Origin of the sequence: Euzebyella marina (assembly GCF_014855515.1) — a bacterium.
In the GTDB taxonomy this organism is placed as follows: Bacteria; Bacteroidota; Bacteroidia; order Flavobacteriales; family Flavobacteriaceae; genus Euzebyella; species Euzebyella marina.
This window is the reverse complement of sequence record NZ_JACYFK010000002.1, coordinates 403,701-634,386: the sequence shown is the minus strand read 5'-3', so window position 1 is coordinate 634,386 and position 230,686 is coordinate 403,701. Positions and strand designations below refer to the sequence as shown.

General features: G+C 39.3%; 227 protein-coding genes and 1 other RNA gene (2 of these 228 only partly in view). 111 read left to right on the top strand and 117 right to left on the bottom strand.

Annotation, left to right across the window (positions count from 1 at the left end; genetic code table 11):
• From IL356_RS11615 to IL356_RS11600, 4 genes are all read right to left on the bottom strand, one after another.
• Positions 1–296, bottom strand: partial view of a carboxypeptidase-like regulatory domain-containing protein gene (locus tag IL356_RS11615; protein WP_121848846.1) — the 5' portion only. The gene continues 478 nt to the left of window position 1, outside the view; only the first 296 of its 774 coding nucleotides appear in the window; it begins with the start codon at positions 294–296; the stop codon falls past the left edge of the window.
• Between the two features lie 78 nt (positions 297–374).
• The gene (locus IL356_RS11610) at positions 375–2,141 is read right to left on the bottom strand and encodes a DEAD/DEAH box helicase (protein WP_121848847.1); all 1,767 of its coding nucleotides are present in this window, start codon (positions 2,139–2,141) and stop codon (positions 375–377) included.
• Positions 2,142–2,301: 160 nt separating this feature from the next.
• Complete coding sequence (locus tag IL356_RS11605; protein ID WP_121848848.1) at positions 2,302–2,910, bottom strand: DUF4337 family protein; 609 nt, start codon at positions 2,908–2,910, stop codon at positions 2,302–2,304.
• Positions 2,886–3,485, bottom strand: coding sequence for a non-canonical purine NTP diphosphatase (locus IL356_RS11600; protein ID WP_121848849.1), 600 nt, complete (start codon positions 3,483–3,485; stop codon positions 2,886–2,888). The genes IL356_RS11605 and IL356_RS11600 overlap by 25 nt, the downstream gene beginning before the upstream one ends.
• A gap of 78 nt (positions 3,486–3,563) precedes the next feature.
• On the opposite strand from IL356_RS11600, the gene IL356_RS11595 reads away from it, so the two are divergent.
• From IL356_RS11595 to serA, 4 genes are all read left to right on the top strand, one after another.
• Complete coding sequence (locus IL356_RS11595; RefSeq protein WP_121848850.1) at positions 3,564–4,016, top strand: methyltransferase family protein; 453 nt, start codon at positions 3,564–3,566, stop codon at positions 4,014–4,016.
• A 110-nt stretch (positions 4,017–4,126) separates the two neighbouring features.
• The gene (locus tag IL356_RS11590; protein WP_121848851.1) at positions 4,127–4,729 is read left to right on the top strand and encodes a SatD family protein; all 603 of its coding nucleotides are present in this window, start codon (positions 4,127–4,129) and stop codon (positions 4,727–4,729) included.
• A gap of 10 nt (positions 4,730–4,739) precedes the next feature.
• Positions 4,740–5,438: a DUF3307 domain-containing protein gene (locus IL356_RS11585; protein ID WP_121848852.1), complete on the top strand. Its 699-nt coding sequence runs from the start codon at positions 4,740–4,742 to the stop codon at positions 5,436–5,438.
• 157 nt (positions 5,439–5,595) lie between these two features.
• Positions 5,596–7,488: a phosphoglycerate dehydrogenase gene (serA, locus tag IL356_RS11580; protein ID WP_121848853.1), complete on the top strand. Its 1,893-nt coding sequence runs from the start codon at positions 5,596–5,598 to the stop codon at positions 7,486–7,488.
• Between the two features lie 56 nt (positions 7,489–7,544).
• On the opposite strand, the gene IL356_RS11575 is transcribed toward serA, so the two are convergent.
• Together IL356_RS11575 and rlmH are read right to left on the bottom strand one after the other, a co-directional pair.
• Positions 7,545–8,579: a bestrophin family protein gene (locus tag IL356_RS11575; protein ID WP_121848854.1), complete on the bottom strand. Its 1,035-nt coding sequence runs from the start codon at positions 8,577–8,579 to the stop codon at positions 7,545–7,547.
• A 100-nt stretch (positions 8,580–8,679) separates the two neighbouring features.
• A complete protein-coding gene (rlmH, locus tag IL356_RS11570; protein WP_121848855.1) occupies positions 8,680–9,153 on the bottom strand; it encodes a 23S rRNA (pseudouridine(1915)-N(3))-methyltransferase RlmH in 474 nt (157 codons plus the stop codon).
• Positions 9,154–9,271: 118 nt separating this feature from the next.
• On the opposite strand from rlmH, the gene nadC reads away from it, so the two are divergent.
• Genes nadC through priA form a run of 4 tightly spaced genes read left to right on the top strand, consistent with a single transcriptional unit; the run spans position 9,272 to position 14,005 of the window.
• Positions 9,272–10,129, top strand: a complete 858-nt coding sequence (gene nadC, locus IL356_RS11565) for a carboxylating nicotinate-nucleotide diphosphorylase (protein WP_121848856.1) — start codon at positions 9,272–9,274, stop codon at positions 10,127–10,129.
• A complete protein-coding gene (locus IL356_RS11560; protein WP_121848857.1) occupies positions 10,130–11,098 on the top strand; it encodes a YihY/virulence factor BrkB family protein in 969 nt (322 codons plus the stop codon).
• Entirely contained in the window at positions 11,095–11,535 is a 441-nt protein-coding gene (locus IL356_RS11555) for a DUF2147 domain-containing protein (RefSeq protein WP_121848858.1), read from the top strand. The genes IL356_RS11560 and IL356_RS11555 overlap by 4 nt, the downstream gene beginning before the upstream one ends.
• A gap of 13 nt (positions 11,536–11,548) precedes the next feature.
• On the top strand, positions 11,549–14,005 hold the full coding sequence (gene priA, locus IL356_RS11550; protein ID WP_121848859.1) for a replication restart helicase PriA: 2,457 nt from the start codon (positions 11,549–11,551) through the stop codon (positions 14,003–14,005).
• A gap of 53 nt (positions 14,006–14,058) precedes the next feature.
• Here the strand turns inward: priA and IL356_RS11545 are convergent, their stop codons facing one another.
• Positions 14,059–14,751 (bottom strand): LytR/AlgR family response regulator transcription factor, encoded by a 693-nt coding sequence (locus tag IL356_RS11545; RefSeq protein WP_121848860.1) that lies wholly within the window; start codon positions 14,749–14,751, stop codon positions 14,059–14,061.
• 232 nt (positions 14,752–14,983) lie between these two features.
• On the opposite strand from IL356_RS11545, the gene rpsF reads away from it, so the two are divergent.
• From rpsF to IL356_RS11510, 7 genes are all read left to right on the top strand, one after another.
• The gene (gene rpsF, locus IL356_RS11540) at positions 14,984–15,322 is read left to right on the top strand and encodes a 30S ribosomal protein S6 (protein ID WP_121848861.1); all 339 of its coding nucleotides are present in this window, start codon (positions 14,984–14,986) and stop codon (positions 15,320–15,322) included.
• A 5-nt stretch (positions 15,323–15,327) separates the two neighbouring features.
• Positions 15,328–15,624, top strand: a complete 297-nt coding sequence (gene rpsR / locus IL356_RS11535; protein WP_121848862.1) for a 30S ribosomal protein S18 — start codon at positions 15,328–15,330, stop codon at positions 15,622–15,624.
• Positions 15,625–15,636: 12 nt separating this feature from the next.
• Positions 15,637–16,089 (top strand): 50S ribosomal protein L9, encoded by a 453-nt coding sequence (gene rplI / locus IL356_RS11530; protein WP_121848863.1) that lies wholly within the window; start codon positions 15,637–15,639, stop codon positions 16,087–16,089.
• Positions 16,090–16,185: 96 nt separating this feature from the next.
• Positions 16,186–19,344 carry a TonB-dependent receptor gene (locus IL356_RS11525; RefSeq protein ID WP_121848864.1) on the top strand — a complete coding sequence of 1,053 codons (3,159 nt, stop codon included), beginning with the start codon at positions 16,186–16,188 and terminating at the stop codon, positions 19,342–19,344.
• A gap of 63 nt (positions 19,345–19,407) precedes the next feature.
• Complete coding sequence (locus IL356_RS11520; protein ID WP_121848865.1) at positions 19,408–19,878, top strand: DUF6495 family protein; 471 nt, start codon at positions 19,408–19,410, stop codon at positions 19,876–19,878.
• A gap of 84 nt (positions 19,879–19,962) precedes the next feature.
• Entirely contained in the window at positions 19,963–21,348 is a 1,386-nt protein-coding gene (hisS, locus tag IL356_RS11515) for a histidine--tRNA ligase (protein WP_121848866.1), read from the top strand.
• A gap of 110 nt (positions 21,349–21,458) precedes the next feature.
• Positions 21,459–22,151, top strand: coding sequence for a ZIP family metal transporter (locus IL356_RS11510; RefSeq protein ID WP_121848867.1), 693 nt, complete (start codon positions 21,459–21,461; stop codon positions 22,149–22,151).
• 6 nt (positions 22,152–22,157) lie between these two features.
• On the opposite strand, the gene IL356_RS11505 is transcribed toward IL356_RS11510, so the two are convergent.
• Together IL356_RS11505 and IL356_RS11500 are read right to left on the bottom strand one after the other, a co-directional pair.
• Positions 22,158–22,706: an NUDIX hydrolase gene (locus IL356_RS11505; protein WP_121848868.1), complete on the bottom strand. Its 549-nt coding sequence runs from the start codon at positions 22,704–22,706 to the stop codon at positions 22,158–22,160.
• A gap of 32 nt (positions 22,707–22,738) precedes the next feature.
• A complete protein-coding gene (locus IL356_RS11500) occupies positions 22,739–23,827 on the bottom strand; it encodes a M42 family metallopeptidase (RefSeq protein ID WP_121848869.1) in 1,089 nt (362 codons plus the stop codon).
• 104 nt (positions 23,828–23,931) lie between these two features.
• Here IL356_RS11500 and IL356_RS11495 point away from each other — a divergent pair, with 104 nt between their 5' ends.
• The gene (locus IL356_RS11495; protein ID WP_121848870.1) at positions 23,932–24,618 is read left to right on the top strand and encodes a DUF4294 domain-containing protein; all 687 of its coding nucleotides are present in this window, start codon (positions 23,932–23,934) and stop codon (positions 24,616–24,618) included.
• Between the two features lie 12 nt (positions 24,619–24,630).
• Here IL356_RS11495 and IL356_RS11490 read toward each other — a convergent pair whose 3' ends face one another.
• From IL356_RS11490 to IL356_RS11450, 9 genes are all read right to left on the bottom strand, one after another.
• Entirely contained in the window at positions 24,631–24,867 is a 237-nt protein-coding gene (locus tag IL356_RS11490; protein ID WP_121848871.1) for a DUF6095 family protein, read from the bottom strand.
• Positions 24,868–24,890: 23 nt separating this feature from the next.
• Complete coding sequence (locus tag IL356_RS11485) at positions 24,891–25,724, bottom strand: DUF4249 family protein (RefSeq protein WP_121848872.1); 834 nt, start codon at positions 25,722–25,724, stop codon at positions 24,891–24,893.
• 5 nt (positions 25,725–25,729) lie between these two features.
• Positions 25,730–28,105 carry a TonB-dependent receptor gene (locus IL356_RS11480; RefSeq protein ID WP_121848873.1) on the bottom strand — a complete coding sequence of 792 codons (2,376 nt, stop codon included), beginning with the start codon at positions 28,103–28,105 and terminating at the stop codon, positions 25,730–25,732.
• A 110-nt stretch (positions 28,106–28,215) separates the two neighbouring features.
• Complete coding sequence (locus IL356_RS11475) at positions 28,216–30,435, bottom strand: NADP-dependent isocitrate dehydrogenase (protein WP_121848874.1); 2,220 nt, start codon at positions 30,433–30,435, stop codon at positions 28,216–28,218.
• A 726-nt stretch (positions 30,436–31,161) separates the two neighbouring features.
• On the bottom strand, positions 31,162–31,512 hold the full coding sequence (gene rplS, locus IL356_RS11470; protein ID WP_121848875.1) for a 50S ribosomal protein L19: 351 nt from the start codon (positions 31,510–31,512) through the stop codon (positions 31,162–31,164).
• A 125-nt stretch (positions 31,513–31,637) separates the two neighbouring features.
• A complete protein-coding gene (gene trmD, locus IL356_RS11465) occupies positions 31,638–32,312 on the bottom strand; it encodes a tRNA (guanosine(37)-N1)-methyltransferase TrmD (RefSeq protein ID WP_121848876.1) in 675 nt (224 codons plus the stop codon).
• Positions 32,313–32,332: 20 nt separating this feature from the next.
• Complete coding sequence (locus IL356_RS11460) at positions 32,333–32,776, bottom strand: GNAT family N-acetyltransferase (protein WP_121848877.1); 444 nt, start codon at positions 32,774–32,776, stop codon at positions 32,333–32,335.
• 35 nt (positions 32,777–32,811) lie between these two features.
• Positions 32,812–33,438 (bottom strand): tRNA (guanine-N1)-methyltransferase, encoded by a 627-nt coding sequence (locus IL356_RS11455; RefSeq protein ID WP_121850693.1) that lies wholly within the window; start codon positions 33,436–33,438, stop codon positions 32,812–32,814.
• Between the two features lie 250 nt (positions 33,439–33,688).
• Complete coding sequence (locus tag IL356_RS11450; protein ID WP_121848878.1) at positions 33,689–35,080, bottom strand: S1C family serine protease; 1,392 nt, start codon at positions 35,078–35,080, stop codon at positions 33,689–33,691.
• A gap of 193 nt (positions 35,081–35,273) precedes the next feature.
• Here IL356_RS11450 and dapF point away from each other — a divergent pair, with 193 nt between their 5' ends.
• The 4 genes from dapF (at position 35,274) to IL356_RS11430 (ending at position 38,388) form a co-directional block, all read left to right on the top strand.
• Complete coding sequence (dapF, locus tag IL356_RS11445) at positions 35,274–36,050, top strand: diaminopimelate epimerase (protein WP_121848879.1); 777 nt, start codon at positions 35,274–35,276, stop codon at positions 36,048–36,050.
• Complete coding sequence (locus IL356_RS11440; RefSeq protein ID WP_121848880.1) at positions 36,044–36,568, top strand: GNAT family N-acetyltransferase; 525 nt, start codon at positions 36,044–36,046, stop codon at positions 36,566–36,568. The genes dapF and IL356_RS11440 overlap by 7 nt, the downstream gene beginning before the upstream one ends.
• A gap of 1 nt (position 36,569) precedes the next feature.
• Positions 36,570–37,613 carry an endolytic transglycosylase MltG gene (gene mltG, locus IL356_RS11435; protein WP_121848881.1) on the top strand — a complete coding sequence of 348 codons (1,044 nt, stop codon included), beginning with the start codon at positions 36,570–36,572 and terminating at the stop codon, positions 37,611–37,613.
• A 145-nt stretch (positions 37,614–37,758) separates the two neighbouring features.
• Positions 37,759–38,388 (top strand): hypothetical protein, encoded by a 630-nt coding sequence (locus IL356_RS11430; protein WP_121848882.1) that lies wholly within the window; start codon positions 37,759–37,761, stop codon positions 38,386–38,388.
• A 70-nt stretch (positions 38,389–38,458) separates the two neighbouring features.
• On the opposite strand, the gene IL356_RS11425 is transcribed toward IL356_RS11430, so the two are convergent.
• From IL356_RS11425 to dnaA, 3 genes are read right to left on the bottom strand one after another with little or no spacing between them, the layout of a single operon-like run.
• The gene (locus IL356_RS11425; RefSeq protein WP_121848883.1) at positions 38,459–39,181 is read right to left on the bottom strand and encodes an SAM-dependent methyltransferase; all 723 of its coding nucleotides are present in this window, start codon (positions 39,179–39,181) and stop codon (positions 38,459–38,461) included.
• A gap of 15 nt (positions 39,182–39,196) precedes the next feature.
• Positions 39,197–39,625 (bottom strand): low molecular weight protein-tyrosine-phosphatase, encoded by a 429-nt coding sequence (locus tag IL356_RS11420; RefSeq protein ID WP_121848884.1) that lies wholly within the window; start codon positions 39,623–39,625, stop codon positions 39,197–39,199.
• Between the two features lie 23 nt (positions 39,626–39,648).
• Complete coding sequence (gene dnaA / locus IL356_RS11415) at positions 39,649–41,073, bottom strand: chromosomal replication initiator protein DnaA (RefSeq protein WP_121848885.1); 1,425 nt, start codon at positions 41,071–41,073, stop codon at positions 39,649–39,651.
• Positions 41,074–41,279: 206 nt separating this feature from the next.
• On the opposite strand from dnaA, the gene IL356_RS11410 reads away from it, so the two are divergent.
• A complete protein-coding gene (locus IL356_RS11410; protein ID WP_121848886.1) occupies positions 41,280–41,675 on the top strand; it encodes an acyl-CoA thioesterase in 396 nt (131 codons plus the stop codon).
• A 19-nt stretch (positions 41,676–41,694) separates the two neighbouring features.
• Here the strand turns inward: IL356_RS11410 and IL356_RS11405 are convergent, their stop codons facing one another.
• From IL356_RS11405 to ribD, 4 genes are read right to left on the bottom strand one after another with little or no spacing between them, the layout of a single operon-like run.
• Complete coding sequence (locus tag IL356_RS11405; RefSeq protein WP_121848887.1) at positions 41,695–42,306, bottom strand: IMPACT family protein; 612 nt, start codon at positions 42,304–42,306, stop codon at positions 41,695–41,697.
• Positions 42,306–43,172: a DMT family transporter gene (locus IL356_RS11400; RefSeq protein ID WP_121848888.1), complete on the bottom strand. Its 867-nt coding sequence runs from the start codon at positions 43,170–43,172 to the stop codon at positions 42,306–42,308. The genes IL356_RS11405 and IL356_RS11400 overlap by 1 nt, the downstream gene beginning before the upstream one ends.
• 1 nt (position 43,173) lies before the next feature.
• Complete coding sequence (locus IL356_RS11395) at positions 43,174–43,779, bottom strand: HAD family hydrolase (RefSeq protein ID WP_121848889.1); 606 nt, start codon at positions 43,777–43,779, stop codon at positions 43,174–43,176.
• Positions 43,772–44,824: a bifunctional diaminohydroxyphosphoribosylaminopyrimidine deaminase/5-amino-6-(5-phosphoribosylamino)uracil reductase RibD gene (gene ribD, locus IL356_RS11390; RefSeq protein ID WP_121848890.1), complete on the bottom strand. Its 1,053-nt coding sequence runs from the start codon at positions 44,822–44,824 to the stop codon at positions 43,772–43,774. The genes IL356_RS11395 and ribD overlap by 8 nt, the downstream gene beginning before the upstream one ends.
• 90 nt (positions 44,825–44,914) lie before the next feature.
• On the opposite strand from ribD, the gene prmC reads away from it, so the two are divergent.
• On the top strand, positions 44,915–45,769 hold the full coding sequence (prmC, locus tag IL356_RS11385; protein WP_121848891.1) for a peptide chain release factor N(5)-glutamine methyltransferase: 855 nt from the start codon (positions 44,915–44,917) through the stop codon (positions 45,767–45,769).
• Positions 45,770–45,815: 46 nt separating this feature from the next.
• Positions 45,816–47,813 carry an NAD-dependent DNA ligase LigA gene (gene ligA / locus IL356_RS11380; protein WP_121848892.1) on the top strand — a complete coding sequence of 666 codons (1,998 nt, stop codon included), beginning with the start codon at positions 45,816–45,818 and terminating at the stop codon, positions 47,811–47,813.
• A gap of 71 nt (positions 47,814–47,884) precedes the next feature.
• On the opposite strand, the gene IL356_RS11375 is transcribed toward ligA, so the two are convergent.
• Entirely contained in the window at positions 47,885–48,052 is a 168-nt protein-coding gene (locus tag IL356_RS11375; RefSeq protein ID WP_121848893.1) for a lmo0937 family membrane protein, read from the bottom strand.
• 93 nt (positions 48,053–48,145) lie between these two features.
• A complete protein-coding gene (locus IL356_RS11370) occupies positions 48,146–49,366 on the bottom strand; it encodes a hypothetical protein (RefSeq protein WP_162987884.1) in 1,221 nt (406 codons plus the stop codon).
• A 66-nt stretch (positions 49,367–49,432) separates the two neighbouring features.
• On the opposite strand from IL356_RS11370, the gene IL356_RS11365 reads away from it, so the two are divergent.
• The gene (locus IL356_RS11365) at positions 49,433–49,735 is read left to right on the top strand and encodes a hypothetical protein (protein WP_121848895.1); all 303 of its coding nucleotides are present in this window, start codon (positions 49,433–49,435) and stop codon (positions 49,733–49,735) included.
• Positions 49,736–49,758: 23 nt separating this feature from the next.
• Here IL356_RS11365 and IL356_RS11360 read toward each other — a convergent pair whose 3' ends face one another.
• Both IL356_RS11360 and IL356_RS11355 read right to left on the bottom strand, forming a co-directional pair.
• Positions 49,759–50,667 (bottom strand): bifunctional metallophosphatase/5'-nucleotidase, encoded by a 909-nt coding sequence (locus IL356_RS11360; RefSeq protein ID WP_121848896.1) that lies wholly within the window; start codon positions 50,665–50,667, stop codon positions 49,759–49,761.
• A complete protein-coding gene (locus IL356_RS11355; protein ID WP_121848897.1) occupies positions 50,667–51,440 on the bottom strand; it encodes a 5'-nucleotidase C-terminal domain-containing protein in 774 nt (257 codons plus the stop codon). The genes IL356_RS11360 and IL356_RS11355 overlap by 1 nt, the downstream gene beginning before the upstream one ends.
• A gap of 98 nt (positions 51,441–51,538) precedes the next feature.
• Between IL356_RS11355 and IL356_RS11350 the strand changes: the two genes are divergently transcribed.
• The 13 genes from IL356_RS11350 to IL356_RS11290 all read left to right on the top strand — a co-directional run bounded on the left by IL356_RS11350 (position 51,539) and on the right by IL356_RS11290 (position 64,111).
• Positions 51,539–52,072, top strand: a complete 534-nt coding sequence (locus tag IL356_RS11350) for a DUF6913 domain-containing protein (protein ID WP_121848898.1) — start codon at positions 51,539–51,541, stop codon at positions 52,070–52,072.
• The gene (dapA, locus tag IL356_RS11345; protein ID WP_121848899.1) at positions 52,072–52,965 is read left to right on the top strand and encodes a 4-hydroxy-tetrahydrodipicolinate synthase; all 894 of its coding nucleotides are present in this window, start codon (positions 52,072–52,074) and stop codon (positions 52,963–52,965) included. The genes IL356_RS11350 and dapA overlap by 1 nt, the downstream gene beginning before the upstream one ends.
• A 202-nt stretch (positions 52,966–53,167) precedes the next feature.
• Complete coding sequence (locus tag IL356_RS11340; RefSeq protein WP_225621470.1) at positions 53,168–53,995, top strand: outer membrane protein assembly factor BamD; 828 nt, start codon at positions 53,168–53,170, stop codon at positions 53,993–53,995.
• A 12-nt stretch (positions 53,996–54,007) separates the two neighbouring features.
• On the top strand, positions 54,008–54,340 hold the full coding sequence (locus IL356_RS11335; protein WP_192466546.1) for a DNA-directed RNA polymerase subunit omega: 333 nt from the start codon (positions 54,008–54,010) through the stop codon (positions 54,338–54,340).
• Between the two features lie 4 nt (positions 54,341–54,344).
• Positions 54,345–55,550, top strand: a complete 1,206-nt coding sequence (gene coaBC, locus IL356_RS11330; RefSeq protein WP_121848901.1) for a bifunctional phosphopantothenoylcysteine decarboxylase/phosphopantothenate--cysteine ligase CoaBC — start codon at positions 54,345–54,347, stop codon at positions 55,548–55,550.
• Positions 55,543–56,430 (top strand): type IX secretion system protein PorD, encoded by an 888-nt coding sequence (gene porD / locus IL356_RS11325; RefSeq protein WP_121848902.1) that lies wholly within the window; start codon positions 55,543–55,545, stop codon positions 56,428–56,430. Before coaBC ends, porD begins: the two co-directional genes overlap by 8 nt.
• 58 nt (positions 56,431–56,488) lie before the next feature.
• A complete protein-coding gene (recN, locus tag IL356_RS11320) occupies positions 56,489–58,141 on the top strand; it encodes a DNA repair protein RecN (protein WP_121848903.1) in 1,653 nt (550 codons plus the stop codon).
• Between the two features lie 111 nt (positions 58,142–58,252).
• Positions 58,253–59,062, top strand: coding sequence for an enoyl-ACP reductase FabI (locus IL356_RS11315; RefSeq protein WP_121848904.1), 810 nt, complete (start codon positions 58,253–58,255; stop codon positions 59,060–59,062).
• An 85-nt stretch (positions 59,063–59,147) separates the two neighbouring features.
• Positions 59,148–60,164 carry a glycosyltransferase gene (locus IL356_RS11310; RefSeq protein WP_121848905.1) on the top strand — a complete coding sequence of 339 codons (1,017 nt, stop codon included), beginning with the start codon at positions 59,148–59,150 and terminating at the stop codon, positions 60,162–60,164.
• 8 nt (positions 60,165–60,172) lie between these two features.
• Positions 60,173–61,132, top strand: coding sequence for a YbbR-like domain-containing protein (locus IL356_RS11305; protein WP_121848906.1), 960 nt, complete (start codon positions 60,173–60,175; stop codon positions 61,130–61,132).
• Between the two features lies 1 nt (position 61,133).
• The gene (coaE, locus tag IL356_RS11300; protein ID WP_121848907.1) at positions 61,134–61,721 is read left to right on the top strand and encodes a dephospho-CoA kinase; all 588 of its coding nucleotides are present in this window, start codon (positions 61,134–61,136) and stop codon (positions 61,719–61,721) included.
• Positions 61,722–61,804: 83 nt separating this feature from the next.
• A complete protein-coding gene (locus IL356_RS11295) occupies positions 61,805–63,388 on the top strand; it encodes a sensor histidine kinase (protein WP_121848908.1) in 1,584 nt (527 codons plus the stop codon).
• Positions 63,389–63,397: 9 nt separating this feature from the next.
• A complete protein-coding gene (locus tag IL356_RS11290; protein ID WP_121848909.1) occupies positions 63,398–64,111 on the top strand; it encodes a response regulator transcription factor in 714 nt (237 codons plus the stop codon).
• A gap of 58 nt (positions 64,112–64,169) precedes the next feature.
• Here IL356_RS11290 and IL356_RS11285 read toward each other — a convergent pair whose 3' ends face one another.
• The 6 genes from IL356_RS11285 to IL356_RS11260 form a co-directional block, all read right to left on the bottom strand.
• Positions 64,170–64,667, bottom strand: a complete 498-nt coding sequence (locus IL356_RS11285; protein WP_121848910.1) for a gluconokinase — start codon at positions 64,665–64,667, stop codon at positions 64,170–64,172.
• Positions 64,664–65,566, bottom strand: a complete 903-nt coding sequence (miaA, locus tag IL356_RS11280) for a tRNA (adenosine(37)-N6)-dimethylallyltransferase MiaA (protein WP_121848911.1) — start codon at positions 65,564–65,566, stop codon at positions 64,664–64,666. Before miaA ends, IL356_RS11285 begins: the two co-directional genes overlap by 4 nt.
• The gene (locus IL356_RS11275; RefSeq protein WP_121848912.1) at positions 65,566–66,414 is read right to left on the bottom strand and encodes an ion transporter; all 849 of its coding nucleotides are present in this window, start codon (positions 66,412–66,414) and stop codon (positions 65,566–65,568) included. The genes miaA and IL356_RS11275 overlap by 1 nt, the downstream gene beginning before the upstream one ends.
• Before the next feature lie 3 nt (positions 66,415–66,417).
• Positions 66,418–67,785, bottom strand: coding sequence for an exonuclease domain-containing protein (locus IL356_RS11270; RefSeq protein ID WP_121848913.1), 1,368 nt, complete (start codon positions 67,783–67,785; stop codon positions 66,418–66,420).
• Between the two features lie 65 nt (positions 67,786–67,850).
• The gene (locus tag IL356_RS11265) at positions 67,851–68,507 is read right to left on the bottom strand and encodes a YggS family pyridoxal phosphate-dependent enzyme (protein ID WP_121848914.1); all 657 of its coding nucleotides are present in this window, start codon (positions 68,505–68,507) and stop codon (positions 67,851–67,853) included.
• A gap of 14 nt (positions 68,508–68,521) precedes the next feature.
• Complete coding sequence (locus IL356_RS11260; RefSeq protein WP_121848915.1) at positions 68,522–69,499, bottom strand: Gfo/Idh/MocA family protein; 978 nt, start codon at positions 69,497–69,499, stop codon at positions 68,522–68,524.
• A gap of 153 nt (positions 69,500–69,652) precedes the next feature.
• Here IL356_RS11260 and IL356_RS11255 point away from each other — a divergent pair, with 153 nt between their 5' ends.
• On the top strand, positions 69,653–70,294 hold the full coding sequence (locus IL356_RS11255) for a protein-L-isoaspartate(D-aspartate) O-methyltransferase (protein WP_121848916.1): 642 nt from the start codon (positions 69,653–69,655) through the stop codon (positions 70,292–70,294).
• Between the two features lie 9 nt (positions 70,295–70,303).
• Here IL356_RS11255 and smpB read toward each other — a convergent pair whose 3' ends face one another.
• Both smpB and IL356_RS11245 read right to left on the bottom strand, forming a co-directional pair.
• On the bottom strand, positions 70,304–70,768 hold the full coding sequence (gene smpB, locus IL356_RS11250) for an SsrA-binding protein SmpB (protein WP_121848917.1): 465 nt from the start codon (positions 70,766–70,768) through the stop codon (positions 70,304–70,306).
• A gap of 86 nt (positions 70,769–70,854) precedes the next feature.
• Positions 70,855–71,412, bottom strand: coding sequence for a SixA phosphatase family protein (locus IL356_RS11245; protein ID WP_121850695.1), 558 nt, complete (start codon positions 71,410–71,412; stop codon positions 70,855–70,857).
• 98 nt (positions 71,413–71,510) lie between these two features.
• Between IL356_RS11245 and IL356_RS11240 the strand changes: the two genes are divergently transcribed.
• Complete coding sequence (locus IL356_RS11240; protein ID WP_121848918.1) at positions 71,511–73,226, top strand: PorP/SprF family type IX secretion system membrane protein; 1,716 nt, start codon at positions 71,511–71,513, stop codon at positions 73,224–73,226.
• Positions 73,227–73,292: 66 nt separating this feature from the next.
• Here the strand turns inward: IL356_RS11240 and IL356_RS11235 are convergent, their stop codons facing one another.
• Together IL356_RS11235 and clpB are read right to left on the bottom strand one after the other, a co-directional pair.
• Positions 73,293–73,889, bottom strand: a complete 597-nt coding sequence (locus IL356_RS11235; RefSeq protein WP_121848919.1) for a TetR/AcrR family transcriptional regulator — start codon at positions 73,887–73,889, stop codon at positions 73,293–73,295.
• Between the two features lie 117 nt (positions 73,890–74,006).
• Positions 74,007–76,604, bottom strand: coding sequence for an ATP-dependent chaperone ClpB (gene clpB, locus IL356_RS11230; RefSeq protein ID WP_121848920.1), 2,598 nt, complete (start codon positions 76,602–76,604; stop codon positions 74,007–74,009).
• 159 nt (positions 76,605–76,763) lie between these two features.
• Between clpB and ytxJ the strand changes: the two genes are divergently transcribed.
• Entirely contained in the window at positions 76,764–77,156 is a 393-nt protein-coding gene (ytxJ, locus tag IL356_RS11225; RefSeq protein WP_121848921.1) for a bacillithiol system redox-active protein YtxJ, read from the top strand.
• 30 nt (positions 77,157–77,186) lie between these two features.
• On the opposite strand, the gene IL356_RS11220 is transcribed toward ytxJ, so the two are convergent.
• Entirely contained in the window at positions 77,187–78,374 is a 1,188-nt protein-coding gene (locus IL356_RS11220; RefSeq protein WP_121848922.1) for a hypothetical protein, read from the bottom strand.
• Between the two features lie 118 nt (positions 78,375–78,492).
• Complete coding sequence (gene fahA, locus IL356_RS11215) at positions 78,493–79,779, bottom strand: fumarylacetoacetase (RefSeq protein WP_121848923.1); 1,287 nt, start codon at positions 79,777–79,779, stop codon at positions 78,493–78,495.
• A 111-nt stretch (positions 79,780–79,890) separates the two neighbouring features.
• Here fahA and glyA point away from each other — a divergent pair, with 111 nt between their 5' ends.
• Positions 79,891–81,165: a serine hydroxymethyltransferase gene (gene glyA / locus IL356_RS11210; protein WP_121848924.1), complete on the top strand. Its 1,275-nt coding sequence runs from the start codon at positions 79,891–79,893 to the stop codon at positions 81,163–81,165.
• A gap of 118 nt (positions 81,166–81,283) precedes the next feature.
• On the opposite strand, the gene IL356_RS11205 is transcribed toward glyA, so the two are convergent.
• The 8 genes from IL356_RS11205 to IL356_RS11170 form a co-directional block, all read right to left on the bottom strand.
• Complete coding sequence (locus IL356_RS11205) at positions 81,284–81,949, bottom strand: hypothetical protein (protein WP_121848925.1); 666 nt, start codon at positions 81,947–81,949, stop codon at positions 81,284–81,286.
• 168 nt (positions 81,950–82,117) lie between these two features.
• Entirely contained in the window at positions 82,118–82,789 is a 672-nt protein-coding gene (locus IL356_RS11200; RefSeq protein ID WP_121848926.1) for a response regulator, read from the bottom strand.
• 13 nt (positions 82,790–82,802) lie between these two features.
• Positions 82,803–84,767 (bottom strand): tetratricopeptide repeat-containing sensor histidine kinase, encoded by a 1,965-nt coding sequence (locus tag IL356_RS11195; RefSeq protein WP_162987885.1) that lies wholly within the window; start codon positions 84,765–84,767, stop codon positions 82,803–82,805.
• Positions 84,768–84,967: 200 nt separating this feature from the next.
• Positions 84,968–85,132, bottom strand: coding sequence for a hypothetical protein (locus IL356_RS11190; RefSeq protein WP_162987886.1), 165 nt, complete (start codon positions 85,130–85,132; stop codon positions 84,968–84,970).
• Positions 85,133–85,275: 143 nt separating this feature from the next.
• Positions 85,276–86,007 (bottom strand): LytR/AlgR family response regulator transcription factor, encoded by a 732-nt coding sequence (locus IL356_RS11185; RefSeq protein ID WP_121848928.1) that lies wholly within the window; start codon positions 86,005–86,007, stop codon positions 85,276–85,278.
• 240 nt (positions 86,008–86,247) lie between these two features.
• The gene (locus IL356_RS11180; RefSeq protein WP_121848929.1) at positions 86,248–87,765 is read right to left on the bottom strand and encodes a hypothetical protein; all 1,518 of its coding nucleotides are present in this window, start codon (positions 87,763–87,765) and stop codon (positions 86,248–86,250) included.
• Positions 87,766–87,799: 34 nt separating this feature from the next.
• Positions 87,800–88,192, bottom strand: a complete 393-nt coding sequence (locus IL356_RS11175; RefSeq protein WP_121848930.1) for an acyl-CoA thioesterase — start codon at positions 88,190–88,192, stop codon at positions 87,800–87,802.
• Entirely contained in the window at positions 88,193–89,242 is a 1,050-nt protein-coding gene (locus IL356_RS11170) for a glutaminyl-peptide cyclotransferase (protein ID WP_121848931.1), read from the bottom strand.
• Positions 89,243–89,374: 132 nt separating this feature from the next.
• Here IL356_RS11170 and ffs point away from each other — a divergent pair.
• The 3 genes from ffs to fsa all read left to right on the top strand — a co-directional run bounded on the left by ffs (position 89,375) and on the right by fsa (position 91,133).
• Positions 89,375–89,473: signal recognition particle sRNA small type (gene ffs, locus IL356_RS11165), an RNA gene on the top strand.
• Positions 89,474–89,596: 123 nt separating this feature from the next.
• On the top strand, positions 89,597–90,406 hold the full coding sequence (locus tag IL356_RS11160) for an SDR family oxidoreductase (RefSeq protein WP_121848932.1): 810 nt from the start codon (positions 89,597–89,599) through the stop codon (positions 90,404–90,406).
• 70 nt (positions 90,407–90,476) lie between these two features.
• Entirely contained in the window at positions 90,477–91,133 is a 657-nt protein-coding gene (fsa, locus tag IL356_RS11155; protein WP_121848933.1) for a fructose-6-phosphate aldolase, read from the top strand.
• Between the two features lie 54 nt (positions 91,134–91,187).
• Here fsa and IL356_RS11150 read toward each other — a convergent pair whose 3' ends face one another.
• Complete coding sequence (locus IL356_RS11150; protein ID WP_121848934.1) at positions 91,188–92,570, bottom strand: transaldolase; 1,383 nt, start codon at positions 92,568–92,570, stop codon at positions 91,188–91,190.
• Positions 92,571–92,747: 177 nt separating this feature from the next.
• Here IL356_RS11150 and IL356_RS11145 point away from each other — a divergent pair, with 177 nt between their 5' ends.
• Together IL356_RS11145 and IL356_RS11140 are read left to right on the top strand one after the other, a co-directional pair.
• Positions 92,748–94,376, top strand: coding sequence for an ABC-F family ATP-binding cassette domain-containing protein (locus IL356_RS11145; protein WP_121848935.1), 1,629 nt, complete (start codon positions 92,748–92,750; stop codon positions 94,374–94,376).
• A 26-nt stretch (positions 94,377–94,402) separates the two neighbouring features.
• On the top strand, positions 94,403–95,533 hold the full coding sequence (locus IL356_RS11140) for a hypothetical protein (RefSeq protein WP_121848936.1): 1,131 nt from the start codon (positions 94,403–94,405) through the stop codon (positions 95,531–95,533).
• Positions 95,534–95,578: 45 nt separating this feature from the next.
• Here IL356_RS11140 and IL356_RS11135 read toward each other — a convergent pair whose 3' ends face one another.
• Positions 95,579–96,295 (bottom strand): hypothetical protein, encoded by a 717-nt coding sequence (locus IL356_RS11135; RefSeq protein ID WP_121848937.1) that lies wholly within the window; start codon positions 96,293–96,295, stop codon positions 95,579–95,581.
• Between the two features lie 200 nt (positions 96,296–96,495).
• On the opposite strand from IL356_RS11135, the gene IL356_RS11130 reads away from it, so the two are divergent.
• Complete coding sequence (locus IL356_RS11130; RefSeq protein ID WP_121848938.1) at positions 96,496–97,035, top strand: fasciclin domain-containing protein; 540 nt, start codon at positions 96,496–96,498, stop codon at positions 97,033–97,035.
• Positions 97,036–97,042: 7 nt separating this feature from the next.
• Here IL356_RS11130 and pheT read toward each other — a convergent pair whose 3' ends face one another.
• A complete protein-coding gene (gene pheT, locus IL356_RS11125; protein WP_121848939.1) occupies positions 97,043–99,469 on the bottom strand; it encodes a phenylalanine--tRNA ligase subunit beta in 2,427 nt (808 codons plus the stop codon).
• Between the two features lie 126 nt (positions 99,470–99,595).
• Between pheT and IL356_RS11120 the strand changes: the two genes are divergently transcribed.
• Positions 99,596–100,825: a peroxiredoxin family protein gene (locus IL356_RS11120; protein ID WP_121848940.1), complete on the top strand. Its 1,230-nt coding sequence runs from the start codon at positions 99,596–99,598 to the stop codon at positions 100,823–100,825.
• An 11-nt stretch (positions 100,826–100,836) separates the two neighbouring features.
• On the opposite strand, the gene leuB is transcribed toward IL356_RS11120, so the two are convergent.
• Together leuB and IL356_RS11110 are read right to left on the bottom strand one after the other, a co-directional pair.
• The gene (leuB, locus tag IL356_RS11115) at positions 100,837–101,955 is read right to left on the bottom strand and encodes a 3-isopropylmalate dehydrogenase (RefSeq protein ID WP_121848941.1); all 1,119 of its coding nucleotides are present in this window, start codon (positions 101,953–101,955) and stop codon (positions 100,837–100,839) included.
• Positions 101,956–102,110: 155 nt separating this feature from the next.
• Positions 102,111–103,283: a 2-isopropylmalate synthase gene (locus tag IL356_RS11110; protein ID WP_121848942.1), complete on the bottom strand. Its 1,173-nt coding sequence runs from the start codon at positions 103,281–103,283 to the stop codon at positions 102,111–102,113.
• 146 nt (positions 103,284–103,429) lie between these two features.
• Between IL356_RS11110 and IL356_RS11105 the strand changes: the two genes are divergently transcribed.
• Positions 103,430–104,974, top strand: coding sequence for a hypothetical protein (locus IL356_RS11105; RefSeq protein ID WP_121848943.1), 1,545 nt, complete (start codon positions 103,430–103,432; stop codon positions 104,972–104,974).
• Between the two features lie 9 nt (positions 104,975–104,983).
• The gene (locus IL356_RS11100; RefSeq protein ID WP_121848944.1) at positions 104,984–105,841 is read left to right on the top strand and encodes a DMT family transporter; all 858 of its coding nucleotides are present in this window, start codon (positions 104,984–104,986) and stop codon (positions 105,839–105,841) included.
• A 24-nt stretch (positions 105,842–105,865) separates the two neighbouring features.
• Here the strand turns inward: IL356_RS11100 and IL356_RS11095 are convergent, their stop codons facing one another.
• The 4 genes from IL356_RS11095 to panB are packed head-to-tail and all read right to left on the bottom strand — an operon-like array spanning position 105,866 to position 108,446.
• Positions 105,866–106,390, bottom strand: coding sequence for a DUF4252 domain-containing protein (locus IL356_RS11095; protein ID WP_121848945.1), 525 nt, complete (start codon positions 106,388–106,390; stop codon positions 105,866–105,868).
• A gap of 33 nt (positions 106,391–106,423) precedes the next feature.
• Positions 106,424–107,122, bottom strand: a complete 699-nt coding sequence (locus IL356_RS11090) for an RluA family pseudouridine synthase (protein ID WP_121848946.1) — start codon at positions 107,120–107,122, stop codon at positions 106,424–106,426.
• Complete coding sequence (gene lspA, locus IL356_RS11085) at positions 107,122–107,616, bottom strand: signal peptidase II (protein ID WP_121848947.1); 495 nt, start codon at positions 107,614–107,616, stop codon at positions 107,122–107,124. The genes IL356_RS11090 and lspA overlap by 1 nt, the downstream gene beginning before the upstream one ends.
• Before the next feature lie 11 nt (positions 107,617–107,627).
• Entirely contained in the window at positions 107,628–108,446 is an 819-nt protein-coding gene (panB, locus tag IL356_RS11080; protein ID WP_121848948.1) for a 3-methyl-2-oxobutanoate hydroxymethyltransferase, read from the bottom strand.
• Positions 108,447–108,590: 144 nt separating this feature from the next.
• Here panB and IL356_RS11075 point away from each other — a divergent pair, with 144 nt between their 5' ends.
• Positions 108,591–109,046: a nuclear transport factor 2 family protein gene (locus tag IL356_RS11075; protein WP_121848949.1), complete on the top strand. Its 456-nt coding sequence runs from the start codon at positions 108,591–108,593 to the stop codon at positions 109,044–109,046.
• A 65-nt stretch (positions 109,047–109,111) separates the two neighbouring features.
• On the opposite strand, the gene IL356_RS11070 is transcribed toward IL356_RS11075, so the two are convergent.
• Complete coding sequence (locus IL356_RS11070; RefSeq protein WP_121848950.1) at positions 109,112–110,578, bottom strand: Gfo/Idh/MocA family protein; 1,467 nt, start codon at positions 110,576–110,578, stop codon at positions 109,112–109,114.
• 176 nt (positions 110,579–110,754) lie between these two features.
• Between IL356_RS11070 and IL356_RS11065 the strand changes: the two genes are divergently transcribed.
• Positions 110,755–111,687, top strand: coding sequence for a 3-keto-disaccharide hydrolase (locus tag IL356_RS11065; protein ID WP_225621469.1), 933 nt, complete (start codon positions 110,755–110,757; stop codon positions 111,685–111,687).
• Between the two features lie 24 nt (positions 111,688–111,711).
• On the opposite strand, the gene IL356_RS11060 is transcribed toward IL356_RS11065, so the two are convergent.
• The 3 genes from IL356_RS11060 to IL356_RS11050 all read right to left on the bottom strand — a co-directional run bounded on the left by IL356_RS11060 (position 111,712) and on the right by IL356_RS11050 (position 115,780).
• A complete protein-coding gene (locus IL356_RS11060; RefSeq protein ID WP_121848952.1) occupies positions 111,712–113,142 on the bottom strand; it encodes an L-serine ammonia-lyase in 1,431 nt (476 codons plus the stop codon).
• Between the two features lie 65 nt (positions 113,143–113,207).
• The gene (locus IL356_RS11055; RefSeq protein WP_225621468.1) at positions 113,208–114,578 is read right to left on the bottom strand and encodes a glycoside hydrolase family 28 protein; all 1,371 of its coding nucleotides are present in this window, start codon (positions 114,576–114,578) and stop codon (positions 113,208–113,210) included.
• Between the two features lie 32 nt (positions 114,579–114,610).
• On the bottom strand, positions 114,611–115,780 hold the full coding sequence (locus IL356_RS11050) for a Gfo/Idh/MocA family protein (RefSeq protein ID WP_121848953.1): 1,170 nt from the start codon (positions 115,778–115,780) through the stop codon (positions 114,611–114,613).
• 207 nt (positions 115,781–115,987) lie between these two features.
• On the opposite strand from IL356_RS11050, the gene dnaK reads away from it, so the two are divergent.
• Entirely contained in the window at positions 115,988–117,901 is a 1,914-nt protein-coding gene (gene dnaK / locus IL356_RS11045) for a molecular chaperone DnaK (RefSeq protein ID WP_121848954.1), read from the top strand.
• 76 nt (positions 117,902–117,977) lie between these two features.
• On the opposite strand, the gene IL356_RS11040 is transcribed toward dnaK, so the two are convergent.
• Positions 117,978–118,685 carry a Bax inhibitor-1/YccA family protein gene (locus IL356_RS11040; RefSeq protein WP_121848955.1) on the bottom strand — a complete coding sequence of 236 codons (708 nt, stop codon included), beginning with the start codon at positions 118,683–118,685 and terminating at the stop codon, positions 117,978–117,980.
• Between the two features lie 235 nt (positions 118,686–118,920).
• Between IL356_RS11040 and IL356_RS11035 the strand changes: the two genes are divergently transcribed.
• On the top strand, positions 118,921–119,862 hold the full coding sequence (locus IL356_RS11035) for a hypothetical protein (RefSeq protein WP_121848956.1): 942 nt from the start codon (positions 118,921–118,923) through the stop codon (positions 119,860–119,862).
• Positions 119,863–119,865: 3 nt separating this feature from the next.
• Here IL356_RS11035 and IL356_RS11030 read toward each other — a convergent pair whose 3' ends face one another.
• Complete coding sequence (locus IL356_RS11030; RefSeq protein ID WP_121848957.1) at positions 119,866–120,300, bottom strand: nuclear transport factor 2 family protein; 435 nt, start codon at positions 120,298–120,300, stop codon at positions 119,866–119,868.
• Positions 120,301–120,415: 115 nt separating this feature from the next.
• On the opposite strand from IL356_RS11030, the gene IL356_RS11025 reads away from it, so the two are divergent.
• Positions 120,416–121,996, top strand: a complete 1,581-nt coding sequence (locus IL356_RS11025; RefSeq protein ID WP_205601243.1) for a sulfatase family protein — start codon at positions 120,416–120,418, stop codon at positions 121,994–121,996.
• On the opposite strand, the gene IL356_RS11020 is transcribed toward IL356_RS11025, so the two are convergent.
• Complete coding sequence (locus IL356_RS11020) at positions 121,993–122,592, bottom strand: RNA polymerase sigma factor (RefSeq protein ID WP_192466545.1); 600 nt, start codon at positions 122,590–122,592, stop codon at positions 121,993–121,995. The genes IL356_RS11025 and IL356_RS11020 overlap by 4 nt on opposite strands.
• A 112-nt stretch (positions 122,593–122,704) precedes the next feature.
• Between IL356_RS11020 and IL356_RS11015 the strand changes: the two genes are divergently transcribed.
• From IL356_RS11015 to IL356_RS10975, 9 genes are all read left to right on the top strand, one after another.
• Entirely contained in the window at positions 122,705–123,865 is a 1,161-nt protein-coding gene (locus IL356_RS11015) for a FecR family protein (protein ID WP_121848959.1), read from the top strand.
• 142 nt (positions 123,866–124,007) lie between these two features.
• Positions 124,008–127,508, top strand: coding sequence for a SusC/RagA family TonB-linked outer membrane protein (locus tag IL356_RS11010; protein ID WP_205601244.1), 3,501 nt, complete (start codon positions 124,008–124,010; stop codon positions 127,506–127,508).
• A gap of 12 nt (positions 127,509–127,520) precedes the next feature.
• The gene (locus IL356_RS11005; RefSeq protein WP_121850699.1) at positions 127,521–129,053 is read left to right on the top strand and encodes a SusD/RagB family nutrient-binding outer membrane lipoprotein; all 1,533 of its coding nucleotides are present in this window, start codon (positions 127,521–127,523) and stop codon (positions 129,051–129,053) included.
• 30 nt (positions 129,054–129,083) lie between these two features.
• The gene (locus IL356_RS11000; RefSeq protein WP_121848960.1) at positions 129,084–130,583 is read left to right on the top strand and encodes a mandelate racemase/muconate lactonizing enzyme family protein; all 1,500 of its coding nucleotides are present in this window, start codon (positions 129,084–129,086) and stop codon (positions 130,581–130,583) included.
• 200 nt (positions 130,584–130,783) lie between these two features.
• Entirely contained in the window at positions 130,784–131,719 is a 936-nt protein-coding gene (locus IL356_RS10995; protein ID WP_121848961.1) for an RraA family protein, read from the top strand.
• Between the two features lie 45 nt (positions 131,720–131,764).
• Positions 131,765–132,193, top strand: coding sequence for a nuclear transport factor 2 family protein (locus IL356_RS10990; protein WP_121848962.1), 429 nt, complete (start codon positions 131,765–131,767; stop codon positions 132,191–132,193).
• 11 nt (positions 132,194–132,204) lie between these two features.
• Positions 132,205–133,308 (top strand): bile acid:sodium symporter family protein, encoded by a 1,104-nt coding sequence (locus IL356_RS10985; protein WP_225621467.1) that lies wholly within the window; start codon positions 132,205–132,207, stop codon positions 133,306–133,308.
• A gap of 183 nt (positions 133,309–133,491) precedes the next feature.
• Complete coding sequence (locus tag IL356_RS10980) at positions 133,492–134,532, top strand: sugar kinase (RefSeq protein ID WP_121848963.1); 1,041 nt, start codon at positions 133,492–133,494, stop codon at positions 134,530–134,532.
• 39 nt (positions 134,533–134,571) lie between these two features.
• On the top strand, positions 134,572–135,240 hold the full coding sequence (locus IL356_RS10975) for a bifunctional 4-hydroxy-2-oxoglutarate aldolase/2-dehydro-3-deoxy-phosphogluconate aldolase (RefSeq protein ID WP_121848964.1): 669 nt from the start codon (positions 134,572–134,574) through the stop codon (positions 135,238–135,240).
• On the opposite strand, the gene uxuA is transcribed toward IL356_RS10975, so the two are convergent.
• Together uxuA and IL356_RS10965 are read right to left on the bottom strand one after the other, a co-directional pair.
• Positions 135,241–136,440, bottom strand: a complete 1,200-nt coding sequence (gene uxuA, locus IL356_RS10970) for a mannonate dehydratase (RefSeq protein ID WP_121848965.1) — start codon at positions 136,438–136,440, stop codon at positions 135,241–135,243. It abuts the gene before it with no gap.
• A gap of 46 nt (positions 136,441–136,486) precedes the next feature.
• Positions 136,487–137,293, bottom strand: coding sequence for an SDR family oxidoreductase (locus tag IL356_RS10965; protein ID WP_121848966.1), 807 nt, complete (start codon positions 137,291–137,293; stop codon positions 136,487–136,489).
• Between the two features lie 134 nt (positions 137,294–137,427).
• Here IL356_RS10965 and IL356_RS10960 point away from each other — a divergent pair, with 134 nt between their 5' ends.
• Positions 137,428–138,258: a fumarylacetoacetate hydrolase family protein gene (locus tag IL356_RS10960; protein WP_121848967.1), complete on the top strand. Its 831-nt coding sequence runs from the start codon at positions 137,428–137,430 to the stop codon at positions 138,256–138,258.
• Positions 138,259–138,270: 12 nt separating this feature from the next.
• On the opposite strand, the gene IL356_RS10955 is transcribed toward IL356_RS10960, so the two are convergent.
• The 5 genes from IL356_RS10955 to IL356_RS10935 are packed head-to-tail and all read right to left on the bottom strand — an operon-like array spanning position 138,271 to position 142,689.
• Positions 138,271–138,627, bottom strand: a complete 357-nt coding sequence (locus tag IL356_RS10955) for an L-rhamnose mutarotase (protein WP_121850701.1) — start codon at positions 138,625–138,627, stop codon at positions 138,271–138,273.
• A 7-nt stretch (positions 138,628–138,634) separates the two neighbouring features.
• Positions 138,635–139,957, bottom strand: coding sequence for an L-fucose:H+ symporter permease (fucP, locus tag IL356_RS10950; protein WP_121848968.1), 1,323 nt, complete (start codon positions 139,955–139,957; stop codon positions 138,635–138,637).
• 33 nt (positions 139,958–139,990) lie between these two features.
• Complete coding sequence (locus tag IL356_RS10945) at positions 139,991–140,785, bottom strand: SDR family oxidoreductase (protein ID WP_121848969.1); 795 nt, start codon at positions 140,783–140,785, stop codon at positions 139,991–139,993.
• A gap of 45 nt (positions 140,786–140,830) precedes the next feature.
• A complete protein-coding gene (locus IL356_RS10940; protein WP_121848970.1) occupies positions 140,831–141,658 on the bottom strand; it encodes an amidohydrolase family protein in 828 nt (275 codons plus the stop codon).
• Between the two features lie 14 nt (positions 141,659–141,672).
• Positions 141,673–142,689, bottom strand: a complete 1,017-nt coding sequence (locus tag IL356_RS10935) for a zinc-binding alcohol dehydrogenase family protein (RefSeq protein ID WP_121848971.1) — start codon at positions 142,687–142,689, stop codon at positions 141,673–141,675.
• A gap of 137 nt (positions 142,690–142,826) precedes the next feature.
• On the opposite strand from IL356_RS10935, the gene IL356_RS10930 reads away from it, so the two are divergent.
• The 4 genes from IL356_RS10930 to IL356_RS10915 all read left to right on the top strand — a co-directional run bounded on the left by IL356_RS10930 (position 142,827) and on the right by IL356_RS10915 (position 147,270).
• Positions 142,827–143,717 carry a phytanoyl-CoA dioxygenase family protein gene (locus IL356_RS10930; RefSeq protein ID WP_225621466.1) on the top strand — a complete coding sequence of 297 codons (891 nt, stop codon included), beginning with the start codon at positions 142,827–142,829 and terminating at the stop codon, positions 143,715–143,717.
• A 22-nt stretch (positions 143,718–143,739) separates the two neighbouring features.
• On the top strand, positions 143,740–145,356 hold the full coding sequence (locus IL356_RS10925; RefSeq protein WP_121848973.1) for a sulfatase family protein: 1,617 nt from the start codon (positions 143,740–143,742) through the stop codon (positions 145,354–145,356).
• 102 nt (positions 145,357–145,458) lie between these two features.
• Complete coding sequence (locus IL356_RS10920; RefSeq protein WP_121848974.1) at positions 145,459–146,475, top strand: zinc-dependent alcohol dehydrogenase; 1,017 nt, start codon at positions 145,459–145,461, stop codon at positions 146,473–146,475.
• A gap of 30 nt (positions 146,476–146,505) precedes the next feature.
• Complete coding sequence (locus IL356_RS10915; protein WP_192466553.1) at positions 146,506–147,270, top strand: SDR family NAD(P)-dependent oxidoreductase; 765 nt, start codon at positions 146,506–146,508, stop codon at positions 147,268–147,270.
• A gap of 544 nt (positions 147,271–147,814) precedes the next feature.
• On the opposite strand, the gene IL356_RS10910 is transcribed toward IL356_RS10915, so the two are convergent.
• The 7 genes from IL356_RS10910 to IL356_RS10880 all read right to left on the bottom strand — a co-directional run bounded on the left by IL356_RS10910 (position 147,815) and on the right by IL356_RS10880 (position 155,804).
• Positions 147,815–148,312 carry a DinB family protein gene (locus tag IL356_RS10910; RefSeq protein WP_121848976.1) on the bottom strand — a complete coding sequence of 166 codons (498 nt, stop codon included), beginning with the start codon at positions 148,310–148,312 and terminating at the stop codon, positions 147,815–147,817.
• Between the two features lie 5 nt (positions 148,313–148,317).
• Complete coding sequence (locus IL356_RS10905) at positions 148,318–149,049, bottom strand: sulfite exporter TauE/SafE family protein (RefSeq protein ID WP_121848977.1); 732 nt, start codon at positions 149,047–149,049, stop codon at positions 148,318–148,320.
• A 48-nt stretch (positions 149,050–149,097) separates the two neighbouring features.
• Positions 149,098–150,816 carry a phytoene desaturase family protein gene (locus IL356_RS10900; RefSeq protein ID WP_121848978.1) on the bottom strand — a complete coding sequence of 573 codons (1,719 nt, stop codon included), beginning with the start codon at positions 150,814–150,816 and terminating at the stop codon, positions 149,098–149,100.
• A 188-nt stretch (positions 150,817–151,004) separates the two neighbouring features.
• Positions 151,005–153,149 (bottom strand): hypothetical protein, encoded by a 2,145-nt coding sequence (locus tag IL356_RS10895; RefSeq protein WP_121848979.1) that lies wholly within the window; start codon positions 153,147–153,149, stop codon positions 151,005–151,007.
• 362 nt (positions 153,150–153,511) lie between these two features.
• On the bottom strand, positions 153,512–154,636 hold the full coding sequence (locus tag IL356_RS10890; RefSeq protein ID WP_121848980.1) for a Gfo/Idh/MocA family protein: 1,125 nt from the start codon (positions 154,634–154,636) through the stop codon (positions 153,512–153,514).
• A 3-nt stretch (positions 154,637–154,639) separates the two neighbouring features.
• Positions 154,640–155,329, bottom strand: a complete 690-nt coding sequence (locus IL356_RS10885; protein WP_121848981.1) for an SGNH/GDSL hydrolase family protein — start codon at positions 155,327–155,329, stop codon at positions 154,640–154,642.
• A 13-nt stretch (positions 155,330–155,342) separates the two neighbouring features.
• Positions 155,343–155,804 carry a hypothetical protein gene (locus IL356_RS10880; RefSeq protein ID WP_121848982.1) on the bottom strand — a complete coding sequence of 154 codons (462 nt, stop codon included), beginning with the start codon at positions 155,802–155,804 and terminating at the stop codon, positions 155,343–155,345.
• 326 nt (positions 155,805–156,130) lie between these two features.
• On the opposite strand from IL356_RS10880, the gene IL356_RS10875 reads away from it, so the two are divergent.
• The 3 genes from IL356_RS10875 (at position 156,131) to IL356_RS10865 (ending at position 160,791) form a co-directional block, all read left to right on the top strand.
• Positions 156,131–157,669 (top strand): PhoX family protein, encoded by a 1,539-nt coding sequence (locus IL356_RS10875; protein ID WP_121850702.1) that lies wholly within the window; start codon positions 156,131–156,133, stop codon positions 157,667–157,669.
• Positions 157,670–157,749: 80 nt separating this feature from the next.
• The gene (locus IL356_RS10870) at positions 157,750–159,627 is read left to right on the top strand and encodes a cytochrome-c peroxidase (protein ID WP_121848983.1); all 1,878 of its coding nucleotides are present in this window, start codon (positions 157,750–157,752) and stop codon (positions 159,625–159,627) included.
• Between the two features lie 45 nt (positions 159,628–159,672).
• Positions 159,673–160,791, top strand: a complete 1,119-nt coding sequence (locus IL356_RS10865) for a fasciclin domain-containing protein (protein WP_121848984.1) — start codon at positions 159,673–159,675, stop codon at positions 160,789–160,791.
• A 7-nt stretch (positions 160,792–160,798) separates the two neighbouring features.
• Here the strand turns inward: IL356_RS10865 and IL356_RS10860 are convergent, their stop codons facing one another.
• The 13 genes from IL356_RS10860 to IL356_RS10800 form a co-directional block, all read right to left on the bottom strand.
• Positions 160,799–161,449, bottom strand: coding sequence for a DUF1801 domain-containing protein (locus IL356_RS10860; protein WP_121848985.1), 651 nt, complete (start codon positions 161,447–161,449; stop codon positions 160,799–160,801).
• Positions 161,450–161,503: 54 nt separating this feature from the next.
• Positions 161,504–161,839, bottom strand: coding sequence for a n-acetylglutamate synthase (locus IL356_RS10855; protein WP_121848986.1), 336 nt, complete (start codon positions 161,837–161,839; stop codon positions 161,504–161,506).
• A 2-nt stretch (positions 161,840–161,841) separates the two neighbouring features.
• Positions 161,842–162,567 (bottom strand): carbon-nitrogen hydrolase family protein, encoded by a 726-nt coding sequence (locus IL356_RS10850; protein WP_121848987.1) that lies wholly within the window; start codon positions 162,565–162,567, stop codon positions 161,842–161,844.
• A 94-nt stretch (positions 162,568–162,661) separates the two neighbouring features.
• Complete coding sequence (locus IL356_RS10845; protein WP_121848988.1) at positions 162,662–163,576, bottom strand: helix-turn-helix domain-containing protein; 915 nt, start codon at positions 163,574–163,576, stop codon at positions 162,662–162,664.
• A gap of 5 nt (positions 163,577–163,581) precedes the next feature.
• Complete coding sequence (locus IL356_RS10840) at positions 163,582–164,343, bottom strand: SDR family NAD(P)-dependent oxidoreductase (protein ID WP_121848989.1); 762 nt, start codon at positions 164,341–164,343, stop codon at positions 163,582–163,584.
• A 104-nt stretch (positions 164,344–164,447) separates the two neighbouring features.
• Positions 164,448–164,870, bottom strand: a complete 423-nt coding sequence (locus IL356_RS10835; protein WP_121848990.1) for a DUF1801 domain-containing protein — start codon at positions 164,868–164,870, stop codon at positions 164,448–164,450.
• Entirely contained in the window at positions 164,870–165,331 is a 462-nt protein-coding gene (locus IL356_RS10830; protein ID WP_121848991.1) for a GyrI-like domain-containing protein, read from the bottom strand. The genes IL356_RS10835 and IL356_RS10830 overlap by 1 nt, the downstream gene beginning before the upstream one ends.
• Before the next feature lie 64 nt (positions 165,332–165,395).
• Entirely contained in the window at positions 165,396–166,673 is a 1,278-nt protein-coding gene (locus IL356_RS10825; protein ID WP_121848992.1) for a hypothetical protein, read from the bottom strand.
• A gap of 21 nt (positions 166,674–166,694) precedes the next feature.
• Complete coding sequence (locus IL356_RS10820; RefSeq protein ID WP_121848993.1) at positions 166,695–167,912, bottom strand: Pycsar system effector family protein; 1,218 nt, start codon at positions 167,910–167,912, stop codon at positions 166,695–166,697.
• Between the two features lie 121 nt (positions 167,913–168,033).
• Positions 168,034–168,552 carry a DinB family protein gene (locus IL356_RS10815; protein WP_162987887.1) on the bottom strand — a complete coding sequence of 173 codons (519 nt, stop codon included), beginning with the start codon at positions 168,550–168,552 and terminating at the stop codon, positions 168,034–168,036.
• Positions 168,553–168,634: 82 nt separating this feature from the next.
• On the bottom strand, positions 168,635–169,399 hold the full coding sequence (locus tag IL356_RS10810) for a TIGR02757 family protein (protein ID WP_121848995.1): 765 nt from the start codon (positions 169,397–169,399) through the stop codon (positions 168,635–168,637).
• Complete coding sequence (locus tag IL356_RS10805) at positions 169,396–169,959, bottom strand: CPBP family intramembrane glutamic endopeptidase (RefSeq protein ID WP_121848996.1); 564 nt, start codon at positions 169,957–169,959, stop codon at positions 169,396–169,398. The genes IL356_RS10810 and IL356_RS10805 overlap by 4 nt, the downstream gene beginning before the upstream one ends.
• Before the next feature lie 17 nt (positions 169,960–169,976).
• On the bottom strand, positions 169,977–170,654 hold the full coding sequence (locus tag IL356_RS10800; protein ID WP_121848997.1) for an ABC transporter ATP-binding protein: 678 nt from the start codon (positions 170,652–170,654) through the stop codon (positions 169,977–169,979).
• 176 nt (positions 170,655–170,830) lie between these two features.
• Here IL356_RS10800 and folE point away from each other — a divergent pair, with 176 nt between their 5' ends.
• The 5 genes from folE to IL356_RS10775 all read left to right on the top strand — a co-directional run bounded on the left by folE (position 170,831) and on the right by IL356_RS10775 (position 174,591).
• On the top strand, positions 170,831–171,430 hold the full coding sequence (gene folE, locus IL356_RS10795) for a GTP cyclohydrolase I FolE (RefSeq protein WP_121848998.1): 600 nt from the start codon (positions 170,831–170,833) through the stop codon (positions 171,428–171,430).
• 87 nt (positions 171,431–171,517) lie between these two features.
• Positions 171,518–171,817, top strand: a complete 300-nt coding sequence (locus IL356_RS10790) for a hypothetical protein (RefSeq protein ID WP_121848999.1) — start codon at positions 171,518–171,520, stop codon at positions 171,815–171,817.
• Between the two features lie 152 nt (positions 171,818–171,969).
• Complete coding sequence (locus IL356_RS10785; protein ID WP_121849000.1) at positions 171,970–173,190, top strand: sulfite oxidase; 1,221 nt, start codon at positions 171,970–171,972, stop codon at positions 173,188–173,190.
• Positions 173,191–173,676: a monoheme cytochrome C gene (locus tag IL356_RS10780; RefSeq protein ID WP_121849001.1), complete on the top strand. Its 486-nt coding sequence runs from the start codon at positions 173,191–173,193 to the stop codon at positions 173,674–173,676.
• Between the two features lie 42 nt (positions 173,677–173,718).
• Positions 173,719–174,591 carry a sterol desaturase family protein gene (locus IL356_RS10775; protein ID WP_121849002.1) on the top strand — a complete coding sequence of 291 codons (873 nt, stop codon included), beginning with the start codon at positions 173,719–173,721 and terminating at the stop codon, positions 174,589–174,591.
• A gap of 59 nt (positions 174,592–174,650) precedes the next feature.
• Here the strand turns inward: IL356_RS10775 and IL356_RS10770 are convergent, their stop codons facing one another.
• The 7 genes from IL356_RS10770 to IL356_RS10740 form a co-directional block, all read right to left on the bottom strand.
• A complete protein-coding gene (locus IL356_RS10770) occupies positions 174,651–176,870 on the bottom strand; it encodes a TonB-dependent receptor (protein ID WP_121849003.1) in 2,220 nt (739 codons plus the stop codon).
• Positions 176,871–177,356: 486 nt separating this feature from the next.
• A complete protein-coding gene (locus IL356_RS10765) occupies positions 177,357–177,659 on the bottom strand; it encodes a DUF6787 family protein (protein ID WP_121849005.1) in 303 nt (100 codons plus the stop codon).
• A gap of 25 nt (positions 177,660–177,684) precedes the next feature.
• Entirely contained in the window at positions 177,685–178,143 is a 459-nt protein-coding gene (locus tag IL356_RS10760; protein WP_121849006.1) for a DUF6146 family protein, read from the bottom strand.
• Positions 178,144–178,247: 104 nt separating this feature from the next.
• Positions 178,248–178,868 carry a DUF937 domain-containing protein gene (locus tag IL356_RS10755; protein WP_121849007.1) on the bottom strand — a complete coding sequence of 207 codons (621 nt, stop codon included), beginning with the start codon at positions 178,866–178,868 and terminating at the stop codon, positions 178,248–178,250.
• Between the two features lie 97 nt (positions 178,869–178,965).
• Entirely contained in the window at positions 178,966–179,916 is a 951-nt protein-coding gene (locus tag IL356_RS10750; RefSeq protein WP_121849008.1) for a D-2-hydroxyacid dehydrogenase, read from the bottom strand.
• A 49-nt stretch (positions 179,917–179,965) separates the two neighbouring features.
• Positions 179,966–181,030 (bottom strand): 3-phosphoserine/phosphohydroxythreonine transaminase, encoded by a 1,065-nt coding sequence (gene serC, locus IL356_RS10745; protein ID WP_121850703.1) that lies wholly within the window; start codon positions 181,028–181,030, stop codon positions 179,966–179,968.
• Between the two features lie 130 nt (positions 181,031–181,160).
• Entirely contained in the window at positions 181,161–182,201 is a 1,041-nt protein-coding gene (locus IL356_RS10740) for an acyl-CoA reductase (protein ID WP_121850704.1), read from the bottom strand.
• A 108-nt stretch (positions 182,202–182,309) separates the two neighbouring features.
• Here IL356_RS10740 and IL356_RS10735 point away from each other — a divergent pair, with 108 nt between their 5' ends.
• On the top strand, positions 182,310–182,663 hold the full coding sequence (locus IL356_RS10735; RefSeq protein ID WP_121849009.1) for a 4Fe-4S dicluster domain-containing protein: 354 nt from the start codon (positions 182,310–182,312) through the stop codon (positions 182,661–182,663).
• A 73-nt stretch (positions 182,664–182,736) separates the two neighbouring features.
• On the opposite strand, the gene IL356_RS10730 is transcribed toward IL356_RS10735, so the two are convergent.
• Positions 182,737–185,415 (bottom strand): TonB-dependent receptor, encoded by a 2,679-nt coding sequence (locus tag IL356_RS10730; RefSeq protein WP_121850705.1) that lies wholly within the window; start codon positions 185,413–185,415, stop codon positions 182,737–182,739.
• A gap of 123 nt (positions 185,416–185,538) precedes the next feature.
• Between IL356_RS10730 and ychF the strand changes: the two genes are divergently transcribed.
• Entirely contained in the window at positions 185,539–186,633 is a 1,095-nt protein-coding gene (gene ychF / locus IL356_RS10725; RefSeq protein WP_121849010.1) for a redox-regulated ATPase YchF, read from the top strand.
• 4 nt (positions 186,634–186,637) lie between these two features.
• Here the strand turns inward: ychF and IL356_RS10720 are convergent, their stop codons facing one another.
• Together IL356_RS10720 and IL356_RS10715 are read right to left on the bottom strand one after the other, a co-directional pair.
• A complete protein-coding gene (locus IL356_RS10720) occupies positions 186,638–186,928 on the bottom strand; it encodes a chaperone modulator CbpM (RefSeq protein ID WP_121849011.1) in 291 nt (96 codons plus the stop codon).
• 1 nt (position 186,929) lies between these two features.
• Complete coding sequence (locus tag IL356_RS10715) at positions 186,930–187,832, bottom strand: DnaJ C-terminal domain-containing protein (RefSeq protein ID WP_121849012.1); 903 nt, start codon at positions 187,830–187,832, stop codon at positions 186,930–186,932.
• A gap of 249 nt (positions 187,833–188,081) precedes the next feature.
• On the opposite strand from IL356_RS10715, the gene IL356_RS10710 reads away from it, so the two are divergent.
• From IL356_RS10710 to IL356_RS10695, 4 genes are all read left to right on the top strand, one after another.
• Positions 188,082–189,944: a DNA topoisomerase IV subunit B gene (locus IL356_RS10710; RefSeq protein ID WP_121849013.1), complete on the top strand. Its 1,863-nt coding sequence runs from the start codon at positions 188,082–188,084 to the stop codon at positions 189,942–189,944.
• A 25-nt stretch (positions 189,945–189,969) separates the two neighbouring features.
• On the top strand, positions 189,970–192,705 hold the full coding sequence (locus IL356_RS10705) for a DNA gyrase/topoisomerase IV subunit A (protein WP_121849014.1): 2,736 nt from the start codon (positions 189,970–189,972) through the stop codon (positions 192,703–192,705).
• Positions 192,706–192,711: 6 nt separating this feature from the next.
• Positions 192,712–193,143, top strand: coding sequence for a large conductance mechanosensitive channel protein MscL (mscL, locus tag IL356_RS10700; protein ID WP_121849015.1), 432 nt, complete (start codon positions 192,712–192,714; stop codon positions 193,141–193,143).
• 105 nt (positions 193,144–193,248) lie between these two features.
• Positions 193,249–194,205: a sterol desaturase family protein gene (locus IL356_RS10695; protein WP_121849016.1), complete on the top strand. Its 957-nt coding sequence runs from the start codon at positions 193,249–193,251 to the stop codon at positions 194,203–194,205.
• A gap of 65 nt (positions 194,206–194,270) precedes the next feature.
• Here the strand turns inward: IL356_RS10695 and IL356_RS10690 are convergent, their stop codons facing one another.
• The 3 genes from IL356_RS10690 to IL356_RS10680 form a co-directional block, all read right to left on the bottom strand.
• Positions 194,271–195,083: a TerC family protein gene (locus IL356_RS10690; protein WP_121849017.1), complete on the bottom strand. Its 813-nt coding sequence runs from the start codon at positions 195,081–195,083 to the stop codon at positions 194,271–194,273.
• An 11-nt stretch (positions 195,084–195,094) separates the two neighbouring features.
• The gene (locus IL356_RS10685) at positions 195,095–195,472 is read right to left on the bottom strand and encodes a DNA topoisomerase IV (RefSeq protein WP_121850706.1); all 378 of its coding nucleotides are present in this window, start codon (positions 195,470–195,472) and stop codon (positions 195,095–195,097) included.
• An 84-nt stretch (positions 195,473–195,556) separates the two neighbouring features.
• A complete protein-coding gene (locus IL356_RS10680; protein WP_121849018.1) occupies positions 195,557–195,940 on the bottom strand; it encodes a helix-turn-helix domain-containing protein in 384 nt (127 codons plus the stop codon).
• Between the two features lie 286 nt (positions 195,941–196,226).
• On the opposite strand from IL356_RS10680, the gene IL356_RS10675 reads away from it, so the two are divergent.
• From IL356_RS10675 to IL356_RS10660, 4 genes are all read left to right on the top strand, one after another.
• On the top strand, positions 196,227–197,351 hold the full coding sequence (locus IL356_RS10675; protein WP_121849019.1) for a M14 family metallopeptidase: 1,125 nt from the start codon (positions 196,227–196,229) through the stop codon (positions 197,349–197,351).
• 92 nt (positions 197,352–197,443) lie between these two features.
• Positions 197,444–197,923, top strand: a complete 480-nt coding sequence (locus IL356_RS10670; protein ID WP_121849020.1) for an Lrp/AsnC family transcriptional regulator — start codon at positions 197,444–197,446, stop codon at positions 197,921–197,923.
• A 69-nt stretch (positions 197,924–197,992) separates the two neighbouring features.
• Entirely contained in the window at positions 197,993–198,508 is a 516-nt protein-coding gene (locus IL356_RS10665) for a DinB family protein (RefSeq protein ID WP_121849021.1), read from the top strand.
• On the top strand, positions 198,505–199,392 hold the full coding sequence (locus tag IL356_RS10660) for a YihY/virulence factor BrkB family protein (RefSeq protein ID WP_121849022.1): 888 nt from the start codon (positions 198,505–198,507) through the stop codon (positions 199,390–199,392). Before IL356_RS10665 ends, IL356_RS10660 begins: the two co-directional genes overlap by 4 nt.
• 1 nt (position 199,393) lies before the next feature.
• Here IL356_RS10660 and IL356_RS10655 read toward each other — a convergent pair whose 3' ends face one another.
• Positions 199,394–199,723 (bottom strand): hypothetical protein, encoded by a 330-nt coding sequence (locus IL356_RS10655; RefSeq protein WP_121849023.1) that lies wholly within the window; start codon positions 199,721–199,723, stop codon positions 199,394–199,396.
• 129 nt (positions 199,724–199,852) lie between these two features.
• Positions 199,853–200,917 carry a 3-dehydroquinate synthase gene (aroB, locus tag IL356_RS10650; RefSeq protein ID WP_121849024.1) on the bottom strand — a complete coding sequence of 355 codons (1,065 nt, stop codon included), beginning with the start codon at positions 200,915–200,917 and terminating at the stop codon, positions 199,853–199,855.
• Positions 200,918–201,044: 127 nt separating this feature from the next.
• Here aroB and IL356_RS10645 point away from each other — a divergent pair, with 127 nt between their 5' ends.
• A complete protein-coding gene (locus IL356_RS10645) occupies positions 201,045–202,211 on the top strand; it encodes a proline dehydrogenase family protein (protein WP_121849025.1) in 1,167 nt (388 codons plus the stop codon).
• A gap of 49 nt (positions 202,212–202,260) precedes the next feature.
• On the opposite strand, the gene IL356_RS10640 is transcribed toward IL356_RS10645, so the two are convergent.
• From IL356_RS10640 to porX, 6 genes are all read right to left on the bottom strand, one after another.
• Positions 202,261–202,641 (bottom strand): DUF4258 domain-containing protein, encoded by a 381-nt coding sequence (locus tag IL356_RS10640; protein ID WP_121849026.1) that lies wholly within the window; start codon positions 202,639–202,641, stop codon positions 202,261–202,263.
• Between the two features lie 91 nt (positions 202,642–202,732).
• Entirely contained in the window at positions 202,733–203,932 is a 1,200-nt protein-coding gene (locus IL356_RS10635; protein ID WP_121849027.1) for an alanine dehydrogenase, read from the bottom strand.
• Positions 203,933–204,043: 111 nt separating this feature from the next.
• Positions 204,044–204,700, bottom strand: a complete 657-nt coding sequence (locus IL356_RS10630; RefSeq protein ID WP_192466544.1) for a TMEM8 family protein — start codon at positions 204,698–204,700, stop codon at positions 204,044–204,046.
• A gap of 108 nt (positions 204,701–204,808) precedes the next feature.
• A complete protein-coding gene (locus IL356_RS10625) occupies positions 204,809–204,952 on the bottom strand; it encodes a hypothetical protein (RefSeq protein WP_162987888.1) in 144 nt (47 codons plus the stop codon).
• A 204-nt stretch (positions 204,953–205,156) separates the two neighbouring features.
• The gene (gene tsaE, locus IL356_RS10620) at positions 205,157–205,567 is read right to left on the bottom strand and encodes a tRNA (adenosine(37)-N6)-threonylcarbamoyltransferase complex ATPase subunit type 1 TsaE (protein WP_121849028.1); all 411 of its coding nucleotides are present in this window, start codon (positions 205,565–205,567) and stop codon (positions 205,157–205,159) included.
• 14 nt (positions 205,568–205,581) lie between these two features.
• Entirely contained in the window at positions 205,582–207,123 is a 1,542-nt protein-coding gene (gene porX, locus IL356_RS10615) for a T9SS response regulator signal transducer PorX (protein ID WP_121849029.1), read from the bottom strand.
• A 145-nt stretch (positions 207,124–207,268) separates the two neighbouring features.
• On the opposite strand from porX, the gene IL356_RS10610 reads away from it, so the two are divergent.
• The 20 genes from IL356_RS10610 to hisIE all read left to right on the top strand — a co-directional run bounded on the left by IL356_RS10610 (position 207,269) and on the right by hisIE (position 226,546).
• Positions 207,269–208,498 (top strand): HD domain-containing protein, encoded by a 1,230-nt coding sequence (locus IL356_RS10610; protein ID WP_121849030.1) that lies wholly within the window; start codon positions 207,269–207,271, stop codon positions 208,496–208,498.
• Between the two features lie 23 nt (positions 208,499–208,521).
• Positions 208,522–209,571 (top strand): UDP-3-O-(3-hydroxymyristoyl)glucosamine N-acyltransferase, encoded by a 1,050-nt coding sequence (gene lpxD / locus IL356_RS10605; protein WP_121849031.1) that lies wholly within the window; start codon positions 208,522–208,524, stop codon positions 209,569–209,571.
• The gene (locus tag IL356_RS10600; protein WP_121849032.1) at positions 209,552–210,937 is read left to right on the top strand and encodes a bifunctional UDP-3-O-[3-hydroxymyristoyl] N-acetylglucosamine deacetylase/3-hydroxyacyl-ACP dehydratase; all 1,386 of its coding nucleotides are present in this window, start codon (positions 209,552–209,554) and stop codon (positions 210,935–210,937) included. The genes lpxD and IL356_RS10600 overlap by 20 nt, the downstream gene beginning before the upstream one ends.
• 1 nt (position 210,938) lies before the next feature.
• Positions 210,939–211,724 (top strand): acyl-ACP--UDP-N-acetylglucosamine O-acyltransferase, encoded by a 786-nt coding sequence (lpxA, locus tag IL356_RS10595; protein WP_121849033.1) that lies wholly within the window; start codon positions 210,939–210,941, stop codon positions 211,722–211,724.
• A 50-nt stretch (positions 211,725–211,774) separates the two neighbouring features.
• Entirely contained in the window at positions 211,775–212,341 is a 567-nt protein-coding gene (efp, locus tag IL356_RS10590; protein WP_121849034.1) for an elongation factor P, read from the top strand.
• A 40-nt stretch (positions 212,342–212,381) separates the two neighbouring features.
• Positions 212,382–213,314, top strand: coding sequence for a UDP-3-O-(3-hydroxymyristoyl)glucosamine N-acyltransferase (locus IL356_RS10585; RefSeq protein WP_121849035.1), 933 nt, complete (start codon positions 212,382–212,384; stop codon positions 213,312–213,314).
• Between the two features lie 93 nt (positions 213,315–213,407).
• A complete protein-coding gene (gene sucD / locus IL356_RS10580) occupies positions 213,408–214,280 on the top strand; it encodes a succinate--CoA ligase subunit alpha (protein ID WP_121849036.1) in 873 nt (290 codons plus the stop codon).
• Positions 214,281–214,395: 115 nt separating this feature from the next.
• The gene (fabG, locus tag IL356_RS10575; RefSeq protein WP_121849037.1) at positions 214,396–215,142 is read left to right on the top strand and encodes a 3-oxoacyl-[acyl-carrier-protein] reductase; all 747 of its coding nucleotides are present in this window, start codon (positions 214,396–214,398) and stop codon (positions 215,140–215,142) included.
• 68 nt (positions 215,143–215,210) lie between these two features.
• Entirely contained in the window at positions 215,211–217,235 is a 2,025-nt protein-coding gene (locus IL356_RS10570; protein ID WP_121849038.1) for a vWA domain-containing protein, read from the top strand.
• Positions 217,236–217,245: 10 nt separating this feature from the next.
• Positions 217,246–218,061 carry a prohibitin family protein gene (locus IL356_RS10565; RefSeq protein WP_121849039.1) on the top strand — a complete coding sequence of 272 codons (816 nt, stop codon included), beginning with the start codon at positions 217,246–217,248 and terminating at the stop codon, positions 218,059–218,061.
• A 197-nt stretch (positions 218,062–218,258) separates the two neighbouring features.
• On the top strand, positions 218,259–219,116 hold the full coding sequence (gene hisG, locus IL356_RS10560) for an ATP phosphoribosyltransferase (RefSeq protein WP_121850707.1): 858 nt from the start codon (positions 218,259–218,261) through the stop codon (positions 219,114–219,116).
• Entirely contained in the window at positions 219,116–219,538 is a 423-nt protein-coding gene (locus IL356_RS10555; protein WP_121849040.1) for a GNAT family N-acetyltransferase, read from the top strand. Before hisG ends, IL356_RS10555 begins: the two co-directional genes overlap by 1 nt.
• The gene (hisD, locus tag IL356_RS10550; RefSeq protein WP_121849041.1) at positions 219,539–220,831 is read left to right on the top strand and encodes a histidinol dehydrogenase; all 1,293 of its coding nucleotides are present in this window, start codon (positions 219,539–219,541) and stop codon (positions 220,829–220,831) included. It begins immediately after the preceding gene.
• A gap of 3 nt (positions 220,832–220,834) precedes the next feature.
• Positions 220,835–221,881, top strand: a complete 1,047-nt coding sequence (gene hisC, locus IL356_RS10545) for a histidinol-phosphate transaminase (protein WP_121849042.1) — start codon at positions 220,835–220,837, stop codon at positions 221,879–221,881.
• Positions 221,878–223,014, top strand: a complete 1,137-nt coding sequence (hisB, locus tag IL356_RS10540) for a bifunctional histidinol-phosphatase/imidazoleglycerol-phosphate dehydratase HisB (RefSeq protein ID WP_121849043.1) — start codon at positions 221,878–221,880, stop codon at positions 223,012–223,014. The genes hisC and hisB overlap by 4 nt, the downstream gene beginning before the upstream one ends.
• 13 nt (positions 223,015–223,027) lie before the next feature.
• The gene (gene hisH, locus IL356_RS10535) at positions 223,028–223,612 is read left to right on the top strand and encodes an imidazole glycerol phosphate synthase subunit HisH (RefSeq protein ID WP_121849044.1); all 585 of its coding nucleotides are present in this window, start codon (positions 223,028–223,030) and stop codon (positions 223,610–223,612) included.
• A gap of 96 nt (positions 223,613–223,708) precedes the next feature.
• Entirely contained in the window at positions 223,709–224,443 is a 735-nt protein-coding gene (gene hisA / locus IL356_RS10530) for a 1-(5-phosphoribosyl)-5-[(5-phosphoribosylamino)methylideneamino]imidazole-4-carboxamide isomerase (protein ID WP_121850708.1), read from the top strand.
• A gap of 118 nt (positions 224,444–224,561) precedes the next feature.
• Positions 224,562–225,317 carry an imidazole glycerol phosphate synthase subunit HisF gene (hisF, locus tag IL356_RS10525; protein ID WP_121849045.1) on the top strand — a complete coding sequence of 252 codons (756 nt, stop codon included), beginning with the start codon at positions 224,562–224,564 and terminating at the stop codon, positions 225,315–225,317.
• Positions 225,318–225,332: 15 nt separating this feature from the next.
• Positions 225,333–225,932: a GNAT family N-acetyltransferase gene (locus tag IL356_RS10520; protein ID WP_121849046.1), complete on the top strand. Its 600-nt coding sequence runs from the start codon at positions 225,333–225,335 to the stop codon at positions 225,930–225,932.
• Between the two features lie 14 nt (positions 225,933–225,946).
• Entirely contained in the window at positions 225,947–226,546 is a 600-nt protein-coding gene (gene hisIE / locus IL356_RS10515) for a bifunctional phosphoribosyl-AMP cyclohydrolase/phosphoribosyl-ATP diphosphatase HisIE (RefSeq protein WP_121849047.1), read from the top strand.
• A 2-nt stretch (positions 226,547–226,548) separates the two neighbouring features.
• Here the strand turns inward: hisIE and IL356_RS10510 are convergent, their stop codons facing one another.
• From IL356_RS10510 to IL356_RS10500, 3 genes are read right to left on the bottom strand one after another with little or no spacing between them, the layout of a single operon-like run.
• Positions 226,549–227,271 carry a head GIN domain-containing protein gene (locus IL356_RS10510; protein ID WP_121849048.1) on the bottom strand — a complete coding sequence of 241 codons (723 nt, stop codon included), beginning with the start codon at positions 227,269–227,271 and terminating at the stop codon, positions 226,549–226,551.
• Between the two features lie 21 nt (positions 227,272–227,292).
• Complete coding sequence (locus tag IL356_RS10505; protein ID WP_121849049.1) at positions 227,293–227,484, bottom strand: hypothetical protein; 192 nt, start codon at positions 227,482–227,484, stop codon at positions 227,293–227,295.
• Complete coding sequence (locus tag IL356_RS10500) at positions 227,484–228,143, bottom strand: hypothetical protein (protein WP_121849050.1); 660 nt, start codon at positions 228,141–228,143, stop codon at positions 227,484–227,486. The genes IL356_RS10505 and IL356_RS10500 overlap by 1 nt, the downstream gene beginning before the upstream one ends.
• Positions 228,144–228,566: 423 nt before the next feature.
• Between IL356_RS10500 and IL356_RS10495 the strand changes: the two genes are divergently transcribed.
• The 3 genes from IL356_RS10495 to IL356_RS10485 all read left to right on the top strand — a co-directional run bounded on the left by IL356_RS10495 (position 228,567) and on the right by IL356_RS10485 (position 230,313).
• The gene (locus IL356_RS10495) at positions 228,567–229,073 is read left to right on the top strand and encodes an ester cyclase (protein ID WP_121849051.1); all 507 of its coding nucleotides are present in this window, start codon (positions 228,567–228,569) and stop codon (positions 229,071–229,073) included.
• A 142-nt stretch (positions 229,074–229,215) separates the two neighbouring features.
• A complete protein-coding gene (locus IL356_RS10490; protein WP_121849052.1) occupies positions 229,216–229,809 on the top strand; it encodes a Crp/Fnr family transcriptional regulator in 594 nt (197 codons plus the stop codon).
• 51 nt (positions 229,810–229,860) lie between these two features.
• Entirely contained in the window at positions 229,861–230,313 is a 453-nt protein-coding gene (locus tag IL356_RS10485; RefSeq protein ID WP_121849053.1) for a DoxX family protein, read from the top strand.
• A gap of 36 nt (positions 230,314–230,349) precedes the next feature.
• On the opposite strand, the gene IL356_RS10480 is transcribed toward IL356_RS10485, so the two are convergent.
• Positions 230,350–230,686, bottom strand: the end of a protein-coding gene (locus tag IL356_RS10480) for a hypothetical protein (RefSeq protein ID WP_162987889.1). 692 nt of this gene lie beyond the right edge of the window; only the last 337 of its 1,029 coding nucleotides appear in the window; its start codon lies beyond the right edge, outside the window; the stop codon is at positions 230,350–230,352.

The following is a 230,686-nucleotide window of genomic DNA, read 5'->3' as shown; positions in this document are numbered from 1 at the left end:
ATCTTGGTATTCTTAAACTTGAACATATCATTGGTAACCCTAATCTTTTGAGATTTAAACCCTAGGAAAGAAAAGTAAAGGGTGTCATTAACGGCAGCGTTAATAGTAAATTCACCATTGGCATTGGTAATCGTACCCACCACTTGGTTGAGGTTGACCACGTGCACGCTTTCCATTGGTTTTTCGGTCTGGGCATTAACAATAACAGCTGATAGCTGTAGCTCATCGGCTATCTCTTCTTGAGCCCATACGGTAAGACCAAAAAATAAAAGGGAAATAGTAAGAAATGCTCTCATTAACTTAAAAATCGGGATTTAAAAGTACTAAACAAAACAAAAAAATACGCCGGAGCGTATTTTTTAATATATGATTAACTAAAAGAAATCACTACGGTTCTTTTTGCTCCTCCTTTTTCCCGAGAAGTTCGAACCTCCTTTGGAAGCACCGCGATCTCTGCGTTTTCCACGATTTCCTTTGTCACGTTCTTTACCTCTCCTTTTCGATTTTCCTTTACGGCCTCTTCCTCCGCCACCATCACCACCTGGGTTCTTGGAGATTTCGACATTAATAAAGCGACCCTCTAATTTAAAGTCGGTGAAGAAGCTTAAAATACTCTCGGTATGCACTTCATCTGTATTAAAGAATGAAAAAGAGTCTTTAGTATCTACTTTATAGATATCTTCTTTACCTAAGCCGAGTGTATCGCGAAGAAAATCCTTTAAAGACATCCAGTCGTAACCATCTTTTTCACCCACGTTGATAAAGTATCTAACCGAACCATTAGATGACGCATTAGTAGCGGAAGAGCTGTGGTCAGAAGATGAATTTAAATCTTTTGTTTTGTTGTAGTAATTGGAGAACCTTGTAAATTCTACCGAAACTATCTTCTTGATCAGTTCATCACGGTCAATTCCCTCAAGTACCTCGTTAATAGCAGGCAAGTAATTTTCAACGTCTTTGTTGATTTTGGTATCCTTTATTTTACTGGCCAAATGATAAAGCTGAATCTCACAGATTTCAATACCTGTAGGAATACTTTTGCTTATGAAGCTCTGCTGAATTATTTTTTCGATGGAACGGATTTTTCTTAGCTCGCTCTTGGTAATAATTACCATCGATATACCAGATTTGCCCGCACGACCGGTTCTTCCGCTACGGTGGGTATAAGTTTCTATTTCATCCGGTAGTTGGTAATTGATTACATGGGTAACATCGTCAACATCAATACCTCTTGCCGCCACATCTGTGGCTACCAACATCTGAATCTGCTTTTTTCTGAAGGCGTTCATTACCAGGTCACGTTGGTTTTGACTCAAGTCACCATGTAACGCACCTGCATTATAGCCATCTTCTATCAGTTTTTCAGCTACTCTCTGAGTATCTCTTTTAGTTCGGCAAAAAACAACCGAAAAGATATCTGGGTTGGCATCGGCCAAACGCTTAAGAGCAGGATATCTATCTCTACCACTCACCACATAATATTCATGCTGTACGTTATTGGTACCCGCATTTTTTGCCCCTACGGTTATCTCAATAGGGTTATGCATGAATTTTTTGGCAATAGTGGCCACTTCTTTTGGCATAGTGGCAGAAAACAACCAAGTTGATTTGTCTTGAGGCGTATTGGAGAGAATCTCTTTTATATCTTCATAGAAGCCCATGTTCAACATTTCATCGGCTTCATCAAGTACGCAATAATCTATTTTTGAGATATCAACCAATCCGCGACCGATCATGTCTTTCATACGGCCAGGAGTGGCTACTACTATTTGTGCTCCTCTTTTAATCTGGCGAGCTTGCTCTGTAATGCTGGCACCACCATAGATTGCAACGGTGCTAAGTCCGTTCACATATTTTGAATATGCCTGCATTTCACTGGTAATTTGAAGGCAAAGTTCTCTTGTTGGTGATAGAATAAGACCTTGGGTTGTTCTACTGTTGTGGTCAAGCTTTTGAATCAGTGGAAAGCCAAATGCGGCTGTTTTACCTGTTCCTGTTTGGGCGAGTGCCACTAGGTCAGATTCTGAATCCAATAAAATCGGGATTGCTTTTTCCTGTACTTCGGATGGGCTCTCAAAACCCATATCCGTAACGGCATTTAAAAGGGCCTTGTTAAGCCCCAATGCTTCAAATTTTGTCATAATAAGGTATACTTAAATCGCTAATAGGTGTGTTGCTTAGAGCGATTATCTTGTATAACCCTGATACTCAATGCAACACCTGCCATACCGGCGGCGTTAAAAATAAGCGGCAAAGGTAGTGCTAATTATTTAAACTTAAGGCGATTTGGTAAAGATTCGATTAAAGGGAGGAAGCATAGCCATATAACGAAAGAACAATGCCTATCATGCCTGCCGCCAACATTAATAATGTGAAGGTTTTTTGCAATTTCACATTTTCTTGAATGATAAGACAGACGACCCCAAATACAACACTTATCTGAAGAAAAAGAATACCCAAATTTATTTTGCCAACGGTATCCTTTAATTTTCTTGATATTTCCCGCCACTCGCGAAGACCGGTAATTTTGCCCATTTCGCCATCTAGGTCTTGCGCCCAAGAGCTAGGGGGTATATTGGCCGAACCCATTAATATTTCGGTTTTTTCGGCTTCATATTTAATGATCAGTTCTTTCGTTTTATCAATCTTTTCTTTTAAAACGCTTGAGTGGTCACGGTCCATAAGGCCGGTACTGAGTAGGGCCGCCAAAAAATCACGTTCGTTCTCTTTCATCACTTGCTTGATACTTTTGGCATTGTACCAATCGGAGTAGCTTACTTCATTGTTGTCTGCGTTGGTGATCTGTTTTTCGAATGAATTGTTGAGTACTTCCATTATGGCCAACAGGGCTACGAAAAAGATGATAAGTACGCCGCCTCTTTCCTCTATTTTTTTGCTTTGTTTTGACATGGGTTGGTTCTTAAAAATTCTATCAGGTTGGTTATGGCTTTGCCCCTATGGCTGATTTGGTTCTTGATTTCCATAGGTAGTTGGGCAAAGGTTTGTGTGTATCCTTTAGGTTTGAAAATCGGGTCATAGCCAAATCCGCCCTCACCAATTTTTTCACCAATGATTTCGCCTTCGGCGACACCCTCGAACATATAATTTTCTTCTAATAAATTAAGGGCTATTACGGTTTTAAAATGTGCTTTGCGATCTGTTTGCCCTTTAAGTTCTGACAAAAGTTTTGACATGTTGTCATTGGCATTTTTTTGCTCGCCTGCATAGCGGGCAGAGTATACTCCCGGTTGCCCATTTAAGGCGTCTACCAATAGCCCGGTATCGTCTGAAAAGCAAGGTAACCCGTAATTTTCAGTTACATAATCAGCTTTTATTCTGGCATTGGCTTCTAATGTATCGCCAGTTTCAGGTATTTCGTCAAAACAAGAGATATCGGTCAATGATAGAAGTTCGATGGTCTCGGGAACAAGTTTTTTGACCTCTTTGAATTTGTTTCGGTTATGGGTGGCGAAGACAAGTTTCATTTGATATACTTCTTATACGTGATTTAAGGCGCTATCGGATGTAAATTATAGTAATTTTGTTGTAGAACCTCTTTTTTGATGAAATTAAAGATTCCTCCTGTTATCGTTTTCTTATGTTTTGGTCTGATGATGTATCTGTTGGCAAAGATATTGCCTTTCGGGTATTTTGACTTTTTTGGAAGAAATTATCTTTTACTAGGGTTATTAATAGCTGCCTTTTTGGTCGTATTGGTAGCTCTTTTTCAATTTCAAAACAGTAAAACAACTGTTGACCCCATTAATCCTTCAAAGGCTAGTCATCTGGTCGATAGCGGCATTTATGCTTTTTCAAGAAACCCGATGTATTTAGCGATGTTAATGATTCTATTGGCATGGGGGCTCTGGTTGGGTAACGCTTTTAATACTTTGCTGGCAGCGGCATTTGTAGCATATATGAATCGGTTTCAGATAGTGCCCGAAGAAGAGGCCTTAGAAACTATTTTCGGTAAAGAATTTAGACAGTATTGCATCAAGACCCGTCGGTGGTTTTAAATTCATTGACTCTTTGGCTTATAATTCAAAAAATTAGCTTTTAAGCTTATTTTTATTTTTATTAGTTTTTTAGGTGATAAATTAATATATTAGCTTTTAAACTTATATAGATGATAGCGATAATCACTGGCGATATTATAGGTTCTGGAAATCACGACTCCTATGAATGGCTCGTAATGCTAAAGAAGTATTTAGCGACCATTGGGGAAGTGTCAAATGATTGGGAAGTTTACCGCGGAGATGAATTTCAGCTCAAGTTGGCATTACCAAAAGAGGCTTTGTTTCAAGCTATTTACATAAAAGCGCTGCTCAAAACAATAAAAGGTTTAGACGCACGAATGGCTGTTGGCATAGGTTCTGAAACATTTCAGGGAGAGAGTGTAAGTGAATCAAATGGTACTGCCTATCAGCGTTCAGGTAGAACATTTGAGCACCTGAAAGTAGATAAGCTGAATCTTTCGGTGAATACAGGGCAAGCAAAATTTGATGACACCATTAACCTTATGTTGCGCTTGGCACTTGATATTATGGACGCCTGGAGTACGGTTTCTGCCGAAATCGTTGTTTTGGCCCTGCAAAACCCAGAAATGTCGCAACAAGAAATGGCCGAACGTTTAGGTATTCAGCAATCTGCCGTAAGCCAACGATTAAAAAGAGCCAGACTAGACCTGATTTTGCAATTGATTGAATATTTTAAAGAGAATCTTGACTAAAATAAACTAGATGATAGTCTTTGTAAAACTTCTTTTGGCCCATTTGATAGGTGATTTTATACTTCAGCCCTCTAGATGGGTGGTTCATAAAGAAGCTAATAAGATAACTTCTAAATACATCTATTTTCACGTACTCATCCATTTTCTAGTGGCCATGGTGTTGTTGTGGGACCTTGATTATATTCAGATGGTCGCTATTATAGCCGTGTCACATTATATTATCGATTTGGCCAAGTTGTATGCCACTCCATATTTTAAATTGAAGAGCATCCCCTTTTTTATCGATCAGTTGTTGCATCTAATAATACTCTATATATGCGCCTACTATACTGATTTTTGGTCCCACACCGTCACTTTGTTCCAAAGACTGGATTGGGGGTTGATTACAGCCTTGGTTTTTGTAAGTTTTCCTTCGGCCATTATCATGGGTAAGTTGCTGGAGGCCATGTCGGATAAAATTGAGCTAGATCATAAATCTCTACCTAACGCCGGTAAATATATTGGCATAATTGAGAGGCTTTTTGTACTTATGTTCATCATTATGGGGCGTTGGGAAGCTATTGGTCTTTTGATAGGGGCAAAATCTGTTTTCAGATTCAACGACTTAAAAGAAAGTAATAACAGAAAACTTACCGAATACATATTAATAGGTACTCTTCTCAGCTTTGGTTTGGCCATCATTACCGGCATTATATACGTTACTTTTTAGAACAGTTCTGAGACCCTATTTTTACCCGTTTTACCAGCAAGAATTTAAATAATAAGCCATTATTAACAGATTAGTTATAGAAGTAACTTTTGTTGATATTCCCCAAAATTACACCGAATTAATCTTTACTTTTGTGCCTTAATTTTTCAGTCAAACCATGGTAGCAACAAACAGAAAATACGTATTTGATTTTGACAGCACCCTTACCAGGGTAGAGGCATTGGATGTTCTTGCAGAAATGACCCTTAAAGATAAATCGGATAAGGATGAAATTGTCAATAAAATTCAAGAAATCACCAACTTGGGCATAGATGGTGATATTTCTTTTACAGAGTCGCTCGAGAGACGAATCAAGCTTCTAAATGCCCATAAAGATGATTTAGAGCCGTTGGTTGATGAACTTCGCCAAAAAATTTCTAAATCGATTGCTGCCAACAAAGAATTCTTTGAAAAATTTTCTGATGATATTTATGTGATTTCTTGCGGATTCAAAGAGTTCATAGATCCTATTGTCGAAGAGTATAACATACCTTCAAACAGGGTTTACGCCAACACCTTTAAATTTGATGATGAGGGAAGTATCATCGGTTTTGATGAAAAGAACGTACTTTCTCAGCACAATGGAAAGATTGAGTGTCTTCGCCAGATGAATCTTGATGGTGAAGTTCAGGTGATAGGTGACGGTTACAGTGATTATGTGATGAAAGAGGCGGGTATTGCCGATAAATTCTTTGCCTATACCGAAAACGTACACCGTGAAAAAGCTGCCAGTAAGGCCGACCATGTTACCCCTAATCTAGATGAGTTTCTTTTTGTGAACGATTTACCAAGAAATATTTCTTATCCGAAGAATAGGATCAAGATTTTATTGTTGGAAAATGTGCATCCCGCTGCGTTGGAAAACCTCTCTAAAGACGGTTTCTCGGTCGAGTTGGTAAAGCACAGTCTTCCAGAAGAAGAGTTGATTGAAAAAATCAAAGGGGTTCACGTTTTAGGTATTCGCTCTAAAACGCAGGTGACCCAAAAAGTTTTGGATGCCGGAAACAAATTGTTGGTGGTAGGCGCATTCTGTATCGGTACAACTCAAATAGACCTTGAATATGCCCGTAAAAAGGGTGTGGCGGTCTTCAATGCACCGTACAGTAACACCCGTTCGGTTGTTGAATTGGCTATCGGCGAAATTATCATGCTTATGCGTAGTGTTTTTGCTAGAAGCTCTGAAATACATAGCGGACAATGGCAAAAAACGGCCCAAGGTTCTCGTGAGGTGAGGGGCAAAAACTTAGGTATCGTGGGGTACGGTAATATAGGTAAGCAATTATCGATTTTGGCTGAGGCTATCGGTATGCGAGTCTACTATTATGATGTAGAGGACAAACTTTCTTTGGGTAATGCCAAGAAGTGTAGCTCTTTGGAAGATTTATTGAATGTCTCCGATGTGGTCACTTTACATGTAGACGATAATAAGGCCAATAATAACTTTATCGGTGCCAGGGAAATAAAACAAATGAGAGATGGTGCCATGCTTATCAATCTTTCACGTGGTTTTGTGGTGGATATCGAAGCGTTGGCGGATGCACTTAAAAACGGAAAATTGGGTGGTGCGGCCATTGATGTTTATCCTGAAGAACCAAGAAGCAATGGCGAGTTCTATACCGCTCTTCAAGGCATACCGAATGTGATTTTGACTCCACACGTGGGCGGAAGCACAGAGGAAGCACAACGCGACATCGCAGATTTCGTACCTAATAAAATCATGGATTATATCAATTCAGGAAATTCCGTTGATGCCGTTAACTTCCCCAACATTCGTTTGCCGAAGCAACAGAACGCACATAGGTTTTTACACATTCACAAGAATGTTCCCGGTATTATGGCCAAAATAAATGAAGAACTGGCTACTTATGAACTTAACATTCTAGGTCAATACCTATCTACCGACAGTGAGGTGGGGTATGTAATAACCGATGTAGATAAAGAATATAATAAAGAAGTAATCAAAGCTCTTAGAAAAATAGAGAACACTATCAAGTTTAGAGTACTTTATTAGTAAGAGCAAATCATAAATTAAAAGGCCCTTTTGAGGGTCTTTTTTATTGTATAAAATTACATTAACACACCTCTTTGTGCTTTTACCGGAGGTGGCAGCTCCGTTTCGCCCAACATTTCCCTTAAATCGATTTCAATGGTTCGACAAAGAGAAAGCATGGGTATATCGTTTGCCATTCTTTGAAAGGGATTTTCGGAGTAATCCCCAATCAATTCCATCATAATATATACCCATCCTAATAAAACACAAATGGGCACGGCTAACCAAAAGTTGATACTTCCGGCATCCAGTACTTCGGGCATCATACTAAACGGAATTAAAAAGATAAATATCCCCACAAAATAAAAACTCATATTGGCATACTGACGAGGAAAAGGAAATTTCTTGATACGCTCATTTTTACCCTGCAATTCGTAAAAAGTGCGCAGCACATCTTCCATTTTTATATGTCTAAAATCATCTATTAATCCTTCTTTGCGCAGTTCGCGTAAATCTCTCGATTGTTCGTTTATTATTTGTGTTGCCGTATTGGCCTTTGGCGTCAGTCTATCGTATTCCTCTTTTGATAAGAAGTTATGAAGTTGGCGGTAATCTTCGTGATCGCTTATCAAGCCCACACCGAAATTCTCTTCTAGCCTTTCGGCATGTCTGGTAGTAAGTCCGCCTTGGGCCACATGTTCCCAAGAGGTGGGTACCAGTAATTGTTCTCTATGGGCGTAAAGCCAAGCGATATGTCGGTAAATCAGTCTCTTTTTTATAGCCTGAATTTCTTCTAAGCTTCGGTTTTCGGTGGTAAACAAATTGGTAATGTAACCGTCGACCACCATGCCCCAAGTTCTACTATCATTAACGATGCCTCCCCATATTTTTCTAGCTTCCCACATGCGGTCGTACGACTGGTTATTCTTAAAACCTACATAAAATGCAACGGCGGTACCGATTACTGAAACGGGCAGCCAAGGTATTTTATACGAAATAATGTCGAACCGGTACAGGCAGGCCACCGTGCCCATGTAAAGAAATAGCCATATGACGTGATGGAACGACCAGTCAAAAAGCTTTTTAATATGAATACCCTTGGTAACAATCATAATTTCCTATTCTCTATTTAGAATACTAAAATAGAAAACAGTCTTATTTATTTGAACTCTAGCGAAGTCTTTTTGTTTTCGATGATACTACAATTATAAATCATCTATGGTGATAGGGTTCGTTGCGTAAAATGGTAAAGGCCCTATAAATCTGTTCTGTTGCAAATAGGCGCACCATTTGGTGCGAAAATGTCATTTTAGATAGACTTATTTTTCCCTGTGCTCTTGAGTAGACTGTTTCGCTGAAACCGTACGGACCACCGATGGCAATGACCAATTGTTTAATTCCGGCATTCATTTTCTTTTGTAAATATTCAGAAAATGCCTCTGATGTAAATTGCTTTCCGTTTTCATCTAGAACCACTAGAACATCGGTTGGGTTAAGCTTCTTAAGAATTAATTCGCCCTCTTTTTCTTTTTGTTGCGGTTCCGATAGATTTTTAGAATTTTTGATGTCGGCTATAATCTCAAGTTCAAACTTGATGTAGTGAACGAGTCTTTTTTCGTACTCCGATATTAATTGAGATAGGGCTTTACTATCCGTTTTTCCTATGGCGAGTAGTTTAATGGTCATGGGCAAATATAGAGTTATTCCTAAAAGAATAGCCTGAATGGTCGCCAGTAAATTGAATCTACCTTAACGGATTAAAACCCTCAACATTTATTAATTTAGCCCATAACAAATAAGAATTATGATTTCAAAAGAAGCTTTTCAGCAAGAGTTAGATATAATCATTAAAAATGCTATTCGCGAAGATGTAGGGGATGGTGATCACAGCTCATTGGCATGTATACCTAATGATGCGAAGGGAAAAGCTAAATTATTGGTAAAGGATGAAGGCATCATTGCCGGGGTCGAATTTGCCCAACAGGTTTTTGCTTATGTAGACAAAGCTCTGAAAATAGAAACTTTGATAGAAGACGGTAGTTCGGTCGAATATGGTGATGTTGTATTTTATGTTTCCGGCAGTTCACAAAGTATTCTGAAGGCAGAACGTTTGGTTTTGAATGCCATGCAGCGCATGAGTGCCATTGCCACTAAAACCAATAAATATGTGAAACTATTAGAGGGTACCGGTACCAAGATATTGGATACCAGAAAAACAACACCTGGCATACGTGCATTAGAGAAGTGGGCCGTGAAAATAGGAGGGGGCGAAAACCACCGTTTTGCCCTTTATGATATGATCATGCTTAAAGACAACCATATTGATTTTGCCGGTGGTGTTAGCCATGCAATTGAAAAGACCAAAGAATACCTGAAGAAAACAGATAGAGATTTAAAAATTATAGTCGAAGCTAGAAACCTAGGTGAAATAGAAGAAATTCTTAAGACCGAGGGTGTCTATAGAATTTTAATCGATAATTTTAATTACGAAGATACCCGAACCGCTGTTAAGATGATTGGAGATAAATGTTTGACCGAATCTTCTGGGGGCATCAATGAAAAGACTATTAGGGAATACGCCGAGTGCGGTGTTAATTATATCTCTTCGGGGGCATTGACCCACTCCGTTTATAATATGGACCTTAGTCTAAAGGCGGTGTAAATGTCAAAAGAAATAGAGGAAAAGATTGCTAAAATACCGCTTCTTAACAAGTTGGCATTAGTATTAAAGGAGGTGAAATTGCCTGCCTTTGAAGGTCTTTCCCTCTATGATTTGATGGAGATGTACATTTTTGGCATTTTTAAAGGTGCCATTTCAACAAGGGCCAGCTCTATTTCTTTCAGTCTCTTTTTAGCGTTGTTTCCCCTACTTATTTTTTTAATAACCTTGGTACCCTTTATAATTCCTTATGTCAGTATCGGCAATGAAAATTTTGACTCCCAGTTCCTGGTTTTCCTAGAGTCCTTTTTACCGTCTGCCACCAGTGATTATTTTGGCGATATATACCAGCAGATAAAGGATCAAAAGCGTGGTGGTCTGCTATCTTCAGCATTTCTATTTTCCATTTTTTTAATGGCCAATGGGGTAAATGCCATTTTCGGGGGGTTTGAGAACTCATATCACGTAGAAATGACCCGTAATTTCTTTCGTCAATATTTGTATGCCTTGATGGTAGGGCTTATTCTTTCTATCCTTTTAATTGTGGGCGCCGTTGCTTATGTATATGTTGAATTCTATATTTTAGATTACCTCAGTGTATGGGCGGCCAAAACCCGTGGCTACGACTTAACAGAGAATGATATTGTTGGCGCGCAAATTGGCAAGGTGCTATTTTTTGTTCTACTATCTTATTTCACTACCGCCATTCTTTATTATTTTGGAACTACTGAAGGAAAGAACGCCAAGTTTTTCTCTATAGGGGCTTTGATGACTACCTTATTGTTTATGCTCACTTCTTACCTATTTGGGGTTTATGTAGAAAAATTCGCAAGATATAACGAATTATATGGTGCATTGGGCGGTTTGTTGATTTTAATGGTCTATATCTGGTTAAATTCTAATATATTGTTACTTGGGTTCGAGCTGAACGCTTCGTTGAACTCACTTCGCAAAACATATAAAAAGGAATGATTAGACTTACTCGATGTGTACTTTGGGTTTTAATTGTGTGCAGTTCGCAATTGATACAGGCCCAAGAGATTTTTGGAAAATGGAAAACCATAGACGATCGTACCGGAAAACCGAAGGCGATTGTTGAAATTTATGAAAAGGATGGTTTAATGTACGGAAAGGTCATAGAAATAGTTGAAGAGGGAAAGGAGAATTTTATATGTGAAAAATGTGAGGGCAAGCGTAAGAACAAACCTGTTTTGGGTATGGATATTATTGAAGCGGCCGAGCATACAGGAGATGGTGTTTACAAGGGCGATACATTGTTCGACCCTCAGCAGGCCATGACCTTTAGATGCAAGATATGGCTTAACCCCGACGACCCCGATGAGCTTAAAGTACGAGGATACCTTTCTTTTCTGTATCGCACCCAGACCTGGCAACGTGTAGAAGGCTAGCATCAAATTTTATATGGATTTTTTTGTTGACGTAATCTTACCCATTCCGTTAGAACGGCTGTTTACCTATAGTGTTACTTCTTCTGAGGCCGAGGCGTTACAACTCGGAGTAAGGGTAGCCGTGCCGTTTGGGAAGTCTAAAATTTATACAGGTCTTGTTTACCGAATACATAACGAAGCCCCTCAAGTATATGAGGCGAAAGAGGTCGATCGCATTTTAGATGATTTTCCTATTGTCAATACCTTTCAGCTCAAACACTGGCAGTGGATTGCCGATTATTATATGTGCTCTATAGGCGAGGTCTTTCGCAGTGCTCTACCGAGTGCCTTACTATTGGAAAGTGAAACGCTAATTCTTAAAAATTCCGATCAAGAAATAGATGAGTCTGAGTTAAAAGACGATGAGTTTTTGGTTTATGAGGCACTTCAACATCAATCTAGCTTAAAAGTACAAGAAGTTAGTGCCATCGTAGATAGAAAGAATATTTTGCCTGTACTCAACCGCCTACTGGAAAAGAAGATTATCCTAATTAAAGAAGAAATATACGAGCAGTATAAACCGAAGCTGGTAAAGTATGTGAAATTAGGTGATGAGTATCTAAAGGAAGAAAAACTGGAATCTCTTTTAGAGTCATTGACAAGGGCGCCGAAGCAGAGTCAAGTGGTGTTGGCCCTTTTTCAGCTTCAGGCCGTTCACCGAAAGCCTGTAAAGGTATCTGAACTGGAAAAGGAGAGTGGGGCATCAAAAGCTGTTATAAACTCACTGATTGAAAAGGAAATTTTAAAGGAGTATTATTTTCAGAAAGACCGGGTCAATTATGAAGGGGAATCTGAAAATTCTGAACTGAAAGAACTCAATGAGTTTCAAGAGGATGCTTTTAAGGCTATTAACCGGAGTTTTGAAGAGCAAAAGACCGCATTGCTGTATGGGGTTACCTCTTCTGGAAAAACGGAGGTATATGTAAAATTGATAGATGAGTGTATCAAGTCAGGTAAACAGGTGCTCTATCTGCTTCCTGAGATAGCTTTGACGACCCAATTGATTGCACGTTTGCAAGATTATTTTGGTGAACACGTATCCGTATACCACTCAAAATACAATGTGCAAGAGCGTGTTGAAGTGTGGAATAACGTACTCAACAATAAAAATAAGGCCAGAATAGTAATAGGGGCACGGTCGGCTTTATTCCTACCTTATAACGATTTAGGTCTAATAATCATTGATGAAGAACACGAGGGTTCTTTTAAGCAGTTTGACCCAGCGCCACGCTATCATGCAAGAGATGCGGCCATTGTTTTGGGGCAGCTTCATAATAGTGATGTTTTACTCGGGTCTGCTACACCTAGTATTGAAAGTTATCTAAATGCCAAAACAGGCAAATATGGCTTTGCGGAAATCAAACGTCGTTTTGGTAATGTTTTAATGCCTGACATCGAATTGGTCGACCTCAAAGAGCAGTCACGGAAAAAGAGGATGAAGGGTCATTTTTCCGAAAGGTTATTTCTGCAAATTGAGGAAGCTCTTAATGAAGGGGAGCAGGTAATTCTGTTTCAAAACAGAAGGGGTTATGCCCCTATTGTCGAATGCACCACGTGTGGCCATTCACCTCAATGCCCGAATTGTGATGTGAGTTTGACCTATCATCAATTTAGAAAACAACTTCGTTGTCATTATTGCGGTCATCACATGGCATTGCCAGAGAGTTGTCAAGCTTGTGGAAGCCCAACCTTGGATACTAAAGGGTTTGGTACGGAACAAGTAGAGAAAGAAATAGAATTGTTGTTTCCTGATGCAAAGGTTGCCCGAATGGATCTTGACACCACGCGTGGTAAACATGGTTATGAAAAAATCATAAACGCCTTTGAACAACAAGAAGTCGATATTTTGGTGGGTACTCAAATGCTGACCAAAGGACTCGATTTTAGAAATGTGAGTTTAGTAGGTATTATGAATGCCGACTCTTTATTAAACTTTCCTGATTTTCGAGCACACGAGCGTTGTTTTCAATTATTGACACAGGTAGCGGGTAGGGCAGGGCGCACCCAAAAAAGAGGAAAGGTGATTGTTCAAAGCTACAACCCTTATCATCAGATTTTAAACCAAGTTTCGGTGAACGACTATGAGGGTATGTTCAAAGAACAATTGTACGAGCGCGAACAATATAAATACCCACCAAAGAATAGAATAATAAAGATAACCTTTAAACATAAAGAGTATAACCGCCTGAACGAGTCTGCCGAATGGTTTGCCCAATCGCTGAGAAACAGTTTCGGCGGCAATGTTCTAGGTCCTGAGTATCCGGCGGTGGCAAGAATACGCAATCAATACCTGAAGCATATTTTGGTCAAAATTCCTAAGGGTACTTCAGTGTCGGGGGTTAAGTCATCTATTCGAAGAATAGAAAAGTCGTTCAATGCGGTTTCTCAATACCGAAGTGTCAGGGTGATTTATAATGTAGATCATATATAGAATAAAAAAAGCCTCGTATGAACGAGGCTTTTATTTATATTCTGAGTAAAAGTTTAGACGTTGCTCAGTGCTTCGGCCAACTCTGTTTTCTTGTTCCTGCTTAAAGGAATCGATCTTCCGCTTACCTCAACATTTTTACTGTTGAACTTCTCGATTTTCTCTAAGTTGACAATGTATGACTTATGTATTCTCAAGAATTTATCTTGAGGCAACTGCTTTTCAAAAGACTTCATGGTCGATAAGATTACAATATTGGCCTCATCGGTTACCAACTTGATATAATCACCAAGGGCTTCTATCCACTTGATATCGTTTAAGATTACCTTTCTTTTCTTCAGATTGCTTTTTACGAATATATGCTCTTCGTCTTCCTGAACCTTGTGCATTTGCTCGTATTTGTTGATAGCTCTTTTTACAGAGGCATCGAAACGGGCCATGGTAATAGGTTTGTGAAGATAATCTGTTACATCATAATCGAATGCCTTTAGGGCATAATCAGGTTTTCCGGTAATCAAAATTACCTGCGGACGGTTCTCTAGTGATTCAAGTAGGTCAAAACCACTGATGATCGGCATCTCAACATCAAGAAAAATCAAATCGATTTCGTTGTTTTTGATACCGTTTTTAGCTTCAATGGCATTGCTGTATTCGGCCACCATCGCCAAATTCGGATGACTGTTTACCAACTTTGCCACCGCCATTCGCTGCATAGACGAGTCGTCGACAATAATACTTCTTAATTTCATAAATGGGTCGATTTGTGGGGTTAAATCATCGACAAAATACTAAAAATTGACGTTCAACTACAAGTAAACTTGTAAAGTTCGTCCGATTTCCTGTGTAATTTGCAATGACCATAGGTTAAGATTTGGTTAAGTTCGATTTTTTAAGGTTACCCATCTATAACGAAGAAAATTCTCTTTTCTTGTGAAGTGTCATAAATATTATTACTTTTGCGCTCCTAAAAAATATACATTTATGAACCATTACGAAACTGTTTTCATTTTGAATCCCGTGCTTTCTGAAGACCAGATTGCGGAAACAGTTAAGAAATTCGAGGATTTCTTAATTAACAATGGCGCCAAAATGGTCTCTAAAGAAAACTGGGGACTGAAGAAATTGGCCTATGCCATACAACACAAGAAAAGTGGTTTTTACCATTTGTTCGAGTTCACCGCACCTGGTAGTGTAATTGCTCCTTATGAGCAAGAATTCAAGAGAGATGAGCGGATAATGCGGTTCTTGACCGTAAAATTAGACAAGCACGCCATCGAGTGGGCTGAAAAAAGAAGAACAAGGTTAAAAGCTAAAGCGTAAGTATTATGGCAACATTACAACAGCAAGCGAAAGGAAAAAAAGATGGGGAAATTCGTTATTTGACCCCATTGAACATTGAGACAAATACTAAGAAGAAGTACTGTCGTTTCAAAAAATCAGGTATTAAATATATCGATTATAAAGATCCTGATTTCTTGATCAAATTGGTAAACGAGCAAGGTAAACTTTTACCAAGACGACTTACCGGAACTTCTTTGAAGTACCAACGCAAAGTGGCCCAAGCGGTAAAGAGGGCACGTCACTTGGCTTTAATGCCATACGTAGGTGATCTACTAAAATAAATTTAAGGCAAGATGGAACTTATATTAAAGCAAGACGTAGAGCATTTGGGCTTTAAAGACGATATCGTAACTGTTAAAAACGGTTACGGAAGAAATTACCTGATACCTAGAGGTATGGCTACTATGGCTACACCTTCGGCTAAAAAGGTTCTTGAAGAGAACTTAAGGCAAAGAGCCCATAAAGAGAAGAAAATTGTTGATTCAGCAAAAAGTACAGCTGACGCTTTGGCTAAGTTGGAAGTTAAGATTCCAGCTAAGGTTGGCGCCGGTGACAAACTTTTTGGATCTGTAACTTCTGCTGATTTGGCAGATGTTTTGGCTAAAGATGGTCATGAAATCGACAAAAAGTTTATCAGCATCAAAGGTGGAGCCATCAAAAGGGCTGGGCCTTATACTGCTGACATTCGTTTACATCGTGAGGTAAACATTCAGTTTGACTTTGAAGTTATACCAGAACAGAAGTAAGCGGTTGATATTCATTTGATAAGTTTAAAGAGCTATGCGCGCATAGCTCTTTTTTTTTGTTTTAATTTCACGGTAAATTAACTCAAACCTATCAATATGAAAAAGTATTATCTAATTACTTGCCTACTGCTGCTCTGCTTTGGTTTAAATGCCCAAGTAACCACTTCAAACATGTCGGGATCGGTCGTTGACGACCAAAACCAACCTTTGCTTGGTGCAAATGTCGTAGCTATACACACTCCAACAGGTACTACCTATGGTGCAATAACCAATGAAGACGGCTTGTTCAAGATTCTTAACCTTCGTGTGGGCGGGCCCTACGAAGTAACAATTTCTTATGTAGGGTTCAAAGAACAACTCATTGGAGACATTAACCTTACACTTGGTAAAACTTTTACTTTAGATGTGCTCTTGCAGACCGAAAGTCAGGCTCTTGATGAAGTGGTAGTCATATCGGATAGGGGAGGTACTTTCGGAAGCGACCGTACCGGTGCAGAAACAAGCGTCGGTAGAAGAGAACTTACTCGATTACCAACCATATCTCGATCGGCCCAAGATTTTACAAGGTTGGAACCTTCATCTTCCGGTAATTCTTTTGGTGGTAGAAATGACCAATACAATAATTTCTCTCTTGACGGGGCCATTTTTAATAATCCTTTCGGTCTCGATTCGCCAACGCCAGGTGGGCAAACCGAATCACAGCCAATCTCTCTAGATGCCATTGACCAGATTCAAGTGTCGTTGGCGCCCTACGATGTAACCCAATCCGGATTTACCGGTGCTACCGTAAATGCGGTGACCAAAAGTGGTACCAACGAATTTCACGGTACCGTATATGGCTTCTTTAGAAATGAAGACTTGACGGGTGGTAGAATAAAAGGCGAAGACGTAGTGAAGCCCGACCTTAAGCAAAATCAATATGGCATAAGTATCGGTGGGCCTGTAGTTAAGAACAAGCTTTTCTTTTTTGCCAATTTCGAACGTGATCAGAGAGATGACCTTGGTTCTAATGGTTGGGTTCCAAATACAGGTTCTGGCGCTATAAATGAATCTAGGGTTACGGAGGGTGATCTTATAACCGTTCAAAACTCCCTTGCTGGATTAGGTTATGACACAGGTCGCTATCAAGGATTTACTTATGGAGCGGAATCCACCAAAGGTATCCTTAAACTTGACTGGAACGTAAATAGCGACCACCGATTGGCATTGATATATAACTTTCTTAGTGCTTCAAAAGAAAAACCCGCACACCCGACTGCCTTGGGTATTAGAGGACCAAGTTTTCAAGTGTTACAATTTGAAAACAGCGGCTATGAAATCAACAATAATTTGCAATCGGTACAATTAGAGCTGAATTCAACTTTTGGTGATAACGCCACCAATAAACTTCAAGTGGGTTACTCACATTTCGATGATTATCGTAATGCATTATCGGCCCCCATACCTGCCATAACTATTCAAGATGGTGCAGGAAGCAATTATATCATAGCAGGTCATGAGCCTTTTTCCATCAACAATAGATTAGATCAAAAGGTCTTTCAGGTAACCAATAACTTCAATTACTTTTTGGGTAACCATACGCTAACAATCGGTGCCTCATTGGAAAAATTTCAGTTTGATAATTCCTTTAACTTAGGTGCCTATGGTTATGATGAAGATGGCGATTTCGTACAAGAGGTGGGTGCCTTTGCGGCATACCCGAGTTTGGCAGCCTTTCAAACCGATATTACTGATGGTACGTTGGCTGCTGCTCTGGCAAATGCCCAGAACATCTTCGACAACAGCAATGCAGCAGGCGAAGGTAATGAAGGCGGATGGGCCTTGGCGGAAACCAATGTGGGCCAATTCTCTATTTATGTACAAGATGATTGGAACGTAACCTCCGATTTTAAATTGACCTATGGTGTTCGGTTAGATAAGCCTTTGTATTTTGATACCCAAGATAAAATTCGCGAGAATATCGCTCGTAAGCCCTTTACCTTCGACCCTTCGATTTCTTATTTCAATCCGCAATCGAATCAAGAGACTCAATTGGACTCGGAAACCCTGCCCAGCAACGATTTCCTAATTTCGCCTAGGGTTGGTTTTAATTGGGATTTAAATGGAAACCAAACCACTCAGATAAGAGGTGGAAGCGGGGTTTTTACTGGTCGTTTCCCTTTTGTTTGGTTGGGTAATCAGGTGCAGGGTCTAGATTCGTTCTTCTACCAAATTGTGGATCCAGACTTTAAATGGCCGCAAGTATGGCGTACGAATATTGGTGCCGACCACCGACTCGATAACGGTATCATTTTGACTGCTGATGTCTCTTATACCAAGGATATAAATGGAGCCCACGTGCAAAACTGGGGCTTGAGAAATCCAACTTTGACATTGAATGCCCCCGGTGATAACAGACCCATTTATGCCGATTCGGATAAAGGTAACAACGGGTATGTTTTTACCAATTCCGATAAGGGCAGAATATGGAATGCTTCTTTAAAGGCCCAAAGAAACTGGGATAACGGCCTTTACACAAGCTTGGCCTACAATTACCTAAATGCAAAAGATGTCAACTCCATCGAAGCCGAGATTACGGGTGACGCTTTTGATTTCAACCCGAACTATGGAAACGCGAATGCAGATGTTCTGTCTTATTCAAAATATGGTGACACGCATAGGTTTATCGGCGTGGGATCCAAACAATTCGTATATGGAAATGATAAATGGTCTACCACTATCTCGACCTTCTTTGAATATGCACAAGGAGGAAGGTTCAACTATACCTATGCCGGCAATTTAAACAATGATAGCTCTTTTCAGAACAATGACCTTCTTTACATTCCTACGGAGGCCGAAGTTCAACAAATGCAGTTTTCAGGAGCCGGACAAGCTCAAGCCTTCGAAAATTTCATTCAACAAGACGACTATATGAGCGACCATAGAGGTGAATATTTTGATAGATATGGCGCCTTAGCTCCTTGGAGGGGTAAATGGGATGTGAAATTACTTCAAGATTACCGATTGAATGTGACCGATGAGAAAGTGCACACGATACAATTTAGTATGGATATTTTGAATTTCGGTAACCTTTTGAACAGCGATTGGGGTCTCGTGCAACAACCTAATACGCCTAACCCACTTTCGGTGACCGTTGATCCCGCTACCAGCGAACCGACCTATACATTCAATACCGGATTGACCGACAGTTTTGTTTATGACTCTAGTTTACTTTCGCGTTGGCAAATTCAGTTCGGTTTACGCTATATTTTTTAAATAGATCATAAGAATATTGAGAATTAGGCCATACATTTCGTATGGCCTTTTTATTTTTGCCGGATGAAATATACAAGGCTAACAAAACAACAATTAGAGGAACTTCACCCAGAGTTTATCAACTTTTTGGCCACCCAATCGATCACCGCTGAAGAGTGGTCCGATATCAAAGAGAACAAACCTCAGGTTGCCGAAGATGAAATAGATGTTTTTAGTGATTTGGTCTGGGAAGGTGTGCTCAGTAAAGTAGAATACCTTGAGAATGTTTCTACCCAACAAATGCACCTTTTTCATTTAACCGATAAAGAAATGAAACTTTTATCGGTAAAAGTTATGAACCCAGAGATTAATTTAACTTCAAAAGAAGGGTTTGCTTGGTTCAAAAAGAACTGGCAGTCCGATTTTGTAGAATACCTGACCGCCTCCAAAGCATATTCAGAGGATAAGAACCTAGATAAGTTTCAATTGATTCAGCAAGGTGCGGTTATCACTAAGGGTGAATTGTTTCAATGGTTTGATAAAATCATCAATTAGACGCATATTTGTCAATTATTCATCTTACGTACCGGAATCGGTCTTTGAACCGATTAAAAGGTTACTCCCACAACTATAGATTTAATGGCCCAAAAACCAAGCATACCAAAAGGTACGAGAGATTTTGCACCTTCAGAAGTACAAAAGCGCAATTATATTTTTGATATCGTACGAAAGCGATTTGAAACTTTTGGCTTTCAGCCCATTGAAACTCCTTCCTTTGAGAATTCTGAGACCCTAATGGGTAAATACGGCGATGAAGGTGACCGCTTGATTTTTAAAATATTGAACTCGGGAGATTTTTTAAGTAAGGTTGATGAAGGTACCTATGAAGCTAAAAATTTTAGTTTGATTACTCCTAGAATTTCTGAAAAGGCATTACGCTACGATCTTACGGTACCATTTGCGCGTTACGTGGTGATGCACCAAAATGAGATTGATTTTCCTTTTAAACGATATCAGATACAGCCGGTTTGGCGAGCGGATAGACCCCAAAAAGGTCGTTTTCGTGAATTTTATCAATGTGATGCCGATGTGGTCGGGGCCAATTCATTACTACAAGAAGTTGAATTGGTACAATTGTACGATGCCGTTTTTACAGACTTAAAATTGGAAGGTGTCACCATTAAATTGAACAATAGAAAAATACTTTCCGGAATCGCCGAAGTAATTGGTGCGCAAGACCTTTTAATCGATTTTACCGTAGCACTTGATAAGTTGGATAAAATAGGGGTAGACGGGGTCAAGAAAGAAATGAAAGAACGAGGTCTGACCGATGAGGCCATTTCTAAAGTAGAACCCCTTTTTCATTTGTCCGGTAGCAATATAGAGCAACTGAATGCTCTCGATACTTTATTAAAAGAATCGGAAATAGGCTCAAAGGGTGTTGATGAATTACGTTTTATTATAGAATCGGTTGCCGACAGTGGTCTGAAATCGGCCATCTTATCGATAGATGTTACTTTGGCCAGAGGCTTAAATTATTATACGGGCGCGATACTTGAGGTGGCTGCTCCTTCGGGCGTGAAAATGGGTTCAATCGGAGGTGGCGGACGATATGATGATCTCACGGGTATTTTCGGTTTGAAGGATGTTAGCGGTGTAGGCATATCTTTTGGATTGGATCGCATCTATTTGGTACTAGAGGAATTAGGATTGTTTCCCGAAGCTATAGACCAATCATTGCAAGTTCTATGTCTAAACTTCGGTGAGAAAGAATCATTGCGTGCTTTGAAATTGATCAATCAACTTCGTGACGCCGGGATTAAGGCAGATATTTATCCTTCAGATACCAAGATTCAAAAGCAGTTTAAATACGCCAACAATAGAAATGTTCCCTATGTAATTTTGATTGGAGAGCAGGAATTGGAAAATGGTGAATTTGTAGTTAAAAACATGACCCAAGGCAGTCAGGAAACCCATCTTTTGAGCAATCCTGATAATTTCATTCAATCTCTTCAATTGAATTAATTTCTATTTTGCTTGAAGGCGTAATACCGTATGGGTGTTCCTTACTTTGCATTAGTTAATATATCTAGGTGTACTCTAGATTGATTAGCTAAAAACAAAGAACTCAGAATATGTTTATTCTCGTCATTGCAATTGTATCGGCCGCATTGGCTTTCGGTGCTATCTGGGGCATCTATGGCCGCTTATCGAAAAGAACTGAAGGTTTTTTGGTGGCCTTGGCAGGTGGAGCCCTTTTGGTTTCTGCGGTTATGGAATTAATTTACCCTGCTGTCGAAAAATATAATGCACTTTATGCATTCATATCTGTTTTCGTAGGGGCGGCAACTTTCACGGGACTGGATTACCTAGTGAAAAAGAAGTGGGGTTCTGAAAGTGGAGGTGGTTTATTAGCTGCTATTACCTTGGATGGTATTCCAGAGAACTTAGCGCTTGGTGTAGCTCTGATAGGGGCTGACCTATTATCGGTCGCCGCTTTGTCCGGTTCAATATTACTTTCCAATCTACCAGAAGCTGCCGGAGGTGCTAAAGAAATGGCCGGGAACAATTCTAAGAAAAAAGTTCTATGGTTATGGTGTGCTACCGCCCTTCTTCTATCGGCAGCATCCCTTATAGGATATTACCTCTTAACAGACGTGCCTAAAGATATTTTAGGATATTTAAAATGTTTTGCCGGCGGGGCGGTCACTGCTTCTTTGGCACTTGAGGTATTTCCCGAATCCTATAAAAAAGATAAATATTGGTCGGGTATTGCCACGGCCATAGGTTTGATTTTGGCAATGTACCTGAGTACATTGGGCGAGTAGCTTAGGTTAAAGCCGCTCTTTGATAGCACTTAATACCATCTTGTAATAAGCGGCGCCGTGTTTGACATATTTCTGGACTTGAGCCAATCCCCAAGTTTCTTGTGCAAGAGTGATGAGGGGTATCAATTTTAGGTCGTTTACCTCACTTTCTTGTTTTTGAAGTTGATTGAAGGGTACTGAAAGTTCACAAATAAATATATGATTGAACTCATTATCTATGAGGGTAGGTGAATGTTGGTGAAACGACTCGTGAACTCCTATTTTTTCTAAACTCTGCTCTTCGATTTCAAGACCGATTTCTTCTTTTACTTCTCGTACCGCAGAAGTTTCGATTTTTTCACCTGCGCCAATATGCCCCGCGACAGATACGTCCCAAAGTAGTGGGTGCGTATCTTTGTTTGCTGCCCTTTGCTGAATCAACACTTGTCCTGCTTTGGTATAAAACCATATATGCACCGATTCGTGGTACCAACCGTTTTTGTGGGCCTCAGATTTCATGGCCGTTTTACCCGTTTTGTTTCCAGACTTGTCGAGAATGTCAATAAGTTCGTCCATATAAAAAAGCCCTCCATTGGAGGGCGGTTTTGTTAATCGAAATAGCTGAAGGTTTCACCTTCTTTTATATTCAAGAGCGTTTCATAAATCAGACGAATCACATTTTCCACATCGTCTTTATGAACTGTTTCTACCGTGGTATGCATGTAACGCAACGGCAATGAGATAAGGGCCGAGGCTACACCGCCATTGCTATAGGCAAAAGCGTCTGTGTCGGTACCGGTCGCCCTTGAAGCCGCCATACGCTGAAAAGGTATCTTCTTGGCTTCTGCCGTCTCAATAATGCGTTCCCTTAATTTATTTTGAACCGCGGGAGCATATGAAATCACAGGTCCAGAACCAATTTCAGTATGACCTTGTGTTTTTTGGTCAATCATCGGTGTGGTCGTATCGTGGCAAACATCGGTTATGATGGCAACATTGGGTTTAATGGTTTGGGTAATCATTTCTGCCCCACGCAGACCTATTTCTTCTTGAACAGAATTTGTTATATAAAGTCCAAAAGGAAGTTTCTTCTTGTTTTCGTGCAGCAGTCGAGCCACTTCGGCGACCATAAAACCACCAGCACGGTTGTCGATTGCCCTGCAAACGAATTTATCTTCATTTAAGATATTGAATTCATCTGGGTAGGTAATTACACACCCCACATGAACCCCCATTTTTTCGACTTCTTCTTTATCCTTCGCACCGACATCGATAAAGATGTTGTCTAGTTTGGGCGGTTCTTCTTTTGACTTATCGCGGGTATGAATGGCCGGCCAGCCAAAAATGCCTTTTACCACCCCATTCTTGGTATGTATGTTGACCCATTTTGAGGGCGCGATTTGATGGTCGCTTCCACCATTTCTGATGACATAAAGAAGGCCGTTATCGGTGATATAGTTGACATACCACGAGATTTCATCGGAATGCCCCTCGATGACCACTTTATATTTCGCATCGGGATTGATGACCCCTACGGCAGTGCCATAGGTATCGGTAATGAAGGTATCGACATATGGTTTTAGATACTCCATCCATATTTTCTGACCTTCCCATTCGTAACCGGTCGGGGAAGCATTGTTCAAATATTTTTCGAAAAACTCCAGTGACTTTTTCGTTATAATTTTCTTGTTAGCCATTTAAAATTGATTTACTTACAAACTTAGCAATATTCACTTTTAATTAATAATAAGCACTACTAATTATCGTTAATTTTGGCAGGACTTTTGCATTTAGATGCGCTATGAAAAAAACTACGATTTTTCTTTTTTTGATTTGCTGTTTTTTGTCGGTCAACGCTCAAATTCAGGAGGAACCGTTAGATTCCGTAGCCGAAAAAATGATTATTGTAGAGGGAGATTCTATTTTTAGAAGCTCTATCGATCTTGATGAAGTCTATCTCTTTGGGCGATTAAAATTCGGCTCCTATAAAGAAAAACTCAAATATTATATTTTAAGAAGAAAGACCTTAAAGGTTTACCCTTATGCAAAATTGGCGGCTGAAAGATTGGTTGAGCTTAACGATAGTATTTCAAAAATCACTAAAAAGCGTCAACAAAAAAGATATACTAAAAAAGTTCAAAAGTATATTGAGGAAGAGTTTTCTGAAGAGCTTAAAAAGCTTACTAGAACCGAAGGTCAAATACTTGTGAAACTAATCTACCGACAGACCGGCGAAACGGCTTTTGATTTGGTGAAGGAGCTAAGAAGCGGTTGGCGTGCCTTTTGGTACAATACCACGGCCAGCATGTTCAGTATCAGTTTAAAAGAGGAGTTTCACCCCGATCAAGTGCATGAAGACTATTTAATCGAAGATATTCTTCAAAGGGCTTTCGCCGCTTATCAATTGGAGAGGCAAGAATCGGTTTTGGATTATGATTATGCCCAACTGAGCAATAAGTGGACTTTGAGCGGTAAAAGGGAGAAGTGATCCGCGCAAGAATCAATCTTTTTTCTTTCCGGGTCCAAATAGCGAATCCAATAGTACCTTAATACTGTAAAAGCCCATTGCGATGGCGCCTACGGCCAAGACAAGGCCGATTATGAGTACAGGCCAGAACAATATGTTTTCTTGGTTTTTAAACGCCTGGTACAAAACAACCGGAGCCATGAACATGAGTACCAGGGTATATGCCAAAAATTTTATCCCCTTGACCAAAAGTTCTTTATCGGTTTTCATAAAGCCGTGATTGTAATTAAGAGCTATTCTATGGTTATGGATTGGGTATACGTTTGGCAAACAGCAAAGTAACCCAGGGCAAAATTATCGGTACCGTTTTCATCGGAAACATTTAAGATATTACCTCTAACCGTCGCTGATGGTGTTTGAAAGGGCCCTTGGTCTCCACCGGATTGAACGATGACTTGGTTCATATAATTGAAAAAAGGCTCATCTACACCAATGAGACTAATTTGTACTTCCATGCCGGGTTGCACCCCATCATCATAAAAATAGGAAAACTCGAAGGGTTGACCTTGATAGAATTCATCTTCGGAGACCAGGTACTCATTGAAATCAAAATCAAACAAGTAGTAATCGTCTCTATCTGGGCTATCGGTAAAAGAAATGAGTATTTCAGTCTCATCGCCTGTGAAAAGACTTCCCTCACCTTGTTCCAGACGACTAATCGGCGATGTGGGCACGTAATTCGTTGTTGCGGAATAAATAACCCCGTTATAATCAATTCTTAATTGTAGTTCATTTCCATCTGTAAAAAAGGAAGTATTTTTTGAACCTTCATACTGCCCCGGAGTAGTTTGCGTGAGAACCAAGATGTTAGTGTCTTCGGCGTCGTTGCTTTCGTAACCAATGTTCGTTATATGAATTTCACTCAACTCTGCCGGTTGTGGTTCATCAAAAAAGTTACTGGTTTCGCCTACGGTGAACGATACATTGGTCATTTCCATCTCGGTATCAACACGAATAACAGCATCTACAAATAGGCGTGGAGGCTCGGTAGGGGTATCTATTTCTACTACATCTTCACAAGAGGTAATTAGAAAAAGCACCGGTATGATAAGTAAGTACTTCCTCATTTTTTCTAAAATTTAAAGTTGTAGGTTACGGCGGGTACAATTCCGAAAATACTTGTACGAACCGCTTCGTTTTGTCGTGTGTCTGGGTTTCTGCTAAAATTGATAGAGGCGGCGTTTCTACGATTGTATACATTGTAAAGGCTAAAAACCCATTCACCTTGCCATTTTCTGTTCTTATTTTTATCGGGATTCAGATTAGCGGAAAGATCTAGCCTATGGTAAGTAGGTAATCTTTCTTCATTACGTGCGCCGTAATAAGGTACCGACAAGCCCTGAAACTTATATTGACCCACAGGGTAGTTGGTCGGTTGCCCCGTCTGGAACACGAAGTTAGAATTAAAGCTCCATTTTGAATTCAATTGGTAACTACCATATAAAGACAGGTCGTGTGTCTTGTCGTATGGGGTATTGTACCAGTTACCATTGTTAATACCAGTTTCGTTGAGTGTACGGCCAGGAGTACGCTGTTCAGATTTAGAAAGGGTATAGGCTAACCAACCTTGAAATCTGCCCTCGTTCTTTTTCAAGAGAAATTCCCACCCATAGGCGCGTGCTTCCCCGTTGAGAATTACTTGTTCTATAGCATCGTTGGCAATCAAATTCGCACCATCTATGTAGTCAATTCTATTTTGAATATCCTTATAAAAAAATTCAGTTTCAATTGAATAATCGCCTTCCATCAATTCTTTAAAATAGCCAAAGGCATATTGATCCAGTAATTGCGGTTTTACAAAAGGTCCGCTGGGTGTCCAAACATCTAAAGGAGTAGGGGAGCTGGTGTTCGACAAAAGATGTAGGTATTGCGCCAACCTAGTGTAACTGGCTTTAAAGGAGTTGCTTTCATTTAAGGAATATGCCAAAGAAAATCTAGGTTCAAAGTTATTATAGGTAGCTAGACTTTCTTTGCGTGAGGAAGTTCTTGTTTCTAAAGGATTGGCTTCTCGATAAATTAGTAAATCGGGGTCGAAATCTACAGGATTATTATTTGCATAGACATTAAGTTCGTCTTGGCCCAAACGAATGAAATTACTGAAACGCAGCCCGTAATTGATACTGAGATTATCGGTAAGGTCATGCTCAACATCAATATAAGCAGCAAATTCATTGGCATACTTTTGAATCAGTTGTTCTTCAACTATGCCCGAATCTGAATTACTGGGTTCGATTTTACCGGGATTAAATCGATAGTAAATATTATTAAGCCCGTAGTTCACCTGTAATTTGTCATTTACGTAGTGCTTCAGGTCGTATTTGACATTAAAGTTTTGAATACCTGAATTCCAATTAAACCCAACAAAATCAAGCTTAAGTCCGTAATAGTAATCGGAATAGATCAATGATAAATTCGAAAATAATTTATCTGAAAAAAGATGGTTCCAACGAAAGTTACCGACGGCATTACCGTAGGTATTTACAAAGCTTTCGCTAATGCCCAAAACATCCCTACCGAAGTAACCTGACAAATAAATACTATTTCTATCGTTCAGATTAAAATTTATTTTGGTGTTGAGATCATAAAAATAGGCGGTATTGTCAACGTCAAAAAGCGGCAAGAAAAGATGTGCATACGAGGCCCTGCCCCCAATCAAAAAAGCGGCTTTGTCTTTAATGATAGGGCCTTCGAGCAATAACCTACTGGCAACCGCACCTATGCCTCCATTAACCTTGAAATCTTTACTATTGCCCTCTTTTTGAAAAATATCCAACACCGATGAAACGCGACCGCCGTACCTTGCCGGAATTCCCCCTTTGTATAGTTTTAAGTCTTTAATGGCATCGGGATTGAAAACGGAGAAAAAGCCGAAAAGGTGAGAAGAATTAAAAATGGTAGCCTCATCTAGCAAAATAAGGTTTTGATCGACGGCACCGCCCCGAACGTTGAACCCTGAGGCGCCCTCGCCCGCATTTGTTACTCCTGGTAGTAGCAAGATTGATTTGATTACATCGGCTTCACCGAGAATTACGGGTATTTTTTTTATTGTTTCGGCCGACATGGCATTGACGCTCATTTGCGGCTTTCGTATACTAATTTTTTCAACATCTTCTGTAACGACAACTTCTTCAAGCTCTTCGGCCGACTCTTCTAAACGAAAATTTAATTTTTTGTTTTCTGATAAAACGATGGTCTGTTGAACCTCTTTAAAGCCCAAATAACTGATTTGAACTTGGTACTCGCCTTGTGGTAGGGTTATAGAGTAAAAACCATATTCATTGGTGGTCACCCCCGTTTTCAATTCAGGAATGACAATAGTGACACCGATTAGGGTTTCATTGCTTGAAGCTTCCGATACTGTTCCGCTTAAAGTGAATTTGTCTTGTGCGAAGGTTATAGAAAATGAGAAAAGACTAATAAATAAGGCTAGCTTATAATAGGGAGCCATTAAGCAATTTTTCTTTAAAAATAGATAGAAATGGGCAAGAAGAAAATAAAAATAGGACCAAAAAAAGCCCTCTAAGTTATTAGAGGGCTTTTCATATGAAATATTATTTTTTAGATGCTATCTAATATGGAGTTCAAAGTTTCGCTTGGGCGCATGGCCGAAGCTACTTTTTCTGAGTCTGGCATGTAATAACCGCCAATATCTTTTGAACTGCCTTGGCTCGCAATTAGTTCCGCGGCGATTTTATCTTCATTCTCGCTCATGGCATCATATATCTTTGTGAAGGCCTGTTTCAATTCGGCACTTTTATCTTGCTTTGCCAATGCCTCTGCCCAATATAGAGCCAGATAGAAGTGACTTCCTCGAGTATCGATTTCCATCACTTTTCTGGAAGGAGATTTGTCGTTGATCAAGAATTTTTCGGTAGCACTATCCAAAGCATCACCAAGGACTCTTGCTTTCAAATTATCGTTTTTCTCTCCGTAGAAATCCAAAGAAACTCCCAGTGCCAAGAACTCACCAAGAGAGTCCCATCTTAAGTGACCTTCTTCCAAAAATTGTTCTACGTGTTTTGGTGCCGAACCACCTGCGCCGGTCTCGAACAATCCACCACCATTCATTAAAGGAACGATGGAAAGCATTTTGGCACTAGTACCTACTTCTAGAATCGGGAAAAGGTCGGTCAAGTAGTCACGAAGAACATTACCGGATACCGAGATGGTATCTTTACCTTCTTTCATTCTCTGTAAGGTGTATTCTGTTGCCTTTTTAGGTGATAGAATTTTAATCACAAGACCTGTAGTATCGTAGTCTTTAAGGTACACATTTACCTTTTTGATCAATTCGGCATCATGAGCTCGATTTTCATCTAACCAGAAAACCGCTGGGTCTTGGGTAGCTTTCGCTCTTGTGACCGCCAATTTCACCCAATCTTGAATAGGGGCATCTTTTACTTGGCACATACGCCAAATATCACCTTCGGCAACTTCATGTTGAATCAATACTTCGTTCGAACCGCTATCGATAACTTCAACTTTACCGGAAGTACCGATTTCAAAGGTTTTGTCGTGAGAACCGTATTCCTCAGCCTTTTGGGCCATCAATCCAACATTGGGTACTGTACCCATGGTCGTCGGGTCAAAAGCACCGTTTTCTTTACAGAAATCGATAGTGGCCGTGTAGACATCGGCGTAACTACTATCAGGTATAATAGCCTTGGTGTCTTGCGGTTGACCATCTTTGTTCCACATCTGGCCAGAATTTCTGATCATGGCTGGCATAGAAGCATCAATGATGATATCGCTAGGCACGTGTAGGTTGGTAATACCTTTATCTGAGTTCACCATCGCCAAATCAGGACCATTTTTAATAGTAGCCTTGATATCAGCCTCAATCTGTTGCTTTTTATCGGAAGGAAGATTACCAAGTTTGGCAAATAAATTTTCTAAACCATCATTAGAACTAATTCCAACAGACTTAAAGTCTTCACTATATTTTTCAAAAACATCTGCAAAATAAGCTTCAACTGCATGGCCGAAAATGATGGGGTCTGAAACCTTCATCATGGTTGCCTTCATATGCAAAGAAAACAGAACACCTTTATCTTTGGCATCTTTGACCTGCTCTTTTAAAAATTCGGTCAAAGCCGCTTTACGCATCACAGTGGCATCAATGATTTCACCCTTGAGTAAAGAAATACCATCTTTTAGAATCTGTTCTGAACCATCTTGGCCCTTAAGAACTATCTTAACTTTTGTTGCTGCATCAGTGGTTAAAGACTTTTCATTGCTCTTGAAGTCGCCTTTGCCCATAGTAGCTACATGGGTTTTGCTATCAGCACTCCAAGCACCCATTGAATGGGGGTTTTGCTTGGCATAATTTTTTACCGCTCTTGGCGCCCTACGATCCGAATTACCTTCACGTAAAACAGGGTTAACGGCACTACCCTTAATTTTATCGTATCGAGATTTGATATCTTGTTCTTTTTCATTGCTAGGGCTATCAGGATAATCGGGTAGGGCATACCCTTTTTTCTGAAGCTCGCTAATAGCTTCCTTTAATTGAGGAATCGAAGCACTAATATTCGGTAGTTTAATAATGTTGGCCTCGGGTTTTTTAGCCAGCTCACCTAATTCTTCCAAATCATTGGAAATTTGCTGGCTTTCATTCAAAAAATCGGGAAAAGTGGCTATAATTCTACCGGCCAAAGAAATGTCTTTGGTTTCAATGGTTACATCAGCAGTTTTTGAAAAAGCTTTTACTATAGGTAAAAAAGATTGTGTCGCCAAAGCTGGAGCTTCGTCGGTCTTCGTATAAAATATCTTCGACATCAATAATTGGAGTTTAATTTAAAGCGGAGCAAATATACCATTTTTTGTTGTGTTACTGCCCAAAAGTTAAAAAGCCATAACATTAAAGGTATCGAAGTACATGAATTACGAAAAATTCAAAAAAGATGGTAAGACTATGCCTTGGTTAGCTCGGAAGTAATTAAAAAACAAAAGCCATATCATTGTATAAATACATTGATATGGCTTTTTAGAAATAGCTATCAAACCTTTCGCACCCTATTTCTCAGAGTCGGCAACCATTGATTGCGTTTGCATTACTATTTCCACGTTTGTTCCACCTCTGTGCTCTCGACTATATCTTTGGCATTTTGGCTTCTCTTCTCGTTGTTTTGATGATCTTAAGAGCAACCATATTGACTCTAGGTCAATTTATGGTTGGTAAGTACACCCACATAACAGTTTCAAAAAACGACAGTTTAATGAACCTATGCTCGCCATCTTTGCGTCAATTTTGAATTACCTTCATTTTCACTAGGCTAAAACAACAATATAAAGAACGTTGACTTTATAACGGTTTCCATTTAAATCTTCGACAGATTATTACTTTAACCGTGATATAAATATACGTAATATTTTAACTACAGTATTAATTTTAACACATTTATAATCAACCAATTATAAACAATCGAAATTAACAATTGTTCATAACGCAAAAATCCCCTACTGATTAAATCAATAGGGGATTGAATATTTATTGGGTAAGTCTTAAGAACGTACCTCTTTGATACGTGCTTTTTTACCTGTAAGGCCTCTAAAGTAGAAGATACGAGCTCTACGTACTTTACCTTTTTTATTAACTTCAATTTTCTGTAGTGCAGGCATGTTGATTGGAAAGATACGCTCTACACCAACTGTACCTGACATTTTACGAATAGTAAAAGTTTCGGTAGCACCTGTACCTCTACGTTGAATAACTACCCCTCTAAAAAACTGGGTTCTAGTTTTTTCACCTTCCTTAATTTCGTAATAAACGGTGATAGTGTCACCAGCTGAAAACTTTGGGAATTCTTTTTTTGCAACAAACTCGTCTTCAACGAATTTTAACAATGCTTCCATGATAAAAATTTATGGTTTATCGTAGACCAACATTCACGATTCTCGTCAGAGGTTGATTTAACAGGTTGCAAAATTAGTCTATATAATAGAATCTACAAGTAAAATTATGATTTTTTTGACCGGTTTTATTCCAACAGGTCGGGTCTTAGCTCTTGCGTACGTGCAAGGGCCTGCTCTTCTCGCCATTTTTCTATTTTGGCAAAGTTGCCGGTCAAAAGAACATCTGGTACCTTCATTTCTTTGTATTCCGCTGGTCGGGTATAAACGGGAGGGGCCAAAAGGTTGTCTTGGAAAGTATCGGTAAGGGCCGAGGTCTCATCATTGAGAACCCCTGGAATAAGTCTAATAACGGCATCACATAGCACGGCCGCGCCCAATTCGCCACCTGAAAGCACATAGTCGCCTATTGAAATTTCTTTGGTTACAAATTTGTCCCTTACCCTTTGATCAACCCCTTTATAATGTCCACAGAGAATAATGATATTTTCCTTGAGGGATAATGAATTGGCCATTCTTTGGTTCAACGTATGGCCATCAGGGGTCATATAAATGACTTCATCATAAATTCGCTCTTTTTGTAGAGAGCTTATGCATTTATCTATGGGTTCGATCATAAGAACCATTCCTGCCCCACCTCCATATTGATAATCGTCAACTTGCTTGTAAGAGTTGTCGGTATAATCTCGGAGGTTGTGAAAATGAACCTCGACAAGATCCTTTTCGATAGCGCGCTTTAGAATGGAGGCGTTAAAAGGGCTCTCTAGCAATTCGGGTAAAACGGTAATTATATCGATTCGCATACAAGCAAATTAAAAAACTACTAATGAGATTTAAAGAAATAATGGATAAAGTCAGATTCTGCTTTCCATCCTAATTTTTCATATAACTTTTGCGCAGGGTTATCGTTGGCAGTTTCCAAAGACAAGCCTTTAAAGCCTTTTTCTTGGCAGAGTTCTTTGGCCGATTGCAATAGCAATTCACCAACACCCCTTTTTCTAAATTCGGGTTTTACGTACAAATCATTTAAAATAAATTGTGATTGTAATGAAACGCTTGAGTAGGTGGTATATAACTGGGTGAAGCCCACGGCCGTCTCATTTTCGTATGCCAGAAGAACAATTGATTCATCATTTAAGAAACGTTCCGTTAGAAACTTCAATCCTTTTTCTTCATCTGCCTGTTGACCATAAAATACACGATAGGCATCAAACAAGGTCGCCAAATCGGCTAAATGTTCTCGCTCTGCTCTGATGATAATGGCCATGAGGGTCGTTTAAGAAAAAAGCTCCGAAAGGAGCTTTATTTTTGTTTTTTATATCGATTGATTTCATCTTGAAGCTGCCTGCTAATACGCTGTTCACGTTCAAGGGCCCGACGCCTATGATCTTCATATTCCGTTTCAAGCTCCGACAAATTCGTTTTGGCTTCTTGAGTAAGAATGTTACTGTTTCTGAACTTGTAAATGAAGAACAATAAAAGAACCAAAAGGCAACCGATCACTGTCCATAGAATACCATTGTACGTACTTTTAGATACCATGATACCCAAGAATGACATACTGTCTTTCTCTTCGGTAACTGCAGCAAGATTATTGGTTGTCTCTTCTAGTTTACCATTCAATGAAGTAATGGTCGATTCATGCCCGGTAATGGTTTGTTTTAGTTCCGCTTCCCTTTTATTATAACTATTAAGGGTGTCGAGAACGTTTTGCTTAAGTTTATCGAGAGAAATTGTTCTAACGACCTCATATCTCTTGCCATCGGCTCTGTAGTTACCTGATTTTTGGTAAACAAACTCGAATTGGCTATCGATAGAACCGTTTTCCAATGACAACTCTTCTTCTGGAGTTGCTTGCTCTTCTTGTGCAAACTGTAGGTTGAAAGTAAGCAATGCCGTAGCAAGTAGCAGTAGTCTATAACCTTTCATGTTCAAATGCATCTTTGGAGTTAATGAATTAGAGGGAGCTAAAGTAATTGAATAATATTAATTAAGAAAAAAAATCGATTACAAGGTTCACTTTAGGCCATCCGTATTACGATAGATTTGCCAACGAAATAACTCATTTAAAGGTAATTATAATGCCTCCTTTTTAGAAGGTAAAGTAGTCTGAGTTTTGAGGAAGCGCTATTGTCCTGTAAAAGAAAGTGCCTCGGTTAGAGGCACTGTTCTGTGTGTTTTATTGGAAAATAAGTCGTTCTCTTTCACCCTTCTCATTGATCATGGTTATTATTGTTCGGCCTCTTCGGGAAATTCTTCCGAATAATACCTTGGCCTCTTCAATATCATTGATCTCTTCATCATCAAGTGAGAGCAATACTTTACCATCTAGACCATAACCTCGATAAATTTCTGGCACACCCACAACTTTCACTCCTTTTTTGGTACGGAATTTCTTTTTGTCATCCTCAGAGAGGTTTTTTATTTCAAGACCCATATTAGGTACCGTAATAACCTGTCTTTTCTTCAATATTACAGGAACGGTTATGAGATCATCATTTCTATTGATGGTTACCTGCACCGTGTCTTCGGGTCTTTTTGATGAAAGGTAGCCAGTGAGGTCGGCAAATTTTCTGATTTTAATATCATCGATTTGTTTGATGACATCACCTTCCCGTAAATCAGCCTCTTCCGCACCAGTATCTTCCTCTATCCCCGAAATGTAAACCCCTTCTATTTGATTGATTCCTTTTTGTATCGCATAGGGTGTATTGGCGCGCGCCGCGTTAATGCCCAAAATACCTTTTTGTACGTTGCCGTATTCTAGAATGTCGTCAATCACTTTTTTGGCAATATTGCTTGGTACGGCAAAAGAATAACCAACATAAGATCCTGTTTGAGACGTGATGGCGGTATTGATACCTATCAGATCGCCATTGGTGTTCACCAAAGCCCCACCACTATTACCAGGGTTAACGGCCGCATCTGTCTGAATAAATGACTGGTCTATCTTGCCCAGATTACGTGCCTTGGCACTTACGATACCAGCGGTAACGGTAGATGTAAGGCTAAAGGGGTTACCTACTGCCAAGACCCATTCTCCGACCTTAACATTGTCGGAATCACCAAAAGCCAAATAGGGTAAAGACCTGTCCGCTTCGATTTTGATAAGAGCAATATCTGAATTGGGGTCGGTTCCTATTAATTCTGCATCATATACCTTATTATTATTGAGCATCACTTGTAGTTGATCGGCATTATCGATAACGTGATTGTTCGTCACGATGTACCCATCTTGCGAAATGATCACACCGGAACCAGTTCCTACCTGAGGTTTAGCATTGCCTCCATGGCCGTAGAAGAAATCCAGATAGCTATTGGAGCCCCTGCTCATCGATACATTTTTTACGTGAACCACAGCGTTTACGGTCGTTTCTGCAGCAACCGTAAAATCTACTTCATTAATACCTGCACCCTTGGCCGAGGTGGGGGTGAAACTTGTATTGAAAACAGGCTGGTCGGCATTTTCTGAAACAATGTAATTGGGCTTTTCAAAGAACATTTTGTAGGCACCTAAAGTAATGGCACCGGCAAAAAGAGCGGTTAGAAAGGTATTTGTTATATTCTTCATCCTGCAATAAAAATGTTTAGTTTTCTTTCAAATGTTAAAATTACTTTTTTTGTGATAGGATTAAAATGGCTTTAACGACTTTTTAACTGCTAAAATAATCTTAATCAGTGTCTTGCAAAACACCTGTTTCTAATGGTGTTCGCAAGAATTCTATAGGTTTAATATCTTATATTTGTGAGCTTATGAATAAGCTATGATTCTCAAATTTTATAAATATCAGGGTACCGGTAACGATTTTGTCATGATAGACAATCGGTCATTGGAGTTTCCAAAAAGCGATAACAAATTGGTCTCTTTTCTTTGTGACCGTAGGTTTGGTATCGGTGCGGATGGATTGATTCTATTGGAAAATGACGAGACTTCAGACTTTCGAATGGTATATTATAATGCCGATGGTCATGAAGGCTCCTTATGTGGAAACGGAGGTAGGTGTACCGTCGCTTTCGCCAAATTTTTGGGAATAATAGATGACAAGACCACTTTTAATGCTGCGGACGGATTGCATCAAGCAACCATCAATGGCAATCTAGTGAGTTTGCAAATGCAAGACCTCTCAGATATTAAGACAAAACCGAATTACGTTTTTCTAGATACGGGTTCGCCTCATCATGTGCAATTGGTTGGTAATGTCGATAGCTTTGATGTTTTCAATGAAGGAAAAAAATTGCGATTCGGACTTTACGGTAAGACCGGAAGCAATATCAATTTCGTAGAAAAGTTGAAGGCCGACACCTTCGCGGTCAGAACTTACGAGCGTGGGGTCGAGAACGAAACCTTGTCTTGTGGTACAGGGGTAACCGCAGCAGCTTTGGCCATGCATTATCAAAATCAGACTTCAGCAAACGAAGTCTTTGTGAAGGCGCAAGGTGGCGAATTGTCGGTCCGGTTTAAGAAAGATGGCGATACCTATAGAGATATATACCTGAGCGGACCCGCTGACCAGGTTTTTAGCGGACAGATAGAATGCTAAAATTACAAGGAGAAAATATTTTTTTACGTGCCTTAGAGCCTGAAGATCTTGATTTTCTTTACGAGCTAGAAAATAACGGCGATGTCTGGGAAATTAGCGGAACTACCGCTCCCTATTCCAAATTTATATTGAGGCAATACCTAGAGAATGCCCACAAAGATATATTTGAGGCAAAACAACTCAGGTTGTGCATTTGCAAGCATGACCATAAGGTTATCGGGCTGATCGATTTATTCGATTTTGACCCTAAGCACAGACGTGCCGGTTTGGGGTTGATTGTTCTGGAAAAGGCAGAAAGAAACAAAGGAGTAGGGGGTGAGGCTATTGAACTTGTGTGCCATTATGCATTTTCGGTACTCGATTTAAGGCAGTTATTTGCTAATGTGTTGGAAGACAACCTCCCAAGTGTTCACCTTTTTGGTAAAAAGGGATTTCAAAAGATTGGCGTTAAAAAAGATTGGATATATTCACAAGGGCGTTTCAAGAATGAAATTTTATTTCAAAAATTAAATAATTAGCATGTATATAAAGCGAATATTATTATTTGTTGTTTTGGCCGGTTTGGTGGTCGGAGGCATATTTTCTTATATGGTTTACAACGCCATCTTTGCTCCTAACACATCTTTTAATAATGAAGAAGCTTATCTGTACATTCCGACCGGAAGTACATTTCAAGAGGTGAAAGAATTAGCACAGCCTGTTCTTAAAAACTTGGAAACCTTTGAACAAGTGGCGAAGCGCAAAGGGTATACCTCAAATGTAAAGGCCGGTAAATATGCGATTAAAAAGGGTATGAACAATAATGATATTATCAATACCCTTCGTGTAAACAATATCCCCGTTAAGGTCTCTTTTAATAATCAAGAAACCTTAGCCGATTTGGCCGGGAGGATCTCGAACCAAATAGAGGCCGATAGCCTCTCATTATTAGCGGCTTTTGAAGATAAAGAGTTTATTAAAGCCCAAGGCTTTAACGAAGAGACTAAGTTGGGCATGTATTTGCCCAATAGTTATGAATTCTTTTGGAACACCTCGAGTGAAGAATTTCGGGATCGAATGGTCAAGGAATATGATCGTTTTTGGAATAATGAAAGACTTCAAAAAGCAAAGGCCGAAGGTCTATCACCTAAAGAAGTTACCACGTTGGCATCATTGGTTCATAAAGAAACGGCCAAGGTTGATGAGCGACCAAAGGTAGCCGGTCTTTACCTTAATAGATTGAAAAGAGGCATGCTTTTACAGGCAGACCCTACCGTTATTTATGCCATCAAAAAGTCTTCGGGCGATTTCACCCAAGTAATTAAGCGCGTCTTATACAAAGACTTAGAGCTTGACTCTCCGTACAACACCTATAAATATGCAGGGTTGCCTCCAGGGCCGATTACCATGCCCGACATATCGGCTATAGACGCAGTGTTAAACCCTGAGACGCATGATTACCTCTATTTTGTCGCAGACGTTGAAAATTTCGGTTACCATAAGTTTGCCAAAACCTTGGCGCAGCATAACAGAAATAAAGTGCAGTACGTCCAATGGATAAATGCGCAAAAAATCAAAAGGTAGCCTTTCATCCAAATTTTAAGACTTGTTAACTAAATAAGCCGGTTTTTAACAGAGATTTCTAAACGTAAACTTAAAACTGGCGTAACTTTGCCCCTTGTGAAATCTATGCGGGTGTTTTTTCCGTAAGTCATAGGAAAAGCAGTATATGAGAAAGTGGCTAAGTTACACGAGCCCCCTAATCATTACCGGAATTTTATTGAGTTTCTCTTTTAAACCAACATTGGTTAAAGTGCCAGAAACCCTTAAAGTTAGCGAACCTACTTTGGTTTTGTTCCCCAAAAACAAAACCGTATCAAAAACAATGTTAATGGCGCCTCCTTTTTTAGGAAGCTCGTACATTGGCTTTAAAGAAGCCTTGGCATTCAAAGAATCTCAGGGTAATTATTTTACCACAAACACCCTAGGGTATTTGGGTAAGTACCAATTCGGTATTGGTACATTGCAACTGATGGGCGTCTACAACGCAACCCGTTTTCTAAACGACCCTATTTTGCAAGAAAAGGTATTCCATACCAATATTTCAAGAAACAAGTGGATTCTTAGACGGGATATTCCTCGTTTTGTTGGTAAAGAAATCAACGGAACGGTAATTACCGAATCTGGAATATTGGCAGCGGCCCATTTGGCCGGAGCAGGTAATGTGAAGAAATACTTGCGGTCATGGGGTACTATTGATGTTGCCGATAGCTATGGAACCAGCATTGCGCATTACATGCACAAGTTTTCGGGTTACGACGTATCAGAAGTGGTGCCGAAACGTAATCCAAGGGTTTAGAACAACCTTAGAAAGAATTACATACATATGAAAATGGACGGACCCCGATGTTGCATCGGGGTTTGTTTTTTTAGGCTTGAATTATAAAAATGGCAGGTCTTTTATGAAGGCTTACCTGAACATTCTTCCATTCAGAGACTGTTTTGGTCAGAATAAATTCGGTCGATAAAGTAATGTCGCAGGCGACACAAAGTCTAGTATCATTTCTCAGGTTCTTGAGAAGTTCTGCCAGCAATTTATCATTGCGATACGGAGTCTCGATGAATATCTGCGATTGACCCAATTCATTGGATAGTTTTTCAAACCGTTTAATCGCATTTTTTCTTTCAAATTTATCGATAGGTAAGTAGCCATTGAAAGAAAATCGTTGCCCGTTCATACCACTTGCCATTAAGGCTAGAAGAATAGAGGAAGGGCCTACCAACGGTACCACTTGTATATTTTTTTGATGGGCCAAACGAACAACATCAGCTCCGGGGTCTGCTACCCCTGGGCATCCAGCTTCCGAAATGATTCCGACGTTTTGCCCGTTTAAGCAAGGTTCAAGCATTAAAGGTATCTGTTCCGGTTCGGTGTATTTGTTCAATACCGATATATGTAGGGAGGGTTGTGATTTTCGAGGGCTTATTTTTTTTATGAAATGCCTAGCCGTTTTTTCGTTTTCGACTATGTATATATCGATTTGCTCAACCGCTTGTTTGATAGATATTGGTAAAACCTCCAAAGGGGCATTATCTCCTAGAGTTGTAGGTATGAGGTAGAGTTTTCCTAGTTGGTTGGGTTGGTCGTTCATAAAAAGGAAGTTTGGTTACAACTTCTCGGCAATCACTTCGCAAGCGCTTTCGATGAGTTGGTAGACTTTTTCAAAACCATCGTCATCCCAATAAGGGTCAGGAACTTCTTTCACACCAACGTTCACTTCCGATAGCAGAAGCTTTACTTTTTCCCTATCAGATTTCGATGCTGCCAAAGCCATGATGTTATTGTAATTACTTTGGTCCATAGCATAAATTACATCAAATTCTGCAAAATCATGGGCTTTGAACTGTCTACAGCGTTGATTTTCGATGTTCAGTGAATGTTTTCTAGCAACAGCGATGGAACGAGCGTCTGGCGGGTTGCCGATATGATAACCTCCGGTACCGGCCGAATCAACAAAGACCTTTTCAGGGTCAACCATACTTTGTAGAATGCCTTCGGCCAATGGAGACCTGCAAATATTGCCAAGACATACCATTAAGACCTTCGTCTTCTTCAAAATCAAGTGAATTTTTTGGTCAGATCTTCAATGTACTTTCTGAACTGCTTATCGGTTTCGGCTAAATTATCTACCGTCTTACAAGCATGTAACACGGTGGCATGATCACGCTTTCCGATTTGCGAACCAATGCTTGCCAATGAAGCCTTGGTAAACTTTTTCGCAAAGAACATTGCCAATTGCCTCGCTTGAACAATATGGCGTTTTCTGGTTTTCGACTGAAGGGTAGCGACATCCATCTCGAAATAATCGGAAACTACTTTTTGAATGTAATCGATTGAAACTTCACGCTTTGTATTCTTTACGAACTTTTCTACAACTTGTTGGGCCAACTCTAGGGTAACCTCCTTTTTGTTAAAAGAAGATTGGGCTATAAGAGATATAATGGCGCCTTCAAGTTCACGAACGTTCGTTTTTATGTGCTTGGCGACGTAGTCGATAATATCATCGGGCATTTCGACACCATCACGGTATAACTTGTTCTTGACAATGGATACCCTAGTTTCGTAATCGGGACTTTGAAGCTCGGCTGAAAGCCCCCATTTAAACCTTGACAATAGCCTTTGTTCAATATCTTGCATATCTACAGGCGCCTTGTCGGAAGTAAGAATGACTTGTTTTCCATTTTGGTGCAAGTGGTTGAAGATGTGAAAAAATACATCTTGTGTTCCGCTTTTTCCTGATAGAAATTGTACGTCATCTATTATCAATACATCGATGAGCTGATAGAAATGAATAAAATCGTTTCTAGTATTCTTTTTGACCGATTCAATATATTGTTGTGTAAACTTCTCAGCTGAAATATACAGAACGGTACGTTCAGGGTACTTGTCTTTGATTTCGACACCAATGGCGTGCGCCAAGTGTGTTTTACCAAGACCGACCCCGCCAAAAACCAATAATGGATTAAAAGAGGTGCCTCCCGGTTTATTGGCAACCGCCATACCCGCGGATCGTGCCAATCGGTTAGAGTCACCCTCTAAAAAGTTATCAAAGTTATAATTCGGATTTAACTGAGATTCAATTTTAATGTTTCGAATACCAGGTATAACGAATGGGTTCTTAAGTTCAGGATTTTTTGACTTGATCGGCACATCCATTTCCTGAGGGCCCATGTTTCCGCGATTGGTACTGGGTATTTTTTCGGTAAATGGCTCTTTGTTGCCATAGGTATTCTCCATTCGGATGATGTACACCAATTTGGCCGTTTCGCCCAACTCTTTTGTCAAGGCAACTTTCAACAATTTCACATAGTGTTCTTCAAGCCATTCATAAAAGAATTTACTGGGTACTTGAATACTCAGGGCGTTGTCGGAAAGCTTAATGGGCTTAATGGGCTCGAACCAAGTTTTGAATGCCTGCGGTTGGATATTATCTTTAATAAAAGCCAAACAATTTTTCCAAACGGAATTAGCAGTAACACCCATTTTAAAGTTTCTCTTATTTTGTCGGTTAGTGATTTCTAAGTCGGTGGAAAATACAAGGGGAAAAACCGTACTTTCTTAGTGGGGCAAATATGTGAACAAAAAAGCTAAAAAAAAAATTGAAACTCTATTGAATTTGACCTTTTTTTTTCTCATGTTCAACACTAAAATCGAAATCATTTAAATATATAGTTTTTAGTCAATATTCAATGGATTTTAACAGAATTTCTTTCCGTGTTCGTTATGGTGAAACTGATCAAATGGGTGTGGTGTACCACGGGAATTACCCGCAATATATGGAGATGGGAAGGGTAGAGTGGTTGAGGGGGTTGGGAATTTCCTACAAAGAGATGGAAGAAAACGGAATTATGTTGCCCGTAATTTCTTTGAGCATAGATTACAAAAAATCAGCTGTTTATGATGACCTCATTACGGTCGAAACACAACTCAAAAAGAGACCCTTGGTCAAGATAGAATTTGACTATAAAATATATAATGAAACAGGTGAAATTTTAGCTTTAGGAAATACTGTTTTGGCCTTTTTGGATACCAAGACTAAAAAACCTGTAAAATGCCCCGATTATATTCTTGAAAAGATAGCGTGATTAGACCGAAAGGTTTATTTCAGATAGGTTTTATTTCGATGCCCTGCAAACCCTCAAAATATTCTTGTAAGCGGTCTGCCTCTTTTTCTCTTACTTGAATGGTCAGTTGGCAATCTAGGTGCATTTCTTGTGAAACTATTTCGAAACCGTTTTGCTTGATGGTACGCATTACAATATCCAGTTGGGGGTAGCCAAATTGAAGGCTAAACCTGACCGTGATAATCTTCTCAACAATTTTTGCACTGTTCAAAGTCTGTTGGGCGGCCGTTCTATAGGCCGATATGAGCCCGCCGACCCCTAACTTGGTACCACCAAAGAATCTTATCACCGCTATCAAAATATTGGTTACCTCGAAGGCTTGAATTTGCCCGTAAATGGGCATGCCGGCAGAGTTATTGGGCTCTCCATCATCGTTTGCCCTATATATTATGGTTTTGGTTCCGAGTTGCCAAGCATAGCACACATGGTTGGCATTAGCATACTTTTTGCGTAGGTCGGTAAGTATCTCTTTGATCTGCTCTTCATCACTAACCGGAAAAGCGAGGCCATAAAATTTACTTTTTCTATCCTTAAAAAGTACCTCTTCGGTTGGGTCGTCAATAGTGTGGTAGGTGTCTTTATCCTTTTCCATTAAAACAAAGCTACCAATAAGATGCTGATTACGGCTAGACCTATACCCATCCAATTTTTACGGCTTATAGTTTCCTTAAAAAGCCAAATTCCCAAAAGCGTCGAGAACATCACGATTGCTACATTATTAATAGTAAATACCGATGCGCTGTTCAAACTGTCATTTTTGAGTGCCTTCAGTAAAAAGAAGATAGAAAAGTAATTAGGTATGCCCAAGGCGATACCACCTAGCACATTTCTGAGATTTAATTTAAAAGTGCCTTTAAAAGCATTAAAGAGAACTATGATAAGACCAACGGTGGCCGCCGATCCAAATACCGTTGCAGAAAATAGTGGATATTGGCTAACTTGAATGTGTTTCTCCTGAACGTACTTGAGGCTGGTATCAATAATTCCGGATCCCAGAAATACACCAAGAGGAAGCAGCAACGCCTTTATCTCAAAATTTTTGGTACCTCCTTCTTTTATCGAAGCAAAGTAAACAGCTGCCAAAGCTAAAAGAATGCCTGTTATTTTAAGAGGACTAAGAATTTCATCATATAAAAATACACCCACTACGACTGGAATGGCCAAGGACATTTTGGTAGCTACCGAAGCCACGCTTACGCCAACCTTCTGTGCGGTTGCCGCCATCAAATTGAACACCACTATGAACAATACGCCCAAAAAGAAAGTACCATAGAACCAAGGCATGGTTGATAGTTCAACAAAGTCGACCCTTTCCTTATAAAAATATAACCCTACAGCGCATGCCACGAAATAGTTGGTTATAATGGCATAAAGCGTATTGATCTGAAATTTGTCGAAAAGTTTAAAAACAACGAAAATAAGGCTAGAAGCCAAAACGCTAAGGCACAGGTAGAGCATTCTACAGACGTGAATTTAAGTCTAACAAGTTTTCTTGCCCCACTAAAAGATTCCAACATTTAATACCCATATTGCTTGCCGCATCGGTATTTTCTTTGGTATCATCTATAAAGAAGGTTTCTTCTGCCTTCAATTCGTTTTGGTCGAGAACAAATCGATAAATATCTTCATTAGGCTTTCTGAGGTTTATTTCATGGGACAGGTAGAACTTTTCGAACGAATTTCTGAACCTGTTGAACTTTTCATGGCCCATTTTCTGCTCAACATGTTCAATATGCAGCGCATTGGTATTGCTTAAAAGAAACAGGCGATATTCTGATTTCTTGGCCATTGCCTCCACGAACTCTAAACGCTCATCAGGAAAATCCAATAGCATTCCATTCCAGACCTCTTTAATTTCTATTTCAGAGGCATGAGGGTAAACAATTGAAAGACCTTCTAGAAATTGATCGGTACTGATTTGGCCCACTTCGTAAAGGTTGTTTAGTTCGAGCAATTCCGGTGTCATTTGGGTAGAACCGCCTAATCTCTGCATTTCTCGGTAAACAATCTGCTTGTCAAGGTTAATGAAAACATCGCCAAAATCAAATATGATATTTTTAATCATTTCTATATATGTTTAAAGTATCTCTACCTACTTGTTTTTTTGATAGGTGCCTACCACTTAATTGAGGCGCCCTTAAACCATCTTTAAAAGTAGTGTTGCCCGTAAAAACTCTTGCTTCATCCCACAATCCACTATCAATAAAGGTTTGTAAGGTCTTGCTTCCTCCTTCAATCAGCACGCTTATGATATTCTCTTTATGAAGCGCGCGGCAAATTTGACCGGCCACGTCAGCTTTATAGTCAATAGGTACGAAGGTTGTGTTGTTTCTATTTTTATTTCCTTTACCAGAATCGGTGAAAATGATGGTTCTCACCGTATCATCAAGTACATTTGCTGCTTGGTCAATTCGTAACTTTGGGTCAAGAATCAATCGTACGGGATTTTTGCCCGACCACTCTCTTACACTAAGTTTTGGGTTGTCTTCTATAACGGTTTTGGTACCGACCAATATACCCTGTTCTTGACTTCTCCATTGATGAACCAATTGCTTTGAATAAGAGTCGGTAATCCAAAAAGGTTCCGGATTTTCTGATCTCATTTCTTTAGTGGGGGCTATATAGCCATTTAATGTTTGCGCCCATTTTAGAATAATGTATGGCCTCTTTTTTTCTTGAAAGGTCAAGAAGCGTTTATGATGTTCCCTACATTCAGCTTCCATAACATTGGTCACTACTTCAATACCGGCAGATTTAAGTTTTTCAATACCTTGGCCCGCCACTTTTTCATGAGGGTCTAAAAGCCCGATGACCACTCTTTTTACCGAATGTTTGATAATTAGATCGGCACAAGGTGGGGTTTTACCAAAGTGGGAGCATGGTTCAAGAGTAACATACAATGTCGCCTTTTCTAGTAAGGTCTTATCACATACGGAGTTGATCGCATTAACTTCTGCATGCGGCCCGCCATAGGCACTGGTAAACCCCTCACCAATTATTCTTTGGTCGACAACGATAACACAACCGACCATGGGATTAGGAGCGGTAGAACCTAGCCCGTTATTTGCGATTTGTAAACATCGCAACATGTATTTTCTATGTATATTCACACCGTAAAAATAGAATTTTATTCTTAGGCCTTAGGCTTCCGTTTTGTTTCAACTCTTCTTTACAATATAAGGTATTCAGAAAGAGATATTATGCTATTAAGAGAAATCAAAAGTATCTTTCATAAAGAATTGGATAGACTATACCCAAAAGACGAGACCAACAGTTTTTTCTACATTTTGATTGAACATTATCTCGGTCTTGAAAGGTTTATCTTGGCCTTACAGCCCAATCTTTCATTGACGAAAGAAGAAGAGCAGCCACTTTTTGAAGCCTTAAGCAAGTTGAAGTTAAAATGCCCCGTTCAATATATTACCGGGGTAACTCATTTTATGGATTTGCAGTTGAAGGTAAACGAAGCTGTATTGATACCACGACCTGAGACGGAGGAACTGGTGCGATGGATATTAGATGACCATACCGATAAAGAAAGGAAAACGAATGTTTTGGATATTGGTACAGGTTCCGGGTGTATTGCCATTGCTTTAGCGCAAACCAATTTTGACTGGAGTATATCCGCTATGGATATCTCAAAAGAGGCATTGACCGTAGCAAAAAATAATGCCTTGGGAAATAAGGTGAATGTTGATTTTTTTGAAGAGGATATTTTAAAGGTTCCTTCCCTAGAAAGAAAATTTGACATCATTGTATCAAACCCGCCCTATGTGAGAGAGATGGAGAAGAAAGAGATGTCTGCCAACGTGCTGGAATATGAGCCCTCTTTGGCACTTTTTGTAGAAAATGATCATCCGCTAGTATTTTATTCAAGAATCGTTGAATTCTCAAAGAAACATTTGGTCAAAGATGGTTGTCTCTACTTTGAAATTAATCAATATTTAGGAAAAGAAATGGTTCGCCTTTTGGGTGATAACTATTTTTCAGAAATTGAACTTCGAAAAGATATGTACGGCAATGACCGTATGGTCAAAGCAGTTTGGAAAGATTAGAATTGAAAATAGAGTCATAAAACATACTTAGAATAAACAAAAGAGTATTCAAGTGAAAGAAAAAATAGAGAGTCTAAGAAAAGAGCTTCGAGAGCATAATTATAATTACTATGTGCTTGATAACCCTACCATTTCAGATTACGATTTTGATATGAAGCTCAAGCAACTTCAAGAACTCGAATCTCAGCATCCTGAATTTTATGACGCTTCATCCCCCAGCTTAAGGGTAGGGGGTGAGATTACCAAGAATTTTGATACGGTCGTACACAATGTTCGAATGTATTCATTGGATAATTCGTACTCGAAAGAAGACCTTGAAGATTGGGAAAAAAGAATACAACGCATTCTAGGTGATGATAAGGTAGAGTTTACCTGTGAGTTAAAATATGATGGTGCCTCCATTAGTCTTACCTATGAAAAAGGGTCTTTAACAAAGGCCATAACACGAGGAGACGGCTTTCAAGGTGATGATGTAACGACCAATGTAAAAACGATAAAATCGGTTCCTTTGCAATTGAAAGGTGCTTACCCTGAGAAATTTGATATTCGGGGCGAAATAGTGTTGCCTTTCGAGGGGTTTGCGCAAATGAATGCAGAACGTATCGAAAATGGCGAAGAGCCCTATATGAATCCTAGAAATACGGCATCGGGAAGTTTAAAATTGCAGGATAGTGCATTGGTGGCCAAAAGGCCGTTAGACTGTCTTCTCTATGGCATTGTTGGGCCTGATACCGGTATTGAATCGCAGTGGCAGATGCTAGAGAAGGCTAGGGAGTGGGGGTTTAAAGTACCTTCTATTGCCAAATTATGTACTTCGACCAGCGAGGTTTTGGAGTTTGTGAATTATTGGGATACGCACCGTCATGATCTTCCGTATGAAACCGATGGGGTAGCGGTCAAGGTAAACAGCATTCAACAGCAAGAAGAACTTGGTTTTACCTCTAAGTCTCCACGATGGGCCATGGCGTATAAGTTTAAGGCCGAACAGGTGTCTACCGTTTTACATGAAATCACTTACCAAGTGGGGCGTACCGGCTCAATAACTCCGGTAGCTAACCTTGAACCGGTACTTTTGGCAGGTACAACCGTCAAAAGAGCTTCATTGCATAATGAGGATCAAATAGCCAAATATGATATTCGGGAAAGGGATACTGTTTTTGTTGAAAAGGGAGGAGAAATTATACCGAAAATAGTAGGTGTTGATTTTACTCAAAGACCTGAAGATTCCCAACCGACCAAGTATATTGAAAATTGTCCCGAATGTGGTACAGAGCTCGTTCGTACCGAAGGAGATGCCAAACATTACTGCACGAATTATTACGGCTGTCCACCCCAAATTACCGGAAGAATCCAACACTTTATTTCCAGAAAGGCTATGGATATAGAAGGACTCGGTGGAGAAACCGTGGAGTTGTTGTTCAAAGAAGGTCTTATTACCAATTATGCCGATTTGTATACCCTTACCAAAGAAGAAGTTCTTCCTTTAGAACGCATGGCCGAAAAATCGGCAGATAACTTAATTAATGGAATCAAGGCTTCGGTCGCTATTCCCTTTGAGCGTGTTCTCTTTGCATTGGGCATTCGATTTGTAGGCGAGACCGTAGCTAAAAAGTTAGCGAAAGCCTATAAGAATATTGATAACCTGATGGCCGCCCCTGTTGCCGATTTGGTTGCAATCAATGAAATTGGTGAGCGTATAGCCCATTCGGTGGTTGAGTTTTTTGAAAATGAGAAGAATGTCGAGATTGTCAATAGATTAAAGAGTTTTGGGGTGCAATTTTCCTTGTCGGAAGAACAGTTAGAAAATCAAACTGATAAATTAAAGGGAATGTCCGTTGTAGTATCCGGTGTTTTTGAGACCGTAAGTCGTGATGAACTTAAAAAAATGATAGAAGACAACGGCGGAAAAGTAGGTTCTAGCATTTCTTCAAAAACCTCCTATTTGGTGGCGGGCGATAAAATGGGGCCCAGTAAGCGAACGAAGGCAGAAAATCTTGGGGTGCCTATTATATCGGAGCAAGAATTCATGGCGCTGATCAAGTGAAGCTGAAGTGCATAAAATTAAAAAGGTCAAGCAAATGCTTGACCTTCTCTTTTTTTCGGGGGTAAAACTTTTTAAAGTGGTTTTCTCCCTGATATGATATTGTAGAGAATTACCACAACGGCAATTACTATTAAAACGTGTACTAAACTGCTTGTTCCCATACCTGGTACTACGCCAAGCATTCCTAGTAGCCATACTATAATGCAGATAACAGCTACTAGCCAAAGAAGACCTCTCATAATTTTGTGTTTTAGGATTCGGAGCCAAATTACTGTGACTGAGCTTTTAAGGTGAGTGCTATTCAAAAAAATAATAGCACAAATCGATTGTTGCTATTTAGCTCTTTCCGTTTTTGGAAAAAATTGTGCCGTAAAGTATAAGTGTAGTAAGAGGTTGATTATAAACAAATATTCTTTGTAAAAAGTGTTGGCGCTAAGGCTAAACTTCTGGTAATAAAAGAAGCTGTACCAAATATTAATTAGTGTGAGCAATGATAGTATAATGGAGCCCAACTTGTTGATTGGCCATTGTTTTGGCCATTTAAAAGAACTTACTTTAAATAGGGATGAAAACACAGGCCAAAGAAAAATCATTGGTAACGCAAAAAGCCTTGTTTCACGAGCAAATGCCGTAAGAATAACAATGGGTGTGTTTATAATGGCTGTCAACCAAAAAGCATATAAAAATTTACGATCCACTTGGTTTATACCCAACTTTAAGGTGCGTATGATGGTGAAAAGTAGAAAAACGATTAGCCCCAAATAAAGAGAGGTGAAAGATTCAACGGAATTTTTTAAATCTTCAAAATTTTCAAGAAAGCAAGAATATCTACTCGCCATCTCGCTACTGGTTTCATCCATCAATTGATTGTAGTGCAGAAAGACGGATAGATAAATGGCGTAGACTAAAATTGGAACTAAAAGTATCAGGCCAGTTTTAAGGTACTGTTTCCCCAAAGGCTTAATCTGCTCATTTTTTCCGGGTTGAAAGATCCAAAGAGCGGGAATTAGAAATAAGCTGGTTTCCCTAGAAATGATGGCCAGCGTAAAAAGCAAAATAAAAATTAAGTTCCTTTTCCGAATCCAGGTAATCAAAGCTGCAAATAGTAGGCAGTATTGCAAGGGTTCGTCATAGGAGAATACCGGTGGAAAAAATGCGAATACAATTGAAAATGATAGGTAGTAAGCCAATATGTTAAATAGGGCCAGTTTTCTCTCGGAAAGAATCAATAGGGATAATTGGTATAGAAGTATGGCACTTAGAAAGAGAAGAGAAAAATTGATGAAGATAAAAGAATATCCTGCCTTGATATTAAATATAGAAGAGGTGCCCTTCATTAAAAAAGTGGTTAAAGGTCTTCTGGCAAAGGGTGGCAATTCATTATGATAGTCAATTTGAGATTTTAAGAAAACGTGGGATATTCGGGTGTTGTTCTCGTTCAACATACTATCCATACTCGGAAGCATATGAAGGCCCAAAACAGACAAAGTAAGCAGCAACGCTAAACCATAAGGAAACAATTTATGACTTAAAATAGGTTTTAATAGTGCCACTTCTAAAGGTTAGGATATTTTAGGTGAAAATAGGTAATTTTGTATTTTTCATCATAACCAAATTTCATGTCTCAGCAATTAACTTACGAAGAGTTCGAATCTACCTTTACAGAAGACCGACCAGAAAGTGCTTGGCCAGATGCCTTGAGAGCACTATGGTTTGCAGGTAAAGATGAATGGGATGCTTCACATGACATTGCCCAAGAAATGCATACCAATCTGGGCAGTTGGATCCATGCGTATCTACATCGGGTAGAAGGGGATAAGTTCAATGCCGGCTATTGGTACAGAATGGCAGGTAAGCCTTATTGCAACCTGACTTTGAAAGAAGAACTTCAACAGATCACGGAGTTTGTGCTTAAAAATTAAACGTAACTTTTCTTTAAGAAGTTTTATACCGTAATGGTTACGCCTTCCGATTGGCTGTTTTTCAGCTGATCAAAGTAGAAATCAATCCTTCCTAGGTTGATTCCGAAACAGCCCACTTGGTTCACCAAAACGTCCTTACCTATTTTATTTTGGGTCACAGTCGGCTTTTCTAAAAAGGTATGGGTGTGCCCCCCGATAATCAAATCGGTATAACTCGTTTTTGATGCCAAGATTAAATCGCTTGGTTTCGTTTTTGATTGGTAATCGTAGCCGAGGTGAGAGAGACAAATGACCAAATCACAGCCCTTTTCATTCTTTAAAACACTTTCAGTATCCTGTGCAATTTCAAAGGGGTCTAAATATTGGGTCTCTTTATATAGTTTTTTGGTTACCAGTCCGTCAAGCTCAATGCCCAGACCATACACACCTACTTTGATACCATCGATCATAAAAACTTTGTAGGGCTTTACATGGGCATCCATCACCGTATTTTTAAAATCATAATTTGCCGATAGCAACTCAAAATCTGCATGTGGCATTTGTGCTAGCAGACCGTCGATACCGTTGTCAAAATCATGATTACCTATAGTAGCGGCATCGTATTTGAGCATACTCATTAGCTTAAACTCCAGTTCGCCTCCATAGAAATTAAAATAGGGGGTGCCCTGAAAAATATCACCCGCATCCAAAAGTAAAGTGTTGGGGTTTTCATTTCGTATGGAACTCACTAAAGAAGCCCGTTTGGCCACGCCGCCTAAATTTGCGTAACGAGAATGAGAACTGGGGAATGTGTCTATGTGGCTATGTACATCGTTGGTGTGCAGTATGGTGATATGCCTTATTTCTTTACTACAAGATTGTAGTGAAAGACCTCCTAGACCTAAAAAAGCCGTTGAAGCTCCCGTTTTTTTAATGAATGTGCGTCTTTCCATTAATTTCCTATTTCTAGTTTTATGAACCGGTCGTCGACCAATGGGGCGACCGTATCTACCTTCTTAAAGTAGTCGATCATGGCATTGCGTATGAGATAATCGGTATCGGTTGTTTTAATGGCTTCCTTAAAAAAGTTCATCTGGTCACCTCCAGATATTAGATAGTTGGAAGTGGCCACATTATAAGTGCGATTTTTATCCAATGGTTTGCCCTGTATCAAGACTTTATTGATAGTTCCGTCGTGGTTCAGTGTAATCTGCAACCCTGCAATTGGGTGTGCCCGACCCGAATCCCTTAAAAAAGATACAAGGTCATTGACTGATTTTCCGGTGAGCTCGGCGACAATAATAGTATTTTCGAAAGGCATCACTTCATAGGCCGTACGCGACGTAATTACACCTTTTGAAATCATAGACCGAATACCGCCATGGTTCAAGAGCACAAAGTCAATGTTCGAGCCTGTTCTTGACTTGAAGATAGGGTTGGTTTCCGAAAGAACCACATCTGCCATTAAATTACCGGCGGTTGTGTTAAGGGCGCCATCAGTTTTTGAGATAATGTTAGGCGCATAGGCCAAAGCACTATCTAAAACCTCGTCAACACGCATGCGGTAAGGTTTTACAAAATCTTCAATAGCAGTATTTTGAACAATGGTAGAGTCGACCGGTAGTTCTTTTCCGGTAATTTTTGATAGCTCCTGAACATCGTGCTTACAGGAGCTGGCTAGCACTAAAGTTGTAAATATAACAAAATGTTGTATTTTTAAACCCATATTTCGTTCTATCTTAGCGCCATAATATGAGATGAGATTATTTACATTTGTATACCACACCTCAATTTGGGCCGTTGTGATTTAAAATGTAAAAGTACATGTTTAAGGGAATAAAAGATAAGTTCAAGTACAATTCGGGAGTTAAATTTTTGAAACAAGAATTGGCAAAAGAGCTACCGACGGTCAACAGAAGCAAAGGCATTCATTCTGTAGGATGCATTGTAGATTTAGACCAGTTTGATGACGCCAGCTTGTTTTATGAATTTGTCGAAGATTATAATCTTAGGCCCAATGCTGTAAAAATTATTGGTTACAAGAGTTTTTACGATAAAAACTCGCCTTACTCGACCCCGGTGTTTTCTGATAAAGATTTGGGTTGGAACGGGAATATCGAGAACAGTTATGCGTTGGAGTTTTTAAGTAGGGAATATGATCTTTTGGTCAATTATTATACGCAGGAGAACCTTTTGGTTCAATTGATGAGTATAAAGACCAAGGCAAGATTTAGGGCAGGTTTTAAAGATGTTGACATGGTCTATAATGATTTGATACTCGATTTGCCCTTAAACGATTTTAAAACTTTTAAGACTGAACTGAAGAAATACCTCGGGGTATTAAACGAAATTGAATGATGAAAGAGTTAGTTGGTACAGGGGTGGCGTTGATAACGCCTTTTAAGTCCGATTTATCGGTAGATATCGATGCATTGCACAAAATTGTCAATTACTGCATCGATGGCGGTGTTGAATATTTGGTGGTGTTGGGTACTACGGGAGAGTCGGTTACCTTGACCAAGTCCGAAAAGCAATTGGTAATGGATACCGTTACTATTGCCAATGCAGGTAGGGTGCCTTTGGTAGTGGGTGTCGGTGGGAACAATACCTATGCCGTCATAGAAGAATTAAAAACATTGGACCTCACCGATTTTGAGGCTGTTCTTTCCGTGTCGCCCTATTACAACAAACCTACCCAAGAAGGTATATATCAGCATTTCATGGCCATTGCCAATGCATCGCCCAAGCCTATTATACTTTATAATGTTCCAGGTAGAACGGGTAGTAATATGTTACCGTCTACCGTAGTAAGGTTGGCCAACGATTCAACAAATATTGTTGCCATTAAAGAAGCTGCCGGTAATATGTTGCAGGTTCAAGAGCTGATTAAGTCTTGTCCTCAAGGTTTTCAAGTCATCTCAGGGGATGATATTACGGCTCTTTCTACAGTTTTGGCGGGAGGTTCGGGTGTCATTTCTGTTTTGGGCCAAGGTTTGCCCGTTGAGTTTTCACAAATGATTCGTGCCGGATTAAATGGGGATGTCGAAGAAGCCTATCGCTATCACTACGCAATGCAAGAGGGTATGGAACTTATTTTTCAAGAAGGTAACCCTGCAGGTATCAAAGCTATTTTTGAAGCTTTACAACTTTCAAAAGCGGCGGTTCGGTTGCCATTGGTAGAAGCGACCAAGCCATTAAAAGAAAAAATACGCTCGTTCGTAAAGCCTTTTATGAAGGTTACTGCAGGTTAATTGTTCGAAAAACAATCTCGTTTTTAATTTTTGACCATTTAATTTAACGTATTGTTGAAAATACGTCTGTTGGTTTTTTCGTTTGGTTGTTAAATCTTCCCCAAAAGCGTTGTGTTGAAGATTGGTTTCCTCTATTTTCGGAGCTTATTTTTTGTTTTTTAAATCCGTTGGGAATACGTAATTTTGCAAAATGTTTTTTAAAATGAGACTGTTAGCCCCTATTTTAATTGTTAGCCTTTGCCTTTTTTCATGTAGTGAGTACCAAAAGGTGCTTAAGAATGATGATGTAAAGGCCAAATATGATTTGGCACAACAGTTTTATGATGAAGGCGATATGAAACGTGCCAACCGTCTTCTTGAGCAAATTGCCCCTAAATATGTTGGTAAGCCGCAAGGTGAAAGGGTGATGTACTTTTTGGCCGATACGTACTACCAACGCAAAGACTTTAACATGGCCGGCTACCAGTTCGAAAGGTTTGTTAAGTCATATCCTAAAAGTGATAAGGTAATAGAGGCATCTTTTTACGGGGCCAAAAGTTATTTTGAACTCTCTCCCCGGTATTCGCTTGATCAGACCGATACCGATAAGGCACTTGCCAAGTTGCAAAACTTCATCAACGCATACCCTGATTCAGAATATTTCAATGAGGCCAATGCTATGGCCAAAGAATTGACAACGAAAAAGGAGAAAAAAGCCTATGAAATTGCCAAGCAGTTCAATAAAATAGGTGAGTTCGATTTCACTTTCTTGACACCGGCGGTGGCAGCTTTCGATAACTTTATCTCTGATTATCCGGGTTCTATCTTTAGGGAAGACGCGATGTACTACCGATTTGAATCAGCTTCACATTACGCCTTGAATAGTTTTGAGGTATTACAGCAGCCAAGGTTAAAGGAGGCTAAAGAGTATTACGCCACATTAAAAAAACAATATCCGGAAACAAAATATGCCGATAAAGCAGATGCCCTTCTGGAGAAAATAGACAAACAATTGTTGGGCTTTGTTGCCCAAGAAAAAGCAGCGAAATAAATCATTGTAACCATGAACATGAACGATTTGAAAAATTCAAAGGCACCGGTTTCTACCACTACTATCAATAGAAACGATTTTGATCTAAAAACCGACAATATATATGAGGCTATCTCTATTGCTTCAAAACGTGCGGTTCAAATCAATTCCGAAATCAAAAAAGAGCTTTTGGAAAAATTAGAAGAGTTTGCCACTTACAGCGATAGCCTTGAAGAAGTTTTCGAGAACAAAGAGCAAATTGAGGTTTCTAAGTTTTATGAAAAGCTTCCTAAACCACATGCTTTGGCAGTAGAAGAGTGGTTGAACGACAAAATCTACCATAGAAACACAGAAAAAGAAAGGTAGACCTATGTTAGGCGGTAAAAATATCCTTTTAGGCATTACCGGAGGGATTGCCGCTTACAAAACCACTTTTCTTGTTCGTTTACTTATAAAAGCTGGCGCTAACGTTAAAGTCATTTTAACGGATAGCGCCAGCTCTTTTGTTTCTCCACTTACCTTGGCCACTTTATCCAAGAATCCGGTGTTAACTTCTTTCGTTCATGATGAGGATGGAGAAATAGATTGGAACAATCATGTAGAATTGGGTCTATGGGCAGATTATATGATTATAGCCCCGGCAACGGCCAATACATTGTCAAAAATGGCATATGGCACCTGCGATAATCTGCTTTTGGCAACCTATTTGTCCGCTAAATGTCCGGTATTTTTTGCTCCCGCCATGGATTTGGATATGTATAAACACCCATCGACCAAGAGTTCTTTTGAAAAGCTAAAATCTTTTGGTAATGTTATGATACCTGCTGCTTCGGGTGAATTAGCAAGTGGTTTACATGGTGAGGGTAGAATGGCCGAACCCGAAGAAATCTTAGATTTTATTGAGCAATATTTAGTCAAAGGGCTAGCTCTATCAGGTAAAAAAGTTCTAATTACCGCAGGCCCCACGTATGAGGCTATCGATCCGGTACGCTTTGTGGGTAATCATGCTTCTGGCAGAATGGGGTTTGAATTGGCCAGCGTCGCAGCTCAACTGGGTGCCCAAGTAATCTTGATATCTGGCCCTACGAATTTAAGCGTGCAGCATAGTAATGTTCAATTACATAGAGTAGTTTCCGCCGAAGAAATGTATGCTATGGTGCATCAATTTTATGAAGATGTTGATATCGCTATTTGTGCAGCTGCGGTAGCAGATTATCGGCCAAGTGAAGTAGCTGACCAGAAAATCAAAAAGAAAGATGATGGTTTGGTCATTAAAATGGTTAAGACGAAAGATATTTTAGCATCCTTAGGGGAGCAGAAAAAGAACCAGTATTTATTGGGCTTTGCCCTAGAGACTGAAAACGAAGTTGAGAATGCCAAGGGTAAATTGCAAAGAAAAAACCTAGATGCCATCGTTCTCAACTCTCTTAACGACTCAGGGGCAGGCTTTGGCCATGATACCAACAAAATTACTTTTATAGATAAGAATTTCGAGATAAAAACGTTTCAGTTAAAGAGCAAGTCAGAGGTGGCGAATGACATTTTTGCAGAAATCTTGAAGCGATATCATGCGTAATATTCTATTGATAATACTTTTTTTGGTCTGTGGTGGGGTTTCTCATTCACAAGAATTGAATTGTCTGATAACAGTCAATGCGGATCAGGTATCTCAAACTAATCAACAGATTTTTAAAACTTTAGAACGTTCTTTGAACGACTTTGTCAATAAGAATAAATGGACGAATCGTAAAGTCAAGGAAAATGAAAAGGTCAATGCACAAATGTTCATTACCATTACGAATTTTGAATCAAACCGATTTGAGGGAAACATTCAAATTCAATCTTCAAGACCTGTTTACAATACCTCTTACGACAGTCCGGTTTTTAATTACAAAGACGGTCAGTTCAATTTTGAATACATAGAGTTTCAGCCATTGGTACTGAACGAAAATGTTTTTGAATCGAATTTGGTGGGCGTAATTTCCTATTACGTGTATGTTATTCTTGGTCTAGACGCCGACACCTTCTCCTTAGAAGGCGGTACCGAGCATTTTAGAAAGGCCCAACAGATTACAACACAGGCCCAAGGCACCAGTTATTCCGGATGGGATCAAAATACGGATCGTAGTCGTTTTGAGTTGGTCGATAACCTCCTTTCTAACACCTATCGCGAATATCGAATAGCGATGTACAACTACCACCGAAAGGGTCTTGATATTCTTGGCGATAATAACAGTACCGGCAAGCAGGTTATAGCTGGTACGATGAAGCTGTTTGAGACCATGATCAAAAGGAGGCCCAACGCATTTTTGATTCAAACCTTTTTTGATGCCAAGTCTGAGGAAATACAGAATATTTTTTCCGACGGACCTAAAGTGGATATTGTTCAGTTAAAAGAAACCTTGAATAGGGTAGCGCCTCTATATTCCAGTACTTGGAACGACATAAAATACTGATTCTTTCCGTTCGTTTTTATGAATTATCTTTGTGGCCGCAAGCGAAGAAAATTTATAAGTGTTAGCAAATCTTTCCATTAAAAATTATGCCCTTATCGACAAGCTAAATGTAGCTTTCGAAGAAGGATTTACTTGTATTACCGGTGAAACAGGAGCGGGTAAATCAATATTACTGGGCGGACTCTCTCTTGTATTGGGCAAAAGAGCCGATTTGTCATCCTTAAAAGATAAGGATAGTAAATGCATTATCGAGGCCGAATTTCAAATCAAGAAATATAATTTAAAGCCATTTTTTAAAGAAAATGACCTTGATTATGAAGATTTGACCATCGTTAGGAGAGAAATTCAGCCAAGTGGAAAATCACGTGCCTTTATTAATGATTCGCCGGTTACCTTGTCAATTCTCTCTGAATTGGGTGACAATTTGATAGATGTTCATTCGCAACATCAGACTTTGCAACTGACGGAAACCGATTTTCAGTTAAGAGTAATCGATGCACTTGCCGATAATCATGACTTGCTCAATGAGTATCAAAAACAGCTTAAACATTATCGTAAAATACAGAAAGAGCTTGAATCTTTAATCGATTTTCAAAGAGAAGCAATTAAAGAACATGATTATAACAGTTTCTTGTTAGAAGAACTGAAATCAGCTCCTTTAAAGGAGGGTGTTCAAGAAGATTTAGAAGCTTCTTTTGAAGAATTGAACAACATCGAAAATATTTTAGAGCTTTTGTCGGGCGGGCATCAATTATTAAGTGATGATCAAGTAGGTGTTGTCAATTTACTTACTGAGCTGAAACAAATTGCCAACAAACTTTCTCCCTATGGGTCAAAGTATTCCGATTTAAATAGCCGAATCCAATCCTTATTTATTGAAGCTGATGATATTGCCGATGAGTTTCAAAATTTGACGGAAGGCACAGAGGCTAACCCAGAAGCTTTGGAAGAGGTCAATTCTAAACTGCAACAGCTATACGATTTGCAGAAAAAGCATGGGGTAAGCGATGTGGTCGAGTTAATGAAAATTAGGGATGAGTTGGCAGTGAAGGTCGATAAGACCGAGAATCTGGAAAATGAAATAAAGGAGAAAGAAGAAGAGCTTGCCGCTGAAAAGGAAACTCTTACCAGGTCATCGAATGATTTACATTTAAAAAGAACAAAGGTAATTCCTGAGCTAAAAAAACAACTCGAATCTAGTCTTAGCTCTCTAGGAATGCCCAGCGCATCGTTTAACATATCTCTCAAAAAGGGAGAGGAGTTTAAAAACACCGGAACCGATGATTTAAGCTTTCTCTTTTCGGCCAATAAAGGCGGTAGTTATGGTGAGTTGAAAAAAGTGGCCTCAGGAGGTGAACTATCTCGAATTATGCTGACCATCAAGGCGATATTGGCCAAGTACGAAAACTTGCCAACTATGATGTTCGATGAGATAGACACTGGGGTCTCGGGAGAAATTTCGAATCGAATGGGTGAGATCATGAAAGAGATGAGCAAAAGCATGCAAGTGTTTTCGATTACCCACCTTCCACAGGTAGCCTCAAAAGGAAACCAGCATTACAAGGTATATAAGACTGAAGAAGGAGACGGTACCCAAACCCAGATGAAGAGATTGTCTTCAGAAGAAAGAGTTATTGAGTTAGCGGCTATGTTGGGGGGTAATAATATTTCCGATTCGGCTATGGCCCATGCAAGGCAACTTCTGAATTAAAATCGATTTTAAGCCGTTAAATTTCTATTTCACTGTTTGAACGGGGTATTTAATTACCTTTGTCAACATTTTAAATATATTTGAAAATAACCTAGTCAAATCTTAAAACACATGTCATACAACTTACTAAAAGGGAAAAAGGGAATTATTTTTGGGGCATTGGATGAAAACTCCATTGCATGGAAAACTGCTGAGCGCATTCATGAAGAAGGAGGAACTTTTGTTCTCACCAACGCACCAGTAGCCATGCGCCTTGGCCAAATTAAAGAGTTGGCCAAAAAGACCGGTTCTGAAATTATTCCTGCTGACGCTACTAGTGAAGAAGATTTAGATAACTTGGTTAAGCAATCAATGGAGATATTAGGAGGCAAAATAGATTTTGTACTTCATGCTATTGGTATGTCGATTAATGTTAGAAAGGGTAGGGCCTATACCGACGAGAAATATGATTTTACAACGAAGGGTTGGGATGTTTCGGCACTTTCTTTCCATAAGGTATTGCAATCTCTTTATAAAGCAGATGCGATGAACGAATGGGGCAGCATTGTTGCTTTGACCTATATGGCAGCTCAAAGAACCTTTCCTGATTATAATGATATGGCGGATAATAAGGCCTATTTAGAGTCGGTAGCCAGAAGTTTTGGCTATTTCTTCGGAAAAGACAAAAAGGTACGAGTGAACACTATTTCTCAATCCCCGACTCCTACAACCGCTGGTCAAGGTGTAAAAGGTTTTGATGGATTCATAAGCTATGCCGAGAAAATGTCACCTTTGGGTAATGCTACTGCTCTTGAGTGTGCAGATTATACCGTTACGCTATTTTCAGATTTGACGAAGAAAGTGACTATGCAAAACTTATTTCATGATGGTGGTTTTTCTAACACCGGTGTGAGCCAAGAAGTGATTGAGCAATTTTCTTAATCGAATAAAATCAGTTTAAATAATATTTTTGTGTCTGGAGAAACCCTCCGGACACATTTTTTTTACACCCGTTGAAATTTTATAAGTGAACTTATCTTATTCTTTTATCGTACCCGTATACAATCGCCCAGAAGAGGTAAAAGAGCTTTTGGCAAGTATGATGGTGCAGAATTTTCAATTTCCTTTTGAAGTTGTCATAATTGAAGATGGGTCTACTGAAAGCTCTGAAGATGTCGTTAGAAAATTTCAAAAGGCGGCTTCACCGAGAATCACGATATCATATTTGACAAAACATAATACTGGGCCAGGCGATTCGCGAAATTATGGCATGACCCGGGCAAAAGGCAATTATTTTATAGTACTTGATTCCGATTGTATCTTACCCAAGACATATTTGAACGCTGTCGATGATGCATTACGGGCTCGTTTTGTTCATTGTTACGGCGGGCCTGATGCCGCACATCGATCGTTCAGTTTGGTGCAAAAGGCAATTAATTACGCAATGACCTCTGTTTTGACAACGGGTGGTATTCGCGGAAGTAAAAGAGCATTAAATAAATTTCAACCACGTAGCTTTAATATGGGCATTTCAAAAGAGGCCTTTGAAGCTACAGGAGGTTTTGGCCTCATACACCCTGGTGAAGATCCCGACCTTACTTTTAGAATATGGAAAAAGGGCTACGATACCTGCTTGATTCCGGAAGCATTCGTTTATCACAAAAGAAGAATTGATTGGTCAAAATTTTACAAGCAGGTCTTTAAATTCGGTAAAGTACGGCCGATATTAAATAAATGGCATCCACACACCGCTAAAATAACCTATTGGTTTCCGACTTTTTTTATCCTCGGTTTTGGTATTTCTTTACTATTAGGTATAATAGGCATAGTTTTACCCATTTATTTCTATGGGTGTTACTTAGTAGTGGTTTTTTTAGACGCCTTATTGCGTACTAAAAATCTGGCCATTGCAATACTGGTTTTGGTGGCGATTTCAATCCAATTCTATGGCTATGGTATAGGTTTTTTAAAGTCCACTATCTTAATTAACTTTAGCAAAAGCAAACCGGAACAATTGTTTCCAGAACTTTTTTTTAAACCCTGAAAAATCAAGTGATACAGAAAATAAAGAAAGGCCTTAAAAAGCGTAAGGTTAAAGTGTTTTTTGTGTTTTTTTTGTGCTCTGCCCTTATTTGGTTCATCAATAAATTATCGAGAACCTATGTAAGCGGTGCACATTTTGATTTAGAGTTCGTCAACATGCCTGAAGGTTATTTGTTCGAAAAGGCGTCAAAAACAGAGGTCGATGTAAAGTTGAGGGCTGGAGGCTTTCAGTTCCTTCGATTTAATTTTATAAACAAAAGGGTGTATGTCGATTTAAGCGAATTGCCTACCAATGGCGAATCGTTTTACGCGACACCTGATACGTACCGTCGACAAATAGAAAATCAGTTGCCCAATACCATGGCTTTGTTAGAGATTGACAACGATACGTTGTTTTTTCAAATGCTGGCGGTTAAGACCAAGAAAGTGCCTGTCAAGCCGAATGTAGAGCTAGATTTGGTCAAAAATTATTTATTAGATGGTAAAATGACCGTAATACCAGATTCTATTTCCATAACGGGACCGGCTGAAGAAATCGATAGTATCGATTTTGTGAAAAGTGATAAAATAGTACTTCCAGACTTGGCAGCTGGCTTTTCTAAAAAAGTTGATTTGCTGCAATCGCCCGAATTGGAAAACACGACATACTCAACCTATCAGGTTAACATAAAAGGGGAGATTGCCAGGTTTTCAGAGAAAATATTCAAACTACCCATAAAAAAAGTGAATTTTCCGGAAGGTGCGCAAGTAAGAACGTTTCCAGAAATGGCTTCTGTACTTTGCAAGGCTAAAATGAAACGCTTAAAAGATATTGAGGAATCGGATTTTCAGGTAATTGTCGATTACAACAGTATTAAATCTTCAAATAAAGATGTCATTCCCCTTAAATTGAATAAGAAACCGGAAGAAGTACATAGTGCGAAGCTGCTGGAAAATGAAGTGGAATTTATAATCAAGAGAGAAGAATAGCATGATTACCGTAGGTTTAACGGGAGGTATAGGCAGCGGCAAGACTACTGTAGCCAAAATGTTCGAAGAGTTGGGGGTACCAGTATATTATTCAGATATCGAGGCCAAGAATTTAATGGTTGGTTCGGAAACCGTTAAATCGAGGATTGTAGAACTTTTGGGCCATGATGCATATATTGATGGCATTCTCAATAAGAACTATATCGCCAATAAAATTTTTAATGATGGGGTTTTGCTTGAAAAGATGAACGGTATTGTGCATCCTGCAGTTCGTGAACATTTCAAAGACTGGCGAAAACGAAAGGAAACCGCGTATGTCATTCAAGAAAGTGCCCTAATTTTTGAAAGTGGCATTCAAGAATTCTATGATTACATCGTGCTTGTGGTTGCACCGGAAGAAGAAAGAATAAAAAGGGTTTTGTTAAGGGATGAAAGTGCTTCTAAAGAAAGTGTGAAAGAACGTATTGAAAACCAATCTTCAGATTCTGAAAATATAGAACTTTCTCATTTTGTAATTGAAAACCTAGATTTAGGCGAAACGCGCCGACAAGTACTTAAAATTCATTATCAACTTCTCTCGAAAGCCTAGTGTCTATTGGGTTTTAACATTTTTGTTAAGGTTAGGTTAAACGTACAATTTACTAATTGTTAAATTTTTAATTTTATATTGAAATGAATAAGAGGTTGTTTGTTCTTCTGGTGATTTTGATGAGCCTCTCATTGATCGGAATTATTTTCGTTCAGAGTTTCTGGATAAAACAGTCCGTAGACGATAAAGAAGAGCAGTTTTCGAATGCCGTTATCGATATCTTAAACGAGGTTACCGAAAAAATAGAAAGAAGAGAGCGACGAGACTACTCAGAACGGTACCTTAGTCAAATAGATAGTATGGGGGTCGAGCCTAAAACTACTCCTATACGTAATTTTTTATTTATAGATAAAGATTTGAATTCTAATGAGATACGTACATATTCTCATGGAATTTTAGAAGAGGACTATAACATTGCATCAACGTTCTTTGACAGCAGCGATAGTGGTGATACTACCACTATAAAAAATTATACGAGCAAGAGAACCAGTATGGTTTTCAAAGAGAATTTCGACCTTGATGGTAAGAATATTTCCCTGACACCTATTGAGAAAATAGAAAAAATCGGTGGATTGACTTCTCTAGAAAAGGCAGCGTTCGATGATGTTTTCATGGAATACGCGAAAAAAGTACCGATTCATCAACGAGTGTCTAAACAGGAGATAGAGCTTCTTTTAGATAGAGAGCTGAAGAATCGTGGCTGGGATATTGAATATGAATATGGTATTTACAGTAGAGGTTTGCCTACCAAGGTGAAGTCTAAAAGATTCAAGTTTGCACAAAGTACCATTTATGAAGCTCCCATTTTTAAAGATAGCGAGGGCGAGACTAATTTCTCTTTGTTGATCAATTTTCCTAAGAAGAAACGATTCTTGATTGGTTCGATTATGGGAATGGCATTTTTGTCACTCTTGTTCATTTTGGTTATAGTTGCTTCCTATTCAGGGGCTATTTATCAGTTGATAAGGCAAAAGCAGATATCAGAGATAAAATCTGATTTTATCAATAATATGACCCATGAATTTAAAACTCCGATTGCTACCATCAATTTAGCCGTCGAAGCGATTCGTAACCCTAAAGTAATTGTAGATCAAGAGAAAATACAGCGGTATCTGAGTATGATTCGAGACGAGAACAAGCGTATGCACGCTCAAGTTGAAAACGTACTAAGAATTAGCAAGCTCGAGAAAAACCAATTAGATATAAGTAAAGATAGGGTAGACCTTCACGATATCATACAAGATGCCATAGCGCATGTTGAGCTGATAGTTGCCGATAGGGGAGGTTTTATAGAAGCTCACCTAGATGCAGCTCGTAGTGAGGTTCTTGCCAATGAAATGCATTTTACCAACGTTGTTGTCAATATTCTTGATAATGCCATAAAGTATTCCCCAAAGGCACCACAGGTTAATATAGTTACCGAGGTCGCCAAAAATTTTATAATCCTAAAGATTCAGGATCATGGCTCGGGAATGAGCAAAGCGGTATTGAAAAAGGTTTTTGAAAAATTCTATCGCGAGCATACCGGAGATTTACATAATGTAAAGGGACACGGCCTTGGGCTCGCATATGTTAAAAATATAGTGGAAGACCATCAGGGCGAGGTCTACGCAGAAAGTGAAAAAGGAAAAGGAAGTACTTTCTATATTAAATTGCCTTTAATTTAACTTAAAACTATGGAAACAGTCAATAAGAAAATATTACTGGTCGAAGATGATCCGAATTTCGGAATAGTGCTGAAAGATTATTTGTCTATGAACGAATTTGACGTTACGCTGGCCAAGAACGGAATGGAGGGTTTTGAGAAGTTCAAGAAAGACAACTATGATGTTTGCATTCTAGATGTGATGATGCCTTATAAAGACGGATTTACTTTGGCTAAAGAAATTCGAGAAAAGAACGAGAACGTGCCTATCGTTTTTCTAACGGCCAAGACAATGAAAGAAGATGTGCTTAAGGGATATAAGGCGGGTGCAGATGATTATTTGAACAAACCTTTTGACTCTGAAGTGCTGTTAATGAAACTTAAAGCAATACTTCAAAGAAAAGCGTCTAACACATTAGCTGATAGTAAGAAATTTGAATTTCAAATTGGTAATTTTCATTTGAATTCGAAACTTCGCTTTTTGAAGTATAAAGATGAAGAATCTATAAAGCTATCTCCGAAAGAAAACGAGTTACTTCGATTATTGGCCTTGCACGAAAACGATCTTATGCCACGGGAGCTCGCCCTAACTAAAATATGGAGAGATGATAACTATTTTACCTCTCGTAGTATGGATGTTTATATTGCCAAACTTAGAAAGTATTTAAAAAGAGACGATACCGTAGAGATTTTAAATATTCACGGCGAAGGTTTCAGATTAGTCATCAAAGACGAGGAAAATTAGTCTTTAGAAACTTGAAGTATCATATTGGAGCCTTGTTGAAAAAGTCAACAAGGCTTTTTTAGTTTAAATGAAGTTGTTGCATGATTGACTCAACAATTTCTTCCGGTGTTTGGTCAATTGACACGGTCAAAGCCGCTGTTGGTATCTCAAGCGCCTCAAACTGTGATTTGAGCAGTTCAGGGGGCATAAAATGTCCTTTTCGTTTACTGAGTCTTTCGGAGACAAGGTCAAACGAACCTTTGAGAAATACAAATTCCAGTTCATTTTCCAGACCCTTTCTTAGCAGTTTCCTGTATTGATGCTTCAAGGCAGAACAGGCGATTATGGCTCCTGTTTTGGTATTTTCTTTCGCCAATAGGTTAAGTTGTTCGAGCCAACCAATTCTGTCTTCATCATTTAGGGGTTGCCCTTTGGCCATCTTTTCAACATTCTCTTTTGGATGATAATCATCTCCATCAAAAAAATTAAGCGAAAGCTTTTCGGCCAATAATTTTCCAATAGTGCTCTTGCCGGATCCAGATACACCCATAACAAAGATGACAGGGGTTTTGCTCATAATTTTTTTTCTATGTCTTTAATGATTTCTTTGCTGCTCATTTGGTAATCGTACCAAAGGGCTTCTTCGTTTTTTTTGAACCAGGTAATTTGTCGTTTAGCGAATCTTCGGGTGTTTTTTTTGATTTCTGAGATAGCAAAATCGAAATCCCACTCTTTTTTGAAATATTTGAAAAGCTCTTTATAGCCTACAGTTTGTAAAGCATTTAAATCTTCATGTTTTAATAATGCCTGCGCCTCTTCTACCAGACCTTCTTTAACCATCAAATCAACTCTGTGGTTGATTCGGTCATAGATGGTTTGGCGCTCTGCAGTAAGGCCGACAGTAACAGTGTTGAAGTTTCTTGTTATTTCATTTAAACTTAAAAATGAAGAGTAGGGGCGTCCCGTACCAATACAGACTTCTAAGGCTCGAATAACCCGATGGGGATTCGATAAATCAACTTTTGAATAATAGTCAGGATCTCTTTCCTTTAAATCGAGTTGAAGGTCTTCAATACCGTTTTTATCCAACCTGTCGTTTAGGATTTTACGAATTTCCGAGTCGATTTTAGGGAATTTATCCAATCCCTTGGTCACGGCATCTATATACAGACCACTGCCTCCAACCAATATTAAAACATCTTTCTCATTGAACAGAGAGGTAATTAGATTAATGGCGGTACGCTCAAAATCGCCCACAGAATAGTTTTCAAATATGCTAATATGCTGAATAAAATGATGGCGGGCTTGAGCGAGTTCTTTTTTAGATGGTACAGCCGTGCCAATACTCATTTCTTTAAAAAATTGTCTCGAGTCGGCAGAAATGATTTCGGTATCAAAGTGATTGGCGAGTTCAATGGCCAATTTCGTTTTGCCTATGGCTGTAGGCCCTATAACCGATACAAGCGTTTTTTTCATTACAATTTGCTTCCACAGTTATAGCAATGGGTTGCATCATCTCTATGGCCTTCTTTAGCGCAAACGGTGCATGCCTGGGTATTTACATGAACAAAATGGTTTCCTCCTGCTGCTTTGTCTCCCTTTCCTTGCTTGCCAAGTTCTACAGTTACAATTCCCGTTGGTACGGCAATTACGCCATAACCTACTAACATAATGATGGTCGCAATCAATTGCCCCTGAGGAGTTATAGGCGCGATATCTCCATACCCGACGGTGGTCAGCGTAACAATGGTCCAGTAAATGCTTGTTGGTATGCTGGTAAAGCCGGCTTCATCTCCTTCCACCAAATACATAAGTGTGCCCAAGATGACGGATAAAATTAGAACGGCAAATAGAAAAACGGTAATCTTGGCGCGGCTTGCTACCAAGGCCCTTTTTAATTGTGAGGCTTCGCCTAAGAAGCGAACCAGTTTCAATATTCTGAAAACCCTCAGCAATCTAAATGCCCGAATGGCCAAGAGTACTTGTGATCCGGCAAAAATATAAGAAAGATAGAGGGGGATGGTCGACACAAAGTCAATTATACCATAAAAGCTGAATATATAGCTTTGAGGTTTTTTAATGCAAGCGATTCGGGCGATGTATTCTATGGTAAATAGAACGGTAACGATCCATTCTAAAACAAATAATGTTCTATGGTACTTGGCATCGATCCATCTAACACTTTCGAGCATCACCAAGAGCACGCTTATGATAATCAGAAAGAAAAGAAGTATATCGAACCATTTACCCATGGGGGTATCGGCTTCATATATAATTTCATGGACTCTATGCTTCCAGCCCTTGTCAGGTTTGTGTTCTCTCAAGACTTAGTTGCTTAGCTCTAAAACTTTAAGTACCCGTCTTTTTCTTAGGTAAGATTCGATTATATGGGTCGTGTTTTGATCTCCGTTCATAGGAACGATAATTGATTCTAAGATATGAATATTATTAATTTGATGGTTTAAGTCATAATATCCAAAACCTTTGAACAGACCATTCTTAATCAAAATGGCACAATATTCGCCTATTTCACGTCCTTTGTCAACAATGATTTCATTTTTTCCATTTAAGGAATATTGTTGAATTGCCACCTCAACCCGTTGGTTGTATTCCTGTACATTTTCCTTTTCTATGCAAGCGCCTTTGCATTCGCCCGAATCATAATTGGAGCAATTTTTTTTTGCTTCTGAAATACCGTTCAGTTTAGGGCAGAGAGTGGAATCTTTGGTCAACTTGAAAATGAAATTTTTGGCACCTGCCAAACTGTTGAATGTGGCAATTGCATTGCCTCGGTTTGCTATTTTTTGAGCAGATAGGGTCATATATCCCCTTTCGTTTAAGGACGCAAAAATCCCATGACTGAAATTACGCTTGGTCAATTTTTGGTTGTAACGGGGTCTGTTTCGTATAAGTTCTTCGTTGGTCTTTAACTGGGCAGCTAACTCACTTCCCGTTCTTTCAAAAGAAACTTTTTTAGTCGCTTTTTGAAGTTGCCTAGACCTTTTTCCAGAATTGGTGAAATGCTGATTGACCCTTTTCTTTATGTTGGTACTATCACCTAAATATAAGATGTCACCGTCTTTATCATGCATGTAATAAACACCGGTTTCAGAAGGTAAAGACTCAACTATATCGAGTTGTCTATCAGAAAGTTCACCATGCTCTTTATTTCGTATTACACTCTTAATTATTGATTTATCGGAATCTTTTGAAAGTAATACTTTAAATAATTTTAACGTCGCTACGGCATCACCATTGGCCCTGTGTCTATCACTGACCGGTATACCTAGAGAACGCACCAGTTTGCCCAAACTATGCGATTGCGCTTCAGGAATCAATTTTTTTGAAAGGTCTACCGTACACAATGTTTTTCTTTCAAAGTTGTAGCCCAATCGCCTAAACTCGGTTCTTAGAATACGGTAATCGAACTGCGCATTGTGGGCAACCAAAACGGTAGAATCGGTAATTTCAACAATACGCTTGGCTACCTCATGAAATTTTGGGGCGGTACGTAACATTTTGTTATTAATGCCCGTAAGATTGACCACAAAGGGTTGAATTTCTTTTTCCGGATTCACCAAACTAATGAACTTGTCAACCACCTCATGTCCGTCAAATTTGTGAATAGCTATTTCGGTGATTCCTTCCTCATTGAATTTTCCGCCAGTGGTCTCTATATCCAGAATTGCGTACATTGATAACTTTTAGTCTTGTAAAGATACATTAATTGGTATGACGGAATGAAAAAGCGATTATGGGATCAATAATTACGCTCACCGAAAATACTGCTGCCGATTCTGACCATATTACTTCCTTGATCTATAGCGATGGCATAGTCTCCACTCATTCCCATAGAAAGCGTATCAATATTGGGCAGTTTTCCCTTCAAATCTTCATATATGGCTCTTAATGAAGCGAATTCCCTTCTTACCTGGTCTTCATTATCGGTAAAAGTGGCCATTCCCATCAAGCCTTTAATTCGAATGTTTTTCATCGATTTAAATTCGTCTGAGTTGACCAAAAGTTGCAGCTCATCTTTATCGAGCCCAAATTTAGTATCCTCCTCCGCAATATGCATTTGCAAAAGGCAGTCGATAATTCGGCCGCACGCCTTCGCTCTTTTATCTATTTCTTTAAGTAGTTTAAGGCTATCCACCCCATGAATCAAAGACACGAACTCGGCCATGTATTTCACTTTGTTTCTTTGTAGGTGACCTATCATGTGCCATTCGATATCTTTTGGTAAGTCTTGCCATTTGGCTACCATCTCTTGCACCTTGTTTTCTCCGAAAACCCTTTGTCCCGCTTCATAGGCCTCCATAAGTAGTTCATTAGGCTTGGTTTTCGATACGGCGACCAACGTTACATTTTCAGGTAACGAGTTTCGTATTTCACTAAGATTGTTGCTAACCGACATTCAGTAACTGATTTTTATTGAACGCTTTGATTCTCAAAAGAGTTGATGATTTCAAGGGCCACCTTTAAAGCTTGTGTGCCGTGCTGCAAGGTAACGACAGGTTCCTGATTTTCTGAAATGGCATCGGCAAATGTCTCAAGCTCGTCTAGAATGGCATTGTTCTGTTCAATATCAGGATTTTCAAAATAAATCTGTTTCTTTTCGCCTTCAGCGTTCTGTAATATCATATCAAAATCACCTGCTACCTCAGGTGCATCTTTCATTTTCACAACTTCCACCTTTTTTTCAAGAAAATCTACCGAGATATAGGCGTCTTTCTGAAAGAATCTTGATTTTCTCATATTCTTCAATGAGATACGACTTGCTGTTAAATTAGCTACACATCCGTTTTTGAATTCGATTCGGGCGTTGGCAATATCTGGAGATCTGCTTATAACGGAAACACCACTGGCATTGATTTGCTTGACCTCTGAATCGACCACGCTTAATATGGCATCGATATCATGGATCATGAGGTCAAGAACCACGGGAACATCCGTACCTCTAGGATTGAATTCGGCGAGGCGATGCGTTTCGATGAACATGGGGTTTTTAATTTGCTCTTTAACCGCTGAAAAAGCGGGATTAAAACGCTCCACATGGCCCACTTGGCCCTTCACCTGGTACTGTTTGGCCAGTTCTTGAATTTTTAGGGCCTCTTTAAGTGTATTGGTAATAGGTTTTTCTATAAAAACATGCCTGCCCTTTTCAATGGCTTTTTTTGCACAGTCAAAATGCGACAGGGTAGGAGTTACGATATCTACTACATCAACTGAATCAATTAGCGTATTGATGTTTTCAAAATATTGATAACCGAATTCGTCTGCTACTTTTTTACCGTTGATGCTATCGGCATCATAAAAACCGATCAACTGATATTTTTCTGATTGGTTAAGCAATCGCAAATGTATTTTACCTAAATGGCCTGCACCTAAGACCCCAACTTTTAGCATGAAATAATGTTTTGATCAAAAATACGCATTATTAAGGCTTCTAAAAGAACAGCTTGTTTTGAGTAATCAAGAAAAAGTTACCATTATCGTTAATAACTGTTTCTTGTGATTTGAAAATATTGAAGCTAACTTTACCAAGCAAAAACCAAACCTTTGAAAGATACCTTAAAACATCGTGGAATGCGAAATAAGTTGGCCGAAGTATTGGTCGACAAGGGCATTACCAGTCCTCAAGTACTTTCAGCGATCAAGACCATACCTAGGCATTTGTTTATGGATAGTAGCTTTGAAGGCCACGCCTATCAAGACAAAGCTTTTCCTATTGCAGCCGATCAAACTATTTCTCAGCCTTATACAGTAGCTTTTCAAACGCAATTATTAGGAGTTCGGGCAGGACACAAGATTCTGGAAATAGGTACCGGAAGTGGTTATCAAACGGCAGTTTTATTGCACTTAAAGGCGAAGGTTTATACCATCGAAAGACAACAAGAGCTTTTTAAAAAGACCAAACTGTTATTTGGTAAAATGGGCTACAGGCCCAAGAAGACAATTTTTGGTGATGGTTACAAAGGGCTGCCAGAAGATGCTCCTTTTGATTCTATTATCGTTACGGCAGGTGCTCCAGAAGTTCCTAAAGCTCTAATGTCTCAACTCAAGATAGGAGGTAGGTTGGTGATACCCGTGGGTATTGATGACCAAATAATGACCTTATACATCAGAAAGTCGGAAAAGGAATTTGAAATGCATCAGTACGGGTCTTTTCGATTTGTTCCCCTACTTGAAAACAAAAACTAGCCAGGCAAATTAATTGTTGAAGCTTTTCTTGATTCTATCAAGGTTACGTTTATTGTCCCGGTCTTTGATGGTTTCCCTTTTATCATAAAGCTTTTTACCCTTAGCTAGGGCAATCTTTACTTTGGCTAGTCCTCGATCATTTATAAAGAGATTAAGCGGAACGATGGTAAGACCAGTAGTCGTTACTTCTTTTCTTAGCTTTCTTAACTCACCACGGTTCAGTAGAAGCTTTCTCTCGGCTTTAGGCCTGTGGTTGAAATGATAGGCATGAGAATACTCATCGACCTGCATATTGATGACGAACAATTCTCCCTTATCATTGAACTCACAGAAACTTTGGGCAATTGAAGCTTTTCCTTCGCGAATCGATTTAATCTCCGTGCCGGCAAGTACGATGCCCGCGACATAGGTATCTATAAATTCGTATTCGAATTTTGCCCTTTTATTCTTAATATTGATGTTCTTCTGAACCATGGCGCAAAGCTAATGAAGTTGAGCCAATTTTAATAATTCAAATAAGAATACCTATTTTCTCGGTTGATTTGCGAGATGTGACAGGTTTACTCCCTTTCTTTTGGGCAATTACAGTTGAAGTGAAGTCTTTGGGCGGTAGCGATATCGTTCGTTAATTGAACAATAAAAAGACTACCATTGTCTGAGGAGTCCATTTCATAATACCTACTTTCATTGATTATTTTGTTGACAAAGTCTGGTATGGTATTGCTATGGCCTACGACCAGCACATTTTTGTTCAGATTGTCTGCTTTGAATTGATCAATATCAATGGTTTGCGGGTCGTAATATTGAACGGTAATATCTTTTTTTACGGCCGTTGGGGCAGCGGTCATCGAGGTTCGTTGAAAATCTGTGGTATAGATGGCATCAAGTGGTACCTCATTCAAAATCTCTGCCCAGTGCATAGCACGCCCAAGACCCGATTGGTTCAATTCTGGATCAACATCATCCGGATTTGATAAATCTTTCTCGGCATGACGGATAAAATAATAGGTAGAAATCGCAGTTTCAGTAGGTGTAGGTTGCTCTTTTTTTTGACTATCTTTACATCCCACGATAAATAAGAAAATTACTACAATTTTTGATATTTGTTTGATTTTCATGTATTTCAATAGTTTTTTGGTTGAAAACTCAAGCATAAATGTTAACTAAAATTAGTTGAAAAAAGTATGTTTAGCTGGTTGTTTTTGTTTTTTTGTGTATGCTGAGAACTTTATACCTACCACTTGTATTCTTTGCCTTCTTTTTTGCCAACGCACAAAGGGAAGAGCGTTTACCCGCTGATTTAAGACAGCATAACCTAACTATATACAACGCCAGCCTCTTCAACCCGGCCTTTTCGTTAGATCGAAACAACCCACAATCTATAGCCGTTTGGTCAAGATGGCAATGGCAAGGTATTGATGCCGACCCAACGACCATTTTTCTAAACTATACAAGAAAGTTGAATAATGAATCTGCGGCAGGTCTTGCATTTATTCAGCAGAATACCGGGGTTTACTTTAATACAGGCGGTGCCTTGAACTATGCCCACCAGTTTGAATTGAATGAATTGGTAAAACTCTCCGTTGGGGCCAATGTTTTTGTCTTTCAGCAAGAATTGGCCGATAATAGGTTTGTAACAGACCCTAACCTGCCCATTCCCATGCCCACAGCGACCGATGACTTTATTGTTCAAATGGCGCCCGGTCTAAGCCTGTCTGTAGAAAGATTGACTTTGGCCTTGGCCTCTGAAAATCTAATTGATTACAATTTTACCGCCAAAGAAGGCAATACTTCTAAAGAAGATAAAATCTTTATGGGTCTATTGTCGTATGATTTTCCTTTGACACTAGGTAGTGCCACAAATGCTTTTTTACGCCCTTCGATGTATCTCCGAACCATTCCTGGGCAATCGAACCAAATCGGATTATATTCCCTTTTGAATACTGATAAATACTGGGGGCAGTTAGGATATAATAATTTTTACGGATACGGTATTGGGGCAGGCGTAACTTTCTTTAAGCACCTTTCTGTTGGTGCTTTGGTGGAATTAGGGACTGGGTCGACCATTACCAAAGACGCCTCTTTTGAACTGATGGCCGCTTACTTTTTGGGGAAACCCGAAGATCGTCACAAAATGGTCGGCCAGGATATTAATTTGGAGGAAGAAATACCTGCCGAACTGGACTCTGAAAACAGGGACGAGCAAATTAAGAAAGAGTTGGAAAATGCTCAGGAGCTGGCCAAAAAAGAGAAAGAGGAAAGAAAGGAAGCCAAGAAACAGCAAAAAGAGGAAGAAAGAGAGTTGCGAAAGAGAGAAAAAGAAGTACGAGATTCTTTAGCAACTGTTGAAAAAGAAGCCAAATTGGCCGCTAGGGAGATTGAAAAGGAGGAGAAGGCAATTGCCAAGGCCGAACAGGAACAATTGGCCGAGCTGAATGCCGAAAAAGCTCAAGAGGAGGCCGATGCTTTGGCCAATCAACAAGCAGAGCAGGCCAGAAAACTTGACTCGATAAATAATGCCAAACAAGAAGCAGCAATTGCAGAGGCAAGAAGGTTGGCCGAGGAACGTAGAAAAGATTCGATTGCCGCTATTGAAGAAGCCAAGAGAAAAGAAGCGTTGGCCAGACAGGAGGAGGAATCAAAACCTCAAGCGGGAGAAAAATACGAAGAGGTTAAAACCGAAGATGGGTTAGAACCAGGATATTATCTGATTGCCAATGTATTCGGAACCAAAAAGTACTTTGATGCCTTCATGGCAGACTTAAAGAGCAAGGGTATGAATCCAGGGTCGTTCGTTAGAAGCAAGAACAACTTTAACTATGCGTATTTAGAGCGGTTCAATACGATGCAAGAAGCGCGTGCGGCAAGGGATAGTAACTACAGCGGTCGATACGAAGGCAATACGTGGATATTTAGAGTTGTAGGCAACTAGCAGAATTGTGAAAGAAACTTAGTTTTAAAGAAAAAGTCTCTTCAGGAGGGAAAGGGAAAAAAGAGTTTATTTTTTAATTTCCTTTTTGACCAATACTTCAAGATACGCAATCGTATTGACCAGATATTTGCGGTCCCTGGTTATGGTAGACATGGCAATAGCCCCTTGAATCATAGTATAAAATTGCTTGGCAAATTGCAACGGTGTTACCGGAAGTTTTAATTCATTGCTTTTGGTACCATTTTCCAATACTAGGGCAATTCTTCCTTCAATTTCCTTGATAGCTTCCTTACTGGCAGCAGCTAATAGTCTATTGTTGTTTTGGGCGTCAACCCCAGTGTTTAAAATAGGGCATCCACCTAAATCATTAGTGAAGGTATCATAATGTCTATAAAATTCGGTAAGCGCGAATATTTTATCCAACGAACTGCCTTCCGTAGAAAGAACCTCATCAAGTTTAGCCAGTAATTTCTTGGAGCTAAACTCAAATGCAGATAAAGCTAAAGCTTCTTTATTCTCAAAATTACCGTAAATAGCACCTTTGGTAAGACCTGTAGCCTCGGTCAAATCACTCATGCTTGTGCCGATGTAACCTAGTTTATTAAATATAGGAGCAACGGTTTCAATGATGTAAGCGGTAGTTCTTTCGGCTTTGGTGGTCATGGTAGTGCAGTTTCTTACGAAGATAAAAAAATTATATACTGTATGGTATTTAAGATTATCAAAAATAGGGCACCTTTTTTAAAGATGCCCTAATCTTACTTTAAGGTTTGGTAAATCTTACACCAACTCCTCTTGATTTCTAAATACCAACTCATCTTCAAATGAATCGATTAACACGATACTTTCAGCACTAATACTACCTCTTAGCAGCTCTTTAGATAGCTTATTGAGTACCTCTTTCTGAATGACCCGTTTGATAGGTCTTGCCCCGAATTGAGGGTCAAAACCTCGGTCTGCCAAATATTCGATGGCCTCTTCAGTAGCATCGATAGTTATATGTTGCTTTGCGACCACTTTTTTCAACTGCTCTAACTGTAAACGAACAATCTGTGAAATATCTTCTTTGTTCAAAGGAGTGAACATGATGATATCATCGATTCTGTTCAAGAACTCAGGCCTGACCGTCTTTTTTAAAAGACCCAACACTTCAACCCTTGCAGTTTCGGTAGCACTATAAATATCGTTACTGTTCTCGAACTTCTCTTGTATGATGTGGCTGCCCATATTACTGGTCATGATGATAATGGAATTTTTAAAATCTGCCACGCGCCCCTTATTATCCGTTAATCTGCCCTCGTCCAACACTTGCAATAAAATGTTGAAGGTATCTGGATGGGCCTTTTCAATCTCATCTAAAAGCACAACGGAATAAGGTCTTCTTCGAACAGCTTCTGTGAGCTGGCCACCTTCGTCATAACCCACATATCCTGGAGGTGCACCTACCAATCTACTCACCGAATGGCGTTCTTGGTATTCGCTCATGTCGATGCGAGTCATTGCATTTTCATCATCAAATAGATATGATGCCAACGTTTTAGCCAATTCGGTCTTACCGACCCCTGTGGTACCTAGAAATAAAAAGGAACCGATAGGTCGCTTTGAGTCTTGCAGACCTGCCCGACTTCTTCGAATGGCATCCGACACGGCCTGAATGGCCTCTTCTTGACCAACAACGCGTTTATGCAGAACATCTTCGAGCTTCAATAGCTTTTCCCGTTCGCTCTGTAACATTTTAGTTACCGGAATCCCTGTCCACTTGGCAACCACCTCTGCAATGTCCTCATTCGTAACCTCTTCTTTAATGAGCGTTTCGTTTTCTTGCTGTTCTTGAAGTTCTGCCTGAAGCTTTTCAAGTTGCTCTTGGGCCTGCTTTATCTTTCCGTACCGTAATTCGGCTACCTTACCGTAGTCACCGTTTCTTTCGGCCCGTTCGGCTTCCAGCTTGAATTCCTCGATATCATGCTTGGTCTTTTGAATGTTGTCGACCACTGATTTTTCGCTATCCCATTTGGCAAAAATCTCGTTTCTTTCTTCCTTAAGATTGGCCAAATCAATATTTAGAGAACTTAGTTTTGCTTTGTCATTCTCACGTTTAATGGCCTCAATCTCAATTTCTAACTGCATAATCTTACGGTCGAGTACATCAAGTTCCTCGGGCTTTGAGTTGATTTCCATGCGAAGTTTAGATGCTGCTTCATCCATAAGGTCAATAGCCTTATCAGGTAAAAAACGATTGGTGATATAACGCTGGCTCAATTCGACGGCAGCTATGACCGCATCATCTTTGATTCTAACCTTATGATGGGCTTCATACTTTTCTTTAATCCCCCTGAGAATTGATATAGCACTTTCTGTATCGGGTTCATTGACCGTCACTTTTTGAAACCTTCGTTCAAGCGCTTTGTCTTTTTCAAAATACTTTTGGTATTCATCTAGGGTAGTGGCACCAATGGCCCTCAATTCACCCCTCGCTAAAGCAGGTTTCAATATATTGGCAGCGTCCATGGCACCTTGTCCACCACCGGCACCCACCAATGTATGTATCTCATCAATAAACAACACAATGTTACCATCTGAAGAGGTTACTTCTTTAATTACCGATTTTAAACGTTCTTCAAATTCACCTTTATATTTAGCGCCAGCAATAAGCGCACCCATATCTAAGGAGTAAATAACCTTATCTTTCAAATTCTCAGGTACATCACCCTGAATGATTCGATGGGCCAACCCTTCGGCGATGGCAGTTTTACCCGTGCCCGGTTCACCTACTAACATGGGGTTGTTCTTGGTGCGTCGCGAAAGAATCTGTAAAATTCTTCGAATCTCTTCATCACGACCAATGACAGGATCCAACTTACCACTATCGGCCAGTTCGTTCAAGTTTTTCGCATACTTGTCTAAAGAATTATAAGTGTCTTCAGCGCTAGCAGAAGTTACTTTGCCACCACCTCTTAATTCTTGAATTGCAGCTTTTAAATGTTTCTCATTGGCACCTTGGTCTTTTAATATCTGAGAAATTTTACTTTTAGACCCGAATATGGCCAAAATAAGATGCTCTATGGATACATATTCGTCGTCCATTTTTTTAGCAATTACGCTGGCCTCTGTAACTGTTCTGCCTGCTTCTCTGGAAAGCATAATATCACCACCTGATACTTTGGGAAAACTCTCAAGCTCTTTGTCAAGAATCTGCTTCACTATAGAAACATTCATGTTGAGTTTTTTTAATATAAAGGGCAATACATTTTCATCTACTTCCCAAATGGCTTTGAACAGGTGTTCGTTCTCTATTTGTTGGTGGCCCAGTGACTGCGCAATCTGTTGCGCCTGCTGAATGGCCTCCTGTGATTTAATTGTATAATTATTAAAATTCATCTGATTATATCTTTAGCTTATTGTTACTTTTGATTTGCTTAAGTCAATAACCCTACCAACGGAAAGAGACAGACAAAATGTCTGTTAAAGCCACTGTTTACAGGACATTTCGGCAGATTTTGCATTGGTAGGATTAAGTTATAAACTAATTATTTGAAAATGGGATTATTTGGCAGTTTGTTCGGAGGAAAAGGAGAGAGTGAAAGCAGTTCATCAAAAATTCCTTGGGTTGATTTGAAAGAAATAAGCCAGTTGGAAGAAATTAAGGCCAACTCTTTTAATAGGCCACAAATCATCTTCAAACATTCGACTACCTGCGGTATCAGCAGGATGGTGTTGAATATGTTTACTAAGGATTATACCTTGGAAAATGACCAAATGGATTTTTATTTTCTTGATTTACAACAATACAGGCCTGTTTCTAACGAGGTTGCCCACCAGTTCAATGTTGTTCACCAATCACCGCAGTTATTGATTATTAAAGATGGCGCAGTAGTGGCCCATGATTCGCACGGTGCCATTACAGATTTAAAGCTTGAGATTTATATATAAAAAAAGCCCCTAGAAATAGGGGCTCTTTTTTTAGTTGAATTTCTGTCGCTGAAGTATTGATTTCAATCTGTTTTTTAAATCTTCACCCGCGTCATAAACCATTTGTTCGTTAGTGGGAAATGGTACTTCTTTTAACTTTACTAGGCGAACCAAGTCGTTCTCCAGCGCTCTTTTATCCCCATCGTAATTTGCGTAATTATGTTCGAAGATAAACTCACTGGTAAGCGGGTAGGTCTGTAATGGTTGCTTGGTTCTTAAATCGGTAAACTCTACCATGCCACTTACTTGGGCGGTTTTTAATTGTGTGAACTGATAGAAGTTACATTTGACCGTCTTGAATCGATCGATCTTAATTTTGTTACCAAGGCTGTCTTTGAGAATGTTACCTTGTCTGTCGGTGGCATATTTATAGCCATCTTTGATTTGTCTTTCTTTTATTAATTGCTGTTCACTAATTCTTTCAGGAGATATTAAAATACTCTTGAAGGCTAGATTCATATGATAATCATAGTCGATTTCTGCCTGCGGATTAGTGTGAAATTTGGTCCATAATTGATTTAAACCATAAATATCAAAATTGAGCATTTCTTGTTCAAGTCTTGCGGGTATGATTTGCTCGGTTTCATTGATTAAATCGACCCGTACGTAATCAAGACCTTTTTCAAAGGCTTCTTGCATTTTTTGTCTTGTGTCATCAAAACCGGGTTCGATTTCATTCAAATAGGCTAAATCATCATAAGCTTGTCTATAGTCTTGTTTGGTAGCTGCACTTTGTAACAGGCTTGTTGCGTTGTCGTATAAGTACTCAGCTAAATCATCTTTACTATCGATAATTTCGTCATTGTAGTTATTAAAAACAAACTTAGCTTTTCTGTGCTCATCCTGAACCTGTAGATGTAATAAAGGTTTGATACGCTCTTGAATGGTATTCAAATTTACGTATGAATTATAAATTTCCTCAAAATGCACCGGGCTTTCGTCTTCCTTCAAAAATTCTATTCGCTCAAGTTCCCTTTCCGTATTTTTCCGATATGCTTCCTCAAGCAATAAAATATAAGGTTGATTCGATTTTTTTCCTTTGTTTTTAGCGAGGTTATCGATAGAGGTATAAATAGCCTGATTATAATCCCCAATATTTAAGGCTTTTTGGGTCTTTTTCAACCCTCCGCAGGCAGTCAACAAAGTTACTGCCGTTATAAACAGTATATTTTTCTTCATAACATACGATTTATGGTTTTGCTTGATAAATTCAAGCAGCGTGCCAAAACTTATCTTTTCACTAACGCAAAACGATGAACAATCGTATGAAATCGATTAAAGTAACAAACCTGAAGGGCTAATTTTTGAATTCAAGGGCTGGTAGTAATTTGGTAGCGGCTTCACCGAAACCAATTCTAACAGAAGAATTTTTACAATAGCCACGTAACACCACCGTATCATTATCTTCTACAAACCTACGCTCAGAACCATCGTTAAGCTTTACAGGGTTTTTTCCCTGCCAAGAGAGTTCTAGCATCGAACCATAAGAATCTGGCGTAGGACCGGAAATGGTGCCGCTACCCATCATATCACCACTATTGATTTTACAACCGTTTATGGTATGGTGGGCCAATTGTTGGGCCATTGTCCAATACATATATTTGAAATTCGACTTTGTCACGGTTGTAGCGCTTTCGTCATTGGTAATTAGGTCAACCTCTAATGAAATATCGAAACTATGCTTGCCGTTCAATTGCAAATAGGGTAGAGGTTCAGGTTCTTGCGAAGGGCTATCTACACGAAAGGGTTCTAAAGCATCTAAAGTAACGATCCACGGAGATATGGTAGAAGCAAAGCTTTTTGCCAAGAACGGACCTAAAGGAACATATTCCCATTTCTGAATATCACGGGCGCTCCAGTCATTGAACAGTACCAAACCAAATATATAATCTTCAGCTTCATGAACCGGAATAGGTTCACCCAAGACATTAGCATCTGTAGTAATAAAGGCCATTTCAAGCTCAAAATCTACCAATTTCGATGGTCCAAAAACAGGTTTTTCGGCTTCTTTGGGTATCGTTTGGCCAACCGGTCTTCTTATAGGTGTTCCACTTGGTATAATCGTTGAACTTCTACCATGATATCCTACGGGCAGATGCAACCAGTTAGGCAATAAAGCATTTTCAGGATCACGGAACATGCTTCCTACGTTGGTGGCGTGCTCTTTGCTAGAATAAAAGTCGGTGTAATCGCCAATCTGCACTGGCAATTGCATTTCGATTTCGTTCATAGCGAACAAGACCACATCTTTATGGTCTTTATTGTTCTTCAATTCATCATTCGATATTTCAAAAATTTCACTGATACGATTCCGTACCGCTCTCCATGTTTTTTGACCATCGGAAATAAAATCGTTCAAAGTATCCTGTAGAAAAATATCATCCGTCAACGGTATATCCTTAAAATAACCCAATTGATGCAAGGCACCCAAGTCAATAGCATAATCTCCGATTCGAGTACCGATAGTAATGATATCGTCTCTTGTTAAAAATACCCCGAACGGTATGTTCTGAATGGGGAAATCGGAATTATCGGCTACTGGTAACCAAGTTTTTCTCGTAGGGTCATTTGCAGGAATGGGCATGTCTATTTTGTTAATTTTTATTTGATAAATTGAGAATCAAATATATTATTTTATAGGTATAGACAATGAGTAATTCGTATTTTTGCGGCTCATTTAACACAATATTGACGTATGCAACGCGACACGCAAATTTTTGATTTGATAGCCGAGGAAAAAGAACGGCAACTAAGTGGTATTGAGCTGATAGCTTCTGAGAATTTTACTAGTCCGCAGGTGATGGAAGCTGCTGGCTCTGTATTGACCAATAAGTATGCTGAAGGGTACCCTGGCAAACGTTATTACGGCGGTTGCGAGGTTGTCGATAAAGTTGAGCAATTGGCCATCGATCGCGCTAAAGAACTGTTCGGAGCAGCGTATGCCAATGTTCAGCCACATTCAGGTTCTCAGGCCAATGCCTCTGTATATCACGCGTGTTTGCAGCCAGGTGATACCATTCTCGGGTTCGATTTGTCGCATGGCGGTCATTTGACCCATGGGTCGCCCGTAAATTTCTCCGGTCGCCTGTACAATCCTGTTTTCTATGGTGTTGACAAAGAGACTGGTGAATTAGACTATGATAAAATTCAAGAACTAGCGGAAAAAGAGAAGCCAAAGATGATTGTGGCAGGAGCTTCCGCTTATTCTAGAGATATGGATTTTGAAAGGTTCAGGGAGATAGCCGACAGTGTCGGGGCTTTATTGCTTGCCGATATCTCGCACCCGGCAGGTTTGATAGCCAAAGGTTTGTTGAACGATCCGATACCTCATTGCCATATTGTAACCACAACTACCCATAAAACATTGCGCGGACCGCGTGGAGGTCTTATTTTGATGGGAGAGGATTTTGATAACCCATTCGGCATAAAACTTAAGAACGGAAACTTAAGAAAAATGTCGGCTTTATTGGATTTAGCTGTCTTTCCAGGTAATCAAGGTGGGCCATTAGAGCATATTATTGCTGCCAAGGCAGTTGCTTTTGGTGAAGCTTTGACAGACAATTTCCTTCATTATGTTATTCAAGTGAAAAAGAATGCCGAGGCTATGGCAAAAGCGTTCGTGGCCAAAGGGTATAATATTATTTCTGGAGGTACCGACAACCATATGATGTTGATTGATTTAAGAAATAAAGATATCACAGGAAAGGATGCTGAAAAAGTCTTGGTTGAGGCGGATATTACAGCCAATAAGAATATGGTTCCTTTCGATGACAAATCTCCGTTTATTACCTCAGGTATCAGATTTGGTACCGCGGCTATTACTACTCGAGGGTTGAAAGAAGATGACATGTCAACTATTGTAGACCTGGTAGATGAAGTATTGACGAATGCCGAAAATGAAACTAAAGTAAAAGAGGTCAAGCAAAAAGTTAATGCATTGATGAAGGGTAGAGAGTTGTTTAATTTCTAATCTGCCCTTACTTTACTATCAGAGCATTAAAAAAGGTTGCCCGACGGGCAACCTTTTTTGGTTAGAATAAAAATGCTAAAGTATAAGGATAATTGTAAGTCGATTTTAAGACGAAGAATCAATCTTCATCGGTGCTGAGCATAAACAAATCACCATTCTCAAGGTGAGAAGCATTTAGGTCATAAATCACGGCATCGTCTTCAGACTCAAAATAGAGTCCCCAAAAATTGAAATAATCTTTTTTGCAATGATTGGAAACCTCTACGTTTCTAAATAATATTTTGTCGGTGGCCGTATGCTCTTCTTCAAAAACGGGAACATATATTTCATAGGGCGTTTCTGAAAGACCTTTACTAAAATGAACATAGTGTTTGCCCATTTCCCTAAGAATATTGTCTAACTGCTCTGCAATACTTCGTGAATAAATCTTATTAATGATAATTCTCGTGTCTTTGAACAGAATTGAGAGTTCGTCGATGTCAACGGTGATCAGGTTTTCTCTTCTGAATTTATCCAAGATGGCGACGAACGAAGAGCTATTTTGTTTGAAATTGCCCCATGTGCCTCTATTGAAATGAAATAGCATTTCTACGAGACTTAAATTACATTCTAGTTCTACAGCAAGGTTTACGCCATTGTTGTTGTTGGAACAATTGCGTACCGTAGCTTCTGAAAAAAAGTATTTTTCCAAGCTTTTTCTAAAGCTTTCAATCCCCTCCAGCCGCAAGTCTATGTTGTAACCTCCGGAAGAATTGTTCTCGAAATTATCTGAAAATGAAGGCATAAACGTATAGTGTAATTCAATTGACTATCAAAAATACCTTGAGAACCCACTAAGAAGACAAAGAAAAACCCCAATTTTTATGGGGTTTTTCTTTGTTTTGAGATATTTAACATATAATTATCTCAAAGCCAATAAATTGTATCTTTTTTCGGGTCGCGGAATACTATGTTAAATAAATCCGCGTTTGCGCGCTTCTTCGATTAAAGCGAAATCATTTCCGTTTTCCACTCCGAAAATTACTTTAAGATGCCTTTTTCTATTTTCGACAGTTGTACTGGCAGCTGCAACAATAGAGGAAATATCCTTTGTTTTGGTACCGATGGAAAGTTGATAAAGAATTTTTTTGTCCCTTTCATCGATTTGGTCTTCATTGGCCATTTTTCTTCTAATGGCTTGCAGGGCTGCAGCCGTATAATAAGGTGGTTTAAAGAGAACGGTTTTGACCATATCTTGTAAGGTTCTTTCATCAACCTCCGATTTGACCATGTATCCATCAGGATTTACCGTTTTCAATATATTGTTGATTCGGTAACTATCGCTAAATGAGGATAAGAAGACAATTTTTGAGGAAGGGGAAATTTCTTTTGCCAAGAGGCCTAAATCTTGGCCACTTCTTTCTTCCTTCGCGTTTTCCGGAAACATTGAAATATCAAGTAAGATAATATCGTAAGGTATTCTTTTGGCAGAGCTTTCTATTTCAGCCTTGCCCTTTAAGTAACTGGGAGCAGTATTTACTACCACTTTAAAGTCGTCAAAGTCAGTTCCTTCTAAAGTATATTTATAACCCAAGACAATCATTTCATGATCATCTACCGCAAGTATGCGTATTAAATTATCCATACAAAAACATCATCTATACCGGTGCCGTCTGCGAAGCGGACTTGGTAGGAATTTTGTTCAAAGGTACATTAAAACTTACAGTTGTGCCTTGGCCAATATTACTTTCTATATTCCAATTACCGTTAAGTTTTTCAACTCGTGAAGCCATGTTTCGCATGCCAATACCTTTTTTGCCCCTTTTAACGGCAAAGCCCTTACCATCATCTTTGACATTAATCGTTAAGATATTTTCATTGACATTTAAATCAAGTTCTATGTGTTTGCAGTTAGAATGTTTTACACAATTTTGGAGACTTTCTTGAATTAGTCGATAAAGATTGATTTTGGTGTTGCCTTTTAGACTGTCCCAATCAAAATTGGGTTCATAATTGAAAGTATATTCGAAATTGCCTGTTTTTTGTACGGTGGATAACAAATCTTTGACCGAGTAGATAAAGTTGTTGATTTTTTGATATGCGGCATGGCTCAGTTCATGCGATATGGCTCGAATTTCTTTTTCTACATCTTGCAAGGCATCAATAGCTTTTTTGCGCTCGCTTTCGGCATCTTCTCCATTTCTTTTGTTCAGCCCTGTCAATACCATTCGTGCCCCTAACATTCTGCCCAAGACGCCATCGTGTAACTCTTCTGAGATGCGCTTTTGCTCTTGTTTTTTACCTTCTTCCATTTTCTGGTTTTGGGCCAACATTAAATTGAAAATTTCGTGGTTGGCCGCCTGCTGTTGCTGTTGAAAACGTAATTTCTGGTTTTTCACCCTTTGGTCAAGAATGAAATACGACATTACACCCAAAAGCAGTACAGCAAGGGCAATACCTGTCCATAATTGCTTTTGTCTTGAAAGAAGTAAATTTTCGGCAATGAATTCGTCGGTTTCAAAACGAATTCGAGCAAACTTGTTTCGTACTTGGCGTTCTTCTTGCTGTAAACTATCGTTTAAAGTAATGTAATTACGAGTGTAGTCCGAAGACAATTCTGGCTGTAGTTTGGCCAAAAGCTGAAGCGTGGATAAGGTTCGGTCATTATTATTACTTTCTCGTGCAAAGTTTAAGGCCAGTTTAGCCTGTTGAATGGCTGTCGCCGTATCTCTTTTTGCTAAATAAAACTCTGAAAAATTGTAATGAGCCCGTGCCAAGCCGGGAATGTTTTCTATACTATCTAAAACAGCTATCGATTCTTTTAAATCGTTTTCGACTCCATTGGTAGAGCCAGCTTTAAGCCTACTATAGGAAAGATGGTTGAGAGCCAACCCATATAATTTTGGATTGTTGTCTATTAAGTTGGCTTCATTTAAAACTTTTTGAAAATAAGGGATCGACTCTTTGTATTTGCCTTGTTCTTGATAAACCACGCCTATATTGTTCTGCAGACTGGCGTCAAAATTGTTCTTACCCTGTATTTTCTCTTGATATTCGGCAGCGGTTTGATAGTATTCAATCGCTCGATCGTAATCCCTCAATTCTTTGGTAACAGAGCCTAAATTACTATAATTATAGAATAAGTGTTTATTTTGATTTAATGGTTTTAAAAGTTCTATCGCCCTAATGGTATTTATTTCGCTGCCCGTATAATCTCTAACCGTTGCCTGAGTTCTAGCCATGTTATAGAGCATTCGAGCACTCTCAAAATCCTTTTTCAAATTTTCGTAAATCTTTTGAGCTTTGGAAAAATGATAATAAGCACTATCTGGAAAAGCTTCATTATTAAAAAATATGGCTAAATCCCAATGTGCTTCTGCTCCCCTAATTGAATCATTAGCCTCTTCTGATAATTGTAAGACTAACTTATTTGTCCTTCTGAAATTGGCAGAGTCCGGAATTCTAGAATAAGCAAAGGAAATTCTAGAAATTAAACGACGTTGAGTCGAGTCATTGCCTATTTCTTTACAATTCTGCTCAGCTTTATTGAGATATTCCTGTCTTATAGAATCAGAAAAACCACTGTTGCGACTACTATCAATCCATAAGTTTATTGAATCCAACAAAACCTGATTTTCAAAGTTTTTGCTGTTCACCCCAGACTTTGAATTACATGAAAATAATGCGAAGAAGACTGCAGTAAAGCAGATGAGGAAGAAGGATTTGTATATTATGTATTTCTTAAGCATTCGGCGGCACTTAATTACAAGGTATAAAAAAAGCCTTAATTTTCATTAAGGCTTTTTGTTATATCGATATCTAACTATCCATTGTCTCTTTCATCTTGGGGGATATCATCACCATCGACAGAAGCATCAATGTTTAGGTCATAAACCGCATCGGTATCTTGTACGTTGTTTTCAGCCTCACAAGAGAACATTCCGATTGACATTACTACTACTGCGAAAATACTTGCTACTTTTTTCATAATTAAAGTGGGATTTTTTAGGGGTTATTGTTATTTCTTGGTGCTAAACTACCACCAGGATGTGGAAAACAAACGACCCGCTAAAACTTATTAGTATATGACGCAGTTCTATGAGTATCTGACCGTATTCTACTAGAATTTGGTCAGTTAAGTGCAGAAATCGTGTTTTTTGACAACAACTGTTTCAGGTAATCTATGTTTTTACGATATGATTTCGAGAAAGGAAGCTGCTGCTTATTCTGTTTTAGTGTGCAGACCGATTTGCCATAACTTATGCGGGAGATGCAATCGGTGTTTACTATGTAGCTTTGATGAATTCGTACAAAATTTTTAGGTAATTGATTTTCAAATGTCTTTAACGTTTTAAAGGCATTGTTTATTGTACCGTCTTTCATGATGAACTCGGTGGCATTATTGTCTGCCCTCAAGTAAAGAATTTCATCGGTGTTAATGTATTGAAAATCACGGTAAGAACTTAAGCATAGAGTTTGCGGCTCGGCTTCCACCGGCATTTGCTTTTTAAGTCTAAGCAACGACTTACGAATATCAAACTCATTATATGGCATAAGCCAATAATCGAAAAATCCGTTTTTAATGGCATCATATGCATGTTGCTTTCCTTTGGCTATGCCAATAATGATGGGCAACTTGGTTATGTATTGATGAAGTTCCATCACCATTTGAAAATATTCATGCGCTTTTTCGTTCAAATTGATGAAAACGATGTGTGGAGAATACTTTAAAATGAAGTTGATACCCTCGTTGCTGTCTTTTGCAATGGAGGTACAAGTAAAATCACCATACTCTTCTAGGTAGTGTTGCAGCTGAAGGTTTGATGCTGCGTCGGAATCGATTATGTTATAATTGTATTCCACGGGTTAGAAGATTTTAATGCAAATTACCAATTGTATACTGTTCTAAAACCAAGTATTTCCCCCGATTATTTGGGGTTTTTATGCCTAAATTCCTGAAAATTAAGCAGTTTGAAAGAAAATACCTTCAAAAAAACATAAAAATGTAAGAAAATTACTAATTAATAAAAATTAGGACTTTAAAATGTGAATTTGATTATTCTGGTAATCTACAGATATGCTTAATTGAGAATCTTACAAAATCTAATCCGGCACTGTTACAAATTCAAAAGCGCCCAAATCTGGTGGGTTGGTTCGTTCATTACCTAGAACATCTAGAGGTAAATCATTTAGGGTCTCAGAGGCACCCTTGTCTATAACAAACGAGGATGATTGTAGACGAAAATCGTTTTGAAGGCTGTTATTGAATCCTTCATCTTCATTCAAAAAAACGTTATTATACAATTCTTGATTTTCAAAATCATATAACCCGCCTGCTTCATTATTCCCCGAATAACGAATCAGACTATTTTGAAAAAAGAAACTGATGGAATTCGATTGATTATCAGATAAATAAAGCTCATTATTTCCATTTCCGGTCACAATTGAGTTGATGAACTCTGCTTGTATCAAATCACTATTTTCAACTTCGGCAATAAGTGAAGCGGAATTATCTATTTCTAAGGCGGAGCCTACTCTAAAGCCTTGAGACCAATAGTTGGCTATCGTGCAGTGTTGAAAGGAGTAGCGGCCTCCCGCAGAAATTTTTACTGAATTGATTCCTGCATTTCCAAAAACAACATTGTCACTTCTGATATCGGCTGAAATAGCATGAAGATTGATTGAAGAAGAATTGTAGATTTGACTATTTTTTAAGTGGAGAGAGGAGGTTTGACCCTTAATGGTAAGTCCATTTACGGCATTTTTTAAGGTAAGATGTTCAATACGGCTTTCGACCTCGCCTTGGTCGATTATTAATCCCCCCCATTGACCAGCTATTTCCGAATAGTCATCTATCAGCCTATCACCTTGAAATATGATTTCATTTTCTAGGGTTAGGGTATCTACACTTGCACTTCCGTTGATTTCAATTGAAGATTCTTTGCTAATATAAATACCACTGTTCTTATGAAAATACAATCGGGCTCCAGGTTCTATAATTAATTTATCACCGTCGGGTACCTTTGCATACCCATATATTACATAGGGTTTTTCATTGTTAAGAGTAAGATGTTCGGCTGAGAGGTCGAATGGTTTTATGCTGACCTCGTTTCCTTGATGATCGGTGTAAAGGGGTATCGGTTCTGTTGTTACATTGCTATTTTCCTGTGAATAAAGAAAAATGGCGTTTTTTATGAGTGTAACCAAAGGCACTTTTTGTTGATTACTACCAACATCAAAATTGAGAATATCGGTATACAGCATTTGATTAGTGCTGTCGTTGGTGATAGAATGGTTGGTTTCTATAAATATAAAAAGGCTGTCTTTTGAATTGATAGGAATGTCGGAGAACATTTTGCCGGCCACTCCTTCTACATTGAGTCGATAATTGCTTTCTAGGCCAGACTCCAAAGAAATAGAAGGAATTTCAATGTCTTCTTTACTATCGTTATAAACCTTTAAAAGATAGGTGGCGCTACCGATACCGGAAAAGATGGTGTCTAAAAAAACGGTGTCTTTAGAAAATCTAAGGTTTCCGTTACTTGGGGAATAGTCGAAATCTTTTCTACATGATAAACATGCTATGGTGACCATTAAAAAAAACAAGAATATTTTTGGCATGATTACCCATTTATAGCAAAGTTGCCTTAACGTATTATTTCGAAAACATATCGATAACCTGTTTAGGTATTCTAATCGGTCTTTGACTTTCTTTGTTTAAAAGGCACCATTTGGTAGTAGAACGGATTAGCAACTGGTCAGATTGTTCGAAATACATTTCAACAATTCGTTCTGAAATGGCTCCTTTGCTTTTATTGATGTATGTTTTTATAACAATCTCATCTCCAAGCTTTGCGGCTGCTTTATACTCGATATGGTGGGTCATAACTACCCAAACAATATCTTTTTTTACTTCTTCAGAAACGGCCACTTGCCAGTGTTCTTTTGAGATATCTTGAATCCATTGAACATATCTAACATTGTTCACGTGGTTCAGTTCGTCCAAATCATCTTCACCGACGATTATTGTCTTTTGGTATGAACGCATTTATTTCTTCTCGATGGTCACCTCAAACATTTTATCCCATTCTTTTCCGGTCACGAAGAAGGTCTTGCGAGTAGGGTGGTACGCAATACCGTTAAGAACATTGTCAGTGTCGCTCCAAGTACTATGATGGGTTACCTTACTGCTTAAACCACTGAAATTAATAACACCTTCTATGGCGCCAGAGTTGGCATCAATAATCATAACACTGGGTTTTTGATAGACATTGGCGTAAATCTTTCCGTTTACAAATTCCAGTTCATTTGCACTGTCATTTATTGATTTGTTGGTAACGGTTTCTATGCTTCCTTCTTCCACTAAGGTCTGCGGATTTAAGAACCATATTTTCTCAGTACCATCACTTTTGAAGAGTTTTTTGCCATCATTGGTCAATCCCCATCCTTCTTTACTTTGGCCATATTTAAAACTATCAAGACGTTTCAAGCCCAAATCGTAAGTGAAACCGGTACCACTACGCCAGGTGAGCATATAAATCTTATCGTTTAAAACGGTAATTCCTTCTCCGAAATAAGTGTCCTCAAGTTCCACTATCTGGTAAGGTTCTCCTGTTTCCCAGTTCACTTTTCTCAAAGAAGACCGGCCCTTTTTACCTGTACTTTCATAAAGGGTATCTTTATAAAATTCAAGACCTTGGGTGTATGCTTTGTTGTCGTGAGGAAATTCATTGATAATTGTATAGGTATAGATTTCGGGAGCTTTACCGGCTAAGACCTTAATAGCTTTTGAAACCTCTACCGATTGGTCTTCATATTTGACCGTTGCATTGATTGTTTTGTCGCCCAATGTAGTAGCATCGAGAACAATTTTACCGTTTTCAACGTTCAACTCTTCACCTTCGAGGGTATAAGTAACGTCGTCAATAGTCTTGTTTTTCTTATTCTTGATTGAAATACCTACCGTCTGGTTTTGTTGAAACTTGTTTCCCCCACCATCAAGCTCTATTTCAAAAAGTGAAGCCGGGGCTTTTTCACCTCCGCAGGCGAGAAAGAATAATAGAATAAAACTTGAGGAAAAAAATTTGATAAAATTCATTTGTGATTTCAGTTTATAGCTCTTTATAAAACAGGATATTCGGTGACAAAAATAGCGAACTGTAATCAATATTGGAACAGAATTATGAGTGCAAAGAATTGTGAAAGCAACAAAAGGTTGTATATTTGCGGTCGGCAAGTCCTACACGACCAGCTCCTGTAGAATCCCCCAGGGTGGGAACGCAGCAAGGGTATACGGTCGTAGCGGTGCGATGTAGGTAGCTTGCCTTTTTTTATGCCCTAAAGTCAAGGTTTTCTACTCGAATTTGTAACTTTTTTATTTGTTTTTGAGGGTCTTCGCCATATTCCTTTTTTCTTTCCCTTTGGCGTATTTAATTTGTTATTTTGCAACCATATGGAAAATAAGGTAGTACTTATTACTGGAGGGTCTTCAGGTATAGGAAAGTCAATAGGTCTATACCTACAATCTATGGGGTTCAAGGTATACGGAACCACAAGAAGCTTAGCGAAACATAGTGATTTTGAATCGTTTGAACTACTTGAACTGGATGTAACCGACAAAAATAGTATCGATTCTGCGATTAAACATCTTCTGGTTAAAGAAAACCGAATTGATGTGCTTGTCAACAATGCAGGTGTCGGTATTACCGGACCCATTGAAGAAACACCCCACGATGAAGTGCTAAAGGTTTTTAATACCAACCTGAACGGACCGTTGCATATGGTTAAATCGGTGCTTCCTCAGATGAGAAAACAGAAAGAAGGTCTTATTATTAATATTACCTCTATAGCAGGTTATATGGGCCTGCCATTTCGCGGGGTGTATTCTGCGACCAAAGGGGCTCTCGGTATAATTACCGAAGCCCTGAGAATGGAAGTGAAAAATGACCAAATCAAAGTATGTACTTTAGCACCAGGTGATTTTAATACGAATATAGCGGCAGGTAGATACCATGCTCCCGTGAAAGAAAACTCACCCTATAAGCAGCCATATGGTGCTACACTAAAAATGATCGATGAAGATGTGGTCAATTCAGGAGACCCCATTGCAGTGGCAAAAGAGGTATATAAAATCATAAATACCAAAAACCCTAAGGTGCACTATAAGGTCGGGGAACCCCTTCAAAAATTTTCAACCTTTTTGAAAGGCATACTACCCGATAAACTGTACGAGAAACTATTGCTTAAGCATTATAAGTTGTAATTTCGTAACCGTGGTATTTTCCACAAATATTGATAAAGCTTAAATTCAAAACCTAATAAAAACAACTGGAATGAAATTTTTTATAGACACGGCAAACCTTGACCAGATTCGTGAAGCACAACAGCTTGGTGTTTTAGATGGTGTAACTACCAATCCTTCTCTGATGGCCAAAGAAGGAATTACAGGTAGAAATAATATTCTAAAACATTATGTAGATATCTGTGAGATAGTTGACGGTGATGTTTCTGCAGAAGTAATTGCCACAGACTTTGAGAATATTGTAAAAGAAGGGGAGGAGCTGGCCGAACTACACGAGCAAATCGTGGTAAAGGTACCTATGATTGAAGATGGTGTAAAAGCCTTAAAATATTTTTCGGATAAAGGTATCAGAACCAATTGTACCCTTATTTTCTCTGCAGGCCAAGCGCTTTTAGCTGCAAAGGCCGGAGCAACGTATGTTTCTCCATTTATCGGAAGGTTGGATGATGTTTCAACTGATGGATTGAACCTTATCGCTGAAATTCGTCACATATATGACAATTATGCATTTGAGACCCAAATTTTAGCGGCTTCTATTCGTCATACGATGCATGTTCTTGAATGTGCCAAGATTGGAGCAGACGTAATGACTGGTGGTCTTTCTTCCATCACCGGATTGCTGAAACACCCTCTTACCGATATCGGTCTTGAGAAATTTTTGGCCGATTACAAAAAGGGTAATCAATAAGGCAAGTTTTAAAACAATAGGAAAAAAGGAAGGGTTTGCTCTTCCTTTTTTATTTTATAAAGGACCGTAAACATTGGCAAATGCATCTACAATCACCTCTTTTTTGGTAATAATGCATTTGTTTAAAGGGTAGACGATAAGCGCCTTGGTAAGTTCATCGAAATTCGGGGCCCTATATTGGTTCTTAGGGTCAAGGCCCGAACTTTCTAAAAGAGCCTTCCAATGGCCTTCTTCCGTTTTGATATTGATGCCTACATAATTGTATTTAGGCTTTTCTTCCGAAAGTTTATCAATTCTCTTCTTAATGTTTTCAAAATGCTTTCTATCGATTCCCGACCAAAAATAGAATACTGTATTGTTATCTGAGGCGATTTCGGGGAGCGATATTTTATTTCCATCAAAATCCAACACCTGAATACCGGGTATAGTCTTATTGGGCTGAATGTTCTTGATACCCTCGTAGAGCGTATTTATTTCTTCTATATGCCGATTATTGCTTGAAAGTTCATGAAAACCGTTGATAAACTGTTCATTGTTCTCTTCGCTATCGTGAACCTTTAAAAGGTAATCGAAGGCTACGTTTCTAAACAGATTATCTTTCAGTTCTTTTTCAGCAACCAAACTATCAATAATATGAAGCTTGTGCTTACTGAAGTGTAAGTTGTTGCGGGCAATTAACTCGTCATCATCACAGTCATTAGAACAGTGTACGTAACTCAAATTGCCAACGTGATTTTTAACAAAATTGTAATAGGGCCTTAAATAAGTAAGGTCGTTATCGTTAAAGGTAATATCACTTCGGTAATCATAAAAATTGTCTGGCAGTTCATCAACTACCTCATTTTTGGTACGACGACGATGTCTGAAAGGGTAACCCTCTTTGTACATGTTGTAAGTATAGAAAACACTGGCAAATGCAATCTTTTCTTCTTTTTCAGACAGTTCAGATTCCGACTTTAGGTCGTCTAAAACGGCAAGTTTATCAGCTTTTAGAGAATCGATTTTCTGGGCAAACTCTTCTGGTTTCAACCAATAATAAGACCGTATTTTCGATGCTTCCTCTTCATTGGCCAAGAATAATTCCAATAGAAAATTGTTCACTTCTTCGCCTCTTCCTGAAAAAATAAGTGATTCATCAAAATCAACGGTATTTAATCGAATGACAATACTGTCTCCATTTTCAAGAAAAATATACTGAACCTCCGGGTCATGGTTGAAATGATAAAGACCCTCTGAAATAGAATCGAATGTGAATAAGAACCTATTATTATTATCAAGTTTTGCCGAATCAATAATTTCATCGCCTTTGTAGAGTACAACCTGATTACTGGTAGGATTGACTATTTCACCCGAAAAATGGACGTTACTATTGGGCTTTTCGTTTGACCCACAGGCTGCTAAGAAAAAAAGAGAGAGATAGAGTAAATGTTTATTCATATATGAGCACCTCCGATACCATAACAAAATTAAACAACACCATTTGCTACGCTGTTAATAGCGAGTTAAAAATTAATGGTTTACGTTAAGGAAATTGATGAAAAGTATTGATTGCAAGATTATTGGCAAGGCATATAAATTTCTGTATTTTTGCACGGATTTTAAAAAAGCAGCGCTATGTTATCGGTATCTAATTTATCTGTCCAGTTTGGTAAAAGAGTATTGTTCGATGAAGTAAATGTAAGTTTTACCGAAGGCAATTGTTATGGTGTTATAGGCGCCAACGGTGCCGGTAAATCTACTTTTTTACGTATACTTTCAGGACAAATTGATCCTACTTCAGGACATGTTTCCCTTGAACCAGGCAAAAGAATGTCCATATTAGAGCAGAACCATAATGCTTATGATGAAAATACGGTTTTAGAGGCAGTAGTAATGGGTAATAAGCCCTTATTTGCTATTAAGCAGGAAATTGATGCTTTATATGCCGACTATACCGATGAGAATGCCGATAAGATTGGTGAGCTTCAAGTTCAGTTTGAAGAAATGAACGGCTGGAATGCCGATAGTGACGCCGCAGCACTATTATCAAATTTGGGCATATCGGAAGATTTGCATTATACCAGTATGACCGATTTAGATTCTAAATTAAAGGTGAGGGTTCTTTTGGCACAAGCGCTTTTTGGTAATCCTGACGTACTCATTATGGATGAGCCTACCAACGACCTTGATTATGAAACTATCAACTGGCTAGAAAACTTCTTGGCCGATTATGAGAATACAGTTATCGTCGTATCTCACGATAGGCACTTTTTAGATACCGTGTGTACCCACATTGCCGATATTGACTTTGGTAAAATGAATTTATATTCAGGTAACTATACTTTCTGGTACGAAAGTAGTCAGCTAGCTGCAAGACAAAGGGCACAACAGAACAAGAAGGCAGAGGAAAAGGCCAAAGAACTACAAGAGTTTATCGCAAGGTTCAGTGCCAACGTCGCCAAGAGTAAGCAAGCCACTTCTCGTAAAAAGATGTTATCTAAACTAAAGGTAGACGACATCAAGCCATCGAGCAGAAGATATCCGGCTATTATATTCGAAAGAGAAAGGGAGGCGGGTGACCAAATTTTAAATGTCGACAATCTTTCGGCGATTTCAGAGGATGGTGATCTACTTTTCAAGAATGTCAATTTAAACTTGGCCAAGGGAGATAAGGTAGCTATAATCTCTAAAGATTCGCGTGCCACAACTGCCTTCTATGAAATAATAAATGGCAAGAAAAAGGCCGATGAAGGTGAGTTTCAGTGGGGGGTAACTACCAATCAATCGTATCTACCTGCCGATAACTCTTCTTATTTTACAGAAAATATCAATCTAGTCGATTGGTTACGTCAATGGGCCAAGACTGAAGAAGAGCGTGAAGAGGTCTATATTCGAGGCTTTTTGGGTAAAATGCTTTTTAGTGGTGAAGAGGCGTTGAAAAAGTGTACCGTTCTCTCAGGAGGTGAAAAGGTTCGTTGTATGTTGAGCCGAATGATGTTGTTAAGGGCCAATGTTCTTATGCTCGACGAACCGACCAACCACTTAGACTTAGAGAGTATTACTGCATTCAATAATTCCCTGAAAAACTTTAAGGGAACGGTTATGTTCACAACGCATGACCATGAATTTGCCCAGACGGTTGCCAATAGAATCGTCGAGTTAACGCCTAAAGGCAACATCGACAGATATTTATCGTTTGAAGAGTACATGTCCGATAAGGCGTTAAAAGAGCAGAGAGAGAAGATGTACGGTGTGCTCGCGTAGGGTCTTGTCGGCCGAAACTCTTACATATGAAAACCTACAATTTGTGCTATGCCTTTTTGGCATTGGCGTTCATTGGTTGTACGAAGTCAGGCTCTAACGATGATTCTTCAGAAAATCTCACTAAAGGTAATGCCCGTTATACCGTAGTTTTACAGGATAACGAAACCTTGTCTACCCTGGGTTTTAAGCAGGGTGGGGATGTTCTTGTGGGCGATGATTCGATAATTGCTCCTTTTTCTTCGGTTAAAGAGCCCACAGTATCTTACGAAAGTAAAGGTAAATGGAGCCACTATTCAAAACAAGGGGATTGTGAAGGCAAAGTGACCCTTTTTGATTTTAAGGATGGGAGTAATATTCAATTTCAAGTTTTTAATGATTTAGGCAATTGTAATCTACAGGTAAACGCCATTTTGCATACCGACCATAAAATCTATTTGGCCTATGAAATAGCGGTCACTCATAAATTGACCTATAATTATGTTCGTGTTTTCGATTTGTCAACTTCTGGTGAAGATTTTCGAGATATAGCCCTATTCAAAAAACCGTTAGGTCTTGCTTTTGTGAACGAAAGATTATTCGTTTTGACACAAGATACACTGTTTACCGGTAAAAATGCCTTCTCGGTCATTGATGGTAATACTGATACCGTTTTATATAGTGATATGTTACCTTCCGATGTTCGCCAAATTTTTGAAGGCCCCGAAAACACGGTAATAGTCAGCTATGATGACTTGCATATGACTATTAATGGCGAAACATTGTCATTAACCACTACCAAGTACGGCGAAAACACCAAACCTCATTTTAAAGAATCACAAAGTCTACAGCTTGATAGTTCCGGGAAATTATACTATACAATGCCTGGAGGTGAATACAGCAATTATCCCCTAATTTCCGCTATTTATGATTTTCATGAAAACACAGCAGTTCTTTATGCCTATGAAAACTTTTTGACCGAGGCACAACGCGACTTTGAATTCGAAATTGAGAATACCACTATGGTATCGTATGATGAAGAAAATGATTTATTATTGATAGGCTATAAGAAAAAAGGCAACCAAAGTAGAGGCGGATTGATTAGAATAAAAACAACTCCCAACCCTGTTTTAATAGATAATACTAATTTGGAAGGAATACCAATTAAAATTTTCTTCTAAATCAAGTAGAAGAGAATTTTTGCCTAATTGAATCTACATTTAAAATTATGCGTTGTAATACTTACTGTTCCAAATAGCGGGATTAAAGTTCTTGCCCAATGCGAAGCCATAAAATATAACCACGGAGGCTAGGCATTTAAACATAAAAAAGAAAATAATCCAAAATTCCGCAGATGTGCTCTTTTTCGAGAATAGCCCCTCCGGAACCATTAATGTCAAAACATAACTGATCATAACCACCAATAGAGTAAGATTAACAATACTCTTAAAAGGCCACATGAGCCATCTTCTTAACGGGTGAAGGTCGTTGCCCCATTTGTGGATAAGATAGAAATAATCGTTACCGATAGGTGCAAATAATAGGGGGTCATCTTTGTCTTCCAGTTTAAACAATTTGCTCGGAGCCAGAATTTTTAATCCACTTATTTCAGTTTCATGGTCTTTTTCTAGTTGTCTTATTATACTGACTGCCTCTTCCGGTATCTGACCTTTAAAATATTTAGAGTCTAAAAACCGCAAGCGATAATTGATACAGGTTAGTCTAATATCATCTAGGTGATAGATTTTGTTACTCTCCAATAAATCTAATTGAAACGAATTGCGGGCCGCAGAACCGCCATTCGAAAGAGTGGTAGAAATTCTACTTCTTTGTGATGCAGTTTCATCAAATATACGCTGTACCTGAGCGATTAGGTGGTCGCCACTGATGTGCTTACCACGATTCTTGTTCAATACTTCTTGAACATTGGTTCTCTTCAACATCTCATTTTCTTTTTAGCAATTATCTCAAAGTTAGGAATTTCATCATGGGAATGAAATCGAATAATCACATCTTAAAAGTTAATATAATGTTAAAATCGATGTACTACAGAAGCATTTTTTGTAAAAATTAAAACATTGATCGTTATTTGTCGGTAAAGTCTGCATTTTGTCGGATCAATTGTTAAATTAATTTCATTGGCATGAGGTTTTCTCTAAAGGTTTCGGTTTGTTTATTGATGTTCACAGCTTGTATTACATCTGCTCAAACGGAAGTTGCTAAAGGAGCCAAAAAGTCAATTGTTCACACAACGGCCAATTCAGAAAACCATAAGACTTTACTGGCGGTGATGAGAGCCACCGATTTAGAACAATTGCTTGATCAATCAGGGCCCTTCACTGTTTTTGCCCCATCTGATTCAGCTTTTGAGAATCTTTCAGGTAAATCTATTGATCACTTGCTCAACCCTGAGAACAAACAAGAGCTTAAAGAATTGTTGACCTACCATATAGTTGCCGGTAAACTTTCAGCTTCTAAAATTTTAAAGGCTATGTGCAGGGGCAAGGGCAAGGCCACCTTTACTACAGTACAAGGTGAGCAGATTACGGCCACCATGCAGGGTATCGACATCGTTCTAACCGATAGTCACGGAAGCCGTGCCACCATTGTCGTTGCCGACTCCAATCAGCGCAACGGGGTCATTCATGAGATTGACAGCGTTATACGACCTAGAAAAATCTAAAGAATTATTATCTTAATTCTGCACCTAACTGCTCTTCAAAGCTCTTTTGAAGCTTTGCCATAATCTTATCGATTTGCTTATCGGTCAACGTACGTTGGGCATCTTGCAAAGTGAAACTGACCGCATAAGATTTTTTGCCTTCCGGTAGGTTTTTTCCAGTGTATACATCAAAAAGGTTGATGTTTTTTAAAAGCTTTCTTTCCGTCTTGAAACCAAGCTCATTTATTTGATCAAAAGTTACGCTTTCATCCAATAGAAGGGCAAAATCGCGTCTCACTTCAGGGTGCTTGGGTATTTCTTGATAACTAATACTTTTTTTGCTGGCCAGCTCGATTAAATTATCCCAATTAAAATCTGCATAAAGTACAGGCTGTTTTATGTCAAGAGGTTTTAAGAGCGATTTTTTCACCAAACCGAACGATACCAAGTCCTTCGAGTTTATTGAAAAAGTAAGACCCTCGGAGTAAATGGAATTTTTTACGGAAGCTTGAGCTACATTGTTAACACCCAATCTCTCAAGAACACTCGTTACGGAAGACTTTAAGTAAAAGAAATCTGATTTACTTTCGGCACCAGCCCAACTCTCGGCAGAGCGATTACCTGTGAGAAGCAAACTTAGATGTTTGTATTCGTTTCTTTGCTCTCCCTTTAAGTGATAGGTCTTACCGAATTCGAAAAACTTTAAATTGGGCTTTCTTCTATTTACGTTATATGAAATAGCTTCCAGACCCGAAAAGAGCATGGTTTGCCTTAATACCGATAAATCGTTACTTAAAGGATTGAGCATTTTCACCGGTTTATCCACCTCATTTTCTTCTAATAGTGAAGCATAATCGGGCGAAGTAAGGCTGTTCGTCATTATCTCGTAATAGCCAAGTGCCGCTAAATGATCACCTATTTTTTGTTGAAGTTTATAGTCATCGAATTTTGAAACCGGTGCTATAGAAGCGTTCAGTTTGTCTTTAAAATCGATATTATTATAACCATAGACCCTTAGAATTTCTTCGATTACATCTACCTCTCTATGAACGTCAACACGATAAGATGGAATCGAAAGCCCAAGACCGGCCTCGGTCACACTTTTAACCTTGATATCCAAAGAAGCTAAAATCGATTTAATGGTATCTTGAGGAATCTCTTGACCGATGAGGCTGTATGTTTTTTCGAATGTGAGAAATACTTGGTGTTCTTCAATTCGTTTAGGATAAAAATCTTCAATGTCAGAAGTAATGTCGCCACCGGCAATCTCTTTGATTAAAAGGGCCGCTCTTTTTAAAGCGTATTCTACATCTTCAATATCGATTCCCCTTTCAAACCGGAATGAGGCATCGGTATTCAAACCGTGACGTTTCGCCGATTTTCTGATGCCAACAGGGTCGAAATAAGCACTTTCTAAAAAGATGCTGGTTGTTGAATTGGTAACACCTGTATTGATACCGCCAAAGATTCCGGCTAGGCACATTGGTTTTTCGGTATCACAGATCATAAGATCATCTTCGTGCAAGATACGCTCTTCACCGTCTAAAGTCATAAACTTGGTTCCGGCAGGCAATGTCTTAACGATAATTTTCTTACCATGAATACGGTCGGCGTCAAATGCATGTAATGGTTGACCTAATTCATGAAGCACATAATTCGTTGCGTCTACCACATTATTGATGGGCTTCAGCCCAATGGACTTCAATCTGTTTTTTAGCCAATCAGGTGAGGGTTGTACTACTAGGTTACTCATGGTAACGCCGCAATAACGAGGTGCCAGCTTGCTGTTTTCTACCTCGATTTGCATTTTTAGAGAACGATTGTCAATATTAAAGTTGCTGACGGATGGTGTTATGAGCTCTTTGCTGATTTCTTTTTGCCTAAGACCGGCCTTTAAATCTCTCGCAACCCCAAAATGGCTCATTGCATCCGCACGGTTGGGGGTCAATCCTATTTCAAAGACTTCATCTTCTTCTACTTTAAAAATTTCCGCACAGGGTATACCAGGTTGTAATTTATCATTTAGAACCATTATGCCGTCATGACTAGTACCCAGACCAAGTTCGTCTTCAGCGCAAATCATGCCTTCACTTACTTCGCCTCTTATTTTACCCTTTTTAATTTTCCAGGCTTCACCTTCAGGGGTGTAAAGAGTTGTGCCGATAGTGGCGACTGGTACCAACTGACCCTTAGCAACGTTTGGGGCGCCACAGACGATTTGCAATACTTCATCGGTACCGACATCGACAGTGGTCAATTTTAGTTTGTCGGCATTTGGGTGTTGCACACAAGTTAGAACTTTACCGACCACGACGCCTTTTAAACCGCCCTTGACCGACTCAAAAGTGGAAATCCCTTCTACTTCGAGTCCTAAGTCTGTTAAAAGTTCGGCTGTTTTTTTGGCTTCCCAGTCAAGTTTTAAGAACTGCTTCAACCAGTTGTATGAAATCTGCATTGGCTATTTTTATTGGCCGCTAAGATAAAACAATGCGGTAAGAGATTCAATAATGTGCCAAACTGAAATACTTAAAATTTTATCGTAAGTTTTAAGCCATAATCCGTACCTAAACATAAAACCCCTATGCGCTATTATCTTAGTTACTTTATTATTTTTCTTTTAATTCTCGCCTCCTGTAAAAAACATAGTCGTGAATCAACTATAGCCGATGGTCTATGGTTGGGGGAGTTGGAAGCTATGGATGGGTACCATTTACCTTTTAATTTCCGGTTGATACGCTCTGAAAACGATAGTATTCATATGGAAATATATAATGCTGATGAAACTATAAAGGTTGATGAAATAACTATTAAACAAGATTCCATCATAATTCACCCTCCGGTTTTTGAAGGGTATTTCGCGGGTATTTTTACCGAGAAAAGTATAAACGGCCGTTTCATAAAAGAAGAGTTGAACCGTTCTGTGCCTTTTTCGGCCCATTATGGGCAAAAAGAGCGTTTCAAAACAGGAGATAAGGCAAACGTTAATGTATCTGGAAATTGGGAAACAGTGTTCAGTGATGGAACTGATGATAGATATGTAGCAAAGGGCGTTTTTGAACAAAAAGGGAAAAAGGTCACCGGTACTTTTGAAACTGCAACTGGTGATTACCGATTTCTGGAGGGGGTGGTTACGGGGGATTCGTTAAAGCTCTCTGCCTTTGATGGATCTCATGCTTTTCTTTTTGTAGCGAAAGCGACAGACAGCCTTTTAGACGGAATGTTTTATTCAGGAAATCATTTCAAAGAGCCTTTTCAAGCAAAAAGAAATGATGCTTTTGAACTTCCGGATGCTGATTCCTTGACTTTTCTAAAACCGGGCTATGATTCTTTTAATTTTACCTTCCCGAATGCTTTGGGGGAGCAAATTTCCCTGAAAGATGAACAATTTAAAGATAAGGTGGTTTTGTTACAGATTATGGGCACGTGGTGCCCCAATTGCCTTGATGAGACCAAGTTTTACGTCGATTATATAAAAAAGAACCGACCCGATGATGTAGCCATGGTCGCCTTGGCATTCGAGTATGCCAAAACCGAAGCCTCGGCATTTAAGAGTATTAATCGATTGGTTGAACGTGTCGATGTGCCTTACCCCATTTTATTAGCCCAGTACGGTACGACCAATAAGACCGAAGCGCAGAAAAAACTGCCAATGTTGAACCATGTTCTTTCCTATCCTACTACTATTTATTTAGATAAAAAGGGTGCGGTCAGAAAAATACATACAGGATTTAATGGGCCTGCCACTGGCGATAAATTTGTTGAGTTTAAAAGTGAATTCGAAACTTTTGTACAGCAGTTACGTGAAGAGTAGAAATCGACAAATTAAATAATAGTAGACTTGCCGAGCCCAATGTTTTCATCGTTTATGTTCAAGTTTTCATCGGAATCTACGATATGCTCTGAAATGAAATCACCCACATAATCAGTACCGTATTTGCTGCTTCCTAAAATATCGGCGGTAACAACTTTTTTGGCGAATGACTCATGAACTGCAAATACAATGGCATTGGCCTCTTCATCAAGTCCAAAATGTTGCAAAAGCATAGCGGTACTAAAGATAGAAGCTACCGGGTTGGCTATATTCTTTCCTTTTGCCTGCGGATATGAACCATGAAAAGGCTCGAACATGGCATTATTGGCACCTATTGATGCAGAGGGAAGCAATCCCACGGATCCGATAATTACGCTGCCCTGATCAGACAGAATATCACCGAACATGTTATCGGTAAGAATCACATCGAATTGCGACGGATTTAACATCATTTGAACAGCGGCGTTGTCAATGAACATGCATTCAAATTTCACCTCTGGGTAGCTTTTGCCGATTTCGGTTACCGTTTTACGCCATAACCGAGAAGATTCGAGAACATTGGCCTTGTCTACCAAAGTCAATTTCTTTTTGCGCTTTTTTGCGGCCTTGAAAGCCATATGCGCTATGCGACTAATCTCCTTTTCAGAATATTCACACAAGTCGGAAGCTACTGTGCCGTCTTGGTTAATATGTTTTTCTCCAAAATAAATTCCCCCGGTAAGTTCCCTGAAAATGACAAGGTCGGTTCCCTTGACTATATTTTCTTTTAAAGGAGAATTTTTTATAAGCGATTGAAACATCTTAACCGGTCTGATGTTGGCAAAGAGTCCTAATTCTTTTCTCAGTTTGAGAAGACCTTGTTCAGGCCTAACCTTGGCCTCAGGATTATTGTCATATTCCAAGGCACCGATGGCTCCAAAAAGTATGGCATCTGCCTCATGGCATAATTTTAAGGTAGAGTCGGGTAGGGGTTTGCCCGTTCCTGAAATGGCGATGGCCCCGACCGGCGCCTCAACCAATTCAAAATTATGATTGAAGGTCTCCTCAATGGCCTTCAGGCATTTGACCGATTGGGCCAATACCTCAGGACCGATACCATCACCACCTAAAAGTGCAATTTTCAAATGCATATAATGCCTTTTTAACCACCTTACTATTCTAAAAGCCTTAGAAATAAGGTAGTCGAATGTTTTAACAAAGCTAAGCTAAGGTTAAAAAAAAAGGTGACATTACAGCATAAAACCGATGGAAAATTTATGCAGATGGTCTTCTGAAAAAGTGTGATTTACGAAACGCTCTCTATCTTTAGGTTGGCTGCTTCGATAATTTTAGGAATATCATTATCAGAAATCTCTTTATGCAAATCGGCAAATTTTAAGAATTCTTGATAGACCTGATCCAACTGAAGCTTAGTCAATTCAAACCCCACAATTTTGGCTCTGTATGCCAAGGCGGCCCTACCACTTCTTGCAGTTAAAACGATGGAAGATTCATTAACACCTACATCTGCAGGATCGATGATTTCGTAGGTTTCCCTGTTCTTAATAACACCATCTTGATGAATACCGGAACTGTGGGCAAACGCATTGGCACCTACGATAGCCTTGTTTGGCTGAACGATCATACCCATCTTTTGCGAAACCATTTGACTGGTGTCGTAAAGTAATTTGCTGTTAATATTGGTATCTAAATTCAAGCTAGGGTGTTGCCTTAAAATCATCACCACTTCTTCTAACGAAGTGTTGCCGGCTCTTTCGCCTATACCATTAATGGTACATTCAATCTGTCGTGCTCCATTGATAACCCCCGCAATTGAATTGGCGGTGGCAAGACCTAGGTCGTTATGACAATGGCAAGAAAGCGTAGCTTTTTCAATGCCTTTGACATTCTCTTTTAAGTATTTGATTTTCGCACCGTATTCTTCCGGCAAGCAATAGCCCGTAGTGTCAGGAATGTTCAACACGGTCGCTCCGGCCTTTACTACGGCCTCACAAACTTTGGCCAAAAACTCATTATCGGTTCTACCGGCATCCTCGGCGTAAAATTCTACGTCTTCTACAAAGGTTTTGGCATAACTGACGGCACTAACGGCCCTTTCAATGATGGCATCTCGGTTGGAGTTAAACTTGTATTTAATGTGTGAATCGGAAGTTCCTATTCCTGTATGAATACGGGGCTTTTTAGCGGATTTTAAAGCTTCTGCCGCCACCTCAATATCCTTCTTCACGGCTCGGGTAAGACCACAGACCGATGCATTTTTTACCAAATCGGAAATCTCGGCGACAGACTTAAAGTCTCCAGGACTTGATATGGGAAACCCTGCTTCAATGATATCTACTCCCAATTCATCTAACCTTTCTGCGATGACCAATTTTTGCGCGGCGTCTAATTTGCAGCCGGGCACTTGTTCGCCATCCCTTAGTGTAGTATCAAAAATCTGTACCTTATCTTTACTCATTATATTTATGTAGTTTAGCTAACCATTACGAAGATATGACCATTAGGTTAAAACACCTAGGCCTAACCAAAAATAGTACAACGTTAAATAAGTTTTTCAATTATGTAATTATTTGAAGAACAGTAAATTAAACCATTCTTTTTACGATGACAAATGCGCACAGAGATGCTTTATTCGTGCTCGTGAAATCGCTTTCGAAATCTGAGAAACGCCAATTCAAGTTATATGTAGGTCGATTGGGAGTGAATACCGATGCCAAGTTTCTGGCCCTTTTCAACCTTTTAGATCGCTTAAAGAAGTATGATGAAAAGGCCATTCTAGAATCCGGTATTGTCAAGAAAGCACAGCTCTCTAATTTAAAGGCCCATTTATACAAACAAATATTGGTCAGTTTAAGATTGAACCCGGTTAACCAGACCATTCGTTTGCAAATTAGGGAACAACTCGATTTTGCTACCATTCTATATCAAAAAGGACTCTACAAGCAAAGTTTAAAGATTTTGGATAAGGCGAAGTCTATCGCCATTGAGAACGAGGAAAAGAATATTGCCTACGAAATAGTAGAGCTTGAAAAAATTATAGAAACGCAATACATCACCCGAAGTATACCCGACCGAGCCAATGAATTGGCGGTTCAGGCCAAAGAACTTTCGGCCCAAAACGTTATTACCAGTAAGCTTTCCAATCTATCACTTCAATTGTACGGTCTGATGTTGAAAGTAGGGTATGTAAGAAGCGACGATGATCATAAAAGGGTAAAGGAATATTTTGAACGCCATTTACCGAAACACCGCATTGAAATGCTTGGTTTTAGGGAAAAACTTTGGCTATATAAAGCGCACCTTTGGTATAGTTTTTTGATTCAAGACTTTCTCTCATCTTATAAATATGCCAGTAAATGGGTCGATTTGTTCTATGAACACGAAGAACAGATTGCCTTGAACCCCGTATTCTTTTTAAAGGGAAACCATTATTTGTTGGAGTCACTTTTTTATGTAAAGTATAGTAGTCAGTTCAAGCAAACACTTGAGCGACTGGAGGAAGTCGTAGAAAGTAAAGATTTTCCAAAGAACGATAACATTTCATCTTTGGCCTTTTTGTATATCAATGCCAACAAGCTGAATTTGCATTTCTTGGAAGGTACTTTTCAACAAGGCCTCTATTTGGTGAAAATAGTGGAGTACGGTATCAACAAACACAAAGATCGTATCGATGCCCACCATATCATGGTCTTATATTACAAAATCGCTTGCCTGTATTTCGGAATCGGAGATAATAAGACCTGTATTCAATATCTCAAGAAAATAATCAACAACAAAAACCTAAAAATGCGCGAAGACTTGATGTGTTTCGCCCGTGTTTTAAGTCTTGTAGCACATTACGAAGCAGGTATGGACTATCACTTGGAAGTGCAGCTTAAAAGCACCTATAAGTTCTTGTTGAAGATGAACGATTTACATGCAGTTCAAAAAGAAATGATTAAATTCTTGCGTAACCTTGGTAATATTTACCCAAACCAATTAAGAAACGAATTTCAGAAATTGCATACCGAGTTGAAGAAGTATGAAGACCACCCTTATGAAAAAAGGGCTTTTTTATACCTCGATATTATTTCATGGTTAGAAAGTCATTTAGAAAATAGACCTGTGGCTGAAATCATTCGTGAAAAGGCACTTGCTGTCAAAAGATAAATACCTCAAATGACCCCAACCAACCCTACCAGAAGGTTTCTGGAACTCAACCTTACCGTACTTTTCATGTCAACTTCCGGGCCGTTCGGAAAATTCATAGCGCTTCCGGCACCTTTGACAATCGAATTAAGAACACTATTGGCTTTTATTTTTTTGCTAATTTATTGTAAGATTCGGGGCGTTTCGTTTCATCTGAACCGTCGTGATATCTGGCCTATTTTGATTACCGGTGTTTTAATGGGAGTTCATTTAGTGACCTATTTTCATGCCTTGCAATTATCGAATGTGGCAATCGGTATGTTGTCATTGTTCACCTATCCGATCATGACCTCATTTTTAGAGCCCATTTTTTTAAAGACAAGGTTTAGAAAAACCCATTTGTTATTGGGGCTGATGGTTCTTGTGGGCATATATTTTTTGGTTCCTGATTTTAACCTTAAAAATTCGAGTACGATAGCCATTGGTTTCGGACTTTTTTCAGCCTTCACCTATTCCCTTCGAAATTTAATTTTGAAAACCAAGGTCGATAGATACGAAGGTAGCATGCTGATGACTTATCAGATGGGTATTATTGGGATCTTATTAATACCGACTTACTTTCTCTATGATGCAACGGAAGCCACCAACTATGTACCCGCTTTGCTCGGATTGGTCTTGATTACAACCGTCATAGGTCACTCAATGTTCATCAATTGCTTTAAGCATTTTTCGATTACCACCGTTAGTATTCTTAGTAGTATTCAACCGGTTTATGGTATCATCATTGGTGCCCTATTTCTGAAGGAAATACCTGGATGGTCGACCATTTTAGGAGGTTCTCTGATTCTCGCATCGGTAATTTTAGAGAGTAGAAGGTCTTATAAATAATAGCCTTCAACTTTTGATATCACTTCAATAGCCAGAAGTAGAATTACTCGATTGATATTGATTGATCAACCCTTCGCCCAATTTTTGAAATTCTTCGTTTTGCGCCATTTGTCGCACTTTGACCGGATCAAAGTTCCCATTAAAATATAAAAATGAGCCAGAAACATTGTTGTTGTTATAAATCAAGATTTCCTTAACGGCGTCCCTCTTTTCTCTAATAGAAACTATATTTCTTTTAAGATTATCGTTCTTTCTATACACTTCAATAAACGAATTTCCTGTTATTCCGTTCATCTGTTGGTTGAGAAATTGTGTTCTATCCGGCGTCGGGCTCGGAAACTGCATATATCTTAAATCTTTCGTGCTACTTACCAAGGCCTTCATTTCAGGAGAAAGGTTAGAAATCATCGAGAGCATGAACCGCGGTACACGTATAGCCGTAACCTGATCATCTTCTTTATGGGCATTGTAAAAGGTATCTATCGAGTTGTAAGTGCTACAGGCAGAAAGTAAAACCAAGCTACCTATAAAAAGAAACTTTTTGAACATGGTGCAGTGTTTATTATGTTAAATATAAAGTATTTAACAACAAACATTCCAAAGTGGGTCATTAGGTGGATCGGCAATCAAATCAACTTGTTCCTTTTTAACAGGATGAACGAATGAAAGTTTTCTAGCATGTAAATGGATACTGGCATCTTTATTACTCCTATCAAAACCATATTTCAAATCGCCCTTTATAGGGCTACCAACAGCGGATAACTGCACACGTATTTGATGATGCCTGCCCGTATGCAGGTTAATTTCAAGCAAAAAATAGTTATCCAGTTTTTGAACGATACGATAGGTTAGACTGGCCTTCTTGCTATTGGGAACTTGTTTTGGGTTCGGATACGATTTGTTTTGCTTAGGGTTTCGCACCAACCAGTGCACTAGCAAGTTTTCAGACTTAGGGGGCTCATTTTTAACGATGGCCCAGTAGGTCTTTTGGGCATCCTTTTCCGCAAAAAGTTTATTGAGACGAGGAAGCGCTTTTGAGGTTTTGGCAAATACAACAATCCCGGAAGTTGGGCGATCTAATCGGTGAGTAACACCCAAGTATACATTGCCCGGTTTGTTATATTTAATCTTCAAATATTCCTTTACAACTTCGCTTAAGGGGGTGTCTCCCGTTTTGTCTCCCTGAACAATATCACCAGGTCTCTTATTGACGGCAATCAGATGATTGTCCTCATAAATAACTTGAAGGTTTTCGGCAGTCGAGAGTATTTTTTGGGCCACTATAAAACGGGTTTTTCTTTTGTGAGGGTAAGTGAAAGCAAAAGTAATACTCCCAAGGTTACAGAAACATCTGCCATATTGAAAATTCCAGTCTTGAAAAGCCCCAATTTGATTTGAAAGAAATCGGTTACCGAACCATAGGCTATTCGATCCACCAAATTACCGATTCCTCCACCGATTACTGAGGCAAAAGCAAGAGTAGACCAAGTGTTCAAATGATTTTTTCTTAAAATCCTGAAAAGCAGAACCACCAAAACTAGTATGGGAAGCATTTGAAATAGAGCAATTTTCAAGAGAGGTGAAAATTGCCTTCCGAAACCAAGCATGGCACCTGTATTTTCAACATTGGTAAGTATAAATTGGTCGCCGATTACCCTAATATAATCATTGGGTTCTACATGCTTGCGCACCACACCTTTTGAAATCTGGTCGCACCCAAAATTCAATACGACCAAAAGTAATATGGCTAATTTTTTCCAAGGTGCCTTCCTCATAGTTATTGATTCTAATACTGTTCTTGGTCGTTCGGAAAATCTCTATTCTTTACATCGGTAACGTACTGTGAAATAGCGTGACCCATATCTTCATATAGGTTCATATAACGACGTAAAAAACGTGGATTAAACTCATGGGTCATGCCCAACAGATCATGAATGACCAAGACTTGACCGTCGGCGTGTTTTCCACCACCGATACCTATCGTAGGTATAGAAATACTTTCCGAAACTTCTTTGGTAAGTTCTGCCGGTATTTTTTCGAGAACGATACTAAAGCAACCAAGCTCTTCTAGAAGTTTGGCATCGGCTAGAAGTTTCTCGGCCTCTTCTTCTTCCTTTGCCCTAACGGTGTAGGTACCAAACTTATAGATTGATTGTGGGGTTAGGCCTAGATGCCCCATGACGGGTATGCCTGCATTCAAGATTCTTTTGACCGATTCTTTTATTTCTTCTCCACCCTCTAGTTTTACGGCATGTGCACCACTTTCTTTCATGATTCGTATGGCACTTCTTAAGGCTTCCTTCGGGTCACTTTGGTAACTTCCGAACGGAATATCAACTACCACGAGTGCTCTCTGAACGGCCCTGATTACCGATGTGGCATGATAAATCATTTGATCTAATGTAATTGGCAGCGTAGTTTCGTGGCCGGCCATCACATTACTGGCCGAATCACCGACCAAAATCACATCTACATTGGCTGAATCTACAATTTTGGCCATTGAATAATCATAGGCCGTAAGCATAGATATTTTTTCGCCATTCTTTTTCATGTCCACCAAGGACTTAACAGTTACTCTCCTGTACTCTTTTTTTGCAGTTGACATTCAATAATTGTTTTGGAGGGTTAAAAGTAAGGAAATTGTTTCAGCACAAGGGTAGGGTTGTAATCAAATCAATTTTGGTCAGAATTTAATAAAAAACTCTACATTCGAATTAAAATACCTTTTCAATCAGTTAATCATCAACTTATGAGAGCTTTAGTAACATTGGCCTTGTTTTTTATTTCTGTGCAAATGAACGCCCAAGACGAAGAGGCTTTGGTGGAAACAACAATAGAGAATTTTTTCAACGCTTTTCACAGGCAAGATTCCGTAGGAATTAAAAAAACAGTATCCGACGATATCGTATTGCAGACTATTGCGAAAGACAATGAGGGTGCCCCCGTTGTAAAGACACAACCTTTCAATGAATTTTTAAAATCAATCATCAGCATACCCAAAAGCACACAATTTGAAGAGGTCATTACTAATTTCCACATTCAAATTGATGGGCCAATGGCCAACGCCTGGACGGACTATGAATTTAATTTAGATGGAAGTTTTCACCACTGTGGTGTCAATTCTTTTCAATTGGTGAAAGATGCCAAGAAAGGTTGGCAAATTATTTATTTAATCGATACCAGAAGGGTAGAGGGTTGTAAATAAAAAAGCCGAAAGGATTTGGATTTTTCCAGTTCCTTTCGACTTTAGGTTTTAATATTTATTGAGAATTACATCTCCCAACCTTTACGGTAAGTTCTTCCAACGTATTGGTTGGCTTCCTCTAGGTTGGTAATACGCATGTTTTCTCCATCCCACAATAACTTTTTACGGGCATAGAAGTCCATGGCGCCTTTTTCGTTTTCTTTTCTCAAAAGATAGCTACGAATGGCCAAGTTACCCATCAGAACGGTCTCTGTCATTGGTCCGGCGTAATCGAACGAAGAAGTAAGCTCTTTATGTTCTTTACTCGCGAAACCGGCTTTACAGGCATCGACCCACTTACGCTGATGGCCGTATTCGGGCTCATCGTTTGGCTCAGTTTCAGGTCCGAAATCGGTAGTGCCATCATTCAGATATAACTTTGGTGTCAATGGGCTACTATCGTTGATGTTGGTAGAAATAATACCTTTCTCACCGATGATCAAGACTCCATTTTGACTGTCAGGCCCACCTATATCATTATTCGCAGGAATAATTTCTGGGTGTGCAGGTCGAATACCCCCATCACTCCAGGTCATTTCAATAGGCGACTTCGATTTCTCGGTAGCATCAAAATGAAGTGTAATGAAAGAAGATGCCGGGCAACCTTCTGGGTGGTAATCGGCATTCCACATTTGTGAGTAAACAGCACCAACACTACATTCAGCATCGGTTGGGTATTTTAAGCCTAATGTTCTAAAAGGAATATCGATCAAGTGGCATCCTACATCACCAAGTGCACCTGTACCGTAATCCCACCAGCCTCTCCAATTGAATGGGTGTAGGTTAGGGGTATAAGGTTTTTCAGGAGCTGGCCCTAGCCATAGATCCCAATTTAAACTATCGGGTTTCATAGAGGCATTAGGTTCTGGCATGGCGCCACCTTGTGGCCAAACAGGTCTGTTTGTCCAAATCTGAACTTTAGATACAGCTCCTATAGAACCGTTATCGATCCATTTTTGAACCATACCCAATAGAGGGTTAGACCCACCTTGGTTACCCATTTGGGTAACAATCTTTTTGTCCCTTGCCATTTGGGTCAGCATACGTGCTTCCCTAATGTTGTGGGTCATTGGTTTTTGAACGTACACGTGCACGCCGCGGTTCATCGCATAGGCGGCCGCTGGGCCGTGAACGTGGTCAGGGGTAGAAATGGTAACGGCGTCGATGCCTTTCTCCTTGTCCAACATTTCCCTGAAATCGGCATAAAGTTTTGCTTTTGGAAATCGCTCTACAGATCTCTTGGCAGATCCTTCAAAATCGACATCACAAAGTGCTACAACGTTTTCGCGACCGTTTACAGATGCATTGGCAATATCGCTAGCACCCTTACCACCAGCACCAATGGCTGCAATGTTAAGGCGATCACTAGGGGCAAGGTAGCCTACACCACCCAATACATGTCTCGGTACTATAAAAATAGAAGAGGCCACTGCCCCCTTTTTTATAAACGACCGTCGTGAATTGGTTGAAGATTGAGTCTTCTTGTTTTTCATGTTTCTTTTGATATAGTTAGGATTAGAATTAGCTTCTAAAGGTATAAAAATATATGAAAGCTCTAATTAAAGTGTAGTTTAATAATCATTTTCTAAAGTATTGAATGCAATTTGTTCAAATATGATGGTATTTTTTATATTTGGCCTCAATTAATATCCCCCCGCAAATGAAAACTATGAAATCAATATTGTACTTGGTGCTATTTCTATTGGCCCTGACCTTTTCTTCGTTTACCTATGGTCAGGATGAAAAATTCTATGAAGGTAAATGGGACATAACCTTGCAGATGGATGGTAAAGAATCTCCTTCTTGGTTAGAAATCAAACACTCAGGTGTACAGACCTTGGTCGGAAGATTTGTGTACGCTTCCGGTAGTGCCCGCCCCATCTCTGAAATTAAACTCGATGGTAACGGCTTTTCGTTCACTATTCCACCGCAGTGGGAACAAGATTTAGGCAATATAACTATCAAAGGTTCGAAAGAAGGCGAAGGCTTAAAGGGAACCTTGTCATTTGAAAATGGAGATACCCATCAATGGACAGCTGACAGAGCACCAAAATTGGCTTATGCCGATAAAGTTAAGTGGGGTAAAACAAAAGAACTTTTCAATGGAAAGGATTTGACTGGATGGAAAGCTTTAGGTGAAAATCAGTGGATTGTCGAAAAGGGCATTCTAAAGAGCCCAAAATCCGGTGCCAATTTAGCTTCTGAAGAAAAATTTAACGATTTTAAAATTCACGTAGAGTTTAAGGTTCCCGAAGGAAGTAACAGCGGTATTTACCTTCGTGGTCGTTATGAGGTTCAAATCACCGATGACCATGGTAGCGACCCGAGCAATGTTCTTTTTGGAGGTGTATATGGCTTCTTAACACCCAATGAAATGGCCGCTAACCCAGCCACCGAATGGCAGACTTATGACATTACTTTAATCGGTAGAAGAGTGACTATTGTGGCAAACGGCAAAACTATTATTAGCGAGCAGAATATTCCAGGAATTACGGGAGGTGCTTTAGATAGTAAAGAAGGCGAGCCCGGACCTTTCTATATTCAAGGTGACCATGGTCCGATTTCATTCAGGAAATTTACCGTAACCCCAAGAGTTGAATAAAATTTCATTGTTAGGGCATCAGTTCTAGCAATCACTCATATTAATACCAACAGCGAGACCTCCTTCGGAGGTTTCTTTGTATTTAGAGCTCATGTCCTTTGCGGTGGCCCACATGGTTATAACTACTTTGTCTAAAGGTACTTTGGCGTCTTCAGGGTTCGATTCCAACGCAAGTTCAGCGGCAGTAATGGCTTTGATGGCTCCCATCGAATTTCTTTCGATACAGGGTATTTGTACCAAACCTCCAATGGGGTCACATGTTAGGCCCAAATGATGCTCCATGGCAATTTCGGCAGCCATTAAAACCTGTTCGGGGGTGCCGCCCAATAGTTCTGTAAGGCCACCTGCTGCCATGGCCGAAGAAACACCTATTTCTGCTTGGCAACCACCCATAGCGGCAGAAATGGTAGCTCCTTTTTTAAATATGCTGCCAATTTCACCTGCCACTAACAAAAATTGTTTAATCTGTTTAAAATCGGCTTTATGGTTTTCAATAACCAGGTAGTACATCAATACAGAAGGAATTACCCCTGCGCTACCGTTAGTTGGTGCAGTAACCACGCGACCTAAAGATGCATTCACTTCGTTGACCGCCAACGCAAAACAACTTACCCACTTGAAAATTTGCCTAAATTTCACTTTAGTGTTTCGAATAGTTTCAAGCCATTCGGTTGCGTTTTGATAGTTACCGTGGTTTTCTTCGAGCAACGATTTGTTTAAATCGAAAGCCCGTCGATGTACATTCAACCCACCGGGTAGTTTACCTTGGGTATGGCAGCCGGTATACATGCACTCGAGCATAGTATTCCAAACACGAAGCATTTCACGATCTACCACTTTTTCGTTTCTCAATGAAAGCTCGTTTTTGAGAACGAGATCAGAAATTTTGACCTTCTGAGCATTACAATGCTCAATAAGTTCGCTGCCCTTTTCAACGGGGTACGGAAAACGATGAAAATCTTCTAGGTTCTTTTTGGCATTTTTTCTTTCCTTGACAACCACAAAGCCGCCACCGATGGAATAGTATGTTTTAGATTTTTTTTCGCCAGATTCGAGAAGAGCCTCAAACTTGAGTCCGTTGGCATGAAACTCTAAAAATTTACGATGAAATGATATGTTTTCTTTAGGATTGAAAGGAAGTTCCTTTTCATTTCCCAAACGAAGAACGTGCGACTCCTGTATCTCTTTTACGATAGCATGAATGTCTTCTACGGGAATATGCTCGGGGTCGGCCCCAGAAAGACCTAACATAACCGCATAATCGGTAGCATGGCCTTTTCCTGTTAACGACAATGAACCATAAATATGAACATGAACATGCTTTACCTTTTCAAAAATATTGGCGTCTTTAAGTTCTTTGATCCATCTCTCCGCGGCACGCCAAGGCCCAAGGGTATGAGAACTCGAAGGCCCTATACCTATTTTTAGCATATCAAAAACACTGATGCACTCCATGAACTAAGACTTATTTGGAGTAAAGGTAGGAGTATTTTTTTCTATGGAAGTTGAAGTAATCGCAATTAATCCATCTTAAAACCAATCACATTTTCATGAATCATTTGCTCTCCCAATAAAGAGTCGACTTTCACATTTATAAGGGAGACATTCTTAACCGGTTCTTCTTCTTGCCCCATGATTCTTGACATGAAATTACCTTTCTTGAGCTGAACGTTGGTAAGGCTAACATCTGATATAGGGGTAAGCCTTCTTTCATAGGTGGGTACCAAATCTTTCCATTGATAAAGCACATCGGTCTCAATGCCTAAAACCCCATTTCTAACCTCATTCGCCTTAATGTTGTTCATGATAATGTTTTTCACGTAACCCCCACGGCGCTCATTCGTTTTTATAAATAACAGGTGAAATAACGAAGCTTTATCTTCCACTACACAATTATCAATGAGAATGTTTTCTATTCCACCAGAAAGTTCGCTACCCACTGCCAATAATTGATGTCCGTTTTTAACCATACAATTTCTAATGACCATATTTTTAGAAGGGGTATTCAAGCGCCAGGCATCTTGATTTCTACCCGATTTCACGGCAATGGCATCATCACCTTGATCAAAAACACAATCTTCAATAAGTACATTCTGACTCATTTCGGGATCAACCCCATCATTGTTGTGACCATGGGCAGTGACTTTTACCCTGCGTATCGTTACGTGGTTGGATAAATAAGGGTGAATGACCCAAAACGGACTGTTGGTAATGGTGACGTCTTCCAATAAGATATTCTTACTTCTATTGAACTGAATAAAATGGGGGCGCAGATTGGCGCTATCGTTTACCATTTGCCTTTCTTCAACATTGTCGTTTTTCGCTGCCAAATTGTACAATCTTTTAAGGCTGTTCATATGGCCCGGTGGTCTGCCAAACCATTTTTCCCAAGTGCCCATTTTCGCTCGAAGTTCACCTTTGCCGGTAATGGCCACATTTTCACATTCGTAGGCATATATTAATGGAGAGTAGTTGTAACACTCCATACCCTCCCATGTGGTATGTACTGCCGGTAGGTAATCCTTGGGATTATCTGAAAATAAAAGAACGGCACCTTCCTCTAAATGTAGGTTGACATTACTTTTAAAGTGCAGCTTGCCCGTTAGCCATTCCCCTTCTGGAATCTTTACGGTACCGCAGCCAGCCGCATTTGCTTCTATGATGGCCGCTTGAATAGCCTGTTCTGTCGCCTGTTGGTTTCCTTCTACCGCTCCCTTATCAACAATTGAAATGATTGGACAATTGGAAAAATCAGGAGATTTTATGGAGGCCATGTCAAAAGGAGCCTCTACCTGTTCTTCAATAATGGTCAGTTGTACTTTTTCATCTTTGCAGGAAGTTATCAAAAGGCATATAAATGCCATTAGACTTACCTTTTTAATCGGGGTCATATGGGATATTTTAGAAATTGGTCAATGATTTATTATCCGACATTCAATCGAAATGCTTCTTTCTGTGCGGTCAAGGCTAACTCCGTGGCCAAGAAGCAATGGTCTTGGCTCATGGCCGTTTCCGTGCGCTCAACTACATCGTTTACCAATTGCTCCCCGTAGGGCATATGCACTTCGTTGCAATCCAAGTATTTGGTTTCCTTTTGGTCAACCAAGAAGAGATGGTTGCCTTTGGGTCTTCCTGCTATATCAATGTACTTGCGCATTTCGATGTATCCTTCCGTTCCTAAAATAAATGTTCTACCATCGCCCCAAGTACCCAGACCTTTGGGGGTAAACCAATCGATTCGTATATACCCTGTAGCATGGTCGCTACGAACCATCATATCACCGAAATCTTGGTAATTGGGAAAATCAGGAGTACCAAAATTTCCAATTTGGGAGGTGCTTACTTCGGCCTTCGTCGAATTGGTGTAGAACAAGAACTGATCGCACTGATGCGATCCGATATCACATAAGATACCGCCTGCTTCCTCGGGATAAAAGAACCAATCAGGCCTACTTTCCGGGCGCATAATGTGCGGGCCTAGCCCAATAGTCTGAATGACCTTGCCTATGGCACCTTCTTGAACCAATTTACCGGCCATTACGGAAGCTGGGTTAGATAGCCGTTCACTGTAGACAATTGAGTAAATTTTGCCTGTTTCCTTTTGTACTTTTTTTACTTCGTTGAATTGATTAAAAGTTAGAATGCCGGGCTTATCGGTCATATAATCCTTTCCAGACTTCATAACTTTTAAGCCAATGGGAGCACGCTCAATAGGTATGGCAGCACTGGCTACCAATTGTATCGAGTTGTCATCTATAATCTCTTCTTCGCTTTTGGCGATTTTTACATTAGGATATCTTTTGGTGAAATTTTTGAGCAAATCAGCTTCTTTGGCATAAACTGCCACCAAGGTGCCGCCCCCATTAATTAGGGAATCTACCATTCCATAGATATGTCCGTGATTGACTCCGATGACCGAAAACCGAATACTATTTTTAGGGGGACCGATTTTTTCTTTGGGAACAATGACTTCCCTGACCTTATTGGGGTCTAATGAGTTGGCGTACATATCTAAAGGAAGCATAGAAGCTGCCGCCAGACCAGCGGCAGAGGTAGCTCCTTTACGTAAAAAATTGCGTCTGTTGAAATGCATAGTAAAGTTGAATTTTCGTTACCTGCAAAATAGAAAAATTACGCCATTGTTGGTTGTACTACGAATAAATTAAACACATTTGGTCAGTTTGGTTTCGTTTGTGAATGGGCAAAATGACATCATGTCATGTTGGTTTGGCTTGGCATATTGTTTGTCATTTAAGAACCGACGAAAAAATCAAAGCACTAATATTTAATAACATATATAATGAGCAAAATTATAGGTATAGATTTGGGTACGACCAACTCCTGTGTCTCCGTTATGGAGGGTAATGAGCCCGTTGTAATCCCAAATGCTGAAGGTAAGAGAACAACTCCTTCCGTTATCGCTTTTGTTGACGGTGGTGAGATCAAAGTTGGTGATCCTGCTAAAAGACAGGCGGTAACCAACCCAAATAAAACTATTTATTCCATCAAGCGTTTTATGGGCAACAAATTTTCCGAGTCCAGTAGAGAAGCGGAAAGAGTACCTTACAACGTGGTTAAGGGTGACAACGATACCCCAAGAGTAGACATCGAAGGTCGTTTGTACACACCTCAAGAACTTTCTGCCATGATTCTTCAAAAAATGAAGAAAACGGCCGAAGATTATTTAGGTCAAGATGTAAGCCGTGCGGTAATTACCGTACCCGCTTATTTTAACGATGCGCAACGTCAGGCCACTAAAGAGGCTGGTGAAATTGCAGGTCTGACCGTAGAAAGAATTATCAATGAGCCTACTGCCGCTTCTTTGGCATATGGTCTTGATAAAAAAGATACCGACCAAAAGATTGTGGTATTTGACTTTGGTGGTGGTACACATGACGTTTCCATTCTTGAATTAGGAGATGGTGTTTTCGAAGTACTTTCTACCGATGGTGATACCCACTTAGGTGGTGATGATGTTGACCAAAAAATTATTGATTGGTTGGCCGAAGAATTCAAGAGTGAAGAAGATATCGATTTGCGTAAAGATGCCATGGCTTTGCAACGTTTGCGTGAAGCTGCTGAAAAGGCTAAAATCGAATTATCATCTTCAGCACAAACTGAAATCAACTTACCATATGTAACGGCTACCGCTACAGGACCAAAACACTTGGTAAGAACGTTGAGCCGTTCTAAGTTCGAGCAATTGATCGAAGATTTGGTAAAGAGAACCATTGAGCCATGTGAGGCTGCTCTTAAAGCTGCCGGTCTTTCAAAAAGTGATATCGACGAGATTATTTTGGTAGGTGGTTCTACAAGAATTCCTGCAGTACAAGAGGCTGTTGAAAAATTCTTTGGTAAGAAGCCTTCTAAAGGGGTGAACCCTGACGAAGTAGTAGCTATTGGTGCTGCTATTCAAGGTGGTGTATTGACCGGTGATGTGAAAGATGTACTTCTTTTAGATGTAACTCCACTATCGTTGGGTATCGAAACCATGGGAAGTGTAATGACCAAGTTGATCGAGGCGAACACTACTATCCCGACAAAAAAATCACAGGTTTTCTCTACGGCAGCTGATAATCAGCCTTCTGTTGAAATTCACGTGTTGCAAGGTGAGCGCCCTATGGCCGGTGATAACAAAACCATTGGTAGGTTCCATTTAGACGGAATTCCACCTGCGCCAAGAGGTACACCTCAAATTGAAGTTACTTTTGATATCGATGCGAACGGTATCATCAAAGTATCTGCTACCGATAAGGCTACTGGAAAATCCCAGGATATTAGAATTGAAGCTTCTTCAGGATTGACCGAAGAGGAAATCAAGAAAATGAAAGCCGAGGCGGAAGCAAATGCTGAAGCGGATAAAAAAGCGAAGGAAACTGCCGATAAGTTGAACGAGGCTGACGGAATGATTTTCCAAACTGAAAAGCAATTGAAAGAGTTTGGCGATAAACTTTCTGCAGATAAGAAAAAGCCTATCGAAGATTGCTTGGAAGAATTGAAGAAAGCTTACGAAAGCAAAGACCTAGCGGTTATTGCCCCAGCTTTAGACAAAATCAACGAAGCTTGGAAAGCTGCTTCTGAAGAGATGTACAAAGCCCAAGCGGAAGGACAACAGGGTGGAGGCCCATCAGCTGATGCCGGTGCCGATACTGCCAGTGCAGATGCCAAAGAAGGTGATAACGTTGAAGACGTAGATTTCGAAGAGGTTAAGTAACATTCACTTGATACATAAACAAAAAGCCCCTGATGATTTTCATCAGGGGCTTTTTTATTTTTTAATATGTGATGAGCTATTCCCTAGAAAGAATGCTCAAGATGTACCAGAAGAGTAACATCAACGAAGCAAACAAGCCCAATGAAGCAGCAACATACTGATTTTCATTGTATTTGTGAATCAAATTAGAAGTTTGATATAGAATTGATCCGGAAGCCAAAACGACCATACCCACGCTAAACCATAGGCCTAAATCGAAACCGAACAGAGCTCCGGCGACAATTAATCCTAGAGCAATAAAAAAACCAATGGTCAAAATAGATTTAAGAAATGAAAAATCTTTCTTGGTCAAAAAGACCACGGCCGATAAACCTGTAAATAAGGATAAGGTCAAAACTGCTGCTTGGTTTAAAATTTGAAATGCACCACCATCTGCCATGACCATTGCTATGAAAATGAGGGGTATAAAAATAAAAGCTTCCGCTACCACATACAGAACAAGACCTGCATAGTGCATATTCTTGTCGTCACTTCGTAAAGCCATTTTTTCGGCATAGTTGGTAATGAGCATAAAGCCGCCCAAAAGTAGAAGCCAACTTATGCCTCCCGTTAATGATAAGGCCAGACTTACAATGGCATCGATTTGAAAAAATAGTGTTTCAACTAAAACAAATAGAAGAACTGCCGCGGCCAAATGGGCGTAGGTTTTTCGATAGAATGCTACACGGGCCTGGTCATCTAATTGGCCGACAAAAGGTTGAACTGAGTTGGGTTGGGTTTCCATAAAATTTTTGATTAAGATGTTTGTATACCTAACTAAGAACGGTTTTTAAATTTTTACGAGGGTCTTAAATACGCCTATTTACTTATTAATAGGTTTAAATACAACAGGTAGAAGCTTTCCTTTGGTTAAAATGCATTACAGTGACGAAATAAAAAAGTGGAACGGGCAGATTTCATTTTATCGAAATGGTACATCTTTTGTTTCCGATTGTAGGAATAACCATTAATTTTGCAGCATGTTACGAATTAGTCCCCTTCTTTGTTTCTGCCTATTTATAGTTTTGGTTTCAAAACTTTCCGCACAGGAAATCGAAATATTTAAAGTTTCCGATTTCGATTTAAGGGGTAATGTAAAAACCTGTTTGGTCATTACCGATTATGGTAAAGAAGAATATCATTTTGACCAGCAGGGTAGACTAACCAAATCTGTAACGATATTCAGTGATAGCGATTACGAGACCACCCATTATAAGTATAAAAATGGTCTTATAAGCGAGAGAAGAATCGAAAACTATTTGAACGATACTTTTGACAGCGCCACCTCATTAGCCAATTTTTACACCTTGGATACGGTTCCTGAGAGAATGGTTACTGAGAAAATAATTAGCTATGAAAAAGAATTACTAGAACAGAATAGGTACTATTACGATGATTCGGACCGGATTATTCGAATGGTGCGCGTGGGAACCGATGGAACCGACGAAATAACCTTTGAATACGAAGACACTGAAGAAGGGGAATTGATGACCCAGAAGTTAAATGGAATAATAGCAAAGACGGTTGAAACTACTTATGGTAAAATAGACCGAGATTCGTTACGGCAAAGAACCTTGGAAACAAAGAATTATTTAAACGGAGAATTGACCACTAGAAATAGAAAGGTAATCGGACCTCAAGAAAAATTACTTTTTATATGTTCTTCTATCTATGATTCGAGCACCGAAAAGTGGATTTCTCAAGAAGAAATCAATTATGAGTACACCGAAGAAGGTGTTCTAAGCAAATCAAAAGAAAAGAACAGGGGGCTGCTTTCTACCAAAGAATATATTTATCAATTCGATGGTAGCGAGGCCAAAAATTGGGTAAAAGAAATCATTACCCCGAACAATACGTACAAGACGCGAAGAATCACCTATTATAAAAAGGAAGAACCACAAATTGCGGTTGAAAAGGAATAGTTTTTAGCACGAGCTATCCGCAACAATTTTCCACACTCTATCAATTTTCTTGAAAATAATCATAAACGTTCCGTTGGCGTCGCCTACTTTTCTTTTCAAATGGTACTGTCCCATTACATAGTAAGCCCCATCGTTTATCTGGGTTATTTGGTCAATGGTGAAATTTAATGTTCCCGTATAGTCTTTATTAGGGTAGCCCTTTTTATAATTGTCAAGTGTAGTTTGCCACCCCTTTGTAATTCTGGCTCCACTATAATAGGTTAGTGAGTCCGATTTCCAATATCCCTGCATGAATCCTTCTAAATTACCATCACTCCAAGCTTTTTCTTGTTGGGCCATAATTTCTAAAATAGCTTTTTCATCAGAGTTCTGAGCGATCGAAACAAAGAGGAAACTGATTGAAAAGAGGAAGCTGAGCTGAATAGATTTCGTTTTCATGTAACTATGGATTTAATATTTGACCATTCCGAAAATAAGGCAATAATTTAAAACTTGATATATCGGTCGGGTAATTGATAGTTTGCTATATTGCTCATCAAACCAGACCAGAATCATGATGATTTCTAAAAAGATTAGCCTTCTTTCTCTTTTTGCATGCTTTTTTGCTTTTCAAAAATCTGTTTCTCAAACTGAAACAAAAAAGCCTAACATCCTTTTTATACTTTCTGACGACCACACTTCTCAATCATGGGGGATTTATGGAGGTATTCTCAAAGACTATGTGAAAAACGACCAAATAAAGCGGTTGGCAGATGAAGGTGCCGTTCTTAATAATGCCTTTTGTACCAATAGTATCTGTACACCCAGCCGTGGCAGCATATTAACAGGCCAATACAGTCATATTAACCAAGTTTATACCCTGAACGAACCTTTACCTGATGGGCACCCAAATGTGGCTCGAACACTATCAGAAAATGGCTATCAAACTGCAATCATTGGCAAGTGGCATTTGGTAGGTCAACCTCAGGGTTTCGATTATTTTAATGTGTTACCCGGCCAAGGCAGGTATTGGGATCCCATTTTAAAAACTAAAGAAGATTGGAAAGATGGTCACAATAGTTCTGCAGGTAAAGAATACAAGGGTTTTTCAACCGACGTTATTACCGATTTGACCATCGAACATTTGAAAAAAAGGGATGATAAAAAACCATTTCTGATGTTCTGTAATTTTAAGGCTACACATGAGCCTTTCGATTATCCTGAGCGCTTTGAGTCACTGTACGAGAATGAAGAAATACCTGAACCGGAATCTTTGTATGACTTCGGCCCCGAAACAACAGGAAGAACATTTATTGGCCAAAAGCTGGAAAAACTGGGCAATAGGTGGGACAGTGCCACCAAAGATCCCGAGAATTGGTGGACCACCTATCCCGGACTTCCTTATCCCCTTGATGGAATGGATAGCATACAGAAAAGGAAAAAAATCTATCAAAAACTAGTTAAGGATTTTATGCGTTGTGGTGCCGCCATTAATGACAACATTGGTCGTCTTCTTGATTTTCTAGAGGAAGAGGGTATCGCCGATAATACCATAGTTGTTTATACAGCTGATCAAGGTTACTTTTTGGGTGAGCATGGCTTTTTTGACAAAAGAATGATATACGAGGAGTCTCTTCGCATGCCTTTTGTCATTAGATATCCTAAAGAAATAAGAGGAGGGCAAAGAATAGATGATATTATTCTGAACATTGATTTTCCGGCATTACTGGCCGACTATGCCGGCATAAAGCAACCAGGCTATATGCAGGGTAGAAGTTTCAGGAACAATCTTAAGGGAAATACACCTGAAGACTGGCGTAGTCAAATGTACTACAGGTATTGGCTTCATCACCCTGAAAGACCGTCTCATTTCGGAATTCGGAATGAACGCTACAAACTGGCCTTTTTTTATGGGCAACCGCTGAATAAAAAGGGAACTTCTGAGACTACAACCGAACCGGCCTGGGAATTTTTTGATTTACAGAAAGACCCAAAAGAATTGCATAATGCCATTAACGAAGAAGAGTACAAGCCTATTATCGCAACAATGAAAAAGGCATTGATTGAAGAACGCAAGAAATATAGAGATACCGATGAGCAGTATCCTGAGATGCGAGATATCTTAAAAGATGCTAAGTTGACGGTGGTAGATTAGGCTTTTAATTTGCTAGGTCTTCTAAATCCGAACAATAAAAACAAAACAGGCTCCATATCTTTATTTGCTTTTTGCCTCAAGATGGCAAAGGCTTTAGTAATATGATATTCAATGGTTTTGATGGAAACATTTAGCTGTTCGGCAATTTCAACATTTGTAAAGCCCTCTTGCTTGCTCATCAAAAATATCTTTCGACATTTAGGTGGTAGGTTTTGAATCTCTCGCTGTACCAAATTCAGTAGCCTTTCAAAGAAAACCTCATCTTTTTCGGTAAAGCGCTCTAATTCTTCAATGTACTTTTTTTCTAAGGCCGTGACTGATTTTTTCTTCCTGTACTGATCGATAAATTCATTGTGCACAGACTTATACAAAAAACTTTTGATGGTGAAGTTACTTTTGAGATTGTGGCGTCTCTCCCATGTGCGAATGAAAACATTCTGTACAATGTCTTCGGCATGATCGTGATCGTTTACCAAACTATTCGCATACACGCACAGCCTATGATGGTAATTATCTACTAAATATTCATATGCTTTTTCATCACCATTTTTGAGGTTTTGAATAAGCAGGGTATTGTCATTAAAATCAATTCTCATAAATAGGGTTCTGCAATACAAAATTGGTTAGAAATTAAATTTATGAAAAAAAATATCAAAAAAACTTTAGGGTAGTGTAAAATTTACTCGTATTAATGATAGATATCGCAATATGAGATTTTCCAACTTCGAAATACAATTGGCAAAATACCTTACAAATGCCATCTCTTCGGAAGAGCTTGATGAACTTAATGGTTCTTTGAGCAAGTCGGGCAATCATAATGTGTTCAGAACCTATTTGGAAATTGATTTTTTTACGCGACATGTTATGAGTGAGTACAATACCGGCGGTGCCAAAAAGAAACTTCTTGATACCATTCGAAAGGATAAAAGAAAGGTAAGGCGGTTACACTTCTTTCAATTTGTCAAATATGCAGCGGTATTATTGGTCTGTCTCACGGCGGGCTATTTCTATTGGGATCATAACTTTAATTCGAATTTTTCCCAAGTTTCTGAAAATCCTGAAAGTCAAATCACCTTGCAGCTATCAGATGGTAGCATTAAAACAATTTCAGAAGCCGGTAATGCCTCTGTGTATGATAAAGACGGAACACGCGTTGGTCTACAACAAGGTAATCAACTTATTTACCACAAGGGTAAGAAGGCCAAAAAATTGGTCTATAATACGGTAAATGTGCCTTACGGCAAACGGTTTGTTCTTATTCTTTCAGATGGTACAAAAGCTCACTTGAATGCAGGCAGTTCTTTGAGGTATCCCGTTGAATTTATTGAGGGCAAGTCACGACAAATCTTTTTGACCGGCGAAGGTTTTTTTGATGTGTCAGAAGATAAGAACAGTCCGTTTATCATCAATGCGAACGAACTTAACATACGGGTTCTAGGTACTAAGTTTAACCTATCGGCTTATCCTGAGGATGAGAATATAAGAACCGTATTGGTTGAGGGTTCGGTGGGCTTCTATGATTCTACAACTGATTTTGATGAGACAAGTAGACGCTTGGTTCCTGGTGAAATGGCCATTTGGGAAAAAGAATTAAAGACTATAGAGTTTCGGGAGACCAACACCGATCTTTTTACGGGTTGGATGGACGGGCGAATTATTTTCAGTCACATGCCCTTTGAAGATATTACTAAAAAGCTAGAGCGAAACTATAATGTTATAATTCAAAATAACTATCAAGAACTTAATGACATAAGGTTCAATGCCAGTTTTGATACTGAAACCATTAGTCAGGTCTTTGAAGCTTTCAACAAGAACTATCCAATGAAATTTACAGTCACCGGAAAAAATGTAATAATTGAAAAACCTTAAACTAGAATGCCTATGATTTAATGTAACTGCAACAAAACTACTACAACTCTAGTCATAAAAAAATCGGAAAATGCTGGCACATTTCCCGATTACGATTTAGAGTGATCTACACTACGTTAACCATCTAAATTTGAACAAAGATATGAAAAACCCAATCATATGGTTGGGGGGTGGTACCCCTCATCCATTGAAGTTACGGCTCAAAATGAAACTCAGCATTTGCCTTTTTGCCATTATTTTTTTCCAGGCTCAGGGTAATCCGTCTTCGGCCGATACAAAAATCACTCTACAGTTGCAGAACGTGACCGTTGAGAAAGTTTTACACGAAATCGAGTCGATGACCGATTTCAAGGTGCTCTACAATGACAATCAGGTAAATTATAATAGAAAGGTAAGTGTCAGTTATAACAAAACTCCTCTTATTGGAGTGCTGGAAGACCTTTTTAAGAATACACCGATTGCATTTGAAATTCTGGACACCCAGATTATACTCACCAAATCTCTTGGTTCTTCGCTATCAAAAATAGCTGCTTCAAACAGAACAATTCAACAAGAAATAAGTGGGGTGGTCACCGATACCGACGGCGTACCGCTACCGAGCGTATCAGTAGTCGAAAAGGGAACTACGAACGGTACGGCAACCGATTTCGACGGTAATTATGCGTTGACTACTGGCAGTTCTAATGCTGTTTTGGTATTTAGCTCTTTAGGTTTTGCCACAAAAGAGGTGCCTGTCGCTCAATCCACTGTCATTAACGTACAACTTTCTGAAGATTCGGAAGCTTTGGATGAAGTGGTAGTTACGGCCCTAGGTATTAAACAGGAGACTAGAAAACTCGGCTATTCAGTGGCCAAAGTAGATGCCGAAGAGGTGAACGTTAACCGTTCTTCTAACTTTATGAATACTTTACAGGGTAAAGTTGCGGGTGTGAACGTTTCGGCACTCGGTACAGGTCCTGGTGGGTCTTCAAAAGTACGTATACGTGGGCAATCGTCCATTTCAGGTACAAATAACCCTTTAATTGTTGTAAATGGTGTTCCTATAGACAACACTAGTTTCGGAACCAACGTTGGAAGTTCCGGAAGTAGCGGCGAATTAGGCACAAGTGACGGAGGTGTTTATTCTGATGGGGGTGATGGTTTCTCCAGTATCAACCCTGATGATATTGAAAGTATGACCATTTTAAAAGGTGCCACTGGTGCCGCTCTGTATGGGTCTCGAGCAAAAGATGGCGTTATCATGATAACTACTAAGACCCGGGGTTCTGGTGAAGGTATAGGTGTCACCTATACTTTAAGCATCGCTGACCAAAAACCGTTAGATTTTACAGATTATCAATATGAGTATGGCCAAGGGGAGAATGGGGTAAGACCTACTTCTGCCAACCCTACTTCTGGCCAATGGTCTTTCGGTGAACGCTTTCAGCCAGGGATGACGCAAGTTCTATTTAACGGAATTGAGGTGCCTTATGAGCCCGTCTATGATAGAATCGAGAAGTTCTACAGACATGGTTTAGATATAACCAATTCAATTGGACTCTCAGGAAATAGTGAAAAAGGAGGCTTCAACCTGTCCCTGTCTAACTTAGAGAGCAAGGGTATTACTCCGAACAATGAGTTTAAGAGGATCAATGTAGGTTTAGGAGCCAGTTATATTTTATCACGTAAACTTTCTTTTACTACGAATATCAATTATTCCAATGAAAGAAATATCAATCCTCCTAACGTAGGTCAGCAAGACAATACCATACCGGTCGCTCTTTTCAATATGGCGAATTCAATGCCTTTGGATTTATTGGATGCCAATAAGTTCGATGAAAATGGCAACGAATATGTTTATTCAAGATTTAGAAACCGTACCAATCCTTATTTTACTTTAAGCGAACAGTTTAATGAAATTGAAAGGGATAGAATTTTTGGTAATGTTTCTTTAAAATATGACTTTTTATCATGGCTCTTTGGTCAGATTCGAGTGGGCCAAGATTATTGGTCAAGAGATCAGGCCTATAATGGTTTTCCTACCGGTCAAGCTTCAAGACCACCTGCACCGGAAGGTTTCGTAAACGGTACCTTTACGCAAGAAGTAAGAAGATTTAGGGAAACAAACGTAGACTTTCTCATCTCGGCCAATAAAGATTTGGGAGAAGAGTTTAATATAGGTGTCAATTTAGGAGGTAACAAAATGAAACGAATCTCTAAATTGAACCGAACAAACGTGACCGATTTTGTTATTAGAGATCTTTACACGGTTCAGAACGGTCGGGTAAAAGATCCAATTTATAGTTTTTCAGAGCGTGGGGTAAATTCATTGTATGGAGCTTTAGATCTTTCATATCAAGATACGTACTATTTAAGCGCTACGGCTAGAAACGATTGGTTCACTACCTTATCACCGGCAAATCGTAGCATTTTGTATCCTTCGGTCTCCGCGAGTTATGTTTTCTCAAATGCTTTTGAGAATGCTGAATGGCTAAGTTTTGGTAAGTTAAGAGCTGCTTATGCAGAGGTGGGTAGTGATACAGATGTTCCACCATATTCAGATGCGCTCTTTTACAATATCAATACAAATCTATTTGCCAATTCCGATGGACTTCTGCAACCAGTGGCTTCCGCCAATACTAGCACGTTGCCCAACCCTAACCTTAAGCCCATGCGCGTTAAGGAAACAGAAATAGGTTTGGATTTAAGGATGTTCGAGTCCCGAGTAAATTTAGATTTGAGTGTATATCGTAAATCGACGTTCGATCAAATCATTCCTGCTCAAATTTCAAATACTTCAGGCTTTGTAAGCACCTTGATAAATAGTGGTGAAAGTAGAAGTGATGGGGTGGAAGCTTTATTGACTTTGGTGCCGATAAGGAATGACGATTTACGATGGGATATTACCCTCAATACATCTTACAATAAAACCAAGGTGGTAAGCCTTCTTACAGATGCACCAGGAGAGAGTATTGTGGTGGGTACCCATGCATTTAATGGTTTTCTCTATCAGGTAGTCGGTGAAGAAATCGGTCAATTAGCAGGCTTTGGTTATAAATTCGATGATCAGGGTAGACAGATGTTTGCTGATGATGGTAGACCTTTACGATCAGATGAAATCGTCTTTTTCGGTAGCGCCTTACCCAAATGGGTAGGTGGTATCACCAATAGTTTTAAGTACAAGAACTTTAGTGCATCGTTCTTAATCGATTTTAAACTAGGAGGAAAAATGATTTCCGGAACCAATTTCAATGCCACACGCCACGGTCTTCATAAAATGACCTTAGAGGGGCGTGAAGGAGGTGTAGTCGGTGACGGAGTTAATCAGGCCGGGCAACCTAATACGGTGGCCACTCCGGCGCAAACCTATTGGGAAGTTGTTCGCTCTCAACAGTTGATAGAACCTATCGTGTATGATAGTGGGTATTGGAAGTTCAGACAGTTGAACTTGGGTTACGACCTCAGCGATTTACTTTCAGACGATACCTTTTTTAAAGGGGTAACTGTCAATCTTTTCGCTAACAACCTTTTCATCATTAAAAAATGGGTGCCGAATATTGATCCTGATTCTTTCGGTTATAGCTCCGATAATGTTTCCGGGCTTGAGTCAACTGGTGTTCCCACTACACGTAGTATAGGTTTTAACCTTAACTGTAAATTCTAAATGGAAAACATCATGAAAAATATAATATATAGAATTATGGCCTTCGGAATGGTTTTCCTGGTCATATCATGCGATAAAAATTTCGATGAAATTAATACCAATAATGTAGACCCTACGAGCGATAGTGTCGATCCTATATTCTTGTTGAACAATGCCATTATCAACACCTCGTTTTCCAATGCCCAATTGATTTATGATTTGGGGGTAGTGCAGCAAATTGTTTCACCAAACTCTGGTGTTTTGACAGGTGCTAACTATAATCAAGACAATAGGGATGTGACCGATGATCATTGGGTTAAATACTATGAAAATGTTATCAAGAATACCGGGGATATAATGGGTCAACTTCAAGCTGAAGAAGCTCCGGAAAGACCCAACTTACTTCAAATGACCCGCCTTATACAGGCAATGACGTTTATGATCTTAACCGATGAGTATGGAGATGTGCCTTACTCTGAGGCAGGTAAGGGTATATCTGATCAGATTGTGCTACCGGCCTACGACGCCCAAGAAGCCATTTATACCGATTTGATCAATGAAGTAAAAGAAGCGACTGCGGCCTTAAGTGAGTCGGCCCCTTCTGAAAATGGTGAAGTACTATATTCAGGAGACATCCAAAAATGGAAGAGATTTGGATATTCATTGCTTCTGAGACTTGGCATGCATTTGTCGGAGGTGAATCCGGGTTTGGCCGAGCAAACGGTCAATGATGCTATTGCTGGCGGTGTAATGCAGTCAAACGATGATAACTATGTGGTCCGCCATGATAGCAATTTCACCAACAATGCGGGTTCTCTTTTGAATGCAACAGAAGCAAATAACTTTTATATGGTCGATACTTTCGTTGACTTTCTTACCTCTACCAACGACCCAAGGTTAGAATCGTTGGCGCTTCGCTTCGTAGGTGCAACCTCCGGACCCGATCAAACCATTGATGCGGGCGTAAAAGATCCTGAAGAGCAGGTAGGTATGCCTATGGGTTATGATAATGGGACCATAGGCGCTGTTGCATCCAATCTAGGTTTGGCAAGTTTTTATGACTTTACACAAATAGATAGGTTTCGTATCGCCAAGCAAACGGCACCCATGTATATTATTACCTATAGCCAGACCCAATTATTATTGGCTGAAGCCGCTGTGAGGGGATGGACGAGTGGTGATGCCACCGAGCTATACAATCAAGGGGTTAGGGCGCATATGGAACTTATGGTAGAGTATGATGCTTCGGTCGAAATACTGAATGAAGATATTGAGGCCTACTTGGCCGAAAACCCTTTTGATGCCGGTAATGCACTGGAACAAATAGGAAATCAATACTGGGTTTCTTGTTTTATGAATGGGCCCGAGGCATTTGCTAACTTTAGAAGAACCGGTTTTCCTGCATTGGATAGAAATACCTATCCGGCACAAGATATAAGCACTGATTTCATTAATAGATTGACATACCCCAATTCTGAGGTGGCAACAAATAATGAAAACTTAGGTGCGGCGGTATCAAGAATGGGAGCCGATAACCTCGAAACCAAAATTTGGTGGGATCAATAAATTCAAGAAATCCAAACAAGAATACTAGATATGAAAAACACGTTACAGAAATTAATTGCTCAAAATAAAGCGGAAGAAAAGGCATACGCAGCATCTCGGCAAGAAGAAATCAATAATCCTAAAACCGGAGATGACCGTCGTAATTTTCTAAAGAAAACGGCCTTGGGCGGTATTGCACTATCGAGCTTTATGGGCTATTCTTTCGAAGATAGGGTTGCAGAGACCACTTCAAAAGTTAATAGGGCCTCGGCACCTTCTGAATTGAAGATCACCGATATGCGCTATGTGGTTACCAATGTAATGGGGGGTACCCCGATTATAAAAATTGAGACCAATCAAGGCATACATGGTTTGGGCGAAGTGCGTGACGCAGCCGATGTCAAGTATGCACTTATGCTCAAAAGTAGAATCCTAGGCGAGAATCCTTGTAATGTCGAAAAGATATTCAAGACCATCAAGCAATTTGGTGGACCGGCAAGACAGGCCGGTGGGGTCTGTGCTGTAGAAATGGCCCTATGGGATCTTTGCGGAAAGGCCTATAACGTTCCAGCTTGGCAGCTATTGGGGGGTAGATATCGAGACAAGGTTCGATTATATGCTGATACTCCTGAAGCCAATTCTCCTGAAGAGCAACAGCGCTTAATCAATTTTAGGGTAAAGGAACAAGGATATACTTGGCTTAAAATGGATGTTTCGATAGGGGAACTAAAGGGTATGAAAGATACCGTCGTCAATGGCAAATTCTGGGAAGATTCCAAGGGCAATCTAGCTCAATGGGGCGACCAGAGAAATTACATGTCTTATGGCAATACCATGCACCCCTTTACCCAGATACAGATTACTGAGAAAGGGTTGGAACATCTACAACAGGTAGTTGAGGATGTTCGTAATATGGTGGGGTATGAAATTCCTATTTCTACCGACCATTATGGGCATTTTGACATGAACAATAACATGAGGTTGGCCAAGGCGTTGGAGAAATACCGATTGGCCTGGTTCGAAGATATGGTGCCATGGCAATACACTGAACAATGGAAAGAAATTACACGTTCCATTGATACGCCTACCACTACAGGTGAGGATATTTATTTGTTGAAAGATTTCAAACCTCTGATTCATGAAAGAGCGGTAGATATCGTTCACCCAGATTTGGCTTCTTCTGGCGGACTTTTAGAAACCAAGAGAATTGCCGATTATGCAGAAGAGTTTGGTATCGCAATGGCCATGCACCAAGCAGGCACGCCTGTTTCCTTTATGGCCAATGTACATTGCGCGGCAGCATCGCAGAACTTCTTGGCTTTGGAGCACCATTCGGTCGATCTTCCTTGGTGGGAAGATTTGGTAACCACCGTTGGCGGTTTCAAAATGATAGACAAAGGTTTTGCTACCGTACCTCTAACTGCACCAGGTTTGGGTATCGAGTTGAACGAAGAAGTGCTCAAAAAGCATGTTCACCCAAAAGACAAGAGCTATTTTGCTCCTACAGACCAGTGGAACACCTTAATGTCTCACGACCGTACCTATAGTTAAAAAGGTACGTGTTTAAAAATCAAGCCATAGCAAAATAGGTAGTTACTAGAGTTTTGTTTGAGTTGGTTTGGTTGCCGTTGAGCTCCCCGAGCTTTCCGTTCGGGGACGTTCAACAAATTCGCTTACGACCTTAAAATTTATTACATTGTTCGAATAAATCTTAAAATCCATATTTACTTTCTAACCACAATACAATACAAATGAGAAAAAAAGTATTTTTTTCGTCACTTCTTATATTTTTCACATGTTCAATTTTTTCACAGGGTGTTGCCGCAACCCCTGAATATATTAAAGAACTTACGTCTAATTGGAAAGGTGAGCGCTTTGAAGACGGTCGCCCAAAAGTTTCCGATGCTCTATTAAAAAGAATCAAGAATATTCAAATCGAAGAGGCGTGGGGCTATTTGAGAAGCAAGGGCTACCATAATCAATATGATGGAGAATGGAAGATTTTGCATCCTGATCAGGTAATGAGCGGAAGAGTTCTTACTGCACAGTATATGCCTTTGCGACCTGATTTTAAAGAGGTAGTAAAAGTTCAAGGAGGAAAAGAAAAGCGAGATACGATTGGCGGTAGCAATTCATGGCCCATAGAAATATTGGAACCAGGAGATGTATACGTAGCAGATGGCTACGGGCGTATCATTGATGGTACCTTGATAGGTTCAAACTTGGGTAATGCCATTTACACAAACTCTCAGAACGGTGTCATTTTTGATGGCGGTGTTCGTGATGTAGCGGGATTACTGAATATTGAAGGTTTCAATGGTTGGTACCGTGGTGACGACCCATCGTACTTGGCAGAACAGATGCTTACCAGCATTAATAATCCTATAAGAATTGGCAGGGCCATCGTATTACCGGGCGATGTGGTATTGGCCAATCAACATGGAGTTATTTTCATACCTTCACATTTCGTAGCAGAATTGGTGATTTCTTCAGAAGTTGTGGGCTTACGTGATTTGTTCGGCTTTCAAAGATTGCGCGAGAAAACTTATACCCCGGGCCAAATTGATACCAAATGGACGGATGCCATTAAAGCAGATTTTTTGAAGTGGCTGAAAGAATATCCGAACGCACAATTACCAATGACCAGAAAAGAACTGGACGATTATTTAAAAGAACATTATAATTAATCTTAATTTTTAATCCCTCAAACCGAGTAACCAATTACCAAAAAAATGAAAAACCGAATTCTATTATTTGTCTTGGTCGGACTAATGACCACCTTTACTTTTGCACAGTCAAAAGACGAAGCTGCAATAGATGCCAATGTCAAAAAGTTATATGAGGCAATGGTATCTCAAAATAAGTCAGTTCTTGAAAATTTAACTTCAGAGAAATTGACTTATGGTCATTCAAGTGGTACGATTGAAGATAAAAGTGAATATGTAGAGGCGGTTTTGACCGGTTCTTTTGATTTTTTCTCCATCACACCGGAAGAGCAGAAAATTACCGTATCAGGTGATACCGGGATCGCTCGCCACATCTTTGTCGCCAATGGTACCAATAATGGCGAGAAGGCTGATGTGCGCATTGGTGTAATGATGACTTGGCAGAAAAAATCGGGCAAATGGCTACTGTTGGCCAGACAGGCATATAAACTTTAGAATTCTACGCTTTGAAAAAAATTAATCTTTACTCTATAAGCCTTGTCGTTGCTGCTGTTATTCTAATTGCCATTATCATAATGATTGTAATGGGTAATATCAGCGGGGCTGGCATATTATTCTTATCCTTTTTCGCCCTTTTGGCCTTGGGTTTCAGTGGCTACAAAATGTTAAATGGGCTGGTTTTTACTACAATGATATTTGCTGGAGTATCAGCAGCTCTATATTACCCTGATTTGTTTACCTATGTGGGTGATTTTAAGCTTACGGGTCTTATCATTCCTTTGATACAGATTATTATGTTCGGAATGGGAACCTCAATGAGCATCAAAGATTTTGCGGGTGTTTTTAAAACGCCCCGTGGTGTTATGATTGGGGTAGCGGCACAGCTGCTGATTATGCCCTTGGTAGGCTTTGGTCTTGCAAAGGCCAGTGATTTCCCACCAGAAATAGCAGCAGGTATTGTTTTGATAGGTTGCTCGCCCAGTGGTGTGGCTTCCAACGTAATGGCCTATCTGGCGAAGGCAAATTTGGCATTGTCGATTACCATTACGTCCATTGCGACCTTATTGGCTCCTTTTCTAACGCCTCTTCTAATGAAGTTTTTGGCCGGGGAGTTCATCGAAATCAATGTTCTTGATATGATGTGGAGTATAACCAAGATGATTATTATACCTATTGGGGCCGGTTTGCTTTTTAACAAACTGTTCAAGACCGAATGGCTAGATAAGGCCATGCCTTTGGTATCAATGTTGGCCATAGGAGTTATAATTACCATTATAACCGCAGCGGGTAGAGACAGCCTATTGGATATTGGGGGCATTCTTATGATTTTGGTGCTTATACATAATATATTCGGGTACGGACTTGGGTACGGATTTGCCAAGCTCTTCAAAATGGAAGAACAAGATGCCCGTACCATAGCTATTGAGGTCGGTATGCAAAATGGTGGCTTGGCTTCGGGTATAGCCAATTCGTTGGGTAAGATTGCCACAATGGGTCTGGCACCTGCGGTTTTCGGTCCGTTGATGAACATTACCGGATCCATTTTAGCATCCTATTGGCACAAAAGACCACCGAAAAAACTTTCTATAACAGATGCATCCGGTGATTAATATTGCTTAACCTATCGTATTGTTTAATAAATATCTCAATTAGGTTTTATATTGTTAAACACGATTGATTAAAGGTTTTTCTAATCTATTTGCTACATAAATCATTTGTAAATTTTTATTTTCGATACCATCTAAAATCGACCTTTAACTTAAGATAGGGCGAACAAAACAATTTAGCATATAATGAAGAAAGTAGTGACTTTTGGAGAAATCATGTTGAGATTATCTCCACCAGGATTTTTAAGATTTTCGCAAACGACCAGTTTTGATGTGGTTTATGGGGGCGGAGAAAGTAATGTGGCCGTATCATTGGCTAATTATGGCGTGCCAGTAGACTTTGTTACCAGATTGCCCAAAAATGACATTGGGGAATGTGCTTTGATGGAGATGAGAAAAAGAGGGGTCGGTACCGATAAGATTATTTATGGTGGTGACCGTTTGGGAATTTATTTTTTAGAGACGGGTGCCGTAAGTCGGGGCAGTAAAGTGGTTTACGACAGGGCGCATTCGGCCATGGCGGAAATCGAAAAGGGAATGGTCGATTGGGATGCTGTTTTCGAAGGTGTCGAATGGTTTCACTGGACAGGTATTACACCTGCTATTTCGCAGGGAGCGGCCGATGCCTGTTTAGAAGCCGTAAAAGCGGCTAGTGCTAAAGGTATTACTATTTCTACCGATTTAAATTACCGGGCAAAACTTTGGAAATACGGTGGTGATAGGGAGGCTATTATGACCGAGTTAACATCTTATTGTGACGTGATTTTAGGAAACGAGGAAGATGCCGAAAAGCACTTTGGAATCCACCCTGAAGGGCTAGACGTTCATAAACATGGTCATGATGTAAAAGCCGATGCTTTCCTATCGGTTTGTAAACAGATGATGAAAAAATTTACAAAAGCTAAAAAAGTCATCACTACACTTCGTGGTTCTATTTCTGCATCGCATAATACATGGGCGGGCGTTCTCTACGATGGTGAAAAGATGTACGAGACCCGTCAATATCAAATTACCGACATTGTCGATAGGGTAGGCGGCGGAGATTCTTTTATGGGAGGTTTGATTTACGGACTTCTTAAATATCCTGAAGATGACCAAAACGCTTTGGATTTTGCCGTTGCCGCCTCATGTTTAAAACATACTATCAAGGGCGATGCCAACTTGGTTACCGTAGATGAAGTTGAAAAATTAATGGGAGGCGACGCTTCCGGAAGGGTAGCTCGATAAGGTAACTTTCTAATTAAATGCTAATACAGATTATATAAAATGGCTAAATATTCACGATTGGAAGTAGCTCAGGTGATGAAAGAAACGGGTATGGTACCCTTGTTCTACCATCCTGACATTGAGCTAGGAAAAAAAGTATTAAAAGCTTGCTATGACGGTGGCGCTCGTTTGATCGAGTTTACGGCTAGAGGCGATTTCGCTTATGAGGTGTTTCTAGAACTGAACAAATTCGCTTTGAAGGAATTGCCCGGAATGATAATGGGAGTAGGTTCGATAACCGATGCCGCCGCTGCTAGTCTCTTTATGCAAATGGGGGCCAATTTTATTGTTACCCCTACATTAAGGGAAGACATTGCCATTGTTTGTAATAGAAGAAAGGTATTGTGGTCTCCCGGTTGCGGAACCCTTACGGAAATCAATAGGGCAGAAGAACTTGGTTGCGAAATCATTAAACTTTTCCCTGGTTCTACATACGGTCCTGGCTTTGTAAAGGCCATTAAAGGCCCACAACCATGGACAAGCGTTATGCCGACTGGCGGCGTGAGTACCGAAGAGGCGAATCTAAGAGGTTGGTTCGGGGCCGGTGTTACCTGTGTGGGTATGGGTTCTCAATTGATCAGTAAAGAGATTTTGGCCGCAAAAGACTATGATGGTCTTGAGGCCAAGGTAAAAGAAACCCTGGCCTTGATCAAGACTATAAGAAGCTAGTTAATAAAAAGATTTTCTGATACCTAGTTCCAATCCCCGTAATTCTGCCAAGCCGCGTAAGCGACCAATAGCGGAATAACCGGGGTTGGTTTTTTTATGTAGGTCATCTAACATTTGATGACCGTGGTCTGGCCTCATCGGTATTAAATTATCTTCGCGGCCTTCATATGTTCTTCTTTTTTCTTCGGCCAATATTAGTTTCACCAATTCGTACATGGGCACGTCACCTTCAAGGTGGTTCGCTTCATAGAAATTGCCATTACCATCTCGTTTGGTACTTCTCAAATGCAAAAAGTGAACACGGTCGGCAAACCTTTTGAACATTTGTAAAATGTCATTATCACCTCGGGCACCTAATGATCCGGTACAGAATGTAATGCCATTATGTACTGATGGTACTTTTTCAAAGATATAGGCATAATCTGCCTCTGTACCCATGATTCTCGGTAAGCCTAGAATAGAGAATGGTGGATCGTCTGGGTGAATACAGAGTCGAACCCCATTTTCTTCGGCAACAGGAACCACTTCTTGTAAAAAATAAACTAAGTGATCTCGCATTTCATCTTCACCGATTTGATCATAAGTATCTAAAATGGTTTGAAACTTACTCAGATCAAAACCTTTTTCTGGTACGGGATATCCTTCTGAAGAACCTGGCAAGCCAGCGATTATTGTTTTGACCAATTCCCAGATATCATTATCGTTCATTGCTTCGAACCGCTCTTTGGCTGCGGCAATTTGCGATTCGGTATAGGTAGCTTCCGCATTTGGTCTTTTTAAAATAAATAGATCAAAGGCGGCCAAAGCATTAAATTCAAATGAAAGTGCTTTTGAACCATCTTCTACTTCGAAGTCAAGACTGGTTCGAGTCCAATCTAAAACGGGCATAAAATTATAGCATACGGTGGTCACCCCACATGAGGCCAAGTTTTTTAAACTTAGTTTGTAATTTTCAATATGCTTTTTATAATCACCTTGTTGGGTCTTGATGTTTTCGTGAATAGGTAAAGACTCGACCACAGACCATACCAAGCCATACTCATCAAGTACTTTTTTTCTCTTTTCTATTTCTTCTACCGGCCATATTTCGCCGTTGGCAATATGATGTAAAGCGGTAACGATACCGGTAGCACCGGCCTGTTTGATATCTTGAAGGCTTACGGGATCACTTGGCCCGTACCAACGCCATGTTTGTTCCATTGTAGTAATTTAAGTTATGCTAATGATTAGAATGAGTTGTTGAGAGTTATACACCACTAAAGGCACTGAAACCACCATCGATAGGCAAAACTATACCCGTTATGAACTTGGCGGCATCACTGCATAAAAACTGCACAGCCCCATTAAGCTCTTCTACTTCGCCAAATCGGCCCATCGGTGTGTTTCTAATTATATCTTGACCTCTTTGGGTGTAAGATCCATCTTCGTTGGTAAGAAGTGCACGGTTCTGTTTTCCTATAAAAAAACCAGGTGCAATGGCATTTACCCGAATACCCTCACCAAATTTCAAGGCCATCTCTACCGCCATCCATCTGGTAAAGTTCTCCATGGCTGCCTTTGAGGCGGAATAACCAGCAACACGTGTAATAACGCGTTCTACGGCCATTGAAGAATAATTGATGATGACCCCCTCTTTTTGTTCACTCATGGCCTTGCCAAAAACGATAGACGGAATGACCGTACCATTGAGGTTAAGGTCGGTTACTTTTCTAAAAGCGTCAATTGATAGGTCGAATATGGTTTTGTCAACGGCAATAGTGGCCCCTGGAAGGTTTCCGCCGGCTATGTTCAAAAGAATATCAATTCTTCCGAAATCTGCGATTACCTGATTCTTGACTTTTATAAGCGATTCTTCATCTAGTATATCGGCCTCATAGGCTTTAGCTTTACCACCTAACTCATTTATTTCACCGATAAGTTCGTTCAAAGATGATTCTTTTCGGGTGAGTAAGACCAATTGAGCTCCGGCCTGGGCAAAACTTTTGGCGATACTACCGGCCAATGAACCGCTGGCGCCTGTAATTATGGCAATCTTGTCTTTGATGCCGTACATATTTTTATTGTTTAAAGGTTCGAAAGCCGAATATAAAACAATATCCCCTAAAAATTAAAAGTGTACGTATTCTACTTAAAAAAGAAACAAAAAACCGTTACTTTTAGACAAACAAAACGATCAACTACAACTTTATGAAAGTTTACAAAAGCCAAGCGCTTGCCATTATTGAACACGAAGGTCAATTCTATGAAAAACAGATAACCGATTGGAATACTTTTTTAAACAGACAAAATTTGTTTAGCGCTTTGGTGAACGATTTAGATTCATTCGAGAAGAGAAATGAAGGCCTTAACGGTGCTACACTGGAAAAACCCATGGGAGACCATGAAATTTGGGCCTCTGGAGTAACTTATATGCGTAGTAAGACAGCGCGTATGGAAGAATCAAAAAAAGCGGGAGGCGGCACCTTTTATGATCGTGTATACGATGCCGATCGACCTGAACTATTCTTTAAGGCCACTCGTCAAAGAACGGCTGACCCCAATGGAAAGGTACGTATCAGAAAAGATTCCGGTTGGGACGTGCCAGAGCCCGAACTGGCACTTTTAGTAAGTTCAAAAGGTACCATTGAAGGATACACTATTGGAAATGATATGAGCTCAAGAAGTATAGAAGGAGAGAATCCGCTCTATTTGCCACAGGCCAAAACATACGAAGGTTGTGCTGCATTGGGCCCATGTATATTAGTTTCTGAAGACCCAATTGTTGAAACCACCACTATTACCCTTGAGATCTTAAGGTCTGGCTCATCTGTTTTTTCAGACACTATTGCCATCAGTCAAATGAAAAGGAAACATCAAGATTTGGTAGATTACCTTTTCAGGGAATGTAATTTTCCCGTTGGATGCTTCTTAATGACCGGAACGGGAATTATTCCTCCGGATGAGTTTACCTTAAAATCGGAAGACGAGATTCGTATAAGTATTGAACATATTGGAACCTTAGTGAATTACGTTGCTTAGCCGACCGTAATTTCAATGCTCCTTTAGGTCAAAAACTGTTTCGAGCGGCACCCATTTTTCTCCTTTATTTGCCCAAGGCAGGGCTTGCTGAAACTTCCACATTAGTTTTTCCCAGTCTTGCACAGCAGGATTTTGGGCATCCATTTGAGCTTTTTTGTCTGGGTCGAAGGTGTCATCAACTTCCATAACCATAAACATTCTATTTCCGGTCAAAGATATTTGCATATGGATGATGCCGGCATCCCTAATGCTTTTGATGACTTCTTTTGGTACCCCACCCACTTCATGGTACGCTTTATACTCGGCAATGAGTTCGGCATTGTCCTTTAAATCACAGGAGTAGAAATATCGTTTAGTGTTTTTAGGCATTGTTTTATTACTTGATTTGGTAACTGGTATAAACTTTTCTTCCATAGATAGCAACAATAAAAAAGCATATAAATGAAAGAACAAATGAAAAGCGCATTTCTGAAACCCCTAAGAAACGAACATCCTCATATCCGTTTCCACCAAAATCAAGCATATAGCCTTGAAGGTATGGCAATAGTGCTCCACCGACAATGGCCATTACTAAAAAAGCAGCTCCGAATTTGGCGTCTTCACCCTGACCTTCTAAGGCAATACCATAAATGGTCGGGAACATGATCGACATAAAAAACGATGTCAAGAGCAGCGCATAGATACCCAACATACCAGGGAGAAAAATAGCTCCTAAAAGCGAGAGCATGGCACCAAAACCGAAGAGCATCAACAATTTGCCCGAATTTATTTTGGCCAATAAAGCGGTACCTACCGTTCTTCCTACTAAAAAGAAAATATAGCCGGCCAGGCCATACCATACTGCCGATTGTGCATCGATACCCAAGGTCTCCGCATATTGGTAGACGTACGTCCAGCACATGATTTGAGCGCCTATGTAGAACATTTGGGCAATCACCCCAAAAACGAACTTAGGCTCTTTCCATAACCTTTTAATCGACGCTGAAAACTTTACTTTAGCCTCTTGACTTTTATTTTGTGGCATTTTAATGAAACTGATCAAAAGGAAAAAGAAAATGACAACGACCCCTAGAATAACATATGGGTTTCTAATAATCTCAAGATCACTGGTTCTGATCAGGCTTTTGCTCGCTTCTGAAAGGGTGTCGTAAATGGGGATGCCATCTTCGGTCACATCATCTGAACGCAGGGCACCTAAAACAAAATTTTGGGCTATGAGCAACCCTAGAATAGAACCCATCGGATTGAACATTTGGGCAAAATTCAACCTTCTGGTCGCAGTTTCTTCCGAACCCATTGATAGAATATAAGGGTTAGCCGTAGTTTCTAAAAAAGCCAAACCGAATGTCAAGATATACAAGGCAGCCAGAAAGAAGCCATAACTTTCTTTGGCCGCAGCTGGCCAGAATAAAAGGGCCCCTATTGAATAAAGAGCCAAGCCCAAAAGAACCCCTTTCTTGTACGAAAACTTGTTGACGAATAAAGCAGCCGGCAAAGCCATCGTAAAGTAACCACCATAAAAAGCTAACTGAACTAGGGAGGCTTGGGTGTTACTTAGCTCCAATACCTTTTGAAAACCTCTCACCATTGGGTTGGTCATATCGTTTGCTAATCCCCATAGTGCGAAAAGTGAGGTAATCAAAATAAAAGGCACGAGTACCGCTTTTGATACTACTGATTGTTTGTTGTTGCTGTTCATGTTGAGGGTTTGGTTTACTTGGTTTTCAGGCTTCTAGTTTTCTGTCAATAGTGCTCGATCTAGATGTACGTACCCCCCATCGACAAATATGAACTGACCAGTGGTATGTGAAGAACGGTCTGATATAGTAAAGAGGCAAACATTGGCTATCTCTTCTGGCGATGTCATTCGATTTTCCAAAGGAATTTTTTCGACTATTGACTTTAGTTTTTTATCCCCATCGGGTAGGGTTTTGATCCAAGTATCATAAGATGGTGTCCAGCTTTCGGCAATGATAATGGCATTGGAGCGAATGCCATAAGTAACCAAATCAACGGCCCATTCTCTTGTCAATGCCAGTACACCGCCTTTAGATGCAGCGTAGCCCGAAGTTCTTCCTTGGCCTGTAAGGGCTACTTTTGAACCGATGTTCAAAATATTGCCTTTTGATTTTTTAAGATAGGGTAGGGCATGTTTTACAATTAAAAAATAGCTTACCATGTTGAGCTTTAAAGAGTTCATGAACTCCTCATAACTGGCCTCTAAACCGACACCATCGTTTACCCCTACATTGTTAAGAACAACATCAATTCTACCATACTTTTTGCTGATTTCGTTCATGGCATTTTCCACCTGTTCAGGATCTGTTACGTCAGTCTGACAAAAGTGTGCGTCGACGCCTTTATTTCTAATTTCTTCGGCATAGACAGCACCTCTTTCGTTTCGGTCGATAATGGCGGGAATAGCACCTTCATCTACCAATCTCATTAAAATAGTTTCACCTATACTACCGAATTTACCTGCGGCTCCGCTAATGACAACTACTTTATCTTTTAAATGTAAATCCATTTCTTAAGTTGTTTGTTTTTTTTAAAGGGGGATAAAAGCCCTTAATTATAAGTTGTAAAATTCTTGGGCATTCTTACCCATTATCCTTTGTTGATCGCATTCGTCTAAGTACCCGATATAATTTCTAACGATATCAATTACCTGTGTGTAAGTGCCTGCCACCAAACAAACAGGCCAATCAGAGCCATACATGACTCTTTTAGCATCAAAAGCTTCCATTACTAAATCTATGTATGGCTTTAGCTGCTTTTCAGACCAGTTGGTATAATTAGCTTCGGTAATCATACCTGAAAGCTTGCAATATACATTTTCATTTTTTGCAATTTCTTTCATCAAAATGGCCCATCCGTCAAAAAAACCATCTTTGATATAGGGTTTGGCTAAATGATCAATTACAAATCTTTGATTTGGGAATTTTTTCACGAATTCGAGAACTGCTCCCAATTGGTGGGGATACACCAGAATATCATAGGTGTACTCGAATTGCTCAAGTTGGGCAATTCCATTTAAGAAATCACTTCGTAAAAGAAAATTGACATCGGCTTCACCTTGAACAATATGCCTCCAACCTTTAATCTTAGGTTGCGCTTGATAAGACTCCAACTCTGCTACTATTTTTCTGGAACGTAGGTCGATCCAACCCACAATACCCTTTATGAAATCGTTTTCGTTGGCAAGCTGTAAAAGAAAATTGGTTTCTGCATTTGTTTGATCCGCTTGCACGGCCACGCAAGCATCTACCTCGTTTTGCTGGTAAATTGGCTTTAAATCTTCAGGTAGAAAATCTTTTCGAATGCTTGCCATTTCGTCATCGATCCAAGCGTGTTTTTTACTGTTGTAGATCCAAAAATGTTGATGACTGTCTATAATCATGGGTAATCAAAATGTTATTGAAAATCGACCATCGCTTTTATGACTCCATTTTCAGGCTGTAACCAATTCTCAAAATTGGCAATCATATCGGTATAATGAACTTTATGGGTTATAAAAGACGCAACAGGAAATTCTCCATTTTCCAATACGCTTATCACATGTTCAAAATCGACCAATGCAGCATTTCTACTGCAAAGAATCGATGTTTCCTTGGCGTGAATAGCAGGATGCGAAAATGTAAGCTCACCTTTCGAAAGGCCCACCAAAATATATCTACCGCCATGAGCCATAAAATCGACACCTGACTCTAGCGCCCCCTTGTGCCCAGTGGCATCAAAAACGGCAGTAGCCATTTGACTACCGGTCATTTTTTTCACGTGTTCAACAGCTTGTTGGCCACCTAGAACGGTATGCTCTACGCCCAAATATTTTTTGACATAGTCGAGTCTATCTTGGTTCATATCAATGGCTATTACATGAGCTCCTTTAATCTGAGCAAATTTTATTAGCCCAATGCCAATAGGACCACAACCTATCACCACGACCTGTTCACCAGATTCTAAATTGGCCCTTCTGACGGCGTGCGCACCAATAGACAAACATTCTACTATAGCTGTTTCTTGATCGGATAGTTGATTGGCTGGTAACAATATATTTTCGGGCACCACTAACTTTTCTTGCATACCCCCATCAGTATGTACACCCAAAACAGACATGTCTACGCAACAATTGGTTTTTCCGTTTCTGCAAGCGATACATCTGCCACAACTCAAATAGGGCATAATTACCACTTTGTCTCCGGCTTTAATATTCCTTTGGTTTTTATCTATTTCCAAGACCTCTGCCGCCAATTCATGACCAAGTATTCTGGGGTATGTAAAGAAGGCTTGGTTACCGGCGTAGGCATGAAGGTCGGTACCACAAATACCAACTTTGGTAATTTTTAGAAGCGCCTCACCAGAATTTCTTGAAGGATAGGCTTTTTCCTTTAAATGGAATTGCCTAGGTTTTTCACAAACTATGTAATTCATTCACTATCTGAGATTTAGTAATTACCTGAGGTGAGATACGCCTAAATTATAAAAAAACTAAGTTAACTGTATTATTTTTAAAGGTTTCTAAGATTTTTGGTGGAAATGGTATTAAAAATAAATAAAAGGTTAATTTCATGCGTATGCAATTCATAGGTGATCTTTCTGAAAAACAACATTTAATAAGCGATTTATTTCACTGGCCAAAAACAACAGGAGAGTGGGATGCTTATAGACTTACCGACGAGCAGGTCAAGCATTTTCACGAAGAAGGTTACGTGTCAGGTATCAAACTTTTAGATGAAGACCAAGTCGATCTTTTAAACCAGGAATTGGAAGAATTAACCAACCCCAAGCACCCAGGCCACCATTTGTTCTATGAGTTTCATACCAATGAATCGAATGATCCAAATTCGGTTCTGTTTCATTCGTTAGGTCATTGGCGTATTACAAAAGGTTTTCATGATGTGCTTTATAACCCTGCTTTTGTGATGGCCGCCTATCAACTATTGAATGATAGGCCGGTTCGTTTTTGGCATGACCAGTTATTCTGTAAACCCGCTAGGCATGGGGGTGTGGTAGCATGGCATCAAGACTATTCTTATTGGACGCGAACAATTGCGATGCAGCATCTGACCTGTTGGACGGGACTTGATGATGCAACCACCGAAAATGGCTGTTTACACTATATTCCCAAAAGTCACAAATGGGGACTCTTGGAAGCTCCAACTCTTGCAGGGGATATGAACGGTTTAAAGAGCTATCTCTCTACAGAACAAAAGGAACAATTTGACAAACCTGTACCTATTGAACTTAAGAAGGGTTTTGCCACTTTTCACCATCCTTTAATGGTTCATGGTTCCTACGAAAATAAATCGGAGAGAAGCAGAAGGGCTTTCGTTCTAAATGTTTTTGCAGATGGTACGGTGAGTAATACCGACGATGAACTGCTAGCGGGGGTTCCTATTATACCTAAAGGGCAAAAAATGCAAGGTAAGTTCTTTCCCTTATTATTCGAAGGAGTATAAATCCATCCTATCAAAAAATACTATGACCAATCCTAAAAAGATTTCAACTACTACAAAAAGGCAAAATTCCACATCGATCACTATACGCTCACTGTTGACCTCTTTTGTATGGGTTATTTTACTATTAATATCCTGTCAAGAGACGAAAAAACCGGAAGCTTCTAAAAAAGCCCCCAAAGTAGAAAAACCCAATATTGTAATTATATATGCGGATGACTTAGGTTATGGAGAGATGGGTGCTTATGGTGCGACTGAATTAAAAACACCAAATTTAGACAAGCTTGCCAATGGAGGTATGCGATTTACCAATGGTTACGCTACTTCTGCGACCTGCACCCCAAGCCGGTATGCTCTGTTAACCGGTGTTTATCCATGGAGAAACAAAAATGCCAAGATTCTGCCTGGTACTGCTCCTCTTATTATAGACACGAGTCAAATAACGCTGCCCAAAGTTTTGAAAACTAAAGGGTATTCTACGGGAATAGTGGGCAAATGGCATTTAGGCCTTGGTAACGGAAATGTAGACTGGAACCAGAGAATAGCACATAGCCCCAATGAAGTTGGTTTTGATTATAGTCATATTTTGGCTGCAACGCAAGATAGGGTGCCTACGGTTTATATCGAAAATGGCCACGTTGTCAATTTAGACCCCAATGACCCTATTTATGTCAACTATGAAGAAAATTTTGAAGGCGAACCCACGGGCAAGGATAATCCTGAACTTACTACTATGAAATGGCATCATGGCCATAATAACAGCATTGTAAACGGAATACCTAGAATAGGCTTTATGAAAGGGGGAGAGGCGGCTAAATGGTCTGATATTGACATGGCCGACCATTTTTTAAATAAAGCCAAATCTTATGTTCAAGGCCATAAAAAGAATCCGTTTTTCTTGTACTATGCTCTTCAACAGCCCCATGTGCCAAGAACACCGCACCCAAGATTTGTTGGCACCTCTGGTATGGGCCCGAGGGGCGACGTGATAGTAGAAGCCGATTGGGTTGTAGGGCAGTTTGTTCAGATGCTAGAATCTGAGGGGTTGTTAGAAAATACATTGATTATTTTTTCGAGTGACAATGGCCCCGTATTGAATGATGGTTATTATGATGATGCCGTTGAGAAAGTGGGGAACCATAATCCAAGAGGGCCATTGAGAGGGGGTAAATATAGTTTGTTCGAGGCGGGAACCAGAGTTCCGTTTTTTGCTTATTGGAAGGGTAAAATAACCCCGGGGGTTTCCGAAGCACTTATTTCGCAAATCGACCTTTTGGCTACCTTAGGCAGTTTGGTGGATAGTGATGTGAAAACTGAAGATAGCAAAAATTTATTGAATGTTCTTTTGGGAGATAGCCAAGAAGGTCGTAATCATTTGATTTTGGAAGCTACCAGTAGAACAGCCTTTAGGGAAGGAAATTGGGTAATGATACCACCGTATGAAGGTGCCGCTGTAAACAAACAAGTTGATATCGAATTGGGCAATTCAAAAGAATATCAACTATATAATTTAAAGGAAGATATAGGCCAAAGCGATAATCTTGCTAGCAGTCATCCCGATAAATTAAAAGAAATGATTGAAGGCTATCTGGCAATAAGAGGTAACGATGGTAATACAGTCGAACCATTGGAACTAAAATAGGTGCTGCCCAAAAAGTAAAGAAAATTCTTCGCTGCTTATTGCTTATTCAAAGTTAGCTAGTATTTTTATGGCCCATTTTAAATACAATCGATTACACAAAGAATGAAATCCACCCAATATATCGGTAATAAGACCTTTTCGGTGATTGATAAAGCCAAAGTTGATCCGCTCAGTGATGAAGTTCGTATAAAGGTAGCCTACACGGGCGTTTGCGGTACAGATGTTCATATTTACCATGGTATGATGGATAAACGTGTTCAAATGCCAGTGACCATTGGTCATGAAATGTCGGGCACAATCGATGCCATTGGCGCTGATGTAACGAATTACAAGGTTGGTGATAAAGTGGTAGTCAGACCATTGGATGATAGGGGAGTTTTACCTTCAGATAAAGGGTTTAACCATATCTGTGAGAACTTAAAATTTATAGGCATTGATAGTCCAGGATCTATGCAACAGTTTTGGAACGTTCCCGCCTTTACCCTTCATCAGCTCCCAAAAAATACCGATTTAAAGTTGGCCGCACTTATTGAGCCCTTGGCCGTAGCTGTTCACGATGTTCGATTAAGTGAATTAAAGAAACATGAAACCGCTGTTGTACTTGGCGGTGGGCCTATTGGTCTTCTTGTTGCTTTGGTAGCCCAGCAGACTGGTGCTCAAGTTTTTGTTTCTGAAATCAACCCAAAACGTATTGCAAAAGCAAAAGAATTGGGTTTGAATGTTATTGACCCTACCAAAGTCGATTTAATAGAAGAAGTGAAGAATCGTACCGAAAACCGAAGGGCCGATGTGGTCTTTGAGGTAGCCGGTGTTCAGGCTACTTTAGATATTATGACCGAAGTTGCAGGTATCAGGGGTAGAATAGTTATGGTCGCGATTCACGGTCAAAAAAAAGAAGTCGATCTTTTTAAATTTTTCTGGAAAGAATTACGGCTCATAGGGGCAAGGGTGTATGAAAAAGAAGATTATGAACGCGCTATTACCCTTGTCACCGAGAATAAGGTAGGTTTTGAAAACATGATAACGGATATTCAGCCATTGACAAACATTCAATCAGTATTTGAACAAATTGATTTGAATCCTGATGGAATGAAGGTTTTAATGGACTGTCAACAATAAAAAACATAAAAAATCAATTCAATAATGAGTATACTCAGCAGTTTTAGTCTTGAAGGAAAAATAGCATTGGTAACAGGGTGCAAGAGAGGAATCGGAAAAGCTATGGCCTTAGGATTGGCCGAGGCAGGTGCCGATATTATTGGCGTAAGTGCCTCTTTGGAAAAACATGGCAGCATGGTTGAACAAGAGGTCGAAGGCATCGGAAGAAAGTTCAAGGCATACACCTGTGATTTCGGCAATAGGGAATCATTATATGAGTTTATCAAACAAGTAAAAGACGATTTTCCCAAAATAGATATTCTGGTCAATAATGCAGGTACCATTCTAAGAGCGCCAGCTGTGGAGCATTCCGATGAGTATTGGGACAAGGTGATAGAAATCAACCAAACCGCACAATTTATCTTGACTCGGGAAATTGGTAAAGAAATGGTCAAGAGGGGCGAGGGAAAAGTTATTTTTACTGCTTCGTTGTTAACTTTCCAAGGAGGCATAACCGTGCCAGGCTACGCCGCAAGTAAAGGCGCCGTGGGGCAGATTACGATGGCATTTGCCAATGAATGGGCAGGAAAAGGTGTTAACGTAAATGCCATTGCACCGGGTTACATCAGTACCGATAATACCGAGGCGCTTCGAAATAATCCGGAAAGGGCAGACTCTATACTGGCCAGAATACCGGCCGGTAGATGGGGGCAACCCGACGATTTCAAAGGGCCAATTGTTTTCTTGGCTTCAGCGGCATCTAGCTATATGCATGGAGAGACCATGCTAGTTGATGGCGGTTGGATGGGAAGGTAGATGCTTATTTCATTTAAATATTAATCGCCAAGGCTCATTCCCTAAAAAAATTGATTAGATAGATAACATTGATTAGTGGAGTAATTTTATTCACTTCTCTCCATTTTACGAATTGGGAGTAGGTAATAGCCAAAGCAAAAACGTTGTTGCGACAACATCTGGCCTTTATACGGAGTCATTTTCTTAGTAACGTACCAGAGAAATAGAGTAAAAGTGCGCCGACTAAGAAAACCATTTTGCCAAATAAAAAAAGACAATTGGCATTTGAGAAATATCAAATGTAGTTTGGTAATATCTTCCCAATATGATGGGGTTTGTCAATAACAAAATAATCTGTCGGTGTTAATGACCACCTAGATTGTAGTTCTAAATCTACATGTAAAAATAAAGAGGACGGGCATTATCATGGCATAAAAAATTCTAGCTTTTGCTACACTTCTGCATAGTTGGTATTGACATAAAAGGCATGAATGCTCTATGTTAGATTTAGATAGTGCCTCCAGATTATTTAAGTCAGTGTTTGCCACTTAACGTATATACTTGTCTACAATTGATTTCTACTTAAACAAAATTGAAAATAATTTGTATTGGGAATATCCTTCAAATTTAATTGTCTCAAAATTGTTACCAATTGCCCTCTGTGATAGGTTTCATGATCGATTACATGAATAAATACGTCAGAAAGATTAATAGTTTCCTCGGAAAACGGAGTTTTAATTTTTCTTTCTAAATCAGTATTCAGAACCATCTCTAAACCTGACAGAAAGATTTTTGACTGATTTTTGAATTCATCAACAAATCCTTCAAAGGCTAATCTTTGGTCGATGTATGGAACTTTGTAATCATATGTTTCACCAAGTACCAAAAGCCAGAATTTTTGTGCTTGCACCATATGTTCTATGGTTTCATAAAGACTGGGGTAGCTTGATTGAATCTGTTGTTTTTTCAATTCACTAGGAACTTTCTCAATATAGTCTGCTAAAACATTGTTAGCCCAGAAATTAAACTGTGCATAGCTTTTAATATGATTTTTGAGCTTCATTTCTTCTACTTAAAAAACAGCCTTGATAGAGTTACTAGACCAATGGTTAGAATTAAACTTAAAGAGATTAGTTTGAACTTCTCTTGCGGTATGTAGTGGAGTATTTTTTTGCCTATTGCAGTACCTATGAGTCCAATTAATAGTAAAAACGGAACGTAAACTAGGTCATGTTTATGTATGAAACCGTTAAATAAGTAAACAAAGGTTCTTGAAAAGTCTATCCAAAAATCTATAAAAGCTGAGGTTGCGATATACACATTTTTCTCTAGATTGAATGCTGCCATGGTGAGACCTCTAATGGCACCTCCTGTGCCAAGAAGTCCTGCTGAGAATCCTGACAAACTTCCACCAATAATAGCATTTTTTCTATTGGGATTAATAGCTAGATTTTTATTCATCAAAAAGATAGCACTGAGAGTTACTAAGAATAGGCCCAATACTATTTCTAAATAATTAGAATTAACCACCTTTGTGAGTATTCCTCCCACTATCACAAAAATAATCGAAGGTAAACCTATGGCTATCAAGAGTCTTTTGTTTAGGCCTTTTTTGAACAAAAATATCTTGCTAAGGTTGCTCGACAGATGATAAATTGCGGTCAGACCCAATACCGATTCAAAATCAAAATAAAAATTAGCGATGGGTACAAAAAAAACTGACGAGCCAAAACCCCCTATGGTTCCCAATATCTCGGCCAACAAGGCCAATAATAAAAATATATAGCTAACGTTTTTCACCAGATTAAGTTCAGGCGGTCGTAGCTTACTATCAAAACGAAAATTCGATCAATTGGCAGCTTCGACCGATGCTTTTTTTCTTTTAGATTGCTTACTGGCTATTTTTTTCTTCAGCCAATCAGGATAAGCTGAAGAATCTTCAGCTTCGTATAGCCTTATGTGTTGATCTTCTTGTGGTTTCTTTAGTTCATCAGAAGTACAGCCCAATATTCGGGCCGCTGTATCGACTCCGGAATGGGAAGCTCCGGCTACCCCATGTGAAAGTACACTAGAACCGCAGAGATATAGATTCTCTATCTCGCTTTTGGCCCTAAAAGCAAATGGCCCTATGTGCATCATGCTTTTCTCCGTACCATATACATTGCCCTTGGTCGAATTAATATAATATTCGTTCGTTAGTGGTGTACCCAACTCCTTGTGCACAATGTGCTTCTTAATACCGGGAACAGCTCTATCGATACCATTGACCATTTTTTGGGTCAATCGTTCTTTTAATCGAAGATATTCTTGAGACCGCTCTTGATTTTTTTGATCGAACTTCTCAAATGTCTTATAATCTACAAAAGTGATGGCCTCAATGGTATGGTGTTTACCGTCGTAACTACTGGGGTCTTTTAGTGTGGTACAGCTAATGAACATTCCCTCAAAAGCATCACCTTCATCAATACGATCGGCAAAGATTTCCTCATAAAAATCATTGGGTCCGCGGTCGGGCATTAGCCAAATATTTCCAGAATCAACCCCATGCTTTCTTAAATCCATATCCACCGTAAGAAATAACATAATCGATGTACATGAATAGGTGGTTTTTTCTAGTTTTCGGTTCAAGCGTTTACTAAGATTCTCTTTTCCAATCAGTTGATTGTATGTAATACCAACATCGGCATTGCTGATGATGTATTTGGCATAAATCTTTTCATCATTATCGAGTACGACCCCTACGGCTTTTTTTCGTTTATCGCCTTCTAGCAATATCTTGTTAACGGCCGTACTGGTTCTTATTTCACCCTCATACTTTTTAATCACCTTGGTCATCGATTTGATGAGAGCACCACCTCCACCCATGGGGTAATAGGCACCATGAATGTAATGGTACATAACAGCACTGTGAAGCAAGAATGGCACCTTATTCGGGGCTACCCCATGATCGCCACATTGAATATTGAGTATTTTCTTCAAAAGTGGATTTTTTATATGCCAACCAATCACCCTACTGAGGCTGAAGAGCGCATATTTACCAAAATATTTGGTCTTGTAGGGCATTATCAGTTTCTGCCAAAAACCCTTAAAATAGGGGATGGAGTATAATTCTCTACTGACCGTTCGGGTAAGTTTTAGGTATTTTGATATATTCTTTTCTTCCTCGGGAAATTGTTCTGAAAGCCGATGGATCAGTTCATCAAAATTATCAGGATAATCAAACTGATGATCACCGATTTTTACATGCTCGTAACCATCGGGATTCATTCGAAAAAAAACCAAATCGTTGGCGATGCCTAGGCCTCTATATAAGTCGTTAGTGGTCTGCCCTTCGGCCAAGCGGCCAACGTAGTGTACACCAGGTGTAAATCGGTGTCCGTTAAGATAGAAGCTATGACACCATCCTCCTGGTACATCGTGTTGCTCTAGCACCAGTACTTTTTTGCCCTCTCGCGCTAGGCAAATGGCACAGGCCAAACCACCTGCCCCAGACCCAATGATAATAGCGTCATAATTCTTATTCTGTGGTTGCTTTTGGGTACTTATAGTGCTATTCTTTTCTGTCATTTGAACAATTGTACAGACCTTTTGTCTGAAAATAAAATTGTTGGTTCTTTAACAAAAGTGAAGATATGCATAAATTTTAAGAAGTGATGATTTTGATAAGAGTAGGATCTTCTAAAAAAAAAAGGGTGCCAATGGTAAAATAAAATGGCCCTTAACGGGCCATTCCATTTAATAATTACCATTTGTGATTAAGAAGTGGCCATTGCTATGGCACCTACATCTTCACTATCATATGAGCTTATTCTAACACTACCATTGGTATGCGTTGCCCTCACTCTAAGAACTTCGGCGAAGGCGGCCATGTTACATGAGCCAAGCATATCACTTACATTTAATTGCTTCTTATAAAACGTTTTCTGTACCCCTGCATCGAGTATGGTACTTATACTATATCCGTTATCGGACTGGGTTACATAACCGGCCGAGTTCGCTACCGGCACGGCATTGCTATTACCTTTGACTATGTTGAAACCATAATAAGCGAAGTTAAGTGGTTGACCTGCCAAAAACCTGATAATGGCTTTATCAGTTGTTTTATTGTCATACCTACCAACACCACAAGCGGTGTCTGTGGTGTTGCCATCTACAATAGCATCTAATACATCGGCATAACAGGCTTGATTATCTATTCGCATTTTAAAAGTGAAAGCTATAGCCTTGCCCGCAGTATTTTTGACCAAATAGTTTTCTGGTAAGCCATCGGCACTTATGGTAGTTTCGCCGGTAGGATCTGACGATAATCTGTCAACCACAAACGTCTTGGCATCAACAGGCATCACATTTCCTGAGTTGTCTAAAAGTTCAAAAGTGAATTCGTAAAGCCCATCTGCAAAACCGGAGGTATTAACATAAATGCTGCTGGTATCTTGGTTCCACTCGGCAGTTGGCTCTGAAGGCACATCATCGGAAGCTTCCACATGGGGTATTTTATACTTAGGTTTTCCAGAATTATATGTCGGCCCCAAGTTAAATGCTCCTGTGGCGAATACGGTTCCGGTCGGCGTTGAAACCTCATAGGTGTATGATTTATTAATATTACCTTCCAAATGATGTGATACATCACTGATAGACGTTAAGTAAGCATCTTTAAGTCTTTTATAAGACCAACGATAATGTGATACCGTAGAATTCGGAAATCCACTACCAAATTGCACCACAAAAGGAAAAGAACCTCCAAATGGCGATACTTTCTGGCCGGCGGTTATGAAATCGGTAAGGCCTATGGCGTTGGTAAGGTGTTCACTAGAACCATTGTTTTGTTGCACTTTTCGCAAGCGAACACCGCTGTTGATTCTTTTCATCCATACAATAGCACCAGGTATAGGTGAACATTCGCAAGGTTTTACCCTTGGGTCGGTGATTCGAATATTAATCTCAGAACCGCAATTGTAGTTCCATTTGGTATAGCAAGACATGGGAGGTCGATATACGGTAACCCATTGTCCATCAATATTGACTTCTACCCAGACATAAATGTCTTTGTCATTGTCAAAATTGAAATAATTGTAATCAAAATGTCCGTTACAGTCACTGTAGACCGTAGCTATTTCTGTACATCTATAGAAATATGGCCAGAACCAAGGCCACAAACATAGGTATGGATGTAGTAAATGAAAATTTTTGTAAATCGTATCGCTAACTACTGATGAAGACTCAGATAATAACCCCAATTTTACATCATCAGGTAATTTTAGAGTTGATATTCTCTGTAAGGCCTCTGAATTGTTCGAAGCTTTTTCGGTAAAGCCTGTAATTGGTCTTATGGGTGGTCGAAGAGGACCAGGATCAGGTAATGGTGGAAATTTGACTTCAGGAATTGTTAATATCTCTTTCAATTTTTTACCCAAATCGGTAATTACTGCCCGTGGTATCTTTGGCCACCACCATTTAATTCTATCCACTTCGCAAATATGTACTCTTGCTTCACAAATTGGTAAAGTTTCATTTTGCCCGTCGATAGTAAAGGTCTTGCTTAAGTTTCCGGTAATTAGACACCAATACCAATTAGGAAAAATTATATTGGGTAATTTTGAAATAGTAATATCATTATTTACGTCTAATCGAATAGAAGGTTCATAGCCTCCCATTTTTTTAATAGTAACAGGAGTCAATTTGCGCTTTTCAAACTCCTTGGGAATAGAAGGGCCGATAAATATTTGCCCTCTACTTTTAATTTCATTCGCACTTGTTTTCAGTTTAATCTGTTCTTTGTTAAGTGCGGTCGCTTCTAAAAGGTTCTCATTCTTATCAAAAACGAAAATCTGAAGGTCTTTTTGTAGAGATTGACCTTTGATATCAATCTTTACGGTTACTGGATTACTTTTTTTAGCCATGATATTTAGATTTTATGAGTTGAATTTCTGTAGGAGGAATACACCTTTTAATACCAAATAGCACTAATGCTTTTAACCAAGAGCTATTTAGTAGAGCAACGGGGGAGAGATACCTTTTTTTTAAAAAAAAGGAAGTATTGTTGGTGGGTTATTTAAGAGGGAATAAAAAACTGCTTTAGGGATTGTTTTTAAAGCATGCAACAATATTAGACAGTAGTTGACAATTGAAAATGTTAATATGTACGGTAGGATAAATTTTATGTATGCATTGAAGAATTAAAAAGGCAACTTTCAATTTGGAAGTATCAAAAAAGGCCTACCTTTTAAGGTGGCCTTTAGTTCTAAAATAGTGGTGAACTGATTTATTTATTCTCTGGATAAAGATTTTTCCATAATACTGTTTTACCTTCTTTTGAAGAGATTTTTGCAGCTTCTAATATTTGAACTACTATTTGGGCATTTTCCAGTGAGGTAAGGTCATATGCCGGTAATTTGTAATTCTCATGAACCACTTTTTTAAATATGGCGAAAGGGTCGTTTTCACCTTTTGGTAGGTCGTTTGCCTTTAAAGAACTTGGTCCTATTTTTTCATCGGTCATCAGTTCCATGTCCGTACCGTTTTTGCATTTAACGAATCCGGTCGCTCCAAAAACTTCCATATCCTTCACATGATGGGGCCAGTTCCATGAAGCTTGAATGGTCACTTCTGTATCCGGGTATTGAAGAACAATCGTGGCATCATCTTCAACTTTAGGGTACTTGCTCGGCTTGAAGCTAGAAGTGGTGCAGGTAACCGAAATGGGGGTTTTGCCAGACATTAGCCAAGTGCTGATATTGGCGCCGTAACATCCAAAATCCATTAGGGCCCCGCCACCATTAAGAACGGGGTCCGTTAGCCATTCAAGAAACTCATCCCCACAGCCAATCTCTATAGGACCAAAGTGGCCGGTATGAAAATTGATTTTACGCATTTGACCGATAGCTTTCTCTTTGATTATCAAATCGTAGGCTTTGTGATTACTACCGTACCATGAAGTTTCATAGTTGGTCAATAAATGTATGTTATGTTTTCTGGCCAGTTCGACCATTTCCTTGGCATGTTCCCAACTAACGGCCAATGGTTTTTCTACCATTACATGAATTCCTTTGGGGGCGCAATAGCGAACGGTTTCCAAATGATCAAAGGTGCTATTGAAGGCGTTTACCGCTTCAGGATGTACGGCTTCATCCATTTCTTCGATTGTATCAAAGACAATATCCATAGAAAGTCCGTGCTGTTTGGTCAATCTTCGAGCCAATTCTTTGTTGGGCTCTACAATACCGACTATCTCGATGTTACTCTTTTTTTCATTGGATAATATCCAACCTACATGACCGTGTACCAAACCGACGACACCAACCCTTAAGGGAGCATCTTTTTTCTCTTGTGAAGCTACCGGGGCTATTTGCGTTATGATAGCAAAAGCGATGAGCAATAATTTTTTCATCTATTACTTTTTTAGGGCTTTAGCGATAGCAGCTTCAACAAGAGGTTCCATTACCATGTAGCCTTCAACGGTGGGGTGCACCTCGTCATCTGCGTACTTTTTGGGCAATCCATTTCGTTCATCGGCCATTTTCGAAAAATAATCAAGATAGATATGACCTGCTTTCTTCGCATAAGCCTTAATCATTTTATTAAGTTCAACAATTTTTTCAGCAGGTTCAACTTCGGGTTTCCAACCATATTTGTACGCGGGTAAAGTGGAGCTTAAAATCACCTTAATATTATTGGCCTTCGCTATTTCGGCCATTGATTTGATATTATCAACTATCATTTCGAGGGTTGAAGGCCCTGTGTTGCCCGCTATATCATTGGTTCCGGCCAAAATAACGACCACCTTCGGTTCAAGGTCAATAACATCTTGTCTAAAACGTAGTAGCATTTGAGGGGTGGTTTGTCCACTAATACCGCGATTGACATAGGGCTTTCCTTCGAAAAATTCAGGTCGTTTGTTCAGCCATCCGATGGTTATGGAATTTCCCATAAAAACTACTCTGTTTTCTTTTGATTTAGCAGGTTGAAGTTGGGCATTGGCCTCTTGAAACTGTTTAAGGTTGGGCCAATCTTGTGCCGATATGGTAGTAAAAATGCTTAAGGCCATAAATAGGGTCAGGCAAGTTGAGTTTAAAGTTTTCATATGTAGTTTTAAGTTATTTAGTTAATTGATTTGTTTCTTCCATTGAAAGTGGTAAGTCGTTGAGCAGCTTATTAATAGTAGGGCGTTTCGAAATATAAAAGGCCATGATGCAGAGCGCAATGACCAAGTATAGCGCGGTACCTTTCAGAAAGTAGGCAACAAGTGCCAACATAGCGGCCGCTTCTAGAAAGGCGTAATTGACCAAATTGGCCTTTTGGTAGACTTCCAACTTTTGCTTTAGGCTATCTTCCCTTTTTAATCTAAGAATCATCTTTTTGAAAAAAAGCATTCCCAAAAAATAGGCGGCAAAGGCTACTATTGGAACGATATAAACAAAAATATCTCCCTCTTCGATTTCTGCAATAAACTGTCCGTTCTGGGTATAGACAAAAATGCCAAACAGCACCATGCCGATGAGTAGGGCTGTATGAATAATTTTCAGATTATTGAAAATAGAGATGCCGTTAGGTTGCATTCGGTAAAGTTCTAGTTTTTGCTTGGCATGACTAATATAAACAAACTTGAAGAGTCAAAATCGAGCAAAGTGTTTTAATTACCCGCGCCTACTTATTATAAAGTTCTACTTGTTTGATTTATGGTTTCTAGACTATTATAAAATTTGAGTTAGATAGTTCATTTTGAGGATATTATTTAGAATCATCTTTAATAGTAACATTGTCGTAACCATTTAACATAAAATTCAACTTACGTTTAAATTATGACCATATTGAGTTAACTTCCATGGGTGCTCTCAACCATATTTTTGTTAAAGAACTTTTAAAGAAAAACCTAGAAACAAAAATGAGAACACTTAGTAAACTACTTTTTTGTGCAGGGTTGGCCGTTACGGTCAGCTCATGCGACAAGCTAGATGATTTTCTCGGCCATGGTCCTGGAAAGGAGAAAGGAACCATTTTCGAGAATAAATCTGAACTAGAGCCCTTAGTGGCCATGAAACCTCAATTCAACTTTGTTAAAGCCTACTCATTAATCAGCTCAACCGATGTATTGCAAGATGGCTTTAGATTGGTGGGTGCACAAGATGGCGCCGGTTTCTTAAAAGAAGGTGACGGCTACATGTACATAGTAAATGCCGAAGATGACTATGCCGTTAGTAGACTTCATTTTGATGAGTATATGAACCCAACAGGAGGGGAGTGGTTATTGAACTCTGGGGTTGCTGATTTTGCAAGACAATGTTCGGGAACCATGTGGGAAGCAAGTGTACATGGTGGCCCACGTGATATTTTCTTATCGGCTTCCGAGAGCTTTCATTACGATGTAAAAGCTATTGATCCCTACATAGAGACCCCAACCCCAACGGCCGATTTTGGTCTTGATGCGCTAGGAGAATTCTCATGGGAAAATGCAGTACCGTTACCTAGAGATGCCTATCCTGGAAAAACCGTAATCATAGGAGGTGATGATGACTCTAGCGGTTCTGAAGGACAAATTATTCTCTACATGTCTGAAAACGGCGATGCCGATTTGAACAATGGTAAAGTATATGTATTAAGGTTAAAAGAAGTTGCTTCGGGGTCCACCGATGCCGATGGTAATGCCATAAACCCTGCACCCGTATCTTCTGGTGTTACTTACAATGAAGGTGATTTGGCTTTTGGTGAAACTTATGCATTTGAATTTGTAGAAATTGAGAACGGTGCCGATATGACAAAAGACGAGATGGAAGATGCCTGCGTTGCCGTTAATGCCAGTGCATTTATGAGGGTAGAGGATGTTGACTATCAAAAAGGTTCTTCTGACAATAACAGAAACGTTTTTGTAGCGGTCACAGGCCGCGGCCCAGGTGCCGGTACCTATAACGATTGGGGTACTGCCTATCGTTTAGAATTGGATGAAGATTCTCCTTTGACTGGAAAGCTTACTCAGATTGTCAGCGGTAATACCGATACAAATAATATGGATGGTAATGTGCCTGAGCTTCAAAGTCCTGATAACATTTGTGTAACCGAAAACTTCATCTACCTGCAAGAAGACCCGAACTCTTTTGATAGAGGCCATGCTGCCTACATTTATCAAACTGACCTGAACGGTAACAATGCAAAGGTTGTTTTAGAATTGGTAATTAGAAATGACCTTGATCCTTCTGGCGGTTCTGGGTTCAGTGGCGAATTCGGTGCACTTGAAGATATTTCAGAGAAAATTGGAGAGCCAAATACTTTCTTGCTAAACCTTCAACCCCATTACTGGCAAAGTGATGATTTTAAAAGTGTAGATGGTCATGATATGGAGTCTGATAGGCCTGATGCCATTGCAGCTGGTGCCCGTGAAGATGATCAAGGTGGCCAAATAGTTATATTGAAAGGATTGCCTAGATAATACGCTTAATTATTCTGTTTTTGGTTGAGACCCCTGTTCATCAGGGGTCTTACCTATTTAAAAAAAATGCTGTGTCCGTCATGTACAAATATTTTCTTTCCATCTTATTGTTAATGTTTTTTATATCGTGTAAAGATGGCTCTAAACAATTGGCCAATAATCATGAGAAAGGCCCTGATATAGACTGGACCGAAGCACAAAAATTTTATCATTCACATATGACAAGAACGGTCGAATTGATTGACTCTCTTGCTCATTTAAATCCTGAAAGTGAGAAGGCTAAAGAAGTCTTCAAAAAGTTAAGGATAAACTTTAAAAAGGCCGAGCCTTATGCGTCTTATCTAAATCCCGCTATTGGGCATAGAGCGAATGGACCTGCATTGCCCATTTTTGCCGAAGACACCGAAAGGGTATTGGCTCCTTTAGGTTTGCAAAAGATAGAGGAAACTATTTTTGAAGGAGGTGAAGATGCCACCGTATTTATTAGAGAGACCAACTTGACCAAGGGTCTTTTGGTCAACCTTTTGGAAAACACTGGGGAAAGAAGCTTAAATGCCGAGCGTTTCTTTATAGCTACCCATCAGCAATTGATGCGCATTGTCAGCCTTGGTATTGTAGGTTTTGACACTCCTGTTAGTTTATGGGGGCTAGAAGAAAGTAAAATTTCACTACAAAGTCTTTATACGGTTTACGGTCTATCCATCCAAAATTTGGTTCAAGATAAAAACCAAGATCTGGATACAAGTTTTACTGAAAATATTAAAATGGCCATTCAATACCTGGATCAGAATACCGATTTTGAAACTTTTGATAGGTATACCTTCATAAGGGATTATATGAATCCTATAACCAGAAATTGGGTGTCCATCAGAAAAGAGAGTGGTCTTTGGGCAGGCGTCAACAACAAACCGTTCAATTTTGACGCTTCTACATTTTTCGAAAAAGATGCCTTTAATCTCACCTATTTTACTCCTCCCGTTAACAGAAATACCAATGAGAAACAATTGGCTTTGGGCAAAAAATTATTTTTTGAGCCAAAATTGGCAAAAGATGGTACTATGTCATGTGCCACCTGTCATATTCCTGAGAAGGCATATTCCGATGGCATAACGGCCAATTTAGATAATACAGGCAATACTTTACAAAGAAATACACCTACGTTAATCAATGTGGCATTTCAAAAAAGTTTTTTTTGGGATGGGCGTGCCGAGAATATTTTGGACCAAATAACCTCTGTTTTTACCAATGAGCAAGAATTTGCTAGTAGTGTTCATGAATTTTCTACAGAAATATTATCCGATTCGACCTATACGGCCATGTTTGAAGAAGCTTATGGTAAAGTTTCGACCCGAAATACCGATGTCATAAGGGCATTGTCGACCTACATCTCTACCCTGAATGGTTTTGACTCGAAATTCGATAGAAATATGAGGGGAGAGGAATCAAATTTTTCAGAAGAAGAAAAATTAGGAATGAACCTTTTCATGGGAAAAGCCCTTTGTGCCACCTGTCATTTCATGCCATTGACCAATGGTACGGTACCGCCATTTTTTTCGGAAACCGAAAAAGAGGTCATCGGGGTTCCTGAAACGGCTTCCAATCAAGAGTTAGATGATGATTTGGGCTTCTTTTGGCGCTATGGCAAAGAGGTTCATAGGGGTATGTTCAAAACTCCCACAGTAAGAAATGTCGCCTTAACCGCCCCTTATATGCATAACGGTGCCTACCAAACATTGGAACAAGTAATGGATTTCTACAATCAAGGTGGCGGCGGCGGAATGGGTTTTGATCTCGAACATCAAACCCTACCTTTTGATGAACTGCAGCTATCGGACAGTGAACAAAGGGCCATTATAGCCTTTTTGAAAACGCTTACTGATACCAAAGTACAGGGCAAAACTGGTGATAATAGTCAATTAGTGGCGCAAAGTAGTTCCGAAAACAATGCAAATCAGTAATGTCTCTATTAAAAGTGACTTTTGACGTTCCAAAAAAATATAACGATGCAACAAAAATACAAGCACCCATTTTTTTCTTTAGTGGTTATCATCCTTACCCTGTTATTAACAAATTGCTCTAGTAGTGATGACAGCCCGGAGATCGATGACAAGGGGTCTAATCCCGACCAGGAAGAAGTCGTGGATGAACCCCAAGAAGAAGAGGAAGACAATAATGAAGAGGGCGATGGTACTCCGAATGCTTATGAATATATCACGCAAACAGAAGATTACCATATGTTGAGCGAAGCTCTGAACAAAGTGGATGCATCACTCACCGAACTACTATCGGGCGAAATAATGATTACCTTCTTTGCACCTACCGATATGGCCTTTAGCGATTTTTTAGAAAGTATAGACGGATATGATTCTCTCGATGATTTTGATGACGCTTCAGAGATTGAACTGTTACAGGCCATACTTCAGTATCATTTGTTGCGTGGGAACGCTCTTTTTTCAGAAGACTTTTTAAATGACGATTACCTTTCGTCGGAACATGGAGAGGAAATCAAAGTGAAAGTTGGCGAGAGTATTTACTTAGAGACTGCTTCCCACCAATCAATTGAACTTATAGACTTAGGTTCAGAAGTTGCTAACGGTGTGGTTTATGGTGTGAATGAAATTTTATGGCCCACATCGGTGAGAGATGTATTTTTTCCGAAGCCTACATTGAAAGAGATTATTGTTGACAATGAAGATTTGCAAATGTTTGAAGAAGCAATGATGAAGGCTGATCTTTTTAATCTGGTGGAAGGGGAAGAAGCCCTAACTATTTTTGCTCCGAACAACCAAGCTGTTGAACTTCTCTTTGATATTTTGGGAGATCCCTATGATGATTTTGATGATTTTCAGAATTTCTTTGAACTACAAGTGTTGAACGATATTCTTCTTGGGCATTTTACGAACCAAAGGTTACTTTCAACTGATTTTAAAGAAGGAGTTGTTGAAACCTTGCTAACCAACGATTCAATTCAACTGGTAAAGGAAGGAGAAGATTTCGCGATAAAGGATGCCTCTGAAATCAGGGCCTATTTTAATATCAAAGATGTGGAAGCCAAAAACGGAGTGGTACATATTATTGATAAAATCTTGCTTCCGCAAAAAGTGCTTCAGTTTGTAGAATAGTAAATAATCAAGACTTTTTGGCCAGCTTTTTATGTGAACCATCGCAAGTAGGCATTCTTTTAGAAAGGCCGCAGACACAATCATGAAAACCTTTACCGTTCATAATGCGCTCGGTATATTTTTCTATGCGCGATTCTCTAGTTTTCGCCTGTTTGGCTCCTGAAAAATAAATATTATAGGCCCGTTGTCGTCCTAGGGTGAGAGCATTGAAAGCCTCGCTAAAATCGGAATCGCTTTCAAGTCGTTGTTGAAGTTCTTCAACAAAGTCTTCTGTACTTTCTGGCTTTTTCTCAACCTTAAGGCCTTTTTTCTCTATATCAATGGCCTCAAAAATATAAGCTCTTAAGGTGTCCCACTGTGAGTTAATCTCTTCAACGCTGGTAAATTTGATGATGCGGGCAATTCTTGAGTTTTCGCCTGGTTTCTCCATAATTTTCAAAGGGTCATCCATCAGAACTCCTTTGAGAAAACTGATATTGCAAAACTGTTTGAAGTTGCCTAAGATGAGTACATTGTTACCATTTAAGGTATAGCACGGCACCCCCCATTTCAATTCCTCTTCTAAACCACAGTCAAGAACCAGCTGCCTTAAACGGGTCAACTCGGCCTGCCATTGATCTACTTTTTCTAAATAAAGGTCAATCTTTTCGTTCTTCATCTTTTATTTTCTTGGCGTCGTTAAATTATTATAATTTGAAAAGAGCTACAAATCCTATATTTCTTCGAGAATAGATTCTCCTTTTGACTGGTCACCTGACGTCCATTGCCAAGTCTCGTAAAGTCGAACTTTTCCGTTATCGAGAATCTCTGGGGTAGAATGGCAAATGCCGGTCATTAGCTTTCCTTCTATATTGATTTGGTGATAGCGCATATCGATGTGTCCGGTGGAACTCACCACACCGATAAGATGCCCTTTTTTAATTTTACCTCCGGAATATTCGCACGTAAGAATGTTGCCATCTTGCTGATAATGAAATATGGTTTCTTCAGAGGTTTCGCCATTCTCTGAATTTTTTACGGGAATGAACTTTTTATCGTGATAATTCATATCTAAAAATAAAAACTCTCGGTAGATTGTTTTGTAGAATCAAATATCAAGATACCTTCTTTATCAGGAAATAGGCTTCCCAATAAATCTCCATTTTTCCATACTGCACTTTGACCTGCTCCTTCAAAATTGTCACAAGGCCCTATATTATTGCACATCAGAACAGTTAAAGGGTGAGTTTTTGATAGTTTTTTGAAGTGTTCATAGGCTTTTTCAATTCCGCTTTGCGATTTGGCAACACTGGCTAAATAAATATCTGCATGATGACTAATGGCTTCACGTGCATGTTCACTTTGAAGACTTTCATAGCAAATGGCCAAAGCGATGTGCTGTTCGCACAATTGAATGTGACCGTATTTATTTCCTGCTTGAAAATAGGGCAGTTCGTCTTCGTGCAGCAATTGTTTGGTATAAACAGAAAGAGGAATGTTAGGTTGAAAAATGATTATGGCAATTTCAATACCGCTCTTCGTATGTAAGGGCATTCCAAGACCAATAGTTATCTTCTCGGTATTACTTATTTCCTGAAAACCTAAAAGCCTTTTGTCACCTAATTTCATTTTAAGCTTTTCGGCCAGCATGGGCTCGTAGCCCGTTAATGACAGCTCAGGAAAAAAAATAGCATCTGCCTTGTTAGCCAGAGATAACCGAATCGCTTTTTTATGCAATTCAATATTTTCCTGAACATCACCTTTTAAAGACTGTATTTGTGCCAGTGCAATTCTCATGGTCGCCACCAATTGGTTTACCTGGTAGAAAGGTACGTATCACTTAGATAAAACAGAACCAAAATTTGGCAATATTGCTTGACGCGGGTTCAAATTAATTGAAAGTGGTTCTGAACTCGGTAGGGGAAAGATTGGTCTTGGCCTTAAAAAGTTTACTAAAAGATTGGGAGTGCTCAAAACCGAGGGTGTAGGCAATTTCGCCGACCGATAGTTCTGTGGTCGACAACTTTTCTTTTGCTTTTTCTATGAGTCGTTGTTGAATATATTGCTGGGTAGTGGTGCCAGTGATGTTCTTCAAAAGACTACTTAGGTAATCGGGTGACAAGTTCATTTGCTCTGCAACTACCTGTACGGAAGGATGTCCGTCATTCTTCAGGTTTTCGTCTTCAAAAGCTTTTGCTAACAGGGTATCTAACTTGGCTAGCAGTTCGTGATTGTTCTTTTTTCGGGTGATAAACTGCCGTTGATAGAACCTTTCTGCATATTGCAAGAGCAGTTCTATTTGAGCGATGATGATATTTTGACTGTAGGCATCTATATTGGTCTCTATCTCATTTTTTATGTTTTGAAAAATAGACTCGACCGTTTTCTCTTCCTTTTGAGACATAAAGAGCGCCTCGTTTATGGCATATTGAAAGAAGTCATATCTTTTAATAGTTTTCGCCAAAGTGGTATTCCAAATAAAATCGGTATGAATCAACAGTAACCAACCTTCAGGCTTTAAGTTCGCCCTAGAGTTCGGCTCTAATCTTAATAATTGGCCTGGTGCGATAAATGACATTAGCCCTTCGTCAAAATCATACTTTTGCTGCCCGTATCTTAATGTTCCTACATTTCGTTTGACGCCGATGGAGTAAAACCCGAAATGCCAGCTTTCGCCATAATTTTCAGGAAATATCTTGGTCTGACCATAATCTACCAAACTAACCAAAGGATGAAGAGGGCTGTCAAGCCCCCTGATCCTATGAAATTCTGTAATGGTCTCTATTTTTCGAATTCTGTTCTTCAATCTTTCTACAATAAAATTCCACCTGCTACTTCAATGCGCTGACCGTTGATCCAACGAGCATCTTCTGAGCATAAAAAGGCAACGACGCCACCAATATCTTCTGGCTCACCAACTCGACCCAAAGCGGTCAAATTAGAAACAGCTTTAATTTTTTGCTCATTGGTCTTGTTTTCGCCACCACCGAAATCGGTACCTACCGCACCGGGTGCGACTACATTGGCCGATATCTTTTTCGATGCCAGTTCTTTCGCCAAGTATCTGGTCAAAACCTCAACGCCCCCTTTTGCCGAAGCGTAGGCACTGGAATTAGGAAAGGAGAAGCGGGCTAATCCGGAAGAAATATTAATTATTCTGCCTCCCTCATTGAGAAAAGGAACTGCTTTTTGCGTTAAGAAATAAACACCTTTCAAGTGAATATTTTGCATTTCGTCAAAATCATCTTCGGTGGTTTCCAAAAAAGGCTTGTAGATACCCGTACCGGCATTATTCACCAAAAAATCAAATTTAGAATGACCATATTCCTCTTTCAAATAAGATTCTAAGCTGGAATAAAAATTATCGAATTCTTTAATATTACTGGTGTCTAACTGAAAAGCTTTTGCCTTGCCACCATATTCGTTTACTTCAGACACTACCTTTTCAGCAGCTTCTTGGTTTGAGTGATAGGTGAAAATGATATCGATACCTTTCTTTGCAATATTATGGGCCATATCTCTACCTAAACCTCTACTGCCACCGGTAATCAGTGCTATTTTTTTTGTGCTCATATCGTTATTTTTTGATGGTGTAAAGTTGGCAAAAATTAAGTGGTAGCCGGTAGTCTAATCCATGTATATTGTAACCAAATCCGATAAATCGAAAAGTATATGGTTTAAATGCCCAATGTTGCAAGGTGTTTCACTTTATGATAGGTAAGACAAGCCATAATGCAGGATTTTAATTCGTCAACAGGGATCTCACTGTCCATTTCAAAGAGAAGTGCCCTGTTGCCTTCATACATAAATTTTGGCCCGAATATCATTTTAAAGGTATCGACCAAACGACTCGTACATTGAAAGTACATGGCATATTGCTCAGGATTTTTCTCTTTCCAATCCATTCGCAACGTACTTCCGCAGTTGGTAATAAAACTGGGCTCGTTCCATTTAAGGGTAACCTCTAAACGGTTGATCCAATCACTATCAGATGCCGTTTCGATGACCAGTTGGCGCAAGAAGTTCATCTTTATTAAGACTTCTTCGGGGTAAGTGGCGAATTTATCATCGACTTTCGGGTCAACAATTATTTGCATCATCAATCATTTATGCCAATATAGAAACCCACTTCAGCATGGCTGGGGTCAGCTGTTCTTTCGTCATATACTTCAAAATCCGATAGGTAACTTCTTTTAAGCTCGGTATTCCATATGGTATTCCAGTGTTTACCGACTATACCCTTCATTAAATCACCTCTAGCGGAAGACTTCCAATAGCGACCTCCTTCCACCTTTTTTACGACCATATTCTCCGGTACTTTATCAAAGCTGGTAACCTCACAACCAATTACAGTAGTGTAAGGCTGTGTATGGTCTCCATCATAATCGGTATATAGTGAGTATATGACTTCGTTTTTCTTATGAGGAATTTTTTCAAGAATTCCTTCCTCGCCAAAGCGCCGCCACAAGTTAGTAATATCTTTTAAAGCCTGTTGGTCTTGATTGGAGGTTCTGACCGAGATACCCATTATAAAGAAAGGGGTGATAGCTACTTTTTTCATAAGAATATTTTTGATTCCGTTCAAAAGTAATCGTAGGGAGTGTCAGATGATGTCAGAGGTAAGGTTATTTTAGGCAATCGAAACAAGCGACCAGTTCAGAAGGTAAATTTAGGTCTTCAGAGCCCTTTAATGATTCGGATAAAAATTCGGTCTTATCGATTTCCTCTTTAAATCGCATGGCGTATTCCGTCAATTGTTGTTTTCGGGCCATAATTTTTTTGGCGATTTCAGCTCCGTCTTGCTCATAAATGGTTTTCGGCCAAACCTTTAAAGCTTGGTTGATACTTTCGTCGGTCAGCGTGCTCTGTAGGTAAGTGGCCTCCTCGGAAAAAATACTTTTGTCTATCGTTTTCAGAAAGTAGGTATCAAAATCCATCACCAATCCGGGAATGTAATCAATCTCTTTTTCGAAATTCTGTAAATCGGGCAGTATGGATTTATGGGAAAGGAGTGTCGGCAGTATACCATCAATATTAAAGAAGGCATTATCTCTATCGCAGGGCAGCGGAGTTGCCAGAGTTTCTTCATTTTTACTGGTTAAAACCCAACCCCATTGTTTCGCGTGTCGATCCCAATCACCAATCAACAAATCGAATAATCTGGCCCTCACCAATAGATTTTCATCAACATGTAATAAATCTTTCTTTTCTGATTTTAGTTCTTGTAGGTCTTCGGTATCAATTATTTCAGAAGCTTTTTCTAGTTGTGTCCACTCTGCGTTTCCAGCATTTTCATGCTCGAAAAGAAAAAGCCTGTTACCATATTTATCGTTTAAAGAATCTAATTTTTCCTGTCTGGGAAGAAACAGCAATTGCGGCCGCGTAGATAGTAACCCGCACTTATGTGCCAACTCGGCCACCGCCAGTGCGGCATAAGGGTGTTGGGCAGAAATACCATCAACTACAATGTTTTCGAGCCCCACGGCTTTAATAAAATCAGGAATCAAAGGCTCTGGGTTTTTGGTCACACTGCGTAAGGTATAGACGTCATCATTCTTCGTTTTTACCTTTAAAGAATGGGTCTGCTTACCACCACCTTGTTCCAAAATAGTTAATCCACCTTTCAGCGTATCCAAAAAGGCAATGGGCACTTTAACGGGCGTTTCCCATACTTTTCTATATTGTTCGCCCTGTACTATATTTTTTAGGGTATTACCACGATAAAGCGTGCTGGCCGCTACCATAACGGAGTCGTGTTCCCTAAAGTCAATATGGTCTATACTCGATAAGTCCAAGATTTCACATGTGCTGAAATTTTTGTCTGTGGTAGCCGTGGAAAAATAAATGACTACCATAAAAAGAAAAAAGGCGAACAAAATAAAAGCAAGCACTTTTTTGATCATCACATTGATTTTTAGTTTTACTTAAGGTGTATCAGGTGTAACCGCTTCAATCAACTCTTGGTCCATGCCATAATATTTTAGGGCAATGGCAAAGGCAATAACAGAAAGAATAATACCGAACATAAAAACAGTGTACGTCCACCGTAAGAGTTGGTATTTTTTCTTGAGAACTTTACCAAGGTAATAAAGATCCATGCTCAAAGAGTCGTAAATTGATTGCTTATCAACAATAATAGAACGCAGTTTTTCTTTGAATTCATTGGGTTCTAGGGAATGAAAGTTTCCGAAAAACAGGTAATTAATGTCTTTCTCATTAATATCTTGATCGACCAAACTGTTATTGTCTATCTTGGGTCGCGTGGCAGCTACCGACATAATCATTGAAATAATACTGAATACCACAAAGATGACCGTAGGGTAGGTGAGGTACGAGTTGGTAGGGTTACCTAGTTTGGGAATCAAATTCGCCAATAACAAAGAAATGATTATGGCATTCACCGATAATAATATGTTCGCCTTGGTATCGGCGATATCGCTCAATTTCAAGTGATTGCGTAACTGTGTTCTGTATAGGGACTGAATTGCCCTTTCAGGGCTTTCATTCTTTAAATTGACCTTAAGCTTTTCTTTTTTCTTTCGGGCTGCAGATTTGGCAATTGCAGCGACCAAATCCATCACATTATTCTCTTTTTGCTCTTGCCAATTCTCAAGGGCATAATCGGAGTAAAAACGATGCTCATTGCGAAGAATGTTGATATAGTTCTCCCGCAATTCATTAATACTCATTTCAGTACCATTGACACGATTTACTTCTATCAATAACAATTCAAGAACTTCATCAAAATTGCCGGAAGCATAATAACCGCTTCTGGCATCCTTAATTATTTTTTCTTCTTCGCTTTTAGGTTCTTCTAAGCTCCATGCTGCTTTTAGTAGCTCACTTGCCTTTTCGATAAGGTTCTGGTCTGCCGATTTTTCCTTTAAAAACCTTTGAAGCCTTTCTTCAGACTTGACAGGTGTTTTTTCTTGGGAATGCACATCATCTAGAAACAAAAACCAACAGCTCAATCGTAGGGCCACAACATCTAAATCATTGTCGTTTTGATTTTCAAGAAGTTCGTTGGTATGGTCAACAGTTTTTAGAGTATGTCTGTAATCGTAAAAAACACGATCTTTGAAAGGTGATTCCGTGAAAAGTTGCCGTATGTAATTTTCGACTTCCTTAAGTATAGCTTGCATTGTCTAAGTTTGAGCGGTTGACCGCAAACTACTATTTTGACCTGACCTCTAAAGCGCCTATTGATTCAAATTTTAATCCGATTCATAGATTAATACTTATGATAACTGCGTATGCTCAAAATCAATTTATAGCAGAAAGAAATGTATCTATTCTTGCCTTTTGCTTTAAATGATGCCGCAAATGCATTTCGGAATATGCCAGCCATTCATGGGCATTAAAATAACCCAAACCAGGGTGCCGGGTCTTTCCGGAATAGTTACCAGAAACCATTTTTTGCCAAAGGCTTTGCGCCCTTTTTTTCAAAAACAAGAGTTTTTCTGTTAAAGACTCGATTGAATTTGGCTGGGGTACATTATCAGAGATCAAGGGGTCGGTCTTAACGCGCTTGTCTTCGAATGAGCCTCTTTTAAATAATTCCGATGCTTTTTCCGACATGGGCATATCTTGATGGGACAAGTCGTTTAACGCACCTTCAAGCTGATCAAAATACCAGTTGGTTTCATTAATTAAGTGTTCATATACCTGCCCTAAAGACCAGCTTTCTTTGTCAGGTCGCTTTACCAATTGTTCCAATGGATAATTCAATAGGCTTTTAGACCACAAATTTAGGGTTTGATCAAATCGTTCTATTTCATTCATTGGTCGTGAATAGCTACAGATAACACTCTTAAATATAAATGAAATACAGTTTCGAAAATTGGTTGATTTTTTAGTTATTAACCTAAAATTTTTCAAAAACCCCAAGCCCAAATAAAGCGAAGTCATACTTGACGGGATCAATAGGGTCTAACCTTCTCAGTTTTTTATCGAGTTCTTGTAGCGCTTTCGCGTCATTCTGCTTCCTTTTTAAAAGTTTAAGTTTTCTGGCGACATTTCCAGAATGTACATCAAGGGGGCAAGATAATTGAGAGGGTTGAATTGATTTCCATAGTCCGAAATCTACTTGGGCTTTGGCCGGCCGCACCATCCACCTTAAAAACATATTGATGCGTTTCGCAGCGGAACCTTTCAGAGGGTCGCTTACGTGTTTGGTTGTTCTTTGGGGGTGGGGCAGCTCAAAGAATAGTTCTTTGAAACGAGATATGGCTGATTGCAAGCCATAGTCATCGGTTGGTTGCGCAAAAACATTCTCCAGACCACCATGAAATTGGTAGATATTTCGAAGGCTTTGAACAAAAAAGCCCAAATCTAGACCATTAAAAGTACGGTGAACAAAATATTCGAATCTCATTAAATCATCTTCAGTATGGTTGACGATGAAATCGTATGGAGCGTTATCCATAAGTTCCATCATTTTTTTTGAATTATTAATGATACTTTTTCTATTTCCCCAGGCAATCGTAGCCGTAAGAAATGCGCTTATTTCAATATCCTCTTTCGATTGAAAACCATGAGGTATTTGAATGGGGTCAGTTTCCAAAAATCGAGGGTGCTCGTATTGTTCGGCCTTTGTATCTAAAAAATCTTTGAGTTCGGCAATCGTCATTCTAAAAGTAAATCAAGAAAGTTCATAAATAATAAAGGGGTCATTAATATGAAATTGTATAGGGCATGAAAGATTATGGCCCAAAGCAAACCGAACTTTACCCGAACAAACCCTAGAAAAATGCCGACGCTTAATTGGGGCGCCACGAGCAACGGCGATAGTAGAAGGGTAGTAGTAGTAAGCTCGAAATTCGAAATATGGTAAAATCCGAATATAAAGGTCAAAAAGTAAAAGATACAATTGAAATAGTTCTTTTTCTTAAAGAAAATTAACGGACCTCTAAAAATCACCTCTTCCATTACAGGAGCCATAATTACCGCTGCGGCAAATAATAATAATAAAGAACGATTCATCAAATCTTCACTGGCATGTTTACCAATATCGATGTCAAAATAGTTCTGCAAGCCGGCATTGACCATGCCTATTAAATAACTTAGAGTTAAAGCATACAGCAATAGCTCTGTGAACCAACGTAGCCGTTCATGAGGGTCTTTTTCTAGCGATTCTTCATAAGTCGGATTTTTAAAAAACTCCCAAACCGCTATAATTTTTGAAGACAAAATAAAATGAACCTAATTTAGACAACTACTTCTTTATTCACAATGAGACCATCAACCATAGTAAGCTTACGGTCGGCCATATCTGCCAGTTGCTGATTGTGGGTCACAATGACAAAGGTTTGGTCAAATTCGTCACGAAGATCAAAAAAGAGCTTATGAAGATTGTCGGCACTTTCTGAATCGAGATTACCACTTGGCTCATCTGCGAAAACAATAGACGGGTCGTTGACCAAAGCCCTTGCTACGGCCACTCGTTGCTGTTCACCACCCGATAGTTCATTAGGCTTATGGTGGTATCTCTTTGATAACCCTAAAAAATCAAGAAGCCCCTTTGCCTTTTTTTCGGCTTGTGCCTTGGGAGTGTTTTTGATAAAAGCGGGAATACAAACATTTTCCAATGCCGTGAACTCCGGTAACAATTGGTGAAATTGAAAAATAAAACCAATATGTTCATTGCGAAATTTGGCCAAATTCTTCTCCGATAATTGTGTGACATCGGTGTCATTAATCAACAGTTCACTTTCTTTAGCGTTGCTTTGCACATCAAGTGTGCCTAGAATTTGTAGTAGCGTGGTTTTTCCGGCACCGGAGGCACCCACGATAGAAATGACCTCTTTCTTTTTTATGTGCAGGTCAACCCCTTTCAATACTTGTAAATCACCATAAAACTTTTGAATATTGCTGGCCTTGATCATCGGATAAGATTAATTTATCAGTCAGAGTGACTTTTGCTCGATAAAAGTAAGGAAATTTGAAGTTTCAAGAATCATACTGGCCATTGGTGTTATATTTACCGTTTTAGAGGTCAAGGTTAAAATTAAAGATGTAATTTTGTTCAACAAAAAACAAAATTGGATAAACAAATAGTTGTATGGCTCCATATAGGAACTTAGAGGAATATAATTTGGAAGTAACCGGCGAAGTTAAAGACCGCTATTCCAAAATCATTAGTGAAATAGGTGAAGACATCTCCAGAGAGGGATTGCTTAAAACACCGGAAAGGGCTGCCAAGGCGATGCTTTTTTTGACTCAAGGGTACAAACAAGATGCCGTTGAAATTCTTAAAAGTGCCATGTTTCAAGAAGACTACGACGATATGGTCATTATTAAAGATATTGAGCTGTATTCACTTTGTGAGCACCATATGTTGCCTTTTTTTGGTAAGGCCCATGTCGCCTATATTCCCAATGGTCACATTGTTGGTCTGAGCAAAATACCCAGGGTAGTTGACGTGTTTGCACGTAGATTACAGGTTCAAGAACGTCTTACGCACGATATTCTGGAATGCATTAACAATACTTTAAAGCCCAAAGGGGTGGCCGTAGTGATCGAGGCTTCTCATATGTGTATGATGATGAGGGGGGTTCAAAAACAGAATTCGGTCACGACCACATCAGGCTTCAGAGGGCAGTTTGAAAAAATTGAGACGCGTAATGAGTTTTTGAAGTTGATCAGTTCCGATTTGTCCTAGTTTTTTAAGTCAGTCTGGAATTAGTCCCTATTGTGAGTTTGGCATCTTTATTGTTAAATTGAAGTAGTTCAATCAAAAATATATATCATGTCAACAAATCAAGACAATAAGTATAAAAAGTTGGCTTTGGGCCTACTTTTCGATGCCATAGGAATGCTTTCATTCACCATTCCGTTTATAGGAGAGTTTTCCGATATTATTTGGGCGCCATTGGCCGGTTGGTTAATGACCAGAATGTATAAAGGTAAAATAGGTCAGGGGGCAGGTCTATTCACGTTTATTGAAGAAATTATTCCAGGTTTTGACCTTATACCCACCTTTACACTTATGTGGTTATACACATATGTGCTCAAGAAATCACCGGCAAAAACCACAATCGAGGTCTAAGCTCTCGAAATAATAAATCAGAAGCACCGATAAGGTGCTTTTTTTATTTCCCTGATTATCAAACGTGTTCCTTTTAAAGAGGCAATCATGTAACAGAAGTTACCGAAGGTGCGTTCAATTATTCCTAACTTTATAAACTTACTGATTGGTTTATGCAAAGAAGAAAATTCATTAAGGGCGCTACGCTGGCGTCTTTTGCCAGCTTGGTCGGGGCAGAAATCGTTTACGGGTTAAAAATGCCAGCTGGTTATGTACCACTGGCGTTGCAAGAACCTGACCCTTTTAAACTGTTCAAAAAAGATGCGGGAATGGTCGTATTGAACGACAAGCCATGGAATATGGAGGCCCAAGCACATTTGTTGGATGATAAGGTGACTCCTAGTTCAAAAATGTTCATCAGAAATAACGGATTGATTCCTGAGGATATAAACATTGCCAGTTGGAAGTTGACCATCGATGGGGAATCGGTAAAAAACCAAAAGTCATACTCTATCGATGATCTAAAATCGAAATTTAAAGCTTATACGTACCAACTGACCTTGGAATGTGGCGGAAACGGTAGAAGTGAATTCGACCCTCCCGCGAAAGGAAATCAATGGACAGTGGGTGCCGTTTCATGTGCTAAGTGGACAGGCCTTCGATTACGAGATGTTTTAGAGGATGCAGGTTATAATAACGATGCCGTTTATATCGGTTATCATGCAGCCGATTTGCACCTAAGCAGGAATCCTGAGAAAGAGCCAATTTCAAGAGGAGCCCCGATGGCCAAGGCATTGCAAGATGAAACCCTTATTGCTTTTCAAATGAATGGTGAAGATATTCCTCTGGCCCATGGGTACCCTTTGCGTTTGGTAGCAGGTGGCTGGCCAGCTTCGGTTTCTGGTAAGTGGTTGACCAAAATTAGTATTCGAAACAAAGTGCACGATGGTGCTAAAATGGAAGGTAGTTCGTATCGCGTACCGTGCGAGACCGTGGCACCGGGTGAAAAAGTGGCCGATGAAGATATGTGCATAATTGAATCGATGCCAGTTAAGTCGTTGATAACTTACCCGAAATCGGGAGCCATGCTTTCCGAAGGCAAAAAACTTTCTATAAGAGGTCACGCTTGGGCAGGAGAGCTTGAAGTCGCCCAAATGGATTATTCTATTGATTTTGGGTCTACATGGCATTCCTGTATATTGGAGAAGCCGGTCAATCGTCTCGCTTGGCAACACTTTTCGGCAGAGGTAGATTTTCCTAAAAAGGGTTATTACGAGGTATGGGCAAGGGCTACCGATTCACGCGGCAAAGCTCAGCCTATGCTATTGCCCGGTTGGAATCCGAAGGGATACCTGAACAATGCTTGCCATAGAATAGCGGTAAAGATTGGTTAGATGAAAGAAGACACCAACAAAAGCAATCTTAAAAAAGAGTTCGAGAAAGTTTATCGACTTGCCATACTTACCATTGTGATCGTGGCCATTTTTGGGTTAATCATAGGTTACTTGATTATCAATCCTCAATTTTTCGATTTTAAAAAAGATGATTCAACAACCGAACTACCGGAAATAGCCATTGAGGAAGATTTCGATAAAATAGAGAATGGTATACATGTTAGCACTGGTTTTGTTGATGCCCCCGGGATGAAAGAAACCATACAAAATTGCACAAATTGCCATTCTTCGAAACTGGTATTGCAGAACCGAATGACCGCTGAGAGGTGGAAGGCAACTATACGGTGGATGCAAGAGACCCAAAATCTTTGGGATTTAGGAGCTAACGAAGATATCATAATCGACTACCTGACCACTAATTATCCGCCAAAAGAAAAAGGTAGAAGGGCAGCACTAACAGATATTGATTGGTACGAGCTTAAGTAATAGAAAATACTACCGACCCATACCTTATTAAAACTTGTTATTTTGGAGAAGTATATCGATGCTTTTTTAAAGGGATTCAATGGTACTTTGAATTGGACGTACAAGTCCATACTCTTCGAAGTACCTTGGTATACCAACTATTTTTATGGTGTTATTCTGTTGTCATTAGTAGTTTGGATTTTGGAGATAGTCTTCCCATGGCGAAAGAATCAAGGCATTTTTAGAAAGGACTTTTGGCTTGACACAATCTATATTTTCTTTAACTTTTTCATTTTTGCCATCGCTATAGGCGGCGTTTATAAAGTGCTGGAAACATTCTTCTTGAGTGTCGGGGTTTCCATGAATAGTTTAGCTATAGTAAACACCGAATCTTGGCCCGTTTGGCTTCAGCTTTTTGTCTTTTTTATCGTGTTGGATTTTGTTCAGTGGTTTACCCATATACTACTTCATCGGTACGAATTTCTATGGCGTTTTCATCAAATTCATCACAGTGTAAAAGAAATGGGCTTTGCGGCACATATGCGTTTCCATTGGATGGAAAACGTACTTTATAAACCCCTAAAAACCTTTGGGATCATGATTTTAGGTGGGTTTGAACCAGAACAGGCCTACATAGTTCATTTTATGGCGATTGCCATCGGGCATTTGAACCATTCGAATATTAAATTGACTTGGGGGCCTCTAAAATATTTTTTCAACAATCCGGTCATGCATCTTTACCACCATGCTTATTCTTTACCTGAAAATCACAGGTACGGAGTGAATTTTGGTATAAGCCTTAGTTTGTGGGATTACTTATTTAAAACCGATTTCATTCCCGAAGATAGTGGTCTCGTGCCTTTAGGATTCGAAGGAGATGAAAAAATACCCCAAAGTTTTTGGAAGCAACTTTTTTACGGCTTCAAAAAATCTTAGCAAAATATAGAAATCACATAGGAAACGGACCGTGGAGATCCATTTCCTATGTACTGTCCTTAAAAAGGTAGACTGACCCCCAGATTGATATTTCTACCGATATTACCGATATCATCAACTTTTAGTCTTGAGAGATGAGATATATAGTCTTTATCGAAAAGGTTGTTGCCGCTAAGCCTAATATCTACAGGCTGTTCAGAGATGAAAATTCTTCCTCCTAACCCAATGCTGAATAGGGCATACGATGGCGTTGTTGTTTCGAACTCACTCACATTATTCTGCTCGAAAACCGATTTTAGAGTAGCAAAGGCATAACTCGAAGGCAACCATGAAGTTCCCTTGTTGAATTCTGTTCTAAGTGTGTTCGTCCAGCTGTTGGCCGGTATCAACGGTAAATAGTTGTCATTATCTAGTTTTCCGGTAACGCTTTCAAAGCTACTTTCAATATGCAGCCAATCGAGTGGGTGCGGGTGAAAATGCAAACCTACTTCACCTCCATATAATTTGGCGTCTTGTTGTTGGTAAACGAATACGAAATTGCCATCGATATTGTCTCCGTTGGGCTCAATAAAAATATAATCGTTTACGACATTATAAAAACCATTGACGAAGACCTCTACATGCTCATTCTTATACTCAAAAGAGACATCGGTCTGAATATTTTGTTCGTTGGTCAAGTCTTGATTTCCTATTTCGTATCGGTTCGTACCTTCATGAACACCATTCGAGGTAAGTTCAGGAAGATTTGGGGCCCTGAAGCCGGAAGCTAAATTGATTCTCCCCGTTATATTAGAAAGAAATTCCCATTTATAACCCAAAGCGGCATTGATACTGTTATAGCTATTATCCAATTCTTCAATGTAACCCTCTTCCCCTACAATACCGGTCTCATCGCCGGTAATAGAGCGTGTATCGTACCTTAAACCGAGTTGCAGATCGCTATTGTTCTTAAAATGGAGGTGAGAGGTAGCAAATATTCCGAAATCAGTGGTATTCGCGTCCGGTATTAAGACTTCCTCCCCTGAATTACTGTTCTTCTGGAACATACCTTGGGTGCCTACGATTGTTTCCCAAAGGCCCCATTTCGGTAAATGGTATTGAATATTGTAATTTATGGTTGACAAATCCATATCCAACGCAGCTCCTTCTTCGCCTTCTTCAAATTCTTTTCTGTTATTAAAGGTGTAACCAAGAATCGCCTCCAAACTCGATTTGTCAAAAAAGAAATTGGATTTAGAACTGACGATATGGTTATTGATCTCTTGATAAGGCGATTGAGGGGTTCTTTCATTGGTCTGTTCCCCAATTTCTTCAGGTATACCAAGCTTTAGCTGATTATAATTATATCTGATATCAGTCTTAAAGTTGACCGCTTGGTAGGCCACACCGGTTTTAAGGTCATATTCACCGAAACGGGTATTGGTAACGCTTAAATCATCGCCCGTATGATAATCGGCATGGCTGGCATAACTACCTCTCACTAAATATTTGAATCGGTCGCCGGATGACTTAACACCCGCATTGGCAGCAATTCCATTGGTATTGGTGAAATAATTGATGTTTACATCGCCCTCCGTCTGTCCTGCAACGGCGAACTTTTCTGGGTTCAGGTAAAGAACGCCGCCTAAGGCATCGGAGCCATACAAAAGAGAAGCAGGGCCCTTGATAACCTCTACGCTTTCGATACCTGCATCACTGATTCCCAGACCGTGTTCATCACCAAATTGTTGATTTTCTAAACGAACGCCCTGAGTGTAAACCAAAACGCGGTTCGAGCTCAAACCCCTGATGACCGGTTTACCGATACCCATACCTGTGGAAAGGTTCTCGACTCCAGGCACATTGGTAATTCCGTCAGAAAGGGTTACCGCCCCTTTTGTTTTAAGCTCACTAACCGAAGCTCTTTCTACTTTCATTACATTTTCGCGTTGCAATTTGTGAAATGGGGTAGATACGATTACCTCTTCCATTTCAATAGCACTTGGGAATAACGTAATGTTCAATTCATTGGTGCCTTCACTGATTACGGTGGTTTCGGAATAGGTTTGATACCCCATGTACGCCACGATAACTTTAAAGTTACCTTGGGGAAGGCCATTTATAGTGTAGTTGCCATTTTCATCGGTAACACTGCCTTTTTCTAATTGGGGGAAATATATCTGAACGGTAAAAAGAGGTTCATTTTGGTCGGCACTTTTAATAGTGCCTGTTAGTGAGTTTTGTGAAAAACCCATATTGCAGAGTAAGGCAAAGACAATTGCCACATACATATTTTTCATACTTCGTATGATTGAAAGTAATTTTTTAACTAAAGGAATTTAAATCTTAATAAACGTGAAGAGTGGGAGGCCCCCTAAGAACAAAGTGAAGCTTTTGAAATTTGCTTAGGAAAGTATAAGATGATAAGATGTTTTGAGTACCTGATTTTACTCTTAGTGGTAGTTCTTGAAAGAACAAGGTTGGTGATTGAGGAGAAAAATGAAATTTGAAAAAGTCGCAGTTTAACTCCGCCTCATGCACATGTAAATTCCCATTTTTATCACAATCACGGTATTCATGCTCGTATACGGCATGAGCCAATTTGGTAATAGAGGGTGTAAGAATCGAAAGCACTAAAAATAGGCTTGCCAAATAGCTAATATGGCGCATTCGTTCTTGCATCTGGCAAAAATAGTGAATTGCAAACAGAGACCTGTTCTCTATCAACCTTTTTGGCAAATTGATAGGTAAGGCTTGTTAAATTGGCTTATCGATAAATAAGTGGCTTATTTAAAAAGAAAACCAAGGCCCATTCTACTTAGCATTTTCTTTTCAAAATTCCAGAAAAAACGAAACTGGCCAAAAAGCCAACCGAAAAATACCAGAAGTACTTGATATATCGGAAAAATCAAAAGGATTCGCGCCGTCCAGTATAACCAAGATGCGGTCGAGGCACGATGTAAGCCAATAAACTCACATAGGGGCTCGGCCAATTTTGCCGCACTGGAACCTGTGATGGCAAAAACAATGAAGATAATCGCAATTTGAAAGTTAGAGTCTATGCCCCAACGTTTTTTAAGCTTTTCCATAAATTTAACCCGGCAAATATACTAATCAAATTCGAGGAACAAAAGGGCCAAGTCTCTGATTGTATTTGCGTTGAAAGTAAATAAAGTAATTATATAATTTATAATTCACTTCATAGCCATAGTCGATATTTGGATTATAATCGATTTGCCATTCATAGAGACTAGGGGAGTAGCGCATAGGTTGCAAAACCCTCTGATTGTAATTAATCACATAAATCTGGTTTCTATTCTCTAGAAAAGATTGGGAGTAATACCCTTCGGGCCGTGCAATACTTTGCAACCAGAAGTTGAAACCAGGTTCTATGATAATGATTTCATATTCAGTACTATCACTGGAAATTTCGACGGTATCGCCGACCTTTTGATCAAACGCCATTTGTTCTTTATCGGAAACATCTACCGCTTGCTTGGTTCCGGTACAACTACCGGTTATCAAAAGGATAAAAAAGCACATTCCCCCTAAGAATAACATCATCTTTTTCATAGCACTGTAATTTATTAAGGTCTATCGCAATTTTCGTTCCACTTTAAGGTACAAAAAAAGCCACTTGTTTAAGAAGTGGCTTTTTAAAATTGTTGGAGTAGGGGCTATTTGCCGAAAAGACCACCTAAAAGACCTCCAATACCTCCTTTTTTTCCTCCAAGAGCCATTGCGGCTACGTCGTCAAGAATGCTTCCATCGCCGTCAGAATCCAAGAAGGACTCGATTAAAGATTGTTGTTGATTACCACCCATTAAACCTCCTAATAGATTGCCTATACCATTGGAATCATTGATGTTTTGCTGTCTGGTCTGTTTGCCGAGGTAACCCATTAAGATAGGTGCTGCCACTTTTAAAATAGTTGCTACCGAACCTGCATCCATTCCTGACTTTGCACTTAACGCCGATTCAACTTGAGCCTGCTTTCCACCCAGTACATGACCTAATATACCGGCACCATCGTTCATTACCGACTCGTCAACCCCACCGCCTAATAGGCCACTTAAGTTATCGAGTATGCTGCCGTCATGTTTACCGGAAAGTGCCCCCATTAAACCTTGAGCACCTTCAGGGGTTGCGGCATTCTTTTTCATTGCACCCATGAGTACGGGCAAAGCCATGCTTAATACGCTACCTGTTTGGTCGGTCGATTGTCCGGTCTGTGCGGCTGCACCACTTATCAATTGTTTGCCCATTGGGCTGTTGAGAATATCCAATAATCCTGACATGTGTTTAGTGTTTTATAGTTACTGCTTACAATGTACAAAAAAACTTGTTGTAGCAGGTGAAGCTCTTGGGTAAAAACCCAATCTACACGGCCTTTTCTTATTTAAGTAAAGTAATGATCTGATCTGCAAGTTCGGCTCCTATCCTGGTTTGGGCTTCACCTGTTGCAGCCCCAATATGTGGGGTCATAGATATTTTCGGATGCATCAAGATTCTAATTTCAGGAGTAGGTTCCGACTCAAAAACATCTAGACCGGCAAAGGCTACCTTACCACTTTCTAGCGCATCGACCAAAGCTACTTCGTCAAGAACACCTCCACGGGCCGCATTTACAATTCCCACCCCATCTTTCATTTGGGAAAATTCTTTTTTACCGATAACGTATTCCTTTTGGGCAGGAACGTGCAATGAAATGAAGTCTGATTGAGAAATAACCTCCTCCTTACTCATTCCTTTTAAAGGAAAGCTTACCGATTGTCCATCATAAAATTCCACGGCAATTTCCGTTTCGGTTATAAAAGGATCAAAGAAAACAACCTTCATGCCGACACCTAATGCTATTTTGGCGGTTGCACGACCAATTCTTCCGAAGCCTATGACACCAAGGGTCTTACCCCGAAGTTCGCTTCCGGCGGCATAAGATTTTTTAAGCTGTTTGAACTTACTATCGCCATCTAGTGGCATGTTGCGGTTGGCATCGTAGAGAAATCGAACACCGCCATATAAATGCGCGAAAACCAGTTCAGCAACGGAACCTGATGATGCAGCTGGGGTATTGATGACGAACAAACCTCTTTGCCTGGCATAATCGACATCAATATTATCCATACCAACGCCCCCTCTACCGATAAGTTTTAGATTGGGGCAGGCATCTATCAATTCTTTGCGAACCTTAGTGGTACTGCGCACCAAGAGGGCTTCAATAGAATTTTCATTGATAAAATTTTTCAATTGCTCTTGTGCCACGGTAGTGGTCAGTACTTCAAAGCCCGAAGCTTCGAGTTTGTCAATACCCGACTGGGCTATACCATCGTTAGCCAAAATTTTCATGATGTTCTATATTGGTTTGCTGAAAGGCCTTGATAACAAGGCCCAGTTTTTATGCTTTTCTTTCTAATTCGCTCATCACATCTACAAGAACACCCACGCTTTCTAGGCTAAGGGCATTATACATAGAAGCTCTGTAACCACCAACAGATCGATGCCCATTGATTCCGTTAATGCCCGCCTCTTTGACCATTGCATCAAAAGATTCTTTTAACTTCTCATCGACCAGATTAAAGGTGGCATTCATGTTGGAGCGATCTTCTTTTTGAGCAAAGCCTTCGAACATTGGGTTCAGGTCAATTTCTGAATATACCAATTGGGCTTTTTTGTCATTGATCTCTTCAATAGCCGCAATTCCTCCTTTGGCTTTTAACCATTCTAACGTAAGCATTGAGGTGTACACCGCAAATACAGGAGGGGTATTGAACATACTTTCTTTCGAGATATGCACTTGGTAGTCTAACATAGAAGGTATTTGCCTTGTTACCTTACCTAGAATTTCTTCTTTAACTACAACCAATGTAGCTCCGGCGGGGCCCATATTTTTCTGTGCTCCGGCATAAATCAAATCAAACTGAGAAAAATCTAGTTGACGTGAAAAAATATCGGAACTCATATCGCAGACCAAAGGAGCTTCTGTCTTTGGGAATTTTTTAATCTGTGTTCCGAAAATAGTATTGTTCGATGTCAAGTGAAGGTAATCCAATCCGTCGGGCACAGAATAACCTTTTGGTATGTAGTTGAAGTTCTCATCTTTTGAAGAGCCTACCTCTATAATCTCACCGAACATTTTTGCCTCCTTAATAGCTTTGCTACTCCATGTTCCGGTATTCAAATAGCCAGCCTTTTTCTCCAATAGGTTGTAGGCGGCCATTAAAAATTGAAGACTGGCGCCACCTTGAAGAAAGAGGGCTTGATAGCCTTTGCCTTCTAAATCTAAAAGTTCAAGCGCCAAGCTTCGTGCCTTATCCATTACCTCGACAAAATCTTTGCTTCGGTGTGATATTTCAATTAGCGATAGACCTGAATTATTGAAGTCCATAACGGCTTCTGAAGCCTTTAACAATACTTCTTGAGGTAAAACACAAGGGCCAGCACTAAAGTTATGCTTTTTCATAAAGATGTAGTTTACAATTGAAACCGCCATATATGGCTGTTATGCCAAATCCCCCAGCGGTTTTGAAATTAAGAGGTTAAAGTTCATCAATTTTGAAGAAACCTAAGCTATTGATCGAGTAAAAATTCAATTAGGTTTTTAACAGGAAATCAACAGTATCTACATTATCGGCATAATCGGAAAGGCCGGGACGTTGGGTTTCGCCAAAAGCAACCTCATTTTCAATAATTCCTTTAGAAACTATGCACTGTAATTGATCACTTTCTTCCTTCAGTTTCATCTTCAAAACTTCTAAATCTTCATAAAATTCATAGAAAAGAGATGCAATAGGTGAGGCATAGGTTTCATCTTGCTTTAAGATGATAAAGCCGTTATCAAGAATCTTGAATTCAGACATTAAATACACCGCCTTATTATAATCATAATTATTGGCATATTTGTTTTGATGTATGATTTTGTTGTAGGAATACAGCGCCTTAAATAGCTGGTCAAAATCATACCCTTTAGGAACAAAAATTTTCGATACGCTTCGGCACCCAAGACCATAGTATCTAAAAATATCTTCACCAAGTGCGTTAAGTTGTGCCGTGGTCTCATCGCCGCTCAAAACAGCAATTGAATTTCTGTTCTTTCTTATGATGTGTGGCCCTTTACCAAAATAATGTTCAAAATAGCGAGATGTATTATTACTTCCTGTGGCAATTACAGCATCAAAATCAGATAATTGTCCCTTTTCAAAAACAATGGATTTTTGAAGTTCAGGTTCCAGATAAACTAGGTAATCCCTTATAAATGAAATCAAAACATCGTCATTGGAAGATAGCTTGGCAATTACCTTATTACCGGTGAGTAAAACGCTTATAAAGTCATGAAAACCGACCAGTGGTATGTTACCTGCCATAATCAGTGCCACTGTTTTATGCCTGTTTTGCGTTAAATCATATTCACTTAGCCAAAGGTTTAAATTCTCTTCGGTAAGTAAATCGGCCCATCCACTAAGGGCAAATAAGACATTATCCCTCGTAAACCAACCATTTTTATGCTTGGCCAAATCAATGGCAGCATCTAATTTTTCAAACCAAGGGTCATTTTTAGACTTTGATTGACAAAAATCACTTAAAAACTCGCCAAGTTTAACGAAAGCAATAAATGTTTTGTGATGGTCGTTCATATATTTGCGATAAACAGGTATAGGCTGTACCTTTGTTTTAAACAAATGCAAAAGTAAGCATACTGTAACAAACAGGAAGCTGAAGTTAAACAGTAAGAAAATTAAATTATGGCAATAGTTATTACCGATGAATGTATCAATTGCGGGGCTTGCGAACCGGAATGCCCCAATACCGCCATCTACGAAGGAGCAGATGAATGGCGTTACTCTGATGGTACTTCTTTGGAGGGAGATGTAGTTTTGCCAAGTGGTAAAGCGGTAAATGCAGACGAAGCCCAAGAACCCATTAGTGATGAGATCTATTATATATCACCTGATAAATGTACCGAGTGCATGGGCTTTCATGAAGAGCCACAATGTGCTGCCGTATGTCCAGTAGATTGTTGCGTACCTGATGATGATCATGAGGAAAGCGAGGAAACCCTACTGGCCAAACAAGCGTTTATGCACCCAAACGGATAGGCTCAGGGAATATATTAAAATTAAAAACCGGACAATGTCCGGTTTTTTTATGTCTTGATTTTATTTGGAATGTTTAAAAGGAGAAAGCCATCTGGGCATAGTAGTAGGCACCCCCAAAGCCCATTTGAACGGCATCCCAATAACCACCGCCTTCTACCCAATCATCTTGTTGGTCTGGGTATTCATTGAAAAGGTTGTTGGCGCCTATCTGTAATTTTACATCTTCACAAATTTGATAACCCAAGACCAGATCGGTAATCAATTTGGGGTTGTAGCTATCGGTAGCTGCACTGAGTTTGTTGGCAAAACTACCATAATCGGCAGTAGCCTCATACATTTGAAAATCCAATAGTTCTATACTGCTAAAGCGGGTAAATGCCAAACCAATATCAAACTTGTCCCTTGCATAATTTAAATTAAGTGCCAGCTTGCTTTCAGGTGCGGATGCCAATAAAAATGCCTTATCACGTTCACCGAAGAAGGTTTCCGCATCCAAACTACCATTGTTAACATTGGTAATCTCCATGCTATTTAAGTTTCCGGTAAAGGTGGCCGACAAGCTACCATTATCGAGGTTCTTTTTCCATGAAAGAACAATGTCAAGACCCGCAGTTTCGGTGTCGACACCATTAACAAAGAATTGGGCCGCAGATACGCCAGGAATGTCGTCGGTCGCAAAATTGCCCGTTAAAACAATCCTATCCTTTACATTAATATAATAACCATCGACCGTTGTGGTGAAATTGCCGAAAGTACCGGTAAAACCAAGGCCCGCATTAACCGCTTTCTCTTCATTTAGCTGATCGATACCGAAAGAGGCGGTAACAGGACTGTTATTCGGACTAAGTAACTGGTCAACAGCATCACCCCCGATAAAGTTGGTAAAACGTAAGTTGTAGTATATCTGGGCTAGGGAAGGAGCTCTAAAACCTGTACTTACAGAACCTCTGATGTTTATATTTTCCGATGCTTTTAACCTAGCTGCTAACTTACCGTTGATGGTACCACCGAAATCACTATAATTCTCAAATCGCGCGGCGGCACTCAACAAGAATGTTTCCGAGAGGTCAAATTCACCATCTGCATACAAAGAGAAGTTACTTCTGCTTCTATCGACCTCATTTGATGGTCCGTAACCGGGAAAACCCTGTGAGCCCCCAGGTCTAGCAACTTCTTCACCATCAATAATTATGGTAGGTTGGTTTTGTGTTGCCGGATTCGTAATCAGCAATCCGTTTTCATCAAATGTTCCGTAAGAACCTGGCTCCCCAGAAAAAATGATAAAATTCTCCGTTCTATATTCAGCACCAAAAGCAAGGTTCATACCTTCCATTACATCTTCATAATATTTTGAGAAGTCTAGATTGACCGTATTCTGGCTAAGACTATGCCCACCTGCATCAAAATCGGTAGGAGATGCTTCTTCTAGGGAAGCGTTCAAGGTACCTTTGATGAAGTAGTGAAAATTATTCTTTCCGTAAGTATTGCTCACATCAACTTTCCACCCGTTTTCTAGCTCCGTTCTAAGACCTGCAGCAATCGAATGGTCAATAATGTTTGATGTAATTCGCGGGTTGAACCCGTTCGGATAAATAGCTGTAACGACGCGTTCACCGCCATTTCTGGTAAAAGCATACGCATCGGTATCCCTATAATTTCTTCCTCCAAAAGCATATATTTCAGTGTTTTCAGTTACCGGGTAGGCAGCATTGACCATGAGGTTAAAACCTTCAACGGCCGCTTCACCAAAACCTCTTCTGAAATCGAAACCGGGTCTTAGGGTCTTATTCTTATTGATGTATTCGGTAGTAAAGTTGGCATAGCCTTTTTCGCCCAGGCCTACGCCGTAATTGATTGCAGCTTTTAACGAACCACCATCAAGACTTTGGTCATCTCCGATTTGGTTTCCATCGACATCGGTATCTAATCGGTTACCATCGGTATTAGGGGTTCCCGCAGGAAATTCTCCTTGGGCGTTCGTATTGTAAGCGCCATAACTGATATTTCCGGTAACGCCGTCTGTTTTATCTTTCAATACAATATTGATTACACCGGCGATGGCATCAGAACCATATTGGGCAGCAGCTCCGTCACGAAGAATTTCAATCCTTTTAATGGCAGCTACGGGAATGGTATTAAGGTCGGTACCGGTATTACCTCTACCTTTTGTTCCGAATATATTGATCAATGATGATTGGTGTCTTCTTTTTCCATTGATCAAAACCAATGTTTGATCAGGACCAAGCCCCCTAAGGGTGGCAGGGGTAATATGGTCTGCACCATCAGAACCTGATTGTTTGTTCGCATTAAATGAAGGTGCAGCATACTGTAACAGTTCGTTTACCTCAATTTTACCACTTTGGGTAGCTACCTCGCTAATGTCGATAACATCTACAGGCACGGCGGTATCGGTAGAGGTTCGTTTGGGGCTTCTTGAACCTACCAGCATCACTTCATCCAATAGAACGCCTTCGGTCATTTGAACATTCAATTCTGTCTGCCCTTGTACGGTCAGTTCTTGTGTGTTAAAACCGATATAACTAAAGATTAGTACGGCATCTTCTGAAACATCGATCGAGTAATTACCATCGAAATCGGTGACGGTACCATTAGAAGTGCCTTTTTCAAGAATGTTGACTCCTGGCAGAGGCTCGCCATAGTCATCTGTAACAGTGCCCGATACAGAATTTTGACTGTAAGCGGAGGCACTTAAGAATAGGGTTAAAATCAATAAATAAAGTGTTGATTTCATAGTGTTCGAGTTTAGGTTAATACCCCAAGGTACTACTATTCGTGTTAAAATATTCATAGTATAATTAAAACTTTTAAACACTATCTTTGCGCCCGAATTAGAAGAATCTCTCAATTAAACCTTATGAAAGCAGGTATCGTAGGATTGCCAAACGTGGGTAAATCTACCCTATTCAATTGTCTATCGAACGCAAAGGCGCAAAGCGCAAATTTTCCTTTTTGTACCATAGAACCGAACATTGGTGTTGTAAACGTACCTGATAGCCGTTTAGAGAAATTGGAATCTTTGGTGAACCCTGAAAGAGTGATTCCGGCAACCGTAGAAATTGTAGATATTGCCGGTTTGGTAAAGGGAGCCAGTAAGGGAGAGGGTTTAGGCAATCAATTCTTAGGTAACATTAGAGAAACCGATGCCATTATTCATGTGCTTCGCTGTTTTGACAATGACAATATTGTGCACGTCGATGGTTCCGTGAACCCAATTAGAGATAAGGAGACCATTGATATGGAGCTTCAGCTAAAAGACCTCGAAACTGTTGAGAAAAAACTGGATAAGGTGAAACGTGCCGCCAAAACGGGAAATAAAGAGGCTCAAAAAGAAGAATCTGTTCTACTGAAATTAAAGGATGGTCTTGAAAGTGGCGTTTCTGTGCGTGCCATTGATATTGATAAAGAACTACGCATTGAGTATGTAAAACCACTTCAGTTTATAACTGACAAACCGGTCATGTATGTTTGTAACGTTGATGAAGGTGCGGCTGCTAGTGGTAACGATTATGTGGAAGAGGTGAAAAAGAAGGTGGCCGATGAAAACGCAGAAGTAGTTGTTTTGGCCGTGGGGACCGAGGCGGATATTACGGAGTTAGAAACTTATGACGAGCGACAAATGTTTCTTGAAGATCTAGGTTTGGAAGAGCCTGGGTCTGCCAAGTTGATTAGAGGCGCTTATCGTTTGTTGAATTTAGAAACCTATTTTACGGCAGGAGAAAAAGAAGTTCGTGCTTGGACTATTCCCATTGGTGCTACTGCACCTCAAGCTGCAGGTGTCATTCACACCGATTTTGAAAAAGGGTTTATACGTGCCGAGGTCATTTCTTATAGCGACTATGTTTCTTTTGGTAGTGAGACCAAGGTGAAAGAGGCAGGAAAAATGAGGGTTGAGGGTAAGGAGTACATTGTGAAGGATGGAGATGTCATGCACTTCAGGTTCAACGTGTAGTCTCTTATTCGTAAATTCTTAATTTATCTTTTAGGTTCTTAATTTCCGATTCCATTTGCTGCATTCGTTTTAGCATATGGTTAAGGGCATCGATGCCTTCTAAATTGATGCCAAGTTGATGGTGCAAGCGATTTATACGTTCTATTTCAGGAATGTCATCGGCCTCAATGTAAATTTCCGTTTCAATCGTTCTGCATTCGATAAGGCCATATTCGTGAAGTGAACTAATAAACGTGTCAGAAATTTGAGTGGTTTCACAATAATGTCTTACTAAAATATAGTTATCGGTATTCATTTTATCTCAATTTAGATAGTTCGGTAAATAATTGTTTCTCTTCTGCGCTTAGGTTCTTAGGTAGATTAACCTGATAGGTAAGGTAGAGGTCTCCATAACTAGCCTCTTTTTTATAAATAGGCATTCCTTTTCCTTTCAATTTTACTTTGGTGCCATTTTGGGTCTCCGGTTTAACATGAAGTTTAACGGCACCGGTCAAAGTATCGACCTGAATTTCACCGCCTAATAAGACTTTGTACAAATCAATGTCAATGGTCTTGAACAAATCATTGCCTACACGTTGAAAACCGGTATTGTTCAAAATTTCAAAAGTGATGAACAAATCTCCTTTGGGTCCACCGTTCATACCCTCTGCACCGTACCCTTTAATTCGTATGGTTTGTCCGTCTTGAACTCCGGCAGGTATTGTCAATCTGATTTTTTTGTCCCCAAGGTCAATCGTCTGTTTCTGTGATGAAAGAATATCAGTTAGTTGAAGTCTTAGGGTAGCATTAAAATCTTGTCCTTTAAATTGATAAGTGCCTCTACCCCCAGTTCTACTATAACCACCTCCGCCGAACATCGATTCAAAGAAATCGGAAAAATCACTATCGGAATAACCTCCCGTATTTCGTTGTGAACTTCCGCCAAATCCACTTTGAGAGGCATTTCTTTTATTAGCTTCTTCGAAAGCATCGGCATGCTGCCAATCTTTACCATATTTGTCGTATTTCTTTCGTTTTTCGGGGTCGCTCAATACCTCATTGGCCTCGTTGATTTGTTGAAATTTCTGTTGTGCTTCCTTGTTATCAGGATTTAGGTCAGGATGATACTTCCGTGCCAATTTTCTATAAGCTTTCTTGATTTCTGCATCACTGGCCTTCGTGTCAATCCCCAATATTTTATAATAATCGATAAATTCCATTAGGTGAAATTATTGAATAACAGGTTTAAAGTTAGAGATGAAAAAGAATTTGTACTCGTACAAAGTTGGCATATTCACTGCTAAAAAATCAACCATATTCAACTAAAATTTAACTTAAAAGTAGGGTGGAAAGGCCAGTAATATCAACAAACCGCTAAAATTTATTGTTAATTACTTTAACAAATAGGTGTTTTATCTTTTTAAATGTCGTATTATCTTTAGCGTTACTATTCATCCAAACCCCGCTCAATGTCCAATAACTCTCAATATACTGAAGACAACATACGCTCATTAGACTGGAAGGAACATATTCGGCTAAGGCCGGGTATGTACATCGGTAAATTGGGTGACGGATCTTCGGCCGATGACGGTATCTATATTCTTCTAAAAGAGGTTATCGATAACTGTATCGATGAGTTTGTAATGGGTGCGGGCAAGACCATTGATATTTCCATTCAAGGTACGAAAGTAATTGTTAGAGATTACGGTAGGGGTATTCCGTTGGGTAAAGTGGTCGATGTGGTGTCTAAAATGAACACCGGTGGTAAATACGACACCCGAGCGTTTAAAAAGTCCGTTGGCCTTAATGGGGTAGGTACCAAAGCGGTAAATGCCCTATCCAGTTTTTTTAGGGTTGAAAGTACGCGAGATGGCAAATCTAAATCTGCCGAGTTTGAGATTGGCGAACTCGTCAATGAAGAATTGCTCGAGGAAACTACGCGCCGAAGAGGAACGAAGGTTTCTTTTACTCCTGACGAAAACATTTTTAAGAAATATAAGTTCAGAAATGAGTATGTAGAGCGAATGCTCAAAAACTATGTTTATCTGAACCCTGGCCTGACCATTGTTTTTAATGGCGAAAAGTTCTTTTCTGAAAACGGACTTAAAGACCTTTTAGAGGACAATAACAATGTGGAAGATATTCTTTACCCTGTCATTCATTTAAAGGGTGACGATATCGAGGTGGCAATGACCCACAGTAAGACGCAGTATAGTGAAGAGTACCATTCATTTGTTAACGGGCAGCATACGACCCAAGGGGGTACGCACCAAGCGGCTTTCCGGGAAGCAGTTGTTAAAACGATACGTGATTTTTACAATAAAAATTATGATGCTTCCGATATTCGCAAATCGATTATAAGCGCCATTTCTATCAAGGTAATGGAGCCTGTTTTTGAAAGTCAGACAAAGACCAAACTGGGATCCACCGATATGGGTGGTGATTTACCAACGGTACGAACCTACATCAACGATTTTGTCGGTTATCATTTAGACAACTATCTGCATAAACATCAAGAGACTGCCGAGAAGCTACAACGAAAGATCGTACTTGCTGAAAAGGAGCGAAAAGAGTTATCGGGAATTAGAAAATTGGCTAGGGATAGGGCCAAAAAAGCCAATCTGCACAATAAAAAGCTTCGGGATTGTAGAATACACCTGGGCGATATGAAAGACGACCGACGGTTAGAGAGTACACTTTTCATCACCGAGGGTGATTCGGCTTCCGGGTCGATTACAAAATCGAGGGATGTCAATACGCAAGCTGTTTTTAGTTTGAGGGGTAAGCCTTTGAACTCATATGGCATGTCGAAAAAAATCGTATACGAAAATGAGGAGTTCAATTTGCTACAGGCAGCTCTTAATATTGAAGAGTCAATGGAAGACCTTCGATATAACAATATCGTCATCGCTACCGATGCCGATGTAGATGGTATGCACATTCGCCTTCTGCTTATTACATTTTTTCTTCAGTTCTTTCCAGAACTGATTAAAGAAGCTCACCTTTTCATTTTGCAAACACCTCTTTTTAGGGTGAGAAACAAAAAAGAGACTATTTATTGCTACAGTGATGAAGAGCGTCGGGCGGCTATTCAAAAACTTTCTGGCAAACCTGAAATTACTCGCTTTAAGGGATTGGGTGAAATATCGCCCGATGAGTTTCAACATTTTATTGGTGATGATATTCGTTTAGAACCAGTAATGTTGGACAAGGCGATGTCCATTGAGCAATTGCTCAATTTCTATATGGGTAAAAATACACCTGACCGTCAAGAATTCATTATTGAAAATCTTAAAGTAGAGGTTGATTTAGTAGAGGAAAACCAAATATAAACCAAAGACATACGTATTTTTCTGAATGGAAGAAAATGACGAACTGAACGAATCTGAAGACCAAGGTACACCTCTCAACGGTGACGAAGGTCTTGAGAGTGAAAAGGAACAAAATAGCGAAGGGTCTAAGGCGAACGAGGAAGAAGAATCGATACAAGATGATGCGCTTACTCGCGTAACTGGAATGTACAAAGATTGGTTCTTGGATTATGCCTCGTATGTAATTCTTGAACGCGCGGTACCGGCCATTGAAGACGGTTTTAAGCCCGTGCAACGTAGGATCATGCATGCGCTTAAGGAATTGGATGATGGGCGTTATAACAAAGTGGCCAATGTGGTGGGCCATACCATGCAATACCACCCGCATGGTGATGCCAGTATCGCGGATGCCATGGTGCAAATTGGGCAGAAAGACCTTTTAATCGATACGCAAGGTAACTGGGGTAATATTTTAACAGGTGATAGTGCGGCAGCCTCCCGATATATCGAGGCTAGGCTATCTAAATTTGCCCTTGAGGTAGTTTTTAGCCCTAAAATTACGGAATGGCAGCTTTCTTATGACGGCAGAAAGAAAGAGCCCGTTCAGCTTCCCGTAAAATTTCCTCTGTTATTGGCGCAAGGTGCCGAAGGTATTGCCGTAGGTCTTTCCACGAAAATAATGCCCCATAATTTCATTGAGCTGATTGATGCTTCTATAAAGCATTTACAGGGAAAACGTTTTAAGCTGTTTCCTGATTTTCCAACGGCGGGTATAATTGATGTAAGTAACTATAACGATGGCTTGCGTGGGGGCAAAATTAGGGTCCGTGCCAAGATTTCACAGCACAGTAAGAATACGCTGGTAATAAACGAGATACCTTACGGTACCAACACTTCCTCTTTAATAGATTCTATTCTTAAAGCCAACGATAAGGGTAAAATAAAAATCAAGAAAATTGAGGACAATACCGCTGCCGACGTAGAGATTCTGGTGCATATTCCGCCTGGTATTTCTCCTGACAAAACAATCGATGCTCTCTACGCATTTACTTCATGTGAAAGTTCTATCTCGCCCTTAGGCTGTATCATTGAAGATAATAAGCCTCTTTTTATTGGGGTTTCTGAAATGCTTCGTCGGTCTACCGACGCAACGGTCGATTTGTTAAGGCAAGAATTAGAGATTCAACTGGGTGAACTCGAAGAACAATGGCATTTCGCTTCCCTGGAGCGTATTTTTATCGAAAACAGAATCTATCGCGATATTGAGGAACAAGAAACATGGGAAGGGGTCATTAAAGCTATCGATGACGGATTAAGACCCTTTACCCAAAACCTTAAAAGAGCGGTAACGGAAGAAGATATTGTTCGCCTGACCGAAATTCGGATCAAGCGTATCTCAAAATTTGACTTGGATAAAGCTCAAGAAAATCTAGATAACCTAGAAAAGAAGATAGCCGAGGTCAAACATCATCTAAATCATTTGGTTGAATTTGCCATTGATTATTTTAAAAATCTTAAGGAAAAATACGGCAAGGGTAGAGAGCGCAAGTCAGAGATTAGATTATTTGAAGATATTGAGGCAACGAAAGTTGTCATAAGAAATACAAAGCTTTACGTTAACCGTGAAGAAGGTTTTATCGGCACCTCTTTAAAGCGAGATGAATATGTCACCGACTGTAGTGATATCGACGATGTGATAGCCTTCACCAGAGACGGTCAAATGATGGTCTCTAAAGTTGATTCCAAGACTTTTGTCGGTAAGGGAATTATCTATGTCGCCATCTTCAAAAAGAAAGACAAGCGTACCATCTATAATATGATTTATAAAGATGGTAAAGGTGGAGCAACCTACATCAAGAGATTTAGCGTCACGAGCATTACGCGCGATCGCTTATACGATTTAGGTCAAGGTAAGGCCGGAACAATGGTATATTATTTTTCTGGAAACCCGAACGGAGAGGCGGAAACGGTTACCATCAACTTGCGTCAGGTAGGTAGTATCAAAAAACTGAAATGGGATGTTGATTTTGCCGATGTGCTGATAAAGGGTCGAGCCAGTAAGGGTAATATCGTGACCAAGTATTCCGTGAAACGGGTTGAATTGAAAGAAAAAGGCCTTTCCACATTAAAGCCTAGAAAACTATGGTTTGATGAGACCGTACAGCGCTTGAATATCGATGAGCGAGGGGAGTTCTTAGGAGAGTTTACCAGTGAGGACAGACTTTTGATCGTGAATCAGAACGGACAGGTGAAAACTGTGATTCCGGAGCTTACCCTACATTTTGATGACGATATTATTGTTTTGGAAAAATGGCTACCTAATAAGCCTTTGTCATTGATTTATTGGGAAGGTGAAAAGGAACTTTTCTATGTAAAACGATTTTTGGTAGAAAACCCCGATAAAGACGAAAATGTACTGACCGATCATTCAAAATCTTATTTAGAGGTCATTTCCACTGATTATAGACCTCAAGTAGAAGTGGTATTTGCCAAGAAAAGAGGTCAAGAAAGAAAAGATAATTGGGTAATCAACCTTGAAGAATTTATATCGGTCAAGGGAATCAATGCCATGGGAAATCAATTGACCAAAGAAAAGGTTTTAGAAATCAATAGTCTTGACCCTCTGCCTTATGAAGAACCGGAACCGCCGAAAACGGAGGAAATTGAGGTGGTAGATGAAGAAAACGTTGACACGGCTCAACCCAAAGATTCTTCTGAAACCGACTCAGAGAATAGAAAAAACTTAGATGAAGACGGCACTCAAGGGTCATTATTCGATTAAAATAGCATGAAGAATTTTTATCAAGAGTTCAAGAATTTTGCCATAAAAGGCAACATGATAGACATGGCCATTGGTATCATTATCGGAACTGCCTTCAATAATGTAATCAATACGCTTGTCAAAAAAATTATAATGCCTCCTTTGTCGCTTTTGACAGACGACGTTAATTTTTCGAATAGAAAATATGTGCTGCAAAAGGCCGTTGACGGGGCAGAAGAAGTAGCTATCGGGTACGGTGAAATGTTTGAGGTTTTGGTCGATTTTTTTATTATCGCCCTGACCATCTTTGTCGTGGTAAAGGGTATCAACCGATTTAAGAACAAGGCCGAAGACCCTGATAATGAAGAGGTCGAAACTCCAAAGAACATCGAGCTTTTATCAAGCTTGGAAAAACTTTTGCAAGAGCAAAACGAGATTTTAAGGCAAACTAAAAAGTAGCTGATAATTCTACCATCGATTTTAGTTATCGTTATATCGAGCTAAATTCAAATCAATTTGTCTATAAGTTCTTAATATCATTATCTTAGCCGAAATACTGATTGAATGGATTTTACCAACCCCCTCGTTTACGGAGTCCCCTGTTTTATTGCTTTTATACTTTTAGAACTTACTTACAGTAAAACTCATGGTCATGACGACCTGTATGTTTGGAAAGATTTAATGGCTAGTGGAGCTATGGGTATTGGCTCCGCAATTTTAGGGCCGCTCATTAAGGTTACGGTTTTAATTGTTGTTTTTGAGTTTACCTATGAGGTTTTCAATCCGATAGTTGACGGCGTGCGAACCAATATTATGGGGTATAAATCTTTTGGTTATGCTTGGTACGTTTGGCTTCTTTGCCAATTGGCCGATGATTTCACTTATTATTGGTTCCATAGGGCCAACCATGAAGTTCGCATTCTTTGGGCGGCGCATATCGTACATCATTCCTCCGATAATTTTAATTTAGGCACAGCAGTTCGTAACGGTTGGTTTACCCTACTTTACAAACCTTTCTTTTATATGTGGATGCCTGCCATTGGTTTTCCGGTCGAAATGGTCATTATCTGCTTGGCTATCGAGTCGCTATGGCAATTTCAATTGCATTCGCTTTATGTGCCAAAAATGGGATGGATCGAAAAAGTTTTCAATACGCACACCATGCACCAGGTTCACCACAGTCAAAATGTAGAGTATCTAGATAAAAACCACGGCGGATTTTTAAACATCTTCGATAAGATATTTGGCACTTGGAAAGAATTGGATGATGATATCGAAGTGAAATTTGGGGTAATTCATGCGCCTAATTCATATAATCCTATAGTGATTTTGACACACGAGTTTAAAGATATTTGGGCCGATGTAAAGAAGGCCAAAAAGTTTTCTCACAAGCTGATGTATATTTTTGGCCCTCCGGGATGGAGTCCTGACGGCAGTACATTGACCGTTAAGCAACAGCAGCGTATGTTTAATGAGCAAAAAACTAAAAACCCTGAGGCTGTTTTCAGTAGACCGAACTAAGTAATTTAAAACTTTAAATAAAAAACCCCCAAGCGAAATAGCTTGGGGGTTTTTTATTAAGTTTGTTACTCTTTTATTTCCTTAATTTCTGAACGGGTATTTTTCTTCATTCGTAAGTCAAGAAACTCGACGAGCAAGGAGAAGGCAATGGAAAAATAGAGGTATCCTTTAGGGATGGTTCCCACCTCGTTTCCAAAAACGATAAGGTGCCCGATATGGGCTGCCTCTGCAATGAGCATAAACCCAATAAGAATAAGAAAGGAAAGACCCAGTATTTGAATGGAAGGATGTCTATTGACAAATTCTCCAACCGGGTTGGCAAACAGCATCATAATAACCACAGAAATTACTACCGCTACAATCATCAGTACCAATACGTCATTCGGATTAGGGGAAATACCATTGGTCATACCAATGGCCGTCAAAATGGAATCGAACGAAAAGACAATATTGATCAGTGTAATCTGAACGATAGCTTTCGTCAGGGTAGTGGCTTGCCCTTTCTTAACCTCTGCTTCGTCATGACCTTTGTGTTCTACTTTTTCATGTATTTCTCTCGTACTCTTGTAGAGAAGAAATAATCCTCCGGCGAATAAGATTATGGCTTGGCCACTGATTCCCCCTGAAATCCAATCGTTTTCAAAGACCCAGAAAGGTTTCTTCATAGAAGTTAATAACGTAATGCCGAAAAGAAGTATGATTCGCATTGCCATGGCCAGAACCAAACCAATGTTGGTGGCTTTCTTTCGTTGACCGGGCTCTAACTTACCGGCAGCAATTGAAATAAAAATGATGTTATCGATGCCGAGAACGATTTCTAAAAATGTCAAGGTCAAAAGCGCAATCCACGCATCTGGATTGGAAAATATTTCAAACATAATAGAAAGGTTTAGTCAGTTTTAATGGCCACACCTTTTGATTTTCGGCTTTGGCCAACTATGTTATATTCAAATGTATACGAATTATCAGTGGTTGACAATATTTTCATATGAATAGGCTTTTCTTCAGCCATATTCTTCGGATTAAGCTTTTTAACGATATACTCACAATCGTTTATCCATCGAATATTTGCCGAGTCCGCTTTACCTTCAAAATAATCTATTTCTAGTTCACCAAAGCGCTCGAAGATGGTTGTTTTTTCTTCTCCATTTATTTCCGTGGTAAAGGAGAACTTACCATTCTTAAACTTTTTGCAATTTCTTTCTGGTTGGTAGCAAGAAATAAGTGTAAAAAAACCAAACAAGCTTAAAAGTAAAGGGCGTATCATCAATAAAAGGTAGGTAAAATTTAAAGCTGCAAGATAACCTATATGTCTGTTATTTACATGCATTTCGGTTATATCAAAGGATGGTTATTTGGGTGTAAAAGGCTCAAAACTGCCGTCGGAATAAAAAATTATGATTTTTTCAATTTTTCTTTCCGCTTTTGTGGATTTTTGAACCGTTTGTATCGCTAATGGGTCCTTTTGTTTCGGAGATGGATAAGAATGCTGGTCAGAATTTTGAGGGGAAGAGGGAAATTCACCCTTTCCGTTCAACAACCAATAAAGATTTACTGCAGGATATGTCTGGACTACTTTCATCACAAAATCTAGACTTGGTTTGTTACGGCCCGATAATAGATGAGAAATACTCGAACGCTGAACTTGTATTTGGTCTGCGAACTGTGACGCCGTTAAGCCATAATGAGTAAGCAGAAGATTTAATCTTTCAATGAATTCCGACGAGTTTACCATTGTAAATTATTCTCTTTTTAAATAAAAGTTTCTGGTGATGAGATAGGTAAAAAGTTTACAGTTATCAAATTTTTAATTAGACTAACGCTCTTAATGAAATATATTAAAACATTGATTTTAAGTGATTTGAATTTTAATAAAAACAAATGGTGTTTTTAATCAGAAGTTAATTTACAAATGTAAAATACAAGCCCTTGTAAAAACCGACTTATTTACAATTGAAAACAACTAATTATACAAATGTAAAATAAATAGAACTTATTTTTGCTTTTCTAAAATAATTGAGGTGATATCAAACGAGCTTTACGAAAAGATAAAAGAACAATCTATTACAGGTAGATATGTGGTACATGGTCAAATTCAAGAAGTACTTAATAATTTACCGTCGTCATATAAAATTGAGCATGTTGGTAGTTCGGTTCTCGGGAAAAGTATTAATGCCGTAAAAATAGGTACCGGAAAAGAAAAGGTTTTCATGTGGTCGCAGATGCACGGCAACGAGTCTACCACTACCAAGGCAGTATGCGATCTGTTTAATTTTTTAGTAAGTGACGATGTACTTGCTAAATCTATATTGAATCATTGTACCTTAATGATTATCCCCATGTTGAACCCTGATGGGGCTGAGGCTTATACCAGGGTTAATACCAACGAGGTTGACTTAAATAGGGATGCGCAAGATAGAAGTCAGCCAGAAAGTAACGTTCTGCGCGATGTTTTTGAAAGATTTGAACCTGATTTTTGTTTCAACCTTCATGATCAACGTACCATATTTAATGTAGGTGAAAGCAATAAACCGGCTACCGTGTCCTTTTTGGCTCCCGCTCATGATGAAGAACGAAGCATTTCTCCGTCTAGGGCAATTAGTATGAAATTGATTGTTGCTATGAATGAAATGCTGCAAGGTATTATTCCGAATAGGATAGGCCGTTATGATGATAGTTTCAATGCCAATTGTGTTGGTGATACCTTTCAAATGTTGAATACACCTACCATATTATTCGAATCTGGTCATTCTCCGAACGATTATATGCGTGAACAAACCAGAGAGTATATTTTTCTCTCATTGCTGAAGGCTCTCAATGTAATTGCGGAATCAAAAGTGGAAAATTTTTCTATTGAGAAATACAATTTGATTCCGGAGAATAGCAAACACTTCGTTGATATATTACTTATCAATGCAGATGGTTTGAAGGAAAATAATTCCTCAAAAATAACCATTCCGGTCCAGTTTAAGGAAACATTAATTAACGGAAGTCTTGAGTTCGTTCCTGAATACTACAACCCCGAGGATACAGAAATCAAGTACGGACATTTAACAATTGACTGTTCTCTAGATAGTGATTTACAAGAACTTAAAGCCAAAGAGTATTACCCTTTAATTGATAAGATTTTTCAGACTTTATCTTAAAAAAACGTTTTCGTTACGTTTTTGTTATAAAAAATGAAGATTTAGTACGTTTTATTTTATAATTTTTTATTTTTGCTGAAAATCTAACCATCATGGGAAAAGTAAAATTAGACGAAATTGACCACCAGATTCTGGACATGTTGATTGACAATACCAGGACCCCTTTTACCGATATTGCCAAAAAGCTTTTAATTTCGGCAGGAACGGTTCACGTAAGGGTTAAAAAAATGGAGGAGGCCGGAATCATTAAAGGTTCTTCATTAACCCTCGATTATGTTAAACTAGGTTATGCCTTTATAGCCTATGTGGGCATTTTCTTGGAAAAGACACACCAAACTAAATTTGTACTTGAACGTTTAGAAGAAATACCAAACGTTACAGTAGCCCACATTACCACAGGAAAATTCAATATTTTCTGTAAAATCAGGGCAAAAGATACCAATCATGCCAAAAACATCATTTTTAAAATAGATGATATTGATGGTATTAGCAGAACGGAAACTATGATTTCCCTAGAAGAAAGTATCAATGATAAAAAACGATTGATGCATACCATCTTCAACGAGCTATAAATAAAAAGAATTCATAATTGAATCAATCCCGAACCTTTGTGTTCGGGATTTTTTTTAGCTTAGTATTACATGAAGACGACAGATTTACAGTTTACGAAACCCTTTCCCTTCTATAAAAACTATATAGACTTAGTGAAGGATGTGGAATTGATGGATATGCTGCAACGGCAATCTCAGAATTTTCCTGAATTTATGGCTACCATACCGCAGAGCAAATTAGATTTTAGGTATGCGGAGAATAAATGGACGATGGCAGAGGTGCTTTTGCATATTATAGACTCAGAAAGAATTTTTCAATACAGGGCGCTACGCTTTTCCCGTGGTGATCAAACTCCTTTGCCAGGTTTTGAACAGGACGATTATGTGCCTTTTTCCAAAGCTAATAATCGAACCTTACAAAGTTTGATAGATGAGTATTCTATAGTTCGGAATTCTACACTTCACTTGTTCAATCAATTTGATACTAACGATTTGGAAAGAAAGGGTATAGCAAGTTCTCTTGATTGGAGTGTTGGTGCTTTGGGTTTTGTCATCTGTGGTCATCAAAAACATCACAGAAATATTCTGCGCGAACGTTATTTATGATTCTGAAAAAACTCAAAATATTTTGGTTATTACTCAAGAGAACCGGAGTTTCTTGGGTTGATAACGACCCATTTGGCAAAAGTGCTATTGTGGCCTATTATGCGCTCTTTTCTTTACCCTCATTATTGATGATGGTCGCCTGGATTGCGGGTTCCATTTATGGGGTCGAAGCTGTTAAGGGTAGAATAGTCGAGAAAATCGGGGGGCTCATTGGTGAAGGGGTATCCGAGGCAATTGAAGGTATGATTGCCAATGCCGCCCTAAACGATGGCTCGGTTGTAACCGTAGTCATAGGTGTAGGTATGTTGCTCTTTGGTGCCACGGGAGTGTTCGTAAGGCTTAAAATGGCAATGAATGATATTTGGGGGGTAGAGTCTAAAAAGAAGGTATGGATACAAATGTTTTTAGACCGTATGATTTCTTTCGGAATGGTGTTGGTTTTGGGCTTTCTATTTCTAATATCTTTAGTACTCTCTGTAGTCTTAAAGACCTTAAGTGCCTACGTCAGCACTTTTGCGCCCGATATCGCTGTTTTTGTGGCTAATTTTTTTAGCCTTCTATTGCCTTTTTTGGTAATTACGGGACTATTCGCAGCGTTGTTCCGTTTGTTACCTGATATTCATATAAGGTGGGGAACCACTTTTTGGGGAGCGGGACTGACTACAGTTTTGTTTTTAATTGGCGAATATCTACTGGGCTATTATTTCACTACAAGTGATCCGACTTCGGTATACGGCGGAGCATCGTCAGTCGTTCTGATTTTACTTTGGGTCTATTATACCTGCATCATTATGTTTTTCGGGGCGGAATTTACCTTTCAATATGCACATTATATACGAGAAAAGGTAGAGCCTAATAAAAATGCACTTCCAAAAGAAAACTGAGTTAATCTAAATCTTCATCCAGTTCCATGTCGGTTTCCAGTCCTGGATCAAATTCATCTGCATCTGAACTATCATGAACTTTTTCAGGCTTTGATTCCAACTCACGTTCAATGGTCTCATCGAAATTGGCAATAAAATCGGAAAGGCTTTTACTGATCTTAACTAAGTAAACGGTATCAGTGGTTCTCAATTCAACGGCCTGAACAGTTTCACCTTGAAGGTTCTTAAAGACAATCAAATCGTCGTCACCGTACCCATCAGGGTAGGTTTCAATTAAAAGAGCTGCCAGTTCATGGTCAAGCTTTTTGTAATCAACAAGTTTACGCAACATAACTCTGTGGGGTTAAATAGTTTAAAAATTTAATTAGGTTTTGGTCTATCTGAAATCCTTACCTAATCTATATAATTTTTAAATAGAAAATTCCAAAGAGTTGTAAATGGTTGTTTTTAGTATATGAACTTAATTTTCAGCGTAGTATGCGAATGCAGCTTTAAATAGTTCACCAGGAACTTGAACATCAATAGCCGGTTCTCCAATGCCGTTTAGCAACACAAAATTGATTTTACCGTGCGAATTTTTTTTGTCAAATTTCAATAATTCCAAGATAGAGTCAATATCGTTGTCCGTAAAATCTACCTTCTCATATCTACTCAAAAAAGTGGTCTTGATATCTTCTAAATCTTCAGTCGGCAGCTCGGTCAGTTCTTTAGAGAGATATCCTTCTAAAATCATGCCTATAGCAATGGCCTCTCCGTGCAACAGTGTCTCTTTATCTACATTTTCGAGACAATACGATTCGATGGCATGCCCCAAGGTGTGTCCGAAATTCAAAATCTTTCGTAAATTTTGCTCTGTTGGGTCTTCAATTACAACCTCATTCTTGATGGTTACCGAATGATAGATTAAATCATCTAATAGGTTGAAAGATGAAATTGACTTAAGCTGGTTCCAATAATTTGAATCTTTGATCAAACCATGTTTGAGCATTTCGGCATAGCCACTTTGCAATTGGCGCTCATCTAAAGTTTTTAGAAAATCTGTCACTATAAGAACCATTTCGGGTTGATTAATAACACCTATCTGATTTTTCAGGCTTCCAAGATCTACTCCAGTTTTGCCGCCGACTGAGGCGTCGACCATTGATAGTAGGGTAGTAGGCACATTTATAAAATTGATTCCCCTTTTAAAGGTAGATGCTACAAAACCGCCTAAGTCGGTAAGAACGCCACCTCCAAGATTGATTAACAAACTTTTGCGGTCACCATCCAATTCTGAAAGTACATGCCAGACCTGCGTGCAGGTTTCTATATTCTTGTTAATTTCACCAGACTCTATTTCAATTATTTCAAATTCATAATCACCTCGTAAATGGGCCATGAAACTGGGCAAGCAGTGCTCATGGGTATTTTCATCTACCATTATAAATACCTTTGAATATGTATTCTCAATAAGGTGGTTGTTCAGGGCATCATAGGCTCTTTGATTGAAATGAACGGCGTAAGAGTCTGAAATTATAGATTGCATGATGATTTGTAAATGATTGTACTAAGCGGAAATCTTTATAAAATGTTAAGTGCAAAATAAAGGATATTTTTTGGGCCAGTAATATAAATTGTGTCTTTATATTTGCCCCCATTTTTAACACGAAGGAATGAAGCGAATATTCGAAGACACTGCTACGGCTTTTGCGTTGAAAACCGATTCGGAACTTGAGCGCGCTTATTTTATTTTTAAAATGATTGCCAATGAACCATTGGTCAGAATTGGCAAGGCTATTACGAACTTTGCCATTAAAACTCATTTGCCGGTAGAGAAATTGATCCGGGCTACGGTTTTTGATCATTTTTGTGGAGGTGTAAACGAGTTTGATTGTTTGCCTACAGTAGATCGAATGTATGAGAAGAATGTATGTTCGGTACTTGATTATTCTGTGGAAGGAAAAGATACCGAAGATCCGCTAGACGATGCCTTGGCCATGGTTTTAAAGGTGTTGGATTTTGTGAAGGAAAAAGATGCTATTCCTTTTGCGGTTTTCAAGCCTACTGGCTACGGACGATTTTCGCTATTTCATAAAGTTAATAAAGGTAAAACACTTACTGCAGAAGAACAGGAAGAATGGCAGAGAGTGCTAAATCGATTTGATAAAACCTGCAAACGTGCCCATGAACTGGGGGTATCTTTATTAGTAGATGCCGAGGAAAGCTGGATTCAGGATGCGGCGGACCTTTTGGTAGAGGACATGATGCGCAAGTACAATAAAGAAAAAACCATTGTTTTCAATACGTTACAAATGTATCGTTGGGACCGATTGGATTATCTTAAAAACCTTCATAAAAAGGCCAGAGAAGAAGGCTTTAAGCTTGGTTTCAAAGTAGTACGTGGCGCGTACATGGAGAAAGAAAACGAAAGGGCTGAAGAAAAAGGTTATGCCACACCAATCTGTGCATCAAAGCAAGAAACCGATGTTAATTTCGACAATGCCATTACCTATATGGTCGACCATTTAGAAGATATTGAAATTTTCGCCGGTACCCATAATGAAAATAGTAGTTATAGGTTGATGGAGTTAATGAATGACCGCGGAATAAAGAATGACGATAATAGGGTATGGTTCGGTCAATTATATGGTATGAGCGATCATATATCGTTTAATTTGGCGGCCAGGGGATATAAAGTTGCCAAATACTTACCTTTCGGACCAGTACGAGATGTAATGCCTTACCTAATAAGACGTGCAGACGAAAACACTTCGGTCGCCGGACAGACCAGTAGAGAACTTGATTTATTGGAGAAAGAAAGAAAGCGTAGAAAAATATAATACTTTTCAGATATTTTAAATTCAGTTTAGGATAGAAACAACGGTTTTTTTATTCCAAAATCTTCTCTAGAACGACTTTTTCCCTGCAATTTTTGAATTGCAAAACGGAAGCTTTTCCTTTTAATGTACCCTCAACGATATAGATTTTGCATGGGGTTGATTGTGTATCACTTTTACCAAAATCAACATTACCGTCCTTGAGAAAATTAGAAATATCCAAGGTATCCAATTGCTGATTTTGAATTGATTTTTCAATCTCTTCCGAAAATGAAATAGGCTTGCTGCTTAAGTCTTTTATAGCACGACAATTCGGAAAGTAGCAAAACTCTGTTCCGGTCTCTTCAGATTTGTTTTTAAGGAAAAAGGTGAGAAAGACAATACCTATCGATAATCCCACTAAATAAAAACCAAGACGTTTTAAAAAAGCCATCTAATAAAATCTTATGAACTAATTTTTAGAAGGCCACAAAAATACAAATAAGCTTGGCAAAATTAGGTATGTTTTCCCGCTTAGGTTTGATTTAAAAAATCAGAAAATTAATATCGCTGTACTGAAGATCAAACCATTCACCGACCGATTTGTTGGTTAGAATTCCGTGATACATATAAAGTCCGTTTCTAAGCCCTTTATTAAATCTCAAGGCATTTTCCATTCCCCCATTTTCACCTAATTCCAATAGATAAGGTGTAAAAATGTTACTGATGGATAAGGTTGCCGTCTTCGGATAGCGCGATGGGATATTAGGCACCCCGTAATGAATTACCCCAAATTTTTCTATTGTCGGTTTGGTGTGATTGGTGACTTCACTGGTTTCAAAACAGCCTCCCATATCGATACTGACATCTATTATTACGGCACCTTTTTTCATCTGCTCAACCATGGTAGAGGTAACAACAACTGGCGATCTGTCTTTTCCTCGCGTTGCACCAATGGCCACATCACAGCGCTTGAGTGCTTTGATTAAATTCTTGGGCTGAATGGTCGAAGTATAAACCGTTTGCCTTAGGTGCGCCTGAATATTTCTCAGTTTGGTTATTGAGTTGTCAAAAATTCTAACGTTGGCCCCGAGCCCCAAAGCTGATCTGGCAGCAAATTCCCCAACGGTTCCCGCACCGATAATAACTACCTCTACAGGGGGAACGCCACTTATATTACCGAACATTAAACCATTACCGTCGTTGGTAGCCGCCATAATTTCAGATGCAATCAAAACGGATGATATTCCAGCTATTTCACTTAAAGAACGAACGGCAGGGTATTTTCCATCCTCATCCCTAATATATTCAAAAGCAATGGCCGTAACTCGCTTTTTGGCCAGCTTTTCAAAATATTCTTTCTTTTGCGTTTTTAATTGCAATGCGGAAATAACCGTCGCTTGCGGATTCAACAATTCTATTTCTGAAACGGTGGGAGGCTCAACCTTGAGTAGTAGGGGACAAGAAAATACTTTCTTAGTATCTCGTGTGATTTCCGCTCCCGCATTGGTATAATCTAAATCGGTGTAATGAGCACCATCTCCAGCTCCCGATTCTATTAAGACCTTATGTCCGTTTGAGGTAATTGCGTTTACTGCATCGGGTGTCAAACAGATTCGTTGCTCTTGATATTGGTTTTCGCGGGGTATACCTATATAAAGCTCTCTTTTTTGTTTGAAAACTTCTAAGGTTTCTTCTTGCGGAAGTAACTGTTGCTTGCTGAATGGTGAGGCAGGTTGGCTCATGGTCTAGGTTTGCTAATCGCAAAGTTTGGATTAACAGTAAAAATACGACAATTTGTGGAATGGAAAAGAGATTTTAATTTAAGGTGCAGTTAACTATTCGAAGTTAAATGCTTAAGATTTTATTTGAAGCCAATCGTTTAATTGCCCTTGAACTTCTTTAATCTTAGAGCCTATTTTATGAGTAGAAAGCTTTTCATCCAACTCTTCTGAAATCGACGGAAGAATTTCTTCATCCATCACATCTTCATTTGATTGTAGCTTGAGTTTTTTGGCCTTTTCTCTAGCCTGTTTATCCTTGAGTTCCTTAAGTTCTGCTTCCATGGCTTCTAGGTCTATGCCATGAACATATTTATCAACCAGTTTGATTCTGATAAAATAGACAATAGGTATGACTACCATACATACACCTAAAAGGTACATGATTTCATTTTCATCTATTTTTTTGATGTCTTCTACAAGTACACTATACAGTTGAAAACTATACATGGCTATAGGAATAAGAATGGCATGGTACCACCATCTTTTACAGGTAGAGAACCATATAATCAGTAGTACAAGAGGAATAATTTTACTTAAATAAAAATAGAAGGCCATTGAGATTTCACCATAGCCGTTATCGGTAAAATGCATGCCCAAAAAAGACCAGGTTTCATCTTCATTAAAAGGAAGATACTTGTATGAATAGAAAATAATCGGAGAAACGGTGATAATCAACGCGATTACACCCTCTAAAATCAATTTTCTTCTAACTATCTTTTTCTCTCCCATGTGAACTGTACATCGACATGTACATAACAAAAAAAATAAATATTTATTGCAATAAAAAAGGCGACACGTAAACGAATCGCCTTTTTGCATTCTTTTTAATGATCTTGCTTAAGCCCTTACAGCTTTTGCAGCCTTCTTTTTGTCAACACTATGCGTTTCATAAAGGCTATCGTCATCTGCTGTAGTTGCAGAATCACATGAAACAGCTAACAATGCTACACTTGCCATAAGGCCAAACACGAATTTTTTCATTTTCGAGGGTTTTTTTCGGTTAATAAAAAGGTTATTACACTTACAAAAGTAGGAAAAAAACCACCAAAAAAATGTTATACATCTGAAAAAAAACGTACTTAATCGATAAAATTGAACTTTTTGTCGATTTTAACGAAACAAGAGCAATAAAATTTATGCAATAGCGATGTGCACGAGCACAAAATAGAACAAAATATTTGAAATCTAAGCAAGATGAAGTTTTCTTGTATGAAAATCTAAGATTTCAATCTTAAGTTTCTGATAATCAGAACTAATAAGGGTTGGTATTTTCTCAGGCCATTCGATAAATACAAAACCAGGCTGGCTCAAATAGTCTTCTAGACCTAAATCTAATGCTTCCATCTCATCATTTAACCGATAAAAATCAAAATGATACGCTAGTTGTTTACCCTGCTTATCATGATATTCATTAACTATACCAAAGGTAGGACTACTTCCTGAGTCAGTTCCGCCTAACTGCTTTACCAAAGCTTTTATAAGCGTTGTTTTTCCGGCACCCATTGGAGCATAAAAAAGTACCACATTGCTCTTCAATTCTTTCAGAACTTTTTTGGCCACCAACTCTAAATCCTCTTCCTTATAGATTAATTCCATTATAGTCAACTAATTTATTTTGGCGAAAGTACAACAAAGGGTATAATCATTTCCTCTAAAGAAACCCCGCCATGCTGATAAGTATTTCGATAATAACTTACGTAGTGGTTATAATTATTAGGGTAAGCAAAGAACAAATCGTTCTTTGCGAAAATAAAAGAGCTGCTCACATTAATTCTAGGTAAATGAATTTTTTCTGGATCCCTAGCTGCCAGAACATCCTTATCTTCAAAAGTTAGACTACGCCCCGTTTTATATCTTAGATTGAGACTGGTGTCTTTATCCCCAATAACTTTACTTGGTTGCTTAACATTAATGGTGCCGTGGTCAGTAGTAATAATCAGCTTCATTCCTAATAATTGCGCTTGCTGAATAATTTCTAAAAGAGGGGAATTTTTAAACCAACTTTGCGTAAGACTTCTATAGGCCTTGTCGTTACTTGCCAATTCTTTGATAACCTCCATTTCGGTTTTGGAATGTGACAACATATCTACAAAATTGTAGACGATAACCGTTAGATCATTCTCCTTTTGCGATTTAAAGTTTTGCGACAATTGCTTGCCTTGTTTCAGGCTGCTAATCTTATGGTATTCCCATTTCAAATCGAGGCCTAATCTTTTTATTTGTGCCTCTAAAAAATCAGATTCATGTAGATTCTTGCCGCCATCGTCTGTATCGTTTTTCCACCATTGCGGATACTTTTTTTCCATATCCAATGGCATCAATCCAGAAAATATGGCATTTCGGGCATATTGGGTAGCTGTTGGCAAGATGCTGAAATAAGAATTCTCCTTTGATTTTTTATAAAAAGCCGATATAGTGTCTTCGAATGCATACCACTGATCGTACCTCAGATTATCGATGACTACCAATAGGGTTGGGTTGTCATCTAATTCTGGCTGGATCCACTCTTTAAATAGAGTATGAGACATTATGGGCCCGTCGCCATGAAACCAGTCAATATAATTACGGTCTACGAACTTACCGAAGTGATTGTTGGCCTCTGTTTTTTGAGATTCGAGTATCTCAAACATGCTGTTATCTTCAATATCTTCTAACCGCATTTCCCAATAAATCAGTCGTTTGTAAAGATCGATCCATTCATCGACCGTATTCACCATTGAAAGATCCATAGCTATCTTACGAAACTCTTGCTGATAATTGGCAGTTGTTTTTTCCGAAACCAACCTAGAATGGTCTAAGTTCTTTTTTAAGGACAATAGTATTTGATGAGGATTTACTGGCTTGATCAAGTAATCGGCAATTTTTGACCCGATGGCCTCTTCCATAATAAATTCCTCTTCACTTTTAGTAATCATCACTATGGGCAAAGAGGCATCTATCAGCTTTATCTCGTTCAGGGTTTCCAAACCTGAAATACCGGGCATATTTTCATCTAAGAAAACAATATCAACACTGGTTTCTCGCAATTTTTCCAAAGCTTCTTGGCCGCTTTTACAAGTAAAAACCTGATAGTTCTTTCCTTCTAAAAATATGATATGAGGTTTGAGAAGATCGATTTCATCGTCGACCCATAGAATGGAAATTTTATTCATTCTCTGACTTTTCGATTATTAGTAGATTTTCAAAAATGATGCAAGTTTAAGGGCTTTTTCGATAGTTAGAAAAAAATCTTATTCGAACGCCAAACATCTTCTTTTAATTAACTTTGGCGTTTACAAAAAGGAAAACTCCAATATTTTGACGACCTCTAGGAAATTGAAAATCTTCAATGATCCAATTTACGGATTTATTACTATTCCCAATCCGCTAGTTTTTGATTTAATAGCGCATCCGTACTTTCAAAGGTTGCGTCGAATTTCTCAAATGGGCCTTTCCTATTTGGTGTATCCTGGGGCCCATCACACACGGTTTCATCATGCCTTAGGTAGCATGCATTTAATGCAAAAGGCCGTTCAGGTACTTCGCTTTAAGGGGGTCGAAATTACCCAAGAAGAAGAGAACGGACTTTATTGCGCCATACTATTACATGACATAGGCCATGGGCCTTTTTCACATGCCATGGAGCACAGTATTGTTGAGAGCACCAGTCATGAGTTCATATCGCTCCAATTTATGGAGTCGCTCAATAAAACCTTTAAAGGTAAATTGAACACTGCGATTGCCATCTTCAAGGGCCAGTATGACAAAAGGTTTCTCGTACAATTAGTTTCAAGCCAACTTGATATGGACCGGCTCGATTATCTTAAAAGAGATAGCTTCTATACGGGTGTCGCCGAAGGAAATATCAATTCTGAACGCCTTATCTCTATGTTAAATGTGGCGAACGGAGACTTAGTAGTTGAGGAAAAGGCCATTTATTCGGTAGAAAAGTTTCTCATCGCTCGCCGATTTATGTATTGGCAGGTTTATCTACATAAGACAGGTATTGTTGCCGAACAATTATTAATAAGGGTCTTGAAACGCGCCAAAGAAATATTAAAGGAAGAACACCTTAAAAGCTGTAGTGAACCCTTGCAGTTTTTTCTTGAGAACAAGATTGAATCTGAAAATTTTAATGAGAAGGTGTTGAATACTTTTGCTCAGTTAGATGATGTAGATATTTTATCGGCCATTAAAACTTGGCAAAAGAATGACGATTTTGTTCTTTCTGAACTTTGTCAAATGATTTTAAACCGGCAATTGTTAAAGGTAAAATTGAAGAACAAGCCGATTGACAAAATCCGTGAAGAAAAATATTTGAACAAAGTAATAAAGCAATTTTCTCTATCGGCCCATGAGGCTTCTTATTTTGTTTTCACCGGTGAGATTGAGAACAAGGCCTACGATCAAGAGAAACAGCACATTAATATTCAAAAGAAAAACGGAAAATTGATGGATGTCGCCAAGGCTTCGGATCAACTTAATATAAAGGCACTTTCCAATACGGTGACCAAATATTATATCTGTTATCCCAAAGAATCTGTTTGACAATTTTTCTTACTTTTGTGCTCATGGTATTCACGGCAGGTCAAATTGCGGGAATTTTAGAGGGCGAACTCGAAGGAAATCCAGAGATAGCTGTTCATAAACTCGCAAAAATTGAAGAAGGGGAAGCAGGGTCTTTGACCTTCTTGGCAAACCCAAAATATACATCTTATATATACACTACAAGGGCTTCAATTACCATTGTAAACAAAGATTTTTCTCCTGAACAAGAACTTTCTACCACATTGATAAAAGTAGAGGATGCCTACGAGGCATTTTCAAAGGTCTTGGAGTTCTACAATCAGGTCAAAAACAATAAAACTGGTATTGAAGAGCCCGCATTCATTTCTGATACGGCATCATATGGTAATGAATTTTACCTAGGTGCTTTTTCCTATTTGGGCAGTAATGTAGAAATAGGAAATAATGTGAAAATCCATCCGAATGTATATATTGGTGACAATGTGAAAATAGGTGATAACGTCACTGTTTTTGCTGGTGCCAAAGTGCATTCCGAAACGGTTATCGGTAATAACTGCGTTATACATAGCGGCGTTGTTATTGGTGCGGACGGGTTTGGTTTTAGTCCTGATAAAAATGGCGAATTTCAGAAAGTGCCGCAAACAGGCAATGTCATTTTGGAAGACAATGTCGATGTGGGAGCAGGCACAACTATTGACAGGGCCACATTGGGATCGACCATTTTGAGAAGAGGGGTAAAATTAGACAATCAAATACAGATTGCCCATAATGTTGAAATTGGCGAACATACCGTAATTGCTGCCCAAACGGGTATTGCCGGGTCTGCCAAAATAGGAAAACATTGTATGATAGGTGGGCAAGTGGGTATTGTAGGCCATATTACCATTGGTGATAACGTAAGAATACAGGCCCAATCGGGAATTGGCCGAAATGTACAGAGCAATGAAGTTCTTCAGGGATCACCGGCATTGAATTACGGTGACTATAATAAGTCTTACGTACATTTTAAGAACTTACCGAAAATTTCAAATAGAATTGACGAACTGGAAAAAAAATACAGCGAGCAATACAAGAATGAAACAGAGAACCATTAAGAAAGAGGTTATTCTCAAAGGTGTGGGGTTACACACCGGTGCCGAAGTAACCATGAAATTTGTTCCGGCGCCAGAAAATCACGGCTACGCATTTAAAAGAATAGATTTAGAAGGGGAACCCATTGTTGAGGCCGACGCCAATTATGTGGTCAACACGCAAAGGGGAACAAACTTGGAAAAAAGGGGAGTAAAAATACAAACATCGGAGCACGTGCTTGCCGCTTTGGTAGGTATGGAAATCGATAATGTACTTATTGAACTGAACGCTCCCGAACCACCAATTATGGATGGTTCTTCTAAATATTTCGTTGAAGCCTTGGAAATTGTCGGGGCGGTAGAGCAAGAAGCCGATCGGGATGAATATGTAGTAAAAGATGTCATTTCCTATAAAGATGAGGCTACTGGTAGTGAAATTACCGTAATTCCTTCGGATGATTATCAGGTAACTACCATGGTCGATTTCGGCACCAAAGTTTTGGGTACCCAAAATGCCACTTTGGAAAAACTTTCAGATTTTAAAGAAGAGATTGCCAATGCTAGAACTTTCAGCTTTTTGCATGAGCTTGAAATGCTTCTTGAAAACGGGCTTATAAAAGGAGGTGACCTGAATAATGCCATTGTTTATGTCGATAAAGAGATATCGGATGAAACAATGTTGAAATTAGAAAAGGCTTTCGATAAGAAGAAGCTATCTGTAAAACCTAACGGAATTTTAGATAACCTTACTCTACACCAACCTAATGAAGCGGCTCGCCACAAGTTGTTGGATGTTATTGGAGATTTAGCACTTGCAGGCACCCGAATTAGAGGTAAGGTGATTGCCAATAAACCTGGCCATTACGTGAACACCCAGTTTGCAAAGAAATTGGCGAAAATCATCAAGCTTGAAAAACGAAATAGAATACCTAAATATGACTTAGATCAACCGCCATTGATGGATGTTCATAAGATAATGTCGATGTTGCCACATCGACCTCCATTTTTGCTGATCGATCGTATTTTAGAGCTTTCGGATACCCACGTAGTGGGCATGAAGAACGTAACGATGAACGAACCCTTCTTCGTTGGTCATTTTCCAGGAGCTCCTGTCATGCCAGGTGTTTTACAAGTAGAAGCTATGGCACAAACGGGAGGTATATTAGTGTTGAGTACCGTTCCCGATCCAGAGAATTATCTAACCTTCTTTATGAAGATGGATAATGTAAAATTCAAGCAAAAAGTACTTCCGGGCGATACGCTAATATTTCACTGTAGTTTAATCTCGCCTATTAGAAGGGGAATTTGCCACATGCAGGCTTATGCCTATGCCAATAACAAATTGGTTTGTGAAGCAGAGCTGATGGCGCAAATCTCAAAAGTAAAATAAGATGAATCAACCCCTTGCTTATATACATCCCGGAGCTAAAATTGCAAAAAATGTAGTGGTAGAACCTTTCACCACCATTCATAATAACGTAACCATTGGCGAGGGCACATGGATCGGTTCTAACGTAACCATCATGGAAGGCGCCAGAATTGGTAAGAACTGTAATATTTTTCCTGGTGCGGTCATTTCGGCTCCCCCGCAAGATTTAAAGTATAATGGTGAAGATACCACTGTTACTATTGGGAATGGTACTACTATCAGAGAGTGCGCTACCATTCATAAAGGTACTTCAGACCGTCATAAGACAGTTATCGGCAAAAACTGCTTGATAATGGCGTACTGCCATGTGGCCCATGATTGCATTGTTGGTGATAATTGTATTTTTTCGAACAACTCAACTTTGGCCGGCCATGTGACCATTGGCGACAATGTAATTCTTGCTGGTTTAGTGGCCGTACATCAATTTGTATCGGTCGGTCAGCATGCTTTTGTCACAGGTGGTTCGTTGGTTAGAAAAGATGTGCCTCCCTTTGTAAAAGCAGCGAGGGAACCTTTGTCTTACGTAGGTATTAATTCTGTTGGTTTGCGCAGACGCGGATTCGTTTCAGAAAAGATTCGGGAAATTCAGAATATTTATCGAATTCTATATCAGAAAAACTATAACAATACCCAGGCTACCCAGATTATCGAAGCGGAAATGGAGGCAACCCCAGAACGCGACGAAATTCTACAATTCATTAGAGATTCACAGCGAGGTATCATGAAGGGCTATTTTAGCAATAACTAGAGTAGACTACTTCTAAACACTTCGTTTCATTATAAAAAACAGACAAATTTATGGCATCAACATCAGATATTAGAAAAGGTTTGTGCATTCGCTACAACAATGATATTTATAAGATTATCGAATTCTTGCACGTAAAGCCCGGTAAAGGACCTGCTTTCGTTCGTACTAAACTTAAAAGTGTGAGTAATGGTAAAGTATTGGACAATACTTTTTCTGCCGGACATAAAATAGAGGATGTACGTGTAGAAACAAGATCATACCAGTTTCTTTATGCGGAGGGTGAAACTTATCATTTCATGAACACCGATGACTACAACCAGATTACCCTTCAAGAAGGTGCTTTGGATACCCCAGGTCTTTTGAAGGAAGGGGAAATAGTTACCATTCTGTTCAATACCGAAGATAATATGCCTTTGTCTGTCGATATGCCCGCCAGTGTTGTGTTGGAAGTAACTTATACCGAGCCAGGTGTTAAGGGTAATACGGCCACAAATGCGACCAAACCGGCTAAAGTAGAAACAGGTGCTGAAGTGAACGTTCCTTTGTTTATTAATGAAGGCGATAAAATTAAGATAGACACTTCGAGCAACTCTTATATGGAGCGCGTAAAGGAATAGCTAGCAGATTTTTCTTTAGATTTATTTTAATACTGATCCTTTGAAATTTCCTGTTGCTTACACACTAAAACAAATCGCTGCTATTATCGACTGTGAATATGTCGGTTTAGACGATTTTCCGATTACCGGCATGAACGAAATTCATGTCGTAGAGCCGGGGGATATTGTTTTTGTCGACCATCCGAAGTACTACGATAAGGCACTTTCCAGTAAGGCAACCATAGTACTCATCAATAAGCAAGTAGAATGTCCTCAAGGAAAGGCTCTATTGATTTCTGATGATCCGTTTCGGGACTTTAACAAGCTGACCAAGTTTTTTAAACCTTTCGAAAAAGCATTAAACTCCATAGCCTCATCGGCAAAAATCGGTCTAAACACGGTAATACAACCCAATGTGTTTATAGGCAATAATGTTACTATTGGAGATAATTGCCTTATTCATCCTAATGTTACCATTTATGACAACTGCATTATTGGTAATAATGTGATTATACATGCAGGTACCGTTTTGGGCTCCGATGCGTTTTATTATAAAAAGAGGGAAACAGGCTTTGATAAACTGATTTCAGGTGGCCGAGTGGTTCTTGAAGATGACGTTGAACTAGGTTCTCTTTGTACAGTTGATAAGGGGGTAACGGGCGACACTACGATTAAAAAAGGTACCAAGCTTGATAATCAGGTTCATGTAGGGCATGATACCGTTATCGGGGAAAAGTGTTTAATAGCTTCCCAAACGGGAATAGCCGGTTGCGTTGTAATTGAGGATGAAGTTACCTTATGGGGTCAAGTCGGTACCAATAGCGGAATAACCATTGGCAAAAAGGCCGTAATAATGGGCCAGACAGGCGTTACAAAATCCGTCGCAGGAGGAAAGAGCTATTTTGGTACTCCCGTTGAAGAATCAAGGGAAAAACTAAAGCAATTGGCCTACGTAAAGAAAATACCCGCCATCCTAAAAAAAATAGAGAAATAATTACCTCTCTAATCCTTTAGAAATTGAAGGCTATCCTATATTTTTGTTGGCGACCTTAAGAATTTGAAAAAATAATAACGAATACTATAAAGCATGAGCGTTTTAGTTAATAAAGATTCCAAGATAATAGTACAAGGTTTTACCGGTAGTGAAGGTACCTTTCACGCTGGTCAAATGATAGATTACGGTACCAATGTAGTTGGTGGTGTTACTCCGGGAAAAGGAGGGCAGGAGCACTTGGGCAAACCAGTTTTTAATACTGTGGCCGAAGCTGTTGAGAAAGTAGGTGCCGATACTACCATTATTTTTGTGCCACCGGCATTTGCTGCTGATGCTATTATGGAGGCTGCCAATGCGGGTATCAAAGTTATTATTACGATAACTGAGGGTATTCCTGTGGCTGACATGGTTAAGGCTTATGACTATATTCAAAATAAAGATTGTCGTTTGGTCGGTCCTAACTGCCCCGGTGTTATTACTCCGGGTGAGGCCAAGGTTGGTATCATGCCAGGTTTTGTATTTAAACAAGGTAATGTAGGTATCGTTTCCAAATCTGGTACCTTGACTTATGAGGCCGCGGATCAGGTGGTTCGTCAAGGGTTAGGTATTACAACAGCTATTGGTATCGGAGGTGATCCTATTATCGGTACAACCACAAAAGAAGCTTTGGAATTACTTATCAATGACCCTGATACCGAATGTGTAGTTATGATCGGTGAAATCGGTGGACAATTGGAAGCCGATGCTGCGAAATGGTATAAAGAAAGCCGTAGCAAAAAGCCAGTAGTTGGCTTTATTGCCGGCGAAACTGCACCTGCCGGTAGAACCATGGGTCATGCCGGAGCAATTGTAGGCGGTAGTGATGATACGGCACAAGCGAAAAAGAAAATTATGCGAGAGCACGGTATTCATGTAGTTGATTCTCCTGCCGAAATCGGAGTAAAAGTTAAAGAGGTTCTAGGTTAATACCTAAAAACATAAAGTTAGTCCCGTTTTCGATAGTTTCGGAAACGGGATTTTTTTATCGTTGTGAAGTAAACAAAACTTATATTTGAAAATAGACATAGAAAAAAGTTAACTAATGAAGTTATTAGAAGGTAAGGTTGCCATAGTTACAGGGGCAAGTCGCGGAATCGGTACCGGTATTGCCAAAGTTTTTGCCGAACAAGGAGCGAATGTAGCTTTTACGTATAGCTCTAGTGAAGCTCCGGCATTGGCTTTGGAAAAAGAGTTGAATGCATTGGGAGTTAAGGCAAAAGCCTATAAAAGCAATGCCGCTAGTTTTGAGGAAGCCGAAAAGTTGGTAACCGATGTACTCCAAGATTTTGGAGGGATCGACATTCTGGTAAACAATGCAGGAATTACAAAAGACAACCTTTTAATGCGCATGTCTGAGAATGATTTTGATAGTGTAATCGAAATTAATCTCAAATCGGTATTTAATATGACCAAGGCGGTTCAACGAACAATGTTGAAACAACGTAAGGGTTCAATCATAAATATGAGTAGTGTTGTTGGGGTTAAAGGAAACGCAGGTCAAACCAATTATGCGGCATCAAAGGCAGGTATGATAGGTTTTACCAAATCGGTAGCCTTAGAACTGGGCTCAAGAAACATTAGATGCAATGCCATAGCTCCCGGTTTCATTGAAACTGAAATGACCGAAAAGTTAGACGAGAAAACTGTTCAAGGTTGGCGTGACGGAATTCCTTTAAAAAGGGGAGGTTCTCCAGAAGACATCGCCAATGCTTGTTTGTTCTTCGCTTCAGACATGTCCGATTATGTTACAGGTCAGGTTCTGAACGTTGATGGCGGAATGCTTACTTAAGCTCGTTTATGAATGGAAAGGTTAGACGGAGATAGATTTTTAACTTCGCACCCAATATCCATAATTTTATGCAAATTCAAACCGTACTATTGATTATTCTAGCAGCTGTTGTTGCCTTATCGATAGTATTGTTTCAATATTATAAAGATGTAAAAAAAAGAGGGCGTACCGGGTGGTTGCTCTCTTTTTTACGTTTTTGCTCGTTCTTCGGGCTCTTGCTGCTCATTATTAATCCTAAAATGGTCAAGAATGAATACAGCACACGAAAGACTGATTTGGTGGTTTTGACTGACAATTCAAGCTCCGTACAAAAGTATCGGGCTCAACTAGAGAATCTATTAAGTCAAATAGAAAGCTTCAATGGCTTGAATGATCGTTTTTCCATACATCAATATGGTTTTGATAAATCATTAAATAATCTTGATAGTCTGACATATGAAGGAGATGGAACCGATATCAATAGAGCCATTAGTGAAATAGAGCAACTTCATTCCGATTCAAAGGTAGTAACCCTTCTTTTGACTGACGGCAACCAGACATCAGGTCAAGACTACGGCTTTTTTAAGGCAAGAAATAACTTTGCCATCAATACTATAGCCGTAGGCGATACTACTCATTACGATGATTTGGCCATTTCGCAGGTAAATGCCAATCGGTTTGCCTTTCTGAACAATAAATTTCCCATTGAAATATTTGCAGATTATACCGGTTCTTCAGAAGTCAACACTCAGCTCACGATACAAGTGAACGGTAGACAGGTTTTCAGACAATCTATTTCATTCAATAGAACGAAGCGTTCGGAAGCTATAAACACGTTGATAGATGCCCGTTCCGTGGGCCTTAAAAACATTAAAGTCTCATTGACTACTTTGCCCAATGAAAAGTTCGTCGAAAATAACACTAGGGAAGTAGGGGTCGAAGTAATCGATGAAAAAACTCAGATTGCGATAGTGTCCAACTGGGAGCACCCAGATATCGGCACCTTAAAAAAGGCTATAGAGAGTAACGAACAGCGAAGCGTAAGTATTTATAAAACTAGTGATGTAGGTAATTGGCAGGAAGCCGACCTTTTCATTCTGTACCAACCGGACGCATCATATAAGCCGGTCTACGACTTGTTACAAAAGAATCAATCAAGCGTTTTTACGGTAACTGGAAGTCAAACCGATTGGAACTTTTTAAATTCAATTCAGAATTCATTTTCAAAGGAGGGCTACGATCAAACGGAAGACATATCTCCTATTTTGAACCAAGGTTTTTCTCTTTTTGACTTGGGCGATTTTTCTGTTGAAGATTATCCGCCATTACGCAGTACGCTTGGTGAAATTCAAATAATTGCGAATTCCCAGAACGTATTAACCCAGAGCATTAAAGGGGTAGAATTAGATGAACCGCTATTAACTGTTTTTGAAAACAATCAACAGAGACAGGCCGTACTCTTTGGTGAAGATTTATGGAAATGGAGAATGGCATCCTTCAAGCGAAATCAAAGTTTTGAAGATTTTGACCAACTGATATCGAAGATTATTTTATATCTCGCTAGTAATGGTGCAAGAGAGAGGCTCACTTTAGATTATCCATCCGTTTTTGACGGAAGTAATGAAGCCAGAATCTACGCCAGTTATTTTGACAATGCATTCATCTTTAATAGAAATGCCAACATCGTATTAAAAGTCACTAACTCAGCGTCGAATACCTCTGTAGAAATACCTTTTCTTTTAAAAGACAGTAATTATGAGGCCGATTTGAGTAATCTTTCTCCTGGTCAGTACAAATTTTCCGTTTCGGTAGAGGGTGAAAACTTGAGCAAGTCCGGGCAATTTTCAATTCTTGAATTTGATATTGAAAAGCAATTTGCCGCTACCGATTACCAAAAACTTTCGCGTTTGGCAATGCAGAACAGTGGGAATTTATATTTTACCGATCAAGTTCCGAAACTTCTCGAAGAATTGGAAAGTAATCCCCAATACGTGCCGACCCAAACGAGCAACCAAAATATAGTATCTTTGATAGATTTTCGAATTCTATTGGCCCTAATTGCACTTACATTGGCCGCCGAATGGTTCATTCGGAAATATATCGGATTAATCTAAACACAAATCAATGGACAAATTACCCAAAATCGCATTACCCGTTATTTTCGCATTTATTGTATTGGTCATTCTTATTTCTAAATCTGCCGTTACCATCGGCTCGGGTGAGGCCGGTGTACTTTATAAAACATTCGGTGGCGGTGTTGTAACCGAAGAGCCCCCGTTAGGCGAAGGTTTTCATATTGTGGCACCTTGGAACAAGGTATTCGTTTATGAAGTTCGACAGCAAGAGGTCTATGAGACCATGAAAGTACTTTCAAGCAACGGATTGGATATTCAGTTAGAAGCGTCAACATGGTTTCAGCCGAAATATGACGAATTGGGAAAGTTACACAAAGAAAAAAGCGAGATGTACAAAGAGCGTATTTTGCTTCCTGCGATACGGTCGGCAGCTCGAAGTGTTGTGGGGCGCTACACACCAGAACAATTGTATTCAAGCAAGCGCGACGCTATTCAGGCCGAAATTTATGAGGAAACCAAAAAGATAGTTGATGGTCAATACATTCAACTGAATGAAATTCTGGTTCGTGACGTAACACTTCCCACAAGCATTAAAGAAGCAATAGAACGCAAATTAAAGCAAGAACAAGAATCACTGGAATATGAATTTAGATTGGTGACCGCCGAAAAGGAAGCTGAAAAGGTACGTATTGAGGCTCAGGGTAAAGCCGATGCCAACCGTATTTTAAGTGCTTCTCTAAACGATAAAATTTTGCAGGATAAAGGTATTGATGCCACGTTAGAACTATCTAAATCTCCCAATGCCAAAGTAGTGGTTGTGGGTAGTGGAGAATCAGGTCTACCTATCATTTTGGGAAATAACTAAAATAAATTTGTACGGTAAAAATTAAGTTTTAATTTTACGAACGTAATGAAAAACAGAAACACACATCATCATTTTTATACTTGCTCTCAAGCGAGGTAAAAATGTATTGTAGTGTTACAACATATTTATAGCCCGTTTGAGAAATCAAACGGGCTTTGTTTTTGAAACCCATGCTAATCACTGAATATAAAAAGAAAATGACTAAAATTAGAATTGCCATACAGAAATCAGGTCGGCTCAATGAAGACTCTTTATTGATTTTAAAAGACTGTGGTATTTCGATAGATAATGGTAAAGATCAGTTAAAGGCTTCCGCACGTAATTTTCCTTTAGAAGTATTTTACTTGAGAAATGGTGATATTCCACAATACTTGCGTGATGGGGTGGTTGATATAGCCATTATTGGAGAAAATGTACTGATCGAAAAAGGTGACGACATTTCCATTGTCGAAAAACTCGGTTTCTCAAAATGTAAGGTTAGTTTGGCCGTACCCAAATCGGTAAAATATAAATCGGTTTCTGATTTTGAAGGTAAGCGCATTGCGACTTCCTATCCGAATACGGTACAAATGTATTTAGATAAACATGGGGTAAAAGCTGATTTACACATTATTAATGGTTCGGTAGAAATTGCCCCGAATATTGGTTTGGCCGATGGTATTTGCGATATTGTTTCAAGTGGTAGTACGTTGTTCAAGAACGGCTTAAAAGAGGTTGAAGTGATGTTGAAGAGCGAAGCGGTTTTGGCCGTTTCACCTCAAATAACCGATGAACGAAAAGAAATATTGAGGCGCTTACAATTCAGAATTCAATCGGTTCTTCAGGCGCGTCAATCGAAGTATGTACTTTTGAACGCCCCGAACGAAAAGCTAGATTCGATTATTTCACTTTTGCCCGGTATGCGAAGCCCTACGGTACTTCCCTTGGCCGAAGAAGGGTGGAGTTCCGTTCATACGGTAATCAATCAAGAAAAGTTTTGGGAAGTGATAGATGAATTAAAGGCCGCTGGTGCAGAAGGTATTCTGGTCTGCCCTATAGAGAAAATGGTATTGTAATGTATGTAATCAAGGTCATACCAAATAACGAACTGCATAAAACGATTCCTCTCTTAAGGGAGTTGAACCCACATATTTCTGAGAATACGCTTAAAGAAAGGCAAAATGAAATGGTGGCGAACAACTACCGTTGTGTAGGAATGTTTCTTGATGATGAGTTAATCGGTATTTCCGGAGTATGGATTTTGATTAAGTACTATGTGGGCAAGCATGTAGAGTTAGACAATGTTTACTTGAAAAAGGAATATCAGGGCAAAGGCCTTGGGCAACAAATGGTAAGTTGGATTCTTGATTATGCCAAGAGTCTGGGTTGTGAGGCCTCTGAATTAAATTGTTACATTCATAATGACGGCGGTAATAAATTTTGGTCCAGTCAGGGCTATGAAGCCATTGGGTATCATTATCAGCGTAAATTGACATAAATGAATAAAATATATAATCCGGAGAAAGAAAATTGGCAAGAGGTGCTCAAAAGGCCTACACAAACTTTAGAGGCTATTGAGGACACCGTAGAAAATATCTTTGCAGAAGTCAGGGTAGGAGGCGATAGTGTTCTTAAGAAATATACCGAAAAGTTTGATAAAGCTATTCTTTCCGACTTCTTGGTTTCCAAAGCTGAGATAGAGGAAGCAGGTAGTTTAGTATCGCCAGATTTAAAAGATGCCATTCAATTGGCCAAAAAGAATATAGAAGCCTTTCACCAAGCACAAAAAACGGAAAGGGTATCCCTCGAAACGGCCGAAGGGGTATTGTGTTGGCAGGAAAAAAGACCTATACAAAAAGTTGGCCTCTATATTCCCGGAGGAACGGCTCCCCTTTTTTCAACGATATTAATGTTGGCCGTACCTGCAAATATTGCTGGTTGTAAAGAGATTATTCTTTGCTCGCCACCGAATCAAGAAGGTAAGATTCATCCGGCTATTCTGTATACGGCGCATCTATGCGGGGTAACCCAAATTTTTAAGGTCGGCGGAATTCAAGCCGTTGCTGCAATGACTTTCGGAACCGAAACTATACCGAATGTCTATAAAATATTTGGCCCTGGAAACCAGTATGTAACCGTAGCTAAACAATTGGCTACTAAATATGGCGTAGCCATAGATATGCCCGCCGGACCTAGTGAACTATTGGTTTTGGCCGATGATTCCGCAAATGCGGCTTTTGTCGCATCTGATTTGCTAAGCCAAGCGGAACATGGTGTAGATAGCCAGGTAATTCTCGTTTCTACTTCCCGAAAGCTCATCGAAAATGTTGAGGAAGAGGTAGAGAAGCAATTAGAAAAATTGCCTAGAAAAAAGATTGCTGAAAAGGCTATCGAAAATAGTCGCTTGATACTGGTTGAAAACGACCAAATCGCTGCAGATTTAATCAATGAATACGGGCCGGAACACTACATTGTCTGTGTTGAAAATGAAGATTTTTTTATAGATAATATTCATAATGCCGGATCGGTTTTTGTCGGCAATTACACCCCTGAAAGTGCAGGTGATTATGCATCGGGAACCAACCATACCTTGCCTACGAACGGTTATGCAAAACAATACAGCGGGGTTAATTTAGACAGTTTTATGAAGAGTATGACTTTTCAAAAAATTTCAGAGAAGGGAATTCTCAATATAGGAAGAGCAATTGAAGAAATGGCTGAGTCCGAAGGTCTTCAGGCACATAAAAATGCGGTAACCCTGCGATTGAAAAGTTTAAAAACTAAAGCTTAAATTATGGGTTTTAATCTCGAAAATATTACTAGGGAGAACGTGAAAGGCCTAAAGCCTTACTCATCGGCACGTGACGAATATGTGAGCGACGGATCGCGCATGGTATTTCTCGATGCCAACGAAAATCCGTTTGAAAATGGGGTCAATCGGTACCCTGATCCACAACAAAGAAATCTTAAGAGTATTCTGGCCGAACAAAAATCCCTGCAACCTGAAAATATATTGTTGGGTAACGGTAGTGACGAGGTTTTAGATCTTTTGTTCAGGGCCTTTTGTGAACCTGGTGTCGATAACATTATTACGCTTCCGCCAACTTACGGAATGTACAAGGTACTGTCTGATATCAATCATATTGAAAACAGGGAAGTACTTCTATTAGATGGTTTTCAGCCCAATGTTTCCGGTATTTTGGAACAGATTGATAAGAGAACAAAAATGATATTTATTTGTTCTCCCAATAATCCCACAGGAAATAGCTTCGATAGTAGTTCAATCGAGAATCTATTGACTTCTTTTGAAGGTTTGGTAGTTATTGACGAAGCTTATATCGATTTCTCCAATAAATTATCTTGGGTAACGCGATTGAATGAATTTCCTAATCTGGTGATCACTCAAACGCTTTCAAAAGCATACGGTATGGCCGGAATTCGGTTGGGGGTTTGTATTGCTTCCGTTGTAATTATAGCTGTTTTAAATAAAATTAAACCTCCTTACAATGTCAATGAGCTTACGCAATCTCACGCCCTTAAAAGGGTGACTGACCAAGCTCGAATACAATCCGAGGTTCGCGAAATACTAGAGCAAAAGAGATTATTGCTAAGCGTTTTGCCGCAAATTGGTTTTGTTGATAAGATTTACCCATCAGACGCCAATTTTGTACTGGTAAAGGTCGATGATGCTGCCAAAAGATACGAACAGCTATTAAAATTAGGGGTAGTTGTTCGAAATAGAAGTTCGCAGCCGCTTTGTGAAAACACCCTACGATTTACCATCGGTACCCGTGACGAGAACATAAAACTGGTTACCGCCCTTAAAAGCTTGATTGAATGAAGAAAAAAGTACTTTTTATTGACCGCGACGGTACAATAATTAAAGAAACAGTTGACGAGCAAATAGATGCTTTCGAAAAAATGATTTTTTACCCAAAGGCTTTTTCCTATTTGGGTAAAATTGCCAAAGAATTAGATTATGAATTGGTGATGATCACCAATCAAGATGGCCTCGGAACAGAAGTATTTCCTGAAGAGACCTTTTGGCCAGTTCATGAATTCATTATCAAATCTTTTGAAAACGAAGGAGTTGTTTTCGATAAGGTCTTTATAGATAGAACTTTTCCTCATGAAAATGCAAATACCCGTAAACCGGGCACCGGACTTTTGAACGAATATTTCACTGAGGATTATGACCTGGTAAATTCCTTTGTTATCGGCGACCGATTGACCGATGTTGAATTAGCCAAAAATTTAGGCGCCCAAGGTATATTTATAAATGACCAGACTCATTTAGGCACCAGTGAAATTACCGTGAAAAGGGAAGAATTGAATGATTTTATCGCTCTCGAAAGCAACGATTGGCAGACCATCTATGAATTCTTAAAACTGAAAGACCGCACAGGCTCCATTCGTAGAAAGACCAATGAAACCGATATCGAAATTGATTTAAATCTAGACGGAACAGGCAAAAGTGATATTAAGACCGGTTTGGCTTTTTTTGACCATATGCTAGACCAATTGGCCCGACATGGCCAAATGGACCTAACCATAAAGGTTGACGGTGATTTAGAAGTAGATGAACACCATACAATTGAAGATACTGGTATTGCTTTAGGTGAAGTCTTTGCTCAGGCACTAGGAAATAAATTAGGTATCGAACGCTATGGGTTCTGTCTGCCTATGGACGATTGTCTGGCTCAGGTTGCTATTGATTTTGGAGGAAGAAATTGGCTCGTATGGGAAGCTGACTTCAACCGTGAAAAAGTAGGTGATATGCCAACAGAAATGTTTCATCATTTCTTCAAATCTTTTACCGACGGGGCGAAGGCCAATTTAAACATAAAGGCCGAGGGCACTAATGAACATCATAAAATCGAGGCCATATTCAAGGCTTTTGCCAAGTCGATTAAAATGGCCGTTAAACGCGATACTGAAAAAATGGTATTGCCCAGCACCAAAGGTGTTTTATAAAATATAACATAAAGTGAAAATTGTAATTATCAATTACGGGGCGGGCAACATACAAAGCATCAAGTTTGCCATTGAAAGATTGGGATATTCAGCCATTTTAAGTGATGACCCGAACGAAATCAAAGAGGCTGATAGAGTTATTTTTCCTGGGGTGGGAGAAGCCAGTAGTGCCATGAAGAAGTTGCGAGAGACAAGGCTTCAAGATTTAATTCCTAATTTATCTCAGCCCGTATTGGGCATCTGCTTAGGCATGCAGCTGATGTGCAATAGATCGGAGGAAGGAAATACTTCCGGACTCGGAATTTTCGATGTTGATGTCGTTCGCTTTTCTAAAAATGTAAAAGTGCCCCAAATCGGTTGGAACCAAATTCAAGGTCTGAAAAGCGAACTATTCAGAGGTGTAACCGAAAAAGAACATATCTATCTGGTTCACAGTTACTATGCCCCAATTTGTAATGAGACGATTGCCACCTCTGAATACGGTGTAGACTATAGCGCCGCGCTTCAGAAAGATAACTTTTATGGGGTTCAATTTCACCCAGAAAAAAGTAGTGAAGTAGGGGCAAAAATCTTGCAGAATTTTTTAGACCTTAAGTAAACTATTTGAGCATTGCTTCATTTGAATTGGTTCAAATGCATGCTACGAAATCCATGTAGGATAATCAAAGAAAGTATACAAAGAACAAAACAAACGATGAGAATAATCCCCGCCATAGATATTATAGAAGGTAAGTGCGTACGCTTATCAAAAGGCGATTACGACACCAAGAAAATTTATAATGAAAACCCCTTAGAGGTCGCGAAGGCTTATGAAGCTCATGGTATCGATTACCTTCACTTGGTTGATTTAGACGGGGCAAAATCGAAACATATCGTAAACCATCAAATTTTAGAAGAGATTGCTTCTAAAACAAGTTTAAAAATTGATTTTGGTGGAGGACTTAAATCTGACGATGACCTGCGCATAGCTTTTGAAAGCGGAGCCAATCAGATAACTGGTGGAAGTATCGCTGTTAAAGATAGAGATACGTTCACTAATTGGTTGAAGCATTTCGGGGCACAAAAAATCATTCTGGGCGCCGATGCCATGAACGAGAAAATAGCTGTTTCTGGTTGGCAAGAAGAGTCTACTGAAGAATTAATTCCTTTTATAAAAGAGTATCAAAATGAAGGTGTTTCATATGTCATTTGTACAGATATTTCGAAAGATGGCATGTTGCAAGGGCCTTCATTTGAGCTTTATCAACGAATATTGAATGAATGTGAAGACATTAAACTCATTGCTTCGGGCGGTATTTCAACCTACGATGAGCTTCCTCGATTGGCAGAAATGGGATGTGAAGGAACTATTATAGGTAAAGCCGTCTATGAAAACAAAATCTCGTTGAAGCAGCTAGAAAAATTCATTTTAGAGTTTGCTAAGAATTAACGAAACAAAAAAATGAAATGTGCACGGGCAAAATTTCAAATTTGTTTTTAATTTGGGAGCTTTTGAAACCAAAATAGAAATTAAGCTCACTTAAAACACAAAGTTTCAAAATCAGATTATGCTGGCGAAAAGAATAATACCTTGTTTAGATATCAAAGATGGCAGAACGGTCAAAGGTGTAAATTTTGTTGATTTACGAGATGCCGGCGACCCTGTCGAATTGGCTGAAATATATAGCAAAGAAGGGGCTGATGAATTGGTATTTCTAGATATATCGGCCACCGAACAAAAGCGTAAGACATTAGCCGACTTGGTTTACCACGTTGCTGAAAAAATAAACATTCCCTTTACGGTCGGTGGTGGTATTTCTTCTGTTGAAGATGTTGATATTCTTCTACAAAATGGTGCCGATAAAGTTTCAATTAATTCATCGGCTGTTAAGAACCCTCAATTGATTAATGACCTGGTCGCCAAGTTTGGGTCACAATGTATTGTTGTGGCCATTGATGCCAAGCAAGTAGATGGAGAATGGATTGTACATTTGGTCGGAGGAAAGGTTCCTACCGACCGAAAACTATTTGAATGGGCCAAAGAAGTAGAAGAGAGAGGTGCCGGTGAAATTCTTTTCACTTCAATGGATCGTGACGGTACCAAAGATGGTTTTGCCGATGAGGCACTTGCTAAATTATCGACGGAATTGAATATACCCATTATCGCCTCTGGCGGAGCTGGTAAAGTAGAGCATTTTGCCGATACATTCTTGAAAGGAAAAGCAGATGCCGCATTGGCTGCCAGTGTTTTCCATTTTAAGGAAATCGCGATAGGGGATTTAAAAAGTAAATTACGGGAAAGCAATATTCCTGTAAGGATTTAGAAAAGCATATAACAATTGATAAAGGCAACAAAAGCGCATAGAGATTTAGTGGTAGACATCTTGGTAGATGCATTCGAACCTATTCATGATGACAGTTCCATCAATTTTGTGGTCAAACAAGACGAAAAGCGCAAAGAACGAATGCGTGTTTTAATGGAGTATTTATTTGACAAGTCTTTAAGAACTGGGGTTGTCTGTATATCTGACAACAAAGCCAGTTGTTTACTTTTAACCTACTCCAACCGTGATAAATTTACATTCGGCAAGCTTTTTTCGACCCTTAGATTAGCTTTCAAGTGTATAGGCATTGAAAGGGTTACTAAGGTGTTAGAACGTCAAAAGATCATACAACGCAATTACCCTAAAACACCTTATATAAGACCGATGATTTTCGCGGTGAAACAAGAATTCAAAGGTGGCGTAACCGCGCCTAGACTTATTCTTCAGGTTTATGAAGCTTTTAGGGAAACCAAGTTGCCAATAATAGTTGATGCCGCTAACGAGAACAATGTAAAATTGTATCAAAAATTTGGTTTAAAAATCTTCAATACCGAAGAAGGTTTGGGCTTTCCAATTTATTTGATGAAAATGGAAGGAGTACCACAAAACATATAATTAGAAGTTAGATAATGAAGATAGATTTTTCGAAAAATGCTGATGGATTAGTGCCTGCCATAGTTCAAGATGCCATAACCAAAAACGTTTTGATGTTAGGCTATATGAACGAAGAGGCCTATAATGAAACCATAAAAACCAAAAAAGTAACTTTCTATAGTCGTAGCAAACAAAGGTTATGGACGAAAGGTGAGGAGAGCGGTAATTTTCTGAACCTTGTCGATATAAAGGTTGACTGCGATAATGATACGCTTTTGGTTTCGGTAAAGCCTCAAGGCCCGACTTGCCACACAGGAAGCGATACGTGTTGGAATGAAGATAATTCGTCCAACTTTGGTTTTTTCTCCGAGTTAGAAAAAATTATTGAAGTAAGAAGAACTTCAGCCAGTGCTGAAAAATCATATGTAGCATCATTATTCAAAAAAGGAATCAACAAAATCGCCCAAAAAGTAGGTGAAGAAGCCGTTGAAACCGTTATAGAGGCAAAAGATGAGAATGATGATCTGTTCTTATATGAGAGTGCCGATTTGTTGTTCCATTACTTGATTCTTTTACAGGCCAAAGGTTTCAGCCTAAAAGATATAGAGACAGAGTTACAAAACCGGCACAAATAAGATTAGTTTCTATTTTTTATCTGTGAAGAACCACGTAATTCTTTATGATGAACTTCGGCATCGCCCTTGTAATTCAGAATGCTGGCTCCTGAAGCTTCGATATCAATAGTTTCTGTGGCCGACAGAAAAGCTTCACTAGCACCTGATAGCTCAATATTCAATTTGCGCGTCACCAAGTCGTAGTCCCTTATGTCGCTGGCTCCTGAAAGATCGGCGTACATTGATTGGGAGGCACCGTAAATTTCGGCCTTTGAAGCCCCTGACATGTCGACTTCTAGATGATTGATAGCCACCTCACCACGAAATTCGGATGATCCTGCTAATTCAATTTCCCCACGGTCTGTTTCCCATAAATTTTCAAGAATAACGGTAGAAGCTCCTCTTAAATCAAAATCCTCGATATTTTTTGTTTTAATGTAAGCTTTCAGCGTAGCTCTACCCTTAATAGAAGTAAACTTTTTCAACTTGATAATAAGGTCATCACCCTCTCTGGCAACGATAATTCGGTCATGTAAGTTATCGTTAGCCTCGATAATAATACTTTCTTCTGAATCGGTAAAGGTTACAAAAACATCAAAAGCATTGGACACTTTTAGTCCGTTATAGCCTGAAAGGCTCAGGTTACGACTGGTAACTTCATCTTGAGCGCGAACATGCTCATAATCACATGATGATAATAGAATTAATAGCAAAAATGGAATGAATAAACTAGATGAATTTTTCATTTTTTGATTGATTTATAGAGATTATTGTATTTCTAATCTTTCTTGAAGTTGCAATACCGGAATCCATTGAAAATTGATTGGTGACCAGTCTGTATCGGTCATAGAGTTGGGTTCAGTATTATTTTTAACATATACCTGATTGTTGTGTGCATACACATATTTCGTTTCAATGATATCGTGGCAATATGCACATCTAACCTTTGTTGTTTTCATTATAAATTCTTTTTATATCTATTTCGTCCCATATTAAAAACACCGACTTTAACACCAACCGATGCCGTAAACCCATCGATACGGTCAATCGGGCTTGGTACCAACTCGATTTCGCTGCTAAAACGATAGGTAACGCCAGCTTCAATCTGCAAATACCTGCTTAAATTAAACAGGGCACTCACTCCAGGCTCGATAATGAATACGGCATCGAAATCGTCTTCGGTGAGTTCTGGATCAAAGTCTTCATCAAAATCGTCTTCAATATAGCCGACGGCGCCACCTCCAATAAGTACTGGAAAAGAGAGGCTGACCAATTTTTTACTGAAGAAAATAGGTTCTAAATGAAGGCCGCCATAAAAGGCAAATAAATCTTGATTTCTGTTAGACCCAATGAAATATAGGTCTTGTCTCGAATACAGCATATTGGCTGCAAAACCCACTTCAAACTGTTGATTGGCCACATAGGCCACTTTAAGACCCGTCATGTATGTAGGCTCATCATCTATTTCACCTGCGCCCAAGGTCAAGCCCAAATAAACACCGTGTACAACATTGTTACGGTCGTTGAATTCAATGTAACCGTCGTCGGAATCTTGCCCCCAAATGGTCGTACAAAAAGATAATAGGGAAAGTAATAAAGTAATTTTAGGTATTTTCATAACTGTTCGTTCATTGATTGTTGTTTTAATAGACAACAAGACTTTTAAAAAGTTGCACCAGGAATGAATTTTTTTTTGGTTTTGGTAATTAAGTAGATGTCACAATCCTTTTTGACTGAAGTTTTTATGATGTATGTGACTTGATTCCGGATGAAGTAGATTATAATATTAAGGGTGTGCGTAATTTCTTCTATTAAATTTTGATGTTTTTTACATACACTAAAAACATTTCCTAATTCTTAGTAATTTTAACTTTAATAGAGAGATAAGAGTTATAAAAACCACTTATAATCAAAGAATTATACTACCTTAGATAACGTTTGGTATAATAGCCAAACAAAAAAATGACCGGCTCAAGACTTCCTTCCCCCGAATGATGCCCTAGGTCGTAAGCAACCAACTCGCTCAAACCCATTCGGAACTATGAAATGTAAGCTATCATCGTATGGACTTATTACTCTATTTCTTTTTTCCTGTCAAAACCAATCAAAATCAAACTTCTCGTTCAATTCAGAAAGTCCATCTGAAAATATGGAGGAAACAGTCAACGCCTATTGGGGCTGTTGGAACACCAATAAATCTGAGAGTTTAAAATGCATATTAGCAGATGATTTCAAAAGGTTTGCCAATGGTAAGTTAGAAGCTTCTAATCAAGAAGAGCTGATAGCCTTGGTAGACAATTGGCATACTACCATACCCGACTTTAAAACAGATTTGCAGAATTTGGTCATACACGATAACCAAGCTTTCTACAGGTGGGTAAGTACAGGAACCTTCATTGGTCGAACCGGGGTAGGGCGCAGCACTTCAATTTATGGGTTTGCAATTTTGACTTTTGATGACGAGGGAAAAATTAGTAAACATGAATCGTATTATGACTCTATGAGCCTCTTTCGCTCTCAAGGGAACGGAAAAACACCATCTCCCTAATTACCTATTGCATATTGTAACTGCTTAAACGAGTTTTTGAACTGATTGACCCAAAAGTATCTTGGTTTGTGTAGATATTGACCATTTTTGAAATTCGTACTTCGACCCCAACGTACCTCTTAGCCACTTTAAAAACTGATACATGAAGAATGTAAGTGGCCATGCAATCAATAAAATTAAAGCCCATTTTGAATCGATGGTAGATATGCCAAAAAACGATTGGCTATTCTTTATTTCAAAATTGGAAGAAAGATTTTATTCGAAGAAATCAATCATTCTGAGAAAGGGAGAAATAGAAAACATGTTTTGCTATTTGGAAAAGGGCTCTATTCGCTATTTTATACCCAGATCTGAAGACATTGAAGTCACTTTTGGCTTTCGCCATGAAGACGAGTTTTCTAGTGCCTACGATTCTTTCGTTTCAAGAAAGCCAAGCCACTACAGTCTAGAGGCTATGGAAGATTCTGTTCTTTGGTGTATTGAGTATGATGACCTTCAAGAAATCTATGCCCGAACCAGCGTAGGCAATATCATCGGTAGGGTGTTCGCGGAATATAATCTAGTAGAAAAATGGAATCGTGAACTTTCATTTATCAACCAAACAGCAGAAGAGCGCTATCTCGATATTTTTGCCAATAGACCGGAATTGATTAAAAAAGTACCTTTGAAATATCTGGCTTCTTACATAGGTGTCACTCCTCAAGCCTTAAGTAGAATTCGAAAAAGAATTTCTTAACCCAGATTCATTGATTTAACTATTTGGGTTTACGATTTTTGGTCACCGTTTATGAAGCCACTTATTGTTTTACTTTCTGTATTTATTGTTGTGTTGCTCATTCTAAAAATGGCCACGGGCAACGATGATTTTAAAAAGGCCGCACGAATTGCCATGTCGGTCATGTTGCTTTTTACGGCTATGGGGCATTTTATGTTTCCTGAGGGTATGGCAATGATGATTCCGCCACCCATACCTCTAAAGACAGAACTCGTATATTTTACGGCCGTTATTGAAATGCTTCTGGCCGTGAGTCTTATGATTCCTACCTACATTACTACAACGGGCTGGATTTTAATAGGGTTTTTTATAATTCTCTTTCCGGCTAATATTTATGCCGCGCAACAAAACTTAAACTATCAAACAGGCGATTTTGACGGGCCGGGCCTTGCATACCTTTGGTTCAGGGTTCCACTACAGTTGATATTCATCGCCTGGACCTACTTTAGTGCTGTAAAAAAGTGAACCGGTCATCTCAGAAGTCTTCAACCAAAAGAGTTCTTATAATTCTTTCAAAAGAACGATACCTTTACTGCCCTTAATGTTTATTTCTCCCTTACCATTATTTCCGTAGGAGGCATTTATCTCACGTAGTTTTTTACCCTTGTCAAGCATGGTCGATTTCACGCCTTCGAATGTTTTAGGAAGCCGAACCAGTCCTTCCTCTAAAACAGCATTAAAATTATGGGCAAAACCGCTAATGTTAATGCTTACCTCAGAGGATTCCTGTTCTATATTCATTTGCCCGTCGGGCTTTATGATATGGTCAACCTTTAGGTCGGCTACCCTTAAATTTAAATCGGCGTAAGATACCAGTCGGTTTAAATGTAGGTTGGTA

Coding starts and splice junctions, on each gene's coding strand:
- IL356_RS10975 (WP_121848964.1), top strand. CDS start 134,572: ATGGCTAAATATTCACGATTGGAAGTAGCTCAGGTGATGAAAGAAACG.
- IL356_RS10710 (WP_121849013.1), top strand. CDS start 188,082: ATGTCCAATAACTCTCAATATACTGAAGACAACATACGCTCATTAGAC.
- IL356_RS10860 (WP_121848985.1), bottom strand. CDS start 161,449: ATGAAGAACGAAAAGATTGACCTTTATTTAGAAAAAGTAGATCAATGG.
- IL356_RS10750 (WP_121849008.1), bottom strand. CDS start 179,916: ATGAAAATTTTGGCTAACGATGGTATAGCCCAGTCGGGTATTGACAAA.
- IL356_RS11100 (WP_121848944.1), top strand. CDS start 104,984: ATGACCCCAACCAACCCTACCAGAAGGTTTCTGGAACTCAACCTTACC.
- IL356_RS11395 (WP_121848889.1), bottom strand. CDS start 43,779: ATGATTAAAAATATCATATTTGATTTTGGCGATGTTTTCATTAACCTT.
- IL356_RS10680 (WP_121849018.1), bottom strand. CDS start 195,940: ATGGTAAACTCGTCGGAATTCATTGAAAGATTAAATCTTCTGCTTACT.
- IL356_RS11145 (WP_121848935.1), top strand. CDS start 92,748: ATGTTATCGGTATCTAATTTATCTGTCCAGTTTGGTAAAAGAGTATTG.
- IL356_RS11505 (WP_121848868.1), bottom strand. CDS start 22,706: ATGGACGAACTTATTGACATTCTCGACAAGTCTGGAAACAAAACGGGT.
- dapA (WP_121848899.1), top strand. CDS start 52,072: ATGAAAGAGTTAGTTGGTACAGGGGTGGCGTTGATAACGCCTTTTAAG.
- dnaK (WP_121848954.1), top strand. CDS start 115,988: ATGAGCAAAATTATAGGTATAGATTTGGGTACGACCAACTCCTGTGTC.
- IL356_RS11220 (WP_121848922.1), bottom strand. CDS start 78,374: ATGAAGAAAAATATACTGTTTATAACGGCAGTAACTTTGTTGACTGCC.
- IL356_RS11545 (WP_121848860.1), bottom strand. CDS start 14,751: ATGAAATTAAGAAGTATTATTGTCGACGACTCGTCTATGCAGCGAATG.
- pheT (WP_121848939.1), bottom strand. CDS start 99,469: ATGCAGATTTCATACAACTGGTTGAAGCAGTTCTTAAAACTTGACTGG.
- hisC (WP_121849042.1), top strand. CDS start 220,835: ATGGGTTTTAATCTCGAAAATATTACTAGGGAGAACGTGAAAGGCCTA.
- IL356_RS10685 (WP_121850706.1), bottom strand. CDS start 195,472: ATGATACGCCCTTTACTTTTAAGCTTGTTTGGTTTTTTTACACTTATT.
- IL356_RS11285 (WP_121848910.1), bottom strand. CDS start 64,667: ATGAGCAAAACCCCTGTCATCTTTGTTATGGGTGTATCTGGATCCGGC.
- IL356_RS11205 (WP_121848925.1), bottom strand. CDS start 81,949: ATGCCTTCATTTTCAGATAATTTCGAGAACAATTCTTCCGGAGGTTAC.
- IL356_RS10900 (WP_121848978.1), bottom strand. CDS start 150,816: ATGACAGAAAAGAATAGCACTATAAGTACCCAAAAGCAACCACAGAAT.
- IL356_RS10855 (WP_121848986.1), bottom strand. CDS start 161,839: ATGAATTATCACGATAAAAAGTTCATTCCCGTAAAAAATTCAGAGAAT.
- IL356_RS11595 (WP_121848850.1), top strand. CDS start 3,564: ATGAAATTAAAGATTCCTCCTGTTATCGTTTTCTTATGTTTTGGTCTG.
- IL356_RS10980 (WP_121848963.1), top strand. CDS start 133,492: ATGAAGAAAGTAGTGACTTTTGGAGAAATCATGTTGAGATTATCTCCA.
- IL356_RS11495 (WP_121848870.1), top strand. CDS start 23,932: ATGAAAAAAACTACGATTTTTCTTTTTTTGATTTGCTGTTTTTTGTCG.
- IL356_RS11295 (WP_121848908.1), top strand. CDS start 61,805: ATGAATAAGAGGTTGTTTGTTCTTCTGGTGATTTTGATGAGCCTCTCA.
- IL356_RS10665 (WP_121849021.1), top strand. CDS start 197,993: ATGAAGACGACAGATTTACAGTTTACGAAACCCTTTCCCTTCTATAAA.
- hisG (WP_121850707.1), top strand. CDS start 218,259: ATGACTAAAATTAGAATTGCCATACAGAAATCAGGTCGGCTCAATGAA.
- IL356_RS10930 (WP_225621466.1), top strand. CDS start 142,827: ATGCGTATGCAATTCATAGGTGATCTTTCTGAAAAACAACATTTAATA.
- IL356_RS10500 (WP_121849050.1), bottom strand. CDS start 228,143: ATGAAAATACCTAAAATTACTTTATTACTTTCCCTATTATCTTTTTGT.
- nadC (WP_121848856.1), top strand. CDS start 9,272: ATGATTTCAAAAGAAGCTTTTCAGCAAGAGTTAGATATAATCATTAAA.
- IL356_RS11070 (WP_121848950.1), bottom strand. CDS start 110,578: ATGAAAAACAAGAAGACTCAATCTTCAACCAATTCACGACGGTCGTTT.
- IL356_RS10815 (WP_162987887.1), bottom strand. CDS start 168,552: ATGAATGAAATAGAACGATTTGATCAAACCCTAAATTTGTGGTCTAAA.
- IL356_RS11170 (WP_121848931.1), bottom strand. CDS start 89,242: ATGAATTTTATCAAATTTTTTTCCTCAAGTTTTATTCTATTATTCTTT.
- IL356_RS10955 (WP_121850701.1), bottom strand. CDS start 138,627: ATGCCTAAAAACACTAAACGATATTTCTACTCCTGTGATTTAAAGGAC.
- IL356_RS11190 (WP_162987886.1), bottom strand. CDS start 85,132: ATGAAAAAAGTAGCAAGTATTTTCGCAGTAGTAGTAATGTCAATCGGA.
- IL356_RS11560 (WP_121848857.1), top strand. CDS start 10,130: ATGTCAAAAGAAATAGAGGAAAAGATTGCTAAAATACCGCTTCTTAAC.
- IL356_RS11405 (WP_121848887.1), bottom strand. CDS start 42,306: ATGGAAAAGGATAAAGACACCTACCACACTATTGACGACCCAACCGAA.
- IL356_RS10510 (WP_121849048.1), bottom strand. CDS start 227,271: ATGAAAAATTCATCTAGTTTATTCATTCCATTTTTGCTATTAATTCTA.
- IL356_RS10890 (WP_121848980.1), bottom strand. CDS start 154,636: ATGAAAAAATTATTGCTCATCGCTTTTGCTATCATAACGCAAATAGCC.
- IL356_RS10660 (WP_121849022.1), top strand. CDS start 198,505: ATGATTCTGAAAAAACTCAAAATATTTTGGTTATTACTCAAGAGAACC.
- IL356_RS10885 (WP_121848981.1), bottom strand. CDS start 155,329: ATGAAAACTTTAAACTCAACTTGCCTGACCCTATTTATGGCCTTAAGC.
- IL356_RS11050 (WP_121848953.1), bottom strand. CDS start 115,780: ATGCATTTCAACAGACGCAATTTTTTACGTAAAGGAGCTACCTCTGCC.
- glyA (WP_121848924.1), top strand. CDS start 79,891: ATGCAACGCGACACGCAAATTTTTGATTTGATAGCCGAGGAAAAAGAA.
- serC (WP_121850703.1), bottom strand. CDS start 181,030: ATGAAAAAGCATAACTTTAGTGCTGGCCCTTGTGTTTTACCTCAAGAA.
- IL356_RS10565 (WP_121849039.1), top strand. CDS start 217,246: ATGGACAAATTACCCAAAATCGCATTACCCGTTATTTTCGCATTTATT.
- IL356_RS10490 (WP_121849052.1), top strand. CDS start 229,216: ATGAAGAATGTAAGTGGCCATGCAATCAATAAAATTAAAGCCCATTTT.
- IL356_RS10655 (WP_121849023.1), bottom strand. CDS start 199,723: ATGTTGCGTAAACTTGTTGATTACAAAAAGCTTGACCATGAACTGGCA.
- IL356_RS11480 (WP_121848873.1), bottom strand. CDS start 28,105: ATGGCTCCCTATTATAAGCTAGCCTTATTTATTAGTCTTTTCTCATTT.
- IL356_RS10720 (WP_121849011.1), bottom strand. CDS start 186,928: ATGAATACCGATAACTATATTTTAGTAAGACATTATTGTGAAACCACT.
- IL356_RS11350 (WP_121848898.1), top strand. CDS start 51,539: ATGTTTAAGGGAATAAAAGATAAGTTCAAGTACAATTCGGGAGTTAAA.
- IL356_RS11025 (WP_205601243.1), top strand. CDS start 120,416: ATGATGATTTCTAAAAAGATTAGCCTTCTTTCTCTTTTTGCATGCTTT.
- IL356_RS11180 (WP_121848929.1), bottom strand. CDS start 87,765: ATGCCAAAAATATTCTTGTTTTTTTTAATGGTCACCATAGCATGTTTA.
- IL356_RS11265 (WP_121848914.1), bottom strand. CDS start 68,507: ATGTCGGTTAGCAACAATCTTAGTGAAATACGAAACTCGTTACCTGAA.
- ychF (WP_121849010.1), top strand. CDS start 185,539: ATGAAAGCAGGTATCGTAGGATTGCCAAACGTGGGTAAATCTACCCTA.
- IL356_RS10730 (WP_121850705.1), bottom strand. CDS start 185,415: ATGAAATCAACACTTTATTTATTGATTTTAACCCTATTCTTAAGTGCC.
- IL356_RS10990 (WP_121848962.1), top strand. CDS start 131,765: ATGAAAAACCGAATTCTATTATTTGTCTTGGTCGGACTAATGACCACC.
- IL356_RS11140 (WP_121848936.1), top strand. CDS start 94,403: ATGAAAACCTACAATTTGTGCTATGCCTTTTTGGCATTGGCGTTCATT.
- hisB (WP_121849043.1), top strand. CDS start 221,878: ATGAAGAAAAAAGTACTTTTTATTGACCGCGACGGTACAATAATTAAA.
- IL356_RS11015 (WP_121848959.1), top strand. CDS start 122,705: ATGAGATTTTCCAACTTCGAAATACAATTGGCAAAATACCTTACAAAT.
- IL356_RS10960 (WP_121848967.1), top strand. CDS start 137,428: ATGAAAGTTTACAAAAGCCAAGCGCTTGCCATTATTGAACACGAAGGT.
- IL356_RS11200 (WP_121848926.1), bottom strand. CDS start 82,789: ATGGATAATTTAATACGCATACTTGCGGTAGATGATCATGAAATGATT.
- mscL (WP_121849015.1), top strand. CDS start 192,712: ATGAAGAATTTTTATCAAGAGTTCAAGAATTTTGCCATAAAAGGCAAC.
- IL356_RS11240 (WP_121848918.1), top strand. CDS start 71,511: ATGCTGAGAACTTTATACCTACCACTTGTATTCTTTGCCTTCTTTTTT.
- lpxA (WP_121849033.1), top strand. CDS start 210,939: ATGAATCAACCCCTTGCTTATATACATCCCGGAGCTAAAATTGCAAAA.
- IL356_RS11035 (WP_121848956.1), top strand. CDS start 118,921: ATGTTACGAATTAGTCCCCTTCTTTGTTTCTGCCTATTTATAGTTTTG.
- IL356_RS11130 (WP_121848938.1), top strand. CDS start 96,496: ATGAGGTTTTCTCTAAAGGTTTCGGTTTGTTTATTGATGTTCACAGCT.
- IL356_RS10800 (WP_121848997.1), bottom strand. CDS start 170,654: ATGATCAAGGCCAGCAATATTCAAAAGTTTTATGGTGATTTACAAGTA.
- hisIE (WP_121849047.1), top strand. CDS start 225,947: ATGAAGATAGATTTTTCGAAAAATGCTGATGGATTAGTGCCTGCCATA.
- IL356_RS10505 (WP_121849049.1), bottom strand. CDS start 227,484: ATGAAAACAACAAAGGTTAGATGTGCATATTGCCACGATATCATTGAA.
- IL356_RS10640 (WP_121849026.1), bottom strand. CDS start 202,641: ATGGCTTTTTTAAAACGTCTTGGTTTTTATTTAGTGGGATTATCGATA.
- rplS (WP_121848875.1), bottom strand. CDS start 31,512: ATGGAAGCATTGTTAAAATTCGTTGAAGACGAGTTTGTTGCAAAAAAA.
- IL356_RS11290 (WP_121848909.1), top strand. CDS start 63,398: ATGGAAACAGTCAATAAGAAAATATTACTGGTCGAAGATGATCCGAAT.
- rpsR (WP_121848862.1), top strand. CDS start 15,328: ATGGCAACATTACAACAGCAAGCGAAAGGAAAAAAAGATGGGGAAATT.
- IL356_RS10965 (WP_121848966.1), bottom strand. CDS start 137,293: ATGTACGGCATCAAAGACAAGATTGCCATAATTACAGGCGCCAGCGGT.
- rplI (WP_121848863.1), top strand. CDS start 15,637: ATGGAACTTATATTAAAGCAAGACGTAGAGCATTTGGGCTTTAAAGAC.
- IL356_RS11245 (WP_121850695.1), bottom strand. CDS start 71,412: ATGAAAATCAAACAAATATCAAAAATTGTAGTAATTTTCTTATTTATC.
- IL356_RS11605 (WP_121848848.1), bottom strand. CDS start 2,910: ATGTCAAAACAAAGCAAAAAAATAGAGGAAAGAGGCGGCGTACTTATC.
- IL356_RS10820 (WP_121848993.1), bottom strand. CDS start 167,912: ATGCAAGCTATACTTAAGGAAGTCGAAAATTACATACGGCAACTTTTC.
- IL356_RS11110 (WP_121848942.1), bottom strand. CDS start 103,283: ATGAGTAAAGATAAGGTACAGATTTTTGATACTACACTAAGGGATGGC.
- IL356_RS11500 (WP_121848869.1), bottom strand. CDS start 23,827: ATGGCTAACAAGAAAATTATAACGAAAAAGTCACTGGAGTTTTTCGAA.
- IL356_RS10870 (WP_121848983.1), top strand. CDS start 157,750: ATGTACAAATATTTTCTTTCCATCTTATTGTTAATGTTTTTTATATCG.
- rlmH (WP_121848855.1), bottom strand. CDS start 9,153: ATGACCATTAAACTACTCGCCATAGGAAAAACGGATAGTAAAGCCCTA.
- IL356_RS10740 (WP_121850704.1), bottom strand. CDS start 182,201: ATGAACGACCATCACAAAACATTTATTGCTTTCGTTAAACTTGGCGAG.
- IL356_RS10645 (WP_121849025.1), top strand. CDS start 201,045: ATGAAGCGAATATTCGAAGACACTGCTACGGCTTTTGCGTTGAAAACC.
- priA (WP_121848859.1), top strand. CDS start 11,549: ATGGATTTTTTTGTTGACGTAATCTTACCCATTCCGTTAGAACGGCTG.
- IL356_RS11010 (WP_205601244.1), top strand. CDS start 124,008: ATGAAAAACCCAATCATATGGTTGGGGGGTGGTACCCCTCATCCATTG.
- IL356_RS11000 (WP_121848960.1), top strand. CDS start 129,084: ATGAAAAACACGTTACAGAAATTAATTGCTCAAAATAAAGCGGAAGAA.
- IL356_RS10910 (WP_121848976.1), bottom strand. CDS start 148,312: ATGAAGCTCAAAAATCATATTAAAAGCTATGCACAGTTTAATTTCTGG.
- IL356_RS11335 (WP_192466546.1), top strand. CDS start 54,008: ATGAACATGAACGATTTGAAAAATTCAAAGGCACCGGTTTCTACCACT.
- IL356_RS11420 (WP_121848884.1), bottom strand. CDS start 39,625: ATGGTATGTCTTGGCAATATTTGCAGGTCTCCATTGGCCGAAGGCATT.
- lspA (WP_121848947.1), bottom strand. CDS start 107,616: ATGAGGAAGGCACCTTGGAAAAAATTAGCCATATTACTTTTGGTCGTA.
- mltG (WP_121848881.1), top strand. CDS start 36,570: ATGTATATAAAGCGAATATTATTATTTGTTGTTTTGGCCGGTTTGGTG.
- IL356_RS11270 (WP_121848913.1), bottom strand. CDS start 67,785: ATGTACGCAATTCTGGATATAGAGACCACTGGCGGAAAATTCAATGAG.
- IL356_RS11365 (WP_121848895.1), top strand. CDS start 49,433: ATGTCTCAGCAATTAACTTACGAAGAGTTCGAATCTACCTTTACAGAA.
- sucD (WP_121849036.1), top strand. CDS start 213,408: ATGAGCGTTTTAGTTAATAAAGATTCCAAGATAATAGTACAAGGTTTT.
- IL356_RS11430 (WP_121848882.1), top strand. CDS start 37,759: ATGAGAAAGTGGCTAAGTTACACGAGCCCCCTAATCATTACCGGAATT.
- folE (WP_121848998.1), top strand. CDS start 170,831: ATGGCTCCATATAGGAACTTAGAGGAATATAATTTGGAAGTAACCGGC.
- IL356_RS11450 (WP_121848878.1), bottom strand. CDS start 35,080: ATGAAGAATATAACAAATACCTTTCTAACCGCTCTTTTTGCCGGTGCC.
- IL356_RS10875 (WP_121850702.1), top strand. CDS start 156,131: ATGAGAACACTTAGTAAACTACTTTTTTGTGCAGGGTTGGCCGTTACG.
- IL356_RS11260 (WP_121848915.1), bottom strand. CDS start 69,499: ATGCTAAAAGTTGGGGTCTTAGGTGCAGGCCATTTAGGTAAAATACAT.
- IL356_RS11030 (WP_121848957.1), bottom strand. CDS start 120,300: ATGAAAACGAAATCTATTCAGCTCAGCTTCCTCTTTTCAATCAGTTTC.
- IL356_RS10935 (WP_121848971.1), bottom strand. CDS start 142,689: ATGAATTACATAGTTTGTGAAAAACCTAGGCAATTCCATTTAAAGGAA.
- IL356_RS10705 (WP_121849014.1), top strand. CDS start 189,970: ATGGAAGAAAATGACGAACTGAACGAATCTGAAGACCAAGGTACACCT.
- IL356_RS11525 (WP_121848864.1), top strand. CDS start 16,186: ATGAAAAAGTATTATCTAATTACTTGCCTACTGCTGCTCTGCTTTGGT.
- IL356_RS10715 (WP_121849012.1), bottom strand. CDS start 187,832: ATGGAATTTATCGATTATTATAAAATATTGGGGATTGACACGAAGGCC.
- IL356_RS11020 (WP_192466545.1), bottom strand. CDS start 122,592: ATGAGAATTGATTTTAATGACAATACCCTGCTTATTCAAAACCTCAAA.
- IL356_RS10690 (WP_121849017.1), bottom strand. CDS start 195,083: ATGTTTGAAATATTTTCCAATCCAGATGCGTGGATTGCGCTTTTGACC.
- IL356_RS11105 (WP_121848943.1), top strand. CDS start 103,430: ATGACAAATGCGCACAGAGATGCTTTATTCGTGCTCGTGAAATCGCTT.
- IL356_RS11135 (WP_121848937.1), bottom strand. CDS start 96,295: ATGTTGAAGAGAACCAATGTTCAAGAAGTATTGAACAAGAATCGTGGT.
- IL356_RS10880 (WP_121848982.1), bottom strand. CDS start 155,804: ATGCAACCTAACGGCATCTCTATTTTCAATAATCTGAAAATTATTCAT.
- hisS (WP_121848866.1), top strand. CDS start 19,963: ATGGCCCAAAAACCAAGCATACCAAAAGGTACGAGAGATTTTGCACCT.
- IL356_RS10825 (WP_121848992.1), bottom strand. CDS start 166,673: ATGATCAAAAAAGTGCTTGCTTTTATTTTGTTCGCCTTTTTTCTTTTT.
- IL356_RS11590 (WP_121848851.1), top strand. CDS start 4,127: ATGATAGCGATAATCACTGGCGATATTATAGGTTCTGGAAATCACGAC.
- leuB (WP_121848941.1), bottom strand. CDS start 101,955: ATGCATTTGAAAATTGCACTTTTAGGTGGTGATGGTATCGGTCCTGAG.
- IL356_RS11575 (WP_121848854.1), bottom strand. CDS start 8,579: ATGATTGTTACCAAGGGTATTCATATTAAAAAGCTTTTTGACTGGTCG.
- IL356_RS10865 (WP_121848984.1), top strand. CDS start 159,673: ATGCAACAAAAATACAAGCACCCATTTTTTTCTTTAGTGGTTATCATC.
- clpB (WP_121848920.1), bottom strand. CDS start 76,604: ATGAATTTTAATAATTATACAATTAAATCACAGGAGGCCATTCAGCAG.
- IL356_RS11040 (WP_121848955.1), bottom strand. CDS start 118,685: ATGGAAACCCAACCCAACTCAGTTCAACCTTTTGTCGGCCAATTAGAT.
- IL356_RS10755 (WP_121849007.1), bottom strand. CDS start 178,868: ATGTCAGGATTATTGGATATTCTCAACAGCCCAATGGGCAAACAATTG.
- IL356_RS11475 (WP_121848874.1), bottom strand. CDS start 30,435: ATGTCGAAGATATTTTATACGAAGACCGACGAAGCTCCAGCTTTGGCG.
- IL356_RS11055 (WP_225621468.1), bottom strand. CDS start 114,578: ATGACCCCGATTAAAAAGGTAAGTCTAATGGCATTTATATGCCTTTTG.
- IL356_RS10835 (WP_121848990.1), bottom strand. CDS start 164,870: ATGATGCAAATAATTGTTGACCCGAAAGTCGATGATAAATTCGCCACT.
- IL356_RS10780 (WP_121849001.1), top strand. CDS start 173,191: ATGAAAGAAGACACCAACAAAAGCAATCTTAAAAAAGAGTTCGAGAAA.
- IL356_RS10630 (WP_192466544.1), bottom strand. CDS start 204,700: ATGGGAGAGAAAAAGATAGTTAGAAGAAAATTGATTTTAGAGGGTGTA.
- IL356_RS11315 (WP_121848904.1), top strand. CDS start 58,253: ATGTCATACAACTTACTAAAAGGGAAAAAGGGAATTATTTTTGGGGCA.
- IL356_RS10735 (WP_121849009.1), top strand. CDS start 182,310: ATGGCAATAGTTATTACCGATGAATGTATCAATTGCGGGGCTTGCGAA.
- IL356_RS10570 (WP_121849038.1), top strand. CDS start 215,211: ATGCAAATTCAAACCGTACTATTGATTATTCTAGCAGCTGTTGTTGCC.
- lpxD (WP_121849031.1), top strand. CDS start 208,522: ATGGTATTCACGGCAGGTCAAATTGCGGGAATTTTAGAGGGCGAACTC.
- dnaA (WP_121848885.1), bottom strand. CDS start 41,073: ATGGGTGTTACTGCTAATTCCGTTTGGAAAAATTGTTTGGCTTTTATT.
- IL356_RS10785 (WP_121849000.1), top strand. CDS start 171,970: ATGCAAAGAAGAAAATTCATTAAGGGCGCTACGCTGGCGTCTTTTGCC.
- IL356_RS11375 (WP_121848893.1), bottom strand. CDS start 48,052: ATGAGAGGTCTTCTTTGGCTAGTAGCTGTTATCTGCATTATAGTATGG.
- miaA (WP_121848911.1), bottom strand. CDS start 65,566: ATGAAAAAAACGCTTGTATCGGTTATAGGGCCTACAGCCATAGGCAAA.
- hisF (WP_121849045.1), top strand. CDS start 224,562: ATGCTGGCGAAAAGAATAATACCTTGTTTAGATATCAAAGATGGCAGA.
- IL356_RS10995 (WP_121848961.1), top strand. CDS start 130,784: ATGAGAAAAAAAGTATTTTTTTCGTCACTTCTTATATTTTTCACATGT.
- IL356_RS10840 (WP_121848989.1), bottom strand. CDS start 164,343: ATGAGCACAAAAAAAATAGCACTGATTACCGGTGGCAGTAGAGGTTTA.
- IL356_RS11440 (WP_121848880.1), top strand. CDS start 36,044: ATGCTAAAATTACAAGGAGAAAATATTTTTTTACGTGCCTTAGAGCCT.
- IL356_RS11150 (WP_121848934.1), bottom strand. CDS start 92,570: ATGAATAAACATTTACTCTATCTCTCTCTTTTTTTCTTAGCAGCCTGT.
- IL356_RS11455 (WP_121850693.1), bottom strand. CDS start 33,438: ATGAAAGGTTATAGACTACTGCTACTTGCTACGGCATTGCTTACTTTC.
- smpB (WP_121848917.1), bottom strand. CDS start 70,768: ATGGTTCAGAAGAACATCAATATTAAGAATAAAAGGGCAAAATTCGAA.
- IL356_RS11175 (WP_121848930.1), bottom strand. CDS start 88,192: ATGCGTTCATACCAAAAGACAATAATCGTCGGTGAAGATGATTTGGAC.
- IL356_RS11555 (WP_121848858.1), top strand. CDS start 11,095: ATGATTAGACTTACTCGATGTGTACTTTGGGTTTTAATTGTGTGCAGT.
- IL356_RS11400 (WP_121848888.1), bottom strand. CDS start 43,172: ATGCTCTACCTGTGCCTTAGCGTTTTGGCTTCTAGCCTTATTTTCGTT.
- IL356_RS11360 (WP_121848896.1), bottom strand. CDS start 50,667: ATGGAAAGACGCACATTCATTAAAAAAACGGGAGCTTCAACGGCTTTT.
- dapF (WP_121848879.1), top strand. CDS start 35,274: ATGATTCTCAAATTTTATAAATATCAGGGTACCGGTAACGATTTTGTC.
- IL356_RS10670 (WP_121849020.1), top strand. CDS start 197,444: ATGGGAAAAGTAAAATTAGACGAAATTGACCACCAGATTCTGGACATG.
- porD (WP_121848902.1), top strand. CDS start 55,543: ATGCGTAATATTCTATTGATAATACTTTTTTTGGTCTGTGGTGGGGTT.
- IL356_RS11600 (WP_121848849.1), bottom strand. CDS start 3,485: ATGAAACTTGTCTTCGCCACCCATAACCGAAACAAATTCAAAGAGGTC.
- IL356_RS11490 (WP_121848871.1), bottom strand. CDS start 24,867: ATGAAAACCGATAAAGAACTTTTGGTCAAGGGGATAAAATTTTTGGCA.
- IL356_RS11510 (WP_121848867.1), top strand. CDS start 21,459: ATGTTTATTCTCGTCATTGCAATTGTATCGGCCGCATTGGCTTTCGGT.
- coaE (WP_121848907.1), top strand. CDS start 61,134: ATGATTACCGTAGGTTTAACGGGAGGTATAGGCAGCGGCAAGACTACT.
- IL356_RS10810 (WP_121848995.1), bottom strand. CDS start 169,399: ATGACGATTGCCGAACTCAAAGATTTTTTAGATACAAAGGCCGAACAA.
- IL356_RS10830 (WP_121848991.1), bottom strand. CDS start 165,331: ATGAAAAAAGTAGCTATCACCCCTTTCTTTATAATGGGTATCTCGGTC.
- IL356_RS10940 (WP_121848970.1), bottom strand. CDS start 141,658: ATGATTATAGACAGTCATCAACATTTTTGGATCTACAACAGTAAAAAA.
- prmC (WP_121848891.1), top strand. CDS start 44,915: ATGCTATTAAGAGAAATCAAAAGTATCTTTCATAAAGAATTGGATAGA.
- IL356_RS11520 (WP_121848865.1), top strand. CDS start 19,408: ATGAAATATACAAGGCTAACAAAACAACAATTAGAGGAACTTCACCCA.
- uxuA (WP_121848965.1), bottom strand. CDS start 136,440: ATGGAACAAACATGGCGTTGGTACGGGCCAAGTGATCCCGTAAGCCTT.
- porX (WP_121849029.1), bottom strand. CDS start 207,123: ATGAATAAAATTTCCATTCTATGGGTCGACGATGAAATCGATCTTCTC.
- IL356_RS11075 (WP_121848949.1), top strand. CDS start 108,591: ATGAGAGCTTTAGTAACATTGGCCTTGTTTTTTATTTCTGTGCAAATG.
- efp (WP_121849034.1), top strand. CDS start 211,775: ATGGCATCAACATCAGATATTAGAAAAGGTTTGTGCATTCGCTACAAC.
- IL356_RS11460 (WP_121848877.1), bottom strand. CDS start 32,776: ATGGCCATTATCATCAGAGCAGAGCGAGAACATTTAGCCGATTTGGCG.
- IL356_RS10495 (WP_121849051.1), top strand. CDS start 228,567: ATGAAATGTAAGCTATCATCGTATGGACTTATTACTCTATTTCTTTTT.
- rpsF (WP_121848861.1), top strand. CDS start 14,984: ATGAACCATTACGAAACTGTTTTCATTTTGAATCCCGTGCTTTCTGAA.
- IL356_RS10790 (WP_121848999.1), top strand. CDS start 171,518: ATGTCAACAAATCAAGACAATAAGTATAAAAAGTTGGCTTTGGGCCTA.
- hisA (WP_121850708.1), top strand. CDS start 223,709: ATGAGAATAATCCCCGCCATAGATATTATAGAAGGTAAGTGCGTACGC.
- trmD (WP_121848876.1), bottom strand. CDS start 32,312: ATGCGAATCGATATAATTACCGTTTTACCCGAATTGCTAGAGAGCCCT.
- IL356_RS10555 (WP_121849040.1), top strand. CDS start 219,116: ATGTATGTAATCAAGGTCATACCAAATAACGAACTGCATAAAACGATT.
- IL356_RS10600 (WP_121849032.1), top strand. CDS start 209,552: ATGAAACAGAGAACCATTAAGAAAGAGGTTATTCTCAAAGGTGTGGGG.
- aroB (WP_121849024.1), bottom strand. CDS start 200,917: ATGCAATCTATAATTTCAGACTCTTACGCCGTTCATTTCAATCAAAGA.
- IL356_RS10920 (WP_121848974.1), top strand. CDS start 145,459: ATGAAATCCACCCAATATATCGGTAATAAGACCTTTTCGGTGATTGAT.
- IL356_RS11120 (WP_121848940.1), top strand. CDS start 99,596: ATGCGCTATTATCTTAGTTACTTTATTATTTTTCTTTTAATTCTCGCC.
- IL356_RS11095 (WP_121848945.1), bottom strand. CDS start 106,390: ATGTTCAAAAAGTTTCTTTTTATAGGTAGCTTGGTTTTACTTTCTGCC.
- IL356_RS11005 (WP_121850699.1), top strand. CDS start 127,521: ATGAAAAATATAATATATAGAATTATGGCCTTCGGAATGGTTTTCCTG.
- IL356_RS11065 (WP_225621469.1), top strand. CDS start 110,755: ATGAAATCAATATTGTACTTGGTGCTATTTCTATTGGCCCTGACCTTT.
- ytxJ (WP_121848921.1), top strand. CDS start 76,764: ATGGGATTATTTGGCAGTTTGTTCGGAGGAAAAGGAGAGAGTGAAAGC.
- IL356_RS10485 (WP_121849053.1), top strand. CDS start 229,861: ATGAAGCCACTTATTGTTTTACTTTCTGTATTTATTGTTGTGTTGCTC.
- coaBC (WP_121848901.1), top strand. CDS start 54,345: ATGTTAGGCGGTAAAAATATCCTTTTAGGCATTACCGGAGGGATTGCC.
- IL356_RS11410 (WP_121848886.1), top strand. CDS start 41,280: ATGGATTTTAACAGAATTTCTTTCCGTGTTCGTTATGGTGAAACTGAT.
- IL356_RS11585 (WP_121848852.1), top strand. CDS start 4,740: ATGATAGTCTTTGTAAAACTTCTTTTGGCCCATTTGATAGGTGATTTT.
- IL356_RS11485 (WP_121848872.1), bottom strand. CDS start 25,724: ATGAGGAAGTACTTACTTATCATACCGGTGCTTTTTCTAATTACCTCT.
- fabG (WP_121849037.1), top strand. CDS start 214,396: ATGAAGTTATTAGAAGGTAAGGTTGCCATAGTTACAGGGGCAAGTCGC.
- IL356_RS10945 (WP_121848969.1), bottom strand. CDS start 140,785: ATGGATTTACATTTAAAAGATAAAGTAGTTGTCATTAGCGGAGCCGCA.
- IL356_RS10765 (WP_121849005.1), bottom strand. CDS start 177,659: ATGGAAAAGCTTAAAAAACGTTGGGGCATAGACTCTAACTTTCAAATT.
- IL356_RS10695 (WP_121849016.1), top strand. CDS start 193,249: ATGGATTTTACCAACCCCCTCGTTTACGGAGTCCCCTGTTTTATTGCT.
- IL356_RS10625 (WP_162987888.1), bottom strand. CDS start 204,952: ATGAAAAAATTCGTGTTTGGCCTTATGGCAAGTGTAGCATTGTTAGCT.
- IL356_RS11425 (WP_121848883.1), bottom strand. CDS start 39,181: ATGAACGACCAACCCAACCAACTAGGAAAACTCTACCTCATACCTACA.
- fsa (WP_121848933.1), top strand. CDS start 90,477: ATGAAATTTTTTATAGACACGGCAAACCTTGACCAGATTCGTGAAGCA.
- fucP (WP_121848968.1), bottom strand. CDS start 139,957: ATGAACAGCAACAACAAACAATCAGTAGTATCAAAAGCGGTACTCGTG.
- IL356_RS11610 (WP_121848847.1), bottom strand. CDS start 2,141: ATGACAAAATTTGAAGCATTGGGGCTTAACAAGGCCCTTTTAAATGCC.
- IL356_RS10635 (WP_121849027.1), bottom strand. CDS start 203,932: ATGAGCCAACCTGCCTCACCATTCAGCAAGCAACAGTTACTTCCGCAA.
- serA (WP_121848853.1), top strand. CDS start 5,596: ATGGTAGCAACAAACAGAAAATACGTATTTGATTTTGACAGCACCCTT.
- tsaE (WP_121849028.1), bottom strand. CDS start 205,567: ATGGAATTAATCTATAAGGAAGAGGATTTAGAGTTGGTGGCCAAAAAA.
- IL356_RS10925 (WP_121848973.1), top strand. CDS start 143,740: ATGACCAATCCTAAAAAGATTTCAACTACTACAAAAAGGCAAAATTCC.
- IL356_RS10895 (WP_121848979.1), bottom strand. CDS start 153,149: ATGGCTAAAAAAAGTAATCCAGTAACCGTAAAGATTGATATCAAAGGT.
- IL356_RS10770 (WP_121849003.1), bottom strand. CDS start 176,870: ATGAAAAATATGTATGTGGCAATTGTCTTTGCCTTACTCTGCAATATG.
- panB (WP_121848948.1), bottom strand. CDS start 108,446: ATGTCAACTGCAAAAAAAGAGTACAGGAGAGTAACTGTTAAGTCCTTG.
- fahA (WP_121848923.1), bottom strand. CDS start 79,779: ATGCCCATTCCTGCAAATGACCCTACGAGAAAAACTTGGTTACCAGTA.
- IL356_RS10760 (WP_121849006.1), bottom strand. CDS start 178,143: ATGAAAAAGATGATGTTATTCTTAGGGGGAATGTGCTTTTTTATCCTT.
- IL356_RS11235 (WP_121848919.1), bottom strand. CDS start 73,889: ATGACCACCAAAGCCGAAAGAACTACCGCTTACATCATTGAAACCGTT.
- IL356_RS11355 (WP_121848897.1), bottom strand. CDS start 51,440: ATGGGTTTAAAAATACAACATTTTGTTATATTTACAACTTTAGTGCTA.
- IL356_RS11340 (WP_225621470.1), top strand. CDS start 53,168: ATGAGACTGTTAGCCCCTATTTTAATTGTTAGCCTTTGCCTTTTTTCA.
- IL356_RS10850 (WP_121848987.1), bottom strand. CDS start 162,567: ATGAGAATTGCACTGGCACAAATACAGTCTTTAAAAGGTGATGTTCAG.
- hisD (WP_121849041.1), top strand. CDS start 219,539: ATGAATAAAATATATAATCCGGAGAAAGAAAATTGGCAAGAGGTGCTC.
- IL356_RS11060 (WP_121848952.1), bottom strand. CDS start 113,142: ATGGAGTGCATCAGTGTTTTTGATATGCTAAAAATAGGTATAGGGCCT.
- IL356_RS11160 (WP_121848932.1), top strand. CDS start 89,597: ATGGAAAATAAGGTAGTACTTATTACTGGAGGGTCTTCAGGTATAGGA.